The following is a 222,611-nucleotide window of genomic DNA, read 5'->3' as shown; positions in this document are numbered from 1 at the left end:
TTATGCCTCACGTTCCTAAAATTCCCATTTTCGAACCTAAAAGTAAAAACAGCCCTGTAGAGATTTTTCATTACGACAAAATGGACCTCGACTCATGGATAGACGATATAAAAAGGAGAAAGCTTAGCGACGCAGATTACAAAGAAGACAACATTACCAACCATCAACACAATCAAATAAAAATTAAAAAGGAAAACACCTCATGGCAAGAAAAACAATCGCCGGCCTCACATTGCGGAACAACACTTGGCACATTGACAAGCAAGTCAAAGGGTATGGACGACTTCGAGAAAGCACTGGCACTGACGACCGGGAAGAAGCGGAACGTTACCTAATACATAAATTAGATCAAATTCGCCAAGCAATTATATATGGCGTTCGGCCCAAGCGTTATTGGAGGCAAGCTGCTGCAAAGTATCTGATAGACAATCAGGACATGCCAAGCATAGGTGACGCGGCAATGCACTTAAAATTTCTTGATCCTTACATTGGAGAACTCACACTAGATAAGATACATGATGGCACATTGGAAAATTTTATAACTGATAGAAAGAATGGAATACTAGAAGTACAAAAGGGGAAGGGTGTAAAAAATAGAACAATCAATATCGCCATTGAGCTAATTATTCGGATATTGAACTTAGCCGCAAAAAAATGGCGTGACGAATTTGGCATGACTTGGTTGGAGACTGCGCCATCAATATCAAAGCTGGATGAAAATAAAGATAAGCGCGACCCATACCCCATGAGTTGGGAAGAACAACGCTTTTTAATGCCAGAACTTCCCAATCACTTAGCAAGAATGGCTCTGTTTAAAGTAAATACAGGATGCCGTGAAAAAGAAGTCTGCTATCTACGATGGGAATGGGAAATATTCATTCCAGAGCTAAACACCAGTATATTTATAATCCCGGCAACATTTGGCGGAAGAACTGAAAATTCAGGCGTGAAAAATGGAATGGATCGACTTGTTATACTAAATACAGTTGCGAAAGGAGTTGTCGATTCTATGAGAGGGGCGCATCCTATATACGTGTTCCCATTTCATGAAAATAAACAGCCAAGCGAAGAAGACAACATAGAGAAGATGAACGGACACGCGTGGAGAAAAGCACGAAAGAGAGCAGCTGAAAAGTTCACCAAGCAATATTTGCGAAAAGCAAACCCCGGCTTTGCTGCGTTCCGGGTTCATGACCTGAAGCACACCTTCGGGCACCGACTAAGGATCGCAGGCGTGTCATTTGAAGATCGGCAAGTCTTGCTAGGCCACGTGAGTAAGAACGTTACGACGCACTACTCAGCCCCCGAAATCGGGCATCTGATCGAAATGGCGGAAAGGGTAAGCGAAACAGATCAACGACAGCTTGTTTCCCCCACCATGCTTAGGAGGAAAACCACCTGATGCCACAACCCCCACAAAATCCCCGCACTATCGAAGGAGACAATAAAAAAGCCCTGCGGGAACAGGGCTTAATTACTTTAAAAACAAGGCTCTATTGGTCGGGGTGAGAAGATTCGAACTTCCGACCCCCTGCACCCCATGCAGGTGCGCTACCAGGCTGCGCCACACCCCGACTCAAGAGAAACACAGTGTAACTGATTTATTATTTCTTGCCAATACCCGAATCCAACCAATTTAGGATGGATTCCAATTCTGCGCGCACTTCCTGCGCCGTAATCGGCCGCTCGGAAACCTCGCCCATACCCATACCCAGGCGCTGGCGCGCGCCCTGAATGGTAAAACCGTCATCGTAAAGCAGGGTGCGGATACGCCTTACCAACAGCACTTCATGGTGCTGGTAATAACGGCGGTTGCCGCGCCGCTTCACCTGGCGCAACTGGGAAAACTCCTGCTCCCAATATCTCAATACATGCGGCTTTACCCCGGTCAGCTCGCCGACTTCGCTAATGGTAAAGTAACGCTTGGATGGAATTGACGGCAGATCAGCCTTGCTTGTTAGCATGGTATTGCTCAACCATTCCCTTGAGTTTCTGGCTTGCATGGAAAGTTACCACACGACGCGCAGTGATGGGAATCTCTTCCCCGGTCTTGGGATTGCGTCCCGGACGTTGCGGCTTGTCGCGCAGCTGGAAATTGCCGAAACCGGACAATTTCACCGAATCCCCCGACTCCAAAGCCAACCGGATCTCTTCGAAAAACGACTCGACCATGTCCTTGGCTTCGCGTTTGTTCAGACCTACCTGGTCAAACAGCAAATCGGCCAGTTCAGCCTTCGTCAAAGTCATGACATTCCCCTCAAACTTCTAAGCGACAAACGGCGGACGGCCCCAGATGGACCATCCGCTCACTTCATAATCAAACGCGCAGCTGCGCGCCCAGTCCCGACACCGCCTCCAGCAGCGCCTGCACCGCAGGCTCCACCTCCTCGTCGGTCAGAGTCCGGCTATTGTCCTGCATCAGCACGCTAAAGGCCAGACTCTTCTTGCCTTCCGCCACGCCTTTGCCGCGATATACGTCAAACAAGGCGATATCGGTGACAATTTGCGCACGTTGCATGGCGAATGCCGCCATCAATTGCGCCACCGAAACCTGCTCGTCCACCACCAGCGCCAGATCGCGGCGCACTGCCTGGAACTTGCTCACCGGCCGCGCCTTGATGCGGCTGCGCGCGGTGGCCACAGCCAGATCCAGCTCGAACAGCACCGGGGCGCTAGACAGATCGTAGGCCTGCACCCACTGCGGGTGCAGCTCGCCGATGAAGCCGACGGCCTTGCCATCCACCAGCACTTCGGCGCAACGGCCGGGGTGGAAGGCTGGATGGCTGGCCTTGCGGTATTCGGCAAGCGCCGGATGCAGCACAGCCTCCACATCAGCCTTCACATCGAAGAAATCGACGCGCTCGGCCTTGCTGCCCCACTGCTCAGGCAGGCGAGGGCCCCAGGCCAGGCAGGCCACTTTTTCCGGCTGGTCGAACCCCTCTTCCGCCTTGAAGAATACGCGGGCGGCTTCGAACACCCGCACGCGCGGCTGCTTGCGGTTGATATTGCCCGCCAGCACGTCGACCAAGCCGCCGATCAGCGTGGAGCGCATCACGCTCATTTGGCTGGCGATCGGATTCTGCAAGCGCACCGGATCATCATTGCCGGCGAAGTCTCGCTCCCAGCGCTCATCCACGAAAGCGTAGCTGACCACTTCCTGGTAGTCGCGCGCCGCCAGCAGATGGCGCAATTGGTCCACCGGGCGCAACTCTTCCGGCTGCGCCAGCATGCGCATGCCCGAACGCGGCGCGTCGGCCGGGATGGCGTTGTAGCCGTAGACGCGCGCCACCTCCTCGATCAGATCCTCTTCGATTTCGATGTCGAAGCGGAACGACGGCGCCTGCACGGTGAAGACTTCGTCGGCCAGAGTGAATGCCAAGCCCAGACGGCCGAGAATGCCGGCGATCTGCTGCGAGGACAAGGCCACGCCCAGCACTTTGGCGACGCGGGAGGTGCGCAGGGTCACAGCCTTGCGCGCCGGCAGTTCGGCCACTTCTTCCACCACCGGGCCCGCCGCGCCGCCGCAAATATCCAGTACCAGGCGGGTGGCGCGCTCGATCGCCTCGCGCTGCAGCTGGAAATCCACGCCGCGCTCGTAACGGAATGAGGAATCCGAGCCGAAGCCTAGCTCGCGCGCCTTGCCGGCGATGGCGGCCGGCGCGAAGAAGGCGGACTCCAGGAAGATGTCGGTACTGGCCTCCGTGACACCGCTTTCTTCGCCGCCCATGATGCCGCCCATGGCCAGCGCCTTGGCGTCGTCGGCGATCACCAGGTGGCTATCCTTCAGCTCGACGGTTTTCTCGTTCAGGCACAGCAGGTTCTCGCCGGCGCGGGCCATGCGCACGGTGATGCCGCCCTGAATCTTGGCCAGATCGAAGGCGTGCATAGGCTGGCCCTGCTCCAGCAGGATGTAGTTGGTGATGTCGACGATGGCCGAGATCGAGCGCAGGCCCGAGCGCTCCAGGCGTTGGCGCATCCAGGCCGGCGTGGCGGCGGCGGCATTGACGCCCTTCACCACGCGGCCCAGATAGCGGCCGCAGGCTTCGCGCGCGGCGATCTTCACCGAGCGGACGTCGTCTATGCTAGGGGCCACCGCCTCTATCGCCACCGGCTTGAGCTCGGCGCCGGTCAGCGCCGCCACTTCGCGGGCGATGCCGCGCAGCGACAGGCTGTCGGCGCGATTGGGGGTGATCTTCAGCGTGAACAGCGCATCGTCCAGCCCCAGGTAGTCGCGGATATTCTGGCCTACCGGCGCATCGGCCGGCAGCAGCATCAGGCCGTCGACGTCTTCCGGCACGCCCAGTTCCTTGCCGGAGCAGAGCATGCCGCCGGACTCCACGCCGCGCATCTTGGTCGGCTTGATCTTGAAGTCGCCAGGCAGGATGGCGCCCGGCAGCGCGCACGGCACCCGCACGCCGACGGCGACATTGGGCGCGCCGCAGACGATCTGCACCAGTTCGCCAGCACCCACGTCCACCTTGGTGACACGCAGGCGGTCGGCGTTCTCGTGCTTGACGCACTCTTTGACTTCGCCGATCACCACGCCGGAAAAAGCCGGCGCGGCGGCGCTCACTTCTTCCACTTCCAGACCCGCCATGGTCAGCAGATCGGACAGTTCAGCGGTAGTCAGCGCCGGATTAACCCAGCTTCTCAGCCATTGTTCGGAAAATTGCATAGTCGGCTCCGTGCGCGATCAGTTGAATTGCTTCAGGAAGTTGAGATCGTTCTCGAAGAACAGCCGCAGGTCGTTGACGCCGTAGCGCAGCATGGCGAAACGGTCCAGGCCGATGCCGAAGGCGAAGCCGGTGTAGATTTCCGGATCAATGTTGGCAATGCGCAACACATTCGGGTGCACCATGCCGCAACCGCCCACTTCCAGCCAGCGGCCCTTATCGTCCAGCACGTCGATTTCGGCCGAAGTTTCGGTGAACGGGAAGAAAGACGGACGGAAGCGCACCTGCAGGTCGTCGCGCTCGAAGAAGCGGCGCAGGAAGTCGGTCACCACTGCCTTCAAGTCGGCGAAGGACACGCCCTCGTCCACCCACAGGCCTTCCATCTGATGGAACATCGGCGAATGGGTGGCGTCGGAATCCACGCGGTAGACGCGGCCGGGCGCGACGATCTTGATCGGCGGCTGGTTGTTCTCCATGAAGCGCGCCTGGATCGGGCTGGTATGGGTGCGCAGCACGTCGCCGTTTTCGACGTAGAACGTATCCTGCATCGCGCGCGCCGGATGGTTTTCCGGAATGTTCAGCGCCTGGAAATTATAGAAGTCGGTTTCGATTTCCGGACCGTCGGCCACTTCGAAACCCATGCTGCGGAACAGGCCACTGATGCGCTCCAGCGTCAGCGCAACCGGATGCAGGCCGCCGCCGACGCTGCCGCGTCCCGGCAAACTCACATCTAGCGCTTCGGCCGCCAGCTGGGCTTCCAGCTTCTGCGCGTTCAGCGCGTCGCGGCGCGCGTTGTGCGCGGCTTCGAACGCCTGCTTGGCGACGTTGATGGTGGCGCCGGCGGCTTTGCGCTCTTCCGGCGGCAGCTTGCCCAGTTGCTTGAGAAGCTCGGTCAACTCGCCGCTCTTGCCGAGATAGCGAGCCTTGACCTGCTCCAGTTCCACGAGATCGGTCACAGCCGCCACGGCGGCCAGACCGGCTTGGAGAATCGCGTCGACGTTGTTCATCGTGTTCCACACCGTATGCGAAAAGAAGGCTGACCACAGCAGGCACTGTCCGTACCCAGTCTAATCAGCACTCTTCAGACGCCCGCGGCGCCAACAGCAAAAAAAAGGGAGGCAATGTTGCCTCCCTCTAGATCCATCCAGACGATTAAGCAGCGAGGCTTGCTTTCGCCTTTTCGACGATCTGCGCAAAAGCCGCTTTTTCGAAAACAGCCAGATCGGCCAGAACCTTGCGGTCGATTTCGATGCCGGCTTTTTTCAGACCGTTCATGAACTTGCTGTACGGCAGGCCGTTTTCACGGGAACCTGCGTTGATACGGGCAATCCACAGTTGACGGAACTGACGCTTTTTCTGACGACGGTCGCGGTAGGCGTATTGACCCGCCTTCATCACCGCCTGTTTGGCGATGCGATAGACGTTCTTCCGGCGGCCGCGATAGCCTTTCGCCAGTGCGAGGATTTTCTTGTGACGAGCACGTGCGGTTACACCGCGTTTTACGCGTGGCATATATCAGTCTCCTTAAGCGTAGGGCAGCATGGCGCGAACAGAGGCCATGTTGGTGCTATCCACCATGGTGGTACCACGCAGTTGGCGCTTGTTCTTGGTGGTTTTCTTGGTCAGGATGTGACGCTTGAACGCATAAGAGCGCTTGATACCACCACTGCCCAGCACTTTGAGACGCTTTTTCGCGCTCGACTTGGTCTTCATTTTCGGCATGGAAATGCTCCTGCTGAATTTGTTTGGATTAGACACAGGGTGGCCCCCAGACTTAACTGGTTGCACTTGAAACCGCTGCGTCACGCTTTTAAGGACGTTGCCGACCTACAAAACCGACACGGCAGAGATCACTCTGCCGTGTTCGGAAAAACGATTATACCGATTATTTCTTCTTCGGTGCAATCATCATCACCATCTGGCGGCCTTCCAGGCGCGGGAACTGCTCCACCGTGCCCACTTCCGCCAGATCGGCTTCCACGCGCTTGAGCAGCGCGAGGCCGATGTCCTGGTGTGCCATCTCACGACCGCGGAAGCGCAGAGTGACCTTGGCCTTGTCGCCTTCAGACAGGAAACGGACCAGATTGCGCAACTTGACGTTGTAATCGCCATCGTCGGTACCCGGACGGAACTTGATTTCCTTGATCTGAACCTGCTTCTGCTTCTGCTTGGCTTCGTGACGCTTCTTGGACATCTCGTACTTGTACTTGCCGTAGTCCATCAGCTTGCACACCGGGGGCTGAGCGGTCGGGGAAATCTCCACCAGATCCACATCGCCCTCTTCGGCCAGAGCCATCGCTTCACGCAGACTGACGATGCCAATCTGCTCACCTTCCTTACCTACCAGACGGATCTCACGGGCGGTAATTTCGCCGTTGATCCGTGCTTCGCGTTCCTGAGCTATAGCTAAATCTCCTAAAAAATAATTTGTCTGCCGTTGCTGGATCAGGCCTCAGGCATCTCAGCCTTGAGGCGCGCCGCGAAGGCGTCCAGCGTGAGCTGACCCAGGTCTTCGCCCCGGGCGCGCACGGCAACTAGACCGTCTGCCTTTTCCTTGTCACCGATAATGATCTGGTACGGCAACTTTTGCAGACTGTGTTCGCGAATTTTATAGCCGATCTTCTCGTTTCTCAAGTCAAGCGCGACGCGGAAGCCTTGTTTCTCAAGAGATTTGGCAACTTCACTAGCATAATCCGCCTGTGCCTCGGTGATATTCATCACCACCATCTGCACCGGCGCCAGCCACAGCGGGAAGGCCCCGGCGTGGTTTTCGATCAGAATGCCGAGGAAGCGCTCCAGCGAACCCAATGCCGCGCGGTGCAGCATCACCGGACGTTTGCGGCTGTTGTCGTCCGACACGTATTCGGCATCCAGACGCTCCGGCAGCATGAAGTCGAGTTGCAGGGTACCACATTGCCAGGAGCGACCGAGCGCATCTTTGACGTGATATTCGATTTTCGGGCCATAGAAGGCGCCTTCGCCCGGCAACTCTTCCCATTCCACGCCACAGGCGCGCAGCGCTTCGCGCATGCCTTCTTCGGCTTTGTCCCAGGTGGACTCCTCGCCGATGCGCTTGTCCGGACGCAGCGCCAGCTTGATCGCCACCTTGTCGAAGCCGAAGCGTTCGTACACTTCCATCACCAGGCGGTGGAAATCTTTCGCCTCCTGATTGATCTGGTCTTCGGTGCAGAAGATGTGGCCATCGTCCTGCACAAAACCGCGCACGCGCATGATGCCGTGCAGCGCGCCGGTGGGCTCGTTGCGGTGGCAGGAGCCGAACTCGGCGTAGCGCAGCGGCAGGTCGCGGTAGGAGCGCAGGCCGCTATTGAAGATCTGCACGTGGCCCGGGCAGTTCATCGGCTTCACCGCGTAGTCGCGTTTTTCCGACTCGGTGATGAACATGTTCTCGCGGTAGTTGGCGGCATGGCCGGAACGCTCCCACAGGTTCACGTCCATCATCATCGGCGTGCGCACTTCTTGGTAGCCCTCGCGGTTCAGCTTGGCGCGCATGTACTGCTCCACGCTCTGCCACAGCTGCCAACCCTTGGGGTGCCAGAACACCATGCCCGGCGCCTCGTCCTGCAGGTGGAACAGGTCCAGCTGCACGCCCAGCTTGCGGTGGTCGCGCTTTTCAGCCTCTTCCAGCATGAACAGGTATTGCTCCAGGTCTTCCTTCTTGGCCCAGGCGGTGCCGTAGACGCGCTGCAGCATCTCGTTCTTGCTGTCGCCGCGCCAGTAGGCGCCGGCCACCTTCATCAGCTTGAACACCTTCAGCTTGCCGGTGGAAGGCACGTGCGGGCCGCGGCACAGGTCGGTGAAATCGCCTTCGCGGTAAAGGCTCAGCACCTGGTCCGCCGGAATCGATTCGATGATCTCGGCCTTGTAGGCTTCGCCTATGCCCTTGAAGTAGGCGATGGCTTCGTCGCGCGACAGCTCGTAACGCTCGACCGGGATATCCTTCTTCGCCAGCTCGGCCATCTTCTTCTCGATGGCGGCCAGGTCTTCCGGCGTAAACGGACGCTTGTAGGCGAAATCGTAGTAGAAGCCGTTTTCGATCTCCGGCCCGATGGTCACCTGCGCCTCCGGAAACAGCTCCTTGACGGCGTAGGCCAGCAAGTGGGCGGTGGAGTGGCGGATGATGGACAGGCCGTCGGCGTCCTTGTCGGTGATGATGGCCAGATCGGCATTGCCGTCGATCAGGAAGCTGGTATCCACCAGCTTGCCGTCCACCCGGCCAGCCAGCGCGGCGCGCGCCAGGCCAGTGCCGATGGAGGCGGCCACTTCATGAACCGTTACCGGTTTGTCGAAAGAACGGATAGAGCCGTCCGGCAAGCGAATGTCTGGCATATCAACTCCAACGAGGGCGAGTATTTTCGGTGATCGAATCTAAAACGAATTCTGGGAAAAGGGTAAAAAAAAAGTGCGGCCTGAGCCGCACTTTTTTCGCATGGGAACAACCCGTAAGGCTCAGCTTCCGTGAGTATGTCGGGCTGTGGCAGTTCGCAAGAAATTCACTTGGCAACTCCATGCATTAAATTCTGGTAGGCACGATTGGATTCGAACCAACGACCCCCACCATGTCAAGGTGGTGCTCTAACCAACTGAGCTACGTGCCTGTCGTCGAGCTCAGAATATTAAAGAAACACGCAAAGCTTGGCAAGCATAATTTTCAAGACGCGCCGCGCAAGGCGCGCTTACGGTATACTAGCGGCCTGATTTTGCTAAACAAACACATCCAGAATGCTGAAGTTTACCGTACACAAGACCTCCGGCGGCGCGCGGCGCGGCACGCTGGAGTTGAACCACGGCACCGTGGAGACCCCGGTTTTCCAACCGGTGGGCACCTATGGTTCGGTCAAGGCGATGAGCCCGGTCGAGCTCAAGGACATCGGCGCCGAGATCATCCTGGGCAACACTTTCCATCTGTGGCTGCGCCCGGGGCTGGAGATCGTCGAGCAGTTCGGCGGCCTGCATGAGTTCATAGGCTGGGACCGCCCCATCCTCACCGACTCCGGCGGCTTCCAGGTGTTCAGCCTGTCCGACATGCGCAAGCTCACCGAGGAGGGCTGCACCTTCCAGAGCCCGATCAACGGCGACAAGCTGTTCCTGAGCCCGGAGATCTCGATGAAGATTCAGACCGTGCTCAATTCGGACATCGTGATGCAGCTGGACGAGTGCACGCCCGGCCAGGTGGACCACGCCACCGCGCAGAAATCGCTGCAGATGAGCCTGCGCTGGGCCGAGCGCTCGCGCCGCGCCTTCGACGACCTGAACAACCCCAACGCGCTGTTCGGCATCGTGCAGGGCAATCTGTACACCGACCTGCGCCAGGAGTCGCTGGAAGGCCTGATGCAGGTGGGCTTCGACGGCATCGCCATCGGCGGCCTGTCGGTGGGCGAGCCCAAGCCTGAAATGTACCGGATGCTGACCGAGCTCAAGGACATGCTGCCGGCGGACAAGCCACACTACCTGATGGGCGTGGGCACGCCGGAAGATCTGGTGCACGGCGTGGCCAACGGCGTGGACATGTTCGACTGCGTAATGCCGACCCGCAACGCGCGCAACGGCTGGATCTTCACCCAGTGGGGCGACGTCAAGATCAAGAACGCGCGCTACAAGGACGACAAGAAGCCGCTGGACGAGGCGTGCGAGTGCTACACCTGCAAGAATTTCAGCCGCGCCTATCTGCACCATCTGCATCGCGTCGGAGAAATCCTGGGCGCCCGCCTCAACACCATCCACAATTTGTTCTACTACCAGGAACTGATGCGCCAGGTGCGCAAGTCCATTGAGGACGACCGCTTCGAGGACTTCCGCCTGGCATTCGCCGCCAACCGCGCGCGCGGCGTCAATTAAGGCCGGGGGCGGGGGAACCGGCGCGCAAAAGCGCCGGTCCTAAGCCCTTGCCGCGCTCCATGGTTGGAAAAGCCATGGAGCATGGCTACAATGCCCTGTTTGAAATCAGTAGCCATAACAACTAGGAGTCATCCTGATGTTCATCTCCCCCGCCTTCGCTGCCGGCAACGGCTCTCCCGCCGGTTTCGACCTGATGGGCTTCCTGCCCATGATCGTGATTTTCGTGCTGTTCTGGTTCCTGATGGTGCGCCCGCAGCAGAAGCGCATGAAGGAAACCCAGAAGATGCTGTCGGAAATCCAGAAGGGCGACGAAGTCGTCACCCAGGGCGGCATCGTCGGCCGCGTGGTGAAAGCCAGCGAGCAATACCTCACCCTGGAAATCGCCAACAACGTAGAAATCAACGTGCAGCGCGCCGCCGTCAACGGCAAGCTGGAAAAAGGCACGATGAAGTCCCTGTAAGCAAGCCCTGGCCGCCCCGGAAGCCCTCCGCTGGCGGCCTGTTCATTTCCCTCCCCAGAACTAGAACATGAACCGCTACCCTCTCTGGAAATACCTCGTCATCGTGGTGGCGCTGATCCTGTCGGCGATCTACACGCTGCCCAACTTCTACGGCGAAACCCCCGCCGTGCAGGTCTCCAGTTCGCGCCAGTCCATTCCGGTGGACACCGCCGTGATGGCGCGGGTGGAAGAGGCGCTGAAAGCGCAGAACATCAGTCCTGACGGCGTCTACCTGGACGCCGCCAACAGCCTGAAAGTGCGCTTCAAGGACACCGACACCCAACTGAAGGCGCGCGACGCCATTCAGCACGCGCTAGGCGACAACTACATCATCGCGCTCAACCTGCTGCCGGCCTCTCCCGCCTGGCTGACCGCGCTGCACGCCAACCCGATGTTCCTCGGCCTAGACCTGCGCGGCGGCGTCCACTTCCTGCTGGAAGTCGACATGCAGGCCGCCACCGACAAGACCATGGAGCGCTACGCCGGCGACCTGCGCCGCGAGCTGAAGAACAAGCAGGTGCGCTACGGCGCCATCAAGCGCAACGGCAACACGCTGGAAGTGCAACTGCGCGATGGCGACACGCTGAAGTCGGCGCAGGACGTGGCCTACCGCACGCTGCCCTCGCTGGCGGTCAAGACCGACGACAGCAGCAACAAGCTGCTGCTGACGCTGAAGCCGGAAGAGATCACCAAGATCCAGACCGACGCCGTCAAGCAGAACATCATGACTCTGCATAACCGCGTCAACGAGCTGGGCACCACCGAACCCATCATCCAGCAGGCAGGCCCCAACCGCATCGTGGTGCAGCTGCCCGGCATCCAGGATACCGCCCGCGCCAAGGACATCATCGGCCGCACCGCCACGCTGCAGGTGCGCATGGTGGAAGACGACCAGGGCAAGCTCAACGACGCCGTCAACGGCAATGTTCCGGCCGGCTATGAACTCTTGGACGATGTCAGTTCGCGCGGCCACAGCAAGATCCTGCTGAAGAACGACGTGGAGCTCACCGGCGACAACATCAACGACGCCAACCCCAGCTTTGACCAGTTCGGCGCGCCCGCCGTCAGCATCACGCTGGACAGCGCCGGCGCCGCCATCTTCCGCCAGCTCACCGCCGAAAACGTCGGCAAGCGCATGGCGATGGTGCTGGTGGAAAAAGGCCGCAAGGAAGTGGTGACCGCGCCGGTGATCCGCACCGAGATCGGCGGCGGCCGCGTCGAGATCTCCGGCAGCATGAACTCCGCCGAAGCCAACGACACCGCCCTCCTGCTGCGCGCAGGCTCGCTGGCCGCGCCGATGAACATCATCGAGGAACGCACCATCGGCCCGAGTCTGGGCAAGGAAAACATCGAGAAGGGCTTCCACGCCACGCTGTGGGGCTTCGCCGCCATCGTCGCCTTCATGGTGCTGTACTACGGCCTGTTCGGCGTGTTCTCCGGCCTGTCGCTGGCGATCAACGTATTCCTGCTGGTAGCCATCCTGTCCGCGCTGCAGGCCACGCTGACCCTGCCCGGCATCGCCGCCATCGCGCTGGCGCTGGGCATGGCGATCGACGCCAACGTGCTGATCAACGAACGCATCCGCGAAGAGCTGCGCAACGGCGTGCCGCCGCACTCGGCGATCCAGGCCGGCTACGGCCACGCCTGGGCCACCATCCTGGACTCCAACGTCACCACGCTGATCGCCGGCCTGGCGCTGATGATCTTCGGCACCGGCCCGGTGCGGGGCTTCGCCATCGTGCACTGCCTGGGCATCCTGACCTCGATGTTCTCGGCGGTGCTGGTCTCGCGCGGCCTGGTCAACCTGTGGTACGGCCGTCGCCGCAAACTGACCTCGCTGGCCATCGGCCAGGTGTGGAAACCGGAAAACAAGGGCTAAATCATGGAGCTTTTCCGCATCAAACGGGACATCCCGTTCATGAGCTACGGCAGGCTCACCACGGCGATTTCGCTGGTGACCTTCATCGTGGCGGTATTCTTCCTGGCAACCCGCGGCCTGAACTTCAGCGTGGAGTTCACCGGCGGCACCGTGCTGGAAGTGCAGTACCAGCAATCGGCCGATCTGGACAAGATCCGCGACACCGTCGACCAGCTGAAGCTGGGCGAAGCCACCGTGCAGAACCTGGGCAGCAGCCGCGACGTGATGATCCGGCTGCCCAACAAACCGGGCACCAGCTCGGCCCAGCTGTCGGACAAGGTAATGGGCCAGCTTAAGGCCATCGACAATGGCGTGCAGCTGCGCAAGGTGGACTTCGTCGGCCCCAGCGTCGGCGCCGAACTGGTGTCCAGCGGCCTGACCGCCGTCATCCTGGTGTGCCTGGGCATCATGGCCTACCTGGCGCTGCGCTTCGAATGGCGCTTCGCGGTAGCGGCCATCATCGCCAACATGCACGACGTGGTGATCATCCTCGGCTGCTTCGCCTTCTTCCGCTGGGAGTTCTCGCTGACCGTGCTGGCCGGCATCCTGGCGGTGCTGGGTTATTCAGTGAACGAATCGGTGGTGGTGTTCGACCGGATCCGCGAAAACTTCCGCAAGCCGGGCATGCGCGGCCAGCCGGTGGCCTCGGTCATCGACAACGCCATCACTTCGACGATGAGCCGCACCATCATCACCCACTTCTCCACCGAGATGATGGTGGTGTCGATGCTGGTATTCGGCGGCCCGGCGCTGCACGGCTTCGCCATGGCGCTGACCATCGGCATCCTGTTCGGCATCTACTCGTCGGTGCTGGTGGCCAGCCCGATCGCGCTGTGGCTGGGCGTGACGCGCGAGCACATGATCAAACCGGTGAAACCAAAAGAGGAAGCGGTGGTCTGACCACAGTTTTTACCGACTGGCCGGCTTGTCCGGCCAGTTTTTCTTTAGCCCCCTGACAAGACGATACCCATGGAAGCCATCACCTTTCTGATCGACTTCATCCTGCACATCGACGCCCACCTCACCCAGTTGGTGGCCGCCTACGGTCCGTGGATCTACGCGATTCTGTTCCTGATCGTGTTCTGCGAAACCGGCCTGGTGGTGACGCCCTTCCTGCCCGGCGACTCGCTGCTGTTCGTCGCCGGCGCCCTGGCGGCGATGGGCCAGATGAACCCGCACCTGCTGGTGGCGCTGCTGTTCGTCGCCGCCGTGCTGGGCGACGCCGCCAACTACTCCATCGGCCGCAACATCGGCATGAAGCTGTTCGAGCGCTTTCCGCGGCTGCTGAAGCAAAGCTACCTGGACAAGACCCACGCCTTCTACGAGCGCCACGGCGGCAAGACCATCATCTTCGCCCGCTTCGTGCCCATCGTGCGCACCTTCGCGCCTTTCGTCGCCGGCATCGGCAAGATGCACTACCCGCAATTCCTGAAGTTCAACGTGGTCGGCGCCGTCGTCTGGGTGGCGGGCTTCACCTACGCCGGCTACTTCTTCGGCAACCTGCCTTTCGTCCGCAAGAATCTGGAGCTGCTGATCTTCGGCATCATCTTCGTCTCCTTCCTGCCCGGGCTGATCGAGATATGGCGCCACAAGCGCGCCGCCGCCAAACAGTAGTAGAATTCTCCCCATGGCCGCCGCAGCGGCCATGATTCTTTTCCGACACCGCTCCGACACCGCATAGCCGCCGCCCATGAAACGCATCCACCGCCTGCCAGACCACCTCGTCAACCAGATCGCCGCCGGCGAAGTGGTGGAACGCCCCGCCTCCGCGCTGAAGGAAATGCTGGAAAACAGCCTGGACGCCGGCGCGACGCGCGTCAGCGTGGACCTGGCCCAGGGCGGCATCAAGCTGATCCGCGTCACCGACAACGGCGCCGGCATCGCGGCGGAAGACCTGCCGCTGGCGCTGGACCGCCACGCCACCAGCAAGATCGCCTCGCTGGACGATCTGGAATCGGTGGGCACGCTGGGCTTCCGCGGCGAAGGACTGGCCAGCGTGGCATCGGTTTCGCGGCTTACCCTGATCAGCCGGCCGCACGACGCCGAACACGCGCACCAGATCATCGCGATAGACGGCACGCTGCACCCGGTGGAGCCGGCCGCGCATCCGCACGGCACCAGCGTGGAAGTGGTGGACCTGTATTTCAATACCCCGGCGCGGCGCAAGTTTCTGAAAAGCGAAAACACCGAGTACGCGCATTGCGCCACCACCTTCGAGCGCATCGCGCTGGCGCACCCGCAGGTGGAGTTCCTGCTGCGCCACAACGGCAAGGTGGCGTGGCGACTGCCGGCGCAGGGCGCTCAAGAGCGCGTGGCGGCGCTGCTGGGCAAAGACTTCGTCGCCGCCGCCATCGAACTGGACAACCAGGCCGGGCCGCTCTCGTTGTCCGGCTTCATCGCCTCCCCCACTTATTCCAAGGCCAGCCGCGACGCCCAGTATTTCTACGTCAACGGCCGCTTCGTGCGCGACAAAACCGCCCAGCACGCGCTGCGCCAGGCCTATCGCGACGTGCTGCACCACGACCGCCATCCGGCCTACGCGCTGTTCTTCCAGCTTGAGCCATCCGGCGTCGACGTCAACGTCCACCCCACCAAGATCGAGGTGCGCTTCCGCGAAAGCCAGGCGGTGCACCAGTTCCTGTTCCACAGCGTGCACAAGGCGCTGGCCGGCACCAGCGCCGGCGCCGCGCCGACGGTGCAGATGAACGACGCGCCGGCGGAACCCGCGCTGGCGCGCGGCGAATCCGCGGCGCTATTCCAGGCCCCGACCTCCTCCAGCCCGCCGGCCGCGCGTCCGGCGCCGCAGCCCTTCCACTATCAGCAACAGTCCATTCCGCTGTCGGTGGCGCGAGAAGCGGTGGGCGTTTACGACAAGATGTTCGGCGGCATGCGCGAGGAAGAACGGGCGCTGAACCAGGCCGCCCCCCTCATGCCTTCGCCGGCGTCAGCGCTGCCCCATCCCGTCGTCCTGGCCATGCCGGACCACGACGAGGGCGGCATCCCGCCGCTGGGCTTCGCGCTGGCGCAGCTGCACGGCGTCTACATCCTCAGCCAATGCGCCGAAGGCCTGATCCTGGTGGACATGCACGCCGCCCACGAGCGCATCGTCTACGAACGGCTGAAAACCGCGCTGGAGACCGACGCCATTCCGCTGCAGCCTCTGCTGCTGCCGGTATCGTTCGCCGCCGACCGCATGGAAGTGGCCACCGCGCACGAGCATGGCGAGGAAATGAAGACGCTGGGGGTGGAACTGGCGCCGCTGTCGCCGACGCAGATCGCCGTGCGCGGCGTGCCGGTGTGGCTGAAAGACGGCGATCCGGTAGAGCTGGCGCGCGCGGTGCTGAAGGACGTGCGCGAATTCGGCCTGACCCAGGTGCTGACCGAGCGCCGCAACGAACTGTTGGCCACGATGGCCTGCCACGGCGCGGTGCGCGCCAACCGCCAGCTGACGCTGCCGGAAATGAACGCGCTGCTGCGCGACATGGAAGCGACCGAACGCTCCGGCCAGTGCAACCACGGCCGCCCCACCTGGAGCCGGCTGACCATGCGCGATCTGGACAAGCTGTTCATGCGCGGACAATAAAACCGCCGCTTGCCGGACGCCGCGGCAATTGAATGACATTAAATTAATTGGCGCCGTATCATGGGCTTTTCACCCGTAGAGTCCGCCATGCGCCTTGCCTTCTTCGCCGCCCTGCTGGCCATCGTTTCCAGCCAGGCGCTGGCGGCGATCGGCCAGCCCATCGACCTGGACGCCCCCAGCGGCCGCATCTCCGGCTCGCTGCTGCTGCCGGACCGCGCCGCCAAACCGCCGGTAGCGCTGATCATCGCCGGCTCAGGCGCGATAGACCGCGACGGCAACTACCCGGGGCCCCCCGATGGCAGGATAGACAACCTCAAGCAGCTGGCGCAGGCGCTCTCAGACGCCGGCATCGCCTCGCTGCGCTACGACAAGCGCGCCATCGCCGCCAGCCGCGCCGCCGGCCTGGATGAAGGCAAGCTGCATTTCGACGACTACGTGGCCGACGCCGCCGGCTGGATCGCCAAGCTGCGCGCCGATCCGCGCTTCTCTTCGGTGATGGTGATAGGACACGGCGAAGGGGCGCTGATTGGCATGCTGGCGGCGGGAAAACAGCCGGTAGCCGTCTTCGTCTCGCTGAACGGCCCGGCCCGCAACGCCGCCGATATCCTGCGCGCCCAGTTGAAGCCGCGCCTGCCGGAACATCTAGCCAAAGCGAGTGAACGCATCCTGCAGGCGCTGCAGCAAGGCCGCGAAGCCGACAATGTGCCCGGCCCGCTGATGGTGGTGTACCGCCCCAGCATCCAGCCCTACCTGATCTCCTGGTTCCGCTATACGCCCAGCCAGGTCGTCCAGTCGCTGCGCATCCCGATGCTGATCGTGCAAGGCACCGCGGATCGGCAGGTGGACAAGCAGGAAGCGTTGGCGCTGCACACCGCCCAGCCGGACAGCCGGCTGGCGCTGATAAACGGCATGGATCACCTGCTGCATGGCGACGGTTCGTCCAGTCGTCCGGTTTCGCAGCAAGACCAGGCGCCGCCGCTGGCGCCGGAGCTGGCCGGAACGATTGCCGGCTTCCTGAAGCAGGCGGCGCCGGCAGAAAAATAGCCGCAAGCCAGCCAAGCCGTCTTTGCTCAAGAGGGCGCTCTTGCGCATGGACTTGTTACCCTGCGATACGCTTGCAGTTTCCCCTGCCTGGCGGCTTACATTGTCAGCGTCAGCGCAGTGGCTCTTTGCGTGCACTCGTCCATCAAGAGAATCTCCAGAAAAGGAGAAGATGCAACCTGCTTCTCCACTTCCGCCACCAACAGCTTCCAATCATCAACCATGTAAATATTATTCAGGCAGCATTGAATGACCAGCGAGGTATGGCGGGGATAGGCGACTGCCGATTTTTTGCGTATGGATTCGACAACGATAGGCACAAAGTTGAGCACATGCTCGTGGTTTCCGAATACGACCGGTTCGGATTTCAGAGGCGTATTCCTGCTGGCGTCTATCCCTTTGGGAGCGTAGACGACCTCCCCTCGATTCAACATCTTGCGCACCCAGTGCTGATTGGGGTGCATAGCGCTGGTTACCTCCAGATATGCCAGCTTTTCATAATAACCTTGCGCGACGTAGTCTCCTCTCTGGTGAAGCTCGGCATCATAATGCTGGCTCCCCTCCACCCAGCGCACCGAGATATACCGGCCCGCTCGGTAATAATGCTGAACATAGCGGCAAATCGGCATAATCTCGTCCAGCAAGCGTTTCACCGCTCCCCGCTCGGACCGCATCCTGAACCGCTCGATCCCGCCCGGCTCCGCCCTGAGTTTTTCAAACAAGGCATAGGATTTGGAACAAAAATCCAGGCCGTCCAGAATCTGTCCGTCCAGGTCAGCAATCGAGACATCCATCACACGCTCCGACAATCAGCCCAGTCAAATCGGGAGGCGGCCAAAACCATCCCCTTCAATCCCAAACAGATGACGTCATAGTCCGCCAGAACCAATCCCGCAAGCGTCGCACACCCCTGAAAAGCAGACAGCCCGCAGGCGCTCAGCGCATACGGGCCGTTTCCATGCCTATCAGAAACCGGATCACAGGTAATCCAGCATCCGGTAATAAGCCATGCCCAACACCAGCGCCGGCGTGCGCAGCAGCTTGCCGCCGGGGAAGGGCCGGTGGCGGATTTTGCTGAACAGATCCAGCCGCGACGAGGTGCCGGCGATGGCCTCCGCCACCACCTTGCCGGCCAGGCCGGTGATGTTGACGCCGTGGCCGGAAAAGCCTTGCAGGTAGTAGACATTGCCGGATAGGCGGCCAAAGTCCGGCGCGCGGTTGACCGTGATGTCGCAGAAGCCGCCCCAGGCATAGTCGATGCGCGCGTCGGCCAGTTGCGGGAACACGCGCAGCATGTCGGCGCGCATCGCGCCGGCCAGGTCGCGCGGCTCGCGGCCGGAATAGCTGACCTTGCCGCCGAACAGCAGCCGGTGATCGGCGGACAGCCGGTAATAATCCAACACGAAATTGGTGTCGCACACCGCCATATTGTCGGCGATCAGCGCGCGGGCGCGCGCTTCGCCCAGCGGCTCGGTGGCAATCACATAGGTGCCGGCCGGCATGATGCGCCGTTCCAGCTCTGGAACCAGCGCGCCGATGTAGGAGTTGCAGGCCAGCACCACTTGCTTGCAAGACACCGCGCCACGCTCGGTATGTACCTTGGGCGCAGCGCCCTGCTCCAGCCGCGTGGCGGGCGATTGCTCGTAGATGTCCACGCCGGCGTCCCGCGCCGCCTGGGCCAGGCCCAGCGTGTAATTCAGCGGATGCAGGTGGCCGGAGCGCGGATCGAACAACCCGCCCTGGTAGCGCTCGCTGGACAAACGGCGACGCAGCTCGGCGCGGTCCCATAATTGCTGGCCGCCGTAGCCATAGCGGATTTCCGCCTCCCGCTGCCAGGCTTCCAGCGCCTTCAGGTGGCGCGGCTTCACCGCCACGCTGACATAGCCTCGCCGCCAGTCGCATTGGATGTCGTGGCGCCTCACCCTCTCGTCGATGATGTCTATCGCCTCCACCGACATGTTCCACATCGCGCGCGCGGCGTCGTCGCCCAGTTGGCGGCGGATGGAATCGATATCGCTGGCGAAGCCGGCTATCACCTGGCCGCCGTTGCGGCCGGAGGCGCCGAAACCCACCGCGGAGCCTTCCAGCAGGATCACGGAGAAGCCCTTTTCGCGCAGGTTCAGCGCCGCCGACAGGCCGGCCAGGCCGCCACCCACCACGCAGACGTCGCAGCTGGCGTCCCCTTGCAGTTCGGCGCGGCGGACCCAGGGATGGGCAGTGGCGGCATAGTAGGACGGAGGGTGCGGCTGATGGGCGAAGCGCAGCATAGAATCCTCGAAAGCAAAGACCGGCGGGAGGCCCCGCCAAGGCGGGGCCATACAGGCAGCGCTACATGATCAGCACCACCGGCACATCGGCGCGCCAGCTGACGTACACCGGCTCGCCCCAGGTGGGCGGCGTTTCATTGGCATCGCACCAGCGCGACGATGGCACTATCGATTTGACGATCTTGCCGCCCGCCAGTTTCACGTGATAGATGGAATAGCTGCCCAGATAGGCGATATCCTGCACCACGCCGGCGGCGCGGTTGGGCCCCGACGCCAGCGGCTGCTTGTCCAGCCGCACGTCTTCCGGCCGGATGCTGGCCCACACGTGCATGCCCTTGGGACCGGTGATGCCGTGGTCGATGCGGATCACACCGCCCAGCTCCTGCGAGTTGATCTCAACCAGATCCGGTTCGTCCACCACCACCGCGCCCTCCAGCATATTGGTCTCGCCGATGAACTCGGCGGTGAAGCGGCAATTGGGGTATTCGTAGATCTCGGTCGGAGTGCCCACCTGCAGCAGCTTGCCCTCGCTCATGATGCCGATGCGGCTGGCCATGGTCATCGCCTCTTCCTGGTCGTGGGTGACCATGATGCAGGTGACGCCCACCGCTTCGATGGTGTTGACCAGCTCCAGCTGGGTCTGCTGCCTGAGCTTCTTGTCCAGCGCGCCAAGTGGTTCGTCCAGCAACAACAGCTTGGGCCGCTTCACCAGGCTGCGCGCCAGCGCCACCCGCTGCTGCTGGCCGCCGGACAACTGGTGCGGCTTGCGGCCGGCGAACTTGCGCATCTGCACCAGATCCAGCATTTTCGCCACCCGTTCAGCGATTTCATCCCGGGGGACTTTGTCCTGCTTCAGGCCGAAGGCCACGTTCTCCTCCACCGTCATGTGCGGGAACAGCGCGTAGTTCTGGAACATCATGTTGACCGGCCGCTGGTAGGGCTGCAGGCCCTGCATGTCCTGGCCGTCCAGAATGATGCGCCCGCCGCTCGGCGTCTCCATGCCCGCCAGCATGCGCAGCAGCGTGGACTTGCCACAGCCGGAGCTGCCCAGCAGGGCGAAGATTTCCTTTTGACGGATATCCAGGTCGATATGGTCCACCGCCAGATGATCGCCAAACTTCTTCACCACTCCGGATATCTTCAGGTAAGGCGCCTCCGCGCTGCCGCTTGCGCCAGGGACGGCGCCTGCGGCGGGAACGGCTGCTGCGTGTTTTGTGGCCGCGATGGCTTCCGACATGATCTGACTCCCTCCAACTCAAACACCAGGCAGGCGCGATGCCGACGGCTGGGACGCGTCCTGCGCATCAATGGAAACGGCAAGAAACGGGCTATGCCGCGACGGACAGCGATAGGCTTTGCGCTGCCCGCATGGCAAAACGCGGTTTGCCTTGCCTGAAAAGATTAAACGAAGAAAGAAGCGAGCGGGAAGATGCGGTGGGCGGCTGCGCCGGGAATGGCGCGACGAAACGGATGGAACAGGCCATGATGTCTCCTCTTCATCTGCCGTCCGGCGGACAGCGCAGCCGTCGTCGGTCGCGGCGGCTTTTGGGGACAGCCTATGCCATGTTTAATAAATTTGACAAGCGTCGCGGTAAGGGACGACGCGAGCGGTAGCCCGCGCTGTCGTTTTCCCGCCGCAGAGACCTCGGTTACGCCTGCCCGCAACGACACGCCGCCACCGCTGCGGCCGGCTGCCGCCTTTCGACGAACAGGCTGTTGCCCGGCATTTTCTTGGCCTGCTTCTTCGCCTCGGCCGTCACCGCGCCGATCTCGTAGTGGTTGCCGAACTGCCCCGGCCTCACCCTGACCACGCCCAGCGACAGCGTGGTCAACGGCAGGAACATGATCTCGCCGTTGCGCGCCGTCACCTCGAAACCGCCCGCCTCGCGGTGGCACTCGGAGAAATGCTGCGCCGCCTGCCGGCCAAATACTTCCAGCACGCATTGCAGACGCGCCTCCCAATCGTCCGCCTGCATCAGCACCACGAAATCGTCGCCGCCGACATGGCCGACGAAGTCGCGCTCCGGATCGGCATGCTCCAGCAGCAGGTGGGCCACCAGCTCGATCAGGCTATCGCCGGCGGCATAACCGTATAAATCATTAAACGGCTTGAAGTGGTCCAGGTCGGCATAGGCCACCACGAAAGGCGTCTTCATTCCCAGCAGGCGGTCTATGGTCTCGTTGATCGGCACATTGCCGGGCAGGCCGGTCAGCGGATTGGCGTAGCGGGCGGCCGACAACTGCAGCTCTGTGATCTTGCGCATCAGCGCGAAGCCAGTGCCCATGCCCAGATAGCGGCCGCTTTCGGTGATGATGAAGCCGTCCACCAGATAGCGCTGCTCCGCCGCCACCACCAGGCTGGACAATTCATGCACATTCATGTCGGCGCTCACCACCAGCGGCTGCTTGTCCATCATCAGATGACAAGGCTTTTTGCCGTACAGCTCGCGGTTGAACGGCTTGGCGAAGCTTTCCAGCAGGTGATGGCGCCGCAGCAGACCCACCGGCACCCCGTCCTCCACCACCGGGATGGCGAAGCATTCTGGATGATCGGCGAAGCGGCGATAAGCGGTTTCGTTGGGCACCTTGGCATCCAGCGGCATCACTTCCAGCAGCAGGTCGCGCGCCAAGGGCTGATTGCGCAGGCCGTGGCGGCGGCTGCCGGCCCAAGGCAGCGCGTCGGTCTGCAGCGGCAACTCGTGCGCGGGATTGGCCTGGGGCCGGGCCAACAGATAGCCCTGGCCGTAGCGCACGCCCAGCCGGCACAGCGTGCGCAGCTCCGCCGCCGCCTCAATCCCCTCCGCCACCAGCATGGCGCCGGATTGGCGGGCAATGTCCACCATCGAGCGAACGAATTGCTCCTTCAAGGGATCGAGGTGGATGTTCTGCACGAAATGCTTGTCCAGCTTGACGAAATCGGGACGCAGCTCCGACCACAGCCGCAGATTGGAAAACCCCTCGCCCAGATCGTCCAGCGCAATGCGCAGACCGCCCTGGCGGCAAACGCCAGTGACTTCGCGCAAGGCCAGATAGCCGCCATTGGGCCGGGTTTCGGTCAACTCGAGAATCACGCGCTTGCTGTCCAGGCCGATCTGGCCGAAGAAACCCAGGATGGCGGCTGGTTTCTGCCCTTGCAGCAGCAAGGTCTCCGGGCTGGTGTTGACGAACAGCAGCCCCGGCAGCGCCAGTTCGACGAATCGTTCGGCGCAAGCCCGCAGGCAGGCCTGATCCAGCGACAGCGTCATCTGGCAGCGCTCCGCCGCCTCGAACAGCATCATCGGCGAATGCAGCGTGCTGTCGGACGGACCGCGTATCAGGCCCTCGTAGCCCAGTATGCTGCCCGCATCCAGATCGACAATGGGCTGGAACACCGGCTGCAGCTTGCGCCGGCCTATGATTTCCTCCAGCTCCTGACACCAGCCCACCGGCCCGTGCGACAGGGACGGCTCGACGCAAGTTTGCATGATCTTGAAAAAACTGCCTGATTTCGTTAAACCCCGCTAATCTAAGCCAGAAAAATGTCAGCGACATTACATTGCGCTATTTGCCCGCCCCATCTGTTCAGCGACACCCGGCGGGTCCTAGAATGAATGACACCGCAGCCAGAAACAGGAGCTTGCCATGCCGTATGCTCAGATAGCCGGGCACCAGATCTACTACGAGGAAAGTGGTCATGGCGGCCAGACGTTGCTGCTGCTCAACGGCATCACCATGTCCACGGTGGGCTGGACGCTGATGCTGCCGCAGCTGGAGCCATACTTCCGCCTGTTGCGGATGGACTTCCTCGGCCAGGGACAGAGCGATCATCCGCCGGCGGAGCTGTACCATCTGGCAGAACAGGCCGACCTCGCCTGCGGCCTGCTTGACCAGTTGCAGATCGAACAGGCCTATCTGGTGGGCCTGTCCTATGGCGGCATGGTGGCGCAGCACTTCGTCCACCGCCATCCCGGCCGCGCCAGCCGGCTGTTCCTCGCCGGGACGCTGGCCTGGGCCGACAGCGTCAACGGCCACATCGGCGACAGCTGGATAGCCGCCAACAGCCAGGGCGGGCTGGATCTGCGCTACCAGGTGAGCATCCCCTGGCTGTTTTCCAGCCGTTTCCTGGCCAGCAACGCCGCGATGCTGGACGATCTGAAAATGCTGGCCGGCATGGTGGACTGGGATGCGGTGGTCCGGCTGATCAATGGCGTGCGCCAGCACGACGCCCGCACCTGGCTGCCGGAATTGCAACTACCGGTGCATATCCTGGTCGGAGACGAAGACCGGCTGACGCCGCTATACCAGGCCAGGCTGCTGCACAGCCTGATCCCGGACGCCGGGTTGGAAATCCTGCCCGGCGCCGGCCACGTACTGCACATCGAAGCCGTCGAGGCCTTTGCCCGCGGCATCATTCAATTCAGCCCGCGCTGAAGCGGCATCCACCAGGGGGAGTCTCATGAGCACCCAAGCCGTATTGCTGAACGTCAACAAACAAGGCGTGGCCACCGTCACGCTGAACCGCGCCGACCTGCACAACGCGCTGGACGATGAAACCATCAGCCTCTTGGCCGCCACGCTGGAAACCCTGGCCGAAGACAACGATGTCCGCGCGGTGGTACTGACCGGCAGCGGCATCAGCTTCTCCGCCGGACACGATCCCGACTGGCTGCGCCGACTGTCGCAGTTCTCCGCCAGCGAGCTGAACCGCTACGCGCAACAGACCGCCCGCCTGCTGCACACTCTGGACACCCTGCCCAAACCCACGCTGGCCAGGGTGCAAGGCTCGACCTTCGGCCTGGGCATGGCGCTGGTGGCCTGTTGCGACATCTCCATCAGCGTGTCGGAAGCGCTATTCAGCTTGTCCGACGTCCGCTTCGGCCAGATCCCGGCGCTGGCGGCCCCCTACCTGATCCGCGCCATCGGCGAGCGCTCCACCCGGCGCTACTGCATCAGCGCCGAGCGTTTCAACGCCGGCAAGGCCAAACGCCTGGGCCTGATCCACCAGGTGGTGGAAAACGACGAGCTGGACGCGGCGGTAGAGCACATGCAGGGCCAACTGCTGCTCAACAGCCCGGCGGCGATGCGCGCGGCCAAGCACCTGATAGGCGAGATCGGCCAGCACAACATCACGCCGCAAGTGATGCAGCAATGCATAGAGCACAGCCTGGCGGTGCGGATGAGCGACGAAGGACGGGAAGGCATACTCGCCCTGATCGAAATGCGTAAGCCCGGCTGGATGGAATAAGCCGCGGCCGGCTGGCCCAAGCGGCGGGCCAATGCGACAATAGCCGCGTCTAACGTTTGCCTCCCAGCCCATGTCCAACCACACATTCTTCTGGCACGACTACGAAACCTTCGGCGCAGTGCCGCGCCAGGATAGGCCTTCGCAATTCGCCGGCATCCGCACCGACGCCGAACTCAACGAGATCGGCGAGCCGGTGATGCTCTACTGCCGGCAGGCGCCCGACTATCTTCCCACGCTGCAGGCCTGCCTGCTCACCGGCATCACTCCGCAGCTGTGCCAGCAGCGCGGCGTGGCCGAGCATGAATTCGCCGGCGTGATAGAACGCGAGCTGGCCACCCCCGGCACCATAGGCGTCGGCTACAATTCGCTGCGCTTCGACGACGAAGTCACCCGCTTCCTGTTCTGGCGCAATCTGATCGATCCCTACGCCCGCGAATGGCAGAACCATTGCGGCCGCTGGGATCTGCTGGACCTGGTGCGCGCCACCTACGCGCTGCGCCCGGACGGCATCGTCTGGCCCAAGCATGAGGACGGCAGAACCAGCTTCAAGCTGGAGCACCTGTCGGCGGCCAATGGTCTGGCTCACGAATCGGCCCACGACGCGCTGTCCGACGTGCGCGCCACCATCGCGCTGGCCCGCCTGATCCGCGACAAGCAGCCCAAGCTGTTCGACTACTATCTGACCCTGCGCAAGAAAGACGCGGTCAAGGTGCAACTGTCGCTGCACGATCCCAAGCCGGTGCTGCACATCTCCGGCATGTACGGCGTGGAGCGCGGCAATCTGGCCATGGTCTGGCCGCTGGCGGCCCACCCGACCAATGCCAACGAAGTCATCGTCTGGGACCTGACGCACAACCCGGCGCAGTTGCGCGGCCTGAGCGCCGACGTCATCCGCCAGCGCATGTTCAGCCGCGGCGAAGATCTGCCGGCGGGCGTGGAGAGGCTGCCGATCAAGACCATACACATCAACAAGTCGCCGTTCGTGGTGGCTAATCTCAAGGTGCTGAGCGCGGAGCGCGCCGCGCACTGGAGCCTGGATCTGGATGCCGTCGCCCGCCATGCCGAAACGGCGCGCGCGCTGCCCGAGCTCTCGTCGTTATGGCGCAGCGTCTACCAGCGCGAAGCCGGCGCGCCGCAGGACGTCGATGAAAACCTGTATGGCGGCTTCGTCTCCAACAACGACAGGAAAGCGCTGCAGAAAATGCGCCGGCTGTCGGCGCTGCAGCTGGCCGGAGAAATGGGCCTGTTCGAAGACCCGCAACTGGCGGAACTGCTGTTCCGCTACCGCGCCCGCAATTTCCCGACAACCTTGTCTGGCGAAGAGCAAAACCGCTGGCGGCAATGGTGCCGCGCCCGGCTGGAGCGCTCCGCCCCGGCCTTCCAGGACGAGTTGTCGGCCTTGCAGGCCGCCGATCTGCCCTCAGTCCAACAGCAACTGCTGCAACAGGTGGCGGATTACGCCGCCAGCCTGCAGGCCTCGCTGGCCTGAACGGCGGCGGGCCGGCTCTGCCGGCCCAGTCCCGCCGTCCATCCGGCTGGGTACGCATTTATGCGTATGAATTTCCACTATTTCATGAACTAGAACTATTTATATGTAGACCCGCAATACCATCCAGGAGATACGCATGCTGCACCTGCTTACCGTCAGGCAAAAACTCCTGGGCGGCTTCGCCCTGCTGATCCTGCTGCTTTGCGGGGTCGTCTTCGTCGCTTACAACAAACTGCATACCATCCAGGACAATATCCGCGAGATCCGCGAGGACCGTTACCCCAAGATCGTGCTGGCGCAGCAAATTTCGCTGAATCTGCTCAACATCAGCCGCGAAGTCCGCGACGGCGTGCTCGCCCGCGATCCGCAAACCGCGGAACGCCACATCCGCAATGTCGACGCCATACGCGCCGGCAACCAGGCCGATCTGGACAAAATGGAACCGCTGCTGGCGCAACCGGAAGGCCGCGCCCTATTCGCCAAGGTCCGCGATGCCCAAAACCAGCAACGCCCGCTGTTCGACCCGATTTATGCGCTGATGCGCAACCACCAGATCGACGCCGCCAGCGAATTCCTCGACAAGCGCTTCGCCCCGGCCAACAATGCGTTCATTGCGGCGCTGCAATCGCTGCGCGAACGGCAGCAGAGGCGGCTGGAAAACTCGATGGTCGCCGCGCTTGAATCCAGCCAGCAGGCCATCATCATCCTGCTGGGCACCGCGCTGGTCTCGTTGGTGCTGGCCATCGCCGTCGCGCTGTTGATCTCCGGCACGATCACCACTACCCTGCGCAAATCCGCCCTGCTCGTGCACCAGATACGCGAGGGCGACCTGTCAGGCGTTTCCGAGCCGATTCCGCCGGCCCGCGACGAAGTGATGGGCATCGCCCGCGACATCCAGGAAATGCGCCAGGGCCTGCGCGAAGTGGTGCTGAGCATCCAGGAAAACGCCCATCAGGTATCGGACTCCGCCCGGGCGTTGTCCGGCATGGCACAGCAGGTGGCCAACGGCGCCCAGACCCAGGCAGAGGCGACCACCTCCGCCGCCGCCTCGATCGAGCAATTGACCGTCAGCATCAACCAGGTGGCCGACAACTCCAGCGAGGCCTCGGAGCAGGCGCAGACCGCCGGCCAGCTGGCCAATCGCGGCGGCACCGAAGTGCTGGAATCGGTGGGCAAGATCCGCTTCGTCACCACATCGGTCGATGACACCTCCAAGCAGATGAACAGCCTGACCAAGGAAGTGCAGCAGATCGGCAATATCGTCACGGTGATCCGCGACGTGGCCGACCAGACCAATCTGCTGGCGCTGAACGCCGCCATCGAGGCCGCCCGCGCTGGCGAGATGGGCCGCGGCTTCGCAGTGGTGGCGGACGAAGTGCGCAAGCTGGCGGAGCGCACCACCACCTCGGCGCAGGAAATCACCACCATGATAGGATCGATCCAGCAAGGCGTCGGCAAGGTGGTGCACAGCATGGGACAGAGCCTCAACTGCGTGGAAGGGGTATCCGGCACCGCCGAGCAGGCCTCCAATTCGATGCGCGAAATAGAAAACAGCGCCGACACCATCATGCGCACCATCCACAGCATCACCGGCGCGCTGACCGAACAGCGCAGCACCAGCCTGAGTCTGGCGCAGGATATGGAGAAAGTGTCGCGGATGGCCGAGGAAAACAATGCCACCGTGCAGGAGCTGGCCACCACCTCCAGCCAGCTGAGCACCCTGTCCAGCAATCTGCAAAACGTGACCACCCGTTTCAGGCTGTAGGCTTTCCTCTCCTCGATCCAGCCTTGCCGTGCCCCCGGGCACGGCCTTGTTTTTAACGCAATATTTCAGTCGTTTTCCGCCGCCATCCGACGTCAACCGTCAAAATATTTTATAATCGCGCCCATTTCCACCTCCGCGAGCGCGCAATGGACCCCATCCTGCTGTTCCACTCCCTGATCATGGGGCTGATTGAAGGCATCACCGAATTCCTGCCCATCTCCTCCACGGGCCACCTGATCCTCGCCGGCGATCTGCTGAACTTCCTCGACAAGGAAAAACGCGACGTCTACGAGATCTTCATCCAGTTGGGCGCGATGCTGGCCGTGATATGGGAGTACCGCCGCAAGATAGCATCCACCCTCGCCGGCGCGGGCCGGGCCGGCAAGGAGCGCAACCTTCTGCTGGGCATCAGCATCGCCTTCATCCCGGCGGCCATCCTCGGCAAGCTGTTTTCCGAAAGCATCAAGGCCGCGCTGTTCAACCCAGTATGCGTGGCGACAGCCTTCATCGTCGGCGGACTGATCATCCTGTGGGCGGAGAAGCGCCAGCACGCGGTGCGGGTGGAAACGGTGGATCAACTGAGCCTGAGGGACGCGCTGAAAGTGGGTCTGTGCCAGTGCCTGGCGCTGATTCCCGGCACCAGCCGCTCAGGCGCCACCATCATCGGCGGTCTGTTCTTCGGACTGTCGCGCAAGGCCGCCACCGAGTTCTCGTTCTTCCTCGGCATTCCCACGCTGGGAGCGGCCTCGCTCTACAGCCTGTACAAGCACCGCGCGGCGCTGAGCGCCGACGACATCGGCGTATTCGCCGTAGGCTTCATCGCCTCTTTCGTCTTCGCCTTCCTCGCCATCCGCGCGCTGCTGCGCTTCATCGCCAGCCACAGCTTCATCGCCTTCGCCTGGTACCGCATCGGTTTCGGACTGCTGGTGCTGGGCAGCTGGTGGAGCGGCTTGGTCGACTGGAGCGCGTGAGCCGGTCAAAAGCAGACGCTGGCGACCACGCCCTGGAAAGACAGGCAGTCGTCCACCCGCCGCCGCTGCACGCGGCCCAGTTCGTCCAGAGCGAAATAGCGGAACGCCGAATGCTCGTCGCTGAGCCGCAATGCGGCGTGGTCCGGCAGGCTGCAACGAAAGATGAAGGCCTGGGAGTTATAGGCGCGGTGGTAGTAGACGCCGCTCAGATACGCGACGGCCACATCGCAGCCCAATTCCTCGCGGCACTCGCGCGCGATGCACTCGTGTATGGTTTCGCCAGGCTCCAGCGCGCCGCCGGGCAGCCCCCAGTCCAGCGACCCATACGTGGCCTTCAGCAACAGCACCGCCCCGGCCGCGTCGGTGATCACCACATGGGCGCTAAGACGGAAACAGTCGTCAAACGCCACTGTCTTACTGCTTGGCAGTCTCGCGGCTGACCCGCTCGAAAAACTCGTAGATGCCGGTTTCGCTCATCCGTCGCGCGTCGGCCAATTCTCCGGCGCGAGTGGCGTAGATCACCTGGTTGTCCGGCGACAGCACCACCGCCGCCGGGATGCCCTTGGCTATCGGATGGCCATAGGCGGCGTCGATGTCCAGGTTATGATCGAAATTGCCGACATCCACTTTCACCACCTTGAAGGCGCGGGAGATCAATTCGGCGCTTTTGCCGCTTTTCAGCGCCGTATCCAGCGCGCGGCAATCCTCGCACCAGTTGGCTCCCAGGATCAGCAGCACCGGCAGATGGTTCTGCCTGGCCGCCTGCAGCGTCTGCCGCAGCTCGGCCTTGGCGTTGGCGTTTTCGTCGTAGGGCTTGGGCGCCGCCAGCGCGGCGGTGGACAGCAGCAGCGACAGCAAGATCAAAAATTTTCGCATGGGATGCACTCCAAAAAAATGATTATCAGGCCAGCCGCGGCTGGCACAGCACTTCGGACTTCACCGACAGGGCGATGAAGCATTCTTCATGGGCGGCATGGTGCAGCGCCTCGATTTCGGCCAGGCTGGGCGCGCGTTCGCCGCAAAACCGCGCCAGCGGCCGCAGCGTCACCCGGCTGATCCAGAACTTTCCGGCTTCGTTCCTGGCCATTTCGCCCTCGGCCAGGTCCTGATAGTAGTCGACCACCAGCCCCTGGCGCGCGGCCAGATCGAGAAACCACAGCATGTGGCAGCTGGACAGCGAGGCGATGAACGCCTCCTCCGGGTCCACCGCCGCCGGGTCGGAATACGGCGCGCGCACCACATTCGGCGACGAAGAGCCCGCCACCTCGGAGCCGCCGTCAAAACGCCACACATGGCGCCGGCTGTAGCGGCGGTCGAGAAAATCCTGCTCGCCGCGCCGCCATTCCACCTCCATCTGATGACCTGCCATCCGTCCTCGCTCCATTGTGTCGGCCAAGCAGCAAATCATACCATCGGCATGGAGCGAGGCGCATCCCGCGCGCCGGCAAGCTTCAACCCAAGTGGATGGCAACTCTCAATAGCACTGCGGCCGCAACGCAGCCAGGCCCCACACCTCGTCCTGCTCCCGCCGCCACCGCCTCAGCCCGGTCAAATCCAGCCGCGCCGGCAGCAGTTGCTCCCGCTCATCGGCCTGCGCCTGGATGCGTCCTGCCGCGTCGATCAGACAGCTGCCGCCGTCATGCAGCGGCGCCGGATAGTTGCACAAGGCGATGGCGCAGCGGTTTTCCAACGCCCGTCCGCGCAGCTGTTGCAGCCTGGCGTCGCCCAGCTCCGCGTCGCTGAGCATAGGGCAGGCATTCGGCACCAGGATCAGTTCGGCGCCCTGCTTCATCAACGTCCGGGCGGCTTCCGGAAACTCCCGGTCGAAACAGATCATCGCGCCGACGCGCACGGTCTGCCCCCGCAGCAGCAGATCGGCGCAGGGAAAACACCCGCCCGGCTGCAGCGCCGTCTCGGTGCCGCCGGTGAAGTTGCAGATATGGACCTTGTCGTAGTCAAAGGCTATGCCGCCATCGGCGCCGTGCAGCCGCAAGCGGTTGCGCAGTCGGCCATCGCAAACGGCCAGATAGGTGAAGCCCAACGCCAGACCATGGCGGCGCGCCAGCCGCGGCAATTGCGCCAGCACCGGATGGCTGTCGTCCCAGGCATGAGCGGCCGTCATTCTGGCGCTGTCGTAGGCTATGGGCCACAGCTCCGGCAGCAGCAACAGCTCAGCGCCCTGTCGCGCAGCCTGCGCGCACAGGCGCTCCAGCGCGGCCGGCAGCTGTCCGGCATCGCGCGGCGGACCGCATTGCGCCAGCGCCAATTGCAGGAACTGGCTCATGCCAGCGCGATCCGCACATAGATCGGCTGATAAGGCGCGTCCTGGCTCACCTTGACCAGGCCTTCTTTCACCAGCTCCAGCACGGCGATAAAGTTGACCACCAGATGGGCCACGCCCTTGGCGATGTCGAACAACTCCTCAAACGGCACATACTCGCGGCCGTCCAGATAACGCAGAATCCAGCTCATCTGTTCGCGCACCGACAGCTCGTCCTTTTCCACCTTGTGATGGCGGTGATGTTTGGCGCGCGACAGGATGGCCATCCAGGCCTGGCGCAGGTCGCCGGCGCTGACATCGGGCAGCCGCTGCTCGGCCGACTGCTCCACCAGCACCGCCAGCCAGGCGAAATCGCGGTCGGCCTGCGGAATCCTGTCCAGCTCCAGCGCCGCCAACTTCATCTGCTCGTACTCCAGCAAACGGCGCACCAGTTCGGCGCGCGGGTCATCCGGCTCGCCGTCCTCGTCCAATTGCGGTCGCGGCAGCAACAGCCGCGACTTGATCTCGATCAGCAGCGCCGCCATCAGTAAATATTCCGCCGCCAGTTCCAGCCGGCCCTGCTGCATCACGTCGATGTAGGACATGTACTGAACGGTGATGGCCGCCATTGGGATGTTGAGCACGTCGAGATTCTGCTTGCGGATCAGGTAGAGCAACAGGTCAAGTGGCCCTTCGAAGCTCTCCAGGATCACTTGCAGCGCATCGGGCGGAATGAACAGGTCCTGCGGCACCTCCAGCACCGGCTGGCCGAACACATGGGCAATCGGCACGCTGGGCGGCAGCTCGGGCGCGGTCAGCTGGAAATCGGCGAGGGAATCGGGACGTGGCGTATCTGGCGCGGCATTCATGCCGACAAGGATACCAGTTCGCCGCCGGCGCGGCGGTTGAACTTTTGCCGGCCGCGGCGCACAAACAGGCTTTTCCTCAGACAACGCCAGCGTGCCGCTACCCAAACCGCCTCTCCTGCCCAGTCTGCTGTTGATGCTGGGCCTGCTTGCCGGCTGCAATGCCGGCTCCGCGCCGTCAGCAACCGAAGCCTCCGCCGGCCCGCCACGCAAAACCGGAGCGGACAACCGCCACTTCTGGCGCAAACGGGAAATCGAAGAAGTCAGCCGGCGCATCATAGAGAAAGAGCTGGGCTACCAGGATCCGCTGCGCCTTGCCGCCGATGATGACAGCCTAGACGAGCGCCGTTACCGTTTCCGCCTGATGGGCGTCCAGCGCAAGCCGCTGGGCCTGGCAAGCGAAGACATCGCGTTCACCGTCCAGGCCGACCTCGCCAACGGCAGGATCATCAGCATCCATTGCCATCCCCGCAGCGCGGACAGCCAGGCATGCCATCCGCACCGGAGGAGGATCTGGTCATGATGAGGCGGCGGATCCCGCCGACTCCGCCGCCTCGACCAGCCTGACATCCATTAGCTGGCACAGACTGGTCTGCTGCAGCAGCCGTTGCGCCCGCACCAGCCATCCGCCGTCGTCTCCGCGCAGCGTGAACTGCCGCAGCGCCTGGTATTGCCTGCCCGCCAGCACCAACACCCCGCGCTGACGAAACTGGCGCTCGCCGTACAACAGCAAGCCCTTTTCCATCACGCCATCCGGATGGCTGGTCTGCGCCGCCGCCTCCACCGCCAGCGGCCGCTTGCCGACAAACTCGACACCGCACTCGGCCGGCTCCGCGCCGCCGGGCAGGCTGATCCAGCGCACCAGGCCCAACTGCCAGCCAAAGCCATGCCGCTTGAACATCACGATGGCTCCCGCCTGCACCGCCTGGCGGCCGAAATCGCCGCACAAACGCATGCCGGAAGCGCTGAGGTTCGCCAGCAGCAGCTGGGCCGGTTCGGCGTCATCCGGCGGCGAGCCGGCCCGCGCCAGACGCCAGCAGCATTCGAAACCCGCCAACAGCATCACGCGCTGGCCATTGCGTTGATTAAGCCGGTGATGCTTGCGTTGCGGCGGGCTGCGCCACTCCACCTCCAGCCGCGCCAGCATCTGCCACTCGGCGGCGGTCATTTGCCGCTGCCGACCGCGGGCGCGCTCCCGCAATCGATCCAGCACGGGAGAGGCATCCGCCAGCCACCCCAGGCCCCCGGCGTCCGCCTGGGCATCGGCAAACCGCCCGGGACTGTCGGCATCAGCCATCACCAACCAACAGGGAACCTCGTCCGGCCGGCGCGCCAGCGCCTCCAGCCGCAATGCCTGGCCATGCTCGCCGGTCCAGTCCAGCAGCAGGCGCTGGCGCAAGGGGTCCAAACGATTGCTGGAACTCATCCCCAACAGCAGCAAGCGCCGGTACCAGGCGCCCAGCGCCACCTGGTCTCCGCCCGGAGCACGGTGCTCCCAGCCGCGGCCCCTCACCTCGGCAAACAGCTGGTGGCAATCCAGCCAGAAGCCGGCAAACAAGGGGGCATAGCTCAGAGTGTGGACACGCAGCAGGTGCCAGCCACTGGACATGGCCAGCGCCAGCGCCTCCTGCTGCGGCTTGCTGTTGCCAAACAGGCCGAACGACTGCCCGCTGCCGGCCCGCGCCAGCAACTTGCAGTCCTCGTGCAGACGCCGCCACAGCCGGCGCAAGGCGGCGCCGTGGCAGCCTCCCGCCGCATCGCCGCGCCGCTGCAAAACGCAACAAGCGTCATTGAGGATGCGCAAGCCGGCCTGGCGATCGGCCAGGCTCATCGGACGGTCCTCCAACCTGATCAGCAGCGACAACAGTTTTTCCGCCTCCTCGGCGACATTCAGGCCGGACAGCAGTCTCAACTCGTCGATCAAAGCCTGCGGCGCCAGCGCTTGCCCGGCGCCGCCAGCGAAATCGTGGGAAACAGTCAGTTTCAACATGATGATCATGACAATCAGCTAGAATGGCGCATCTTAGCGCCTGATCATGTCGCTTGCGACCGCGCTTGATCGGCATTATTACCAAGCGCCGCCAATACATCGGCGCTGGCGCACACCCGGCAGTACTCGCCGTGCAAATTGGCCAGGCTCATCGCATGCGCCTCTTCCGCGCCGCGCGGCTTGCCCTGCCAATCGATCTTGTCGAAGGCGAAGCAGCCGTCCTAGGCCAGATGAACGGAGAAACCCTGATTGCCGGTCATCCGCACCGTCGCATAGACGGAGTTGCTGGTGCTGATGCCGGCCACTACAAACTCCAGCCACCCGCGTTCGCACGATCTCGGCGCCCTGTGCCCTGGCGCGCTCCTAATCCGCGTACGGGTCCGCCACGTGAATCAACAAGGCCTGCGCCAGCCCGGGCAGGCCGCCCGCGCCGCCCCATTGCCGCTCCGGCTGGGGGCTGGACACCATGATCACCGCGTTGCCCAGGCTCAGTTCCGAATGATGCACCCGGCCATCCTCGATCACCGCAAAGCGGCGCTCGAAACCGAACGCCCGCTCCAGCCATTCCATCGCCGCCACCGCATCGTCGTAGCACAGGGATGGATACACGCCGGGCAGCACTCTCGTCTCGCTTATCTCATCTTCCTTGGATCAGTACCGGGAAGTCTTACCTGTAGGACAATGGCAATAAAAAACCGCCCTGCGAAAGGGCGGCTTGCTCCACACATGAAACGCCTGGCTGTCAGGCTGACAGCTCCAGCATCAGCTTGTTGATGCGCTTGACGAAGGAGGCCGGGTCTTCCAGCTTGCCGCCCTCGGCCAGCAGCGCCTGGTCGTACAGCACCTGGGCCAAGTCGGCGGCGCGGGCCTCGTCGGTTTCGCCGGCCAGCTTTTTCACCAGCACATGTTCCGGGTTGATTTCCAGCGTCGGCTTGCTGCCTTCAATCTTCTGGCCGGCGGCCTTCAGCATGCGCTCCAGGTGGGCGCTCATGTCGTGCTCGCCCGCCACCAGGCAGGCCGGGCTCTCTGTCAGGCGGGCGGTGGCGCGCACTTCCTTCACCTGTTCGCCGAGCGCCTTCTGCACTTTTTCCACCACCGGCTTGGACGCCTCTTCAACCTGCTTCTGCGCTTCCTTGTCGGCTTCGTCTTCCAGCGCGCCCAGATCCAGCGCGCCCTTGGCGACCGATTGCAGCGCCTTGCCGTCGAACTCGAACAGCGAGCCGGTCACCCACTCGTCGACACGGTCGACCAGCAGCAGCACTTCCACGCCCTTCTTCTTGAACACTTCCAGGTGCGGGCTGTTCTTGGCGGCGGCCAGGGTGTCGGCGGTGATGTAGTAGATCTTGTCCTGGCCTTCCTTCATCCGGCCGATATAGTCGGCCAGCGCTACGGTCGGCTCGGTGCCTTCAGCCGCGGTGGAGGTGAAGCGCAGCAGCTTGGCGATGCGTTCCTTGTTGGTGTGGTCTTCACCTACGCCTTCCTTAAGCACTTGGCCGAATTCCTTCCAGAACGCGGCATACTTTTCCGGCTGGTTGGCGGACAGGTCTTCCAGCAGGCTCAGCACCTTCTTCACGCAGCCGGCGCGGATGGCGTCGATATCCTTGCTTTCTTGCAGAATTTCGCGCGACACGTTCAGCGGCAGGTCGTTGCTGTCGATCACCCCGCGCACAAAGCGCAGGTAGTGCGGCATCAGCTTCTCGGTGTCTTCCATGATGAAGACCCGGCGCACGTACAGCTTGACGCCCTGCTTGCGCTCGCGGTCGTACATATCGAACGGCGCGCGCGACGGGATGTACAGCAGTTCGGTGTACTCCTGGCGGCCTTCGACGCGGGCATGGCTCCAGGCCAGCGGCTCGGTGAAATCGTGGGCGACGTGCTTGTAGAACTCGTGGTACTGCTCGTCGCTGATGTCGCTCTTGCTGCGCGTCCACAGCGCGGATGCCGAATTGACGGCTTCCATATCGTCGCTGACGATCACTTCGCCGTTCTCGCCGTAGCTATTGCCCTTCTTCATCTCGATAGGGATGGAGATGTGGTCGGAATACTTGCGGACGATGCCTTTCAGCTTCCAGTCGTTCAGCAGCTCGTCTTCGCCTTCCTTCAGATGCAGCACGATCTCGGTGCCGCGCTCCGCCCGCTCCACCTGCTCCAGCGTGTACTCGCCTTCGCCATGAGATTCCCAGCGGGTGGCGGCGGCTTCGCCGGCGCGGCGGGAAGTCAGCGTCACCTTGTCGGCGACGATGAAGGCGGAGTAGAAGCCCACGCCGAACTGGCCGATCAGGTTGGCGTCTTTCTTCTCGTCGCCGGACAGCTGTTCGAAGAAAGCCTTGGTGCCGGATTTGGCGATGGTGCCGATATTGGCCACCACCTCGTCGCGGCTCATGCCTATGCCGTTGTCGGCGATGGTGATCGTGCGGGCGTCCTTGTCAAAGCCGATGCGTATCTTCAGTTCCGCGTCGTTCTCGAACAGCTCCGGCTTGGCCAGGCCCTCGAAACGCAGCTTGTCGGCGGCGTCGGAGGCATTGGAGATCAATTCACGCAGGAAGATTTCCTTGTTGGAATACAAGGAGTGGATCATCAACTTGAGCAGTTGTTTGACTTCGGTCTGAAAACCCAGGGTTTCTTTCTGTGCACTCATGGTCGGCAATGAAAAGAGGTTGGCAATGACGGACAAGTGGTGGCTGGCCGAACATTTTCAAGTGCCGAAATGCAAAAAGCCCTGCAATGATGCAGGGCTTTGCCGGGTCCGGACCGATCAGGATTCGGCCTTGCCCTCTTCCACCGATGCGGCTACCGCCTCGATGGGCGCCTCGACGGCGTCGACTGCGGCATCCGCGGCCGGAACGGTCTTGGGCTGCATCTGCAGCTCCGCCGCGCGCTTCTCCTCGGCGCTGACTTCGCCTTGCGGCTTGCCGCTGAGGTCGAAGCGCTTGCCGCCGCGAGCCAGCGACTTCAGATAGCGCGGCTTGCGGCAGTGGTTGGCCACGACGCGCGAGATCAGCGCCGGCTCGAACTGCGACAAGGCCGCGATCAGACTCTCGTGAATGCCCAGAGCCAGCGGTCGGAACTGGCGAAACACGTCGAACTTGCTGTAAATGTGATCCGCGATCATCTCGGTCTGCTTTTTCTTGGACAAGCTTTGAACAGCAGACTTGAGAGCAGCACCGAGTGCTGTTTCAGTATTTGGCTTCATGAACTTCTATCTAGATCCATTGATGCAAAGACAGCGAATGCTGCCCAATCAAGAGGCGTGATGCAACCGGCCACTTGTCCAGTTAGACGACAGGCGTCGCTTGAATGTCATTTTAATACAGCGAGATTGGCGCCGCCATCTGCCTTGCCGACAGAAAACACACCACGCCCTCAACCTATTGATGGTGCCCCGGGCCGGAATCGAACCGGCACAGCCGAAGCCGAGGGATTTTAAGTCCCTTGTGTCTACCAATTTCACCACCGGGGCCAACAGAGCGGGCAATTGTAGCCCAGGGGGCCCATGCTGACAATGCATTTTAAATAATGCAAGTCTCTGACAAATCAGAAGAACTGCGTATAGCCAGGGCGGATTCGGCGAGCCAATGAGTGCCTGTTAAGGCCCCCGCCGCTGACTGCTATATTCCGCAGACGACAAGCGCTTGATTTTAAAGCACCAGCCAACAGCGGAAAGTGCAGCACTTTAGCGACAAAGCAAAACGCTGTCAACGACAGCCCCATCGTCCAGGCCGGGTGCCGACCAATGCCTTAGACATAAAATCACCTTATTAATAGGAAATAATATAGGCAGACCGGATAAATGAGTTCATCCACTGGCTTTATCGCCACATAACGACGTTTTATCGATAAGCAGTCAGTCATCCGTTAAATTCAAAATGCCACAACTCATGTCAATCAGATAAAAAGCAACCACCTCAGCGGCCGGTTAAGGTAAATGAACCGCTCTCTAAAAGATACCCTTTCCCTCTTCTCCATAGCGCATATACCTAGGAAAACATCTCAAAACGTAAAATAAAATTCTATCGAATCCATATCTTACAAAAGAAACCTGATGAGAATCCGCAAGCATCCCAGCCAATACCATGAGCATAGAAAACCGACTCAACGCCATACCCTCACGATCACCCCTTGATTTGTCCATCCGCATGCCGTAGATGCACATGCCTATCGCACCGGCACGCCATGCCCATCATGCATTTTGATCGACAATCAAACAAAAAAAATCACCAGCGCCGCTTTTGTAAAGAATTATCCATAGCTTGCTTGAGGCCATGCAAAAACCGGGATTGCATACAGAACTACCCAGCTCCAAATACCAGCTTGCTTCGTAGCAAGGTGACACCTAGGTATCGCCCAGAGGCCAGAGCAAAAGAGGTGTGCGCGAAGCGGCCACCAGGCCGCCACCGCGGCAATCCGAAGATGCAAGCCGGCAGCTACTGCCGCCGTTTGTCCATTTGATCAGCCATCCGCCCGCTGCTTGTCGATAAAACTGGCCAACCGGTCAATCCATCGGACGCGCTTTAACAGCTACACCTAGCTAAAGACCCTGCAAACCAGCCGCCCCATCTTCCACAGGCGGACTACGCGACATCCTCTCCATCACTAACCAGGGAACATGACGATGAGCCTCTACGCCGAACTGGTAAAGAAAGCCGCCGACCAGTACCGCACCCAGCTGGATGCCATCTACGCGCAACAGAAAACCATACAGCGGGCCGACCATATCGCCGGCCAACTGTTCAAGGCCGGCCTGAAGGCCTGCGCGCAGGCCGACGGCGACTACAGGCCTTATATCCTGCTGCAGCTCACCGACGAGTTGCAGCCATTGAAAAAAACCGTACTGCTATATATTTGCAATGTGCTGGAGTGCGCAGTGGAGCCACCGGCGCCCCCGACAGCGGACAACCATTACCAGTTATTGCCAAGCGAAAATGAGCCGGGACAGCCTCGATTGCTGCTGGTAGTGGAGGCCGCGTAAATGCTTCAGCAGCCCGACACGGCGAGGCTAGCGATCAAGAGCGTATGCAAACGCCGGTCGCGCCTCCCCGCAACGACGCCAACCGGCCCAAGCAGTGAACCACTGAAATGAAAACAAACCCATCTCGCCGGCTAAGCCCATGCGGCAAGGATGGCATGGCAACCGGCATAGATCTCGAAATTCCCGTGTTGGGCTTATCCAGCGATTAGAGGCGAAAAATGGCGGGAAAAGTATAGATTTGCAATTATCGCAAGCTGTTGAAAAAAATAGCAAAAAGCCCGTAAATCCTTGGATTTACGGGCTTTTATCTGGAGGCGGGGGTCGGAATCGAACCGGCGTAGACGGATTTGCAATCCGTACCATTTTGTTTAAAAACAATAAATTAAAAGCAAAACCACTCTAAAAACCACCCCGCCTTAATTGTGTTCCCTATTCGAGACAGTCGCCATTGCCGCTGCTGCATGCATAGCGCGCATGAAAGCGCATGAGGCCCGGCACCCCACCAGCGGGCGAGAGCGCCGCGCCTGGAGCGTTTGCGGGCCGTTCATGCGCATGCATGATTTCCCACACATGAAGCGCGGGGGCGAGGCGGGGCTTCGATTGCGCGCGCTGGGTGCTGGCAACCCTTCCTGCCCGGTTTGCCAGGGGGATACATAAGCCTTTTCACATATAATGCGCCCTTTGCCTGCCACTTCCATGAAGCGAATCATCCGCCTCGGCGACCCGACCGACCACGGTGGGAACGTCGTCAGCGCCAGCAGCACAACAACCATGTTTGGCAAAGCCGTCGCGCTGGTTGGCGACTCCGTCAGTTGCCCGAAGCAAGGCCACGTCAACTGCACCATCGTAGAAGGCGACCCATCATGGACAATAGGCGGCAAAGGTGTCGCCCTGGAGGGCCATAAAGTCAGCTGCGGCGCGACCCTCATCAGCACCATGGGCGAGGTGGGCCGAAATTATGAGAGCAGCGGATCGGCGTCAACAGGAGCTTCCACCGCTGGGGCTGCGGCTGCGGCCGCCGCTACCGCTCTTGCTGCGGCGGCGACCACTGTCGCAGCCTTTGACGAACAAATCCGTTTCTTCACGGCTGATCGCAATGCCCTGGCCGATACCCGTTACAAACTGACGCTTGAAGACGGAAGTACCGTCGAAGGGACAACCGACTCAGCCGGCAAGACAGAGCGGATCGCGACCGACAAAGCCACTGCCATTACCTGCGCCGAGTTCTACCCGGACACCGTCTACAGCTGCGCCTGCCAGATTGAACACATGTGCGAGACTGGAGGCCGCGGACCCGCGCCGGCTCTAAAAGCTGACCTCAGCGGCATCAAAACAAACCCGCAGGCTATTGGTTCATCTACGGTAAATCACACGCTGCCCAAGGCAACGGACACGCGGGGCATGACGCCAGGCGAGATTGCGATGGCGCGGACCGTCTTCAAGAACTCGCTGGATTACAGCAAGGTCAAAATCCACCGAGGCGGCCTATTCGGCCAGCCAAACCGCTCGGGAAACGCCATGACGCCGAGAGGTGAGATCCATTTTCCTGACAGCGATTACAAGGAAGATTTTTCAACACTCAGCCCCGAAATGAAAATCTGGTTCATCCACGAGATGACTCACGTCTGGCAGTATCAGCTAGGCTATAACGTGGTTTTCGGCGGGATGAAAATTGGCTTGAAAGGTGGTTACGGCCAGGGGGCGCCTGCCTATCGCTACAACTTGAAAGGCGAAGACAAGGGCAAGATCATGTCTCAGTTCAACATGGAGCAGCAGGGCGATCTAATCGCACACTATTTCGCTGCTACGCAGCTGCAACTTGATCAATACATTGCGGAACTGTCAGGGCTTGAAATGGCACTTTCTGCTTTCCTTAAAACCCCGAAAGACCCAAGTCTTCTACCAACTACTACAGACTTTGAAACGAAGCCATGAAGATCATTTTCCTAGCTGCTGGACTATCACTGTCGGCCCACTCCTGGGCCATGTCCAGGCTGTACGACTATGATGCAGCAGCAGTTCTGAAAAACGGCCAGCCCTGCTTCTACCTGACACATCAAGTTGAAGAAATTACGCCAGGCTATTTGCAGGGTCAGGGGGTTCGTGCTGCGGTCTACGCAATGCTTCCCAATAAAGATTCGGAAATGTGGAGCATGTGGATGAAAAACAAACCAGCCACCGCGCCCACCTCCCCCGCATCTTGCATGATGTACGGTACACGATCACCAGACAAGAATCATAAGTTGGCCGCCCCATTGCGACACGACGAAGCTTACAGCTTTGCGCTAATGGGAGAATATGGCCGAAACATGGTCTACTTCTGCATCAAGAAGGATGCTCAGGGAAAAGACTATCTATCCAAGTCTGGTCCGCAGGGAAACTGTTCCACGGACCCTTTATGATTTTCAGGACGCGAGCGCATCAATGCTCCCTATAACTCCATACAAAAGCCCCGCATCGCGGGGCTTAGTTTTGGATCCTCTGTTCGCTCACGCCTGGGAGGTCAAAACATGCGGTTCAAACTGGACAACTTTCTACTGAGCCGATCCACTGCCCATGTTGCCAAAACAGGTGCGTCTACTCGCCCCCATCTGGGTCGCTAGCGCGGCCTCTTGCACGCTGACGAAGTCCAGCATTGATATGCTGGGCCAAGATACACCTTGCATCGCTCATGGATACGGGCGCAGTGCCAATCGTAGAGATCACTGCGCGCCACACTCCATTCACAATCCTACCCACAGGCAATGATTTGGCACTGCCTTGGAAAGGTGGGTCAAATAGGAACATCAACCCAGGCACGGTGGGCAGCTCAAACAGAACTGGCTCACGTCCCTGAATCAACTTGATTTCAGCAGGTTCAAGCAGCAGTTCTACTTGCCAATCGCCTGGCTCAGAACTCGGTAACTTTGATATTTCCAACCACATATAGTGCCGACCTTCCTGTAGAAGTAAGACTTTTCCACCGAAATATCGATCAGCGCGAGTTGCATCTGCCTGCTCTGTTTAAGAGTCAAAAACAGAGAAAGGCAACGCAACGCCTCCAAACCCAGCGCTCTGGTGTCAGGCCATTGCAACAGAAAAATAATCGACTCTATAGTGACATCATCGACCATGGCTGGCTCCTTGTCTCCTCTTTGTTTCTTAGTAGCACCACTTAGCATCGACCGCTTGAAATATCTGCCTAAATTTTATAACTTTCCGTACAGGCACCAGCCTGGTGTAACATGAGGAAAGGTATCAAATGCAAATTATGTTTGAAGGTGGGCTATTTAAAGCTGATGGATACCAAAGTTTCCTAAGCCAGCAAGGCCCAACAGAACTTTATACTTTAACTAAAGAGAATCTCTCATTTTCCTTAGAAATTACACGATCTGCCTCAAACCCGATCACCGACAAGAAAGGTCAAGTCCTTATCCAATCCGCCCCCTCCGGCCTACTAGTTAAAATATTTGAAGTCAACCCAACATCAGAAAATAGTAAACATGTTTTAAGAGGAAGCATTTTTATGGGCCATCCCATGGGACATCTCGATATCGCGGACTATGCCTCGGATGTACTGCGCCATGACGAGTAACACCGTTATAGACAAACTAAAGCCCCGCCGTTGCGGGGCTTCATCTTTGACATGCAACACGCTCACGTCTGCATAGCCAGCGCATACGGTCCAAACTGGATCACCTTCTCCCCTGCCCACTCGTTGACCTCCTCCAGCCGCATCATTAGCGGCTTGATTTCGTTTTCATAAAACACGCTGGCCGCCTTGTTGGCGTCGCCGAAGCCGCCGGTATTGCTGGGGATGACGCCCATCAGCTGCGGCGGCACCCGGTGCGCCGCCAGCACGTCGTCACGGGTGATGTTCTTGATGTTCAAGAACTCGTCCTTGGCCGCCACCTCCGCCAGCGGAATGATCTGTATCCCGTCCTTCTTGCCGTTGGGCGCGTACATGAACACGTTCCGGAAATTGCCCGGTCCCTTGCTGTCCTTCAGCGCCTTGCGCATCGCATCGACGTCCTCCTCTTTTTGCGCGGGGTCCGTCATGTACATGATGAAGCCGGCGTGACTGCCATTCAGGTAATACTTGCGGCGGAACAGCGTGGCCGACTCGTTCAGCCAAGCCGATTGCAGCGCGGCCAGATATTCCGGCAGGCCGTACACCTCCTGATTGATATCCGGCTCCAGCAGGTGGAACACCTCGCCCAGCGCCTGCTCTTGATCGTAGCCCGGCACCCACCAGAAGCCGGCCAGGTCCTTGGCGCGCCGCACGTACTTGGCCAGCGCCGGCTTCAGCTCCAGCACCCCGCCCAGGCGGTGGCGCCGCTTTTCCAGATAGCCGTTGCCGAACACCAAGAAGTCCATCACCAGGCTGGCGAACGCCGCCCGGCTCAGCAGCGGATGGGGCTGGAAGGTGCTGACCAGCACATTGCGCTTCACCGCCAAGGCGCTGGCATGGTGGACATTGGCCCGCAGGCTGCGCGCCAGGCCGTCCCAGGCGATGGGCGGCTCATACCACTTGCCGGCGTCGGTGCATTGCAAGTAATCCATGATCTCGCGCCGGTCCAGCATCGGCACCGGCTCGCCGAAGCTGAACGCCTGCATGCTGCCGGCCTCCGCCGGCGCGGCGGCCATCGTGGTGGATCGGACGGCGGGTTTCTTGTGGCGTCGGGACATTAGCAGAACTCCATGAAGCTGGAGTTAGCCGCGGTGGCCCCCTCCAGCGGTTCGTTGAATAGGGCGTGCATGGTTGCCCACGCCAGATCGGCGTGGCTGGTTTCTTCGGAACGGCCGGCAGCGAAGGTGATGGCGCGGCCGCTGGCGGTGGTGGTTTTCTTGATCGCCAGGAAGCTGGCGGCAATGTCGTTGTGGCTGGCGTCGAACTGGAGCCGGCCATTGTGGATCACGTCCAGCGCCTTCAGCACCAGGCGGGTTTTCACCTCCGGGCTGTACTGGAACCCCACCGCGTCCGGGCGGAACTGCTTCACCAGCTGGAACACCCCGGTCCCTAGGCCGGTTGTGTCGATGCCGATGTACGCGACGTTGAAGCGCTGGCACTGCTGACGGATGAAATCCGCCTGGCCGGCAAAGTCCATGCCCTTGAACTGCGAGCGCTCCAGCACGCGGAACGGGCCGCCCGGCGCGGCCGGCGGCGCCAGCACCACCAGCGCGGCGCTGTCGCCGGTATGGCTCGGGTCATAGCCCAGCCAGACCGGACGGTTGCCGAATGGCCGCGCGGCGAACGGCTTGTAGTCGTCCCACTCGTCCCAGGCATCCACCATGCAGCGTTGCAGCGCCGCGAACGAGAACACGCTGGCGCCGTCGTCGATGAACTGGCACATGAACAGCTGCAAGAACTCTTCCGGGCTGTACTCCAGCCGCAGTTGGTCCACATCGAACAGATCGCAGCCGCCGGCCAGCGCATCCAAGATGGTGACGATCTGGCGCCAGCGGCCATCCGGCCCGCGCCCGCCGCCGGCCAGAGCCTGATGCGAGACATCGAGCCGGATGTGTTCGGCCTTGGGCCGGCCCTTGTTGAACGCCTCGCCGGTCCAGACCCGGTATGCCTCGTGCGACATGGCCGAAGGCGTGGAGAAGTAGGTCTGGCGATATTGCTTCTGCGAGGCCATCGCGCTGGCCAGCTTGCGCAACTCCAGAAAGCGCGGAATCCAGAAGTATTCATCGACATACAGATCGCCATGGCGGCCCTGGGCGGTGCGGCTGTTGGTCCCCAGGAAGCTGAGTTCCGCGCCGTTGCCAAGCTTGATTACCTCGCCCTTCAGCTCAACGCCGGCCACCTCTTTGACGAAGTCCACGATGTAGCTGCGGAACTGGAACGCCTGGGCCTTGGACGCGGATAGGAAAATCTGATTGCGGCCGGTCTCCAGCGCGGTAATCAGCGCCTCATGCGCAAAGTAATAGGTGGCGCCGATCTGGCGGGATTTCAGAATGTCGCGGATGCGCTCGGTTTGGCCGGCGCGATACCAGTTCTTCTGGTAGCCGTACATCCGGTCCATGAACGCCGCCACCAGCTGGGCTTGCATCTCCTCGCTGATCGCGTTTTTTTCGGGCGGCTTCTTCGGCCCGGCATTGCGCGCGGCGATGTTCGGGTTCAAATCGGTTTCGCGCCCAGTCTGCTGATACTTGCCCACCCGCGCCAGCCGCTCCACCTGGCGGCCGAGCAGATCGATTTCCTTGAAGTCCTTTCCCTCTTTGTCCTCTTTCAGGATCAGCTGCTGCATCCGCGTTTCGATGGTGGAAGCGATGCGGTCGGCCGGGTCGGAATCGTCCCAGGCGTCGCGCCGTTTCCAGCTATGCACCGTCGCCGGCTTCACGCCCACATGCTCGGCAATGCGCGCAATGCGCCAGCCCTGCCAGTAGAGCGCGCGCGCCACTCGGCGCGGGTCCATATCGTCGGGAATCGGGAGTTTTGAGTTCATGCCGGGCAGTGTGCCGCGCGCCGGCCAGCCTTTCGCCGCCTGCCGGTTGTGCCGGTTCGCCACACAACAGCCACCGATGGCGGGCCGCCCGCGAGGGCCGGATTATGGGCGCATCGCCACCACCGACACCCTCGTAAGGACACCCGACACATGGCAAGAGCAAAGAAATTCCGCGTCGCCACCGAAGGCGCCACCACCGACGGCCGCAACATCGAACGCAGCTGGCTGGAACAGATCGCCGCCAACTACAACCCAGCCACCTACGGCGCCCGCGTCAACATGGAACACATCAAGGCCTACACCACGGATAGCCCGTTCAAGCGCTATGGCGACGTGCTGGAAGTCTCCACCGAAGAAGTAGACGGCAAGCTGGCGCTATTCGCCGTGATTGATCCCACCGACGAACTGGTGGCGATGAATAAGGCCCGGCAGAAGGTGTACTGCTCCATCGAAGTGAACCCCAACTTTGCCGACTCTGGCGAAGCGTATCTGGTGGGCCTTGCCGTCACCGACGACCCAGCCAGCCTGGGCTGCGAGATGCTGCAATTCTGCGCCAACGCCAAAGCCAGCCCGCTGGCGCGCTACAAGCAGCAGCCGGCAAACCTGTTCACCGAGGCGATGGAATTCACGCTGGAGCTGGAAGAAGAGAGCAAGCCCAGCCTCAACCTGTTCGCCAGGGTCAAGGAACTGCTGGCCGGCAAGGGCAAGACCGACGCCGCCCAATTCGCCGACATCGGCCAGGCGGTAGAGACCGTTGCCGCGTCTCAACGCGACCTGCTGGACAAGTTCGCCACCCTCAGCGCCGACCACGCCGCACTGGTGCAGAAACTCAGCCAACAGCCCAGCACCCAGCCGCGCACCACCGCCACCGGCGGCGGCGCCGAAGTCGTCACCGACTGCTAAGCCCCCCAACACTACACCGGAGCCAAAATGAAGAACGCAACCCGCAACGCCTTTGACCAGCTGCTGGACCAGATCGCCAAGCTGAACAACGTCAGTACCCAAGCGGTCACCAAAAATTTCGCGGTTGCCCCGTCCGTCCAGCAGAAGCTGGAAAACCGCATCCAAGAAACCAGCGAGTTCCTGACCCGCATCAACATCATCGGCGTGGACGAGCAGGAAGGCGAAAAGCTGGGCCTGGGCCTGATGGGCACCGTGGCCGGCCGCACCAAGGTGACGCCGACCAACCCGCGCCGCCCGCGCAACCTGACCGACCTGAACAGCCAGCGCTACCGCTGCGAGCAAACCGAGTTCGACACCGCCATCCCGTATGCGCAAATCGACATGTGGGCCAAGTTCCCGGACTTCCAGACACGCATCCGCGACCTGATCGTCAAGCAGCAAGGCTTGGACCGCATGATGATCGGTTTCAACGGCGTCGCCGCTGCGCCGCAGACTGACCGCGACAAATTCCCGCTGCTGCAGGACGTCAACAAGGGCTGGCTGCAGCAGTACCGCGACAACGCCAAGGCGCGCGTCATGGCCAGCGGCCACAAGAAAGACGGCAAGGTGCTGGTGGGCCATGGCGGCGACTACGCCAACCTCGACGCGCTGGTGATGGACGCCGTGGCCAGCCTGATCGACCCGACCCTGCAAGGCCACCCCGACTTGGTGGTGATCCTGGGCCGCGACCTGCTGCATGACAAGTATTTCCCCATCGTCAATCAAGACCAAAAACCGACCGAGCAACTGGCCGCCGACATCGTCATCAGCCAGAAACGCATCGGCAATCTGCCGGCCGTTACCGTGCCCTTCTTCCCCGCCAGCACCATGCTGATTACCACGCTGGCCAATCTGTCGATCTACTTCCAGAACGGCAGCCGCCGCCGCCATCTGCGCGAAGAGCCGGACTTCAATCAGGTGGCCAACTACGAGAGCAGCAACGACGCCTACGTAGTGGAGCGCTACGAGGCCGGCTGCGTGATTGAAAACATCGAGCAGCTGCCGCCCCCGCCGCCGCAAGCAAAGGACGAGGCCGCCAAATGACCAGCCCCGCCCGCGCCCACTTCCTGCGCGTGACGGCGGCCGAGGCTTCGGCTTCGGCCGCCGGCGGGCTGGAACACTGCACCGGCTATGAGCTGATGCTGCACAAGCTGGCCGAGGACCGCCGCCGCCTGAAACAGGTGCAGTCGATGGAACGCAAAGCCGAGGTCAAGCGCGAGATCCTGCCCGACTACCTGCCGTGGGTGGAGGGCGCGCTGTCCGGCGGCAAGGGCCAGCCCGATGAAGTGCTGGTGACGGTGATGCTGTGGCGCATCGACGCCGGCGACTACGGCGGCGCGCTGGATATCGCCGAGTACGTGCTGGCGCACGGCCTGCCGCTGCCCGACCGGTTCAATCGCACCACCGCCACCACCATCGCCGAGGAAATCGCCGACGCCGCCAAGCGCGCCCGCGTTGGCGGCGAGCCTTTTGATTGCCAGGTGCTGACCTACACCGCCGAGCTGACCGACGGCCACGACATGCCCGACCAGGTGCGCGCCAAGTTGCACAAGGAAAGCGGCCTGGCCATCGAGGCCGCCGACCCGGCCGCGGCGCTGGAACATCTACGCCGCGCCCAGCAGCTGGACGGCAACGCCGGCGTCAAAAAAGACATCGAGCGCGTCATCCGCACCCTGAAGAACACTGTCCCGCCGCCCGATGGCGGCGAGGCATAACCGAGCGACCCCGCGCGACTGACGGCAGGGGGTGGACGCCAGGCATTGCGCCGACAGCCGAAGCCCCCTCCACCGTCACCCAGCCCAGGACACACCATGATCATCAACAGCACTGCCCCGGCCACCGCTGCGCCCATCGCCAACGATGGCCAGCCGATCAAGGCCGCTTACTTCTGGCCGGAGATCGACCCGGCCCACGCCCGCGCCGCCATGCGGCTGGACGGCACCGTCACCGCGCCGCGGCTGCGCCATGCGCTGGTGGAGGCCGTCGCCGGCGTCAATCAAGAGCTGAGCGGCTGGCGGCAAATCCGCACCGCCGCCGGCGCCAGCCAGCTAGCCGAGGTGGCGGCCGAACAGATCGACGGCGAGTCGGTGCTTGTGCAGCGCTGGCGCCGCGCGGTCTACGCCACCACCGCCGCCGAGCTGGCCGAGCGCTACCGCAGCTTTGACACCACCGGCGCCGGCCGCCAGCGCGCCGACGATCTGGACAGCACCGCCGACGACCTGCGCGCCGATGCCCGCGCCGCCATTCGCGCCATTTTGGCGGTGGGCCGCGCCACGGTGGAACTGATCTGATGCGCGCCATCCACGCCGACCAGGGCGACACCGTGGACGCCATCGCCTGGCGCGCCTACGGCACAACCCGCGGCGTAGTGGAGCGGATTCTCAGCGCCAACCCCGGACTGGCCGACCTGGGCGCGGTGCTGCCCATGGGAACGCTGGTGCAGCTGCCCGACTTGCCGGCCGACCCCGCGCCGGCGCAAACCCTCATCAACCTATGGGACTGAATCACATGGCCGAACCCGTAAGCAGTACCGCCACCACCGCCACCCTGGCCGCCGTCGCCGGGCTGGCCCTGTTCCCCGGCATCGACGCCGCCACCGTTTTGGGAGCCTTCGCCGGCGCCGCGGTGTTCGTGCTGAGTTCCGACAGCCTGGGCCTGGCCAAGCGCGCGATGTTCTTCATCGCCAGCTTCATCGCCGGTTGTCTGGCCGCCGCCTCCGTCGCCGGCCTGCTGGCCAAATGGATGCCGATCGAGGCGAGCCCCGGCGTCGGCGCGCTGATCGCCGCCGCCCTGGCCGTCAAGGTGCTGTTGTACCTGATCCGCCTGGCCGACGACCCGGCCAAGGCGTTGCGCACGCTGAAAGGGGGCGGCCAATGATCGCCCATGCCCACATCGTGCTGGCCGTCGCCCTTGCCCTGGTCCTGCTGGCCTTCCAGCGCGGCGACAGCCAGCACCGCCCCATTGCCAGCCTGTTGGCTTACCTGCTGATCGTCGGCGCCGGCGCGGTGGCGGTGCTGCGCCTGTTCGGCCTGCCGCAGCTGGCCGACGGCCCGCAGCTGTTTCTCAACGCCGTATGGCTGCTGGCGTTGCTGGCCCAGCGCGGCAACGTGGTGGAGCTGTTCCGCGCCAGCGGCCCGCGCCAATCGCGGCTGGCCATCCTGCTGAGGAGGGAGACATGGATCTGATCTTGAAGAAGGGCGACCACGGCCAGGCGGTGCAAGACCTGCAAGCCCAGCTCCGCGCCCAGGGCGCAGCGCTGGCGATAGATGGCTGGTTTGGCGAAGCCACCGAAACCGCCATCGCCCAGGCGCAGCGCCGCGCCGGGCTGGTGGTGGACGGCATCGCCGGCCGCAAGACCTTGGCGGCGCTGCGCGGCGTACGCGACCCGCACCGGCTGACCGAAGCCGACCTGCAGGCCGCCGCCGACCGCCTGGGCGTGGCGCTAGCCAGCATCAAGGCTATCCACGCGGTGGAGTCGCGTGGCAGCGGATTTCAGGCCGATGGCCGGCCCGTCATCCTGCTGGAACGGCATGTCGCCTACCAGCGCGCCGGCGTCGCCCACCAAGATGCGGCACAGCTGGCCACCCGTTATCCGGCCATCTGCAATCCCGCCCGCGGCGGCTACGCCGGCGGCGCGGCCGAGTGGGTGCGCTTCGCCAGCCTGGCGGCGGTGGCCGGCGACCTTGTCGCCATCGAGTCTTGCAGCTGGGGGCTATTCCAGATCATGGGCTATCACTGGCAGCGGCTGGGCTACGCCAGCGCCGCAACATTCCGCGCCGCGATGGAATCGGGCGAGGCCGCCCAGCTGGAAGCCTTCGCCCGTTTCATCGAAGCCGAGCCGGCGCTGCTCAAGGCCCTGCAGGCCAAGCGCTGGGCCGACGTGGCCAAGCTCTACAACGGCCCGGCCTACAAGGAAAACCTCTACGACAGCAAGCTGGCGGCGGCCTACGCCCGCGCGGAAAGGCTGGCCGCATGATGGCCGCCCTCGCCCGCCGCTACGTCGGCACTCTGCTGATCGCGCTGGCGCTGCTCGCCGGCTTCACGCTGTGGCAGCAGCGCGGCCAGCTCCAGCGCCAGGCCGCAGAGCTGGCCACCGCCACGCAAGACAGCGCCCGCTTGGCCACGCTCAACCAGCTGCAAGCCGAGCAGCTGGCGGCCCAGGCTATCGACATCAAGTTGCAGGCCGCCGCCAGCCGCGAGCTGGCCGAACAGGTGGCCGCCCTATCCCGTAAACACGCCGCCGCCGCGGCCAAACTGGAGGCCGCCATCCATGCCACGCCTGCCGCCGCTGCCTGGGGCAGCGCTGCTATTCCTGCTGACCTTGCCCGCCTGTTCGACACCACCGCGCCAGCCGGCGCCGCGCCCGCTGCTGCAACGCTGCCCGGCGGTGACGGCCTGTCCGCTGCCGGCGCTGGCGCCAACCACCAACCAGCAACCAGCAACTGGCCGACAGCTGGCAGCAGCACCGGGCGGCGCTTGAGTCCTGCGCCGCGCAGATCGATCACATCATCCATTGCCAACAGTACACGCCATGACCGATTTCTACGACCGCGCCCAGGCGCTGGAACAACTCCAGCGCGATGCCGCGCTGGCCCGCCAGCTCGCCAACATCACCCACCGCGCCAGCCTCAGCCATTGCGAGGATTGCGCCGAGCCGATACCCGACGCCCGCCAACGCATCGTCGCCGGCTGCTCGCGCTGCGTGCAGTGCCAACAGGAGTTCGAACGCTATGAACAAGCCCGCTAGCCTGCGCCAGGCGCTGGAAGCGGCGCTGCCGGAGCTGCGCGACAACCCCGACCGGCTGCTGATGTTCATTGAAGATGGCGGCATCGTCGCCGCCCCCGGCCGGCTGTCGTTCGGCTACCGCTACACCGTCAAACTGATCATCACCGACTACGCCGGCCACCTCGACCAGCTCATCATCCCGCTGCGCGGCTGGATCGAAGCCAACGAGCCGCCGCTGATCCAGAACCCGGAACGGCTGGAAAAAGGATTCCGCTTTGAAGCCGAGCTGACCAGCCTAGCCGCGATGGATGTGCAAATCACGCTCCAACTGACCGAAGGGGTCAAAGTTCAGACAGAGGCAGACGGCAGCATTACCGCCACCCACCGCGGCGAGCCGCCCGAGCCATGGGCCTGGGATATCACGGTGAAAAATGAACATGATGCAGCTTGAAACCGAGCTGTCCGGCCTGTTGCAGCGGGTGGAGCCGGCGGCCCGCCGCGCGCTGGCCCGCGACATCGCCAAAGCGCTGCGCGCCAGCCAGCAGCAACGCATCCGCGACCAGCTCAACCCGGACGGCAGCGAGTTCGCGCCACGCAAGCCGCAATTCCGCGCAAAGAAGGGCAAAATCCGCCGCCAGATGTTCAGCAAGTTGCGCGCCTCCAAGTGGCTGAAGGTGGAAGCCACCACCAACGGCGCCGCCGTTGCTTTCGTCGGCCAGGTGGAACGTATCGCCCGCGTCCATCAATACGGCCTGCGCGACCGCGTCAGCCGGCGCAGCCGCCGCGAGACGCAATATCCGGCGCGCGAGCTGCTGGGCTTCGCCGCCGCCGATATCGAAGTCGTCCGTGACCAAATATTGACTCACCTATCTAATTAAAAAAGGGAGTGGCATTGCCACTCCCTCTTAATTTACTGCCACAACGAATTACCTGCTATTTTTTCTGCCATCAGGCTCTTTGGCGACACCTTCTAACTCCCTATGAAATAGTTTCAAAAAATCCATCAACAATCCACTAGCCTCTTCATAGCTCATTCCATAGCGCAACTGCAGCAAACGAATGAAGCTATTCATTTCATCATCCACAGTTACTTGGCTTTTTAATACTGGACTTACGACAGATTCGCTCATACTCACCCCCCACATTCATCCAAGAAAGCTTTAACTTGATTTTCAGCCTCTTCTCGCGTAAGGCCATAGCGCATCTGCACTAAACAAATCAGCCCTTCAAAATCGCCACCTGCAATATATGACTCATCTGCAAGCAAGGACTCGCCGGAGGTGATTTCTACCTTATGTTCAGGGTCATTCATGACTGCAACTCCTTCTACCCTTGCTGTTTACACATATGAGGCTAATAGTATTGATCAACTTCCAAATAGTATGTGCGCAAAGCAACACAGTGCTAACAAATTAAAAACCCGCCGAAGCGGGTTTAGACTCGCTAACAAAACCTGTCGATAAATCGCAGACAGATCCATTAGAAGGCCAGCTTGAGCAAGGCGTAATGTGTATCTAACCGCCGCTCGAAACCGATTCTCAGCTTGCCGAAGCTCGCTAGCCAAGAATGGGTACGCTCCACCACCCAACGGTTGCGACCCAGCCTCTCGCTGCTTTCAACTCCGCGACGGGCAATTCGCACCAAAATTCCGCGCCGACTCAGGTGTTCACGGCAACGGCGGTAGTCATAGCCTTTGTCAGCATGCAGCTTGTAAGGCTTTTGTCTGGGCCGTCCTGGCAAACCAGGAACGGCAGGAATCGCATCGACCAAAGCTTCGAAGGCCATGGAGTCGTGTCGGTTGGCCCCGGTCATGCTCAGCGCCAATAGCACACCTCGGCGATCTTCAATGCAAATTGGATATTCTTGGCATTTACAAAAATGTGTTAATTATTGTTTCTAAAAATTACATCAAGACAGTAGGATGGTACTGCAGGGTAGAGTCATTGCTCTACCCCACCCGGGGGAGCCGCAGCAAAATGTTCCTCCTATGCATAAGACGGGCCGGTTTATCGAGCCTAGATAATAAGTAAGGTCTTTCATTACATCTTCCCAAGGAGGAGCAGAGCATGAAGCTTGGCCAAGTCATCCTACCCGCAGCCGCGATATTCTCGCTTCATCATCCAGCCGCGATGAGCGCGGACACCGTCCCGCAATTCAGCGATGTGGTATTTAACGAGATGTCAGTCGACAACGAGTCGACGATCCGCAAGATCGTGACTTCGGACAGTTTTTTCAAACCGTGGGCATCCTTAGCGCATTACCTTGGCTATGGCTGGACTGGAGGGAATACCAACCAGAACACCGCTGTGGGCAAGGAGTTCGACTACCAGCGAATCGATACCATGCTGGATAACCTGGCATTGCCGGATACCAAGTACCGCTACATGATGAAAGCCAAATACGATCCAAACGGTCCCGGCGGCTATTGGGCGGACAAGCGTTTCAGAATGGCGTTTTCCAATATACAGTGGATGATGGGGCCAGAAGATATGAAGCTGGAGGCTCCCCAGCTGTACAACAAGAAGCCGATCAAGGTAGTAACCGTGCTGCTGGAGAACTACAGCGACCAATCCGATACCGGGGTGGCTAATCTCAAATACGACTCTACGGTAAGCTGGTCCAAGGCCGACAAGGTCGCGGTCAGCGGCAAGGTAACGCTGACCAACAAGTACAACGCCGGCTTGCCCTTGATCGGCGGGGTCGAGTCTTCGGTTGCGGTGGAGATCGCCTCCGGCGCCGACTGGACCACCACCAATGGCACCAGCAGCACCACCTCGCAAACCGCCGAATATCGGGCGGTATTGCCGCCTAAAAGCAAAAGGCTGATCACGCTGACGCTGTTCGAGCAGAAGGCCAATATTCCCTATGCTTCGAACATGTTCATGACTTACGAGGCGGAGCTGTATAACTTCCTGCGCTACAGCGACAATGCGCTCAATGGCCATCCATCGGACCGCAGATTCTACCTGGCCAAGTTTGGCGGCAAAGATGGCCTGACTGGCGCGCAGGATCTACTGTCGCAATATCTGAATCCGGAAACGTCGAAATGGGATTGGCCGTGGGCTGTCAATCAATATTCGCGCAGCACCATCGAATATTATATTGGTGCCATCGCCAAGCGGAAATTCAAGCAGAAATTCACCGGGGTGTTCACGGCGATAGATTCCACCGGCTATACCATCAACGCGGGCCCGGTGGAACCGCTGCCGGCCCAGGCGGCGCCAGGGGCGAATGTGGCGCGCAGCCCGGCCATAACCAGCGGGATCCGCTATACGGTGTTGAGCGATATGAAAGATATCGCCGGCAGCGTGAAGAACCTGCGGTTCACTTTAAACAAGGATCAGGCCAAGCCTTCCGCGGTCTCTCCGTTCAAGTAGGCTCACTGCCTTTTTCAGGGAGCAGCCACACGTCGCCGATGCCGTCCGCTTGAGAAAGTGGGCGGTTTTTTTAAAGTCGTTAACAAAACCTCAGGCTGTCGCTTGTAAGTCGCTGATCTGCCATGTACGCCATTGCGCAGAATATAGGTTTTGTTAGCAAGTCTTAATAATGCAGAATAAATTTAAAATACCTCAACGATCTGGGTGCAATTCCTAACAACTGATTAAAATTTCATGTAAGGCGAAATTCGACCCGTCTCAAGGTTGTGCCATCTCGCCACACAACACCCACCCCGCGACACCCCATGCCGGCCCGTGCAAACTGCCCGGCATGGACGATTACGCAGACCTCTCCCGCCGCATTGAGTCGCTGATCCGCCTGGGCACCATCGCCCAGGTGGATCACGACGCCGAGCGCGTGCGCGTGCAATCCGGCGACCTCACCAGCCACTGGCTACCCTGGCTCGCGCCGCGCGCTGGCCAGACCCGCGACTGGAACCCGCCCACCGAGGGCGAGCAGGTGATATTGCTCTGTCCCAGCGGCGACCCGGCGACCGCCATTGTGCTGCTGGGCCTGTATTCCGATCAGCGGCCGGCGCCCTCCCACAGCCCCGACGAACATTTGCGCGTCTACCCGGACGGCGCCCGCATCCTCTACAACCACGCCGCCGGCGCGCTCAGCGTGTCCGGCATCCAGACCGCCACCGTGCAGGCCGCCGTACTCGTCACCGTGAGTTGCCCGGAAACCGTCATCACCGGCAACGTCACGATCCTGGGCCGCTTGACCGTGCTGGGCGACGTGATAGCCAGGGCGAAAGCTACCGTGTCCGGCCTGTTCAGTTACCTCGCCGGCATGGCGGGATCGGGCGGCGCCGGCGGCGCGGCTACTACCATCAGCGGCAACATCACCCATCAAGGCGGCGCGCTGTCGTCCAACGGCGTGACGCTGCACAGCCACACCCACCCCGACCCGCACGGCGGCAATACGGAGCCACCCCGATGAGCAGTTACACCGGCATGGACGCCGCCACCGGCCGCGCCATCCACGATGACGACCACATCCGCCAATCCATCGCCCGCATCCTCACCACCCCGCGCAGCTCGCGCATCGAGCGGCGCGAGTTCGGCAGCATCCTGCCGGACCTGATCGACCGCCCGCTAAACGGCAAGACCCGCATGCAGGCGATGGCCACCACCGTCATGGCGCTGGCCGCCTGGGAGCCGCGGATAGAACTGACACGCGTCCTCTTGCAGACCGGAACCGGCGCCGCGGCTGGCGCGCTGACCATCGACATCGACGCCAGGCGCCGGGCCGGCGGCCAGCCGCTGCAATTTGCCATTCCCTTGAGGAGCTGACCGCATGGCCATAGACCTGACCCGCCTGCCCGCGCCGACCATCGTGGATGCCATCGATTACGAAACTCTGCTTGAGGCCTACAAATCCGGTTTTCTTGCGCGGGTCCCGCCTGAGCAGCGCGCGAGCTACGCCGCCGCGCTGCAACTGGAAAGCGAGCCGATCACCATGGCGCTGCAGCTGGCCAGCTATCGCGAAATGCTGCTGCGCCAGCGCGTCAATGAGGCCGCCCGCGCCAGCCTGCTGGCCTACGCCGCCGGCGCCGATCTCGACAACCGCGCCGCAGACTACGGCGTGCAGCGGCTGCTGATCCAGCCGGCCAACCCGAACGTCACCCCGCCGACCGAGGCGCTATGGGAAGACGACAGCCGGCTGCGCTATCGCTGCCAGATGGCGCTGGAAGGGCTGGCCAGCGGCGGCCCGCGCGGCGCGTACTTGTTTCATGCCTTGAGCGCCAGCGCCGAGGTGCTGGATGCCGATGTGGATACCCCGGCCGGCGGCGTGGTGCGGGTGTGGCTGCTGGGCCGTGACGGCATCGCCAGCCCAGCGCTATGCGATACCGTCGCCGCCGCGTTGAGCGCCGAGGACGTGCGTCCGCTGTGCGACACGGTGCAGGTCTGCGCCAGCCAGCCGCTGGCATTCGCTATCGATGCCCGCATCCTGTACCAGCCAGGCGGCGAGGCCGCCAGCGGCGGACTGGCCGGCGCCCGCGACCGACTGGACCGGATGCTTGCCGAGCGCCGCAAAATCGGCGGCAGCGTGCCGCGCTCCGCCATCGACGCCGCATTGCATGTGCCAGGCGTGGACCGTGTCAGCATCGCCAGTCCGGCGGCGGACGTGCTGTGCGGCGTTGGCCAGTTTCCCGACTGCGCCGCCATCACGGTGACGCCGCAATGAGCCGCCAACTGCTGCCGCCCAACCGCACGCCGCTTGAAGCCGCGCTGGCCGATGCCTGCGCGCTGACGCTGGACCCGTCGCCGATTCGTGGCCTGGCCGACAGCCGCCGCTGCCCGGCGCCGCTGCTGCCCTGGCTGGCGTGGTCCCGCAGCGTGGCAAACTTCGACGCCGCCGCCACCGAGGAGCAACAACGCGCCCTGATTGCCTCCTCCGTCGCCGTCCACCGCCGCAAGGGAACCCTCTCGGCTGTGCGCCAGGTGTTCCGCGACCTCGGTCTGGGCGAAGTGCGAATCAACGAGGGCAACCACCACTACCAGGCAGACGGCGAACTGGTGGCCGATGGCTTCGGCACCGCAGGCGATCCCGCCGGCTGGCCTGAATACCGGGTGCAGATCGACAAGATGCTGAGCCTGGAGCAGGCCGCCGCTGCCCGCAGAATTCTCAATGATGTGGCCCCGGCACGTTGCGTGCTGTGGGGCTTGGACTTCACCGGCGCCACACTGATCGCCAACGGCTACGCCAGCGCCAACGGCGCCTATACCGCAGGAGTGATACGAACATGACAGCCCTTCCCATCCCCGCTACGCCCGGTTGGCCCGGCATCACCCGCTACGAGGTAACGGAGCGATTGCTGGGCGGCGACGGCGGCCCGCTCAACCGTGCGCCGTCCGAGTTGCTGGAGCGCACCGAGTACCTGAAGAAGCAGATAGACGACATCGTGTCCGGCGCGCTGGTGGCCGAGTACGCCGACCGCCTCAAGACCCCGCGCAACCTCGCTATGACCGGGGATGGTAGCTGGAGCGTGACGTTCGACGGCAGCGGCAATGTCAGCGGCGCGCTGACGCTGGCAAACAGCGGCGTGACCGCCGGTAGTTACGGCATGGTGACGGTGGATGCGAAAGGCCGCGTGGCAGCTGGGCGACAGATGACGGCGGCGGACGTGCCAGCGCTGGACTGGAACAAGATTGCCAGCGGCAAGCCCACCACCCTCGCCGGCTACGGCATCGCCGACGCCGCCAGCAAGGTCGAATTGCAAGCCGCCATTGATGGCGTGGTGGCCGGTGCGCCCGGCGCGCTCAACACCCTGCAAAAGCTGGCGGCGGCGCTGGGTAATGACAGCAACTATGCGGCCACCATCACCAAGCAATTGACGAGCAAAGCCGACAAAGCCAGCACCTTGGCCGGCTACGGCATCGCCGACGCCGCCAGCAAGGCCGAATTGCAAGCCGCCATTGATGGCGTGGTGGCCGGTGCGCCCGGCGCGCTCAACACCCTGCAAAAGCTGGCGACGGCACTGGACAATGACGCCAGTTTCGCCGCCAACCTGACCAAGAAGCTGGCCGGCAAAGCCGACAAAGCCAACACCTTGGCTGGCTACGGCATCGCCGACGCCGCCAGCAAGGCCGAATTGCAAGCCGCCATTGATGGCGTGGTGGCCGGTGCGCCCGGCGCGCTCAACACCCTGCAAGAGCTGGCGGCGGCGCTGGACAATGACGCCAGCTTCGCCGCCAACCTGACCAAGAAGCTGGCCGGCAAAGCCGACAAAGCCAGTACCTTGGCCGGCTACGGCATCGCCGATGCATTTCCACTGCGGGCGGACATTGCATCGGCGGTAGATCTGGACACCCTCACTATCACCGGCATTTACCACAACCCCGCCAACGATAATGCGATCAAGGGCAAGAATTGGCCCTGCCCACAGGCCGGCCAACTGACCGTGAGGGCGACCGGCGAGATGGTCTATCACACCTATCAGGCGTTTGCCGATGGGGGATTCTGGCACCGCTGCCGCTATCAGGGCCGCTGGACTGTGTGGCGCCAGCTGGCGGATGCCGCCACCACGCAGGATGGCATCACCGCCGCCGCGCCGCCTGGGCAGATTGCCTATTTCGCCCGCGACACGCCGCCGCCGGGCTGGATCATCTGCAACGGCGCGCAGGATGTATCGCGCGCAACCTACGCCGCACTGTTTGCGGCCATTGGTGAGCGATTCGGCGCTGGCGATGGCAAAACCACATTCGGCGTGCCAGATCTACGCGGCGAGTTTATCCGCGGCTGGGATGCTGGGGGCGGTGTAGACGTCGCCGGCCGCAGTTTTGGTAGCCACCAGGCCTCTCAGAATCTGGCACACGATCACGCCATCCCGACACCGGCAGGCAATATTGCCGGCCAGGACACTGTCCTCGTGGACAATGGCGGCGTGCCGCTGGATTTGGGCGCGCGGCAGGCGTCAAATGAATTGTTGGGAGAGTGGAACGGCAGCGGCAGGTATTTGCGTTACGCGACATACAGCACCGGCGGCAACGAGTCCCGGCCCCGCAACGTCGCGCTGCTGGCCTGCATCAAAGTCTGAGGGGGCACCAATGAACGAACAAAAAATAGTGTATTGCTACAGCGCCGCGACCGGCGAATGCACCGGGCAAACCACGGCGCAACGCTCGCCGCTGGATGTGGACGAGGTCTATCTGATTCCCGCCTGGGCGGCAGAAGCTGCCCCTCCGGCGGGCGGCCCGCGCCACGCGGCCGCCTGGCGCGCGGCCGACGGCAGCATCCCCGCCCATTGCATCCTGGGTGGCGGCTGGCAGCTGCTGCCGGATTGGCGCGGCGTGCCGCTGTGGGATACCGCCACGGCGCAGCCGATTGTCGCGCAGTTGGGTGACACGCCGGAGGCGCTGGGCGCCACCGAGCTGCCGCCGCCGCCGTTTGGCGTGTGGGATGGCATGAGCTGGAGCGTTGACCAGGTCGCCGAGTTGGCCGCACAGCGTGCCGCAGTCGAAACGGAAATCGCCGCGCGGCGCGGCCAGGCCGATGCGGCCATTGTGCCGCTGCATGATGCGGCTGACCTGGGCATGGCGACGCCAGCCGAGTCCGTGCTGCTGGCAGCCTGGCGGCGCTACCGGGTGGAGCTGTCCCGCGTGCCGCAGCAGCCAGGCTACCCGGCCGCAGTCAATTGGCCGGCACCGCCAGCCGCACTATGACAAAGCCCCGCATTCGCGGGGCTGTTTGTTTATGCCGCCTTGCCTTGCGGCGGTGGCCGTTTGCCGATCTGATCGACTTCAAATCTCAGGGCGGCGACGGCCGCATCCGAGATAAACCCAATCGATGGGTCATCGTGATGGGATGCCAGGGTGTGGCCGATTTTATCTAGGCAGCAACAGAGATTTTCTAGGGTGTCGCGCGGCGAGGTTCCAATAAGGGGATTCAAATGAATAGCTTCAGAGCGATTGCGCATTTTCTTGCCTTTTAGTTTTTGCTTTTGGGTGAAAAATTCCAAAACAGTATTTTTATGGAATTTCTCGCGGCTGCATATTGGCTTAATCGCCAATACGCTGCATAACATCAGGCAAAAATATGTGCGCGATGAGTAAGCGGGCATCCAGCCGCTTGTCTCCCGCCGCCGGCTTAAGCCCCAGTTTTTTCATGGAATTTTCGACATGGGCGCGGATGGTGCGCTCGCTGATGTCCAGCATTTCCGCCGCCCGGCGGTGGCTTTTCCCAGCGGCGATAAGTAAAACTACGGATACCTCGGAATCGGATAGCTGGCCCAATTGCCGGGCCTGCACACTGTCGCGCAATGCCGCATCCGCCAACAGCGCGCGCAAATCCACAGCCATCCCGGCCCGCATATGCAGCGGCACATCCTGCCGGGCTATTTTCTCCAGCATGCTCAACAACGACAGCATATCCTTCGCATCCGCTTGTTCCAGAAATTGATGGACCAAGGCGGAGACGGGAAACGGCATAAGCAATTACGTGAAAATACGGATTATTTCATCCTAGGTTGTGCCGTCCTTCCACACAACAAGCGTCAGCTGACCAGACAGATTTAGCGCGGCAACATGCTCAGAACCTCACCCGGAGACTGAGACATGCCCCAGGATTACCACCATGGCGTGCGCGTGCTTGAAATCGCCAACGGCACGCGCCCCATCCGCACGATTTCCACCGCCGTCATTGGCATGGTCTGCACCGCAGACGATGCCGACCCGGCCGCCTTCCCGCTCGACACCGCGGTACTGATCACCGATGTTCAGCGCGCCATCGGCCAGGCCGGCAGCAAAGGCACGCTGGCCGCCAGCCTCGACGCCATCGCCGACAACGCCAGCCCGCTGGTGGTGGTGGTGCGGATCAAGACCGGCAAGGACGAGGCCGAGCAAAACGGCCTCGTCATCGGCACCACCACCGCGGCCGGCCAATACACCGGCCTGAAAGCGCTGTTGTCTGCCCAGCAGCGCGTCGGAGTGCGTCCGCGCATCTTGGGCGCGCCCGGCCTGGACACGCTGCCGGTGGCCACCGAACTGGCGGCCATCGCCGTCAAGCTGCGCGCCATGGCCTATATCAGCGCCTGGGGCTGCAAGACCAAGGAAGACGTCGCCGCCTACCGCGCCAACTTTGGCCAGCGCGAGCTGATGCTGATCTGGCCGGACTTCCTGTCCTGGGATAGCGCCGCCGGCAAGGATGCCATCGCGCCGGCCACCGCCCGCGCGCTGGGCCTGCGCGCCGCGCTGGACGAGTCCGAAGGCTGGCACAAGACGCTTTCCAACGTCGTGGTGCAAGGCGTCAGCGGCATCAGCCGCGATGTGTATTGGGACTTGCAGCACCCGGCCACCGACGCCGGCTACCTCAACGAAAAAGGCATCACCACCCTGATCCGCCGTGAGGGCTTCCGCTTTTGGGGAAGCCGCAACTGCTCCAGCGACCCGCAGTTCCCATTCGAGTCGTCCACCCGCACCGCCCAGGTGCTGGCCGACACCATCGCCGAAGCCCATATGTGGGCGATGGACAAGCCGCTGACGCCGGTACTGGTGAAAGACATCGTGGAGGGCATCAACGCCAAGGGCCGCGAGCTGGTGACGGCCGGCTATCTGCTGGGCTTCCGCGCCTGGTACGACGAGAGCGCCAACGACAAGGAAGGACTGAAGACCGGCAAGCTGGCCATCGACTACGAATACACCGAAGTTCCGCCGCTGGAAAACCTCACCTTCCGCCAGCGCATCACCGACCGCTACCTGATGGATTTCGCCGACCAGGTCAACCGCTAACCCCAGGAGAACCCCATGGCAGGACTGCCGCGCACCCTGCGCAAATTCAACGTATTCAACAACCGCAAAAGCTTTGTCGCCGAATGTCTGGAAATGAAGCTGCCCAAGCTCGCCATGAAGACCGAGGAGTACCGCGGCGCCGGCATGATCGGTTCCGTCGATCTGCTCAAGGGCATCGACAAGCTGGAAATGGAACACACCTACAGCGGGCCGGTTGAAGAAATCGTCGCCAGCTTCGGCGCCGACAAACACGACGCGTCAGAACTGCGCTGGATGGGCAGTTATGCCGATGAAAGCGACGGCAGCGACCACGCGGTGGAAGTCGTCGCGCGCGGCCGCCACAACGAGCTGGACCTGGGCGACGCCAAGGCCGGCGACAACGGCAGCTTCAAAGTAAAAACCAGCCTCAGCTATTTCAAGCTGGTGGTAAACGGCAAGGAATGGATGGAGCTGGATGTGGTGAACGACGTGTTCAAAGTCATGGGCGTGGACCGCCAGGCCCAGCACCGCAAAAACGTAGGTCTGTAACTCACCCTCACGGCCTGCCGCCGGCGGGCCGACACACTCCATAGGAATCATCATGAGCGAAAACATCATCACCCTGGACACCCCGATCAAGCGCGGCGACAGCGAAATCACCGCCATCGAGCTGCGCAAGCCCGGCGCCGGCGAGCTGCGCGGCATCAAGCTGTCCGACCTCCTGCAGATGGACGTCAGCGCGCTACACAAAGTGCTGCCGCGCATCACCAGCCCGGCGCTGAACGAGCAAGACGTCACCAAGATGGACGTGGCGGACTTCACCGAATGCGCCTCGATGGTGGCGGCTTTTTTGCTGAAGAAATCGGAACAGCAGGATATCCCATCTCCGCAAGCGTAGACGACGCCATCGCCGACATTGCTACCGTGTTCCACTGGCCGCCCGCCGCCTATGACGCCATGCCGCTGGCCGAGCTGGCCAGCTGGCGCGAGCGCGCCCGCCTTCGATCAGGAAACGCCGACGAATGAGCAAGCTAAAACTGGAAGTCGTCCTCGCCGCCGTGGACAAGCTGACCCGGCCCTTGAAACAAGCGATGGCCGGCAACAAGGAGCTGGCGCGCGCCGTGAAGGAAAGCCGCGACCAGCTCAAGGCGCTGCAAGCCACCCAGGGCAGCATTGACGCCTTCCGCAAGCTGACGAAAGAAAGCAAGGATGTTGGCCAAAACCTGACGGGCGCGCGCCAGCGCCTGGAGGAAGTGCGCAAGCAGATGCAACAGACCGGCGGCGCCAGCGACAAGCTGGCCCGCCAGTTCGCCGCCGCCGAGCGCGCGGTGGACAAGCTCGCCATTGCTCACCGCAAAAAGCTGGATGCAGCCCGCGCCGCATCCAGCGCCATGCAGCGCGAAGGCATCGACACCCGCCAACTCTCCGCCACCGAAGCCAGCCTGGCCGGCAAGATCGCCGCCACCAATGCCGCGCTGGCGACACGGGAGGCGGCGCTGGGCCGTGTCGCCGGCCGGCAGCGCCAGTTGAACGAGGCCCAGCAGCGCTATAGCCGTCAATTGGAGGCACGCGACAAGGTGGTCGGCGGCAGTGCCGCTACCGTCGCCACCGGAGCGGCCATCGGTGCGCCTGCGGTCAAGATGGTGGCCGACTTCAGCAGTTTCGAAGACGCCATGCTGGGCGTGGCCAAGCAGGTGGATGGCGCGCGCGATGACAATGGCCGACTGACCGCCACCTATTACCAGATGGGCGACGCCATCAAGGCTATGGCCGAGAAAATCCCGATGGCCACCACCGAGATAGCCGCGCTGGTGGAGGGCGGCGCGCGGATGGGCATTCAGGGCAAAGACAATCTGCTGGAGTTTGCCCGCGTCGCCGCCCTAGCCTCGACCGCGTTTGACCTGCCGGCGGACCAGCTATCCGAAGACATGGGTAAGATCGCCAACATCTACAAAGTCCCAATCAAGGACATCCAACAACTGGGCGACGTCATCAACTACCTGGATGACAATGCGCAGTCCAAGGGCGCCGACATCATCAATGTGATGCAGCGCATCGCTGGCAGTGTCGGCAGCATGAACTACAAGGAAGCCGCGGCGCTTGGCTCCACCTTCTTGTCGCTAGGATCATCGCCGGAGATCGCCGCCACCGCCACCAAGGCCATGGTGCGCGAGCTGCAAATTGCCGAGAAGCAGCCCAAGCGTTTCCAAAAGGGGCTGAAAGAGCTGAGCCTCAGCGCCAAGGCGATAGAAGCGCAAATGGCGAAGGACTCCACCGGCACCATCCTGAAGGTGATGGAGGCGGTCAATAAACTGCCCAAAACCAAACAAATGGGCGTGATGGTGGATCTGTTCGGCAAGGAATACGGCGATGACGCCGCCAAGCTGGCCGACAACCTGGGCGAATACCGCAAGCAGTTGCAACTGGTGAACGAGGCCAAGGCCAAGGGCAGCATGCAGCGTGAAGGCGATGCCAAGAGCGACACCCTGTCCGCGCAGTGGCAGATGACGAAAACCCGGCTGTTCAATCAGTCATCCGCCATGGGCCAGGCGCTGCGCCAGCCGCTGATGGACATCATGAGCGCCACGGCGGACATCCTGCAGCGTATCTCCGGCTGGACCAAGGCCAACCCGGCGCTGGCTGCCACGCTGGTGAGGATCGCCGCAGCCGTGTCCGTGCTGCTGGCCGTGGTGGGCACGCTGGGCTTGGCGATTGCCGCCGTACTCGGCCCGCTCGCGCTGGCCCGCCTCAGCCTGTCCACCTTGGGCATTCGCGCCGGCGGCCTGGCCGCGCGCTTCGGCGGGCTGGGCGGCGCGGCCGGCAAGACTGGCCATGCGATGAAGGCAGGCTGGGCCACCGCGGCGAAAGCGGCCAAGGGCGCCGGCCAGGTCATCGCCACCGCCTGGAGCAATTCCAACCCGCGCGAGCCGTTGAAACGGCTGTGGGAAATGACCAAGGGGCTGAAAACCACCCTGCCGGCGGCGATGCGCGCCAGCATCAGCAAAAGCCGCGAACTGGCCAGCAACGTCAGCAACAAGTTCAAGGCCGGCAAGCTCGCCGTCTATAAGTACACCGCCGCACTGTGGCGCGCCGTTGCCGCCCAGCTGGCGCTGGCGCGCGCCAGTGCAGGGTCAAAACTCGGCGCGGTAACGCAGTACATCAAAACCCGTGGCGTCAAAGGCATGGCTTGGGATGGCGTCAAGGGCGGCGGCAAGCTGATTGGCGGCGGTCTGGCTGCCGCGGGGTCCGGCGCGGTGAGCGCCATCATGGGCATTGGCCAGGCGCTGATATTCGTCGGCCGCTTGGCCATGGCCAACCCCATCGGTCTAGTCATTGGCCTGGCCGCCCTGCTCATCTACAAGTATTGGGAACCAATCAAGGCATGGTTCAGCGGCTTTTGGGAGGGGCTGAAAGAAGGGCTGGCGCCGTTGGGGGCGATATTCGATCAAGTCTTTGCCGCCATCGGCCCGGCGCTGGAACCGTTGCGCCCGGTATGGGACTGGCTGGTCGGCGCATTCAAGACCGCATGGGGATGGGTATCCAAGTTGTTGGGACCAGTGGACGCCAGCAAGGAAAGCCTGGACAAGGCCGCCGGCGCCGGCAAAGGCTTCGGCAAAATGTTGGCGGGGCTGATCGTCATCGGCGCGGAGCTGGCCGCCAAGTTCGTGACAGTGGGCCTGGACATCATGTCCGGCATCGTCAGCGGCATCAAAAAGGGCATCGTGTGGGTCAAGGACGCCATCCTGGGCGTGGGCGAGCTGTTGCCGGAATGGCTGCGCAAGAAGCTGGACATCCATTCGCCGTCCCGCGTGTTCGCCACCATTGGCGGCTACACCATGGCCGGGCTGGAACAGGGTATCGACAAAGGCCAGGCCGGGCCGCTGGCCGCCGTGCAGTCCGCGGCGAAGAAGATCACCGCCGCCGGCGCCGGCATGGTGCTGGCCACCGCGCCGGCGATGGCCGGCCAGCTGGACACCCGCCCGCCGCTGCGCGCCCATGCGCCGGCCGTCGCCGCGCCGGCCAGCTTCAACATCACCATTCACGCCGCGCCCGGCATGAACGAGCAGCAGTTGGCCGCGCTGGTGCAACGCCAAGTAGCGCAGGCGCTGGCCAATGCCCAAAACCAACAGGCCGCGCGCCAGCGCAGCCGCCTGGGAGACTTCGACTAAATGCTATCCCTTGGCCCGATCAAATTGCCGATGATGGCGCTGGGGCTGTTCGTCTTCATGATGGACACCCTGCCCTATCAGGATTTCAAACAGCGCTACGGCTGGCGCTGGCCGTCCAATAGCCGCGTCGGCGCGCGGCCGTCCTATCAGTTCCTGGGCGTGGACGAGGAAACCATTACCCTGTCCGGCAGGCTGATGCCGGAGCTGACCGGCGGCGACACCGCGCTATCCCTGCTCAAGCTGATGGCGGACCAGGGCAAAGCCTGGCCGCTGATCGAAGGCACCGGCACCATATACGGCTTCTTCGTGGTGGAAAGCCTGGAGGTTTCCCGACAAGAGTTTTTCAGCGACGGCAAGGCGCGCTGCATCGACTTCACCCTGTCGCTGAAGCGCACCGACGACAGCCTGCTGGACGCCCTGGGCGCGCTCACCCGCAGCGTGCTGGAGCTGGCGGCATGAGCCTGATAGACGACGCGGCCGGCGCCGGCGGCCAGCTCTACCAACAGGGCGCCGACATGCTGGGCGGCGTCGGTGACATGTTGGGCGACACCCTGGGCGGCATCGGCGGCGCGCTAGGCCAGCCCAAGCGGCCGGCCTGCCGCATCGTGCTATCCGGCAAGGACATCACCGCCAAGCTGGAGCCGCGGCTGATCAGCCTGAGCCTGACCGACAACCGCGGATTCGAGGCGGACCAGCTAGATATCGTGCTGGACGACAGCGACGGCAAGCTGGACATCCCGGAACGCGGCGTCACCGTCAGCGTGGCCATCGGCTGGGCCGGCCAGGCGCTGGTGGACAAGGGCAGCTACATCGTTGACGAGGTGGAACACACCGGGGCGCCGGACACCCTCACGCTACGCGCCCGCGCCACCGATCTGCGCGCCGGCATCGCCACCAAGCGGGAAAAGAGCTGGCACAAGACCACCTTGGGCGCCATCGTGCAGGCCATCGCCAAGGCCAACGGCCTGACGCCGGCCATCCCCGCCTGGCTGGCCAGGCAGAAGGTGGAGCATATCGACCAGACCAGCGAGAGCGACGCCAATCTGCTGACCCGCCTAGCCAAGCAGTACGACGCCATCGCCACCGTGAAGGCCAGTCGGCTGATCTTCTGCAAAGCCGGCGACGCCGAAACCGTCACCGGCCGCCCCTTCCCCGCCTGCCTGATCAGCCGCCGGAGCGGCGATAACCACCGCTTCAATGTCGCCGACCGCAACGCCTATACCGCCGTCAAAGCCTACTGGCATGACGTGCGCGGCGCGAAAAAGGGCGAGGTGATCGTGGACGCGAACACCAAGTTTGAACGCCGCGCCACCGTCACCAAGCTCGGCCGCAAGAGCAAGCGCACCAAGTTGACGGCGATACAGCAGAAGGGGATGGAGCCGAGCAGCCAAAACGTGAAGGTGCTGCGACATGTCTACGTCAGCGAGGCGACTGCCCTGCAAGGTGCCAAGGCCGCCTGGCAAAAGCTGCAGCGCGGCGTAGCGGAATTCTCCATCACCCTGGCCGAAGGCTGCCCGGAGCTATTCCCCGAGCTGCCGGCCCAGGTGCAAGGCTTCAAGCCCGTCATCGACGCCACCGGCTGGGTATTGAAGAAAGTCACCCACCAGCTGGGAGACGGCGGCTACACCACGGCGCTGGAGCTGGAGGCAAGGCTGAAAAGTATCGACTAACTTAATGAAACTTCTTTATGGGTTTTCCAAATCGAAATTGACATCTGAGTGCAACTCAGAACGGAATCAATATTTAGATACTGAAGCACCTAATGCAGGACCATGACAAAACCTGCCAATTAGTACAGTATAATACATACACTTACAGCATAATCAAACAGCATGATCTATAAAAGTTCAGGGGTATCAATCCCACATGACTTTTCCAACTATTCTTAAGGATTTACCATGGCCTATGCTCAGTGGGTGGCAATTACGATTGTTCCTGACAACTATACAGTTACTATCAAAAATGTGGCCCATTCCTGGGGTAAGTTCTATGCAGAAGGCAATAAAGACGAGGAAATTCCAGCCAGTCAAATCGAAGGCCAAGTAATTACTGAAGACGACACTTACACAATCTATGCTTGCGGCCGTGAAAATGCCTCATCTGGCACTGAGGGGTCTTTTGATATTTATGATGGATCAACCAAGGTTGGCACATATACTTGGGATTGTCCCTGGGGATCAAAAGAAAATAGTTCAAACTTCAGCCCTGCCGGCGCTCAGCCTCCCTATAACCGCTACATCACTGAGCCATCTGGCGCGAATTTGGACAGCGGAGCGCTGGGCAATGTGACCCTTGAAACCATGAAGAAAAAACGTCAAAAACAAGCGTGAACCCCCCAAAAAACCACACAGATTGGTTATGAAAATTGCCGTTAACTTTTACAAGTTAACGGCAATTTTCATTTGACACACCCCAATACCATAAAAGCTGTGCCCAATCGGATTGATCGTCACCACCTCAGCATCTTCTGTCACACACCAACCCATAAAACCAACCATCCAAATCACTGGCAGGGTATTGAAGATGATCACGCATCAGCTGGCAGTGGCGGCTACACCACCGCGCTGGAGCTGGAGGCGCGGCTGGAAGATGTGGTCGGATGACAAATAACCCCAGAGTTATTGACACGCCACCCTATCAGAGTTATAGTAACCCCATCAACAACGAAACAAGGGGCAGGATGAATAGTCGGGAGTTCATAAGGATGCTGATGGATGACGGGTGGTTTGAAGTTGCCTGCAAGGGTAGTCACCACCAGTTCAAGCATCCCACCAAACCCGGCCGAGTAACAGTCAAGCATCCCACCAAAGATTACAAAATCGGAACGTGGAATAGCATGCTGAAACAAGCCGGATTGAAGTGATGAAGCAGCCAGCCCCGCAAGGGGTTGGCTTTCCTGCCAAGCATCAGCCCGCTACAACCAAGGGAACCAAGACCATGTTGTTTCCAATCGCCATCGAGCCGGGCGACACCGACCACGCCTACGGCGTGATCGTGCCAGATATCCCAGGATGCTTCTCCGCGGGTGATACCCTGGATGAAGCCATGAGCAGCGCAAAAGAGGCCATCGACCTGCACCTGGAGGGGCTGGACGAGGACGACGCCATCATCCCCACTGCTGGGACGGTGCAGGCCCACTCCGCCAATCCTGAGTACCAGGGCTTTATCTGGGCAGTGGTGGAGGTGGACATTACCCGCTATTTGGGCAAGGCCACCAAGATCAATGTCACGCTCCCGGCAAACCTGATCCGCCGCATTGATGACTTTGTTGGCGCCCATCCTGAGTACGACAGTCGCTCCGGCTTCCTGGCTCGGTCCGCGCTGAAGGAACTTCAGCAGTCCGCATAGGGCTGTCCACCATCGCCAGTGGATAACCCTGTGCGCAACCGCCGCCAGGGCAATGAAAAAGCGCCTCTTGCTGGAGGCGCTTATTTTTTGGGCGGAAGTTGTATCGGGGAGCGGCACAACAGAGCGGCCGACCGCCAGGCCGCCGGCGCGGCTACAGTAGGCGCATCCAAATGCCGGAGCGCTCACATGGACTTTAGCCGCCTGAACCAATATGCCGCCCTGTCCGACGATGACTTGAACGAAGCCATCGCCGCCAGCTACTGGCGCATCCCCGACGAAGTGCGGGACGCGCCCTACTTCCATCATCCCCACTACTGCCGCGACTGGTTCGAGTCGGCCAAGATCGTGTCGGACATCGCCATGAATCGGGGCGATGAGGTGCGGGACGCTTTCGATGCTGCCTTGTCCTGTTTGGTCAGCGGCAGCACCCGCCCGCATAAAGTCCTGTTGATCAGCGCGCCGCGTGAGGTCTGCATGGCGGCGCTGTTTGCGGTTCAGTACGATTCGAGATGATCTTGCAAGAGCAGCATCATGGGATCGTAGTATGGGCGCCAGCGGCCACGCTTCAATGGCGCTATCAGGTTTGGATGCAGCTCCTTCAGCTCATCGACAAAGGGCTGAACGTCAATGCGCCGTCTTTGCTCGGTAGGACGCAACAGCCAGAGCTGAATAATCGCGGGGGTAACATCTTTGATGCTAGCCATGGTGTCTCTTCCCTTATTTGCGTGGCGGGCGGTAGGTCAAGAGGCAATCGGTAGATATGCAAGAACCGCCTACGGTCAGCTTTGACAATAGCGAGCGGTCGCGCAGCACGTTCCCCTTCATGGCGTCGTCGATCTCGCCACCGCGGCCCTGGGACAGTGCCGCCGCCGCGCGGGTGGCGAGCTGGAGAGCGATCTGGTTTTTCTTCTCGAACCCTTTTTCGGGGTATTGAGACCATGCCACATTTACCCGGTTGCAACGGAATTCCAGCACCACGCTGGGGTCTTTCAGGAAGGCGTAGCGCTTCACATTGCAGCCGTCGTCGTATTCAGCTTTCTTGCTGATGGGTTTGACGCCAACGGCTTTGACGATGGCAGACTCGTTCCACATGGGTTCAGCAAGGGACAAAACTGGCAGCAAGGTTATTGCCAAGGCGGGGAGAAATGGCTTCATAGCTTATGCCTTCAGCGCGGCTTGGCACTCGCGCTTGTTGCGCAAGTATTCCTTCGTGGTCGGCGTGTTCTTGGGCAGCATGCCCTTAGCCTTGAACTGATCCTGGGCATAAACGCGGAAATCCTGCACAGCAAACTGGCAGCGGACGTAATCGTCATATCCCTTGGAGCCAACTGCTGGCCACTTGTCAGCCATCGCTAGGGTCGGCTTCTCGATGTAGTCGTAGAAGGCGTACTTGTCACCGATGCGGATAGCGATTTGCAAGTTCGCTTCCATGTCGTTGATGAACTGCAGCGTTTCTTGCGCTAGCGCCTTGGGCTTGGATTTGGGCGCGGCCATCAGCGGGCTGGAGAGTGGGAGCGCCAGAACGGCGAGCGATAGATATTTCATGGTTTATGTCCTGAGCTTTGTTTTTGAACCTTACCTGCGCGGGGGTGGTAAGTAAGCAAGCAGCTTGCGGAACTGCACGAACCACCTACTGTCAGGCCAGAGAGTAGGGACCGCTCTTTCATGACTTGGCCACTCATGGCATCGTCAACCTCTTTGCCGCTACCTTGAGATAACGCTGATGCTGCGAGTTTTGCGAGCTGTGCAGCTTCTTGGTTTTTCTTCTCATAGCCTTTTTCGGGGAAGCGATCCCAGGCCACGTTTACTCGGTTGCAGCGGAATTCCAGAACCATGTCTGGCAGGGATTTGAAGGTGTAGCTGGTCATCTTGCAGGTGCCATCTTGTTCGATTTTCTTTTTCATAACTTTCACCCCTACCGCTTTGATGATAGCGACCTCGTCCCATTTGGGTGCGGCCATCAGCGGACTGGAGAGTGAGAACGCCAGAACGGCGAACGATAGATATTTCATGTTTTATGTCCTGAGCTTTGTTTTTGTTGGCACAAAATGCCATTTGAAAAGCAAGGATAACATGATTGATAGATGTGATTCACATATGGAAAAGCCCGGCTAAGTCCGGGCTTCTGTTTGGGCGGGTGGGGTTGGCCTACGACAAGCGCTTGTAGGTATCCAGTAGGCTGCGCATGGTGGTAACGGCCAAAGTACGGCCTTTCTCATCTACTTGGTTTAAGTCTGCAAGCAAGCTGCTGTCCTCATTCGACAGCGCTGCACCATTGCGAACACCTGTCACAACGTACAAGACATCGAAACCTACAGCATGCAGAAGGTTGAGGGCTTCAGCGTTGGGAAAGCTGCGGCCAGCTTCATACGCCATATAAGTCGTATAGCCAACGCCTGCGGCCTTTGCACCATCCTGCTGCGTAAGGCCAAGTCGGTTTCTTTCCTCTCGAAGCCGGTCCCCAATATTCAATTTTTTACCTCTCGCAAAGCGCACCCATCCATTTTCAGACGGAAACATGTTGCAACATTCAGATTTCAGATGTACGATGCAAAGCAATTCAGATTTCAGATGATGGTACCGCATATGACCACCACCGCACAGAGTGGACGAAGGGTTTACGGTCCACGTGGTGTAGCACAGTCAAAGCCCGTGCAGATGCGCCTGCTGCCTATTGAACGCTACCTCTTCAATAAGCTGAAAGAAAAGCTAGGCATGTCGGAGAGCAGCCTAAGCCGCGAAATCTATCTCGTTGGCCTGCCCACCTTCCTGGCCCTACACGGTCTGACGGAATGGGCAAATGCTATCCAAAAAGCATTTTCAGCATAACCACCGAACACCGAGCCTGCTGGTGGAATGGAGCAAGAAATGGACAGATTGAGAACCGCATACCAGACGATGTGCAAGGCCATGCCGGGCGGTTGGCCGGCAATGGCCGCTGCCTTGGGCTTTAGCAAGGATGGTCTGGAAAACCGCGTGTACGAACGCAAGGGCCAATCCGTCAGCGTCCATGAAGCCTTGCAGATGCAAGCCTTTAGCGGCACCACGCTGTTTGCCGAGGCCGTGGCGGCGGAGGCCGGCGGCGTGTTCATCCCTTTGCCGGACGTGGCGACGGTGGACGATGAAGAAATCCAGCGCGTGTACATGGAGCTGGTGGACGAAGTGGGCCGTCTGGCGCGCGAATGGCGCGAAGCCACCCGCGACGGCGAGGTGGACAAGCGCGAACGCCAGCGCCTGGAAGGCATCCGCGATGCCATCTGCACCAAGGTGACGCAGATGAACCACCTGACCTTTCAAGTGTTCTGCCGGAGCTGATCATGGAAGACACCATCGTTTGCCATCACTGCGGCGGCCCCGTCTGCGAAACGCCTTACCGCCCTGTGCGCGTGGTTCATGGGTTTAGCACCAGCAAAGTCATTATTCGCTGCCAAAGGCAGGAATGCGGCGCGGGGGCAATTTTGACCAAGGTTGTGAGGCCAAGGCTTTTTGTGCGGGAAACCCTGTATCTAGTCCATCTGCCGGAGGGAAAAATGGCCTTCACCTGCCCACACTGCGAACAAGTTTCTTATACCCGGACTAGTCGCTATCTCAGCAATTTGACCCAGGAAGAATACTTCCAGTGTTCCAACCTCACTTGCGGCCACACCTTCACCACCTATCGCTATGTACGCGAAACGCTTTGCCCGCCGGCGCTACCCAAGGCAGGCGTCAGCATACCGATGGCGACCAAGCAGCGGCTGTCGGAATTGCAGCATGAGCTTCGCCGCAAGAAGCTGGAAAACCAGCTTGAGCTGCCCGGCCTGACCGCCTAAGTCTTACCCCCTCCCCCTCTCTCTGAAAATCGCACTTGCGCAGTGCGAGGGGGATTTTTACGCCCAAAAAACACAGCGCCACCCTGGAGAACGCCATGCATCAGCCCGCTACCGCCACGCAACAGGACGCCGCGCCACGCATCCGCAAGATGCGCTACGTGCGCTTCGCCAACGGCACCGCCTGCTATTCCACCGCGGGCCGCCGGCCGGCCGGCTACCGTCGCGCCGTGGTGGATCTGCTGGCCGGGGGCGTGCTGCTGCTGGTCATCGTCTTGCAATTCATCCCGCTGCACTGATCGAGGTTTCAGCCATGAACGCCATCAACGAACACTTCGCCCGCAACGTCATGCCATTTTTGGGCGAGCTCTGCCGATCACCCAAGCCGGAAACCCCGCGCGAGCAAGCCATACGCCTGGTGGGCGCCGCCCTTGATCGTCGCCATGCGGAGCGGCGCGCAAGCGCGGGGTCGGCAGCTCTGTTGCAGGAGCAGTTGCTGAACTTGGCGCAATTGGAGGCGATGAAGGACATTCAAGACGCGCTCAAGACCATGGCGGTGGCGGAGCGCGCCATCAATCAGCTAATCGCCATGCATCGCCTGCCATTGCGGGCCATGGTGCTGACGCAGCCGGGCTGGATGATGCATGAAATGGATATCGCGCTCAGCCACAGCGACCTGGCTGAAGCCAAGCTACTGCGCGGCGGCCTGCCGCTGCATGCCGAGCCGCTGTCCGTTGCGGCTACTGGCCGCGAGGAGCAAGCCGCGTGACAGCCGTTTCCCGCCTCCCGGTACTGGAGCGTTTCCCGCGCCACCTGGGCCGCGCCATTGGCCGCGAGTGGCGCAAGCGCCGCAGCCGCCCGCTGGAGCTGGCGCAGGGTCAAGCCGACCCGCGGCAGGCCGACGCCGACGCCTGGCTGCGAGAGTTGACCCGCTTCATGCCGCGCAACGCGCTGCCGCTGGGCGCCTGCGAGATGGAGCTGGTGGAGTTTGCCAAGCAACGCGCTTTCGAGGCTGACCAGCTGATTGGCCGCGGCGCGGATGTGATCCAGCTTGAACGCTACTGCCGCAGCTTTGGCGTGGAGCCGCCGCGCGGCAAGTCCGACACCGGCCGCGCCGCGCGGGTGGCGTGCAGCCTGTGGTGGCGCCGGGCCTTGCGCCGGACCAATGCGCGCCGCAGCGAGCAACTGGCCATCCAGTTTGGCCTGGTGCATAAGCGCCATGGCCTGTACGCCAGCCATGACGCCATCGCCCGCCGCGGCGAGCAGAAGCGCCGCAACCGCGGCTTGCTGGAGGCGCTGACCGCCATCAACGAGCTGGGCCAGGAATACACGCTGGCGCAGCTGGCCGAACTCAGCACCAGCAACCCCATCATCCGCCGCGCCGAACTGATGGTGCGCATCGCCGGTTTCGAGTACATCGCCGTCGGCCTGGAGATGGCCGGCGAGTTCATCACCATCACCGCGCCCAGCAAGTACCACCCGCGCCATGCCAAGAGCGGCAAGCGCAACGCCAAGTACGCCGGCTTCACCCCTATTGACACCCGCGACTACCTGGGCGGCGTGTGGTCACGCATCAACGCCGCGCTGGCCCGCGCCGGCATCAAGATTTTTGGCTTCCGCGTGGCGGAGCCGCACCACGACGGCACGCCGCACATGCACGGCCTGTTTTTCATGCCGCCGGAGGAGGTGAAGCCCTTCCGCGCCATCGTCGCCCGCTACGCCGTGCGCGAAGACCGCGACGAGCTGGGCCTGCGCTATATGCAGACCAAATCGGAAGCCATGGCCGCCGCCCGCGCGCTACGCGCCGAAGGCGCCAAGGGCAAGCTGGCCGACATCGCCGCCCGCGTCGGCATCGAGGCGGATTTCTGGAGCCAGCCGCCGCGCTGGGTGTGGAAAGGCATCACGGCACGGGTGAAGTTCGAAGCTATCGACTGGAACAAGGGTTCCGCCGCCGGCTACATCGCCAAGTACATCGCCAAGAACGTGGACGGTGCCAAGCATGACGGCAGCAGCATTGGCGAGGACTTCGAAGCGCAGGATTTCACCGGCCTGGCCGGCCAGGACGATGGCGACAGCCGCGACCAGTCCGCCGCCACGGACGCCACCGTAACCGCGCGCCGGGTGGACGCCTGGGCCAGCCATTGGGGCATCCGCCAATTCCAGCAAGTGGGCGGCCCGCCGGTGGGGGTGTGGCGCGAGCTGCGCCGCTGGGAGTGGGCCGGCGCCGAGGATGTGCTGATGCATGCCGCCATTGCCGCCGACACCGGCAATTGGGGCCGCTTCGTCCACCTGATGGGCGGCCATGAAGCCAAGCGCCGCGACATGCCGCTGCAAGTGGCGCGGGATTCGGAGCCCGCCATCAACCGCTACGGCGAAGCAGGGCAAAAGCGCGTGTTCGGCGTGGTGGAACAGGCTTCCGGCCAGCTTGCCATGACACGGCCGCACGAATGGCAGATCAGCCGCAAGGCGCCGGGTTTGGATGTTGAGGGAAGCGCAGCTTCCCCTTGGACTCGTGTCAATAACTCTACGGAAATCGCAGTTGCCCCGCTGGGGCCGATTGCCGACGAACACCGCTTCACCCTGGCCGATGCGATGCGAGAGGCCCAGCAGGCCGATGGCGACGACGAGTGGCTAACCGCCGAGCAACTGGCCGCGCGCCAGGAATTCGAGGCTCAGCAGCGCCACCTGGCGGCCTTCCCGGAGTTTGCCCGCCAATGGGCGATGGACGATGTGGAGCGCCACCGCCTGGCCGCCAAGCGCCAGCGCGAAGAAAGCCGCGAGCGCGTGCGCCTGCAACGCGTCAACCGCCGGCTGGCCGCCAGCCTGGGCATACCGGCGGGCCGCGGCCTGGAAGTCATCGCCCAGGTTCGGGCCCAGGCCGACGCCGACCGGCGCCAGGCTGAGCGCCCTGCCCGCCCAGGCCCGCAGCCCTGGAGCGCGTACGGCCCCGGCATCCCCGTTTCCCAGCAGCTCGCCCAGGCCACCGCCCGCGCGCGGCAATGGATCAATCAAACCCAAGCAGGCCGCCTGTGAGCGGCAAAAACCAAAAGGAGCAACCGCGATGAACGCAACCACGACCCACGAGCAAACCAGCCTCTACACCCAGCTGCTGCTGGACGCGCAAAGCGAGTTCCGCGCCACGGTAGACAGGATCAACAGCCAGATGCGGAACATCAACCGCGCCGAGCGCATGGCCCGCCGGCTGCGTGACATCGAGCTGGACGCCAGCACCCAGGCCGGCGCGGGCTTCGTGCCCTACCTCGTGCTGCGCCTGCCCATCGACCTGCTGCCGCTGCAGCGCTACGTGGTGACGCTGGCCGGCAACGGCCTAGAACGCCGGCTTGTCGCCAACGGCCGCGACAGCCAAGGCCGGGACCGTTTCCAGATCCTGGCCACCGGCGAAGAACGCACCAGCCTGGAACTGGTGGTGGAAGGCATCTGATCAATCGGCCGCACAGCGGCCATAGGCGAGCGGCCGGCCCATCCCATCAACTTGGGCGCCGTCCTCTGAAAACCGGCAAGGCCGCTCACCTATGGCCGCCAGCAGAACAAGAAAGGAACTGTGATGAAAGAGACGCTGAATCTAGATGAAGCCGCCGAGCTGATGAACATCGGCACCGAAACCGCCCGCGAGCTGGCGGACAAGGGTGTGCTGCCAGGCTGCAAGGTTGGTGTGGCATGGGTGTTTCTGCGCGATGACGTGCTGGGCTACTTGCGCGATGAAGTGCGGCGGCAGACCAATCAGCGGATTGCCAAGGCGGAAGCCAACAAAACATTGGGTGGAGAGGGTAAGTTGCCGCGGGTAAAAACTGGTGTCAACAATTCGGGGGTGCGTGGAAGCCGACGCAAGGAATTACCGAATCTGGAGGTGACAGAATTTCAAAATTCTTAACAGAAAATATTACAAATTCAACAACTCATCGAAATGCATAACCATTTTAAGCTCATCACCAACAACCAACTCAGGAGAGGTCAAATCAATCACCTGACAGCCAACACTACCATATTTGTCAACATGATCAACGCTTAGCGTTGGATAAGGGAAGAGTGTAACCTCAAATTCTTTTCCATCTAGATAATAATCCATATCAGGAATAGGCAAAGGCAATTGATAAATTTCACCAGCAAAAATTATGACAAACTGGAGATATGGAACCATATCTCCGTGATGCTTACGCTTTAACAAATAATAAGAAATTACATCATATTTGACCGGCCCCGTGAGTGACTGCTTAATTATTTTCAACGGCTTATAATAAACTTGATGCCTTTCCTGCACTATCCAATCGCAGAGATGTCTTAAATGAAGGAGTTCATTTTTAGGCAACACTGCGATCGCCATCTTGACAAAACACTTAAAAACAGCCATTGGGACATATGGCAAGCGAGGGGACGTAATCGTTATTGTTTTTTGATCAAGATCACGAGTAACATTTCCCTCTTCCCTACTGGATCTTATATCAATAGAGGAGTGATCAGCAGAAATCTCCAATGTACCATTTGGTGGCTTATACTTAGGTATCTTATTTCTACCTCGAATTCGCTTCAAAGTTCTTGCTACGCCCATATAATTAGCCAAGTCATCTTCAATTATTCGGCTGAATAATTCATTACAAGAATCGCACTCATCACTAGAAAATAACGAATTATTTCCAATAAACCCGGGAAATGCATGCGCTTCTGTTTTAAAACAAACATCAGGACTTTTTTTTCCACAATAACGACACACCCCACTTTCAATTGAAGGAATAACTACTTTCCTTCCTTTTACAAGAAAGCCACGTTCGATAGTTAAATATAAACTATCTATCTTTTCCTTTCGCTTCAAACCAATTTGATCCATTTTTTCACCATAGCAATTGAGCAAGGTCTGACCCACGTAAATTTGCATATCTTGAAAGCATGCGCGGGTCTTTATGGCCAGTAATCTTTGCAATTTGCAAATCTGAAAGTTGAGTCCGTTCAAAAATACGGCTAGTAGCTTCATGCCGCAGATCGTGAAAACCAAAATCCTCGCAGCCTGCCGCCTCGAAGATGCGCGCGTACTGGCGAGAGAGTAGCGCAGTGGTCTTCTTCAGCACAATCGCGCTGTCATTACCATCCCACCACGGGAACAGCCGCCCGCCCTCAAACTGCCAGCCTTCCATGCCGCGCTCGCCGGCCGCCACCTGGCGCCGGTAGCGCGCCATCGTTTCCAGCGCCACCGATGTCAGCGGCACCTGGCGCTTGTCGCCGTTCTTGGTCTTTTCCAGAAAGATGGTGCGCTTGCCCTCGTCCACCTGATCCAGCCCCAGCGTGTACATCTCGCGCAGGCGCATGCCGGTTTCCAAGGCCAAATCGAACAGGAACTCCAGCGCGCCTTGCCAGCGCAGCGCCAGGGCGCGCTGGCGGCCGGCTGGTTTCTCACCCGCCATGATTTTGCGCACCGCCTCTTCCTCGTGCGGCGCCAGCCGCCTATCGCGCCATTCGTCCACCGGCACCTGCACCACCTGCCCTTGTGGCGCCGTGGCGCGCAATACCGCGGCGTCGGCGTCGTTATACGTGGCATAGCGCTTGGGCAGCAGGCGCAGCGGGTTGGTGACGAAGGTGGAGTTGGGCTTGCGGGTGAGGTGGTCGAAACAGCGGGCCAGCGAGCCAACATAATGGCGGATGGTAGAGGGCGAGAGTTGCGCCTCCTGCTTCAAGGCACGCACCCAGGCTTCCGCCCAGCTGTAATTGACCGTGCGCAGCTCCACGCCGCCCACTTTGCCCATCAAGGTGGCCAGCACCGGCTTGTCAGACTCCGCCACCGGCACACTCACCAGGTAATCGCGCAGCGCGTCGCCAATGGTGGCCAGGTCCGGCTTTTCGTGCAGCAGCTCGGGCGGTACGATGCCGCGGTCCAGCAGCGCCTCCAAGCGGGAGCAGTAGTTGTCGCCCTCTTCTTCACGCTCGAACGTGAACGACACCGGGCGCGGCAATACGCCCTTGCGCCGGACGATGAACTCCCAGGAACCGCTGGGCCGTTGTCGCTTGGTAGCCATTAAAAACTCGCGTAGAGGGCAAAAACTATAGTCTACGCGTGGTTAGGCTGATTTTTCGAGTGGTTAGGGGCTGAAAATTGCGGAAAACTGGCCGTTTTCCTGTGGTTGACAGCTAAGAAATAGGCAAAGAAAAACCCCGTAAGTCTTTGACTTACGGGGGTTTTATTTGGAGGCGGGGGTCGGAATCGAACCGGCGTAGACGGATTTGCAATCCGCTGCATAACCACTTTGCTACCCCGCCATCTGAAACTATTACCAATTAGCATAAATTGGTCAACAAAATTTGGAGCGGGAAACGAGGCTCGAACTCGCGACCTCAACCTTGGCAAGGTTGCGCTCTACCAACTGAGCTATTCCCGCATGGGTAAAACCTGGACTGTTTTCAAGTGGAGCGGGAAACGAGGCTCGAACTCGCGACCTCAACCTTGGCAAGGTTGCGCTCTACCAACTGAGCTATTCCCGCATCGCATAAACAATCAGCAAAAGAAAGGTATGGAGCGGGAAACGAGGCTCGAACTCGCGACCTCAACCTTGGCAAGGTTGCGCTCTACCAACTGAGCTATTCCCGCATCGCACATCATTAACAAGTTTTTTTGGAGCGGGAAACGAGGCTCGAACTCGCGACCTCAACCTTGGCAAGGTTGCGCTCTACCAACTGAGCTATTCCCGCACCGCTTAAAACTTGCAACACTTTCTGCTGCATCTCGCTGCTGCTTCGTCAGTAGCGGCGAGAGACTGCGAATTATAGAGACTTATCCAAACCTGTCAACACTTCATACATCAATTTTTTTACCGGCAAACTCTTTCGCCGCCATGCGCAAGTAGTAAACCATTGACCATAAAGTCAAAACCACCGCGACATACATGGAAAAATTTCCCGCCATCCGCGCATCCACGCCAAACATCAGCCTGCCATCGTACAGCAGCAGGGTAATGGCCAACATTTGAGCGGCGGTTTTCAGCTTGCCGATATAGGCCACGGCGACGCTGCTGCGGGTGCCCATGCCCGCCATCCATTCACGCAAGGCCGAGATGGTGATCTCGCGGCCGATGATGATCATCGCCATCCAGCCCTCGGTGCGTCCCAGCTGAACCAGCAGGATCAGCGCGGCGGCGACGATCAGCTTGTCCGCCACCGGGTCCAGGAAGGCGCCGAAAGCCGAAGTCTGCCCCAGCTTGCGCGCCAGATAACCGTCCAGCCAATCGGTGGCGGCCGCCAATGCAAAAATGCCGGCCCCCACGATATTGCGGCTGGCCAGCAGCAAGATGGAGTCCGGCAGGAAGAACACCGCCACGCAGATCGGGATCAGGGCGACCCTGAGCCAAGTCAGGAATATCGGCAAATTGAAGGGCATTGGTCTTGGTCTTGTCGCAATCAGGCTCGTAAACACCGCCGGCAAGCATCCCGAGCCTGAATCAGGGACGCTTGCCGCGTTCAGTCAATGCAGCGCATTGTAAATCTTTTCCGCCAACGTACGGCTGATCCCTTCCACTTGGCAAAGGTCGTCGACATTCGCCGCCGCCACGCCGCGCAGTCCGCCAAAGCGCATCAGCAGCTGCTGCCTGCGCTTGGCCCCGATGCCGGGAATATCCTCCAGCGTGGAGGCGGTGCGCGCCTTGGCGCGCCGCGCGCGGTGGCCCGTGATGGCGAAGCGGTGCGCCTCGTCGCGCACCGTCTGGATCAGATGCAGAGCCGGATGATCCTGGCGCAATTGTAGCGTCTTTTCCAGATACGGCAGGATCAGCGTTTCCAGACCGGGTTTGCGCTCCTCACCCTTGGCGATGCCGATGATGGGCAGGGTCAGCCCCAGTTCCGCCATCACTTCCAGCGCCACACCCACCTGGCCCTTGCCGCCATCGATGAATACCGCGTCCGGCAGCTTGCCCTCCTCGTCCGCCAGTTTGCCGTAGCGACGTGACAGGACTTCGCGCATCGCCGCGTAATCGTCGCCCGGCGCGGCGGTGGTGATATTGAAGCGGCGGTATTCCGATGGCTGCATCGCCCCCTTGTCGTATACCACACAGGAGGCCACCGTGGCTTCGCCCATGGTGTGGCTGATGTCGAAACATTCAAAACGGCCGGCGTCCTCCAACTCCAGCGCCTCGTTCAGCTTGGCCAGCCGCTGCGTCTGCGTCGCCCTGCTGCCCTGCTTCTGCAAAATGGCCAATTCGGCGTTCTTTTCCGCCATTTCCAACCATACCCGGCGTTCACCTATCGGATTGCTCGCGATCGCCAGCTTGCGCCCAGCCTGCTGCTGCAGGAACTCGCGCAACGCCGCGCTCAACTGGCCATTGACGATCAGCGCGGCAGGCACACCGGCGGTCAGATAATGCTGGGCCAGGAAGGCCTCCAGAATCTCCTGCGCGGTATCCGCCTCTCCGCCCACCGGGAAATGGCTCTTGTCGCCCAGGTGGCGGCCGCCTCGCACCATCACCAGGTTGACGCAAGGCAGACCATCCTTCAGCGCCGCCGCCGCCACGTCGCAATCCTGCTGGCTCTGGTTGCTGGAGACGAACTGCTTCTCCTGCACCCGGGTCAGCGCCTGAATCTGGTCGCGCAACTCGGCGGCCTGCTCGAACTCCATCGCCTCGGCCGCCGCCATCATGCGTCGGTTCAATTCGTCTATCAGCTCGCTTTGCCTGCCCTGCAGGAAAGCCACCGCGCTGGCGGCATCCGCCGCGTACTCCTGTTTGGAGATATGCCCGACGCAGGGACCGGAGCAGCGCTTGATCTGGTACAGCAGGCAGGGACGGGAGCGGTTGGCAAACACCGCGTCCTCGCAGGTGCGCAGGCGGAACACCTTCTGCAGAATCTGGATGCTCTCGCGCACCGCGTAGCCGTTGGGATAGGGGCCGAAATACTGATTGGGCTTCCGGGGCTCGCCACGGTAATAAGCCATCTGCGGGAAGTCGTGCCCGCTCAGCATCAGATAGGGATAGGATTTATCGTCGCGGAACAAGATGTTGTAACGCGGCGCCAGCGCCTTGATAAGGTTGTTTTCCAGAATCAGCGCCTCGGCCTCTGAGCGGGTGACCGTGGTTTCGATATTGGCGATCTGCTTGACCATCAGCCGGATGCGCGGCGACAGGTCATTCTTCTGGAAATAGGAGCTGACGCGGCGTTTGAGGTCTATCGCCTTGCCGACATACAGCACCTTGCCCCCGGCATCCAGCATCCGGTAGACGCCGGGCAGCGACGGCAGGTTCTGCAATACGTTCTGGTAGTCGAAAACGGCTTTGTCCACTATTTGCCGCACCAGGTCTGCACATCCTTCTGCGCCTGACGGATCAGCTCGTTGCGCTGGGCATCGGTGGCAAGGCCGTTGGAACCGGGCATGCGGATGCGGCCGTTCTGCTGCAAGGTGGCCAGATTGGCCTGCGCGGCGCTGCAGTTCTGCGCCTTCACCTTGGCGTTGGCGGCGGCGATGCCGGCATTGTCGGACGCCACCTGCTTGTTGGCGGCGGGCCTGCCATCGGCCTTCTTCTCAGCCTTGGGCACCGACGCGGCCGCCGACGGCTGGGCGCGCACATTCATCCTGCGGGCGTTGACATTGGGCGGCGGCTGATCGGAAAACACCGTCTTGCCGTTGGCGTCGGTCCAGGTGTAGACCTCGGCTGCGGCGATACCCGGCAATAGCAACGCCAGCAAAAGCGTCCATACTAAAGGTGATGATTTCATGGCTGACGTCCCAACCTCTTATCCAGTGCCGCCGATTGTAAAGCCTGGCCCGGTGTCGCGCAAAATACGCGAAACCCCGCGGTATTTTTGCAGTGGGTTGCATGATTCGGTATAATGCCGCTTTGCCGCCTAAGGAAACGCGAAGATGCGTATCATCGAGAAAGCCTATACTTTCGACGACGTTCTCCTCGTCCCAGCCCACTCGGAAGTCCTGCCGCGCGACGTATCGCTCGCCACGCGCCTCACCCGCAACATCACCCTGAACCTGCCTCTGGTTTCCGCCGCCATGGACACCGTGACCGAAGCCCGTCTCGCCATCGCCATGGCTCAGGAAGGCGGCATCGGCATCGTGCACAAGAACATGAGCCCGGAAAAGCAGGCCGCCGAGGTTTCCAAGGTGAAACGCCATGAAAGCGGCGTGGTGAAGGACCCCATCACCATCGCTCCGGACATGCTGGTGCGCGATCTGGTGCTGTTGACCCGCCAATACAAGATTTCCGGCCTGCCGGTGATCGAAGCCGGCAAGGTGGTGGGCATCGTCACCAACCGCGACCTGCGCTTCGAAACCCGCCTGGACCAGACCGTCGGTTCCATCATGACCCCGCGCGAGCGTCTGATCACCGTCAAGGAAGGTGCCAGCATCGATGAGGCCCGCGAGTTGATGCACACCCATCGCCTGGAGCGCGTGCTGGTGATCAACGACGCCTGGGAGCTGAAGGGCCTGATCACGGTCAAGGACATCATCAAGACCAGCGAACACCCGAATGCGAACAAAGATACTCAGGGCCGCCTGCGCGTAGGCGCGGCAGTCGGCACCGGCGGCGACACCGAGGAGCGCGTCAAGGCGCTGGTGGCGGCAGGCGTGGACGTGATCGTGGTGGATACCGCCCACGGCCACAGCCAGGGCGTGCTGGAGCGCGTGCGCTGGGTGAAGACCTGCTTCCCTCATGTGGACGTGATCGGCGGCAATATCGCCACCGCCGCCGCCGCCAGGGCGCTGGTCGAGGCCGGCGCCGACGGCGTCAAGGTCGGCATCGGCCCCGGCTCCATCTGTACCACCCGCATCGTGGCCGGCGTCGGCGTGCCGCAGCTGACCGCCATCCACAACGTGTCCGAAGCGCTGAAAGGCACCGGTGTGCCGATGATCGCAGATGGCGGCATCCGCTTCTCCGGCGACATCTCCAAGGCGCTGGCCGCCGGCGGCAACTGCGTGATGCTGGGCGGCATGTTCGCCGGCACTGAGGAAGCCCCGGGCGAAGTGGAACTGTTCCAGGGCCGCTCGTACAAATCCTACCGCGGCATGGGTTCGCTGGGCGCGATGAGCCAGGGCTCGTCCGATCGCTACTTCCAGGACAATGAAGGCAATGTGGAAAAGCTGGTGCCGGAAGGCATCGAAGGCCGCGTGCCGTACAAGGGTTCCATCGGCCAGGTGATCCACCAGCTGGTGGGCGGCCTGCGTTCGTCGATGGGCTACCTGGGCTGCCCGACCATCGCCGACATGCACGAGAAGGCGCAGTTCGTCGAGATCACCTCGGCCGGCATCCGCGAATCCCACGTCCACGACGTGCAGATCACCAAGGAAGCGCCGAACTACCACGTCGACCGCTAAACCGGTCTTCACGGAAGAACTAAAGCCCGCGTTGCAGAACGCGGGCTTTGTTACATCCGCCGCCGCGCTCAGGCCAGCGACAGCATCAGCCGCGTCCGCAAATCCTTGGGCGCGGTGTCATACGGCGAATTCAGATACTCCTCTATGCACGGCACATCGCCCGGCACCTGGCCACTGTCCGGCAGCCAATGGCGATACAACCAGTCCCAGGTAGTTTTCAATTCGGCGTAAGGCCCCAAATGCATTGCGCAGGCGTACTCTCCGGCCGGGATCTCCCCCCACTCGAATCCCTCCGGCAAGGCCTTATCCTCCCAGCCGGCCGGCGCGGTCACGCAGGCGATGGAACGCAACTCGGCGGCAGAAATCTGCTCCGGGTCGTCGAGAAACATCGCGAACACCCGGCCTGGCGCCTCCCCCGCCTCATGCCCGGCACTGATTGCCTGCAAAGCGCCGAACGCCTGTCCGATTTCCATATAAGAGCCCCGATGGCGGCGCATCAGCACCCTCAGACCTTGTTGTTGCTTCAACATGCTCACTTCGTGCATTAGGCTCTCCCGGTTTTGTCGAACAATGAACGCCCTGCGCTTGCGATAACGGCCCGGACTTTCGCCATATGCCTGGGAAAACGCGCGGATAAATGCGGCAGCGCTGCCATAGCCGGCGCGCGCAGCCACCCGCAACAAGGGAAGCGGGCTGCCGCCCAACTCCCCCGCCGCGCGGTGCAACAACAAGCGCTGCCGGGTTTCCCCCACCGTTTCGGCCATCAGGGCGTGATACACCCGATGAAAATGATAGGGCGACAGGCAGGCCTCCTCGGCCAGGCGCTCCAGCGACACCGATGCATCCAGATGCCGCCACAAATAGTCCAGGGCCTTCAGCATCCGTCTCAGGTACGGCGAATCCAGGCCGCTATTGCGATAAGGCGTTCTCATGACGTTCAGCTTATCTCAGGGTAATTGATTCATTTTGCGGACTTGGCTGCTGCAACAGCAGCCATTGATTGTTCTGGCACAACTCCACCACGTAATCCCACACCACCCGGTAACGCAGGGTGCGGCGGATATTGCTGCGCGCGCTGATCCAGTAAGAGCGGACGATGCGCAGCTCCGGCAGGATCTGCGCCAGCCGGGCGTCGTCGAAAGTCATGTAATACGGCAGCACCACGATGCCGCCGTCGGCCAGCGCCGCCTCGCGCTGCGCCACCACGCTGGTGCTGCGCAACGGCATGCTGGGATTGCGGCACAGGCCGTGGTGGAACATCAGTTCGCGCGAGAACAGCAAATCGTCGACATAAGCCAGTATCGCGTGGCCATTCAGGTCTTCCCTCTCAACGATGGGCGGGTGCGCGGCCAGGTAGGCCGGCGTGGCGTACAGGCCCAGGCAGTAGTCGGTGAGCTTGCGCGTCACCACCAGATTGGCCTGCGGCCGCTCCAGCGCGATGGCGATGTCCACCTCGCGGCTGGTGATGCTGACGAAGCGCGGCACCGCCACCAGATCGATCTCCAGCCCCGGATAACGCGCCATCAGGACCGGCAGATGCTTGGCCAGGAACAGCGCCCCCAGTCCCTCCGGCGCGCCCACCCGCACCAGCCCGCTCACCTCGGCATGGCCGCGCCGGGCGTGGTCCAGCATCTGCGAGGCGGTGTTCTCCAGCGACTCCGCCAGCGGCAACAGATTGCGGCCGGCGGCGGTCAACATGTAGCCGTCGGCCTGCTGCACGAACAAGGGCTGGCCCAGCTCGGCCTCCAGCGCGGCGATATGCCGTGCCACCGTAGCGTGGGTGGTGCCCAGCTGGCGCGCCGCGCCGAGCAATTTTCCGCAGCGCTGCAGTGCCAGGAAAAAGCGCACATCATTCCAGTCGAACATGTCTCCCCCATTCCAAACCGGCCGGCGATTGTGCATATGCACACGAAAACAGCAAGCCAACAGCATTCCGCTGTTCAAAAACTAACACATGCTGTTTCCCGCTGGCTATTCCCAGCCAAGCCCGCTTCGGTTTAGATGGCGGCTACGACAACGACATGATCGGCGCCGCGGCATGCTGAACGGAGAGTACGATTACATCATCGTCGGCGCCGGCAGCGCCGGCTGCCTGCTGGCCAACCGGCTGTCCGCCGATGCCGACAAACGGGTGCTGCTGCTGGAGGCCGGCGGCAAGGACAACTACCCGTGGATACACATCCCGGTGGGATATCTGTACTGCATCGGCAATCCGCGCACCGACTGGTGCTACCGCACCACGGCGCAAAGCGCGCTGGACGGCCGCGCGCTAGGCTACCCGCGCGGCAAGGTGCTGGGCGGCAGCTCGTCGATCAACGGCATGATCTACATGCGCGGCCAGGCTGCCGACTACGACCATTGGGAAGCGCTGGGCAATCCCGGCTGGGGCTGGCGCGACGTCCTCCCCCACTTCATCGCCATGGAAGATCACTTCGACCCGTCCCGCAGACTGCACGGCCATGGCGGCGAATGGAGGGTGGAAAAACAGCGGCTGTCGTGGGAGATACTGGACGCCTTCCGCGCCGCAGCCGCCGAGCAGGGCATCTCCCCCGTCGACGACTTCAACACCGGCGACAACGCCGGCTGCGGCTATTTCGAGGTGAACCAGAAAAACGGCCTGCGCTGGAGCAGCGCGCGCGCCTTCCTGCACCCGGTGGCCGAACGCCGCAACCTGACGGTGCTGACCGGCGCCGAGGCGGAAAAACTGACGCTGGAGCATGGCCGCGCCCGTTCTATTGCATTCCTGCAACACGGCCGCCGGCTGGAAGCGAGCTGCCGCGGCGAAATCATCCTAGCCGCCGGCGCCATCGGCAGCCCGCTTTTGCTGCAACGCAGCGGAATCGGACCGGCCGGCCTCTTGGCCGAACACGGCATCACGCCGCAGCACATCTTACCCGGCGTCGGCGCCAATCTGCAGGACCATCTGCAGCTGCGGCTGGTGTTCAAGGTGCAAAACGCGCTCACGCTGAACCAGCGCGCCGCCGGCTGGAGCGGCAAGCTGGCCATGGCCTGGGAATACCTGTGGCGGCGCAGCGGCCCGATGTCGATGGCCCCCAGCCAGTTGGGCGCCTTCGCCCGCAGCGCACCGGAAGTGGCATGGCCGGACCTGGAATACCACGTGCAGCCCTTGTCGCTGGAACGCTTCGGCGAGCCACTGCACCGCTTCCCCGCCTTCACCGCCTCAGTCTGCCATCTTAGGCCGCAAAGCCGCGGCCATGTGGCGATCGGCGGCGCCCATCCGGATGCGCCGCCGCAGATCCAGCCCAACTACCTCAGCCATCCCGCGGACCTGCGCGTTGCCGCAGTCGCCATCCGCCTGACCCGCCGCATCGCCGCATCGCCGGCCTTGGCCCGCTACCTGCCGCAGGAATACCGACCCGGTCTGCAATTTCAATCGGAAGACGAGCTGATAGAAGCCGCCGGACTGATCGGCACCACCATCTTCCATCCGGTGGGCACCTGCAAAATGGGCCGCGACGCGCACGCGGTGGTGGACGCCCGGCTGCGGCTGCATGGCATTGCCGGCCTCAGAGTGGCCGACGCCTCCATCATGCCGACGCTGATTTCCGGCAACACCAACAGCCCCACCTTGATGATCGCCGCCAAGGCGGCGCAGATGATCGCGCAAGACAACAAACAGCCGGGTCCGATCGCGACACCGGCCCACCCAGCAAAGGAGACTTGGACATGAGCAACAGCATCGCATCGTCGACGGCGTCAGCCGCCGGCATCAGCCGAGCCGAGCGCAAGGTGATTCTGGCCTCGTCGCTCGGCACGGTTTTCGAGTGGTACGACTTCTTCCTGTACGGCGCGATGGCCGCCATCATCGGCAAGCAGTTCTTCACCGGCGTCAACGAGACCACCGCCTTCATCTTCGCTCTGATGACCTTCGCCGCCGGCTTCCTGGTGCGGCCCTTCGGCGCGCTGGTGTTCGGCCGGCTGGGCGACATGGTGGGCCGCAAGTACACCTTCCTCGCCACCATCGTCATCATGGGCCTGTCCACCTTCCTGGTAGGCGTGCTGCCTGGCTACGCCACGCTGGGCATCGCCGCGCCGCTGATCCTGGTTTCCCTGCGCATGCTGCAGGGCCTGGCGATAGGCGGCGAATACGGCGGCGCGGCCATCTATGTGGCCGAGCACGCGCCGGACAACAAGCGCGGTGGCTACACCAGCTGGATCCAGACCACCGCCGGAGCCGGCCTCTTGCTGTCGCTGCTGGTAATCCTGGCCTGCCGCAAGCTGACCGGAGATGCCTTCAATGAATGGGGCTGGCGCCTGCCCTTCCTCTTGTCCATCATCCTGCTGGCGATCTCCACCTGGATCCGGTTGTCGATGCAGGAATCTCCCGCCTTCCTGAAAATGAAGGCGGAGGGCAAACAGTCGAAAGCGCCGCTGACCGAGGCCTTCGGCAACTGGGACAACCTCAAGCTGGTACTGATCTCGCTGTTCGGCTTCAACGGCGGCCAGGCGGTCACCTTCTACTGCGCGCAGTTCTACTCGCTGTTCTTCCTGACGCAGATCCTCAAGGTGGACCCGCAGACCGCCAACCTGATGCTGATCGCCTCCTTGATCCTCACCACACCCTTGTTCCTGTACTTCGGCCACCTGTCCGACCGCGTCGGCCGCAAGCCGGTGCTGATCGCCGGCTTGGCGCTGGGCCTGCTTCTCACCTTCCCGGCCTTCCGCTGGCTGACCGACTACGCCAACCCCGACGTCGCCGCCGCGCAGCGCAGCGCGCCGGTGCTGGTGGTGGCAGACCGATCCAGCTGCCATTTCCAGTTCGACCCCATAGGCAAGGCCAAGCTGAATACGCCCTGCGACCAGGCCAAGGCGCTGCTGGCGAAGAACGGCGTGCCGTACCAGCAGCAGGCGGCAACGCAGCCCGGCACCACCGAAATCCACATTGGCGCCACGGTATTGCAAGGCTTTGACAAGAAGGCGCTGCAGGACGGCCTGAAGCGGGCCGGCTACCCGGACAAGGCCGACCCGGCCAAGATCAACCACATCATGGTGATTCTGGTGCTGGTGCTGCTGTCGGTGATCTCGGCGCTGACCTACGGCCCGCTGGCGGCGATGATGGTGGAACTGTTCCCCACCCGCATCCGCTACACCTCGATGTCGCTGCCCTACCACCTGGGCAACGGCTGGATCGGCGGCCTGATGCCCACCGTGGCCTTTTCGCTGGTGGTGTACACCGGCGACATCCTGTACGGCCTGTGGTATCCGATCATCGTCTACGGCGTCAGCCTGGTCGTGAGCCTGGTATTCCTGCGCGAAACCTTCCACAACGACGTTCATCGCCACTGACAGCGCCATCGGCAACAGCCCCCGCCCGGAGCGGGGGCTTTTTATTTCTCATCCGGCACTCCGCGTCGCCGCATCCGAATTTAGCGCGCATCGGCCCAGCAACCCTGGCCCATTTCCGCGTCCCGTCCGCAAACGCGCCCCGCCCCTGGCCACAAAACCATGCAACCTCGAAAATACAATAACTTAAAACTATCCTGATCGAGAAAATACCATCAGCGGGCGCTAAAGCCAGACTTCCCGGTAACCGCCGCGGCTTGTGCGTCACTGCCCTACATATTTAAATATTTGTTACTAATAATTCAATAAAAACAGACATTGCTGTTTACAATCATGCCGCCTATACTTGGCTTAACAAAGATAGTTACATATAAATCGAATAAATTTAAATTATTTGTTTAAAGAATCAGCAAAAGCCAGCCTTAAGCGGGTTCATCAAACGGGAGGCTCAAATGAAAAAAGTCATTCTTACTCTGGCAGCGCTGGCAGCTCTGCAATCTGGCTTGACTCTGGCCTCCGACGGCGGCACTGTCAGCCTAAACGGCTCCATTGTCAGGGAACCCTGCGCCGAGACCGGCAGCAATCTGCTGAATTACGCGATGAATCCCCGTCAATACCAGGCTGCCCGCAAAGTGGCGTCCAGCCGCTCCTGCTCCGGCATCGACAACACCCAGTCCCTGAGCATCTCTGCTATCAATATGACTGGCGCCACTACCTACAGCAGCGGACAGCTGGTTACCGTCGTCTACAACTGACCGCTCGCAACAAAAAAAGCCTTCGACCAAAACGGCCGAAGGCTTTTCGCATTTTGGGCGAAGACGGATCGCCTACTGGTACAGCATGTCTATCGTGACCGCCGTTTGCAGGCTGCCCGCCACCACATCCGCGGTCCGCATGTACTCCACGAACAATCCCAGCTGAGCCGCCTGGGACTGCACATTCACCACCCTGGTATTGTTGCTGCTGTTGGCGCCGATATTGGCCCCGTCGGCGGAACTGCCAAGGTTGATGGCGACCCCTTGCGCCGAACCGCCGGTATTGGCGAACAGCACCGGATTGGTCGCATCCGCCTTCCCGGAAAAACGGAACGTCGCGGTCCTGACGCCGGTCGAGCAATTGCTGGCGCTGATGGTGAAACTATTGCGGGCCAAGGCGCTGCCCACCGAGGTAAACAGGCCGCTGGCGACAGTCGGCAGGTTGATCGTGTACTGGCCGTTCGCGCTCAGATCGCACGTCCCTCCGGGCGTGAAGGTGACCGTGCCATTGATCATCTGATTGAAATTGATGCCTTGCTGCGCATTCAGCCCGCCGATGCCATCCAGTTGGAACACCGGGTACTGGCTGACGGTGGAAGAGCCGCTGGAAGGCGCGCCAGTCGTCTTCAACAGCACGATGGAATACGGCAAGTTGGTGCTGACCGAACCATTCCTCGGCACGTAGATGTTGCTATTGATCGCGCCGCTGTTCTGGGTATAGGTCTGGCCGTTGAAAATGATGCCGATCTGCAAGCCTGGCGCCAGCGTCAACTTCTTCGGATTCACCCAGAAATACACGTTTTCGCCTATGCTCTGCGCGCAATACAGGCTGAGGCTCTGCAATGACGATTGCCAGATTATCGTTCCTGCCGGCGCATTGGCGGAAACATATAAATTGCCGGGCAGGTTCAAGGTCGAGGTGACGCTGCCGGAACTATTGTTTCCGTTCCAGCAACCCAGCGCATGGCTGGTCAACGGCATGGCCATCAGCAATGCCAGCATCCATCCCGGCAATCCTCGGCAAATCAGTTTCTTCATTTTCCTATCGCTTTCCCGTCGTTGCCGATGGCTGGTCTTGATCGTCACTGCGGCGCGCAAACGGCATCCGTCTGCAAATATGCCGGCCCGCCGGTCTTTTGCGGCAGTTGGTAGCTGAAACGGCATTGCTGGTCCGGACCGCCGCCCCAGCTTGCCGTCAACGGCTTGCCTTCCATGCCGCGCAGGAAGGCGCGTCCGCCCTGGCCCACCATGGAGAGGAAATCTTCGCCTCTGCTGATCGTGGCGCCCACCGGCAAATGGTTGCCGTCCGGCCGCGTCAGCCTCACGATGACCGGTTTGCCCTGCTGGGTATTGAATTTCAGCATGACGATGGCTCCGGCGCGTGGCGCGTCCTGCATGCTCGTTTCCTGCAATTCCACGTCCTGGTTCATGCCTTTGGGATCCAGCGTGATTTCATTCTGGCGGTACGGCATCAACGACGACACCACCGCATAGCCGCTCTGGCTGACGCGCACGCCGTTGGTGTTGCTGACCGCGGCGCCTTCCGCCCCAGGCGCCTCGACGATGGCGAAGGATTCGCCCAGCGACTGCGCCGGCGTCACGCCTCCCGGATGGAACACCAGCGCCCCGTTCGCGCCGAGGTTGGCCTGCGATGTCTTGCCGCTGGCGCTGGCGCCGGCAGTGAGCGTGGCAACCGAAGTGGCATACTGCACGCTGCCTCCTCCGCCGCTGGTATTGCCGCCCGCGCTGTCGCGATTGATGTTGGCGTAAACGTTGTAGCTGAGGTTGCGCAGCTCGCCCGTCGTGCCGCTCAGATTGACCTGTGCGCCGGCGCTGCGGTCGCTGCTGCTGCTTGCGCTGGCGCTCAGCAGCGGGGAGTACGACTCGCGGCCCAGCGGCATGGAAACGCTCAGCATGTATTGGTTGATGTTGTTCCCGCTCGCGTCATGCGTGCGGCCGGCGGACAGATTGAAGCTCACCGACTTGAAGCTGTTGCTATAGCCCAGCTGGTAAGTGAGGTCGCGACCGCCTTGGTTCCAGTAATCCTGGGTCGAGCCGGTGAGAAACACATGGCCCCAGCGGTCGCCCAAAGGCTGATCGGCATTGAGCTGGAATTTATTCTTGGCTCGGTAGACCACCCCGACCTGATTGATCAGATTGGTATAGTCGCTCAGCTCGAGGAAACCGGCGGTCGAGAAGCGATAGGCGGCCACCGTGAAATTGGTGCGCGTCGCCTCCAGCAGCTTGCTGTAAGTCACCCGGTAACTCTGCCCCTGCATATCGCTGCCGCTGGCATTGAACGGCAGCTGGCTCGCCCATGACTGCGTCACATCCAGCGCCAGCGCGCCCAGCGGCGTATTGATGCCGGAACCGAACAGCGCGGACTGGTAGTGATCGGCGGCAATCAGGCCGCCGTACAGTGTCAGGCTGTTGTTGATGCCGCGCTGGTATGTCGCCTGCGCAAAATTCGGCCGCTTGCTCAGCGCGCCATCGCGCCACTGCCCCGCCGTGACGGCGTAGCGCGACTGGCCTTCGCGCAGTAACTGCGGCACCGCCGCGTAAGGGACGACAAACTTGCGCACGCGGCCGTCCGCCTCGGTAACCGTCACGTCCAGGTCGCCGGCAAAACCGGTGTTATAGAGGTCGTCGATGCTGAACTCGCCCGGGGGCACCACATTTTCATAAATCAGGTTGCCATTCTGGCGAATCGACACTTTGGCGTTGGTCTCGGCCACGCCGCGCACCACTGGCGCATAGCCTTGCAGCGACTCCGGCTGCATCCGGTCGTCGGAACTGAGCTGCACGCCGCGAAATGGCACGCTGCCGAACAAGTCGGACGGGGTGAAATAATCGCCGATGGTCAACACGGCGCGCCAGCCGGTGATATCGCGCTGGGTATAGGCCGAGGCATTCTGGTAGGTGCGCTGGCTCTGGCCCTTGCCGTTATCCTGCTGCGTCAGCGTGCCGTTATAGCGAAGCCGCCACAAACCGATGTTGAGGCCGGCATTGGCGCCAAAGTAATACTGCGTGGATGTCCCGGCAGAGCCGCCATTGTCATAGCGATAAGCATTGGCGTTGTAGTTGAGAAAACCGGCGAATGGGGCGCCGGGATCCCAGTACTCCGGCGCCACATAGCCGCGCGCCTGGGCGCGCAGATACTTCTGCGGAATGCTGACATCGAGACGCAAGTCGGTGCTGTTGAAGCTGGAAAACGCGCCGGGCACCACGGCGGCGATGTCCACGCAGCGGCTGGCCTCGTCGCGGGCCGGCACGCCGGCGATCTCCGGCAAACGCGAGACATCCACGCCCAAGTCATCCAGCATCGCCCGATTGAAACAGGCCAGCACCTTGCGCTCGGCCAGCTCCTTCATCAGCACATCGCGGCGGCCCAGCCAGACCGAGTTGATATAGACGTCAGCCCGATAATTGCCGGGAAAGGCCGCGCCGGTCTGATTGAAGCGCGACAGATCAACTTTTTGCCCATTTGCATTCTGATTGATGAACACCGGGTTGAACTGCACATCGTCGAGCGCGACATTTCCCGCAGCAGGCGAATCCGCGAAGGCAGCCTGGCCGCCGAACAAGCCGCAAATCAACAAGCCGAGCGGGCTAAGCGCCCAGCGGCTATCGGGCGGTCGTGTCATCAAGTGCTTCATCGCTAGATTGAGTCCTGCGGGAACGCGCAGCCCGGGCTGGCGCAAGCAAAATTATCAGGGAGCCAGCGATACGCTGTGCATGACCGGAGCACCGTAATCGTTGATGCTCTCGTAATTGAGCCTCAGGCCGCCTTCCGGCTTGAGTTTCACATCCTTCAGCGCAAAGTCCTTGCTGCCGCCCGGCGGCACCATGCCGCCATCGGTTTCATACTCATGCTTGCCCATCAGCAGGACCGCTCGATTCAGCGAGACGTGATAGGCCGCCTGGCTGGAGGCCCGCAACATATAGCCCTTGCCGCCGGCCTGCGGCAGCAAAGACCAGGACAGCTTGTCGGCGGCCTCGTCGGACGAGCCCGGCAGGCCCGCCGGACGGTAAAACAACTTGATGCGGGAACGGAAAGCCACCTGCATGAAATTGCGCTGTTCGCTGCTGGCCTTCGGCAGCGGCGGCACATCCAGCACGTTCAGCCAGAATACCGACTCATGGTTTTTGGGCAGGTCGGCGCCGGTGAAGGTCAACCGCAAAGTCTGCCCTTTGGCGGGATCCACGCGGAAAATCGGCGGCATGATCAAAAAAGGCGCGTCCGCGGTGTCGGGCACGGATTTCTCGTTGCCGCTATCGGCCCACACCTGCACCAGCGAAGGCTCCTTGCCGGGGTTGTTGACCTTGACGGTCACCTCCCGGTCCTCAGCCTTGTACACTACGCGGGTGCCGGAAATCACCACTCCCGCCAAGGCCCCGCTGGCCCATACCGAGCCCGCAACCGCCAGGGCGACCGCCCCTCGCCATACTGCTTGTTTCATCTTCCAATCCGCCTCCAAGAAAGGGATACCGGCTGGCGGCGCGAGCGGCGCCGCCAGCCGCCTGACACCATTTACTGGTAAGTCATCGAGTACTGGACGCTGGTGTTCACCGAGCCTGCGCCAGCCGCGCCGGTGGCGATGTACTGTGCGTAGTAGCCCATGGTGGCCGAACCGCTGCTGAGCGGCACCACTTGCGAATTGGCGTTGGTGTTGAGGTTGATGGCATTGAAGTTGTTGTTCAGCAGCTGAACTTCCACATTGGTGGCGGAACCCGAGCCAGTGCTGTTCAGCAGGTTGCCGGAAGCCGGATTGATGGTCGGGCCGACTTCAAAGCGAGTCTGGGCATTTTTGAGGCCGGTAGGGCAATTGCTCAGATTGATGGCGAACGGCGTAGCACCGGCGGTCTGGCCGGTGCTGGCCAGCGCGGAAGCGCCCACGGTCGGCAAGGTTACGGTGACGTTCTGGCCGGCAGTGCCGGCGATGGTGCAGGTCTGCGCCACGATGTTTCCAGTGACGGTGATTTTGCCGTCAGCGGCCATCACGCCAGCAGAATACAAACCCAGTCCAATCAGCGCTGCAGTTACGATCTGTTTCATTACAAAGTCTCCGTTGAAATTGCAGGCAGTGCGTCTGCCCGATTGCATGCCCCGAAATGGGCTGAAATTGAAGAGTTGTCCGACACATCAAGGCGCTTGCGACAACCGCCAGCGCCAGGCTCATCCAGCCTGCAGGCGTTATGGCCTCAGAATTTATCACCAATATCGAAATCAGATACAACAAAAAACATCAAATTAGTTTGAATTTATTTAAAGAAAATCTTAATTTGATTTAAAAAATAGGCCGATGGGGGCCTGAGGATCAGCGGCAGGACATCGCGCAAACGGGCTCCTGCGGCCATGCCATGGCTGGACAATGCTCAACTCTCATCACGTCTGCCTAGCGAACGGACCTTTATCAGAGCCTCTTGCAGCGCAGTCAGATGTGATGGAGTCGCAAGACTAAAGCAAACAAGACATAGCTTTCAATATGTTCCCACGTTGAAATTTCAACAAACAATACTCTCAACAAGTTGATAAAAAAGGATTTTATTCACGATAAATTCATTTTTCTTGCGAAAGTGATGTGTCGTATTAATGCATCAAATTAATAACATTTTAAACTTTTAACTTAACAATAACACCAAATTCAAAATGAAACCGAAAAAATAATGACAAAGAAGTAACCACCGCTGTCAATACGCGTCGAATTCCCAATCGCCGCTACCCACCCTCATCTCCGCGCGTTTAAACTGGTCGGCCTCGCACCATCAAGAACCCAAGCGCCATGACGCCTTCCCGCGACCAATATCTCACCCTCAACCAACGCCGCTACCATATCCGCCGCTGGGGATCGGAGCAGGCGCCGCTGCTGGTGCTGTTGCACGGCTGGATGGACAGCTCCGCCACCTTTCAATTCCTGGTGGACGCCTTTGCGCATGACTGGCAGGTCGTTGCGCCGGATTGGCGCGGATTTGGCGACAGCCAGCGGAATGAGGGCAGCTACTACTTCCCCGACTACCTTGCCGACCTCGACGCCCTGCTGAAGCAGTTGTCGCCGGATGCGCCGGTCAGGCTGCTGGGCCACAGCATGGGTTCGATGATTGCCGGCATCTATGCCGGGATTTGCCCGCAACGCATCGCCAAGCTGGTGCTGGTGGAGGGATTCGGCCTGAACGCCACCCGACCGGCCGAGGCCCCCGGGCGCTATGCCCGCTGGCTGCGCGAGAACAGCCTGGAGATGGGATTTGAAGCGCTGGAAGACTTGCAACAGGTCTGCGCCAAACTGATCAGCCGCAATCCGCTGCTGAAGAACGAACACGCGCAATGGCTGGCGGCGGAGCTCACCCAGCCTCAAGCCGATGGCAAGGTGATCTACCGGGCAGACCCCCGCCACAAGATGATCAACCCGGTGCTGTATCGGCTGGAGGAAGCCATGGCGTGCTGGCAGCGCATCAGCGCTCCAGTGCTGTGGGTGATGGGCGAGCGCGCCTTCGACCATCCCATGGTCAGCGGCGTGATGGCCACGCTGGACGAGCGCCGCGCCTGCTTCAAGCAACTGAGTGAGGTGCGGATCGATGCCGGCCACATGATCCAGTGGGAAAGACCTGTGGAACTAGCCGCGGCGGTGGAAAATTTCCTTTTGGACAAGTAATGGACAGCAACCGCTCCCGCCAGCGCCGAGCCGATGCGAGCCTGCCGCTGGAAGGCGGCTGCAGGCTCGCTTACTGGCATTATTGGTAAGTCATGGTAAAAGTCAGCGAGGTGCTGGCGATGCCCGGTCGGATCGTAGTATCGGTCTGATAGTAGGTCGCCAGCAACGGAATGCTATAAGAACCGCCAGTGGCAGGGTTATAAGCCGACAGCTGATACTGGGTGGAAAACTGCAGCGCGCTGCCGCTGTCGCCGCTGCGCAACTGAATCCCCACGCCGGTAGCCGAAGAACCGCCATCCAGCGCCACCACGCCGCTGCCGGCGCTCCAGATGCTGGTGCTCGGATCGATCCGGTACTGAATCCCCGCCAAACCGGCCGGGCAACCGTTGACCGCCACATTGAAACCCACCGCGGCCGGCTTCATCGGCTTGTTGACGCCCTGGAAATCGCCCAGGCTGCGCTTGCCCAGATCGATGATGACACTTGGCGTGGCGCAGGACGAGGCGACAATGATGGCGCTGCCGCCGGCCTTTGCGTCAAAAACCAGCAGATTGTCCAATTGGTAGCGTACGCCGGGCAAGGCCGCGCCCGACACCACCCCCGCCCCCACCTTGCCGGTGACTACCAGCTGATAGACCAGCGCCGGCGCGGTAAAGGCATAGCTCGCATGGGGCGCCACGCTGTCGGTAACCGGGGTGACGCTGCGAAACTGGTTCAGTACCTGGATGCCGACGCCAGGCACCCCGCTTTCATAAATCCCCCCCCCCACTAGCGGCTTGGGCGTGCTGGTCAACGTCCAGCTGCGGCTGCCATAGCCGGCGCAATCCGCGTAGTTGTCGCGATTAGGCGCAAACCAGCTGAAGCTGGCAATCACCGAGCCCACCGCCGCGTTGCGCGGCACCGCATATTGGCCGGACAACGCCACCACCGGCGACAAAGCGGTAAAACCGTTGATCAGCCGGCAATCAGCGGCGGCCCACGCCGTCGGCGACAACAGCAGGCATAGCCAAGGAAACCCCGCGGGCACATTGAGCTTGGAACAAATATTAAGCATGGGAACCGCCTCCCTGAAATTCTGCATTGGCATCAATTGCCGCCGCCCGCCTTGTCATTAGCTTTATCGCCGGCCACCGTCGCCAGCGGCTGACACTGCGCGCGCAGCTGAACAAAACCCTTGTCCGGAATCTGCACAGGCAACTGATAGCGGAACTGGCATTCGCGCGTGCTTCCCGCCCCCCATCTCACGATGAGGTTTTGTCCATCCAGCCCGCGCAGAAAGGCTCTCCCGCCCTGCCCCACCATGGCAACCAGACCGCCTTTTTCATCCAGAATCGCCGAGCCAACCGGTATCGCCGCGCCGCCTTCCGGCAGAATGCTTACCAGCACCGGCCGGCCCTTCTGTGTCGGGAACTTGAGCAGCACGATGGCGCCTGCCCGCGGCACCACCTCGGCGGAGGTGGTTTGCAACTCCACCGCATCCGACATGCCCTTGGGATCGAGAGTCACCTCATTGACGCGGTAAGGCACCAGATTCGGCAACACCGCATAACCGCCACGGTTGACGGAAACGCCATTGGCGTTGCTCAGAATCGCGCCTTCCGCTCCATCCGCCTGTACCAGCCCAATCGAGTCCCCCAGCGATTGCGCCGCCACCACCCCGCCGGGATGGAACACCAACGCGCCGCTGATGCCGGCGCCCTCCTGCCTGTTTGAGCCCTGGCTGCTGGCGCTGGCGTTGAGCGTGGCCACCGAGTTGGCGTATTGCACGCTGGCGCCGCCGCCGGTCGTGCTGCCGCTGCCCTTATTGTCCTGATAGCTGGCGTATGCGTTGTAACTGAGATTGTGCTGTTCGCCGGTGGTGCCGCTGATGGAGAGCTGCTCGTTTTGATTGTGCTGGCTGTCGACCGTGGTAGTGGAGGCCAATTGCGGCGAGTAGGGGCTCTTGCCCAATAGCAGGTTCACGCTCAGCAGGTACTGCGTGACCGTTTGGCCCTCGCCGTTTCTGGTGCGCCCCGCCGAAAGCGAGAAACCTCCCCATTTGAAAGAGTTGGAATAGCCGCCCTGGAACAGGATCTGACTGCTGCTCTGGCTCCAATAGCTTTGCGCCGAACCGGACAGGAACACCCGCCCCAAACGCTCGGACAGCGGCTGATCAACATTCAGCTGCAGGCTGCGGCGCGGCCGCAGGGTGGCGGCGAACCCGCTATGCAGGCCGGCGAAATCGGTCAGCCCCAGATAACCCTCGGTCGAGTAGAAATACGAGGCCACGGAAAAGTTGGTCCGGATTCCCGGCAAGATCTTGCTGTAGTTGATGCGGTAGCTGCGTCCGCTCATGTCCCGGCTTGGCGCTACCGATGTCGACAGGTCGGAGGCGACCGACTGGGTAATATCGGTGGAGAAGGCGCCGACTATGGTGTTGAACGCCGTCCCCAGCATCAGCTCCTGATAGTGGTCGGCCAGCACGGTCGCCCCATACAGGGAAAGGTTGTTGGTCAGGCCGCTCTGATAGGAGCCCTGGACAAAGTCCGGCAGGCTGCTCAGCCTGCCGTCCTGCAATTGTCCGGCCAGCAGGCTGAACCGGTAGCTGCCTTGCCGCAGCAGTTGCGGGACGGCGGCGTAAGGCATGATGAACTGCTTGGTGCGGCCGTCGGCCTCGGTCACAGTGACGACCATGTCTCCGGCGTAACCGGTGTTGTACAAGTCGTCGATCTTGAACTCGCCTGGCGGCACCATGCCTTCATAAATGATCTTGCCATTTTGGCTGACGCTGACTTTGGCATTGGTCTCGGCCACCCCGCGCACAATCGGCGCATAGCCTTGCAGCGACTCCGGCAGCATGCGGTCATCGGAGTTGATCAACACGCCGCGGAACGGCACGCTGCTGAGCAGATCCGAAGGCGTGAAGGTATCGCCCACCGTCAACTGCGCCTTCCAGTCGGTCAGGTCGTGTTGGGCATAGGTGCCGTTGCTGGCGTAATTGCGGTGATAGCCGCCGACGCCGCCGCTGTCCTGCACCGCCAGCGAGCCGTTGTAGCGCAAGCGCCAGCCAGACACGTTGACCCCGGTATTGGTGCTGACAAAATACTGCGAGCTGTTGGATCCGTCATTTCTGTAGCGGTAAGCGTTGGCGTTGTAGCTGAGGAAGCCGGCGAGCGGCATGCCCGCATCCCAATACTGCGGATCGACGTAACCGCGGGCGCTGGCGCGCAGATAAAGCTGCGGGATAGTCACATCCAGCCGCTGTTCCGACATATCGAAACCCACTTGCGAGCCAGGGACGACTGTCGCCACATCGACGCACGCGCCATCCGTCGCGTTCTGCGCCGCCGCGGCGGCCAGACGCACGGAGTCCACGCCCAACTGCTCCAGCATGCCACGATCCACGCAGGGCAGCACCTTGCCCTTGGTCTCGCGCAATACCACGTCGCGCCGCCCCAGCCAGGCCTGGTTGACATAGACATCGGCCCGATAGACGCCGGGCGTCGTCACATCCCCCCTGTTGAAGCGGGACAAGTCCACCGTCAGGCCCTCCGACGTCTTGCCGAAGAAGGCCGGATTAAACGACAGATCCTGCGGCGCGGCGGCTGCCGGCGGCGCAACCGCTTGCCCGGCAGGAGCCGGCTGCGTGGCCGGCGGCGCTGCCGGCGTCTGAACCGTAACCGCATCCGCCGCCCAGGCCGGCTTGCCGCCACAGACAGCCAGCCATAACAGACCAACTAGCCTGGCCAAGTCCGGCGTCTGCAGTTCATCTCGCTGTTGCTGTGGTTTTTTCATGTCTTTGCCATTCATTTTGGTGAATGATTTTTCAATCATCATGAATTCAGGCGTAATTCACCCGTGCCAGGCTGGTGCAAAATGGAAAAGTCAGGGAGTCAAGACCACGCTATGGACCACCGGAGCGCCATAGTCGTTAATGGTTTCATACTGGACAGTCACCGGACCAGCCGGCAGCTGGCGCATGTCTTTCAAATTGAAGTCTTGCGTGCCGCCGGCGGGAATCATGCCGCCATCGCTGCGGAATTCATGTCCCGACGCTTGCAGCATGGTCATGTTGAAAGAAACGGAAAACGCGCTGGCATTGGCCCCCCGCAAGGCATAGCCCTTGCCGGCGGCCTGCGGCACCAGCTGCCAGCGCACTTGCTCGGCGGCATCATCCGGATTGCCGGCCAAGCCAACGGGCCGAAAGAATATTTTCAGCCGCGAGCGGAAGGCAATCTGCAGGTAGTTGCGTCCCGCTTCATCGCCCTGCGGCAAAGGCGGCACATCCAGGATGTTCAGCCAGTACACCGTTTCCTTATCCGGCGACGGTCCATCGCCGGTATAAACCATGCGCAGCGTTTGCGACTTGCCTGGTTCGATGCGGAAAATCGGCGGCATGATCAGAAATGGCGCATCCGCGGTATCGGGAGTGGATTTGGAATTGCCCTTGTCCACCCAGGCCTGCACCAAGGCGGGAGTATCGCCTGGATTGCTCAATTTGATCGTCACTTCGCGATCGCCGCCGTTGTACACCACCCTGGTGCCGGCAACGACTACATTGGCATGGGCCGCCGCCAGCGCGCCCCAGCACGCCAAAGCCAAAACCAGCCTCATTATTTGTGTGCCCATTGTTTTCCATCCGCTTGAGTCCAGCACTTAGGCAAACCCCCGCCACAAACCGCTGCAGACAGGGAACCCAGCTGCCGGCGCCAGCAACGGCGCGGCGCCGGCATCGCTTTGCGGCTTAGTTGTATAGCAGAGAGAATTGCACGCTGGTGGCTACCGACCCAGCGATGGCGACGCCAGTCGCCACGTACTGCGCGTAGTACCTCAACGAAGCCGTCCCGGTGGTGATCGACACAGTCTGCGAATTGGTATTGGGTCCCACGTTAATCGGTTGGAAATTGTTGTTCAGCAGGCCCACTTCCACATTGCCTGCGCTGCCCTGGTTGATCAGATTGCCAGTGGTCTGGTCGACGGTGGTGCCCAGTTCAAACAGCGTCTGCGCCGTGCTGCCGGTGCAGTTGGTCAGATTCAGCGTGAACGGGGTCGGAGCAGCGGTCTGGCCTGCTGTCGCCAAGGCGGTTTTGGATACCTGAGGCAAAACCACACTGAGGACAGTAGGAGACCCAGCGGCATTGCCGTTGATCTGGCAGGTATTAGCGGAAATCGTGCCGGAAATGTTGATCGTGCCATCCGAAGCATAAGCAGCAATCGGCAGACCCAGGCCCAGTCCCAAAGCGAGAATTAACGTCTTCATTTCAAGTCACCTCATAGCAAAAAATAACCGGCGGCAATACTGCCACCGCATTTAAAAATGCCATCAGAAAAAAATGGCCCTCCTCCTGCCATACAAAACAAGACGAACACAAATGCAGACTAGGTTAGAAAAAAAACAATCAAACTGCCATTAATAACAGCCAATCCTCACAAAGAAAAACACTTAGCCACTTAAAAAATAGCTTCAGAAAAATTAAAAAATCAACAAGCAAGCCAGAAGATTGCTGAAAACATCAACAAACACTAGATAATAATGAATAGCAAAAATTAAAGAATTGAATACCCTCACTCTACCAAGAAGAAGGTAATCAATGCAAAGCAGTGGATTCTGTGCGCTAGCTAACATACTGGTGGATTTTCCAAACCATCACCAGACATCACAAACCATACTCACATCAACCACCCATCAATCAACATGACCAAAAAAACCGGCAACACAACCTGGCTTTTAAATTAAAAAACCACTCCTATCAGAGTGGCAAAAATAACAAAAAAATGAAAACAAAATCATAAAAAACAGATACGCGCGCAGCACTAATCCCGCCATGTCATTGCTGATGCAGGCGAGATAAAATTCTATCTTTATTCGGTAGCGACAATCGGGAAACATAGTGATTTCGACACATAACAGTCTGTGCGCCAAGCCACATACCATCAATGCTGGTAAAAGCGTTATCGCATGGCAGACATGCTATTTATTGGTCAATAACCATAACAAAATCATCCGGTAAAATTGATGCGCTGCAGCCAATTTAGGCATGGCATTTCCCATCCAGGCAACATGTCCATGGCTTGCACTGCGCAGAAACAAGCCATATCAAGCGGCCTGACATGATCTGCCGGAAAATCCGCATGCTGGTTTAAATCGAGGGAGAAGAAGAAATTCAATCGGAAGATAGGTATAGATAACTGCCTTGCACTGACAAGCGATTCGACAGGGAATCTGATATGGAAAAAGCCCGCCAGTTGCCATGGCGGGCCTTGCACAGGTACCACTGGGGACGGCGGCTAACGATACTCGATGAGCATCACCGATTGGCCGTTGGACACGGCTTGCAAACTGGCTTTTGCAACATGTTGATTCAACGACTGGGCAGGATTCTTGGCATCCACGGTACGAGTCAGCGCAGCCGCCTCTTGGCATTGCAGCCGCAAAGACACGCCCCCGGCCGTCGCCGCCCGGGCCTGCATGGCGCAAGTCGGCTCAAGCACCCCGCCCGAAAAGTACACGACGCCCCCCGCCGCCGACGCCGCGCTGGGTGCGCTTAGCCCAATCACAGCGCCGATGACAATACCCCGAGCTAGCCCGCCGCTCCATATGCTCCTCAGATTCAACGCCCTGCCCGCAAGGCGAAACGCAGTGCATGCCTTCGCACCATCAGTCACTTCAGGAAGATCCAGGTTCATGGCCGCCATCCGTACGATATGGAAAAAGATTTAAAATGCAAACGACGTAGTTCAAACAAGATTTGAACAAGAAGCCATCAAATATCAACAAGATATCAATCAGTGTTTAAACAATTCACTCAAAAACAGTCATTTTTGTGCACACGTTTAAAGCAAACATAGTCAATGCAAATACAAATACAAGGTATGATTTTTTATTTTAAATATACTGTTTTAATTCAATTTATCCTCCGTGCCACTCCGAACAAACCGGGATAATCAGTCAATGCAAATGACTGAATGCCCGCCCCCTGCCACGGCGCCATCCATCCATCCCGGCATGCCTAGACCGATGCTTCAGGCCACGGCAGTCTCCCCCGCGCTATCCTCTCGGCGCTTTCGCAATATGGCGGAATCTCTCGCTCCGCCTGCCTTGCGATGGCTGGCGGCTAGCGCTGACAGACCGCACTCTTCGCGACAAATGGGAAAATCTGGACGCAATGCGCGCAGGATTGGGAAGACACGACCGGTAGATGGGATTTGACGCCTGGCGACCTGCCAGCAGGCGAAGGAGCCGGCCGAGTGCCGCGAAGGGAAGAGGGTGCATGCCAAGTTCAAACGCCGGATGGTGGATTTGAGCTTGGCCGCGGCCTGCGGGATGGGTGTGCTGGCAAAAAACATTGAAGCCAACACGACGGCCTGAACTTGCGGGATCAGGCGCGATCATCTACCGCCATCGATAGGCCGGCCGGACCGCCAACGGTCCGGCCGGCAAGCGGACTCAGTCCAGGTAGCGCGCCTGCAGGTGCGCGCGGTAGTAAGCTGGATTCAGCGTCTCGCCGGTGGCGCGCTCCACCAGTTCATTGGTGGTCCAACGGCTGCCCTGGCTCCAGATATTGGCGTTCAGCCAATCGAATACCGGGGCCAGATTGCCGGCGGCGATCTTTTCATCCAGCTGCGGCTCCTGCCGGCGGATGGTGGCGAAATACTGCGCCGCATACATCGCCCCCAGGGTATAGCTGGGGAAATAGCCGAAAGTGTCGGTCCAGTGAATGTCCTGCAGGCAGCCGTCGCGGTAGTTGCCGCGGGTATCCACCCCCAGATAAGCCATCATCTTCTCGTCCCACAGCGCCGGCACATCCTCGGCCTCGATCTCGCCGTCGATCAGCGCCCGCTCGATCTCGAAACGCAGGATCACATGCGCCGGGTAGCACAGCTCGTCGGCATCGACGCGGATATAACCCGGCGCCACCCGGGTGTACAACCGCGCCAGGTTATCGGCGCCGAAAGCCGGCTGCTCGCCGAAATGCTTGCCGATCAAGGGCGCGATCAATTGCAGGAAGCCGCGGCTGCGCCCCAGTTGCATTTCGAACGACAGGCTCTGGCTTTCATGAATGCCCATGGAACGGGCGCGCGCCACCGGCTGCGACAACAGCCCGCGCGGCAGGCTCTGCTCATAGCGGGCATGGCCGGTTTCGTGAATGATGCCCATCAGGCTCTGCACGAAATCGTCGTCGCGGTAGCGGGTGGTGATGCGCACATCTTCCGGCACGCCGCCGCAGAAAGGATGGTTGCTGACATCCAAGCGGCCGCCGTCGAAATCGAATCCCAGCAGGCCCATCACCTCAAGGCCCAGCTGGCGCTGCTTCTCCACCGAGAAGGGTCCCTGCGGCTGGATCACGCTTTCGCCGGCCTGCTTGTCGCGCGCTTTGGCGATCAGCCCCGGCAGCCAGGTTTTCACGTCGCCGAAGATGCGCGCGATGTCAGCGCTCTTCATGCCCGGCTCGTATTTGTCCAGCAGCGCATCGTAGCGGCTGCCGCCTTGCGCTTGCGCCAGCAGGCCGGCCTCCTCGCGCGCCAAGCGCAATACTTCGCGGAAGTTCTGCAGAAAGCCCTGCCAGTCGTTGGCGCGCCGCTGGCTGCGCCAGGCGTGCTCGCAGCGCGCCGCCGCCAGCGACTTGGCTTCGATCAGTTCCGCCGGCAGCAGATTGGCCAGCTGCCAGTCGCGGCGAATTTCGCGCAGATTGGCGCGCTGGCTTGGGTCCAGCGCCTCCTGCTCGGCGGCGTCCAACTGCGTTTTCAGTTCCGGCGCCGTGATCAACTGATGCATCAACACCTGCAACTCAGCCTGGGCCGCGGCGCGCGCCTCATTGCCCTTGCTCGGCATCATGGCCGCCTGGTCCCAGCTGGCGATGGCGGACAGGTGGCCAAAATGGTGCAATCGTTGAAAAGTGCGGGTCAGGCTCTGATAGGCCGTCTGATTTCCCATGAGATTCTCCCTGATAGTGAAGAAAACATACTCTCATGAGAATAATTGATATTCAAGATAAGATGAGAAGCAAAAAATTCATTAAATCATATGAAAAACAAGAGAAAAAATCAGATCACCAGCCAGAATTAATGATTTTTACTCATTCAAAATCCTATGGAGAGGCTGATTCCCCCTTATCCGTCCCCACCCGTTGCCGGGCAAAGGGAAACGACTGCCAATAGGGAAAATATTCGCGCACCGCCGGCAGCAACAACTGCCGGTCGGCAGGGTCCTGCAGATGCAGCAGCAAGCCATCCACCGCCATCCGGTAGCTGGTGGAATCAAATGGATGAGGATCCAGCAGAAACAGCAGCGCCTTCAACAGGATGCCACGCTGGCGGATCACCTCGTCGGGATGGCCGTCCTCGAACAGCTTGCCCAAATACAGGCCCAGCGAGGGAGGAAACCGGCGAAACCGCCGCCGCTGCATGACATCCACCAGCTCATCAAAGGTGCCGGCGAGCAAAATCGCCGGGTTGAACAGGGAGAAGCCGCTGCGGGAGGTGATCTCCACCACCTTCTTCATGTCATTGAGCCAAAAGCAATAGAATTCGCGGCAACAGCTCATCGCCAGCACCCGCTCCTGGAGCGGGCAATCCGCGACAAAAACTTCGACAACCGCCTGATAGGTTTCGACAGTGCGCGGCAGCCCCGACAAGCGCGCCAGCAAACGCAGCAGCAACGCCCGCCTCTGCTCCACCACTTCCTGCGCCGCGCCCAGACGGGCAATCAGCTGCAGATACGCCTCCAGCGCAGCCGCCACATCCGCCATCCCACCCTCCAGCCGGCCGAAACCGCCTCAAACCGGCAACACACCAGACATTCCACATCGCCAGCTTTCAGCATACAAACCTTGCGCGGCCGGAACAACAAGCAACTCCAGCCTTCAGCGCCCAGGCCGCAGGATCAGGCGCAAATCGGCGCCCACTTTGCCGACATCGACAATATCCAGCCTGACCTTGTCCGCCAGATCGGTCAACGCCGGCCAGGCGAACAGACCGCGCGCCGCATCGCCCGCCAGCGACGGCGCCAGATACAGCACGATTTCGTCCACCAGCCCGGCCCGCAGCAAGGCGCCGTTCAAGCCGGCGCCGGCTTCCACCATCAGCTGATTGACGCCGCGCGCCGCCAGTTGCCTCAGCAGGTCGGTCAGATCGGCGCCGCCGTCGCCTCTTGCCAGCATCAGCGCCTCGACGCCCTGCCGCTGATAGGCGGCCAAGCGCGCCGGATCGGCGGCGCAGCTGGCCAGCAATACGCGCCCGCCCTGGTAGATACGGCTGGATGGATCGGTTTTCAACGCGCCGTCCAGCACCACCCTCCATGGTTGGACCGCCACCGGCACTTCGCGCACCGTGAGTTGCGGATTATCCGCCAGCACCGTGCCGCTGCCGGTGAGGATGGCGCAGCTTGCCGCCCGCAGCCGCTGCACGTCCTGCCGCGCCTGCGGGCCGGTGATCCACTGGCTGTTGCCGTTGAGCAAGGCGGTCTTGCCATCCAGCGTGGCCGCGGCCTTCAACACCACCCACGGCCTTTCGCGCTCGACCCGCGACAGGAAACCGCGATGCACCCGGCGCGCCTCGGCCTCCATCAGCCCCGCGCTCGCCTCCACTCCGGCCGCCAGCAACATGGCGATGCCGCGGCCCGCCACTTCGTGATAGGGGTCGACCATCGCCGCCGCCACGCGCGCCACGCCTTCGGCGATCAGCCGCCCGGCGCAAGGCGGCGTGCGGCCGTGGTGGCTGCATGGCTCCAATGTGACATAGGCGGTGGCGCCGCGCGGACTGTCGCCGCGGGACAGGCAGTCCTTGATCGCCTGGATTTCCGCGTGGTCGGAACCTACCGCCAGCGTCGCCCCCTCGCCTATCACCCGGCCATCGCGCACCAGCACGCAGCCGACGCCGGGATTGGGCGCGGCGCGACGGGTGGCGGCCTCGGCCAGGCGCAAGGCCTGCTGCATGTAAAGATGGTCGGCGGCGCTATAGCTTGTCATGCTTGATTCTTCCATTCGTCGGCCAGCAGGCCGTAACAGCGCATATTCCAGAAACGGCCATGCAGGTACTGCGCGTCGCGCAGCTCGCCCTCCAGGCGGAAGCCCAGACGCTCCGCGACCTTGCAGCTGCGGAGATTCTCCGGCACGCAGCCCAGCTCCAGCCGGTGCAGGCGCAAATCTTCGAAAGCATGGCGCAGCAATTGCGCCAAGGCCTGCGCCATCACGCCCCGGCCAACGTGGCTGTCCGCCAGCCAGTAGCCGAGGCGCGCGTAGCGGTGCGCCTGGTTGATGCCATGCAGCGAACAAATGCCGGCAAGTTCGCCGTCCGCCTCTATCAACCGGTGCGCGCTGCGTCCTTCATGGTTACCATGCGCCTGCAGTTGAAGAAACGCCTCAGCATCCGCCACCGACTGCGGCTTGACGATGCCGCTCATCCATTGGGCAAGGGTCGCGCGGTAACGTTCGATCAGCGCGTACAGGGCTGGCGCGTCCCGCGCCGGATCCGCTTCGCGAAGGCAAACATGGCTCATTCGCGCAGCCGCCACTCGCGCGCCAGCATGCTGTACTGGCAGGCATCGTGATAACGGCCATGCAAACGGAGGCCCTGCCGTTGCACGCCCTCTTCGACGAAGCCCAGCCGCCTCGCCACCGCGCGGCTGCGGCGGTTTTCCATGCCGGCCACGATGGAGATGCGATTCAGCCCCAACTCGCCGAAACCGGCATTCAGCGCCTGCGCCACCGCGCCGCTCATCGCGCCGCGGCCGACGAAACGGTCCGCCAGCCAGTAGCCGAGGCTAGCGGAGCGGTTAACCACGCTGTCGCCATGGATATCGATGCACCCGGCCAGTTCGCCATCCAGCTCAATCAGCCAGCACGCGCAGCTCGAGCCGCTGCGCATGCCCTCTGCGACGCCTGCCAGGAACTGGCGGCTGTCCTCCACCTTGCGGGTGCCGTCCACCCAGGGCAGCCACTCGCGCAAGCCGGCGCGGCTCTCATCGATCAGCGCAAACAGCCGTTCGGCGTGGGCGACATCGGGCGGCAGCAGGGCAACGCGTTCAAAAGTAGCAGTAGTCATGGCTTCTCTATCAATGACAAAAGAATTTACCAGACTAATCAGCCCTGCTCGAAACTGTCAATGCGAGGACTTCTGGATTTCCTTGATAGCGTCGGTAAATTCGGAAATATCCTGAAAACTGCGGTAAACCGAGGCGAAACGAACATAGGCCACCTTATCCAGCCGCGCCAGTTCGTTCATCACCATCTCGCCGATCTGGCGGCTGCTCACCTCGCGCTCGCCCAGTTGCAGCAGCTTGTGGCAGATGCGGTCTATCGCCTCGTCCACCAGCGTGGTGGACACCGGGCGCTTATGCAGCGCGCGCAGGAAACTGGTGCGCACCTTCTCGATATCGAACTCGGAACGATGGCCTGCCGTCTTCACCACTTGCGGCATGCGCACATCGGCGGTTTCAAAAGTCGTGAAACGCTTGTCGCAAACCGGACAGCGGCGCCTACGCCGAATGCTGGCGCCATCCTCGCTGACACGGGAATCGATCACCTGAGTATCGGCGTTGCCACAAAACGCGCATTTCATGACAATAATCCTGAAGGTTGTAATAGCTGGATGTTATCAGCAAAGCCCAGCCCTGGCACCGGCAAAGCGCATGACGCCAGTCCCGCCGCGATGCCAAAGACATCCGCGCGCGCCAGACAAGAAAAAAGCCGCCCATCACCGGGCGGCTTTCTATCAGGAACAGCCAGACTTACTTGGCGTACACCGGGAAGCGGTGGCACAAAGCGGTGGCCTGTTCGGCTACGCGGGCGATCACCGCGTCATCGTTCGGATTGTCCAGCACATCGGCCACCAGGTTGGCGACTTCGATCGCCTCGGCTTCCTTGAAGCCGCGGGTGGTGATGGCCGGCGAGCCGATGCGGATGCCGGAGGTGACGAACGGCGTTTCCGGATCGTTGGGAATGGCGTTCTTGTTGACGGTGATGTGGGCGCGGCCCAGCAGCGCGTCGGCCGCCTTGCCGGTCAGGCCCTTGGCGCGCAGGTCGACCAGGAACACGTGGCTCTCGGTGCGGCCGGACACGATGCGCAGGCCGCGCTCGGCCAGGGTCTTGGCCATGATGACGGCGTTCTTCAGCACTTGTTCCTGATAAACCTTGAACTCCGGCTGCAGCGCTTCCTTGAAGGCGATGGCCTTGGCGGCGATCACGTGCTCCAGCGGGCCGCCCTGCAGCGTCGGGAACACATTGCTGTTGATGCTCTTCTCGAACTCGGCGCGAGCGAGGATGATGCCACCGCGCGGACCGCGCAGCGTCTTGTGGGTGGTGGAGGTGACGAAGTCGGCGTGCGGCACCGGATTCGGGTACAGGCCGGCGGCCACCAGGCCGGCGTAATGCGCCATGTCCACCATGAAGTAGGCGCCGACCTTCTTGGCGATCTGGCCCATGCGCTCGAAGTCGAAGCGCAGCGCGTAGGCGGACGCGCCGCCGATGATCAGTTTCGGCTTGGTTTCCATCGCCACGCGTTCCATATCGTCGTAGTCGATTTCTTCCTTGTCGTTCAGGCCGTAGGCGACGATGTTGAACATCTTGCCGGACAGGTTGGCCGGCGAGCCGTGGGTCAGGTGGCCGCCGTGGCCCAGGTTCATGCCCATCACGGTGTCGCCCGGCTTCAGAATGGAGAAGTACACCGCCTGGTTGGCCTGGCTGCCGGAGTGCGGCTGCACATTGGCGTATTCGGCGCCGAACAGTTGCTTGACGCGATCGATCGCCAGCTGCTCCACCACGTCGACATGCTCGCAGCCGCCGTAGAAACGCTTGCCGGGGTAGCCTTCGGCGTACTTGTTGGTCAGCTGGGAGCCCTGGGCTTCCATCACCGCCGGGCTGGTGTAGTTCTCCGAGGCGATCAGTTCAATATGATCTTCCTGGCGCTGGCACTCGGCGGCAATCGCGGCGGCGAGTTCGGGGTCGAATTGGGCAATCGTCTGGTCGGCAGCAAACATCGTCTGGCTCTTCCATCAATGGGTTAACGATCGGGCCATTCTACACGAAATGCCCGGCATGAAATCTTGACGTCAAATAAGCCGGGCCCCTCTTGGCGCGCCAGATGCCGGAACCGCCGCCGCCGAAACGCGGCTCATGCGCGCGCCCAGCAGCGGCCGCGGCAGCGCGCGAGCGCGTCTGGCCGCGCCTCCCTGACGGAAAAATCCGGCTATCCGCTGGGTTTCGCGGCTGGCCGGGATCCACCCCGGCCAAGCCCCTGCCCTGCCTGCGACATCACACCGCCCAGCAGGCGCATCCGAGCGCGCCGAAAAAGCCCTTCGCATCGGACACCGGCAGACTGGAAGCCCAGGCGCGGGCGTGGTCATGGCCGTGCAGGCCGCAGGCGCTGGCGCAAGCGCAGGCGGCGACCGACTGCCGTTGCAGCGAATTGCGCCCCGCCCGCTCCGGCTCGCCCCAGGCGGCGTAGCCCTTGAAAGTCCGCGCCGGCGACCAGTCCGGCATCGCCGGCGGCAGCGGATTGTCGTCCAGCGCGGCGAAATCCCCGGCGGCGTAGACAATGCGGCCGCCCACCAGGGTGAGCTCGGAAGTCAGGAAGGAAATGTCGTTCTCGGGGCAGGCGAAGAAATCCCGGTCCGGCACGATCAGGTCGGCGAACTGGCCGGCGGCGATGCGGCCGCGCTTGCCATCCTCGTTGGCGAACCAGGCCACGTTCTCGGTCCACATCCGCAGCGCGGTTTCGCGGTCCAGGCAGTTGCGCTGCGGGTAGAGCCGCAAGCCGCCAACGGTCTTGCCGGTGATCATCCAAGACAGCGACACCCAGGGGTTGTAGGAGGCGACGCGGGTGGCATCGGTTCCAGCCGACACCTTGACGCCCTTGGCCAGCATGCGGGCGATAGGCGGCGTGGCTTCCGCCGCGGCCGCGCCGTAGCGCTCGACGAAGTACTCGCCCTGATAGGCCATCCGGTGCTGGACCGCGATGCCGCCGCCCAGCGCCGCGATGCGGTCCATCGAGCGCTCGGAGATGGTTTCGGCGTGGTCGAAGAACCAGTTGAGGCCCTGCAGCGGGATGTCCTGGTTCACTTTCTCGAACACGTCCAGCGCGCGGGCGATGGTTTCGTCATAGGTGGCGTGCAGCCGCCACGGCCAGCGATTCTGCGCCAGGATGCGCACCACCTCTTCCAGCTCGCCCTCCATTTCAGGCGGCATGTCCGGGCGCGGCTGGCGGAAGTCCTCAAAATCGGCGGCGGAAAACACCAGCATCTCGCCGGCGCCGTTGTGGCGGAAGTAGTCGTCTCCTTGCTTGTATTTGACGCTGGAGGTCCAATCGAGAAAGTCCTCTTTCTCCTGATGCGGTTTTTGAGTGAACAGGTTATAGGCCAGCCGCACCGTCATCTGGCCGCTGTCGGCCAGTTGCTGGATCACCGCGTAATCGTCCGGATAGTTCTGGAAGCCTCCGCCGGCGTCGATGACGCCGGTCACGCCCAAGCGGTTCAGTTCGCGCATGAAGTGGCGCGTGGAATTGAGCTGGTAATCGAACGGCAGCTTGGGGCCCTTGGCCAGCGTGGCGTACAAGATGGCGGCATTGGGCTTGGCCAGCAGCAGGCCGGTGGGGTTGCCGTTCGCGTCGCGGACGATTTCCCCGCCCGGCGGCGGCTGGGTGTCGCGGGTATAGCCGACGGCGCGCAAGGCCGCGCCATTGAGCAGCGCGCGGTCGTATAGGTGCAGCAGGAACACCGGGGTGTCCGGGGCGGCGGCGTTGATTTCCTCCAGCGTGGGCAGGCGCTTTTCGACGAACTGGTGCTCGGTGAAGCCCCCCACCACCCGCACCCATTGCGGCGCGGGAGTGACGGCCACCTGCCGCCGCAGCATGTCCATCGCGTCGGCGAGCGAGCGCACGCCGTCCCAGCGCAGCTCCAGATTGAAGTTGAGGCCGCCGCGCACGATATGGGTGTGGTTGTCGATCAGGCCGGGCAATGCGCCGCGGCCCTTGAGATCGACAACGCGGGTGGCGGGCCCCGCCAGCGCCATGATCTCCTGATCGTCGCCCACCGCCAGGAACTTGCCGTTATGGATGGCGACGGCGCTGGCGCGGGGGCGGCGCGGGTCCAGCGTGGTGAAGCGGCCGTTGCGCAGAATCGCGTCGGCTACAGTGCGGATGCTCATTGTCGCGTCTCCTGATGCGCCGCTGTCGGGCCATCATGCGGTTGGTGCGGCGGCCTGGCGCGGCCGGAGGGAGCGCCAGCACCGGCCGACGATCAGCCTTCCTCGGCGCCGAACATGGCCTTGGCGTAGCCTATGCCCAGGCCGTAGCCGCCGCCCAGCTTCCTGGCGATGCCGGTGGTCAGCTCATAGGTATCCGTGCGCGCCCAGTCGCGTTGCAGTTCCAACAGGTATTGCAGCGCGGTCATCGGCTGCGCGCCGGCCTGCAGCATGCGCTGCACTGCGCGCTCATGCGCCTCGACGGAGACGTCGCCGCAGGCGTCGGTGATCACGTAAACCTCGAAGCCCTGCGCCAGCGCGGACAGCGCCGGGCCGACGATGCAGACGCTGGTCCACAAGCCGGCCAGCACGATGCGCGGCTTGCCGATTCGGTTGACCTGGGCGATCACCGCGGCGTCCTCCCAGGTGTTCATCGAGGTGCGGTCCAACAACCGCTGATCCGGGAACGGCGCGGTCACCTCGTCGAACATCGGCCCGGAGAAGCTTTTCTCGGCCACGGTGGTGAGAATGGTGGAGACGCCGAAACCCGCGGCGGCGGCGGCCACCAGGCCGGCATTGTTGCGCAGCGTGGGGATGTCGATGGAGTGGGTGGCGAAGGCCATCTGCGACTGGTAGTCGATCAGGATCAGGGTATGGTCGCGCGGGGTCAGCAGCAGCGGGCTAGCGGTGGCGGCAGCGGTGATGGTCATGGTGCGATCCTCGTTTTTATGTGGGAAGGGTTGGGACAATAGGTGAAACCATGCGATGGAATGCGGGCAGGCCCGCCTCGGTATTTACCCGCGGGTATCGACCAGAATGAGTTCCGCATCCTGGCTGGCGACCACGCGGAGCCGCTCCAGGTCCTTGATGGCCGCGCCGTCGCGGGCCTGCAGCGCAATGCCGTTGATTTCCGCCAGACCGCTTGCCAGCACCAGATAGCCGCGCCGCCCCTCGCCCAGCCGGTACTCCGCCGCTTCCCCGGCCTTGAGGGTGGCGCCGAGCACGCGGGAATGGGAGCGGATAGGCAAGGCGTTGTCGTCGCCGTCCATGCCGCTGGCCAGCGCGACGAACGCGCCGGAGCGGTCGGCCTTGGGAAAGGGTTTGGCGCCCCAGGACGGCTCGCCGCCGCGCCGGTCCGGCATGATCCATATCTGGAAAATGCGGGTGACGCCCGACTCCAGGTTGTATTCGGAATGCGTGATGCCGCTGCCGGCGCTCATCACTTGCACATCGCCGGCCTCGGTGCGGCCCTTGTTGCCCAGATTGTCCTGGTGGGTGATCGCGCCTTCGCGGACATAAGTGACGATTTCCATATCGGCGTGCGGATGCGGCGGGAAGCCGCTGCCAGGCGCGATGGTGTCGTCGTTCCACACCCGCAGCGCGCCCCAGCTCATGCGCGCCGGGTCGTAGTATTCGGCGAAGGAAAAATGATGCTTGGCGTCGAGCCAGCCATGATGGGCTCCGCCTAGGCTGGCAAATGGACGGTGTTCAATCATGGTGTTCTCCTGACGGCGTTAAGTGGATATAGCCACTATAAACGCCTCGCCAAACCATGTTAATGGGATATAAAGAATAGTATCCTTTCCACTTTTGACATGATCAGCCCTCTCAAGACTGCCATGATGATAAAATTGGAATCAATCTCATCGCTTTGCCTGCGGAACCGATATGAAAAAACTGCCCGATCTTGAAGCCTGGGCGATTTTCGCCAAGGTGGCGGAGTGCGGTTCCTTCGCCCGCGCCGCCGCCGAGCTGACCCTGTCGCAAGCCACGGTGTCCAAGGCCATCACCCGGCTGGAAGCCCGGATGAAGACCATGCTGTTTCACCGCACCTCGCGGCGCATCACGCTGACCGAGGCCGGCGACGCCGCGCTGGAGCGGGCCGCCCGCATCCTGGCGGAGGGCGAGGCGGTGGAAGCCGACATCGCCGAACAATCCAGCAGCCTGCGCGGACCGGTGCGCGCCACCGCGCCGATGTCCTTCGGCATTTCCCACCTGGCGCCGCTGCTGCCGGAGTTCATGGCGCGGCACCCCGAGGTGGAGCTGGACTTCCACTTCAGCGACGAAAAGGTGGATCTGCTGGCGAACCGGCTGGACATCGCGCTGCGGATCGCCTCGCTGGCCGACTCCAGCCTGCTGGCCAGGCGGCTATGCACGGTGCGCATCCTGCTGGTTGGCGCGCCGGCGTATTTCCAGCGCCACGGCCGCCCGCGGCACCCCAAAGAATTGGCCGGCCATCGCGCCTTGCAATACAGCTACTCGCCAAGCAGCCATTGCTGGAGCTTCCGTCATGAACAGCAGGGGGAGTTTGCGCTGGAGATGCCCGCTCCGCTGCGGGTCAACAACGCCGAGGCGCTGGCGCCGGCCTTGCGGGCCGGGCTGGGACTGGCGCTGCAGCCGGAGTTCCTCGCCTGGCAGGATTTGCAGTCGGGCCAGTTGGAAACCGCGATGACGGATTGGCGGGTCGATCCCATCGCCCTGTACATCCTGACGCCGCCGGGCCGCAGCCGGCCGGCGCGGGTGCAGGCGCTGATCGACTACCTGGCCATCCGCCTGGCCGGCGCGCCGTGGGCCCAAGCCATGGAATCAGCCCCGGACCAGGCCTAGCCAGCAGCGCCGCGCGCAGGCAAAAATAAAGCCCCGCGCTTGCGGGGCCGGGTTCGCGCGGGCGGACGGCGGACGAAATCTTACAAATCGTCGGCGGTGAAAAACAGCGGGACACCGTCGCGGCTTTCCGGCTGCAGCTCGGCGATCGCATGCACGTCGCGCACATGGCACTCGGCCATCAGCTCGCGGAAGTTCTCCTCGATCAGCTTGACGTTGTCCAAGGACGCCAGCGGCCAGACGAACGCTTCCCAGTTGCGCTCGTCGCCCCTGGCCGACAGCGTGAAATGCAGCTCGCCGTTGTCGTGGGCGGAAACGATGGCCACCGGCTCCTTGTCCAGCTCGCGCAGGCGGCGGATCTGGCTGCTGGCGAATACCTGCAGCGCCACCTCGAAGCGGGCGAAGTTGCCGGCCACCAGCGCCTGCATCACAGGCAGCGGCGGGCGGGCGATAGGGAACAGCGTCACGCCGTCAGCCTTGAGCTGCTCGCCGAGCAACTTCATCACCGGCATCCCCCAGGCGCCCACCGCGCCGCCCTGGCGCAGCGGCGACGGCTCGCCGTCCCGCTGGATCGCCACGCCCATCAGGTAGCGCAGGAACACCCCCTCCTCCTTTACCGTGACCGGCGCCGCCTGCTGCGGCAGCGCATCCCGAGCCGCCTCGTGCTTGCGGGTCAGCTGGTACAGCGTGGCGGCGTCCAGCCCCACCACGCTGTCGGGGTGCAACAATGCGCCGGACAAGGCGACATCGCCGTCGGCGGCGAACACGCCATGCTGGCGCAGCAGCGCATTCAGACCGGCCACATCGGCGATCTCGCCCGGCAGCGTCGTTTCGCTGCGGCTGCCGGCCACCAGCACCAGCGGCATAGCGAACACCTGCGCGCGCGCGCCGCCGGTTTCCTCCACCGCCTGGCGCAGCCCGTCCCATACCACCTGATAGCAGGCTTGCGTCGGCACCATCGCCAGCGCCACCGAGATCGACAGCAGCTCGCCGCGCTGCAGCATCTCATCGATGGCGGCGACCAGCGCCTGGCGCCACATGTCGCGCTCGCCGGCATCGGGCGCATCCAGCACCGATTGGGCATGATGGATCAGACGATTGGTCAGGGAAACTTGCGGGTGGTACTGGCGTGGATCGGGAAGAATATGGCGGACTGCGTCCATGTGCTGACATCCTGCTGCAAACGGAAAAAACGTATTGTGGCACAGCTGCCACGTTATGGGGCGGCCGCGCGCCAGACATGACCATATGCTGGACGCCTGCAATTCCGGCCCTTTCCCGGCCTCATGTATCGAAGCGCGACAAAAACTTACATTTCTCGACATTTTCGGAAACGCAAATGTTGACACTCGCTACCGCAATCCGGATAATCCGTTCTCGTTGAGATGCAGCAATTGCTTCTTGATAGTTTCTCCTCTATTTCTCCTTTGTAGACTTGGCGCGGGCCGTAAGGCACCGCGCATTTTTTTTGCCTACCCGCCGCGCAATCCCTGGCAAAAATCTTACAAATCATTGCGATATACACAATATCTTCACAACTTGTCCAACTGTCCACCTGCCGCATTCGCCACAAGAACAGGCCGCAAAGGCATGGGCAATCTCGCAAGCGCCTGTCGCACAAAAACCCAATATGGTAATTTATATAGAGTCAAAAATTCTATTGTCATTTCGCAAATATTTCACTTACGAAACAAAACGAATATTGAAACGGCGGAATGATTCGATTTTTACCAAATGAACCGAATGGAGGACATACAGACAAAACGCGCGCGGGAAGGGGCTGGACCGACGCCGCCCCTCACAAGTTCCCGACTGTCGGACAGGAGCGTGGGCTATGCTAGCACTATCGCCTGACTTGATTATGACAAACATCAAGACCTAATCAACTTACCCGCCGTTTTGCCAGTTCCACCGCTCCCGCATCGCCAGGAACCCGCCGCCCCCGCAACAGTCCCAGCTTGTTTACCGATTCCTCCCCTGCCATGCCCATACACAGCCTCAACCTGTCCGGCTTCCGCTCCATCCGCAAACTCACGCTGGAACTGGACGCGCTCAATGTGGTGGTGGGCGCCAACGGCTGCGGCAAATCCAATCTTTACAAAGCCATCAAATTGCTGCACGACGCCGCCGAAGGCCGACTGTCGCCGGCGCTGGCGCAGGAAGGCGGCGTGCAGAAGGCGATGTGGGCCGGAGGGCCGCGCCGCGGCGACCGCGCTCGCGCGCCCAGGCGCATGATTCTGTCGGCCAGGCTGGATGACTTTGACTACGAACTGCAACTGGGCTACCCCGAACCCAGCAGCAGCCTGTTCGCGCTGGACCCCTTGATCAAGGAGGAAAGCCTGTGGCTGGCCGGCCACGGCCGCCGGCCCTCCACCCTGCTGCTGGAACGGCGCAACCAAGCGGCCTTCCTCTGCGGCGCAGACGGCGAACGCAACGCCTACCCCACCAGCCTGCGCGCCGAGGAGTCGATCTTCGGCCAACTGGCGGAGCCGCACCGCTACCCCGAGCTGTCGCAACTGCGCGAGACCCTGCGCAACTGGCGCTTCTACCACGAGTTCGCAGTGTGGCCGGGCTCGCCCTTGCGCGCGCCGCAAGTCGGCATCCGCTCGCCGGTTCTGGCTCATGATGGCGCCAACCTGGCCGCCGCCTACCAAACCATCGTCGAAATCGGTGATCGCGATCTATTGCGGGATATCCTGGCCAGCGCCTTTCCCGACAGCGGCTTCCAGGTGGAGGTCCAGCAAGGCCGCTTCCAGCTGCTGATGCAGCGCAACGGCTTGCTGCGGCCGCTGGAAAGCGCGGAGTTGTCCGACGGCACCTTGCGCTTCCTGTGCCTGGCGGTGGCGCTGCTCAGTCCGCGCCCGCCGGCTTTCATGGCCTTGAACGAGCCGGAAAACAGTCTGCATCCGGCGCTGCTGCCCGCGCTGGCGCGGCTGATCGCCGAGGCCAGCCGCTACAGCCAGTTGTGGGTGACCAGCCATTCTCCGCAATTGGCGACGCTGATCCGGCGCCATCGGCCGCTGCGGCAGTTTGCATTGCAAATGCGCGATGGCGAGACGGCGCTGGACGACGAATGAGACCCCAGACCAGCCGGATTGGAACCGCCAGCGCGGCAGCCTAGAAAATTGGTAGCGTTTACTTTTGAAATGAACTTCCCGCTGGAGAGCCGAGTCTGACTGGTGTTATGTCTATTTTTATAAACACTATGTCGAAAAAATTACTCTCTCCGTTGTCCCTGGCCTGGCTGACGCTCATGGCCGCCATCGCCTGCGAAATCGTCGGCACCTCCTTCATGGCCGTCGCCGCCCGCAGCGGGGCTTACCAGGGCTATCTATTGATGGCCGGCGCGCTGGCCTTGTCCTATTACCTGCTGTCGCTGGCCTTGCGGGCCATCTCGGTAGGCGTGGCCTACGCGGTGTGGGAAGGCCTGGGACTGATCGGCCTCACCGTGGTCAGCGTCTGGCTATTCGGCGAAAAGCTGGTGGCGCAGGAACTGCTGGGCCTGGGCCTGGCCTTGCTGGGGCTGGCGTGCGTGACGCTGGGCGAAACCCATGACGAGGTGGCGGCATGAAAACCGTCTATCTGTTGTTCGTGCTGGCTTCGGCGCTGATAGAAGTGGGCGCCAACCTGATGCTGGAAAAATCCGACGGTTTCCGCCGCAAGGCCTGGGGTTTCGGCGCTATCACCCTGGTATGGCTGGCGTTCGCGCTCTTGGGCAGGCGGTGAAAGGCATGGACTTGGCGATAGCCTACGCGCTGTGGGGCGCCATCGGCATCCTGGGCACCGCGCTGGGCGCGCGCGTGCTGTATAAACAGAAACTCAAGCCGATAGGCTGGGCCGGCATCGCCATCGTCTCCGCCGCGGTGGTGACCTTGTCCACCGTGTAATAACAGCCAGGCCCGAAAATTTCACCGCACGGTGCAATTCTCAGGCCCGGCTGCCCCCTTGGCAGACCGCCCGGCAAGGGCGGCCCGTTCTTGGACAGGCTGGCGGGGCGCGCCCCGCCGGGAAAGACCGAGCTTACTTGTTGTCCAGCGAGAACGACTGCAGTTCGGAAACATACTGCTCGTTGCGCGTTCCGCCGCTGCCGTAATATTCCTCTACCGACTTCACCCAGCGCTTGATTTCGGGCACGTACCAGAACGCCTTGTAAGTCCGGCCGGTGAACGTCTGGCTGTCCACTTTGCGCACCTGCCCCACCACCGTGGTATTGCCGGCATTGTTGCTGATGGCCTGGCCCACCGACACCGACGGCTTGCGCACGCCGCTCCATTGTCCCTAGGCCTCGATCTTCAGCGCGTTGAACTTGCCGGCAGGCACTTCGACGGGCTCGAAACCGACCACCGTGTACTTGCTGTCCCATTGCAGGCTCTTGAAGTTATTCGCCGGATGGGGATCGGTGTACTTGAGCGCCCAGCTCTTGCCTATCGTCAGCGGAAAGGACAAGGGCTGATTGGTCAGTGTCTCCACGCCGTCGAACTCGCGCACCACGCTCCAGTCGCGGTTCCAGAACGACACGCTGGGCGGCTGGCTGGTGCCGGCTTGGTAGATCAGCCTCGACGACACCCGGGCGACGGTAAATTCATTGCTGGTCTCGCCCCAGCCCGCCCCCGCCTTTTCCGTGGTCATTCGGTAGACCCATTTGTCGCCGGCTTTCACATCAGGCTCGCCCCAGGATTGAGCATGCGCCGCCGCGCTCGCGCCAACGCACAGCGCCAGGAAAATCGTCTGTCTCACCGGATCACTTTCTTTAACCAGTCAGTCAGCGGGCATCATAATCAAGCCGGCGCGCGGACATATTAAAAGTCATTGAAATCATGTTAATAAACATAAAAAAAGCAGCCGGACCCGGCTGCTTGTGATCCTGCCCGGCGGCGCGCTACTTTTCCACCTGCGACACATCGCGCACCGCGCCGGTGTCGGCGCTGGTGGTCATCGCCGCGTAGGCGCGCAAGGCCGGGCTGACCGCCCTTTCGCGGCCCAGCGGCTTCCAGGCATTGCCGCCGCGCGCCTCCATCGCCGCGCGGCGTTGGGCCAGCGCGCTGTCCGCCACCGCCAGATGAATGCGGCGATTCGGGATGTCTATTTCTATGGTGTCGCCCTCTTCCGCCAGGCCGATGGCGCCGCCCTCCGCCGCTTCCGGCGAAGCATGGCCGATGGATAGGCCGGAGGTGCCGCCGGAGAAGCGGCCGTCGGTCAGCAAGGCGCAGGCCTTGCCCAGCCCCTTGGATTTGAGATAGGACGTGGGATACAGCATCTCCTGCATGCCTGGCCCGCCCTTGGGACCCTCGTAGCGGATGACCACGATGTCGCCGGCCACCACTTGGTCGGCGAGGATGGCCTCCACCGCCGCCTCCTGGCTTTCGAAAATGCGGGCACGGCCGGTGAACTTGAGGATGGATTCGTCGACGCCGGCGGTCTTCACGATGCAACCACGCTCGGCGATGTTGCCGTATAGCACCGCCAGGCCGCCATCCTGCGAATAGGCGTGGGCCTGGTCGCGGATGCAGCCCTCGGCGCGGTCGTCGTCCACGGTCGGATAGCGCATCGACTGCGAGAAGGCGATGGTGGTGGCCACCCCGCCCGGCGCCGCGCGGTAGAAGCGGCGCGCCTCGCTGTCCTCGCCCTGGCGCATCACGTCCCAGGCCTCCAGCGCGGCGGCGAGCGTCGCGCTGTGCACGGTGGGCACCTCGCGGTGGATCAGGCCGGCGCGGTCCAGCTCGGCCAGAATCGCCACCACCCCGCCGGCGCGGTGCACGTCTTCCATATGGTATTTCTGGGTGGCCGGCGCCACCTTGGACAGGCAGGGCACGCCGCGGCTGATGCGGTCGATGTCGGCCATCTTGAAGTCCACCCCGGCCTCGCTGGCCGCGGCCAGCAGGTGCAGCACGGTATTGGTGGAGCCGCCCATCGCCACGTCCAGGCTCATCGCGTTCTCGAACGCCCGCTTGCTGGCGATGCTGCGCGGCAGCACCGAGGCGTCTTCCTGCTCGTAGTAGCGCTTGGTGATCTCGACGATGACGCGGCCGGCCTTCAGGAACAGCTCCTTGCGGTCGGCATGGGTGGCCACCAGGCTGCCGTTGCCCGGCAGCGACAAGCCCAGCGCTTCGGTCAGGCAATTCATCGAATTGGCGGTGAACATGCCGGAGCAGGAGCCGCAGGTGGGACAGGCGGAGCGCTCCACGCGGTCGACGTCCTCGTCGGACACCGCGCTGTTGGCGGCCTCCACCATCGCGTCCACCAGATCCAGCTTGCGCACTTCGTTACCCCACTGCACCTTGCCGGCCTCCATCGGCCCGCCGGAGACGAACACCACCGGAATGTTGAGGCGCATGGCGGCCATCAGCATGCCGGGAGTGATCTTGTCGCAGTTGGAAATGCACACCAGCGCGTCGGCGCAATGGCCGTTGACCATGTATTCCACGCTGTCGGCGATCAGGTCGCGCGAAGGCAGGCTGTACAGCATGCCGCCGTGACCCATCGCGATGCCGTCGTCGATGGCGATGGTGTTGAATTCCTTGGCCACGCCGCCGGCTTTTTCGATTTCGCGCGCCACCAACTGGCCCATGTTCTGCAGATGGACGTGGCCGGGCACGAATTGGGTGAAGGAGTTGGCGATGGCGATGATGGGCTTGCCGAAGTCGGCGTCGGTCATTCCGGTGGCGCGCCACAGCGCGCGGGCACCCGCCATGTTGCGGCCGGCGGTGGAAGTACGGGAGCGGTATTGGGGCATGAGGCTTCCTTGAATGTTTGCAAATCCGGACTACGCTCCGTCACAACAGCCGGGTAGGCTGGAGCCGGCAGGCCTGCGGGTGCCCAATAGGCCTGCTGCTGAGCCGCCTCGCCGCGGATGAGCGGCGCGACGGCGGGGAACGCTTTCCGTATAATCTCCGTCAACATTTCTTTTACCGCAAACGCACATCACTGACAAATGCTGATTCATCCTCAGTTCGACCCGGTCGCCGTCCATATCGGCCCGCTGGCGGTCCACTGGTACGGTTTGATGTACCTGCTGGGCTTCACCCTGTTCCTCACCATGGGCAAATACCGCCTGAAAAGGGGCAATGACGTGCTCACCGTCGCCCAGTTGGACGACATGCTGATGTACGGCGCCGTCGGCGTGGTGCTGGGCGGCCGCCTGGGCGAGGTACTGTTCTACCAGCCCGGCTTCTACTTCAGTCATCCACTGGAGATCTTCATGGTGTGGAAGGGCGGCATGTCCTTCCACGGCGGTTTCATCGGCGTGCTGGTGGCGGTGGCGCTGTACGGCCGCAAGGTGGGGCGCACCTTCTGGCAGCTGACCGACTTCATCGCGCCGCTGGTGCCGCTGGGCCTGGCGGCCGGCCGCATCGGCAACTTCATCAACGGCGAGCTGTGGGGCCGGGTAGCCAGCCCGGACCTGCCATGGGCGATGCTGTTCCCGCAGGCGCGGATGGACGACATCGCCGAGGCGCAGCAGTCATCCGACCTGATGAACATGCTGATGCAGTACGGCGGCCTCACGCGCCACCCGTCGCAGTTGTACGAGTTCGCGCTGGAAGGCATCGTGCTGTTTTCCGCGCTGTGGCTGTACAGCGGCAAGCCGCGCGCGCGCGGCAAGGTGTCGGCGCTGTTCCTGATCGGCTACGGCCTGGCCCGCTTCATCAGCGAGTTCTTCCGCAATCCTGACGCCGGCATCTTCGGCAAGTCCGACGTGATCAGCATGGGCCAGTGGCTGAGCCTGCCGATGATCATCATCGGCGTCGCGCTGTTCGTGTTCTTCGGCAAGCGCAAGCCGGCCTGACCGGTTTGCCGCGAAGGGCAGAAGGCCAGGCATAGCCTGGCCTTTTCTCTTTCCGCCGCCGCGGCGCGCGCCCCGCCCCGAAAATTCAAAAATTGGAATATTGAATTAATTTTTAATAATTTCACGCTATTAGATAAAGCGGATAGCATGGTCGGCAAATCATCGCATTTCGAATGAACATAACAAGGCCCGCCATGAAAAAGACCCTCGCCCTAGCTATTGCGCTTGCCGCCGTCTCCACCTCGGTCCTGGCCGACCGCTTGGACGACATCAAGAAAGCTGGCGTGATCCGCGTCGCCGCCTTCGACAGCAACCCGCCCTTCGGCTTCCTGGATGCCAAAAGCCGCCAGATCGTCGGCCTGGACGTGGACGTCGCGCAATACATCGCCAAGAAGCTGGGCGTGAAGCTGCAACTGGTGGCCACCAACCCGGCCAACCGCGTGCCGCTCCTGGTGTCCGGCAAGGCCGACATCGTCGCCGCCAACTTCACCGTCACCGACGAGCGCAAGAAACAGGTGGACTTCAGCCTGCCCTACTTCGCCTCCGGCCAACAGTTCATCGTGCGCAAGGGCGCGCTGCAGAAGCCGGAACAGCTGGCCGGCCTGCGCGTAGGCGTTGACAAGGGCACCACCCAGGAAGTGTATCTGCGCGACAAATACCCGAAGACCACCGTGGTGGCCTACGACGACACCCCGCTGGCCTTCACCGCGCTGCGCAACGGCAACGTCCAGGCCATCAGCCAGGACGGCTCCAAGCTGGCCACGCTGCTGGCCAACGCGCCGGACAAGGCCAAGTACGAACTGGCGCCGTTCACGCTGACCCGCGAATACCAGGCCATCGGCCTGCCCAAGGGCGAAGCCCGTCTGGCCAAGGTAGTGAACGACAGCCTGCTGGAACTGGAAAAGTCCGGCCAGGCCGCCAGGATCTACGACCAGTGGTTCGGCCCCAAGACCAAGGCGCCGCTGCCGCGCGACTTCAAGATCGGCCAAGCCAGCTGAAGCCGGCCCGCCGTCGCCAGCAACCGCCGGACGTCCCCCCGGCGGTTTTTGCCTTTTCCGGATACGCAACAGGTAGCAAACCATGACTCCCCCCTCCTGGCTGGGCCACAACTGGCTGGAGCCGCATTACCTCTTCTGGCTGGCCAAGGGCGCCTTGCTCACCGGCTGGCTGTCGCTGCTGGTGATAGCCGCCGCCAGCCTGCTCGGTCTCGCGCTCACCGGGCTGCTGGACAGCCCTCTGCGCCCGTTGCGGCTAGGTGCCCAAGCGCTGGTCAGCCTGCACCGCAACACGCCACTGATGGTGCAGCTCTTGCTGTGGTATTTCGGCGTGTCCGGCCTGCTGCCGGACGAAGTGAAATTCTGGCTGAACGCCCCGCACGCGCTGGCGCTGCCCTTCGGCCTCGAGCTGCCGTGGCCTTCGTTTGAGTTTCTGGCGGCATTCACCGCGCTGACGCTGTACAGCGCCAGCTTCATCTGCGGCGAGTTGCAGGCGGGGCTCAACGCGGTGCCGCCAGGCCAGCGGCTGGCCGCGCGGGCGCTGGGCATGAAGGGCTGGCAGGTGCTGCGCTGGGTGGTGCTGCCGCAGGCCTGGCAGCTGGTGCGCCGGCCGCTTATCGGCCAGTACACCGCCATCGTCAAGAACACCTCGCTGACCATGGCCATCGGCCTGGCGGAGCTCTCTTACGCCTCCCGCCAGGTGGAAACCGAGACCCTGCTCGCCTTCCAGTCTTTCGCCGCCGCCACTGTGCTGTACCTGTTGCTGGTGCTGGCCACCCAATGGCTGGGACAGCGGCCGGAACCTGCCTGGAGGACGCTGCGATGATGCCGGCCGTGATCCGCGACAACCTGGACTACCTGCTGATAGGCAATCTCGCCAACGGCGAACCCGGCGGCCTGCTGCTGACGCTGGGCCTGAGCGCGGCAGCCGCGCTGCTGGCCAGCCTGCTGGGCCTGGGACTGGGCATCGCGCTCTTGACGGCGCCGACCGCTGTCCAACGGCTGCTGGGCGCGCTCACCGCGCTGCTGCGCGCCATTCCGGTGCTGATGCTGATCTTCTGGTGCTATTTCCTGCTGCCCCTGCTGTTCGGCGTCGACATCCCCGGCATGCTGACCGTGATCCTGGCGCTGGCGCTGATCCACTCGGCCTATCTGGGCCAAGCGGTATTGGCCGGTTTGCAGGCGGTGGGGCGCGGCCAGTGGCACGCCGGGCTGGCGCTGGGTTTTTCCCGCGGCCAGACGCTGCGCTGGCTGATCCTGCCGCAGGCCTTGCGCATCATGCTGCCATCCTTCGTCAACCAGTGGATCTCGCTGCTGAAGGACAGCTCGCTGGCCTACATCGTCGGCGTGGCCGAATTCACCTTTGTCGCCACCCAGGTCAACAACCGCGAACAGGTGTATCCGCTGGAAATCTTCTGCGCCATCGCCATCGGCTATCTGGCGCTGTGCGGGCTGTTGCAGTTTGGCGGCCATCTCGCCGGGCGTCGCTGGAAACGGCTGGCCTAGCCCCCCAGGTCTTCGCCGCCGCTGGCGATCGCCCGCGGGTACCAGAAGAAGCTGTCCTTGCGCACCCGCCGCAGATCCCTGGCGTCGGTCTCGTCGCGGTCGACATACACAAAGCCGTAGCGCTTCTGGTAGCCGTTGAGCCAGCTGAGGATGTCGGTGAGCGACCAGGCGCAATAGCCCAGCAGTTCCACTCCGTCGCGGATCTCTTGCCGGCAGGCCTGCAGATGGCTGCGCAGATAGGCGATGCGGTAATCGTCATGCACCCAGCTGCAGCGTATCGAACTCGCCCAGGCCGTTCTCGGTAATCAGTACCGGTAGCGCGTAGCGGCTGGTCCACCGCCACCTCGCCATCGCTGCCCTGGAAGGTGCGGCCCGGCTCGCGCGCGAAAACATCCCACACCGACGGCCCCTTGCCATCGGCGTCGAACCCGCCCTCCACCTGATAGGCGGCCGAGGCCGCGCCCCACAGGAAGTCATCGGGAAAGGGTTGCAGCCGTGAGTGCTGCATGAGCGTCTCCGCATTGGTGGCAATGGCGGTTGGTCGCCGCGTCCGGCGGCAAGTTCTGGCCGTGACGCCGCATTCGGCGCATGAAAAACCCCGCCGTGACTGCCGGCGGGGTGGTCTGCGCGGGACCGGAACTCAATCCAGATATTTGTTGAAGAACTTTTCCATCGCGCCGTAGGCGTCGAAGCGGTTTTCCTCGTTGTGGAAGCCGTGGCCCTCGTTGTCTTTGACCATGTACTCCACCGCCACGCCGCGCTTCTTCAGCGCGTCGACGATCTGGTTGGACTCGTTGATGTTGACGCGCGGGTCCTTCGCGCCCTGCAACACCAGCAGCGGCGCCTGGATGCGATCGACATGGAACACCGGCGAGCGCTCGCGCAGCAACGCCTTGTCCTTGTCCGGATTGCCCACCATCTCGTACATGGAATCCAGGAACGGCTTCCAGTACGGCGGGATGGTCTTCATGAAGGTGAACAGATTGGACACGCCGACATAGTCCACCGCGCAACGGTACAGCTCCGGCGTCTTGGTGATGCCCGCCAGCGTGGCGTAGCCGCCGTAGCTGCCGCCGTAGATGCAGACCTTCTTAGGATCGGCGATGCCCTCCTTCGTCAGCCAATTGACGCCGTCGCTGACGTCGTCCTGCATCTTGCCGCCCCACTCCTTGAACGAAGCCTCCCAGAAATTGCGGCCATAGCCGGTGGAGCCGCGGTAGTTCATCTGCAGCACCGCCCAGCCGCGGCTGGCGAAGAACTGCACTTCCGGATTGAAGCCCCAGCTGTCGCGCGCCCATGGTCCGCCGTGCGGGTTGATGATCACCGGCAGATTCTTGGCATCCTCCTTGCCGCGCGGCAAAGTCAGGTAGCCGTTGATGGTCAGGCCGTCGCGGCTCTGGTACTGCACCGGACGCATGCTGGCCATCTGCTCTTCCTTCAGCCACGGCGCCAACTCGGCCAGCAGCTCCAGCTTGTCGCTGCCCTGGTCGTACAGATAGCTGTTGCCGCGGGTGCGGTCGTTCCAGGCCCTGACCACGAAGCGGTTCTCGTCACGGTTGCTGGACACGATGTCCACCTGGTAGCCCGGCAGCCTGGCCTCCAGCTTGGAGAGCAGCGCCTCGCTCTTTTCGTCGAAACACTGGCGGCCCGGCTTGTCGGTTTCAAACTCTGCGCAGGTGATCACCTTGCGCTTGTGCGAGAAGCCCAGATCGCTCACATCCACGTCCTGGCGGGCATAGATTTCCTTCACCTCCTTGCCGGTCTTCGGGTCGTACTCGACGATGGCGGCCTTGTCGCGGCCCAGATTGCTAGCGGCGTAGAAACGCTGGTTGTCGAAAGTGAAGAACAGCGGCGAGAAATTCTCGCGGAAGTTGGTGGTCAGCAGCTTGCGGAACTTGCCGCCCGGCTCGTCGCGGTACAGCACGGTGTTGTTGACGCCGTCGGTCTCGGTGGCGATGCGGATGTTGCCGTCGTGGTCGGTGCCCCAGCTGGCCACCTTGCCCGGATTCTCCGCCTCCAGCTTCAATTCGCCGGTTTTCAGATTGACGCGGTAGACGTCGAAGATTTCCGGGTTGCGCTTGTTCAGCTGCACCAGCAGCTCGTCGTCGCGGTCAACCAGACCATCGACGATGTCGGCGCGCACGCCTGGGAAGGGCGTCAGATCGCGGGTTTCGCCGCTGGCGAGATCCACGCTGTACAGGTGGAAGTTCTCATCGCCGGCATTGTCCTTCACGTACACCAGCCGGTCGTTGCCCTTCCAGAAATAGCCGGACAGGTCTCGGTCCTTGATGGCGGTGACGCGCTGATCCGGTTTGCCCGAACGGCGCACCACGATGTTCTTGCGGCTTTCCCACGGTGACAGGAAGGCCACGCTCTGGCCATCCGGCGACAGGCTGAAGCCGCTCTGCTCCGAATTGCGGAAAAAGTCGCGCAACGGAATGTCCGCCGCCAGCACGGAACCGGACAGCAACGACGCCGCCAACGCGGTCAGAATTTGTTTCTGCATTATTTGTTTCCTCATCTCTTTGTATCCGCCGCCGGCCAACCGGCTTTCCAGACGGAACCACGATCATAGCCCTGGCCCGGCCGCATCACAATATGTCGAAGTCATTTCAATTATAACGCCAGCCATTGCGCCAAACGCCTTGATCTACAATGCAATAAACCCTCAGCACAAGCATGGGAGCGTTGCATGCACATCCGAATTCTGGGTGCTTCCGCCTGCGTGGGATATCCCGGCCAGACCACCTGCTTCCAGGTGGGCCAGGACACGCTGGTGGACTGCGGCACCGGCTGCGGCAGCCTGAGCACCGAAGACATGCTGGCCATACGCCGCGTGCTGCTCACCCACAGCCATATCGACCACTGCGCGCTGCTGCCCCTGCTCGCCCACGTCCACGCCAGCTACCGCGGCAGCGGCCTGGAGGTGTATGGACAGGAGGAAACGCTGAACATTCTGCATCAGCATGTTTTCAACGGCGAAATCTGGCCGGACTACACCTGCACGCCCTCGCAGGAATGCCCATGGCTGCGCATGATGCCGGTGCAGGTCGGCGATACCATTCCCCTCGTCGACGGCCTGGCCACCGCGCTGCCGGCCCAGCACCGCGTGCCGGCGATAGGCTGGCTGATAGAAGGTCCATGGCGGGCGCTGGCCTTCAGCGGCGACTCCGGTCCCTGCCCGGCTTTCTGGCACTGGGTGGGCGGCGTGCCATCGCTGACCGACGTGATCTGCGAAGTCACCTACAGCAACGACCGCCAGCATGAAGCCTGCGAGCAGAGCCAGATGGCGCCGGCCACGCTGGCGCCGCTGCTGGCCAATATGCCGGCCAACGTCCATCTCTGGATATCGCATGCCGACCCCTGCTGCCGCGACGCGCTGCTGCAGGAGCTGCAAGGCGGCGTGCCGGCCGGCCTGCGAGTTTATCCGCTGAAAGAAGGCACATTGATCGAGTTGTGAACCGCAGCCCGCCAGGAAGGATCGCCATGCAAGGTTATCAGCTGTCGTTTTTCACCCAGCAGGGACACCGCCACCATGGCGTGCCGCTGGCGGAGTGGCTTATGCAGGAGGCCCATCGCCTGGGAATCGGCGGCGCCACGCTGTTCTCCGCCAGCGAAGGCTTCGGCCAGGACCGGCGCATCCACGCCGCCCGCTTCTTCGAGCTGACCGATCAGCCCGAGGAGGTGACGATGGCGCTGAGCGGCCACGAGGCCGAGCGCTTGCTGGAACGGCTGCGCGAAGAAGGCGTCAAGGTGTTCTACGTCAAGACGCCGGTGGAGTACGGCATGCTGGGCGGGGACTGAAACCGCCGCCGCCCGGCACCCGCGTGCTTATACCTTGATGAAGGTGATGTCGGCCAGAGGCTCCACCGGCACCACCTTGCTGGCCACCGTGGCGAAATCGATGTCGGCCAGCCTCACGCCGGTGTACTGCATGCTGTCGTAGGTGCGCAGGCCGATCTCGCCGGTCGTCAAGCCCTTCACCACCGCCCACTGGGTATGGTCTTGCTCCTTGCCTTCGCGAATGGTGCCGCGCGGAATATCCACCGCGTTGAGCAAGTGGGTGGCCAGGGTATAGGCTTGCTGGACATCGGCCGGCGGGTCGGCGAACTGCTTCAGGTAGGCGGTGCGCACGAAGCGGGCCGGCGGGGTGGAATTGCCGGGCAGTCCGCTCAGCCCGCCGCCATGGCCGGGCGTCGACACCTTCAGGCTGCCGAACTCCTGCGGCTGTGGATCGTCCGGCGTCAGATTCAGGTAGTTGCCCAGATTGTCCAGATGCCAGGGAAACCACGGCGCATTGGTGCAGACGCCCACCGGATTGTTGTAGATCTTCTGCTGCCCGTCCTGAAACTCCACCACGATGGAGCGGCCGTCCTTGTCGACAATGGCCGCGTGCAGCGGCAGGGACTTGGCCAGCCAGTCCGGCAGCCAGAACTGCCGCGTCGGCAACTGCTCCCACACGTCCGCCACGCTGGCGCAATGGGCCAGCACCCAGTCAGCGAACAGCGGCGCCAGCACCGTCGTCTTCAGGCTGGCAAACTCCTGGTAGCGGGTATTCGGCAACCAGAGCAGGCTGACGCTCAGCCCGGCTTCATTCAGGCCGTCGGTGACGATGCGCTGGGAGATGCCCGGCAGCGGCAAGTTGACGGAACTGATCCCGACATAGCCGTAGCTGACGGTCCAGGCTTCGGCGTCGGCCATCTTCTGGAACTCCGCGCCGGCCCACACCGGCTGCGAGAATGACTCGCCGCGGCGCTGCACATAGAACGCCGGCAGCAATGGCTTGGCGAACTCCATCGAACGGCCCACTACGATCTGCTTGTCCTGCGACTGCAGTTGAAAATGCGTGCACATCTCCGGCCTCCCTCGGCATGCCCGCTCGAAACCGCCATAGCGGCGCCGTCGACGCGACAGGCAGCGGGACAAGGCATTTAGCAGAACGCGTCCCGCCGCCGAAGAAAACTGGCCGAAATCACGGGATTCAGAAGTTGACGTCGAAGCCGGCGTCGATTACCGCTGCCGCCAGCTCCTGCGGCGACACCACGGCCTCGTCGTAATCCACTTTCGCCCGCTTGTCCTCCAGGCTGACCTGCACCGCGCCGACGCCGGCCATGGTTTCCAGAATGCCGGTCACGCTCTTGACGCAGCCGCCGCAGGTCATGCCGTCTATGTTCAGAATCAGTTCAGCCATATCGTCTCCTTGAATTTGAAAAATCCGCCGGCTCAGCGCCAGCGGCGCAACAACAGCGAATTGGATACCACAGATACCGAGCTGGCGGCCATCGCCGCGCCGGCGATCACCGGATTGAGCATGCCCAGCGCCGCCAGCGGAATGCCCAGCGCATTGTAGACAAAGGCGAACAGCAGATTCTGGCGGATCTTGGCCAGGCTGGCGCGCGACAGGCGGATCGCATCCACCGCGTGCCGCAGATCACCGTGCATCAGCGTGATGTCGGCTGCGGCGATCGCCACGTCGGAACCGGCCCCCATCGCCAGGCTGACATCCGCCGCCGCCAGCGCCGGCGCGTCGTTGACGCCGTCGCCCAGCATCGCCACCTTGCCGCCCTTGCCCTGCCAGTCCCTGACCACGCCGGCCTTGTCCTGCGGTTTCATGCCGGCGCGCCACTCGACGATCCCGGCCTGAGCCGCGATGCTGCGGGCAGTAGCCTCCTGGTCGCCGGTCAGCATCACCACCTTCACTCCCAAGGCCTGCAAATCCCTCACCGCGGCGGCGGAGCTGTCACGCAATGAATCAGCCAGCGCCAGCAGGCCTTGCGACTCGCCGTCCAGGCTCACCGCCACCACCGTGGCGCCCTCCGCCCGCCAGGACTGCGCCGCGGCGGGAAGCTCCACCCCCACCCACTCCGGCACGCCGACCCTGACCATGCCCACATCCGCCAGCGCCGCCTCCACCCCGTTGCCGACATCTGCGCGGAAGCTGGAGCAGGACAGCAGCGGCAGCTGCAACTCCTTGGCCCTCTGCAGCATGGCGTGGGCCAGAGGATGCTCGGAACCGGCCTCGGCGCTGGCCGCCAGCTGCACCAACCGCGCCTCGCTGCCACTCAGCGCCAACGCATGGCGCAAGGTCGGCCGGCCCTCGGTCAGAGTGCCGGTCTTGTCCACCAGCAGGACCGCCACCTTGCCGGCCAGCTCAAGCGCCGCGGCGTTACGGAACAGGATGCCGCGCCGCGCGCCGTTGCCCACGCCCACCATCACCGCGGTCGGCGTGGCCAGGCCCAGCGCGCACGGGCAGGCGATCACCAGCACCGCCACCGCGCGGATCAGCGCCTGCGCCCAGTCGCCGCCCATCCAGCCGGTGGCGAGGAAGGTCAGCAGGCTGAGCGCCGTCACCACCGGCACAAAGACGGCGGAAATCCTGTCGGCCAGCCGCTGGATCGGCGCCTTGCTGCCCTGGGCCGCCGCCACCATGCGCACGATCCCGGCCAGCTGGGTTTCGCTGCCGACGCCGGTTGCGCGCACCTTCAGCATGCCGTCCTGGTTGCGGGTGGCGGCACAAACCCTGTCGCCGGCCTGCTTCAGCACCGCGCGGCTCTCGCCGGTCAGCATGCTCTCGTCCAGCCAGGCTTCGCCCGACACCACCTCGCCATCCACCGGCAGATTGTCGCCATGGCGCACCACCACCACGTCGCCGCGCCGCAGGCTGTCCACCGCCACTTCCACCAATTGGCCATCGCGCTCCAGCCTGGCGGTCTTGGGCGCCAACTTCATCAGCGCGGCGATGGCCGCCGAGGTCTTGCCTTTGGCCCTGGCCTCCAGCAGCTTGCCCAGCAACACCAGCGTGATCACCGCCGCGCTGGCCTCGAAATACACATGCTGGCCGGGGATATCCCACAGCGTCACCGCCGCCGAAAGCAGCCAGGCCATGCTGGTGCCCAGCGCCACCAGCACGTCCATATTGGCGACGCCTCCCCTCAGCGCCTGCCAGGCGCCGCGGTAGAAACGCCAGCCGACGACGAACTGCACCGGCGTGGCCAGTGCCAGCTGCCACATCCTGGGCAGCCAGCCGTGATGGCCGCCGGCGAACATCACCGCCATCTCGATCATAAAAGGCAGGGTCAGCAAGGCGGAGACCGCAAACCAAGCCAGTTCGCCGCGGTAGCGCGCGGTGGCGGCGGCTTCGCCGCCATCGGCGCTTTGCAAAACCGGCTCGAAACCGGCGCGGCGCACCTCGGCCAGCAGGCGCTGTTGATCGATCAGGCCAGGCAAAAACTCTACGCGCGCCGACTCCGCGGCGAAATTGACAATCGCCTCCACCCCCGGCAGCCGGTTCAAGGCCTTTTCCAGCCGCGCGGAGCAGGCGGCGCAGCTCATGCCGCCTATATCCAGATTGAGCGCCTGGCGCGGCACGGTGAAACCGCAGCGGACAATGGCGTCCACCAGTTGCTGCGGACTGCTGCGTTCGGGATCGTAATGCAGTTGCGCGCTCTCGTTGGCGAAGCTGACCGACGCCTCGACGCCGTCCAGACGGTTAAGCTGTTTCTCGATGCGGGCGGCGCAGGCGGCGCAACTCATGCCGGCGACCGGCAAGGTAAGCAGGGACTGGGTCATCGTGTTCTCCTGTCGCCATTATATACCCCCCAAGGGTATTAAACGCAAACGGCGCGGCGCCCGGCGCTCTTTACCCCTGGCCCCTGCCGTGTTAACAAGATGACTGACGAGCAACAACAAGGTAGCCCCATGCCCCTGAAACGTTATGGCGCCGACTGTGCATTGATCGTGGTGGATGTGCAGAACAGCTTCTGTCCCGGCGGCGCGCTGGCCGTGCCCGGCGGCGACGAAGTGGTGCCGCTGATCAACCATCTGTCGCTGTTGTTTGAAAACGTGGTGCTGACCCAGGACTGGCACCCGGCGGGCCACATATCGTTCGCCGGCAGCCATCCCGGCAGCCAGCCCTTCCAGAGCGTCGAGCTGCCCTATGGCAGGCAGACGCTGTGGCCGGAGCACTGCGTGCAGGACAGCGTCGGTGCCGACTTCCACCCGAAACTGGAAATCCAGCACGCCCGCCTGATCGTGCGCAAGGGTTGCAACCCGCTGGTGGACAGCTATTCCGCCTTCGTCGAAGCCGACCGCGCCACCCGCACCGGCCTGGCCGGCTATCTGCAAGAACGCGGCGTCAAGCGCCTGTGGCTGGCGGGGCTGGCCACCGATTTCTGCGTGGCCTGGAGCGCCATCGACGCCTGCGCCGCCGGCTTCGACACCACCGTGATCGAAGACGCCTGCCGCGCGATAGACATCGACGGCTCCCTGTCCGACGCCTGGTTGCAAATGCGCCAGGCCGGCGTGAAGCGGCTGCGCTCGGACGAGGTGTAAGCGCAAAAAAGCCGGCGCTTGCCGGCTTTTTTCCATTATTGCGCGCTCAAATCCACCTCCGCCTCCAGAACCACCAGCCCATGCCGGCGGAAATGGCGGCCATCGCCAGCAGCACCAGATAGTAGCCATAGCGCCACTTCAGCTCCGGCATGTTCTCGAAATTCATCCCGTAGATGCCGGCGATCAGCGTCAACGGCATGAAGATCATGGTGATCACCGTCAGTACCCGCATCTGCAGGTTGAGCCGGTGCGACTGGGTGGACAGGTACAGGTCCATCATGTCGCCCACCATCTCGCGACTCATTTCCAGCGATTCGAGCACATGCACCACATGGTCGTAGGCATCGCGCAGATAGACGCGGGTATCGTCGGCGAAGCGCTCCTGCTCGCCGCGGTTCAGCGACAGCAGCACCTCGCGCAAGGGCATCAACGCGCGGCGCAGCTTCAGGCAGTCGCGCTTCAACCGCTGGATCTGGCGCAGCACGCCGTTGTCGCGCCCCTGCAAGAGCTGGCTGTCGGTGCGCTCCACCTTGTCGTTGAACTGGCCCAGCACGCCGAAGTAATCGTCGATGATGGCGTCCAGCAGCGAATAGGCGAGGTAGTCGGCGCCGCGCTTGCGCAAAGCGCCGCGGCCCTTGCGCAGCCGGTCCCTCACCTGCTCGAACACCCCTGTCGGCCGCTCCTGGAAGGTCAGCACGAAGCCGTCCCCCAACACCAGATACATCTGGTCGGACTGCAGCCGGCCGCCACCCTGGTAGTCGAACACCCGGCAGGCCAGGAACAGGTAGTCGTCGTACTCTTCCAGCTTGGGACGCTGGCGTGCGTTGAGTATGTCCTCCTGCACCAGCGGGTGCAGGCCGAAGCGCTCGCCCACCGCCTGGATCGCGTCGGCGTCGCTCAGGCCGTAGACGTTCAGCCACAGCACTTCGCCGCGCCGGCGGTAGCCGGCCAGATCGGCCAACGCCAGCGCCGCCCGCTCCAGGCAATCGTCGCCATCGTAGTCGAACAGCGACAAGTCGGTCGCCGCGTGCTTGGCTGCGCCCACCGACAACAAGCTGCCGGGCTGTTCGCCCAGCGTCGGCAGCCTCTCCTTCAGTTCCGGATGCCGCATCCGCCGCCTATTCCTGCACGATGTCGAGCTGGAAGCCGACGTTCTTCCACTGCCCCACTTCCTGGCGGAAACTACTGGCCGACAGAGGATTGTCGCTCAGCCAGCTCTTGCTCAGCGACAGGGTGAAGCCGCTGGCGTGCTGCTGCAAATCCAGCCGGGCCGGCAGCTCCACATTGATGCGGCTGCGGTAGAACAGCACCGCCAGCCGCAGCGCGACCACCGCCTGCCACAAAGCCGGCTGGCTGATGTACTGCGTCATCTTGCCCATGTCGCCGCGGTGGCCCAGCACGATGGCGGCCAGCGTCGCCTGCTCGCGCTTGGAAAAGCCGGGCATGTCGGCGTTCTGCAGGATATAGGTGGAGTGCTTGTGATAGGCGGTGTGGGCGATGGACAAGCCGATCTCGTGCAGCTTGGCCGCCCAGCACAAGCGCTTGAGCATGTCCTGGTCGACGTCCTCGCCGGCCACCATCCGGTACAGTTTCTCCGACAGCTGGTTAACGCGCTCGGCCTGCTGGGTGTCCACATGGTAGCGGCGCTTGAACAGCGCCACCGTGCTGTCGCGCATGTCCTTCTCGCGCTGGCGGCCCAGGAGGTCATACAACACGCCGTCGCGCAACGCGCCCTCGGTGACGATCATCTTCTCGACCTGCAGCTCCTCGAACACCGCGATCATGATGGCCAAGCCACCGGCCAGCACCGGCGCGCGGTCGGCCTTCAGGCCGTTGACCTTGACCGCGTCTATGCTGCCCTGCTCGATCAGGATGGCGCGCAGCCGCTCCATGCCAGCGAGCGTGATGTCGGCGCGGCTCCAATCGTTGATCTCCAGCACATCGCGCAGCGAGCGGGCGGTGCCGGAGGTTCCCACCGCGAGCTGCCACTCGCTGGGACGGTATTCATGGCGGATGCGCTGGATCTCATTGCGCGCCGCCAGCACCGCGTCGCGGAAGTTGCTGCGCGTCAACTTGCCATCCGGGAAAAAGCGCAGCGTGTAGCTGACGCAGCCCAGCGGCAGGCTTTCGGTGACCAACGCCTTGTAGTGGCTGCCGATGATGAACTCGGTGGAGCCGCCGCCGATGTCCACCACCATGCGGCGCTCCTTGGTGTCGGGGAGCGAATGGGCGGCGCCCAGGTAGATCAGCCGGGCCTCTTCGCGGCCGGCGATCACTTCTATCGGGAAACCCAGCTTCTCCTCGGCCTCGGCGATGAAGCCGGGCGCGTTCTTGGCCACCCGCAAGGTATTGGTGCCGACCACGCGCACCTGGGCCGGCACAAAGCCGCGCAAGCGCTCGCCGAAGCGGGCGAGGCAGGCCAGCGCCCGCTCGCGGGTGTCGTCGTTCAGGTATTTGTCGGCGGTCAGCCCGGCGCCGAGGCGCACGGTCTCCTTCATCACGTCCAGCGTGTACAGCTGGTCGTCCACTACGCGGGAGACCTGCAGCCTGAAACTGTTGGAGCCCAGATCGATAGTGGCAAGCACGGTGTGGGGGGGCGTGGCGTGTGTCAAAGACACCCCTTTTCTTGTTCGGTTGCGCCTGACGCTTTGGCGCGGGGCGAACGGAGCCCGGCGCGCGCGGCAAGCAAAATGGCGGTAACCGTGAAATGTTACCGCCATTTTGGCTCCAGCGTCATGTCCGAGACTCGCTCAATGTCCCAGCGTCTCGCGCTTCTTGTCTTCCAGCGTGGTGTGGCGGATGTCCTTGCCCTTCACCAGATAGACCACGTATTCGGAGATGTTCTTCGAGTGATCGCCGATGCGCTCTATCGCCTTGGACATGAACAGCGTGTCGATGGACATGCTGATGGTGCGCGGATCTTCCATCATGAAGGTGATCAGCTGGCGCAGCTCGGCGGCGAAGTTCTCATCCAGCCGCTGGTCTTCCTCGGCCAGTTCCAGCGCTGCGCTGGTGTCCAGCCGGGCAAAGGCGTCCAGCGCGCGGCGCAGCATCGCCAGCGCCGATTCGGCCATCTTCTGGATCTCGCGGAAGCGCGGCATCTGGAAGCGCTCGGACTGGTGGATGGTCTTGCCCATCCGCGCGATCTTCTGCGCCTCGTCGCCGATGCGCTCCAGGTCGGTGATGATCTTGATCACGGTGAAGACGATGCGCAGGTCGCTGGCCGCCGGCTGGCGGCGGGCGATGATGTGCAGACAGTCGTCGTCAATGCCCACCTCCATCGCGTTGACCAGCGCATCCTCGGCGATCACCTTGTCCAGGCGGACGATGTCGCCGGACATCAAGGCATCGATGGCCGACAGGATCTGCTGCTCCACCAGCCCGCCCATCTGCAGCACCCGGGTCCGGATGGTTTCCAGCTCCATGTCAAACTGCTTGGAAATATGTTCTGCCATGTTCGCCTCAAGGTCTTGCAGCTAAAAGAAAATGGTAAGACAAGCAGATGACAGCAGCGTGACACGCCGTCCTACCACGAATTTTCAGTCCGGCGCGCCGCTCAGCGCAGCACCTGCACCCCGCTCTGCCGGCCCAGCACCAGCACGTCGGCGCGGCGGCGGGCAAACAGGCCGCAGGTCACCACCCCGGCGATGTGGTTGATGGTTTCCTCCAGCTCCACCGGCTTCATGATCTGCAGGCCGTGCACGTCGATGATCACATTGCCGTTGTCGGTGACCACGCCCTGGCGCAGCTCGGGGTGGCCGCCCAGCTTCACCAGTTGGCGCGCGACGTAGCTGCGCGCCATCGGGATGACTTCGATCGGCAGCGGGAACGCCCCCAGCATGGCCACGTACTTGTTCTCGTCGGCGATGCAGACGAATTCGTCGGCCACGCCGGCCACGATCTTCTCCCGCGTCAGCGCCGCGCCGCCGCCCTTGATCATGTGCAAGTGATGGTTGATCTCGTCCGCGCCGTCGATGTAGACCGGCAGCTTTTCCACCTCGTTGAGGTCGAACACCGGGATGTGGTGGGCCTTGAGCCGGGCGGTGGAGGCCTCAGAGCTCGACACCGCGCCCTTGATGCGCCCCTTGATACCGGCCAGTTCCTCGATGAACAGGTTGACGGTGCTGCCGGTGCCCACCCCGATGATGGCGTCTTCCGGCACGAATTCCAGCGCTTTCTTGGCGACGGCGAGTTTCAATTGATCCTGGGTCAGCATGATAAGGCCTCCTGGCGAGTGTGAGGGCTCATGCCCGGCATGAGCGACGTTGCGCGATTATCCCACAAGCGGACCGCCATCGCATGCCGCCCGCAAACCGCCTTAAGCCGGCATCAACAGGCAGACCGCCTGCGCTTCTATCGCCTCGCAGCGGCCCAGGTAGCCCAGTTTCTCGTTGGTCTTGCCCTTGACGTTGACCGCGCCTACGTCCAATCCAAGGTCGGCGGCGATATGGGCGCGCATCGCGTCGATGTGCGGCGCCAGCTTGGGTTGCTGCGCGATCAGCGTGCTGTCCACATTGACCGGCCGCCAGCCGGCTGCCCGCACCCGGGCGACGGCCTCGCGCAGCAGCGCTCGGCTGTCCGCGCCCTTGAATTCGACGGCGGTATCCGGAAAATGGCGACCTATGTCGCCCAGCGCCGCCGCGCCCAGCAACGCGTCGGTAATCGCGTGCAGCAGCGCGTCGGCGTCGGAATGGCCCAACAGACCCTTGTCGTGCGGAATGACCACGCCGCCCAGGATCAGCGGCCGGCCCGCCACCAGTTGATGCACATCGTAGCCTTGTCCGATACGGAACATCTTATTCCTCGAATCTTGCAATCTATTGACCATCGCGCGCGGCCAGGATGGCGCGCGCCAGCGCCAGGTCGCGCGGATAGGTCACCTTGAAATTCTGCGCGTCGCCTTCCACCAGCAATGGTTTAAGGCCCGCGCGCTCGATGGCGGACGCCTCGTCGGTGATGTCGTCGGCCGGCTGGTCCCGCAAGGCGTTCGCCAGCAGCCCTGCGCGGAACATCTGCGGCGTCTGCGCCAGCCATAGGCCGTTGCGCGGCACGGTGGTGCCGACGTGGCCTTCGCTGTCGGCGCGCTTGACGGTGTCCGGCACCGGCAAAGCCAGCAAGCCGCCGACAGGATGCCCGGCCAGCGTGGCGATCAGACGCTCCACCGCCGCCACCGACACGCAGCAGCGCGCGGCGTCGTGCACCAGCACCCAGTCGTCGTCGCCGGAAGCCACCGCCGCCAGTCCGTGGCTCACGCTTTCGGCGCGGGTGGCGCCGCCGACGCGGTAGACGCGCAGCTTGGGCAGATCCCAGTTGAAATCGTCGAACCACTCGTCGTGCGGGGAAATCACCACCGCCACCTCGTCGATGGCGGACACCGCCGCCAGCGTGGCCAGCGTGTGCCACATCAGCGGCTTGCCGTTGAGCTGCAGGTACTGCTTGGGGCTGGCCGCGCCAAAACGGCTGCCGGAACCGGCCGCCGGCACCAGGGCGATGTATCTGGCCATGGTCAGCCTTCCGCCTGCGCCGGCTGCTCCAGGCTGCGCCACAAGCACGGCCCCTTCACCGCCTTGTCCAGCGCGTCCAGATAGGCCTGGTGCTCGGCCTGCTCCGCCTCGCTGGCGGCCAGCACCTTCAACGGCTTGCGCTCGAACTGGATGGCGCCGCCGGCGTCGCCGGGCAGCTCCACGTCGATGTCCATCGCCAGGCTCTCCTGGCCGCGCGTCATCCACAGGTACACTTCGGACAGCAGTTCGCAGTCCACCAGCGCGCCGTGCAGGGTACGGTTGGAGCGGTCTATCTCGAAACGGTCGCACAGCGCGTCCAGGCTGTTGCGCTTGCCCGGGAACATGTCGCGCGCCTCGCGCAGCGTGTCGATCACGCCGGCGCACAAGGCGCTTACCGGCTCCAGCCCCATCTTGGCGAACTCGGCGTTGAGAAAGCCCACGTCGAACGGCGCGTTGTGGATGATCAGCTCCGCCCCGCGCAGGAAATCGGCGATCTCCTGCCCCACCTGGCGGTACACCGGCTTGCCGGCAAGGAACTCCAACGAGATGCCGTGCACCCGCTGCGCGTCCGGATCGATGTCGCGCTCGGGATGGATGTAAAGATGCAAGTGCTTGCCGGTAAGCTTGCGGCCCACCATTTCCAGACCGGCGAACTCGACGATGCGGTGGCCTTGCTGCGGATCGAGACCGGTGGTTTCGGTATCGAGAATAATCTGTCTCATGCTGCTTCCCGCGGGCCGCGCCATGCTGCGCGGCCACAACTTGTCTTGCTCAGACCGACTCCACGCCCTTATTGGCGAGCTGGTCGGCTCTTTCGTTGAATTCGTGGCCGGCATGGCCCTTTACCCAGCGCCACTCCACCGCCAGATGGCGGTTGCGCTCGGCATCCAGCTCCTGCCACAGGTCGGCGTTCTTCACCGGCTCCTTGGCCGCGGTCCTCCAGCCACGCGCCTTCCAGCCGTGTATCCACTCGGAAATGCCTTTTTGCACATATTGCGAGTCGGTATAGACCACCACATTGCAGGGCCGGTTCAACGAGGCCAGCGCCCGGATCACCGCCATGATCTCCATCCGGTTGTTGGTGGTGCCGCGCTCGCCGCCGCAGATCTCCTTCTCCTTGCCCTTGTAGCGCAACAGGGCGCCCCAGCCCCCGGGACCGGGGTTGCCCTTGCAGGCGCCGTCGGTATAGATCTCGACCTTGTCTTCCGTAGTCATGCTGTCTCTAGTCAATGGCAGGACGGCGCGCCGTCCCGCTCGGTTGTATCGCGCCGCTTGTGGGTATGCTGGCGCTCGTTGCCCGCCACCACGCCCAGCGCGCCCTTGCTCTTGGCCTGCTTCTGCTTCCAGCTGGGGGTGATCAGCCGCATGCCGCGCTGGCGCTTGACCGCCTCGATGCCGTACACCCCGGCGGCCAGCGGCCACCAGCGCTCGCCCGCGCCCTCCATGAATCCGCAGCGGCACAGCCAGTCGCTGCGCGTGAACGGCGGCGCGTAGGCCATGAAGGCGGCGCCCTCCAGCTCGAGATCCAGCAGCGTCAGCCAGTCTCTCACCCGGAGCTGGGTCAGGAAGCTGCCGTTCCACGGCACCGACTCCCGCCCCTGGATCAGCCGCCGCACCCCCCATAGCGACAACGGATTGAAGCCGGTCAGAATCAAACGGCCCTCTGGCATCAGCACCCGATCCGCTTCGCGCAATACCTGATGCGGCTGGGTGGTAAAATCCAGCACATGGGGCATCACCAGCAGATCGAGGCTGCGGTTTTCAAACGGCAGGAAGGCCGGATCGCAACAGACGTCCACCGCGCCGCAATCCGCCACCCGGCATTGCCAGGGAATGCGGTTGCCGCGCAGGCAGTCAATTTCAGGCACGCCGACCTGCACCGCGTGGTAGCCGAACACATCCGCCACCACCCGCTCGAAATAGTCTTGCTCGCGCGCCAGCAGATAGCGGCCCAGCTCGGTGCCGGTCAGCCAGCCGCCAAACGAATTTTTCATTGAGGAAGGCCTTATGCCAGCCATGTTCAACGTCACCCCGATCGGGGCGTTCTCAGACAATTATATCTGGGTTTTGCAACAGGACGGTCGCGCAGTTGCCGTCGACCCGGGCGAAGCCGCCCCTCTGCTGCGTTTCCTCCAGCGGGAAAAACTGCGGCTCGACGCCATCCTGGTCACCCATCACCACGCCGACCATTGCGGCGGCTTAGCCGAACTGGCGCGGGCCTGGCCGGACGCCGTGGTCTACGGCCCCCCCGGAATCGCCGGCGTGACCAAGGAAGTAAAGGCAGGCGATACCGTACGCTTGCCGATGGGCGATGCGACGGTGCTGGCGGTTCCCGGCCACACCCTGGACCATCTGGCATACCGGATCGACGACGCCCTGTTTTGCGGCGACACGATGTTCGCCGCAGGCTGCGGCAGGGTGTTCGAGGGTACGCCGGCGCAATTGCTGGCTTCGCTGAAAAAACTGGCGCAACTGCCGCCATCGACCAAAGTTTACCCGGCCCACGAATACACGCTGTCCAATCTGCGCTTCGCCCTGGCCGCCGACCCTGCCAATCCGGTGCTGGCGGTGCGGCAAAGCCGCGACCAGGGACTGCGCGAGCGCGGCCAGCCCACCCTGCCCAGCACCATCGCCCTGGAACTCGCCAGCAACCCCTTTCTGCGCTGCGCGGAGCCGGCTATCCGCCAAAGCCTGCTGGCGCAAGGGGGACGCGAAGACGATGACGAAGCGGCCAGTTTCGCCCGTCTGCGAGCCTGGAAGGACGATTTTCGCTAAAAAAAGCCATGCCGGATAAGTAATTCCCCGCAGCCGCGCGCCAATCTCCTTCACACGCCGGAGAGATAGGCTATTAACAATGAAAGCACATGAAATTATTTGGTTTTTTCAATTGACACCCTATAAGTGCATGTTTAGGATCAGCCGGAATTAGAATTATGGGCCCGTCTGCATGAAACGCCTCACCCCGTTGGCACTAACCGTGTCCCTAGCATTGCTATCCGCATCGCCGGCCATCGCCGGCGCCGATCCTGCCGTCCGCGCTCCCGGCGTGGACGAAGCGTTGGCCGCCGGCCTGGACATGATGCTGCAAAACTCCAGCCTGTTGCGCAATGGCGACGACGTCTGGAAGCGGGCGCGGGAAGGCTTCAGGCTGGACGAGGTCAATGCCGACGTGGTGCGCCGCCAGGAGCGCTTCTACGCCAGCCGGCCCGAGTACTTCAAACGCACGCTGGACCGCAGCCGAAAATACCTGTTCCACATCATGAACGAAGTTGAGCGCCGCGGCATGCCGACCGAGATCGCGCTGCTGCCGATGGTGGAAAGCGCCTTCGTCCCCACCGCGCTGTCGCGCGTCCCCGCCTACATCTCCCCCACCGGTGCCTCCGGCCTGTGGCAGATCATGCCTGCCACTGGACGCCAGTACGGCCTGGAGCAGACCTGGTGGTACGACGGCCGCCGCGATGTGATGGAATCGACGCGCGCCGCGCTGGATTACCTGCAGAACCTCTACGCCCAGTTCGGCGACTGGAGCCTGGCGCTGGCAGCCTACAACTGGGGCGAAGGCAATGTAGCGCGCGCGCTGGCCAAGGCTCAGGCCGCCGGCCTGCCCCCAACCTACGAAAACATCCGCCTGCCTAACGAAACCCGCAACTACGTGCCCAAGCTGCTGGCGGTGCGCAACATCCTGCTGAATCCGGAAAAATACGGCATGCGGCTGGACAAGTTCCCCAACAAGCCCTATTTCGTCGCAGTTTCCACCGGCAAACACATGAACATCGACATCGCCGCCCGGTTGGCCGGCATCTCGGTGGCGGAATTCAAGGAACTCAACCCGGCCTTCAACCTGCCGGTGTACGCGTATAAGGCGGGACGACAGATGCTGCTTCCCGCCGGCAAGGCGGACAAATTCGAGGCGAACCTCGACAAATGGAGCAAGCCGCTGCTGACTTGGGAGGTTTACATTCCCAAGAGCGACGCCAATGCCAAAGACATAGCCAACGAGCACGGCATGAGCGCCAACCAGCTGCTGGCCGCCAACCGCCTGTCCGGCTCCACGCTGAAAGCCGGCCAACCGGTGCTGGTGGCGATGAACAAGGCGATGAACGACGGCCAGCCGGTGGAGTCCATAGATACCCCGCTGAACAGCGCCCCGGCAGGCGTCACCATGCTGGCTCAGGTCGACACCGCCGCGGCCGTCAGCACTCCGCCAGCGGCCACCCCAGCCGCAACCGTCGTCGCCATGGCGGACACCTCGGCAGCCGTGCCTGCCGCGCCGGAGGCAAAAATGGAGCCCGCTCCGACCGCCCAGACGGCAAGCGCCGGCGACAGCACCGTAGCCCAGGCCATCCGCATAGCCAGCGCGGCCAACATGGCAAGCAGCCAGGCCGACGCCCAGTCACTGGCCACCAGCGATCTGGATCGCTATACCGTCTCCGGCGGCGACACCCTGTACAGCATCGCCCGCCGCAACAATCTGAGCGTGGACGAGTTGAAAACCCTGAACCGCCTGGAAGGCAATATCGTGCAGGTGGGCCAAGAGCTGCAGCTGAAAACCATCGACCAGGGCGACGCCCAGCTGGCCAGCGCCGCCCCGTCCGACAACGGCGGCGATCCATCCCTGGTCAAGGTCAGCAACGCCAGCCCGGCCCCGTCCCGCCACTCCACCGAATACACGGTGCGGCGCGGCGACACGCTGTTCAGCATCGCCCGCCGTTTCGGCGTCAAACACAACGATATCCAGCGCATCAACGGCAGCCGCCAGGCCAACCACCTGCAGCCAGGACAGAAAGTGAAGATAGTCGGCCTGTAAACGCCGCCGTCGCACCGCCGCAAAACAAACGGCCCGGAAAATTCCGGGCCGTTCCGCATCTGCACGCGCCTACCGAGCCTGATTCGTCCCGCGGCCAACGCCGCGCATGCGCCGCACCAGGCTGCGCGCCGGCGGCGGCACGGCGATCAGCTGCGGCAGGGTCCGCTGCAGGTTCTGCCGCAACTCCTCCACCGTCAGCGTCAACTCCGCCACCAGCCAGTGGCAATGCGACGGCCACTGCATCCGCGCCGGATTGTCCGCCGCCGGCAGCGGCTGCTCCAGCAGCTGCGGCTGATTGAAGCGCAGCGCGTGCGCAGCGCGCAACAAGGCAAGCACGATGGCGCGCCGCGGCGACCCCTCCTCCACCAGTGCCGGCGTCGTCTCCGCCACCTCAGCCATCCGATCCAGCAAGGTCCACATGCCGCGCTGGCAGCGCTGCACCTGATCCAGCTGGCTGTGCGCCAGCGACGACTCCTGCGTCACCGCCGGCAGCAACCCGCGCATACGGATCAACCTGGCGTTGAACTGCTCCAGCGCGGCATCGCCCTCCACCGGCAGCCGGCGCGCAATGCGGTTGTACAGCAGCGCCGCCTCGCGCAGATTGTCCGCCAGCAGAAAACGCCAGCTGTCCATCGCCCGCAGCGGCAGAGTGGCCGCCGCCGCCATCCCGATCAGCGAGCCGAGCAATACATTGCAACTGCGCCACAAAGCCTCGACGATGGGCTCGTCGCCCAAGCCGCCGACAATCACCAGTGTGATGCCCGTCAGCAACGCCAGATAGCCGCCGCCGCCCTGCGCATGCCAGGTGCTGAAACCCACCACCACCAGCATCCACGCATAACAGGCGTAAGGCGACCAGCCATGCAGCACGATGGCCGCCAAACCTGCCAGCGCGCCCAGCAGCGAACCGCCCATCCGCTCCAGCGCCTTGCGCTGCACGCCGCCCCAGTGCGGCACCCCGCCCAGCACGATCAGGATGGTCACCAGCATCCAGCCGCCGTGCGGCATGCCGGTCCATACCGTCAGCAACAGGCCGAACAGAAACGCCAGCGCCACCCGCAGCACATGCACTTGGCGCGCATAGCGGTTCAGGTAATACGGCACCACCAGCACCCGCCACGGCAGCTTGTTCATCGCCTCACTCCGGATTGCGGCTGTCCAGCCAGATGGTGACCGGGCCATCGTTGACCAGGTCCACTTGCATGTCCGCGCCGAACACCCCCGTGGGCACCGGCTGGCCCAGCGTCGCCGCCAGTTCGGCGACGAAGCGCTCGAACAGCGGCTGCGAAACCTCGCCCCGCGCCGCGCGCGAATACGACGGCCGGTTGCCCTTTTTCACACTGGCGTACAGCGTGAACTGGCTGACTGCCAGCGCCTGGCAGCCGCTCTCCAGCAGCGAGCGGTTCATCACCCCGGTCTCGTCGTTGAAAATGCGCAACTGGCTGATCTTGCGCACCAGCCAGGCGATGTCCTCGGCGCCGTCCGCCTCCCCTACCCCCACCAGCAGCAGCAAGCCCGCGCCGATCTGCCCCGTCACCTCATTTGCCACCGTCACCGCCGCCTGGCTCACTCTCTGCACCAACACCCGCATCCGGATTGTCCTCATCGTCAAACACGATTCATTCTATCCAATCCGCCCTCCTCGCGCCGACCGGCGCGCCCGGATGCGGCGAGCTTGGGTACAATAGCCGGCTATTCACCAAAAGGATTTGCCGCATGTTGATGGTCATCTCGCCGGCCAAGACGCTGGACTACCAAACGCCCCCGGCCTCCGAGCAATTCAGCCAGCCCGCCCTGCTGAGCCACAGCGCCGAGCTGATAGGCGTGTTGCGCCGGAAAAGCCCGCTGGAAATCAGCCAGTTGATGAGCATCAGCGATGCGCTGGCCAACCTCAACGTCGGCCGCTACGCCGACTGGCGGCCGCCGTTCGCGCCCGACAACGCCAAGCAGGCGCTGTACGCCTTCATGGGCGATGTCTACGAAGGTCTGGACGCCGGCAGCCTGGACACCGACGCCACCGGCTATCTGCAACAGCGCCTGCGCATCCTGTCCGGCCTCTACGGCGTGCTGCGTCCGCTGGACCTGATGCAGGCCTACCGGCTGGAAATGGGCACCCGCCTTGCCAACCCGCGCGGCAAAAACCTGTACGAGTTCTGGGGCGATATCGTCACCGACGCACTGAACGCGCAACTGGCGGAGCTGGGACAGCACACCCTGGTCAACCTGGCGTCGGAGGAGTACTTCAAGTCGGTGAAGCCGAAGCGGCTGAACGCCGCCATCGTCACGCCGGTATTCCAGGACCGCAAGAATGGCCATTACAAGATCATCAGCTTCTACGCCAAGCGCGCGCGGGGGCTGATGGCGCGCTGGGCGGCGGAAAATCGGGTCAGGCAGCCGGAAGCGCTGCGCGATTTCGACAGCGCAGGCTATGCTTTCGACCCTGCCGCGTCCAGCGAACTGAGCTGGGTATTCCGCCGCGATCTGGAATGAGCGGCCGGTCTGGTCCGATAGCATTGGCATCAACAGCTTCGTCCCACAGGATGGCACCATGATCACCACCCGCCTGGCCGCTCCCGCCGACAGCGATGCCCTCGCCGAGCTGTTCTATCAAATGGACAAGCATTACTTCGGCGCGGAACGGGCCAAGCTCGACGCGTCGGCCCGCTATGTCGCCGCCAACCTGTTCCAGCCGCATTGCGGCGTGCAGACCATGCTGGCGGAGCGAGACGGACTGACGCTGGGCCTGGCCACCTTCTCCCTGCTCTATCCGGCGCCGGAGTACAGCGGCCAACTGTTCATGAAAGACCTGTTCACCTGCGAAGAGGCCCGCGGCAGCGGCGCAGGCAAAACCTTGCTGCAGGCGCTGGCCCGGCTGGCGCTGGAGCATGGCTGCCAACGGCTGGACTGGACCGCCGAGCGCGGCAATGCGGCAGCGTTGGCGTTTTATCGCCACATCGGCGCCAGCGTGGTGGAGGACAAAGTGTATTACCGCATCAGCGGCGCCGCATTGACAGCTTTCGCCCGGAATCATCCCGGCCAGCAGCAGGCGACACATAGCTAGCCAGGATCTCCCGCACATCTCGCAGCACGTCTCCGGCATGCAGAATGGCGGCATGAGATTGCGAATAACCCTGCATTCGGAATGCCTGCCGCTGCGCCTCGTCGCGCAACTGGCTGCTTAGGCCCCCGGCCGTCGCCCGGCTCCAGAATCCAAGGGCTTACGCCGAAAACCGAACAGCAGGAAATGCCGCGTAGCAGCCGGCAAAACTCTTGGTGCGCCGCTCTCCAGTTGAAAAAGCTGCCGCAAAAAACGCTGCCCGGCGTCAGATTGCGCCAACTGTCCACCACCCAAGGCGCATGACCACGCCCAGGCCGGCGCAGCCAGCGTCAGCAGAACGGGCATCAGTCCCGAGGCCTTTGAACGGGCTTCGGCGTCAGGCGGGAATTTGTCTACGGTTCCCGAGACAGTCCACTTCAGCAAAGCCTGGTAGTCAAAGGCACAGTACTGACTCCCACGGTCCGAATGCAGAATCACCTCTCCTGAAGGCTTGCGACGCGCCACCGCCATCGTCAGGGCAGCATGCACCAGTTCTTGCTGCATTCGGTGATGCATGGCCCAGCCCACTATCGCCCGGGAGTACAAGTCGAGTACCACCGCCAGGTACAGCCACCCCTCACTGGTCCGGATATAGGTCATATCCGACACCCAACGCTGATTGATGTCGCCACCAGCAGCAAATTGTCGCTGCAGCAGATTGGGCGCCACGGGTAGAAGGTGTGGACCACCACTGACGGATCGCCAACGTTTACGAGTTCTAACCCTGATACCGTTTCGCCGCATCAAGTCCGCGATGCGATGCCGCCCGCAGGCGAAGCCCTGTGCAAGAAGTTCGGCATGAATACGCCGATGGCCATAAATACCCTTGACCTCGGCATGCACCAGCCGGATTTCACGTAGTAGTTGTCGGTTCGCCATCTCTCGCGCCGAAGGTGGGCGGTGTAGCCAAGCATAGTAGCCACTGCGGGACACACGAAACAGTTGGCACATCGGGGCTACCGGGTAGCGGCCTGACAGAGCCTGAATCGCGCGGAATTTCACTTCGTGGGTTGCGAGAAGATGGCGAGCGCCTTTTTTAGGACATCGCGCTCCATGGTAACGCGGGCCAGCTCATCCCGCAGTCGCTTGAGCTCGGCGGCTTCACCGGTCTGTTTGCCTCGGCCGGGGAAGGCATCGGGTCCGGCGTCTTGGAGCTGACGCTTCCACTTGCCCAGCAGCGACTCGGTAATGTCGAAGGCTTGGGCAACATGCCGTAACGGGGTGCCGGCAAGTACCTGCTCAACCGCTTCGCGCTTGAGGGCCTCCGGGAAAGTACGTCTGGTCTTGATCATGAACACTGCTCCTTGGTGGGGATTATCCACCTTAAGTTAGTGTCCACGGGGATCGGGACAGACCAAACTCCGCCGAGTATCGCGAAGCCTACCAATGCGCCTTAAACGGTTTAAAAGAAGGCAGCGCGGGCGGCGCTGCGTTCTGCGTAGGCAATTCCCGAGATCCATCCAAGCTGGAAGAAAAAGCCTACGCCGATGCCGAGCGCGACTTTAAGCGGATGAAGAATGGCGGCACGACTGCGTCGCAAGGTGGTTGCGCCTTCCACCACGCCACCTGGATTGCCAATGGCACCCATGCCGATGGATTCGAGGAAGGCTTGCAGCAGATCACGAACCTGAAGGCCGCCGCCAACTTGGTTTTCATGCGCGATATGAAGTTTTACGACAGCCGCAATATGGAAATCCCCTGGAGCGTGGCGCAGAAATGGTTTTACAAGAAGGGGGATCGCGGCGTGATCTCGCCATTCGCAAAGAAGACCTGCAATAAGGCGCAGCTGACCGGCTGAAGCCTATCTAGCGGCCCGGTTGGCATCTGACCTGACGGTCTGTCCAAGCCGCGCAGCCAATCTTATTGACCCCTTATTGACGGCATAACACCCATCCTCAGCGCACCGAGGATGGGCGTGCTATTTCTTGGAGAAAGCATCATGAGACCACCTGCCTCACGGCAAGAACTCGCGCAATGGCTGCAACAGCCCTTCCAGTCCCATGCCAGTGCATTCAGCGACGAACAGCTGAACAAACTGCGTGACCGCATCGAAGAGCTGGTGAATTACGAAGCCGCAGTCGGCTTGATGGGCAAAAGCGGCGCCGGCAAGTCCAGCCTGTGCAATGCCCTGTTCGGGCAAGAAGTCGCCGAAGTCGATGACGTCGCGCCTTGCACCGTCGGCGCGTCCGAATACACCCTGGCCTACCAGAACGGCAAAGGCATCTCGCTGATTGATCTACCCGGCGTCGGTGAACGCCAGGATAAGGAAGCCACTTACGCCAAGCAGTATCAAGAGATGCTGCCGGAACTGGATCTGGTGCTGTGGCTGATCAAAGCGGATGATCGCGCCCTAAGCGTGGACGAGCAGTGCTATCAGCGCCTGATCCTGCCCTATCTGATCGAGCACGATATTCCATTGCCATTCGTGGTGAATCAGGTAGACAAGATCGAGCCGTGCCGGGAATGGGACTTCATCCACAGCATGCCTGGTCCGCAACAGCTGACCAACATCAGCCGCAAGCAGATGCAGATCAGCCAGCTGTTCAACGTGCCATTAACCCAGATCTTCATCACTTCCGCCATGGAAGGCTACGGCCTGCAGATCCTGATCGAGCAAATCATCCATAGGCTGCCCAAAGAAAAAAAGTGGAGCGTCACGCGAGAGACCCGCGCCGAGTACGTGACGCCTGCCATGCAGCGGGAATCCATAGATGGGCTGTGGGATACGATCAAAGAAGCCGCCAAGACGATCTTGCGCGAAACCTGGACCACGATCGCCAGTAGAGTGGAGAACTGGTTCAGCAAACTGTTCGGCTGGTAATAGAGAACAACAGGTAGCTTGAGGAAGGGGATGCTTGGCATCGCATCCAGCAGGAACCGCCTGCTGACCGCGTTGATTCACAGCGACCGAGACGGATCGAATCCGCTTACACAGCGGTTACACGGTCTGGAAAAGCAAAAAGGCCAACTTCGAAAAGTTGGCCTAAGTGCTTGCTTTATTTGGTTGCGGGGGCAGGATTCGAACCTACGACCTTCGGGTTATGAGCCCGACGAGCTACCAGACTGCTCCACCCCGCGTCTGAATTCTGTGTCTGCGCTGTGTTTCGTGCAGAGGAGCGAACTATATCCCTCAAGAGGGCTGACGTCAAGCTTTCAGCTGAAACTATTTTCAAATCCAGCGCAAGCCACTGTTCATACTCTTTAACAGATGCCGGCGGCAAAAACATAAGCCATCAACAAAAGACCGCTACATTAACAACGTGGTCGGCACCGAAGCGAAAGCAGCGGTGTCACGCAACCGGAATGTGGTCTGCCAACCGCTTCCGGACGCGGAACCGGCCTTGTGCATTTTGACGGGTGTTGCTGCCTGTAGGCGACTGCCAGCGCAGACAGATTACGGCAATACCTGTTCTCCTAAGTGTTCATCACGGAACTTCGGGCCGCCTTGTGCGGCCCATTTTTTTGCATTGCGCTCAGGAGAATCCAGATTGTACCCGGATTCAATATTCAATGCCAATCCAACACCACTTCAAGCCCCCGCCCCGGCCACCTCTTGCCCAGGCGACGGCTCCCTAGCCAACCGCCGCCTCAACAACCAGGTGGCGGCGCATAGCAGGCCCATCGCGCCATAACTGATCCAGGGCAGCAGCAGCAAGGAGCGCTCCACCGGCCAGTGCCAGGCCAGATAGCAACGCAACAGCATCTCCAGCACCAGGCCACAACCCCACACCGCGGTCATATTCCGCATACCGCGCCGGAAAGGCGATTGCGACCACAGCTGCTCGCAATGCCCACCCCCATCTTCCCGCTGCCGCTCAAGCGCCGTCCGGGCCAGATAGAACACCAACGGTCTGGGCAGCAGCATGGACAACAGGAAGGCTACGCCGAACAACCCGGACAGCAGCGATTCGCGCAACAGTAGCACCCGTTCCCCTCCGCCCAACACCATCGCCAGCAGCGACAAAACAATACCCAGCAAGACCATCATGCTCATGACATCGACGCGCCGACGATGCCACAGCTCCCAAACGCTCCATGCCATGGGAGGCGCGGAAGACAACAACAAGCCCGCCATCTCTCCCCGGTGAGGCTGCGCCCATCGGTAGCACAACCAAGGCAGCAGGAAATTGATCAGCAACTCAAGCAGCAATTGGACGCGTCTGGACATGGAGAAAGCTCTGAAAAAATAGTCAACCTGCTGACTTTCCATGCCATTGTCAACATCAGCATCCAGCACGCCCCAGCCAAGCCACCGCTGCACGCGCCTCCCAGCTCGACCCGAAGGCGGATCGGACGAGCTGGCGGCAGAGGAAAAAGCGAAGCCCCGCATCGCGGGGCTTTGACTTGGCGCACGGCACAAGCGCCGCCGTAATATTCGGGATTGGAATCAGGCCGCAGCCTGGATGAATCCATTGGCGGGATACATGGCGCTTGCCAGTCCCAGCGCCGATCGGAAAGTCACTTCAAACATCTTGCCAACCTGTCGGATGCTGACCACTTCGTAGTGGACCACGCTACCGCTGTCCTTATGCTCGAAAACTTTGTAGCCTGGTTTCAATTGCGAGATTTTCATAATTCACGTCCTTTTTATTTTTTTCACTAAAAAACATACACATATCTGATATTAGTCGTTATGCCTGAAAAAAAGTTCCGCCGCAAGCGATGCCTCTCAGTCGCCTGCCCAAACTGTAGCAAGCCAGGATGACAAGGCCGTGACGGATGCGTGGCAGGCGCCTGGCGCCTGCGCGGTAAAGTAAAACCCCAGTTACCAATATGGTAGCCGGGGTCACGATAACCAAGTCTCATTAAACTACTTGGTAATACTACTTATTTGCCATGATCCAGATCAAGACCTAACGGTACGAAATACATCAACCAATGCGCATGCCCGCTTTGACGCCGGCATCCACGTCCAGCAAGTACAGGCCTTCGCCGTCATCGGTGCCGGAAGCGCAGACTATCATGCCCTGCGATACGCCGAAACGCATCTTGCGCTCGGCCAGGTTGGCCACCACGATCACATGGCGGCCAACCAGTTTTTCCGGCTCCTGATAGGCCTTGCGAATGCCGGAGAAAATATTGCGCTTTTCAAAGCCCAGGTCGACGGTGAACTGCAGCAGCTTGTCCGAGCCTTCGACGAAGTTGCACTCCAGCACCTTGCCTACGCGCAGGTCCACCTTGGCGAAGTCGTCGATCTTGATGGTTTCGGCCAGCGGCTCGTGGGCCGCAGCCGGGGCGTCTTGGGTAGCTTGCATGTTCTCTTTGTTCGCTTCTATCAGTTTGTCTATCGATGCCGGGTCCACGCGCTGCATCAGGTGCTGGTAGGCGTTGATCTTCTTGCCAAGCAACAAGGCCTGCGCATCGCCCCAGCAGAGCGGCGCTACGTCGAGGAAGGACTCGACGCCTTCGGCCAGCTTGGGCAGCACCGGCTTCAGGTAGATGGTCAGCAGGCGGAAAGCGTTGATCAGCACGGTGCAGACTTCCTGCAGCCGCGCGTCCCGCCCCTCGAGCTTGGCCAGCTCCCACGGCTTGTTGGCGTCGACATAGGCGTTGACCACGTCGGCCAGCGCCATGATGTCGCGCAGCGCCTTGGCGTACTCGCGCGCCTCGAACGCCGCCGCCAGCTCGTCGGCGGCCGCCTGCAGCCGGGCCAGGATCTCCATGTCGGACACGCTGCCGGCCAGCTGGCCGTCGAAGCGCTTGGCGATGAAGCCGGCGGAGCGGCTGGCGATGTTGACGAACTTGCCCACCAGGTCGGAGTTCACCCGCGCCACGAAGTCGTTCAGGTTGAGGTCGATGTCCTCGATGCGGCCGTTGAGCTTGGCGGCGATGTAGTAGCGCATCCACTCGGGATTCAGGCCGCAGTCCAGATAGCTCTTGGCCTGGATGAAGGTGCCGCGCGACTTGGACATCTTCTGGCCGTCCACGGTCAGGAAGCCGTGGGCGAACACGCCGGTCGGCGCGCGCAGGCCGGAATAGTTCAGCATCGCCGGCCAGAACAGCGCGTGGAAATACAGGATATCCTTGCCGATGAAGTGGTACATCTCGGTGTGGGAATCCTTGCCGAACCACTCGTCGAAGTTCAGGCCAGTGCGGTCGCACAGGTTCTTGAAGCTGGCCATATAGCCGATCGGCGCGTCCAGCCACACATAGAAATACTTGCCCGGCGCGTCGGGAATCTCGAAGCCGAAGTAAGGCGCGTCGCGGCTGATGTCCCAGTCCTGCAGGCCGCCCTCGATCCACTCGTTCATCTTGTTCAGCGATTCCGGCTGCAGATGCGGCTGGATCGCGCCATCGGCGCGTGCGCTGCTGCCGCTGGTCCACTGCTTCAGGAAATCGGCGCACTCGCCCAGACGGAAGAAGTAGTGCTCGGAGGTTTTCAGCACCGGCTTGGCGCCGGACACCGCCGAGTACGGGTTCTTGAGCTCGGTCGGGTTGTAGGTGGCGCCGCAGACTTCGCAGTTGTCGCCGTACTGATCCTTGGCGGAACACTTCGGGCACTCGCCCTTGACGAAGCGGTCCGGCAGGAACATCTGCTTTTCCGGATCGTAAAGCTGCTCGATGGTGCGCACGGCGATCTTGTCGTCGGCGCGCAGCGCCTTGTACACCTGGCTCGCCAGTTCCTTGTTTTCCGGACTGTTGGTGCTGTAGTAATTGTCGTGCCCAATCAGGAAGCCCTGCGAATCGGCGACATGCAGCGTGCGCACCTCGTCCACCAGCTGTTCCGGCGAAATGCCGCGCTTTTCGGCAGCCAGCATGATCGGAGCGCCATGGGTGTCGTCGGCGCAGACGTAATAGCACTCATGGCCGCGCATCTTCTGGAAGCGCACCCAGATGTCGGTCTGGATCTGTTCCAGCATATGGCCGAGGTGAATCGCGCCATTGGCGTAAGGCAGTGCGCTGGTCACCAGAATCTTGCGTTTGGTCATTCGGATCATTCCCTGGATTGGCAATCTCAAGCGATCGATTATAGAGACAGAACGGGCGAGCGGTCATCAGGCTTGCGCGCCCAAATATTGCCCCGCACAAAAGCGCAAGCCCGGAGCATGGGGCTTCCGGGCTTGCGACAGCGGATTCCGCGAAACTCAGGCGCCCTGGCTGGCGAGCTTGCCTTCTTCAACCGCCGGCGCCGCCCGCTCGGCCATGGCGATGCCGACCATCCGGCGCGCCACTACCACGTAGGCCAGCGAGAAGCTCAGCGCCACCACGGCGTAGCCGGCCAGACCGGCCGCCTGGTAGACCTGGCGGAACAGCTCGATGCCCAGCGCGTAGCCCGCCATCGACAGCATGCTCATGCTGGCGGAAATCGTGCCGCGGCCGGCCGCGTCGCTGGACATGAGCGCGAAGCGGTACAGCACGCCGAAGGCCAGGCCCTCGCCGAAGGCCATCAGAGTCATGCCGGCCGCCATCCAGTACTGCGGCGTGGCGGACAACATGATGCCGCCCGCCATCAGCAGCAAGCCGCCGACGATCGGCCACATGCCCACCAGCGCCGAGCGGCCCAGCGGCCAGCGGTCGGCCACCACCGCCAGCGCCAGGTTGCCGGCGATCAGGCCGCCGAACACCGGGATCTGCATCAGGCCATATTCCACGGCGCTCATGTGCAGATCGCGCACCAAAAGCACCGGCGACAGCGCGATCCAGCCCATCAGCGGCAGCGCCAACAGCGGAATGCACAGCGCCGACAGCACGAAGCGGCTCTGGCCGAACACCTTCAGGTAATCGCGGCCCATATTGGACAAGGGCAGCCTCTCATGGCTGGGCGCCACGGTTTCCGGCATCTTCCACATCAGGCCCAGCAAGGACAGCAGCGACAGGCCGGCGATGAACAGGAAGCCGCTGCGCCACGGCGCCAGCTCTAGCAGCGCGGCGCCGGCCAGCGGGCCGACCAGCGGCGCGATCAACGCCACATTAGCCATCAGCGCGGTGACGCGCACCGCCGCGCTCTCTTCAAACGACTCCTGCAGCGATGCGTAGCCGACGGCGTTGATGAAGCACAGACCGATGCCCTGCAGCACGCGCAGTGCGATAAAGGCTTCTATCGAGCTGACCAGATAAGTGGCCAGGCAGGTAATGGCGAAATAGCCGACGCCGAACAGCAGCACCGGGCGACGGCCGATGCGGTCGGACAGCGGGCCGGTCAGCCAGGCCAGCAGCGCGCCGCCGGCCAAAAAGGCGGTCATCGAAGCCGGCGCCCAGGCGGCGTCGACCATGAATTCGCGGGTGACGGACAGCATGGCCGGCTGAACCATGTCGTTGCAGATGTAGACGGCGAACTCGAACAGCACCAGGGCCAGCGGGAACAGCAGGTTGGACCAGGTGAGAGTGGCGTGTTTGGAGGACTGCATAAAGCGGGAGATGCCTTTCTTCAGCTTAAAGAACAGGGCCCGCGGCCTGACGGGGCCGAGCCTTTGGCGCTGCGGCAGCGCCGCAACTCGAGAAAAGCCGACAATTCTACTCTTTTCAATGACTTTCATCAAAAAAACTTGCCCCGCGCCGCGCATCCGGCCGCCCCTCCCCTGCCCTTTGCCTGCGTACAGGAGTAAGATGGCAGCCATCGGGCGCGGTGCGCCTCACGACAAATCCGACTAAAATACTCGGAAATCCTCAGCCGGAACGCAGCATGTTCTCCAAACTCACCCGTATGTTCGGCGCATCAGCCGACCAAGCCACGCAAAACGAAACCATGGCACAGCTCGAAACCCAGATCCTCGATACCCTCAAGCCGCTGATCGACGCCAATACCGGCAAGGGATACGTGGCGGCCAAGAACGTCAAGAACCTCCAGATCGGCGACAAGGCCATCAGCCTGGAGGTGGTGCTGGCCTACCCGGCCAACAGCCAGTTCGACGCGGTGCGCCAGCAGTTTGAAACCGCGCTGGCGCCGATCGCGGAAGGCCGCGCCGTAGAAGTGCGGGTGAGCAGCCAGATCGTCAGCCACTCCGCCCAGCGCGGCGTGCCGCTGCTGCAGGGCGTGAAGAACATCATCGCCGTCGCCTCCGGCAAAGGCGGCGTCGGCAAGTCCACCACCGCCGCCAATTTGGCGCTGGCGCTGGCGGCCGAAGGCGCGCGCGTCGGCTTGCTGGACGCCGACATCTACGGTCCGTCGCAACCATTGATGATGGGCCTGCAGGGCCAGCGCCCCGAGTCCGTCGACGGCAAACTGCGGCCGCTGGTCGGACACGGCATCCAGACCATGTCTATCGGCTACCTGGTGGACCCGGACCAGGCGATGGTATGGCGCGGCCCGATGGTGAGCCAGGCGCTGCAGCAATTGCTGAACGACACCCGCTGGGACGATCTGGACTACCTGGTGATAGACATGCCGCCGGGCACCGGCGACATCCAGCTGACGCTGTCGCAGAAAGTGCCGGTCACCGGCGCGCTGATCGTCACCACCCCGCAGGACATCGCGCTGCTGGACGCGCGCAAGGGCGTCACCATGTTCCAGAAGGTGAACGTGCCCATCTTGGGCCTGGTGGAGAACATGGCCATCCACATCTGCAGCCATTGCGGCCACGCCGAGCACATCTTCGGCGAAGGCGGCGCGGCCAGGATGGCCGCCGACTTCGGAGTCGAGCTGCTGGGTTCTCTGCCGCTAGAGCTGGCCATCCGCCTGGCGGTGGATGCCGGCAAGCCCAGCGTGGCGGCCGATCCGGCAGGCAAGCCGGCCGAGCTGTACCGCGCCATCGCCCGCCGCGTGGCGGTGAAGGTGGGCGAGAAAGCTCAGGACTTCTCCGGCAAATTTCCCAAGATCGTCATCCAGAACAACTGAGCGGCAACATGATTGCGATGTACGATTCCGGGCTTGGCGGCCTGTCGGTGTGGCGCGCGGTGCGCGCCGCGCTGCCCGCCTGGCCCATCACCTATCTGGCCGACCAGGCCTACTGCCCGTACGGCCAGCGCAGCAGGGACGAAATCATAGCCCGGGCGCTCAAGGTGGGGCACTACCTGGCCAGCCAGGGCGCCACCCTGCTGGTAGTGGCCTGCAACACCGCCACCACTGCCGCCATCACCGCAATGCGCGAGGAGTTTTCGCTGCCGATCGTCGGCATCGAACCCGCGATCAAACCCGCGGCGGCGATGAGCCGCACCGGCCGCATCGCGGTGCTGGCCACCGAATACACGCTGGCCAGCGATCGGGTCAAAACGCTGCTGGACGCGCACGCCGGCGACGTGGATGTGTTGCGCCGCGCCGGCCACGGCTGGGTAGAGCAGGTGGAGGCGGGAGAATTGTCCGGCGAGCGCACCCGCGCGCTGGTGCGCCGGGTAGTGGAACCGCTGCTGACCGAAAACATCGACCACATCGCGCTCGGCTGCACCCACTATCCGTTTCTAGCGCCGCTGATCCGCGAAGTCACCGGCGACGCGATCCAGCTGTACGACCCGGCCGAGGCCATCGCCCGCCGCGTCTGCGACCTGCTGCGACAGCATGGCCGTGACAGCCAGGGCGACAGCCACTACCGCTTCATCAGCACCGCCGACGGCAACGACATGGGGCTGCGCCTGCCGCGGCTGATAGGCCACAGCTACCCGGTAGAGTCGGTGCCTCTGGACTAACCCCCTTACCGAGGTCCCGCCCAAGCAGGCGTGGCCTCACCTTAGCAACCGGACCCGCAATGAAAACAAGACTGCTGTTATTGCTGCTGAGCGCGCTCAGCCTGCCGGCGTTCGCCGCCACCTCCTGTCGCGACGCCGCGGCCCAGGCCAACCGGCAGGTTGGCGGAAAACTGGACGCGGCCGAATTGGCCGACGCCCTGCAAAGCCTGAACCACGACGGCAGGCTGCCGGAAAAATTCGTCACCAAGCGCGCGGCCCAGGCCGCCGGCTGGCATCCGGGCCGCAGCCTGTGGAGCGTGCCGGCGCTGCGTGGCAAATCCATGGGCGGCGACCGTTTCGGCAACTACGAGAAGCAACTGCCCCAAGGCCAGTGGCAGGAGGCCGATCTGAACTACAAAGGCGGCAAGCGCGGCGCCAACCGGCTGGTATTCAGCCGCCAGGGACAGCGCTACGTCAGCGTCGACCACTACAACCGCTTCGTCGAGGTGGCGACATGCCGGTAACCGTGTGCGAACTACGCCATATCCTCAGCCTGCAACAGCTGTTCAATGAAATGAGCCGCCAACTGCGGCTGCCGCCCCATTTCGGCCGCAATCTGGATGCGTTGTACGACTGCCTGGCCAACGAAGTGCCAGGCCCGTATCAACTGATCTGGCGCGAAACCGCCGAGACGGAAAAAGCGCTGGGGGCCGACGTCTACGCCGCCGTGCTGGACATTCTGGAAACCGTGGCCGCAGAGCGCGGCGACGTCACACTGGACATCCACCGCTAGCCACGCGTTGTCGCCCCGCTACAAAAGCAGCCACAGGCTGCTTTTTTTGCCTCATGACCATGCCGACAATGGCATGTCAATGACAATCATCAAGGCAATTTAAATTCAAAAATCATTTAAAAACAACAAACACATTCGAATATGAACCACAATTATCGAAATCCCGCCAAGACAAGCCATCGCTAACTCACTATAATCGCTAACCTTCGGCCCGCCTCACCTGTCCGACAAGAACAGGCAAAAAACCCGGCAATCCCGGCTAAAACAATAAAGTAGCTCGGCCGCTACATGGCGAAGCATGCCGGACACACGGCAAGCACGCATGACCCCCTTAAAGTCAGATGTCATGTTGCGAAAAATGCGGCGCTCGTTTTGAAACGTCTCAAACTCAGGCAGGAACAACTCAATGAAGTCGAAAAAACTCACGGCCTTGATCCTGGTCGGAATGCTGCTGGGCATCTTGGTCGGCTACTTATTCCGTCAGTACGCCGGCACCGATGCCGCCGCCATCAAGACCTTTGTCGATGGCATGTCTATCCTCACCGACATTTTCCTGCGCCTGATCAAGATGATCATCGCGCCGCTGGTGATCGCCACCCTGGTGGTCGGCATCGCCAAGATGGGCGACGCCAAGTCGGTTGGCCGCATCGGCGGCAAGACCATGGGCTGGTTCATTGGCGCCTCGCTGGCGTCGCTGACCCTGGGCCTGATTATGGTCAACATCCTGAAGCCGGGCGTGGCGCTGAACCTGCCGTTGCCCGATCTGCACGCCGACTCCGGCATCAAGGCCAGCGCCATTTCGATGAAAGACTTCGTCACCCACGCCATCCCCAAGAGCGTGATTGAGGCGATGGCCGGCAATGAAATCCTGCAGATCGTGGTGTTCTCGGTGTTCTTCGGTAGCGCGATGGCCGCGCTGGGCGAACGCGCCAAGGCGCTGATCGACGTGATGGATGTGGTGGCCCACGTGATGCTGAAAGTCACCAGCTACGTGATGAACTTCGCGCCGCTGGCGGTATTCGGCGCCATCGCCGCCACCGTCGCCAAGGAAGGCCTGTCCATCCTGGCCACCTACGGCAAGTTCATGGCCCAGTTCTACCTGTCGGTAGGCATTCTATGGGCGCTGCTGATCGCCGTCGGCGTGCTGATCGTCGGCCCGCGCCTGCTGCATCTGATGGGCATGATCAAGGAACCGCTGCTGCTGTCGTTCACCACCGCCAGCTCGGAAGCCGCTTACCCGAAAACCCTGGAACAACTGGAACGCTTCGGCGTGTCCAACAAGATCGCCAGCTTCGTGCTGCCGATGGGCTACTCGTTCAACCTCGACGGTTCGATGATGTACTGCACCTTCGCAGTGATCTTCATCGCCCAGGCTTACGGCATAGACCTGACCCTGGCACAGGAAATCTCGATGCTGCTGATCCTGATGCTGACCTCCAAAGGCATGGCCGGCGTGCCGCGCGCGTCGCTGGTGGTGATCGCCGCCACGCTGTCGCAGTTCAACATTCCGGAAGCCGGCCTCTTGCTGCTGCTGGGCATCGACCACTTCCTGGACATGGGCCGCTCCGCCACCAATGTGGTGGGCAACTCCATCGCCACCGCCGTGGTGGCCAAATGGGAAGGCGAGCTGAAGCCCGGCAAGCACGCCTGAATCCGCCAGCCTCGCGCCAACAGAAACGCCACCCTCGCGGTGGCGTTTTTCATGCGCAGAATCCTGCAATTTGATATTGACAAGGCCTGCATCTGCAACTAGAATGCGTTTCTTGTCTGGCGCCGGAGAGGTGGCAGAGTGGTCGAATGTACCTGACTCGAAATCAGGCGTACGTGCGAGCGTACCGAGGGTTCGAATCCCTCCCTCTCCGCCAGCAACGCATCAAAGCCCTTGAGAAATCAAGGGCTTTTTTGTTTTGTCTGCCGCTTGTCCAAGGCCGCGCACACGGCTTGACGCTCGCTCACCCCGCGCCCGGCCAGGCCAGGGACGAGGCTCGCTCCCGGATCGATTGGACCGCGGGCGCGAAGGGAAGCTGGACCGCGCGCGCCAGCGGCAGCGCTTCGCGCAGGATCAAACCGGGCGGCGCGGCGGCGGTGGACTCGACGCAGAGCGACGCCGCATGCGAAGCCGACGGCGCCCAATGCCAGAAATGCCAACGGCGGGCGTCAGCGTCCCCGGAACGCTGCCGCGCATAAACAATCTCGCCCGGAGAGCGCGCAGAGAAGGAAATGCAGTCCAAAGGCGCGTTCAGTCCGCAGCCCAGCGCCTTAAGATAGGCTTCCTTCAAAGTCCAGAGCATCCAGAAATGATCCGCCCTGGCACTCCCCTCCAAGGCCGACAGCTCGCGCGCCTCTTCGCTGGAGAAATTGTCCCAGGCGATATCCAGCGCCGGCGGCCGCATGACGCTTTCCACATCCACCCCCAGCTCCCTTCCCGCCGCGACCGACAGAACCACCATGCCGTCGGTATGTGACAGATTGAAGCTCAGCCCCGCGCCCGCGGCGGATCCGCCCAGGCTGGGCTTGCCGTAAGGGCCGCGCTGAAAATCCAGTCGCGCGGGATCGACGCCCAACCTCTCCCCAAGCACCGTCCGCGCCAACGCGCGCGTCACCAGGTAGGCATGTCGGTCGCGCTCGAATACGAAGGCACGCCAGCGCACCCGCTCCTCGCCCGACAGCAAGGCCGCGTACGCTTCCAACAAAAAGGGATCGTGGCAACGCGCCAGAGGCGTCAGCCAGACCTGAATATCCTCAACCATCATCGGCACCCGCCCGCCTGAAAATGCGCATCGCCGAAATCGCAGTCGCCGGAATGCCGCAGAGCCGACAAGACTACTCCAGCCACAGAGGCGGGATCAAATGAAAACCCGCGGCGGCAAGCGCATGACATGCGGCAGCGCAGGATTCACCTCCTGCCAGATGGACGAGCCCGGCAACCTTCACGGCTTCGCCCCGCAAGAGGCAAAACCACACGCGCTCAGCTCAACAGCTGCCGCAACACATAAGGCAGAATGCCGCCGTGCAGGTAGTACTCCACTTCCACCGGGGTATCAATCCTCAGCAGCAGCTGCAATTGCCGGCTCCGGCCATCGCGGCTGCGTATGGTCAGCGTGACATCCTGCTGCGGCCGGATGCCGCCCTCCAGGCCGCTCAGGTCGAACTCCTCGTCTCCCTTCAGGCCGGCGGCGCTGTCCGCGCCCTTGAACTGCAGCGGCAGCACACCCATGCCCACTAGGTTGGAGCGGTGGATGCGCTCGAAGCTTCTGGCGACTACCGCCTTCACGCCCAGCAGCCGCGTGCCCTTGGCCGCCCAGTCGCGGCTGGAGCCGGTACCGTACTCCTCGCCGGCGAAAATCAGCGTCGGCGTGCCCGCCTTCTGGTATTCCATCGCCGCGTCGTAAATGAATTTCTGCGCGCCGTCCGGCTGGCTCAAGGTCAGGCCGCCCTCCACCGGCCGGCCGTCGGCGTCCGGCGGCAGCATCAGGTTGCGGATGCGCACATTGGCGAAGGTGCCGCGCATCATCACTTCATGGTGGCCGCGGCGCGAGCCGTAACTGTTGAAATCCACCGGCTTGATGCCCTGCTGCTGCAGATACAGGCCGGCCGGCGAGGCGGCCTTGATCGAACCAGCCGGGCTGATGTGGTCGGTGGTGACCGAATCGCCGAAGATGGCCAGCGCCCGCGCCCCCGTCACCTGGGGCACCGCCGCCGGCTGCATGGCGAAACCCTGGAAGAACGGCGGCTCGGCGATATAGCTGGAGACGTCCCAGCCGTACACTTGTCCCGTCGGCGCGGCGATGGCGCTCCATAGCGGATTGCCGCTGACGAAGTCCTGATACAGCCGGCGATAAGTGGCCGGATCGGTGGCCCGCAGCAGCGCATCCGCCACCTCCCGCTGGCTGGGCCAGATCTCGCGCAGATACACCGGCTGGCCGGTGTCGTCCGCGCCCAGCGGCTGCTGGTCCAGATCGATGTCCACCCGCCCGGCCAGCGCGAAAGCCACCACCAGCGGCGGGCTCATCAGGAAGTTGGCCTTGATCGCCGGGTGGATGCGCGCCTCAAAGTTGCGGTTGCCGGACAGCACCGCGGCGCAGATCAGGTCCTGGCCGGTGATTTCCGCCTCCAGCGCCGCATCCAGCGGCCCGGAGTTGCCGATACAGGTGGTGCAGCCGTAAGCCACCACCCGGAAACCCAGTTGCTCCAGCGGCGGCAGCAGTCCTGCCTTGGCGAGATAATCGGTGACCACCCGCGAACCGGGCGCCAGCGAAGTCTTGATATGCGGCGCCACCTTCAGGCCGCGCGCCGCCGCCTTCCGCGCCAGGATGCCGGCCGCCAGCATCACGCCGGGGTTGGAGGTATTGGTGCAGGAAGTGATGGCGGCGATCACTACCGAGCCGTGGTCCAGCGCGCCACCGGCCGCCGGCGCGGCGCCGGCCTTGCCGTAGCCGCCGCTCGATGCCGGCTGCGCCAGCAGTTCGGCGAACCGCTCTTTCAGTCCAGGCAGCGCGATGCGATCCTGCGGCCTCTTGGGCCCGGCCACGCAGGGAACCACGCCGGCCAGATCCAGTTCCAGCACGCGGCTGTAGTCGATATCCCCCGCCGCCGGCATGCCGAACAGCCCCTGCGCCTGGAAATAACGGCTGAACGCATCCACTTCCGCATCGCTGCGGCCGGTGGCGGCGAGATAAGCCGCCGCCTGCTCGTCCGGCGGAAAGAAACCCATGGTGGCTCCGTACTCCGGCGCCATATTGGCCAACGTGGCGCGGTCCGGCAGGGTCAGCGTGGCGGCGCCAGCGCCGAAGAACTCGACGAACTTGCCCACCACATTGGCCTTGCGCAGCATTTCCGTCACCGCCAGCACCAGGTCGGTGGCGGTGACGCCCTCGCGCAGCCTGCCGCTAAGGTTCACACCCACCACATCAGGCGTCAGCATGTACACCGGCTGCCCCAGCATGCCGGCCTCGGCCTCGATGCCCCCCACGCCCCAGCCCACCACGCCCAGCGCATTGATCATGGTGGTGTGCGAATCGGTGCCCACCAGCGTGTCCGGATAGTACACGCCGTCTTTCTGCAGCACGCCGCGCGCCAGGTATTCCAGATTCACCTGATGCACGATGCCTATCCCCGGCGGCACCACCCTGAAGGTGTCGAAGGCCTGCATCCCCCACTTGATGAAGCGGTAGCGCTCGGCATTGCGGTGGAACTCCAGCTGCATGTTCAGATCCAGCGCATTGCCTTCCCTGAAATAATCCACCTGCACCGAGTGGTCCACCACCAGATCCACCGGCACCAGCGGCTCGATGATCTTGGGCGGCTTGCCGAAGCGCTGCGCCACATTGCGCATCGCCGCCAGATCGCATAACAAGGGCACGCCGGTGAAATCCTGCAACACGATGCGCGCCACCACGAAGGGGATTTCCTCGCTGCGCGCGTCCTGCGGACGCCAGTTGGCCAGTTGCCGGACGTGGTCCTCGCCGATACGCTGGCCATCCAGATTGCGCAACAGCGACTCCAGCACGATGCGCAACGATACCGGCAGGCGGCGGACATCGCCGACGCCGAGTTCGGCCAAGGCCGGCAGGGAATGGAATCGGACGGTCTGGCCGGAGGCCAGCTGGAATTCGCGTAAACTGTCTTGGGCACGCAGGGACATGGTGGACTCCTGTAGACATCGACAAGCGGAATAGGCTCGGGCGGGATGCCGGATGCCGGCGTCAGGCCCTTCGAATCGAACACTTACCAGAATAGGCTAAGACTATGACTTCGGAATTCAGTTCAGGCTGCCGGGAGAAAGCCGCATGAACAAGACGCAACGCGTGGAAACAGATAGCTTCGGCCCCATCGACGTGGCCGACAGCGCGCTATGGGGCGCGCAGACCCAGCGTTCGCTGGAGCACTTCGCCATTTCCAGCGAAAAGATGCCGCAGGAACTGATACTGGCACTGGCGATGGTCAAGCGCGCCGGCGCGCTGACCAATATGGAGCTGGGGCTGCTGGACGGCGCCAAGGCGCAAGCCATCGTCACCGCCGCCGACGAAGTGCTGGCCGGCCGGCACGACGGACAGTTTCCTCTGTCGGTGTGGCAGACCGGCTCCGGAACCCAGAGCAATATGAACATGAACGAGGTGCTGGCCAACCGCGCGTCCGAGCTGCTGGGAGGCGAGCGCGGCATCCGGCGACTGGTCCACCCCAATGACGAAGTCAATCGCGGCCAGTCGTCGAACGACATCTTCCCCACCGCGATGCATGTGGCCGCGGCGCTGGGAATGGCGCGCCAATTGCTGCCCAGCCTGGCCGAACTGCGCCAGGCGCTTGAAGCCAAGTCCCGCGAGTTCGCCGGCATCGTCAAGATAGGCCGCACCCATCTGCAGGACGCCACTCCGCTGACGCTGGAACAGGAAGTCTCCGGCTGGGCCGCCCAGCTGCAATTGGCCGAGCAGGCGCTGCAAACCAGCCTGCCGGCGTTGTGCCAGCTGGCGGCGGGCGGCACCGCGGTCGGTACCGGCCTCAACACCCATCCGCAATTCGGCGCCCGGGTGGCCGAAGTGCTGGCCTTGCAGACCGGCCTGCCGTTTGCCGGCGCCGCCAACAAATTCGCCGCGCTGGCCGGCCATGAGCCGATGCTGGCCGCCCACGGCGCGCTGAAGACGCTGGCCGCCGCGCTGATGAAGATCGCCAACGACATCCGCTGGCTGGCCTCCGGTCCACGCTGCGGCCTGGGCGAGCTGACTCTGCCGGAAAACGAGCCGGGCAGCTCCATCATGCCCGGCAAGGTCAATCCAACCCAGTGCGAAGCCGTCACCATGCTGTGCTGCCAGGTGCTGGGCAACGACGTGGCCATCGGCATCGGCGCCGCCTCCGGCAATTTCGAACTGAACGTGTTCAAGCCGATGATCGCGCACAACTTCCTGCAAAGCCTGCGGCTGCTGTCCGACGGCATGGCCAGCCTGCGCGAGCACTGCATCGCCGGCATGCAGCCCAATCGCGCCCGCATCGCCCAGCTGCTGGAGCAATCGTTGATGCTGGTGACCGCGCTCAATCCGCATATCGGCTACGACAAGGCCGCCACCATCGCCAAGCACGCCCACCAGCATGGCGGCACGCTGAAGCAGGCGGCGCTGGAACTGGGCCACGTCACGGCGGAGCAGTTCGACGCCTGGGTCAAGCCGGAAAACATGGTATGAACGGCCTCACCGCCTGGCACGCCGGCTGAAGAGCGACTGGCAGGAACCGGAACGCCGCGTCTTTGCGCGGCGCATCCGGCGCCAGCCGCGGCAGAGATGGCAGATGCCCGCGACGGTCCCTGGCGCGGACGCCTCAGGCTTCGTAGCCGCGAGGATTGGCTTGCTGCCATCTCCAGCTGTCGCGGCACATGTCCTCCAGCGTGCGCTCGGCCTTCCAGCCCAGCACCCGCTCGGCCTTGCCCGGATCGGCATAGCAGCAGGCGATATCCCCGGCGCGGCGCTCCGCCAGTTGATAAGGAATGTCCCGCCCGCTGACGCGGCTGAATGTCTTGATCATGTCCAGCACCGAGCACCCCTGGCCGGTTCCCACATTGACCGTCAACACGCCGTCCACCGTTGCCAGCGCCTGCACCGCCTTGACGTGGGCAATCGCCAGATCGACGACATGGATATAGTCGCGCACGCCGGTGCCGTCCGGCGTCGGGTAGTCGCCGCCGAACACGCTGAGCCGCGCCAGCTTGCCCACCGCCACCTGGCTGATATAGGGCATCAGGTTGTTGGGCGTGCCGTTGGGGTCCTCGCCTATCCGTCCGCTGGCATGCGCCCCCACTGGATTGAAGTAGCGCAGCAGTCCGATCCGCCAACCTGGCTCGGAACGCGACAGATCCTCGAGAATCTCTTCCATCATGCGCTTGCTGCGGCCATAGGGATTGGTGATGACGCCAATCGGGAAGTCCTCGCGGATGGGGACTTCGGCGGGGTCGCCGTACACCGTGGCCGAGGAGCTGAAGACGATCTGCCGCACCGAAGCCCGCCGCATCGCCTCCAGCAGCGTCAGCGTGCCCACCACATTGTTCTCGTAATAGCGCAAGGGCTGGGCAACCGACTCGCCCACCGCCTTCAAAGCGGCAAAGTGGATCACCGCGTCGACCCGGTGCCGGGAGAAAATGCCGTCCAGCGCGGCCTGGTCTCGGACATCAGCCTCATGGAAAGCCAGCGTGCGGCCGGCCAGTTCCTGCACCCGGCGAATGGCCTCGAACTTGCTGTTGCAGAAATTGTCCACGGCAACGATATCAAAACCCGCCGCCAAAAGTTCGACGCAAGTATGCGATCCGATATAACCGGCGGCGCCGGTGACAAGAATAGTTGCGCTCATAATGATCTGTTCAATCCGTTTTTCAGGTGCGAAACGCCGCAGACATGCATCAAGCCAGGCATGCATGTCCGAAAGAGTGCCATCCAGGGAAACCATCAGCGGGCGAAGGGAAGGCCATCCGGCATGCGTGCCAAATGGTAACACACGAGTCCGGCAACGCCGGGAAGCGAGAACGGGCAGTCAGGCGGTTTCGCGCCAGACCAGATCCAGCGCCATCTTGCGGCCATCTATCCACACCGCATGCTCGCGGCAGCGCGGCGATTGCGACTCCCACAGCGTCAGGCCCAGCGTGGCGTAGCGGATGTCGTCCAGCCAACGGCGGACATCCGCCGCGGCAACGCCCGGCAGCGCCTCGGCTTCATCCGCCAGCGCATCGTACTCGCCGATCGCCTGGCGATGCAGCTCCAACAGCCGGCGTATGGCCTCCTCCGCGCTCAGGCCCTGGCCTTGCGTCAGCGCCAGCACCAAATTGATCTGCCCGCCGGCCAGATCCTTGCCCAGGCTGAACAGGTCGCTGCCGAGGCCGACCAGCAGATTGGACAATCTGGCCAGATGGCGCACCGCCGGCCGGGCGTGGAAACTGTCGGGGAATTCCTGATCGCAGGCGTCCTCCAGCAAACGCAGCGCGACATACATGCCTATGGTGGCGATGCGCAACTCCAGCTGCGCGGAAAAATCCGGCAACCGGCCCAAGCCATGCCACTGCCGCATCACATTGGCCTCCCGCGTCGCCGCCCGGCACCAGTCTGCCATGCCCTGGTTGAGCGCGCGCATCCAGCCGGCACTGCGGCGGCGGGCCAGATCGGCGAACAGCTGCCCCCAACCACGGTCGAAACGCGACATCTGCGCCGGCGAGTCGGGATCGGGCAAGCCGTGGGACCACATCCGCTGCAACCTCTCCACCTGGATGTCGTCCCATAACAGCCACAGCGCCATGAATTTTCCCACCAGCAGGGTCCGTTCCCGAGATAAGCGCGGAAAGGGCTGGCCGACGTAATTGCTCACGGAGAAACCCTGAACCCGCTCCAGCTCCGCCGCAGTGCACCCCAAGCCGGCAAACCAGTCCAGCACCTCCTGCTCCATCGCCGCCGCGCAAGGATTGCGTCCCGACGGCGCCCGCCAGTGCCCGGGAAAATGCAAGTCGAAGCGCAGCGTCGATCCGCAAGCCTCCAGCGCGCTGCGGGACCGCACTTCAATTTGCTGGCGCTGCGCCCCGCGCAGGGGTGGAAGGAAAACGGTCGGCATGGGATCACCCGGAGAAGGGGCCTTCTTGCAGCATACACAAGGAAAGGGCCTCTTCCCGCCGGATGCCGGCCGCTAGGTATTTGTACAAGCGCGGAGGAGACGAAGGAAGATGGCGGCTGTCCAGTCCCAGCAAATCGGGCGGCAGGCAAGCCTGGAAGGAACGCGGGCGCCGGGACGCGCGCCGGCCAGGCGTCAGATCGCCTCGACGTTATTGTGGACTTCGCTCTCGCGCAGCACCACCTGCGCCCACACCACCGAATCCAGATAGTACTGGTTGGCCAGCTCCAGATCGAAATCCAGCACCCTGACCAGCGCCTCTATCTGCACGTTGTCGCCGTGCTCGCAGGCCAGAGCCAGCGACAGATGGGAGGCGAAGATGCCCTTGTGCTCCACCACCGCCTCCCGGACCGTCAGCGGCAGCTCCATCGGGTCCAGCACATCGGGGAAGGGAATGTTGAGCAGCACGTCCAGCAAGGAAAACATGCCGGTGAGGAACAGGTGCTCCGACTCCAGCTTGTTGCCGCGATAGCCGCCCAGCTTTTCCATGAAGCGGGCGCGGATCAGCGACTTTTCCAGCAGCGAGACGGCGGTGCCATCCTCCTTGCGCGAGGTGAACAACAACATGGACAACCATTTGAACAGGGTTTCCCTACCCAGCAGCAGCAGGGTTTCCTCTATGGTCTGCACCTTGCGCGACAAGCCGTGGACCGGGGAGTTGATGAAGCGCAGCAACTTGAACAACAGCACCGAATCCAGCTTGAACTGCGCCTCGACCTCCTTCGGATCTGCATTGGTGCGCAATAGCCGCATGATCTGCAGCACGCGGGTCTGGCTGGTGTCCACCTTGCCGCCCTCCAGCGCGTGGGCGGTGGTGACGAAAGGGCCGTGGAACAAGGCGAAACGGTTATGACCCGGCGCGCGCAGGCAGACATCCAGGTCTTCGGCGGTGCCGACATTGCGCGCCATCCAGCGCGCGCCCGGATAACGCTTGGGCAATTGATCGAGGATGGGGGCCAGCACCCGGGTGGACGGCCCGGCGAAGTCCAGCACCATGAAGTCCACCCGGCTGAACAGGTCGGCCTGCAAGGCCGGGCTGAGGATGGACTGATCGTAGGACGCCGGCTCCACCGCGAAGCGCAGCCCCAGCTTCTGCAGATGATCAAGCTGCGTCAGCATGTGTTCGGCCACGATCACCCCGGGCACCACCTCCAGCACGAATATCACGCTGCCCGCCGGCATCTGGCGCAGCAGAGGCTCGTCCAGCGAGGTCATCGCGATATGGACGAAAGCGCGGCGATAGGCCAGCAGCCGGAACACGTCCATGTTCTGCAGCGTCGACAACAGCAAGCGGTCGAATTCCTGCTGCTTGCCCGCCTCGATATTGCGCTTGCCCTGGCGCACGAAGAAGTCGTAGGCCACCACCCTCTGCTGCCGGTCCATCACCGGCTGGTGCGAAACGAAGCCCAGGGTCGCCGGCAGGTCGGTCGGCACCTCCTCCGGCTCCGGCAGCGCCACTAGGACTCTTTCCGGCTTGACCTCAGGCCCCTGGACCGCTTCGTCTGTCGCCGTTTTCTTCAGGCGTCCGGCCAAGCCATCAATCAGACTTTTCAGCATGGTGCCATCCTATCTCGAACAGGCCTGGGCGATTTCCGGCCGGTATCTATAAATTCTAGCCGATATGCCCAGCAATTCTGGGCGTTTCCACCCGCACATCGTCGCATTGCGCGCGGTGGCGCAAAGCATGGTCGATCAGCACCAGCGCCAGCATCGCCTCGGCGATCGGCGTGGCGCGGATGCCGACGCAGGGGTCGTGGCGGCCGTGGGTTTCCATCGTCACCGCTTCGCCCTGCTTGTTGATCGAGCGGCGCGGCTGAGCGATGGACGAGGTGGGCTTGATGGCGATGGAAACGTCGATCTGCTGGCCGGTTGAGATGCCTCCCAGCATCCCGCCGGCGTGGTTGCTGGCGAAGCCCTCGGGCGTCAGCTCATCGCCATGCTCGCTGCCGCGCTGCGCCACGCAGCCGAAGCCGGCGCCGATCTCCACGCCCTTCACCGCGTTGATGCTCATCATCGCGTAGGCGATGTCGGCGTCCAGGCGGTCGAACACCGGCTCGCCCCAGCCCACCGGCACGTTGTCGGCGACCACGCGCAGCCGCGCGCCTATCGAATCCAGGCTCTTGCGGACGCTGTCCATATACTCCTCCAGCCGCGGCACGATGTCGGCGTCGGCGGCGAAGAAAGGGTTCTGATTGGTGTGCTCCCAGCTGGTGAACGGAATGGCCACTTCGCCGATCTGCGTCATGTGGCCGCGGATCACGATGCCGTGCTTCTCGTTCAGCCATTTCTTGGCGATGGCGCCAGCCGCCACCCGCACCGCGGTTTCACGCGCCGACGAGCGGCCGCCGCCGCGCGGATCGCGCACCCCATACTTATGCCAGTAGCAGTAGTCGGCGTGGCCGGGACGGAAAGTGTCGGCGATATTGCCGTAGTCCTTGCTGCGCTGGTCGGTGTTGCGGATCAACAGCGCGATCGGCGTGCCGGTGGTCTTGCCCTCGTACACCCCGGACAGGATTTCCACCGTGTCCGGCTCGCGGCGCTGGGTCACGTGGCGGCTGGTGCCGGGCTTGCGCCGGTCCAACTCCAGTTGTATGTCGGCCTCGGACAGCGCCAGCCCCGGAGGGCAGCCATCCACCACGCAGCCTATCGCCGGCCCATGGCTCTCGCCGAAAGAAGTTACCGTGAACAAGCGCCCCATGCTATTGCCAGACATCTGCTTTTCCCCTGCTCCATTGCGTATTGCAATCGATTCTAGCACGGCCCATCGCGGTGCATGCCCTTGCCGGCCATGCACCGGAATCAGGCGATGGCGGCCTGCGGATCGGCAAATCCGCCGGCAAGGCTGGCATTTTTTTTGCATACTCAAGCGATGCGGCATATCCGCCCTTCCACTCCGGCAAGGATAACAAGCGCACAGGAAAAGCCATCAACGCATCGACACAAGCATTGGCCCGCAAGCTGGGCGGCTGGCCGTTATCGGGCATCGCGGTGGGGTTGGTGATATCCGGCGAATACTTCGGCTGGAGCTACGGCGGGGTCGCCGCCGGCACGCTCGGCTTTCTCTGCACTTCGCGGTTCGTGGCGCGGATGCACGCCGCCTTCATTTTCCGTTTCACCGAGCTGACCACCGCCATCCCGCACCCCGGCAGCACCGGCGACTGGAGCAGGCTGGCCGATATCAACGACCCGCTGCCGCAGGCGATGAAGATGATAGTGGGCAAGCACAGCGGCTGGCTGCACATGCTGGTATGGCTGGGGCTGTTCGGCTTGGTGGCGTCGTTTCACGGCATCATCATCGGCTATTCGCGGCAGATCTTCGCGCTCGCGCGCGCCGGCCACCTGCCCAAGTGGCTGCCGGCGCTGGCGTTGATCTGCGCCATGGTCTGCCTGCTGGCCATGGCCTACAACAACCAGCTGCTGGCCGCGGTTTTTGCTGTTACGCTGTTGCTGGGCTTCGCCTATTTCCTGCTGACCGGCAAGCAGCGCGCGGCGGCGGACGGCGACGCCATGCTGGAGGGGCCGGCGGACGCCGCGGCGGCCCCGGCCTCCCAATCCGCACGAGCGCCGACATGAGCCACGCCATCACCATAGGACCGCGCCGTTACCGCTTCGCCGACCTGAAAACCCTGATGGCGCGCGCCAGCCCGCTGCGCTCCGGCGACCAACTGGCCGGCGTCGCCGCCGCCAGCGCCGAGGAGCGGGTGGCGGCGCAGATGTGCCTGGCCGAGCTGCCGCTGACGGTTTTCCTCAACGAGGCGCTGATCCCCTACGAGGAAGACGAAGTCACCCGGCTGATCCTGGACAGCCATGACACGGCCGCCTTCGCCGCCGTCTCCCACCTCACCGTCGGCGGTCTGCGCGACTGGCTGCTGTCCGACGCCGCCAACGCCGACAGCCTGGCCGCGCTGGCGCCGGGACTGACCCCTGAAATGGCGGCGGCCGCATCCAAGCTGATGCGCAATCAGGACCTGGTGCTGGCGGCGAAGAAATGCCGGGTGGTCACCGCCTTTCGCAACACCCAGGGCCTGCCCCGCCATATGGGAGTGCGGCTGCAACCCAACCACCCGGCAGACGATCCGCGCGCCATCGCCGCCGCCATGCTGGATGGCCTGCTGTACGGCGCCGGCGACGCGGTGGTGGGCATCAATCCGGCAGGCGACAGCCCGCAGGCCATCCACCAGCTGCTGGCGCTGCTGGACGAAGTCCGCCAGCGCTACGCGATACCCACCCAGAGCTGCGTGCTCACCCACGTCACCACCACGCTGCAGCTGATCCGCCAGGGCGCGCCGGTGGACCTGGTGTTCCAGTCGGTGGCCGGCACCGAAAAAGCCAATGCCGGCTTCGGCGTCAGCCTGGCGCTGCTGGACGAGGCGCATCAGGCCGCCCTGGAATTGAAACGCGGCGGCGTGGGCGACAACGTGATGTATTTCGAAACCGGCCAGGGCAGCGCGCTGTCGGCGGGCGCCCACTGGGACGTGGACCAGCAGACCTGCGAGGCGCGCGCCTACGCGGTGGCGCGCCGCTTCTCGCCCTTGCTGGTCAACACCGTGGTCGGCTTCATCGGCCCGGAATACCTGTACAACGGCAAGCAGATCATCCGCGCCGGCCTGGAAGACCATTTCTGCGGCAAGCTGCTGGGCCTGCCCATGGGCTGCGACATCTGCTACACCAACCACGCCGAAGCCGACCAGGATGACATGGACACCCTGCTGACCATGCTGGGCGCGGCCGGCGTGCACTTCATCATCGGCGTGCCCGGCGCCGACGACATCATGCTGGGCTACCAGAGCACCTCATTCCACGACGCGCTCTACCTGCGCCAGCTCATGGGCCTGAAACGCGCGCCGGAGTTCGACGACTGGCTGGAGGCGATGGAGATCACCCGCCATGGCCGGCTGTTGCCGCAAACCCGCCAGCAGAAGCTGCTGGCGATGATGGAGACCCTATGAGCCAGCCCGACAAGCATATCGTGACGGAAGACGGCTGGAGCGAGTTCTCGTCCCTCACCGCCGCCCGCATCGCGTTGGGCCGCGCCGGCAGCAGCCTCCCCAGCCGCGAGACGCTGCGCTTCGCGCTGGCCCACGCCCAGGCGCGCGACGCGGTGCACACCCCGCTGGACGACGCCGAACTGGCGCGCCAGCTCCAGGCGGATGGCCACCGCGTGCTGCTGGTCCACAGCGCCGCCGTCAACCGCGCCGAATACCTGCAACGACCGGACTTGGGCCGCCGGCTGGACGCCGTCAGCCGCGAGCGGTTGCTGGCGGAAACGCGCAAGGGCTGCGACCTGCTGCTGGTCCTGGCCGACGGCCTGTCCTCGCGCGCCGCCGCCCAGCATGCGCGGCCGCTGCTGATGGAGCTGCTGCCGCGGCTGAAGGAAATGGATTTGCAGATCGGTCCGCTGCTGCTTGCGCGCGAGGCGCGGGTGGCGCTGGCCGACGAGGCCGGGGAATGCCTTGAGGCGAAGATGACTGTGATGCTGATAGGCGAGCGGCCGGGCCTGAGTTCGCCCGACAGCCTGGGGCTGTACCTGACCGGCGCACCGCGGGTGGGCCGCAGCGACGCCGAGCGCAACTGCATCTCCAATGTGCGGCCGGATGGCCTGCCCTGTCCGCTGGCGGCGTTCAAGCTGGCCTGGCTGATCGCCGCCGCGCGCGGCGCGCAAACCGGCATCGCCCTGAAGGACAACAGCGCCGACGATCCGGGCTGGGCGGCGCTATTGGCGCGCCAGGCCCGACTGGCTCAGCGCTGAACCGCTACCACGGCAGGCTGCCGCGGCGGTACCAGCCGGTGACCGACAGCCGCTGCCGGCGCGCCGGCAGCACTTCATGCCAGAAACGGTCGGCAAGGAACAGCACCAGCGTGCCGGCTTCCGGTTCCACATCAACATGCTCGCCGCAATCGCCGTCCAGATACAGGCGTATCTGGCCGCCGCTGTCCGCCGGCCAGTTTTCGTTGAGGTAGAACACCGTGCTCAGCATGCGCGCGTCGTCGTCCTGGAAGCGGTCCAGATGCTTTTTATAGAAAGCGCCTTGCGGATAGACGGCGAAGTGCGACTCCAGCTCGGCCAGGCCCAGGTACAGGCCGCGGTTCACCGCCTGCATGATTTCATCCATCGCCGAATGGTAGGCCCGCACGGCCGGCAGCTCCGCCACCTGATCCAGCCACAACACGGAATCGGAACGGATCTCGGCGCGGCGCGCCTGGCCCCCGGCGCGGCCTGTTGCCGCCTGATGGAAGCGTCCCTCATCCCACACTTGCAGGCAGGCTTCGCGCAGATTACGCGCCAGCTCGCCGGGCAGCGCTTGCGGAATAACGACCCAGCCTTTTTCGGCCAGGGTGTCGAGTACGGCGTCGAGATCGAATTGCAACTGGGTCATGATGGTCGCGCTAAAAAAACGGGCTGACGCTTTCTACCACAAGCCGCGCCGCAAGGCCAATGCGCGGCGTCAAACTTCCGGCAGGCGGGTGCTCAAGCGGACAGCTGCGCGCGGTAGACCAGGATTTCGTCGCCATGCTCATCCCGCTCGCCATTCGGCAGGAAGCCACAGGCGCGGTAGAAGCCGTGGGCGCGGCCGGCAGGGTCGGGATTGGCCGCCAGCCACACCCGATCTTTGCAAACGGCGGCTATCGTCCGCTGCAGCAGGCCCTTGCCCGCCCCGCGTCCCTCATGCTGCGGCAACACCGCTAGCACCAGGATTTCGCCGGCACCGATGTCGGCCAGGCAGAAGCCGACGATGCGCTCCGCCGCCAGGCAAACCCAGCCTTTCACCGCTCCTGAGTCCAGCGCCTCGGCCATGCCTTGCGCGGTAATCCCCAGCGCAGCCAGTTGCTCGCGGCTGAGCGCGTTTTCGCGCGTGGCGGCGCGCACCTCGAACAGGGTGTCGATATCGTCGGAGCGAACCATGCGGAACATCATTCAACGCCACCTTGTCTTGTTTAAAGATCGAATGGCGATGGACCTCGGCCGCGGCCGACTAGTTTCCGGCGCGCCGTCAATAGTTCTCCGCCACTTTGTCGCGCCGTCCGGCCAGCCAGTCCAGCGCCAAGGGGAAATGGTCGCGCGGCGCGTCCGGGTGAGTCAGCAGCGACACGTGGTTGTAGTCGTGCAGATGGCCGGCGCGGCGCGACAGCAGATGCAGGCAGGACACATGCGGACCGGACTCGTCACGGAAGCGGCGCACATCGTCCGGATGGCCGCGGCAGGGGTCGTTGGCAGCGGCGAAGTACAAGGCCGGCGGCAGGCGGCTGGCGCGCGCGGCGGCGGCGTAGTCGAAGCCGTCGTCGCTATCCACCCAGGGCTTGGGCTGCGCCCACAGCATGCTTTGCAGATGGCTCTTGTCGCTCTCGTCGTCGGCGCCCAGCCGGATGCGGCGCGCCGGCAGGTAGCCGCAGGCGCGGATCAGCCAGCGCGAGGCGATGTTCCACATGAAATCCACCTCGACCAACTTGTTCAGGTTGCTCACCCGCACGCTGCGCTTGGTGCCGAAATAGACCAGGCTGGCCACCTCGGCCGCGATCTCCGGAAAGCGCACCAGGCAGCTCGTCATGTGCACGCCGCCCCAGGAATGGGCGATCCAGTGCAGCTTCTGGCTGCCGCTGCGCCTCTGGATGAAGGCGTGCAGTGCCGGCAGGTCCTCGCAGATGGTTTCGGTCTGGCCATGGCGCGAGGCGCGGCTGATCTTGGGAGTGCTGCGGCCCCGGCCACGCAGGTCGGCCACGTACACGTCGTAGCCGGCATCGGCCAGGTAATGCGCCAGCCCCTTGCCGGATTCGGTATAAAAGGTGCGCCCATTGGCCATCACCCCATGCACCATCAGCACCGGCTCGCCACCCCGGCGGCCGCAAACACGCTTCAGGTACAGCTGTTCGCCGTCGCCCACCGGCACAAACAGATCTTGCTGCAGTTTCTCCATGCTCTCCTCGCTGGGTCATGCCGTCGCCGTCTGCGCGGCGATTCAAGCAAACGCTTGATCATGACAAAGAACCCGGCAAGACGGAAGCGCCGCACGCGCCGACGGCCTGCCGCCGTTGCAAACGCAGCCGCTCGCTGTAAACCGCCAGCCCGACGCCAACCAGACACAACAAGGCCATGGCGGCAAACACCAGCATCGATGGTCCGTGCGCCAACAGCACGCCCACCAGCGCCGGCCCCAACGCGCTGCCCAGCGTGGCCAGGTTTTGCGCGCCGTAATAGCTGCCTTTCAACGCTTCCGGCGCAATGGCGTCGATGTACAAATACTCGGCCGGCACCAAAACGATTTCCCCCAGGGTGAACAAGGCGATCGCCGCGCACATCATGGGCAAGCTGTCCGCCCAGCCCAGCCACAGCATGCCGGCGCCGATCAGCAGGAAGCCGCCGATGATGGCGCGCAGCAAACGCTTAGGCTTCAGCAGCCGCCCCAGCGGATACTGCAGCACCACCACCACGATGGCGTTGCAGCTGATCAGCACCGACATCCAGCGCATCGCCTCGCTCTCCCCCATCCGCGTCAGCAGGTACAGCGGCAGATAACTGGAAAAACGGCCATATACCACATTGGCGCACAGGCTGCTGACTGTGAACCACACCAGCACCCGGTCGCCGCCCAGCGTGCGCAGCGTAGCGGCAAAGCCCTCCGGCATCGCGGACGGATCGCGCCCGGCATCCGGCAGCCGCGGCTGCGCCAACCAACCGGCCAGCGCCAGCAGCCCTCCCAGCCAGAACGGCGCCAGCTCGCGCCATGACAACAGGCCGCTGCACAGCATCGGCCCCAGCGCCCAGGCGACATTGGCCAGCGTGTAGCGCATGGAAAACGCCTTGCTGCGCTGTTCCTCCGCCGCCAGATCGCTCAAGATGGCCTTCACCGCTATGCCGTACACCACCATCGCCAGCTCTCCCGCCGCCAGCGCGGCAGTCACCAGCCAGAAACTGTGGCCGTACGGCAGCAGCAGGCTGCCTATTGCCATCAATACCGCCGCCGCCCCCAGCGCCGGCCCGCGCGGCAGCCGGTCCAGCCAATAACCGCCGTACAGGCCCAATAGCGCCGAGACCAGCAGCACCGCAGCCAACAGCGTGCCGGTAGCCTGCAGCGACAGCTGCAGTTGCTTGCCCAGCGTCAGCACCAGCAAAGGGGAGATCACCGCCCGCGACAGCGACAACAGAAAAGACGACAGCAGCACGCGGCGCAGCACCGGGGAACGTAATGACACGGCAACACCTTGAAGATAAAAGCAACGCATGGAGTATTGCCGAAAAAGCGGAATGTAAAAATGGATATAATCCACAATAAATACTTCCGCTTTTATTTCGAGACCGCCATGCGCCTGCAACAACAATACCAGCTGCTGTACCAAAACTTCGGCGGCGCGCCGGCCCAACCCGGCCTGCCGCAGCTGGCGGCGCTTTGGCAATGCAGCGAACGCAATGCCCGGCTGCAGCTGGCGCGGATGCGTGAACGAGGCTGGCTTGCCTGGCAGGCCGGCCGCGGGCGCGGCCACCACTCCACCCTGCAACTGCTGCAAAGCCCCGATCAGCTGGACTGGCAGCAATTGCAGCGGATGCTGGCACAAGGCCAGCTGGAGCAGGCGTTTTCGCGCTTGCCGCCGGTCAGGCAGGAACAATTGCTGGCCAGCATGCCCCTGCACCTGGGCGCCAGCGACAGCGGCCGCAGCCTGCGCATTCCGATTCCGCACGCGCCGCTGACGCTGGACCCGCAGCAGGTCAACTCCCGACTGGAGGCCCACCTGGTGCGGCAGATCTTCGATCGGCTGTGCCGCCACGACAAGCAGGGCCGGGAACTGCGGCCGGCGCTGGCCCACCACTGGGAAAGCGATGCCGCTGGCAGGCATTGGCGCTTCTGGCTGCGCCCCGGCCTGCGCTTCCACGATGGCTCCCCGCTGGACGCGGAAACCGCCGCCACCAGCCTGCTGCGGCTCAAGCGCTCCGACAACCCCTGCCACCCGCTTTACGCCCACCTGCGCGACATCGGCATCGACGATGCCTTGTCGTTCAGTTGCCGCCTGACCGAGGCGGACTACCTGTGGCCGCAGCGGCTAGCCTCCGCCAACGCCTCCATCGCGCCGCTGCGGCGCGGCGCCGACTTCGCGCGCATGCCAGTGGGCAGCGGCCCGTTCCGCGTCGAGCTGCACAGCCCGCAGCGGCTAAGGCTGGCCGCCTTCGAGCAACACTATCGCCAGCGAGCGCTGCTGGATGCGATAGAGCTATGGATCATCCCCCCTCCGGCCGAACAGGGCTTCCACCTGCGGCTGGAATACGGCAACCAGCGCGGCGCCACCATGCTGCAATCGGCCTGCACCTACTTGCTGCTGCGCCCCGGCAGCCCGCGCATACCCGACCGCCAGCGTCTGCCGCTGATGAGCTTCCTCGCCTCGCCGCATCCAGTGGCCGCCAACGCCGACCGCGCGCCGGCGCACGGCCTGCAACCAGGCTGGGCCCACCCGCGCCCGGCGGCGCACCAGCCGCCCCGTCTGCCAGCCCGGACGCTGACGCTGTTCCATTACGACCTGCCCTGCTTCCCGCCGCTGGCCGCCGCGCTGGCCGAACGGCTGTCTCTGCTGGGCATTACGCTGGACATCCGCTGCCTGCCGCGGCGCGAGTTCTTCGCCCCCGCCGCCTGGTCCTCTCAGGCCGACCTGATCCTGTGCAGCGAGCTGCTGCACGATGACCGCGACTTCGGCATGTTCGAATGGCTGAGCGGCTGCTGCACGCTGTCGCTTGGCCTGGCGGAAACGACCTTGGCCCGCCTGCGCGCGCAAATGCACAGCCTGCAGGCCGAGCCAGACTGCGCCGCGCGCCAGGATGGGTACCGCCGCGCCGGAGACTGGCTGGTTAGGGAGGGCTGGATGCTGCCGCTGTCGCACGAAACGCTGGGCCACGACGCCAGCCCGCAACTGGCGGGACTGCAACTGGGCGGCAACGGCTGGACCGACTTCGCCGGGCTGTGGTTGCGCGGCTGAATTGACCTCGATCAAATCCGGCCGCCGCCGCCTCTTGAATCCGGCGCGGCCAGCCCCTATCTCCGTAAACGGGACGGCAAACCCGCCGTAAGCCGATGAACTGAAAGGAGATTGAGATGAACATGCTGCCCACCCGACACAGTCTGTTTGACGAGATTTTCCGCGACTTCACCCCCGGTTTCCTCGTCAAGCCGCTGCATGGCGACGCGCTGCCGGCGCAGATCAAGATGGACATCAAGGAGACCGAACAGGCTTATCAGGTCGCGGCCGAACTGCCCGGTGTCGGCAAGGAGGACATCCAAGTCGAAATCGACGGCGCGCTGGTCACCATCAAGGCCGAGGTCAAACAATTCGATCAGGACCTTCAGGAGCAGCGGCCGCTGCGCAGCGAACGCTACTACGGCATGGTGTCGCGCAGCTTCCAGCTGCCGCAGGACATCGACCGCGAGACCGCGGCGGCGAGATTCGATAACGGCGTGCTGAATCTGACCCTGCCGAAGAAACGCAACGGCGGAACCGGTCGACGGCTGCGCATCGAATAAACGCCGCCACGCCATTGCGGCAACAAAAAACGCGCCGGCAAGCCGGCGCGTTTTTCATGTCGCCATCCATAACCTTAAGATCAGGCCAGAATCTTGGACACGATCTCGTAGACGTCTTTGGACAGCTCGGCCTGCTCCATCCGCTGCAGCTCGGCGCGCATCAGCGCCTGGCGGCCCGGCTCCAGCTTTTTCAGGCGGCGGAAGGCGCGGGTGAGGCCGCTGGCGCCCTGCGGGTTGATCGCGTCCAGCTCCAGGATGCGGTCGGCCAGGAAGCGGTAGCCGCTGCCGTCGGCAGCATGGAAATAAGCCATATTGCCACCGAAGGCGCCAAGCAGCGAACGCACCTTGTTGGGGTTCTTCATGCTGAAAGCCGGATGCTGCAACGCCGCCTGCACATGCTGCAGCGTCCCTGGCAGCTGGCTGCCGCCGATCAGGCCGAAGAACTTGTCCAGCACCAGCGCATCGTTCTGCCAGCGCGAAGCGAAAGCGGTGAAGCACTCGTCGCGCTCTTCGCCGTCGCGGTCGCGCAGCGCCAGCAGCGCGCCCATCTGGTCGGTCATATTGTCCGCCTCCAGGCACTGCTTGGCCGCCATCTCGGCCGGCCAGGCGTCGTCGAGGCGGTTCAGCATCCACAGCGCGCGGTTTTTCAGGCTGCGCCTGCCTGCCTCCTGCGGCTTGTAGTCGCGAGTGAGGTTCATTTCATATGCCTCGCGCCATTCGCCGCGCAAGGCCTGCGCCAGTTGGTCCAGCACAAAGTCGCGCACGCGGTGGATGATGGCCGGATCGGCCGCGTCGACCATTTCCAGGATTTCCGCCTCGGTCGGCAGCGTCAACATCAGCGCCTTGAAGGCCGGATCGGCGGCATGGTCCTTCAGCACCGCGCGGAAGGCGGCGACGAAGGTTTCCGACAGCTTCAGCTCGCGGCCGGCGCCGGCATCGGCGATCAGTTGCTTGAACAGGCGCTCGGCGAAGGTCTGGCCGGCCTCCCAGCGGCAGAAACTGTCGCTGTCGTTGGCCATCAGGAACACCAGCTGGTCGTCGCGCCAGTCGTACTCCAGCTTGACCGGGGCGGAGAAGCCGCGCAGCAGCGACGGCACCGGCTCGGCCGGAATGTCGACGAAGGTGAAGCTCTGCTCTGCGGCCTTGACGTTCAGCACGCGCGAAGCGCCCGCCGCCTCGGCCTCGCCCTCCAGGCGCAGCGGCAGGTCCTTGCCGTCGGCGCCCACCAGGCCCAGCGCCAGCGGAATGTGGAACGGCAGCTTGTGCTCCTGCCCCGGCGTGGCCGGGCAGCTTTGCTTGACGGTCAGGGTGTAGCTGCGCTCCGCCGGGCTGTAGCTGGAGCTCACGGCCAGGCGCGGCGTGCCGGCCTGGCTGTACCACAGCGCGAACTGCGTCAGATCGGCGTCGTTGGCGTCGGCCATTGCGGCGCGGAAGTCGTCGCAGGTGACGGCATGGCCGTCGTGGCGCTTGAAGTACAGGTCCATGCCCTTGCGGAAGCCATCGCGGCCCAGCAGGGTTTCGTACATCCGCACCACTTCCGCGCCCTTCTCGTACACGGTCATGGTGTAGAAGTTGTTCATCTCGATATAGCTGTCCGGGCGGATCGGGTGCGCGGTCGGGCCGGCGTCCTCCGGAAACTGGCTGGCGCGCAGACCTTTGACGTCCTCGATGCGCTTGACCGCGCGGCTGTTCATGTCGGCGCCGAATTCCTGATCGCGGTAGACGGTCAGGCCTTCCTTCAGACTCAGCTGGAACCAGTCGCGGCAGGTGACGCGGTTGCCGGTCCAGTTGTGGAAGTATTCGTGGCCGATCACCCGCTCGATGCCTTCGAAGTCGGTGTCGGTGGCGGTGTCCTGCCGCGCCAGCACATACTTGGTGTTGAAAATGTTGAGGCCCTTGTTCTCCATCGCGCCCATATTGAAGTCGCCGACCGCCACGATCATGTAGATGTCGAGGTCGTACTCCAGGCCAAAGCGCTCCTCGTCCCACTTCATCGAGTGCTTGACCGACTCCATCGCGTGCAGGGTCTTGTCCTGATCCGCAGGTTCGGTCCAGATTTCCAGCTGAACCTCGCGGCCGCGCATGGTGGTGAACTTGTCCTTCAAGGCCACCAGCTTGCCCGCCACCAGCGCGAACAGATAGGCCGGCTTGCGATACGGGTCCACCCATTTAACCCAGTGGCGCTTCTTGTCCACCATGCCTTCGCCTACCTTGTTGCCGTTGGACAGCAGCACCGGGTACTTCTGCCTGTCGGCCTTGATGGTGGTGGTGAACTTGGCCATCACGTCCGGACGGTCGAGATAGTAAGTGATCTTGCGGAAGCCTTCCGGCTCGCACTGGGTGAACAGGTTGCCGCTGGAAGCGTACAGCCCCATCAGGCTGGTATTGGCCGCAGGATCCAGCTCGGTCTCGATTTCCAGGATGAAGCTATCCGGCGCGCTGCGCACGGTCAGCACGTCGTCGGCCAGGCCGTAGCGGCTGTCGTCCAGACGGTCGCCGTCCAGCGTGACGCTCAGCAGCCGGGCGCTTCCCTCCAGCGTCAGATCGGCGGCCTGCGACTGGCCGTTGCGGGTGATCACTAGCCGCGAATGCACGCGGGTGGCGCTGTCCTCGATATCGAACACCAGATCGACGCGGTCGATCAGAAAGGCCGGAGCCTGATAGTCCTTGCGATACTTCACTTCTGGCTGCTGGGCCATGAAACCTCCTTTGGGCCGGCGTCCCCGCCGGTCTCTTTGATAGACCTTGCGGCGCCGGCCATGGCGCCGCATGCGTTTATTCTTGATTCCGGCCTCAGCGGCCGGCGATCCACTTGCCGCCTTGCGGCTGCAGCTTGAGGCGGCAGGTATCGGCATCGGCAGCCTGCAGCGTCAGCTCCAGCGTCAACAGCTCGTCGCGGCGGAAGGCGTGCAACTTCACCTTGTCGCCGGCGGCGTAGCGCGCCAGCTGCTTGTCCAGGTCATGCGCGCGCAGCCGGTCCAGCGCCACCACCACGTCGCCGCCGGACAGGCCGGCCTTCTGCGCGGCGCCGCCGTCGAACACCTGCGTCAGCTTGACGCCGGAAGCGTCCGCAACGGTTTTGGCGCCCAGGCTCAGCGGCGCCGGCTTGCCGGCGAAGGCGTCCACCACGCCGCCGCGGTCGGACGCGCCCTGCCCGGCTTCAAATTTCAACTCCACGCCCTGGCTTTGCAGCAACTCGGCCAGCGGCAGCTCCTGGGTGGAGCGCAGCGCCAGGTCGAAGAAGGGTTTGAGCTTGAGGCCGGTGGTCTCGATGGCGATCTTTTCCCACTCATCCTCTTCCAGACCCTTGCCGTCGGCCAGCCATTTGGCCCACAGCGCGCGCATCACGTCGTCCAGCGACTGTTTGCCCTCGCTGTCGCGGCGGATCAGCAAGTCCAGCGCCAGCGCCGCCAGCGAGCCCTTGGTGTAATAGCTGACGATGCTGTTGGGGCTGTTCTCGTCCTGGCGGTAGTACTTGGTCCAGGCTTCGAAGCTGGATTGCTCCAGCGTCTGCTTCAGTCTACCCGCGCCGCGTTGCACGCCGGTGATGGTTTCCGCCAGCAGGCCCAGGTAGCGCTTCTCGTCTATCAGGCCGCTGCGCACCAGCGCCAGGTCGTCGTAATAGGAGGTGATGCCCTCGAACGCCCACAGCAGGCGGGTATGGCCCTCCTGATTCAGGTCGTACGGCGCGAACGCCGCCGGCTTCATCCGCTTGACGTTCCAGCTGTGGAAGTATTCGTGGCTGATCAGGCCCAGCAGCTTCAGATAGCCGTCGCTGATCTCGGCGACGCCCGCCGCCGGCAGGTCGTCGCGGTTGGCCACCAGGGCGGTGGACGCGCGGTGCTCCAGCCCGCCGTAGACATCCTTGCCAACGAACAGCATGAACACGTAATGGTCGAACGGCGCCGGTTTGCCGAACATTTCGATCTGGTATTCGCAGATTTTCCTGGTGTCTTCGGCCAGACGCTTGAGATCGCCCTGGAAACGGCCGGAGACGACGAAATCGTGCGGCACGCCGCAAGCCTTGAAGCTGACCTTTTGGAAATCGCCCAGTTCCACCGGATGGTCTATCAGCTCGTCGTAGCAGGACGCCTGGTAGCGGCCGAAGCCGGACTTCTTCTTGACGTCCGCGGCGGGCAGGCTGGTGGCCACTTTCCAATCCGCATAAGACTTTCCTTCCGGCGCGTGGATGTCGACGCTGCAGACGTCGTTCTCGTAGCCCTCTGCCGCCAGGAACACGCTGGTGCCGTTGAAGAAGCCGCGCTCGCCGTCCAGATAGGCGCCGCGCACCGACAAATCATAGGCATACACCTGGTAGCTGAGCGTCAAGTCGCCTTTGACCGGCGCCGCCTGCCAGCGGTTTTTCGCCAGCTGCCGCACCTCCACCGGCTTGCCGGCCGAGCTGGCGGACAAGTTGATGATGTGCTTGGAGAACTCGCGGATCATATAACTGCCGGGAATCCACGTCGGCAAAAAAAACACCTGGCCGTTCTTGGCCGGGTGTGTCACGGTGAGGCTGACTTCAAATACATGCGCCTCCGGCGAAACGGGGAGCAGCGAATAATGCACGGGTAGGGACTGGGTCATGATCGGCCTGCAAGCGTTGCAAAACTTGATGATTCTAGCATTACCGCGGATTTCGCGGCGTCACTTGTGCCGCATTGATCCATATCAAGGAGCGTTGCCGATAGGCCAATACAATTGCATGAGTGGCAACATGAACTGTTCGCGTTGCTACCCTTGAAGTATCGCAAGTAAAGACATGCAGGAACCGATCCATGCCGGCTATGCAACTGGCTCGCAAATGGCAATTGATTTAGAATAACGGCATTGTTCGAGTGGAAATTTGGTGCTGTCGGAAAGGCTGGCGAAATGCTAATACAGACATCAAAGCCTATCAGTACAGGTCAAGCACCTGGTTCAACTTCTAATAGATCGGTTCCCCGCGGCTTGCTACCTGATTCTGCAGATTGGGATGCAAAAAGAAAGTTCAAGCCGCCATGGTTTGTCATGTTCTGAGTTAGCAACCTTGGAGAAAACCTTAAATGGAAACGCAATCCACTTATAACTATAAGGTGGTGCGCCAATTTGCCATCATGACCGTTGTTTGGGGCATAGTCGGCATGTTGGTGGGCGTCATCATTGCGGCCCAGCTGGTATGGCCCGAGCTCAATTTCGGGCCGTGGTTCCACTTTGGCCGTCTGCGCCCGCTGCACACCAACGCAGTCATCTTCGCCTTTGGCGGCTGCGGCCTGTTCGCCACTTCCTATTATGTAGTGCAGCGCACCTGTAACGTCCGCCTGATTTCCGACAAGCTGGCAGCCTTCACCTTCTGGGCCTGGCAGCTGGTCATCGTGCTAGCCGCCATCACCCTGCCGCTGGGCTTCACCTTCGGCAAGGAGTACGCCGAGCTGGAATGGCCGATCAAGCTGCTGATCGCCGTCACCTGGGTGGTGTACGCAATCGTGTTTTTCGGCACCATCGCCATCCGCAAGGTCAAGCACATCTATGTGGCAAACTGGTTCTACGGTGCCTTCATCCTGGCGGTGGCGCTGTTGCACATCGTCAACTCCGCTTTCGTGCCGGTGACGCTGTGGAAATCCTACTCGGTCTACTCCGGCGCCGTCGACGCCATGGTGCAATGGTGGTACGGCCACAACGCCGTGGGCTTCTTCCTGACCGCCGCCTTCCTCGGCATGATGTACTACTTCGTTCCCAAGCAGGCAGGCCGTCCGGTGTATTCCTACCGCCTGTCCGTGGTGCACTTCTGGGCGCTGATCTTCACCTATATGTGGGCTGGCCCGCACCACCTGCATTACACCGCCCTGCCGGACTGGACCCAATCGGTCGGCATGGTGTTCTCCCTGGTGCTGCTGGCGCCGTCTTGGGGCGGCATGATCAACGGCATCATGACGTTGTCCGGCGCATGGCACAAACTGCGCACCGACCCGGTGCTGAAGTTCCTGGTGGTGTCGCTGTCGTTCTACGGCATGTCCACCTTTGAAGGTCCGATGATGTCGATCAAGACCGTCAACGCGCTGTCCCACTACACCGACTGGACCATAGGCCACGTGCACTCCGGCGCGCTGGGCTGGGTGGGCTTCATCACCATCGGCTCCATGTACTACCTGATCCCGCGCCTGTTCGGCCGCGACACCATGCACAGCGTCAAGCTGATCGAGGCGCACTTCTGGCTGGCCACCGTCGGCGTGGTGCTGTACATCGCCGCGCTGTGGATCTCCGGCGTCACCCAGGGCCTGATGTGGCGCGCTCTGAACCCGGACGGCACGCTGACCTACGCCTTCGTCGAAGCGGTGAAAGCCACCTATCCCTACCACTTCGTGCGCTTCATCGGCGGCGCCCTGTACCTGTCCGGCATGTTGCTGATGGCCTACAACACCTTCCGCACCGTATCCTCCGGCCGCGCGGTGGACGCCAAGATTCCGGCCATTTCCGCACAAGCGCACTGAGGGGGCGAAAGACACAATCATGGACAAAATCCAGAAACTGATAGAAGAACACGTGGGCTGGCTGATCGTGCTCACCCTGCTGGTGGTGAGCGTGGCCGGCCTGGTGGAAATCCTGCCACTGGCCTTCCAGAAATCGGTCACCGAGCCGGTTGCCGGCGTCAAGCCCTACACCGCGCTGCAGCTGGCCGGCCGCGACATCTACGTGCGCGAAGGCTGCTACAACTGCCACTCGCAGATGATCCGCCCGTTCCGCGCTGAAACCGAACGCTACGGCCATTACTCGGTAGCCGGCGAATCGGTGTACGACCACCCGTTCCAATGGGGCTCCAAGCGCACCGGCCCCGACCTCGCCCGAGTCGGCGGCCGCTACTCCGACGAATGGCACCGCGTGCACCTGACCAATCCGCGCGACGTGGTGCCGGAATCGAACATGCCCGCCTTCCCGTGGCTGGCCAAGAACCTGGTCGACGCCGATGTGATGCCGCTGAAGATGGAAGCGCTGCGCAAGGTGGGCGTGCCGTACAGCGATAAGGAAATCGCCGAGGCCAAGGCCCAAATCGAAGGCAAATCCGAAATGGATGCGCTGGTCGCTTACCTGCAAGGCCTGGGCCTTGCGCTGAAGAATGTGCGCTGAGCCATGGACTGGGTTACGTTAGGACGTTCGCTGTTCACCGTGGTCTGCTTCGCGTTCTTCATCGTGGTGCTGATCATCGCCTACAGCAAACGCTCCAAAGGCCGCTATGAGGAGGCAGCCAACCTGCCTTTCCTTGACGACGACAAGGTGCAGGAAGCCGGAAAAGAGCAGGCTTCCAACGGAGCAAGAAAATGAATCAATACCTGAGTGACTTCTGGAGCATCTGGATTTCCGTGATCGTGCTGGGCGGCCTCGTCTGGCTCACTCTGCTGGTATTCACCCAGTCCAAGACCACGGTCAAGAAAGGGGAGGAAGTCGAGATCACCGGCCACGTATGGGACGGCGATCTGGCCGAGTACAACAATCCGCTGCCGTTCTGGTGGATGCTGATGTTCTACCTCACGCTGCTGATCGCCATCATCTACCTGGTGCTGTACCCGGGACTGGGCAACTTCAAGGGCCTGTTCGGCTGGACCTCCATCGACCAGTACAAGGTGGAGCGCAGCAAGGCCGAAGCCAAGTACCAGCCGCTGTACGACAAGTACCTGAAGCAGGACCTGAAGACGGTGGCCGCCGATTCCCAGGCACAGGAAATGGGCAAGCGCCTGTTCCAGACCTACTGCGTGCAGTGCCACGGCGCCGACGCGCGCGGCGCCAAGGGCTTCCCCAACCTGGTCAACCACGACTGGCTGTACGGCGGCGAGCCCAACACCATCAAGACCACCATCCTGCACGGCCGCCACGGCCAGATGCCGGCCTGGGGCGCGGTGCTGGGCGAGGAGAAGGTCAAGGACGTGGCCAACTATGTGCTGTCGATTTCCGCCAAAACGCGCAAGTTCGACGCCGAACGCGCCAGCCGCGGCAAGGAAACCTTCGCCACGCTGTGCTCGGCCTGTCACGGCCCGGACGGCAAGGGCAATCAGCAACTGGGCGCGCCCAATCTGACCCACCCCTCCGGCAGCTGGCTGTACGGCGGCACCGAGAAGACCATCATCGAAACCATCACCAACGGCCGCAACAACCAGATGCCGGCCTGGAAAGACTTCCTGGGCGAAGGCAAGGTCCATCTGCTGGCCGCCTACGTCTGGAGCCTGTCCAACAACCCCAAGGCTGAACAGTAAGGCCGGCCTTTGCGCCGCCCGCTCTGGCGGGCGGCGCTCTCCGCTCTCCCGCCCCACCCGCCAGAGGCTTTGGCAGAACCCATCGCCAGGTGAGTTTCGCCAAATCTTCTTCAGGAAAACGATATGTCAGACTCGTTGAAGAAAATTCCGATCAAGGTTGAAAACCAGGGCAAGGACACGGTAACCGTCCCGCTGTACGAATCGCAGCGGAAAATCTACCCGCGCGCGGTCAAGGGCCTGTTCAACAATTTCCGCATCCTGTTCGTGGTCGCCACCCAGCTGCTGTACCTTGGCCTGCCATGGCTACAATGGAACGGCCGCCAGGCGGTGTTCTTCGACATGGTGAACCGTAAGTTCTACCTGTTCGGCCTCACCGTCTGGCCGCAGGACTTTGTCTACCTGGCTGCACTGCTGATGTGCTGCGCCTTCGGACTGTTCACCTGGACCACCATCGCCGGCCGGCTGTGGTGCGGCTATTCCTGTCCGCAGACGGTGTACACCGAGATCATGCTGTGGATAGAACAATGGGTGGAAGGCGACCGCGGCAAGCGCATCAAGCTGGACGCCGCGCCGATGAGCCTGGCCAAGCTCAGGCTGAAAACCACCAAGCACGCGCTGATGCTGGCCTTCAGCCTGTGGACCGGCTTCACCCTGGTCGGCTATTTCACGCCGATACGCAGCCTGGTGGCGGCCATCCCCAGCTTCGGCTACGGTCCGTGGGAAACCTTCTGGATGTTCTTCTACGGTGGTTTCACCTATCTGTTCGCGGTATTCATGCGCGAGCAGGTGTGCAAGTACATGTGCCCGTACGCCCGCTTTCAGAGCGTGATGTTCGACGCCGACACCCTGATCATTTCCTATGACGAAGCCCGCGGCGAGGCGCGCGGCGCGCGCAAGAAGGGCGCCGACCCGAAAGAGCTGGGCCTTGGCGATTGCATCAACTGCAGCATCTGCGTGCAGGTATGCCCGGTCGGCATCGACATCCGCAACGGTCTGCAATACGAATGCATAGGCTGCGCCGCCTGCATCGACGCCTGCGACGACGTGATGGACAAGATGAATTACCCGCGCGGCCTGATCCGCTACACCACCGAGAACGCGCTGGAAGGCAAGTATCCGGAAAAGGACATTCCGTCTCGGCTAAGGCGGCCGCGGGTGGTGATGTACGTCCTGGTGCTGGCCATCGTGTTCAGCGCTGCCGTCACCTCTCTGGCGCTGCGCAAGCCATTCAAGGTGGACATCATCCGCGACCGCGCCTCGCTGGTGCGCGAAACCGACGAGGGCTGGCTGGAAAACACCTACATCATCAAGATCATCAACACCACGGAACAAAGCCAGCGATTCAGCATCACAGCCAATGGCCTGCCCGGCATCCGCGCCAAGGCGGAGCAGGCGGAAGTGCGCGTCGGCGCCACCGAAACCGAATCCGTCACCGTGCACGTGGAGGCCGACCCGCAATACGCGACCAAGGGCAGCCACCCCATCCGCTTCGTGATCGAATCCCTCAACCATCCTTCCCTGCGCGTGGAAGAAAAGTCCAGCTTCATCGGAGAGTAACGCATGCAGCACACCGCCCGCCCGCCCCGCCCCTGGTACAAGGAACCCTGGCCGTGGATTCTGTTCGGCATCCCGCTGGCGTCCATCATCGTCGGCATATTCTTCCTCGCCGCCGCCATCAAGTCGGACGACGGCCTGGTGACCGACGACTACTACAAAAAGGGCAAGGCCATCAATATGGAGCTGCGCCGCGACAAGGCGGCCGACCAGATGGGGCTGTCCGGACAACTGATGCTGGGCAGCGACGGCCGCAGCCTGCGGCTGGTCACCAGCAGCAAGGCGCGGCTGCCGGATACCATCTCGCTGCGCATGATCCACCCGGCGCAGGACGATTTCGACCTGGACGCCGAAATGACCATGGCCGGCCCCAATCTATACCAAGGCATCCTGCCCAAGGCCCCGGTCAACGCCAACCACTGGTATATCCAGTTGGAAGACCACGCCAAGACCTGGCGCATCCAGGGCGAATGGAAACCCGCCGACGGCCCGATGGTGCAGCTGGGCCAGCCGAGGCTGGAGCCGGCCGCCAACTAAGCCGACCATGAAGACGGCCCGCCGACTCGGGCCGCCTTCACTCAGGCCACCATGCGCACCCGGCTGAGTACGCAAGCTACACTAGCCGCGAACGGATGAGAGCCTGCCCAGCTGCGCCGATCCACAGTCAACCATGACTACCGCGCTGCGCTGCGCGCCGTTGAACGCTATCGGCTGCCTGGACGAGATGGACGTCTATCTGGCGCAGTGCGGCTGGATCGACTTTTCCAGCGTCTGGCTGGAGCCGGGCTAAACGCCTGGCGCAGCGTGGTACGCCAGCCACCAGCTTTCGCGGCAGGCGTTGTCGAAAGTCTTCTGCATCGGCGAAATGCCGGGCGACTCTCCCAACTCCAGCACCTGATAGCCGATCCAGCATTCGGCGCAAGCCAGTTCGCCGGGATAATCGTCCTGCTCCACGCTGCGCTGTATCACCACGCCGTTGGCGAAGCGGTAGACGCATTCCTCCAGACTCACTTCGCAATCGCGCTCGCGCCAGCGTCTGGCGTGTCGCTCGCGCCCGAGAATCCGCGGATTGTCGCCTCCCGCCAAAATGGCGTGCGCGTAAAGAGCCAAAGTCTCCATGACTTACTCCGCAATCGCGCAGATATCGGCCAGCATGGGCTGGGCGAGGCGGCGGTAATCGTCGCCGTTCAGCACAATGGAGGCGTCCAGCCGGCCGGCGTTGAAAGCAATCTCGCCGTAGCGCGCCAGCAACTGCCGGTCCACTACCAGCCGGATGGCGGGATCAAAGCTGAACGGCGGAATCGAACCGATCGCGCAGCCGGTGGCCTGCTCGGCGTCGGCCGCGTCGGCCAGCTTGACCTTGCGCGCGCCCACCGCCGCCGCCACCTTGTTGAAATCGACCCGCTCGTCGCCCGGCAGCACCGCCAGCACGAACTGGCCGGGCGCGTCCCTCACCCGGCACAGCATCGCCTTGGCGCCCTGCCCCACCTCGGTGCCGCGGATTTCCGCCACCTTGTGCGAATTGCCCTCAGCCGGATGCGCAATCACCCGGTAGCGGGCGCCTCCCTCCGCCAACAGCCGCTGCAAACGCTCAAACATGTCCATCCCCTTTCCTCTCCCGGCTATCGTCCGGACCACCCGATAAACATGACGCCGAGCCACCGCAAACACAAGCCGGCCGGCGCCGATATTTTGCCTGCCGCCAGCGCGGCGGCTAGATTGTTGTCCATGCTTCTACGGTGATGCCATCCTCATGGGCGGTGGGGTCGTCGGGCGTGAATATCCTGGAGCCGTGGACCAACCGCGTCAACAGCGGCCAGGTCAACAAACACGCCATCACCATGGCGGCGCAGAACGTCTTCAATACGATAGGCGACGGCGCCTTCAGTATGCGCATCCGCAAGCCGGCCTTCGGCAGCGGGACCGGGCGGGACGCTATGCCGGCCGGAGCCGCGCCATGAAATGGCGCAGTATCGGCGGCTCGTATTCAAACCTCAGGCCCCTGACCGCGCTGGCGCGCTTTTTCACCTCGATCAGGCAGTCGGCGATGTAATCCATATGGTCGTTGGTATACACCCGGCGCGGAATGGTCAGCCGCATCAACTCGAAAGGAGACGGCTCCTGCAGCCCGGTCTCGGGATTGCGCCCCAGCAGCAGGGAACCGATCTCCACCGCCCGTACCCCGCCCTCAAGGTACAGTTCGCACGCCAGCGCATGCGCCGGGAAACGCTCCGGCGGGATCTGCGGCAATAGCCGCGCGGCGTCGACGAACACCGCGTGGCCGCCGGTCGGATACTGGATAGGCACCCCGCCCTCGCGCAGCCTTTCGCCCAGATAAGCCACCTGGGCGATGCGGTAGCGCAGATAGTCTGTATCCAGTCCTTCCCGCAAGCCAATCGCCAGCGCCTCCATGTCCCGCCCCGCCAGCCCGCCGTAGGTGACAAAGCCTTCCATCGGCACGCAGTTCACCTGCACCGCGCGGAACAGCGCCTCGTCGTCCTTGAAACAGCACAGGCCGCCGATGTTCACCAGGCCGTCCTTCTTGGCCGACATGGTGAACATGTCGCCATGGGAGAACATCTCGCGCGCGATGGCGGCGATGTCGCCGCCGGCATAGGCCGGATCGCGTTCGCGGATGAACCAGGCGTTCTCGGCGAAGCGCGCGGCGTCGAGCACCAGCGGAATCCCATTGGCGCGCGCCAGTTCGCCGACAGCGCGGATATTGTCCATCGCCACCGGCTGGCCGCCGGCGCTGTTGCAGGTAATGGTGACGATGATCGCCGCCACATTGGCCGCGCCTTCCCGCGCAATGACGGCAGCCAGCCGCCGCAGGTCGAAATTGCCCTTCCAGTCGTAAGGCGTGGCGGTATCCAGCGCTTGGTCGGTCAGCACATTGGCGGCGCGGGCGCCGGCCATTTCGACATGGGCCTTGGTGGTGTCGAAATGGTAATTGGAAAGGAATAGCGGTTTGTCGCCACGGCAACGCTTCACCAGTTCCGGGAACAGTATCTGCTCTGCGCCGCGGCCCTGATGGGTGGGAATGGTGTGGGCGTAGCCGAACAGCTCCTGCACGGTATCGGCCAGATGGAAGAAGCTGCGGCTGCCGGCATAGGCCTCGTCGCCGGTCATCAGGCCCGCCCATTGCCGGTCCGACATCGCGCCGGTGCCGCTGTCGGTCAGCAGATCGATATACACGTCTTCGGATTTGAGCAGGAAGGGATTCCAACCCGCTTCCTCCAGGGCCTGGCGGCGGTATGGCGGCGTGGTCTGGCGGATGGGTTCCACCATCTTGATGCGGTAGGGCTCGGGTATGCGTCGTGCCATGGTTCGACTCCTGGTGCGCGCGCGGTCCGACTGGCCACAGGCGCGGCCGCGCCGGGAAGACGCAAACGTTCGCATTGCAATGGGTGCGGCAAGGAAGCGGAGCGGGGAAGGCGATCAGGCGTGGGGGAAATCGAACGTCAGGATGATGTCCAGCGTGTACCAGTTGGGGCGCGGGCCCCCGTGCGGGGTCTGCGCCGGGCAGGCATGGGACGGGATGTTCATCGCGGCACCTTGGAAGCCATTGGCGGGAGTCCGGCCCGAATGATGGCTACGGGCCTGTTTGTCAACATAGCGCTGCCCGGCGGAACATTCAACAGCGGAATATCGATACAAAAGACATATTGACCAATCAATTGTATACAGTAAACGATGAACATCATGAATAAAACGCATGGCAATCGGCAAAATCAACTATCAAAATTCATCAAAAAAACAAGGTAAATGCTCTAAATATTACAATGTAATTAATAATTCGCTAAAAAAATTTTCACATCTCAACATTTAGCCGATATGATCTTGCGCTGCCTACAAAATCCAAGGCATACATAAAAAACAACAACATCGCTCGTTAAGTGATGTCTCAAGTCACACAAGGAAAAATCTCTATGTCGACACAATCGCATCCCAGGGGGCTCTACCTGCTCTTTGTGACCGAGATGTGGGAGCGCTTCAGCTACTACGGCATGCGCGCCATCTTCGTGTTGTTCATGCTCAAGGCCCTGTTGTTCGACAAGGCCCACGCCGCCGACATCTACGGCACCTACACCGGCTTGGTGTTTTTCACTCCGCTGATCGGCGGCTACATCGCCGACCGCTACTGGGGCAACCGCCGCTCCATCCTGACTGGCGGCGTGCTGATGGCCATCGGCCAGTTCATGCTGTTCTTCTCCGGCTCTTTGCATGAGACTAATGTCGCCACCGCCTCCTGGCTGCTGTACGGCGGCCTGGGAATGCTGATCGCCGGCAACGGCCTGTTCAAGCCCAACATCTCGTCGATGGTGGGCCAGCTGTATGCGCCGGGCGACAAGCGCGTCGACTCCGCCTTCACCATCTTCTATATGGGCATCAACGCGGGTTCGCTGATCGCGCCGCTGGTTTGCGGCACGCTCGGCGATACCGGCAACCCTGCCGACTTCAAGTGGGGCTTCATGGCAGCCGGCTTCGGCATGCTCCTGTCCTTGGTCATCTTCAGTCTGTTCAAGAACAAGTATCTGGTGACGCCGACCGGCGCGCCTATCGGCCTGGCGCCCAAGCGCCATCACGACAGCGGCGAGAAAGTGGTGCACACGCCGCTGACCAGCGTCGAGAAGCAGCGGCTGGCGGTGATCCTGATCGTGTCCGCCTTCGTGATCTTCTTCTGGTCCGCCTTCGAACAGGCAGGCGCCTCGCTGACCTTCTTCGCCGAAGAACAGACCAACCGCAACCTGCTGGGCTTCACCGTGCCGGCATCCTACTTCCAGTCCATCAATCCGATCTCGGTGGTGATCTTCGCGCCGCTGTTCGCCTGGATCTGGACCAAGCTGGGCAACAAGGGCATGGAGCCGGCGTCGCCGACCAAAATGGCGCTGGGCCTGTTCTTCCTGGCCATCGGCTATCTGGTGATCGCCTTCGGCGTCGACGGCCTGCAGCCCGGCGTCAAGGTGAGCATGCTGTGGCTGGTCAGCCTGTACATGCTGCACACCTTCGGCGAGCTGTGCCTGTCGCCTATCGGCCTGTCGCTGGTGGTGAAACTGTCGCCTGCCCGCTTCACCGGCCTGATGATGGGGGTCTGGTTCCTCTCCTCCGCCGCAGCCAACAAGTTCGCCGGCACGCTGTCGGAACTGTATCCGGACCCGACCAAACCGGTGCCGCATTTCCTGGGCTACGCCATCAACAATCTGCACGACTTCTTCATGCTGTTCGTGCTGATGGCCGGCGCCAGCTCCCTGGTGCTGTTTGCGCTGGCCTCGGTGCTGAAAAAGATGATGCACGGCCGCCAATAAGCCCGCGCCGCTGCAGACAGAACGCCACCTCCTCCCCGAGGTGGCGTTTTTGCGTCCGCGCCGGGAAGACGCGGCCAGCGGTCTGTGATAGCCTTGCCGCGAACCGAACATTCAGCTTTGACAACAAGACTCTGCATGAAAAACGCTGCAACCTCCTCCTGGAAAAAAACCGCCGGCTATGTGCTGCTGACGCTGCTGGCCATCCGCCTGCTGGCGCTGTGGGCGATCCCGCTCACAGACACCACCGAGGCGCGCTACGCAGAAATCGCCCGCAAGATGCTGGAAACCGGCAACTGGGTGACGCCGCTGCACGACTACGGTGTGCCGTTCTGGGCCAAACCGCCGCTGTCCACCTGGCTGTCCGCCGCCAGCATGGGCTTGTTCGGCGTCAACGAGCTGGCCGCGCGCCTGCCCGCCCTGCTGCTGTCCTTGGCCGCGCTGTGGCTGACCGCTGGCCTGATGCGCCGCCGCCATGGCGGCGAAGCCGCGCTGGCGACCACGCTGCTATTGGGCGGCGGACTATTGTTCTACGGCGCGGCCGGCACGGTGATGACCGACCCCTCGCTGCTGTTTTGCGTCACGCTGAGCCAGGTGGCGTTCTGGCACGCGATGCAGGGCGGCGGCCGCGCCTGGCGCTACGCCTTCTTCGCCGGCCTGGGCCTGGGAATGCTGGCAAAGGGCCCGCTGGCGGTGGTGCTGGTGGGCATGCCCATCTTCTTCTGGGTACTGATCCACAACCAGTGGAAAGCCCTGTGGCGCGAGCTGCCGTGGATTTCCGGCACGCTGCTGGTTGTCGCCGTCGCGCTGCCCTGGTATGTCTGGGCGGAAATCCGCACGCCGGGCTTCCTCAACTACTTCATCATGGGCGAACACGTCAGCCGCTTCCTTGACTCCGGCTGGAAGGGCGACAAGTACGGCTTCGCCCACGCCACGCCGCGCGGCATGATCTGGCCGTACGCCTTCGGCGCCCTGTTCCCCTGGTCGCTGGCGATGCTGGTCTGGCTGGCCCGCAATGTCCGCCGCCTGCCGGCCCTGTGCCGCGGCGGCAGCGACGACGGCTGGCTGCTGTACCTCGCGCTGTGGACGCTGATGACGCTGCTGTTCTTCACTCTGTCCGGCAATATCATCTTCCCGTATTCGCTGCCGATGCTGCCCGGCGCCGCCCTGCTGATGGCGGAGCTATGGCAACGCGGCCGCGGTCCATCCTCCGGCTCCGCATTGCCCTGGCTGGCCATGGTCTCGGGCATCCTGATACTGGTGGCCGTCGGCCTGCAGTGGCACGACGGCGCGCGCTATTTCCGCACCCAGAAGCCGGTGATCGCCGCCTGGAAGCAACAGCAGCCTCAGTCCGACGCCATCCTGATCTACTGGGACAGCCGCCGCGAGTTCTCGGCCGAGTTCTACAGCCAAGGCAAGGTGCGCACCACCGCCAAGCCCGAGGCGTTGGCAGCGCTGCTGGCATCCCATCCAGGCAGCTTCATCGCCACCGAGCAGCGCGACTACGCCAGCCTGCCCGCGCCCATCGCCGCCGGTTACGCCAGGGTGGGCGAATTCGCGGTGATGAAGGACCACATGCTGCTGCTGCGCCCCGCCGGCAGCAACTGAACGCCCAGGACCTAACCATGACCGACACTCGCCAACCCGGCTTCGTCCCGCCCTATCTGCTTGAGCTGCACGCCGCCGAGCGTCCGCTCGACCCGCTGGTCAGCTGCATCATCCCGGCCTACAACGAGTCGGAAAACATCGTGCCGATGCTGGAGACGCTGCACCGGCTGCTGAAGCAGCACAATCTGCGCCACGAACTGGTGGTGGTGGACGACGGCAGCCGCGACGACACCGTGCCCAAGGTGCTGGAGGCCGGTCAACGGCTACCGGTGACGCTGATCCAGCTGTCGCGCAATTTCGGCAAGGAGATCGCCCTCACCGCCGGCATAGACAACATCGCCGGCGACGTGGCGGTGCTGATAGACGGCGACTTCCAGCACCCGCCGGAAATGGTGCCGGTGTTCCTGGAGAAGTGGCGCGAAGGCTACGACATGGTGTACAGCGTGCGCGCCAACCGCGACAACGAAACACTGGCCAAGCGCGCCTTCACCCGCGTGTTCTACGCGCTGCTCAACAGCGGCGCGCCGCTGAAGATTCCGGAAAACACCCAGGATTTCCGCGTGCTGGACCGCAGCATCCTGGATGCGCTGCGCCAGATGCCGGAGCGCAACCGCTTCATGAAGGGCCTGTACAACTGGGTGGGCTTCACCCAGCTGGCGATGGAAACCCAAACTCAGCAGCGCCGCGCCGGCAAGAGCAGCTTCAACTTCCGCAGCCTGCTCGGCCTGGGCCTGACCGGCCTGACCGCCTTCTCCAATATGCCGCTGCGCATCTGGACACTGGTCGGCTGCGTCATCTCGATGCTGTCGATAGGCTACGCCATCTGGGAGTTCATCCACACCATGCTGTACGGCAACCCGGTCAGCGGCTGGCCGACGCTGGCGGTGGCGGTCACCTTCCTGGGCGGCGTGCAATTGTTGTCGATAGGGATATTGGGCGAATACGTCGGCCGCATCTTCAACGAGGTGAAGGGCCGCCCCACCTATCTGATCAGCCGCATCAGCAAGCCACGGGATGGCCAGCGGGCATGACGCGGCAACTGTTCTGGTTCGGCGTGGTGGGGGTGTCGGCAATGCTGCTGCACTTCATGCTGGTGGCGCTGGTGATGGTGCCGCTGGGCCTGCCGCCGCTCCTCGCCAACGCGCTGGCCTTCCTGGCGGCGTTCCAGCTCAGCTACTGGGGCCATCGCCGTTTCACCTTCGAGGCAGGCCACGTGCCACACCGCCAGGCGCTGCCGCGCTTCTTCGGCGTGTCCTGCCTGAGCTTCTGCGTCAACGAGGCGATGTACTTCCTGCTGCTGCGCTTCAGCGCGCTGGATTACCGGCTGTCGCTGTGCATCGTGCTGTTCAGCGTGGCGGTGCTCACCTTCCTGCTGGGCAAGCTGTGGGCCTTCGCCTCCGCCCCTCAAACAAATTAACGCCTGGCATGCCGGATCACTAAACTTTCCGGCACGCCGCTGGTCGTACTGTTCATGACAAAACGATTGACACTCTGCGCCGACGACTTCGCCCAGTCCGGCAGCATCAGCGCCGGCATCCTGCAATTGCTGGACGCCGGGCGCCTGTCCGCCACCAGCGTGATGAGCCAGTCGCCGCACTGGCCGGCGCTGGCCGGCGATCTGAAAGCCCGCGCGCGCCGCGCCGACATCGGCCTGCACTTCAATCTGACCCACGGCTTCGACACGCCGGCCAAGCCGCTGTCGCACTGGTTGATGAAGAGCCAGTTGCGCCAGCTGTCGCAGCCGGCGTTGCGGGACGAGGCGCTATCGCAGATCGACCGCTTCGCCGAACACTTCGGCCAGCTGCCGGATTTTGTCGATGGCCACCAGCATGTGCACGCGCTGCCGGTGATACGCGACGCCTTGTTCGACGCCATTCTGCGGCGCTGGCCGCAGGGTCAGCGGCCCTATCTGCGCGCGCCGGACAAGCTGGGCCACCCCGGCGACAACCGGCTCAAGTCGCTGATCCTGCGCAGCGTCTGCATCAATTTCAACGAACAGGCGCAGGAGCACGGCTTCGCCACCGCGCCATGGTTCGGCGGCATGTATTCGCTCAGCCCGCAGGCCGACTTCGCCGGACTGATGCAGGCTTGGCTGGCCCGCGCGCCTGACCAGGCGCTGATCATGTGCCATCCCGGCCTGCCGGCGAGCGATGCCGAAGACCCGATCGCCGCCAGCCGCAGCCGCGAGTTCGACTACCTGATCAGCGACGCCTTCGGCGAGCACTGCCGCCGGCACCAGGTGGAAATCGGCCGCTTCCAGCCGGCCGCCGTCGCCGCCTGAGGCCGATCAGGCCCTGGGCCAGGACAGCTCCCACGGCGCTGACAGGGTGTCCAGCAGCTGCCGGCAGGCTGCGCCGGTGAAATGCTCCCCCTGCCGCGGCGGGCAGACGAAGCGGAAATCTTCGCCATCCAGGCTGAAACGCAGCGCGTAGGCGTGCAGATAGCCGCGGTCGGCCGCGCTGCCGCCATAGAGAACATCCCCGAGTATCGGCGCGCCCTGCGATTTGAGCGCCACCCGCAGCTGGTGGGTTTTGCCGGTGCGCGGCCGCAGCAGAAAGAGCCTCACGCCCGGCTGCAGCGAGTAGCTGAAAAACTGGGTGAGCGCCGGATTGTCCTGGCTGGCCAACAGGCGCCACGCCCCGCCGCGCCCCTTGGCCATGTCGCCGCTCACCCTGCCCTGCTTCTTCAGCGGCTTGCGGTCGGACAGCGCCAGATAGTATTTCTCCACCTCGCGGCCGGCCAGCGCCTCGCCCAACTGCCGCGCGGTTTCGGCCGAGCGCGCCACCAGAATCAGCCCGGACGTGATGCGGTCCAGCCGGTGCACCGGCCACAGCGCCGCGTCGCCCAGCCCGGCGCGCAGCGCATCCATCAGGCCGTCCTCCTCGCCTTCGCGGTGGAAGCCGACGCCGGCATGCTTGTCGACCAGGTAAAAGCGGGGATCTTGGTGTATCAGGGTATACATGGGAGGGGAAGGCGGAAAGGCAAACGCCGATTGTAGACCAGGCCCCGCCTCCGGAACAGGCCGGCGGCGGAGCCTCCCGGCCTAGCCTATGGCGTCCTTGCGCTGCTGCATCTCGATGCGCAGTTGCTTGCGCATTTCCGCGCCGCGGAAACGCCGCTGCTGGTCCGGCGTATCCAGCGCCAGGGGCGGCACCGCCACCGCCTTGCCGTCCTCGAACGCCACCATGGTGAAATAGCAGCTGTTGGTGTGCCGCAGGCTGCGCTGCTGGATGTTTTCCGCCACCACCTTGATGCCAACCTCCATCGAGGTGCGGCCGACATGGTTGACGCTGGCGAAGAAAGTCACCAGCTCGCCGACATGGATCGCCTGCTTGAACAGCACCTGATCCACCGACAAGGTCACCACATAGCGACCGGCGTAGCGGCTGGCGCAGGCGTAAGCCACCTGGTCCAGCAGCTTCAGCAGCACGCCGCCGTGCACGTTGCCGGAAAAATTGGCCATGTCCGGCGTCATCAATACCGACATCACCAGCTCGCGCTGTCCCTGCGCCTGTTCATTCATTTCGTTCTCCAGCATGATTTCCATGCGGACATTCTGCCACGCGCGCTGGAATAGCGGGCAAGCGCTTCTATACTGAAATGTTAGAAGGAAATCCGGCCATGTCCATTTCCAGCGTAGCCAGCGCCGGCGGCAGTTACGGCATCAGCATGCACGGCCCCAATTGCCAATGCCCTGCCTGCCAGCAATTGCGCGCCCAGGCGGCCAGCATCCCCACCACATCCAGCGGCGGCAACGATGGCTCCGGCAGCCAGGCCGTGGCCGGCGGCAGCGCCAGCGGCAAAAGCGGCAACGACGCCGGTTCAGGCTCCAGCGGCGGCAACGGCGCGCAGAACAGCAATCCCGCGACGCCCAAAACCCCGGACGGCAAGCCGCTGAACGCCGACCAGCAAAAACAGGTGGCAGAACTGAAGGCGCGCGACACCGACGTGCGCCGCCACGAAGCCGCCCACCAAGCGGCTGGCGGCGCGCTGGCGGGCGCGGCCAGCTTCACCTATGAACAGGGGCCTGATGGCAAGCAGTATGCGATAGGCGGCGAAGTCAGCATACGGGTCAGCCAGGGCAATACCCCGCAGGAAACCATCCAGAACGCCCAGACGGTGCGCACCGCGGCTCTGGCGCCGGTCGACCCGTCCGGCCAGGACCGCGCGGTGGCGGCGGAGGCCTCGCAGATGGAACAGCAGGCGCGGATGCAGCTGCTGCAGCAGCAAAGCGGCAACCCAAACCTCAGTCCGCTGCAGAAGGCCCAGCAGGCCAGCTCCCCGTCGGACAGCCAGACCAAGCCCGGACAGAACGTGGACACCTACGCCTGAATCCTCAGGCCTTCACCTTGCCGGCCAGCCGCAGGCCGTTGCCAATCACGATCAGGCTGGTGCCGACATCGGCGAACACCGCCATCCACAGACTGGCGATGCCCAGCATGGCCAAGACGAAAAACAGCAGCTTGATACCCAGCGCGATGGCGATATTGGCCTTCAGCACCCGCGCGGCGCGGCGCGCGTGAGAGATCAGGTCGGCCAGCCGTGACAGCTTGTCGTCCATCAGCGCCACGCCCGCCGTCTCCAGCGCGCTGTCGGAACCGGCCGCGCCCATCGCGATGCCCAGGTCGGCGCGGGCCAGCGCCGGCGCGTCGTTGACGCCGTCGCCCACCATCGCCACCTTGCCGCTCTGCTGCAGGCGCTCGATATGGCGCAACTTGTCCTGCGGCAGCAGGCCGCCGTGAGCCGCGCCGACGCCGGTCAGCCTGGCCACCGCCTGCGCCACCTGTGGGCTGTCGCCGCTGAGCATCACCGTCCCCACACCCATAGCGTTCAGCCGGGTGATGGTGGCGGCCGCTTCCGGCCGCACCTTGTCGGCCACTGCCAGCACGCCCAACGCCTGGTCGCCCTCCAGCAGCACCAGCGCGCCCTCGCCGGCCACCTCCAGCGCCTGCAGCGTCTGCTCCAGCAGCGGCGACAGCGCGCCCTGCTCGTCCGCCAGACGACGGCTGCCCAGCTGCAGATGGCGCCCCGCCACCTTGCCGCTGACGCCGCGTCCTATCAGTTCGCTCACCTCGCGGGATTCCGGCGCGCGGATGCCGCGCTGCGCGGCGGCATCCAACACCGCGCGGGCCAAGGGGTGGGTGGAATGGCTGTCCAGCGCCGCCGCCCAGGCCAGCACCGTGTTCTCGTCATTGCCCGCCAGCGGCATCACCCGCGTCAGGCTGGGCTGGCCCAGCGTCAGCGTGCCGGTCTTGTCCAGGCATACCGTGTCTATGCTCGCCGCCATCTCCAGTGGCGCGCCGCCCTTCACCAGCAGGCCATGGCGCGCGGCGGAAGCCAGCGCGCTCACCACCGTCACCGGGGTGGCGATCACCAGCGCGCACGGGCAGGCGATCACCAACATCACCAGCGCGCTGTAGATGGCCTGGTGCCAGAGCATGAAGCCCAGCGTCGGCGCCAGCAGCGCGAACAGGATGGCCAACGCCAGCACCACCGGAGTGTAGCCGGCGGCGAAGCGGTCGATGAAGCGCTGGGTGGGCGCCTTGCTGGCCTGCGCGTCGCGCACGGTGGCGATGATGCGCGACAGCACCGAGCCGGAAGCCGCGGCGCCGGTCTCCACCTCCACCACGCCGGCGCCGTTGATGCTGCCGGCAAATACCGTATCTCGCGGCCCCTTGTCCTTGGGCAGGCTCTCGCCGGTGATCGGCGCCTCGTCAAAGCTGCTGTGGCCGCTGACGATGCTGCCGTCCAGCGGCACCCGCTCGCCCGGACGTACGCGGATGCGGCTGCCCACCGCCACCTCGGCCGCCGCCACTTCGCGCCAGCCGTCGCCGCTGGCCACCCAGGCGGTTTCCGGCGCCAGCGCCATCAGCGCCCGCACCGCCTCGCCGGCGCGCGACAGCGACATCGCCTCCAGCCTTTCCGCGATGGAAAACAGGAACAACACCATCGCCGCTTCCGGCCACTGGCCGATCAGCATCGCGCCCATCACCGCCACCGACATCAGGAAATGGATGTTCAAGGTGCGGCTGGACAGCGCGATCCAGCCCTTTTTCAGGGTGGGAATGCCGCCCAGCAGGATGGATGCCAGCGCCAGGCCCGCCACCAGCGGCTGGCCGTCGCCCAGGCTCCAGGCCGCCCCCTCGGCAGCCGCCGCAGTCAGGCCGGACAGGACCAGCAGCAGGTTGGCGCGGCGCGAAGCCACCACCGGGGCCGCGGCCTGCTCGCCGCCAGCCAGCTCCACCGCCTGCATGCCCACCTTGGCGATGGCGCGCTTGACCTCGTCCAGGTGCGGCAGGTCGTGCTGCAACAGCAGCACCCGCTCGATGAAATTGAATTCCAGCGCCACCACGCCGTCGATGCCGGACAGCGCCTTCTCGATCAGCCTGGCTTCGGTCGGGCAGTCCATCGCCTGGATCTGCAGCCGCGAATGATGGGCGCCGGCGCCCTGGCCCAACTTCACCCGGCCGGGCAGGGCGGAACCGCTGCAGGACGCGGCGTGAGCATGGTCATGGCGGTGATCGTGCGCATGGCCATGGCGGTCTTCGCCATGCCCCCCCCGCAAGCGTGGCCATGCCGGTGCGCATCGGCCGGCGCCAGCCCCAGCTGGGACTCCGCCCGCACCGCGCAGCAATCTCCTCCGCCAGCTTTGTGTCCGGCGTGGTGTTCGTGCGGTTTCATCGGCTTGCGGTAACGCGTCGCGCTTGACATATGCGCCTCCATTGATAGTCTGGGCACATTGCACACCCTGAAGTGACTACAGGGTCAAGCGGATTGGATAGGGAGGCATCATGTTGATCGGAGAACTGTCGCGCCAGACCGGCTGCGAAGTGGAAACCATACGCTACTACGAGCGCGAGGGACTGCTGTCCGAGCCGCAGCGCTCCGCCTCCGGCTACCGCCGCTACACCGCGGAGCAGCTGGGCGAGTTGAACTTCATCCTGCACTGCCGCTCGCTGGGCATGTCGCTGGCCGACATCCGCAATCTGGCGGCGTTCAAGGCCGACCACCAGCACGACTGCGAAGACATCAACCAGCTGATAGACCAGCAGATCGCCAAGGTGCATCAGCAGGTGGAAGCGCTGCGGCTGCTGGAACAGCAGTTGTTGGCGCTGCGCGACAAATGCCACGACAGCCATCCGGCCGCCGATTGCGGCATTTTGCAGACACTAGTGGAAGCGGCCGAAGGCTCGCCCTGCGTCTGCCACACGCCGTTCGGCCAGGACAACCATGGCCACAGCCACGACTTCGACCACGCGGGCAAAAAAAATGGCCGACCCCACAAGGGCCGGCCCTAATCAACGCTCGTTTTGGGGAGGAGAAACCCACCGGCCACCACCCCACCGGTGGCCAGCTCACAACAAGAACCGTTAAATCCAATATCCAATCAAGGGCGCGGCGAACACCGTGGCCACGCCGGCCAGCATCATGGTGAGGCTGGCCACCACGCCCTCTTCCGCTCCCAGCTCAGCGGCCTTGGCGGTGCCGGCCGCATGGGCCGCAGCGCCGAACAAGGCGCCGCGGGCAAGCGTAGAACGCACAGGCAGCACCGCCAGCAGCAGCTGTCCCACCATCATGCCGAACACCCCGGTCACCACCACGAACAAGGCGGTGAGGTCGGACGAGCCGCCCAAGGTGTGCGAAGCCGCCAGCGCGAACGGCGTGCTGATCGAACGTGGCGCCAGGCTTTTCTGCGTCAGTTCGGACAGATCCAGCCAGCGCGCCAGCCACACTGAGCTAAACACCGCCACCGGCACCGCCGCCAACACGCCGCAGCCCAGCGACAGCCAATGCTTGCGGATCAGCGCGCGCTGCTCGTAGATCGGTATCGCGAAAGCCACCGTCGCCGGCCCCAACAACCAGGTCAACCAGCGGGTATCGGCGAAATAGGTGTGGTAGGGCACGCGGGCCAACACCACCAGGCCGATCACCAGCAGCGGCACCGCCAGTATCGGTGTGCTCCACCAGCTGCGGGTTCTCAGGTAATACTTTTTCACCAGCCCGTACAGCACCACTGTGAGTACGAACGAGACCAATGCAATTTCATGCTCCATGGACTTCCGCCTTCAGCTGCGCCTGGCGATTGCTGCGGCGGCGCCGCAACATCAGTTCCAGTCGGTAGCAGCGGTCCACCACCAGCGCAGTCACCGCCATCACCAGCACGGTGGACAGCGCGATCACCAGCACGATGCGCGGCCCGGAACTCAACACCAGCTGCGGATACTGCACCACCGCCACCACGGCGGGAATGAAGAACAGCAGCATCTCAGCCAGCAGCCAGCGCGCGCCGTGCTTGAACCATGTCAGCGGCAACAGGCGCGACCACAACCCGGCCAGCACCAACAGCATGCCCAGTACGCCGGCAGGCATGACGGGCAGGAAACGCTGGCTCAGCTGGCTGGCCGCCAGCCACACCAGACTCAGCAGCAACACCTGGCTGAAGGTCTGCAGCAAGGGCGCGAGGCGGTGAAACAGGCGGCTGGCCATGATCGGCTTCCATCAAAACTTAGGAGTTGTGCAAAGTATAACCAGCCGGCATTCATTCTAAAAATGAATTAAAATTATCGATATGATTCCAAATAGGAATGCACATGGACATCCGCGCGCTGCGTTACTTTGTCGAACTGGTGAAATGCCAAAGCTTCACCAAAGCCGCCGAGGCGCTGTTCGTCACCCAGCCCACCATCAGCAAGATGGTGAAGCAGCTGGAGGAGGAGCTGGGCATGCCGCTGATCCTGCGCGAAGGCCGCAGCTTCCGCCTGACCGACGCCGGCCGCGTCACCTACGAGCGCGGCCTGGACGTGCTGTCGGCGATGAACCAGCTCAAGCACGAGCTGGCCGACCTGGCCTCGCTCAGCAGCGGCGAGCTGGTGGTGGGTTTGCCGCCCATGGTGGGCGTGGCCTTCTTCGCGCCGGTGGTCAGCCATTTCCGCCGCCGCTACCCGCAGATCGAGCTGAAAATGGTGGAAGACGGCGCGCTGGGGATAGAAAGCCGCATCAGGAGCGGCGATCTGGAAATCGGCGTGGCGGTGCTGCCGGTGGACAGTCAGGTGTTCGACCACTACTCGGTGGTGCGCGACCCGCTGTGCCTGGTGGCGCCGGCCGGCTCGCGCTGGCATGGCCGCTCGCTGGTGCAGCTGACCGACATCGCCGACCAGCCGCTGGTGCTGTATCCGGACGACTTCACCCTCAGCCGCCGCATCGGCGACGCTTTCCGCGAGCTGGGCAAGCCGCTGAACATCGTCGGCCGCAGCGCGCACTGGGACTTCATCGTGGAGCTGGTGGCGGCCAATCTGGGCATCACCCTGCTGCCGCGCTGCATCGTCAGCCGCCTGAATCCGGAGCAATACGACGTGATCCCGCTGTACGACCCCAAGCTGTACTGGCATCTGGCGCTGATCTGGCAGCGCGGCGGCTACCTGTCGCACGCGGCGCGCGCTTGGCTGGCGTTGACGCGGGACGTGCTGGGCGGGCAGGAATAGGAAGAAATCGCGTCATTGGAAAAGCTAAATGGCTGGCATGGTCAGTCAGCCGCCACCAGTGCCCCGACCCGTGCCGGTAAACCGGGATTCTCGGGATGCGGCGGCCACCTAGGGTTGCAAGGGAGCTGACGGGACAGCTCCCTTGCCCGCCCGGCGGACGGAACCGCCGTGTAAATCATCGTCCGCGCAGCGAACTCCACCCTGGTTTGAAAACAGAACGAAAAATGCCCTGCACCCGAAATCGGTTAATGGCATGGCAATGCGTTAAACACTAGCAGCTCCGGCTCACCCTTGCGCCTTGACCACCCGCTGGCGGCGGCTTTCCGCCAGCACCATGCCGGACGACACCGACACGTTGAGGCTTTCCACAGTGCCGAACATCGGGATGGACACCAGCGCGTCGCAGTGCTCGCGGGTCAGCCTGCGCATGCCTTCGCCTTCCGCGCCCATCACCCAGGCCAGCGGACCGGCGGCTTCAAAATGGTAGAGGTCGGTATCGGCCTCCATGGTGGTGCCGGCGATCCACACACCGTGGTCCTTCAGTTCGCGCAGCGTGCGCGCCAAGTTGGTGACGGTGATGTAGGGCACCACTTCGGCGGCGCCGCAGGCCACCTTGGACACGGTGGCGTTCAGCGTGGCGGAGCGGTCCTTGGGCGCGATCACCGCGTGCACGCCCATCGCGTCGGCCACGCGCAGGCAAGCGCCCAGATTGTGCGGATCGGTGACGCCGTCCAGAATCAGCAGCAGCGGCGGCTCGGACAGGTTTTCCAGCACGTCGTCCAGATCCACGTAATTCATGCTGGCGTCTATCATCGCCACCACGCCCTGGTGGCGCGCGTTGCCGCTCATGCTGTCCAGCCGTTCCTTATCGACGATGTGCAGCTTGACTTTTTCCTCGCCCGCCTTGTCCAGCACCGCCTTGGCGCGGGCGTCGTGGCGGCCGCCGGCCAGCCAGATTTCCAGCAGGCTTTTCGGGTTCTGCCACAGGCGGGCGTTGATGGCGTGGAAGCCGTGTATCAGGCGTTTGTTGCTCATGGCGGGGGGTTCTCGATTCACAATCCCGCCATTTTAGCGCCAAGCCGGCCCCAGGCCCAGCTTCACGCCGGAATACCGGCCATCTCGTCCCGGCGCTGCCAGCCGAGCGCCAGCGCGGCGAAGTCCGCCGCCGGCAGCGGCCGGCTGAAATGGTAGCCCTGCAACGTGTGGCAGCCCTTGCTCTGCAGAAAAGCCGCCTGCTCCTCGCTCTCCACTCCTTCAGCCACCACGTGGAACTTCAGCTTCTTGGCCATCGCCAGTATCGCCTCGGCGATGGCGGCGTTGTCTTCGTCGGCCGGCAGGCCATCGACGAAAGACTGGTCTATCTTCAGCGTGTCCAGCGGGAAGCGCTTCAAATGAGACAGCGAGGAATAGCCGGTGCCGAAATCGTCGATCGACAGCCACACCCCCAGCGCCTTCAGTTCCGACAGCAGACTCACCGCCTCGCCCGGACTCTGCATGATCATGCTCTCGGTGATTTCCAGCTCCAACCGCTCCGCCGCCAGGCCGGCGGCCTGCAGCGCGCCGGCCACCTTGGCCGGCAGCGAGGGCTGGCCGAACTGGCGCGGCGACAGGTTCACCGCCAGCCTGGGCACCCTCACCCCCTCGAGATCCCAGGCCGCCAGCTGACGGCAGGCCTCGTGCAGCACCCAGTCGCCTATAGGCTTGATCAGGCCTGTTTCCTCCGCCAACCCGATGAAGCGCACCGGCGGCACCAGGCCCAGCTGCGGATGGCGCCAGCGGATCAGCGCCTCGGCGCCCTCCAGACTGCGGCTGTCCGCGCCCAGCTGCGGCTGGAAGTGCAGTTCGAACTCGCCGCGCTCCAGCGCCATGCGCAGACCGTTTTCCAGCAGCAGCCGCTCGAAGGTCTGGGTGTTCATGCCGATGTCGAAAAACTGGTAGGTGTTCTTGCCCGAATCCTTGGCGCGGTACATCGCCACGTCGGCGTTCTTCAGCAGGGTGCGCGCGTCCTGGCCGTCATGCGGGAACACGCTGATGCCTATGCTGCCGGTGATGAACACCTCGTGCGCCTCCAGGCTCAGCGGCCGGCCCAACTCGGCCAGGATGTCGCCGGCCATGTCGGCCAGCTGCTTGTGCTTGTCGAAGCCGGTCATCAGCAAGGTAAACTCGTCGCCGCCCAGCCGCGCCAGCAGGCCGCGCTCGCCAACCACCCGCGCCAGCCGCAGCGCGATCTCGCACAGCAGCTGGTCGCCGGCCTGGTGGCCGAAGGAGTCGTTGATCAGCTTGAAGCGGTCCAGATCGATGAACATCACCGCCAGTTGGCCGCCCTGGCTGGCCATTTGCGCCAGCGCCTCGTCCAGCCGCGCGGTGAGGCTGCTGCGGTTGGGCAGCCGGGTCAACGGGTCGTGGTTAGCCAGGAACTGTAGCCGCTCCTCGGCCTCCTTGCGCTGGGTGATGTCGGAGAACACCGCCACATAATTGGACAGCTGGCCGTCCTCGTCGCGTAGCGCGGAAATCGATAGCTCGGCCGGATACCATTCGCCGTTCTTGCGCCGGTCCTGCATCTCGCCCTGCCAGTGGCCCAGCGTGGCCAATGCCTGCTGCATCGCCTCCCGCTCCTGCTGCCCCAGGCTGAAGATGCGCGAAGGCTTGCCCAGCGTCTCGTCCTCGCTGTAGCCGGTGATGCGGGTGAAGGCGTCGTTGACGGCGATGATGCGGGCGCCGGCATCCAGGATCAGAATGCCTTCGGCCGAATTCTCGAACACCTTGGCCGCCAGCCTGAGGTTGGTATCGGCCAGCAGGCGCTCGGAGATATCCATCACCACGCCGATGATCGCCTTGCGCCCCTCCAGCTCGAACAGGCGGCTGTGCACCTCCATATCCACCAGCACGCCGTCCTTGCGCAGCGCGCGGGTGGAGTAGTGCATCACCGAGATATTGTCGCGGAAGCGGCGCAGCAGTTGCTGGCGCAGCCGGTTGGCCTCGCCCGGCATCAGCACCTGGCTCATGCTCATGCCCACCAGTTGCTCCTGCTCGTAACCCAGGATTTCGGCCAGCTTGGGATTGACGTAGACCAGCCGCTCGTCCTGCAGGATGTAGATGCCCACCAGCGACTGTTCCACCAGCGCCAAGTAGCGCTCCTCGGCTTCGCGCTTGGCTTTCTGCTCGCGCTTGCTCAAGGTGATGTCAGTGTCCACGCTGCCGACGCCGGCGGGCCGGCCATCGGCGTCGAACAGCGGAAACTTGGAAGCCAGCAGATAGGTCTCCAGGCCGTTCAGGCTGAAATGCTCCTCGAACTGGCGCGGCGACAGCAGGTTGAGCACCTGCTGGTCCTGCTCGCGTATCTGCGCGGCGTCGGCGGCGTCGAACACGTCCTCCGGCCGCCACCCCAGCAGCGACTGCGCGGACACCCCCACTCGGCGCGCGTAGGCGGCGTTCACCAGCAGGTAACGCCCGTCCATGTCCTTCAGCGACATCATGGTGGGGCTGTTGTTGACCAGCGACTCTATCCGCGCCTGAAAGGTCTTCAGCGCCGCTTCGTCAGTGCGGTGGCCGTCCATCAGGATCGCCACCAGCAGGCCGGAAACATTCAACGCCAGCGCCAGCAGCAGATCGGTGGAGGCGTTGCCCATGCCGGCATGCAGCGGCCAGCCGGGCGACAGCGCCGCCAACGACAAGGCCAGCGTCACCATGCCGGCGGTCAGCGCGGCGCCGCCCAGGCCGGTACGCCAGGCAGCCCACAGGATGAAGGGGAAATACAGCAGCTGGCTGGGAATGTTCAGCGCCGCGCCGCAAGACAGCTGCAGCGACACCCCGCCTGCCACCAGCGCCAGAATCAGCGCCAACTCGATGCGCAGCGCCGCCGCCATCCGCCGCGGCACAGGCCAGGCCAGCGGCGCGCACAAGAACAACGCGGAACTGACCGCCGCCCAGCACTGCCACGACCACGACCAAGGCGCCATTGCCTGCCCGCTGGCCAGCCAGGCATAACCGCCCAGCAGCAGGGCCACCAGCAAGGCCGGATAGGCGATCAGAGTCAGCAGCAGGCGGCGCAATTCGCCCGGTGTGGCGGGACGCGCGCGCGCGCGCAGCAGGCCGCCCAGGCGCAGGCCGGGCAGAAGCAAAAACAAGGAGCCGGCCAGCGCCAAGGCCCAGACCGGCGAGGCCAGCTCGCCCGCCAGCAACAGCGCCGCCAGCGGCCACCACCAGCTGCGCCGCGCGCCGCGCGCCAGCAGCTGCCAGCAGAACAAGCCATGCGGCGCAAAACTGGCCAGCGACAACATCGCCTGCGGACTGCGCGGCCACAAAGCCACGCAGGCGGCGAATCCCAGGAAAACCAGCAACTCCTCCACCCAAGGTGTGGTCCTCACGCTCCCATCCTTCATTTCTTGTCGTCCGGTTTTCCGGATCTTGCTGATAGCTGACGCATGACAGACGCCGGCGACGGCGCCTGGGGCTGCATTATTCTTTTTACTGATACCACATTGACATTACACTCTGTATTTCTTCATGCTGAAATAAGACAGACTTGAGCCAAAGGCATACGATAGCCGGGATTCCCTCCGCCCGCCAGCGTCCGATGCCAGGTAAAGCCCATGGGCATGGCTGGCGGACTGTTATAATCGCGACAAGCACAACCTCGTAAAGCCAGATCAAGTTGGATACGCTCCCGATCATTCCGCCCCCCGGCCAGAAAACCCGCAGCGCCCATCTGCCGGACGGGCTGGACAGCCAAACCATCGCCGCGCTGGCGCGCCAGCGCCAGCCCTTGCTGATTCTCACCGCCGACGCCCAGTCCGCGCAGCGCTTGCAGGCCGAGCTGCCGTTCTTCGCGCCCGAGCTATCCATCGCGCTGTTCCCCGACTGGGAAACCCTGCCCTACGACCATTTCTCGCCGCACGGCGAACTGGTCAGCGAGCGGCTGGCCACACTGTGGCAGATCCGCCAGCGCGAATGCCAGGTGGTGATCGCGCCGGTCAGCACCGTGCTGGGCCGGCTGGCCCCGGTGGGCTACCTGCTGGGCCGCACCTTCTTTCTCAAGGCCGGCCAGCAACTGGACGTGGAAAAGCTGCGCGGCGACATGGTCACCGCCGGCTACCAGCACGTCACCCAGGTAATGGCGCCGGGCGAGTTCTCGGTGCGCGGCGGCCTAGTCGACCTCTACCCGATGGGCTCGGCCCTGCCTTACCGGATAGACCTGTTCGACGCCGAAATCGACAGCCTGAAGACCTTCGACCCCGACAGCCAGCGCACGCTGTACCCGGTGCCGGAAATTCGCCTGCTGCCGGCGCGCGAATACCCGGCCGATGAGAGCGGCGTCACCGCCTTCCGCCAGCGCTACCGCGAGCGCATCGAGGGCGACCCCAGCAAGAGCCGCGTCTACAAGGACGTGTCGCAGGGGCTGTGGCCGGCCGGCATCGAATACTTCCTGCCGTTGTTCTTCGATGAAACCGCCACCCTGTTCGACTACTTGGGCGAGGACGCGCTGCTGGTGCTGCATCATGACGTGCAGGATGCCGCCGAAACCTTCTGGCGCGACGCCCAGGGTCGCTACGATATGGCGCGAGGCGACCTGGAACGCCCAATCCTGCCGCCGGCCGACCTCTTCCTGCGCCCGGACGAACTGATGGCCAGGCTCAAGCCCTATGCCCGCATCGAGCTGTCCTCCGACTGCGCCGCCGCCGGCAGCCTGGCCCTGCCCGACCTGGCGGTGGACCGCCGCTCCGACACGCCGCTGCATCGTCTGCAAAGCTATATCGCCCAAGGACAGCGCCGCATCCTGCTGGCGGCGGAAAGCCTGGGCCGGCGCGAAACCATGCTGGCCTTCCTGGCCGACAACGGCATCAAACCGACCCCGGTGGACAGTTGGGCCGACTTCGCCGGCGGCCAGACCGCGCTGGCGCTGACCGTTGCCCCGCTCTACTCCGGCTTCGCGATGCCGGACCCGGCCATCGCAGTGGTGACCGAAAGCGAGCTCTACCAGCACGTAGCGCGCAGCCACACCCGCCGCAAGCACAGCCGCAGCAGCTCCGACGCCATGCTGCGCGACCTGGCCGAGGTCAAGGCCGGCGACCCGGTGGTACACGAGGCGCACGGCATCGGCCGCTACGTCGGGCTGGTGACGATGGACTTGGGCGAGGGCGAAACCGAGCTGATGCAGCTGGAGTACGCCGACGGCGCCACGCTGTACGTGCCTGTGTCGCAATTGCAGCTGATCTCGCGCTACGCCGGCGGCGCCACCGACGACATCCAGCTACACAAGCTGGGCAACCCGGCCTGGGAAAAGGCCAAGAAGCGGGCGGCGGAGAAGGCGCGCGACACCGCCGCCGAGCTGCTCAACCTCTACGCCCAGCGCGCCGCGCGCGAGGGCCACAGCTTCACGCTGTCCCATGTCGACTACGCCGCCTTCGCCGCCGGCTTCGGCTTCGAGGAAACCGTGGACCAGGCCAGCGCCATCGAGGCGGTGATCCAGGACATGTGCTCCGGAAAACCCATGGACCGGCTGGTATGCGGCGACGTCGGCTTCGGCAAGACCGAAGTGGCGCTGCGCGCCGCCTTCGTCGCGGTGATGGGCAGCAAGCAGGTGGCGGTGCTGGTGCCCACCACCCTGTTGGCAGAACAGCACTTCCAGAACTTCTCCGACCGCTTCGCCGACTGGCCGGTGCGCATCGCCGAGCTGTCGCGCTTCAAAAGTGGCAAGGAAACCAAGCAGGCGCTGCAGGGCCTGGCGGAAGGCAGCGTCGACATCGTCATCGGCACCCACAAGCTGGTGCAGCCTGACATCCAGTTCAAGAACCTGGGCTTGGTCATCATCGACGAGGAACACCGCTTCGGCGTGCGGCAGAAGGAGCAGCTCAAGCGCCTGCGCGCCAACGTCGACGTGCTGACCCTCACCGCCACGCCGATTCCGCGCACGCTGTCGATGGCGCTGGAAGGCCTGCGCGACTTCTCCGCCATCACCACCGCGCCCTCGCGCCGGCTAGCGGTGAAAACCTTCGTCAGTCCCTTGAGCAACGGCGTGATCCGCGAAGCGGTGCTGCGGGAACTGAAGCGCGGCGGCCAGGTGTTCTTCCTGCACAACGAAGTCGACACTATAGAGAACATGCGCGAGAAGCTGACCGAGCTGATCCCGGAAGCGCGCATAGGCGTGGCCCACGGCCAGTTGCGCGAGCGCGAGCTGGAACAGGTGATGCGCGACTTCTTGCAGCAGCGCTTCAACCTGCTGCTGTGCTCCACCATCATCGAAACCGGCATCGACATCCCCAACGCCAACACCATCCTGATCAACCGCGCCGACAAATTCGGCCTGGCCCAGCTGCACCAGCTGCGCGGCCGCGTCGGCCGCTCGCACCACCAGGCTTACGCTTATCTGTTGACGCCGGACGGCATGACCCGCGACGCGCAGAAGCGGCTGGAGGCGATCCAGCTGTCCGGCGAGCTGGGCGCCGGTTTTTATCTGGCGATGCACGACCTGGAAATCCGCGGCGCCGGCGAAGTGCTGGGCGAGGGCCAGTCGGGCGAGATGCAGGAAGTGGGTTTCTCGCTGTTCACCGAGATGCTGAAGCAGGCGGTGCGCGACCTGAAAAAGGGCCGCGCACCCGACCTGGACGCGCCGCTGGGCGTCACCACCGAAATCAATCTGCACAGCCCGGCCTTGCTGCCGGATGCCTATTGCCCGGACGTGCATGAACGGCTGCTGATCTACAAGCGCCTGGCCAGTTGCGAGGCGGAGGGCGAGATCGACTCCATCCACGAGGAGCTGATAGACCGCTTCGGCCTGCCGCCGCAGAGCGTGAAAACGCTGATCGAGAGCCACCGGCTGCGGCTCGTCGCCAAGGAGCTGGGCGTGCAGAAGCTGGATGCCAGCGAGGTGGCGGTGCAGATCACCTTCATCAAGAACCCGCCGATAGACCCGGTGAAGATCATCCTGCTGATCCAGAGCAAGAAGAACTACCGCTTGGCCGGCCAGGACAAGCTGCGGGTGGAGCAGGCGCTGCCGGAAGTGGCGCAGCGGATCGTGAAGGTGAAGGAGGTGTTGAAGGAGTTGAGCGCGTAGGCGCGCTCAACTCCTTGATAAATGGCCAACTTCAAAAAAGTTGGCCATTTCATTTCCATTCAGTCATCTCCCTGGCTATCGTACAAATCAAACCCATGAAGATTCGTTCCTATTTCTTACGATCCTGAACGACTTAAAAGCAGCACGCGCCTTAAATACTTCCACATCACCAGATAAATCCCCGAGCGCTTCTACAACCTGAGATCGACTCACATTCGAATTCGCACCCACGATCACTTGAGCCAACTTCATCTCACTCGAAAATTTAGCAAAATAAAAATCACCATCCTTTTCATTCAGCTTGCAATACAATCTGTACTCTTCCTCATACTTCCATTGTGAAAACTTAAAAAACAATAGCTTTTGAACAAAATCCTGGCTCAAGCCCTCTGACCAAGGAAGTCTAGATCTAACATAATCCACTCCTTTAATAACATCATCTCCAATATCGAACCCAAGACACAGCCCCTGATGCTTATCGGCATAATGCCCCCACATCAAAGGACTTTTCCAGCTCTTACAAAAACAAAGCAAACCATGATTTTCCGAAAGCTGCGCCTTTACTTTCAGCACTGCATCTCGCCTTTCCCTACCCGACAATTCAACGCCCAAAAACTCGAACGGATCATTGAGATCCATTAACCTAGATATTTTTAGCCTACGACCTCTCAAATCATCCAATCCATAATTCTCATTTAAAAAATGATAAACTCGCACTTTATTATCCCTTGTAAAAACCTCACCCACAGCAAAGCTACTTATTAAAAATAGGATAGATAAAATTCATTATCAACCAGCAGGGATCCGCTTCGCGGATAATGATTTAGATGCCGGTTCCGCCCGGCGGGCAGGTGAGGGGGCTGAGCGGCCAGCCCCCTCACGACCCCAGGCCGCCCCTGCAGCCCGCGAAACCCCGACAAAAAACCGCTGGGCAAGGAGCCGCCGAAACTAGCCGCGCGCTACCGTCGCGCGGCGTCGAACAAGCGGCGGCTTAAAACCTTGCCCAGCGCTTTTTTGCCGGCACGTGCTGAAAGGGGAAGGGGCGCGTTGCTCACGCTCTACCTCTTGTCGGGCGGAAGCCCGGCCTTTCCGGACATTCCGCTATCCATAGCCTGACCTGGCTTTGCCCCTTGAATTTGCGTTGAGACCCATATGACGTACCCACTTCCAATCGCGTGAAACCGGGCCGACTCGCCCTTCCCCATCAGCGCAAGCCGCCTCCAAAGCCATTCCCAAGGTTTTAAGCCGCCCTTTGTTTGAGCGGGGCGACGGTAGCGCCCCGCGAGTTGGGCGGCGCCTTGGGAATGGCTTTGGAGGCGGGGTTTCGCCGCGCTGTCGGGGTCGCCTAGGGGTGTCGGGGAGCTGGCGAGACAGCTCCCCGACCTGCCCGGCGGGCAGCCCCGCCATCCAAATCATCATCCGCGCAGCGGATTCCTCAACCGCTCGACTTGGGCCAAACCAAGGCAAGCCCCCCACTCCAGAGCTACATTGGAATGGCCAGCGCAACAACGAGGAGTCCCCATGCCTCGCCACAACCCCGACGCGGATGATGACGACAAGCCGGTCCCGCTGTACCGGCAATACGAAAGCCAAGGCACGGTGCGGCAGATATCGTTCTACCTGTCCGACGAGATAGGCGCGGCCATCCACTACACCGACCTGCTGTACACGCTGCGCACCGCCAGCGCCACCGACATCGTGTTCCTGCACCTGAACACGCCGGGCGGCAACTTCGACACCGGCCTGCAGATCATCAACAACATGACCGCCAGCCAAGCCCACGTCGTCACTATCCTGGAAGCGCGCGCCTATTCCATGGGCGCGCTGATCTTCCTGGCCGGCGACGAGCTGATCGTGCACGACACCTGCCAGCTGATGTTCCACAACTACTCGTCCGCGCTGATAGGCAAGGGCAACGAGCAGCAGGCGCAGGTATTGGCCAGCGGCAAATGGTTTGAAAAGGTGATGCGCCACATCTGCCGCCCCTTCCTCACCGACGAGGAGCTGGACCACATCCTGAAGGGCGAGGACATCTGGCTAGACAGCGACAACATCCGCCGCCGGCTGGGCCATATCAAGAAAGGCGAGCCGGCCATCGCGCCGCGCAAACCGGCCAGGAGCCGGAAACCCGCGCCAAACACCGGCTAGCCGCAGGCTTGCCTTGCCTCGGGCTTGGTCGATAATCAAGACACACCGACTTGGGCCCGCCTGGATGAGCAACACCCTGAAGATCGCCTGCGCCGCGCTGCTCGCCTGCTGCGCCGCCCGCTACGGCCTTGCCGAAGCGAATGGCGGCGCGCTGACGCTGGCGAGCGGCGAATTTCCGCCCTACTCCAGCGAAAAACTGCCGCAGGGCGGCATCAGCGCGGCCATCGTGCGCGAAGCCTTCCTCGCGGCGGGAATGGCCGCGCCCAGGATAGCGTTCCTGCCGTGGAAACGCGGCTATTCGGAAACGGAACAGAATCGCTTCGCCGCCAGCTTTCCCTACGCCCGCGATGCCAACCGCGAAAAGCAGTTCCTGTTTTCCACCCCGTTGCATCTGGACCATTTTTCCTACATTGTCCGCCAAGGCGACGAAGATGCGGCGAAAGGCCGCTGGCGGGGCAAGCGGCTATGCTTGCCGCTGGGCTGGACCACCGCTTACATAGCCGCCGACGCCCGCAAATACCAGTGGCGGCTGGAGCGCCCGCCCACGCTGGACAACTGCCTGAAAATGCTGAACAGCAATATAGTGGACATGGTGTCGTGCAACGACTTCGTCGCCTCTTTCACCATCCGCCAGTTGTACGGTGAGCGCTCGCCCTTCGTCATCGCCAGCGTGGGCAGACAGCAGATCAGCGCGCTTTACCTGATCGTCAGCCGCCGCCGGCCCGACGCCAGCCAGCTGATCCGGCAATTCAACCAGGGCCTGGCCGCGCTGCATCGCAGCGGCCGTTACCAGCAACTGGTCCAGCAATCGCGCGACGCATCGTCCAGTCAATGAAACCGCTCGCCCACACTACCACCCGCGGTTGGCCGGCAATCTTGCTCAGCGGGCTGCTGGCCTGCCAAGACGCGCAGGCATCAGACCGCGTGCTTCGCGTGGTTTTCTCCTCCGGCCGACCGCCTTTTTCCTTTCATGACGCCAAGTTGGGCGACACCGGCATCGAGGTGGACCTAATGCGGGCGGCGCTGCAGCGGCTGGGCTATGCGATGAAGACCGCGATCGTCCCCAACTCGCGGCTGCTGCTGGCCGTTGCCGGCGGCCAGGCCGACATCGCCTCGGCGGTGCACGAACACGGCGCCGACGAAAAGGGCCTGTATTACTCGGACAACTTCATCGAATACCACAATGTCGCCATCGGCAAGCAGGACCGGCGGCTGGACATTCGCTCGCAGCTGGATCTGAGCGGACACAGCTTCGCCATCTGGCAACACGGCTGGCGCGATCTCGGCCCCACCTTCCAGGCCATCTACCAACCCGACCCGTCCGGCCGCTTCCGCTACAACTATCACGAGACGGCCAGCCAGGAAAACCAGTGCCGGATGTTCTGGGCCAACCGGGTGGAACTGCTGATCATCGACCGCACGGTATTCAGCTGGTTCCGCGACAAGCTGGCCAGCAGCCTGCCCACCGATGCGGCAGTGACGTATTACGACATCTTTCCCCAGAACACCGCTTTTCCCGCAGCCTTCCGCGATAAGACGCTGCGCGACCGCTTCAACCAGGCGCTGCGGCAACTGCGCCAAAGCGGCGACTACCCGCGCATCCTGGCGCGCTACCGGCTGGGAGGCTGAAGCGCCACGCCATGCCGATGGAATTGATGGCGGCCAGCTTTGTCTATATGCTTGACCAGTCATTCACGGAAGCCCCCTGAGCCATGCCGCTACGCAATATACGCATGCTGGTCCGCTATAGCGCCTGGGCCAATCAGCGCCTGCTGGCCTCGCTGTCATCGCTGCCGGAAACCGAACTGCTCAAACCGCGCGCCACCCTATTCGGCAGCATCCTCGGCACGCTCAACCACAATCTGGTGGTGGACCGCATCTGGCAGGGCCATCTGCTGGCGCGCCCGCACGGCTACGCCAGCCGCAGCACCGAACGCATCCCCGGCCTAGACGAACTGAGCCAGGACCAGAGCCAACTGGACCAGTGGTACGTCAACTATGCCGACAGCCTGGACGCGGCGGCCCACGACCAAGTCGTGGATTTCGCCTTTGTCGACGGCGGCCGCGGCAGCATGCGCCGTGGCGATATCCTGTTGCACATCGTCAACCACAAGAACTACCACCGCGGCTTCGTCGCCGACCTGCTGTACCAGGTGCCGGCCGCGCCGCCGGCGACCGACCTGCCGGTCTACCTGCGCGATGCCCACCTCGAGGCCGAAACCGCGCGCGCAGGCTAGCCCGCCGCCGCTTCGCGTTCCATTTCGACGCGGTTGCGCCCCTTGTGCTTGGCCTGGTAGAGCAGCACGTCCGCCTCCAGGAACAGGCTGGCCAGGTTGGCGTGCTCGTCGGCGCGCAGGCTGGCCACGCCTATGCTGGCACTGATCGACAGCGGGCAGGCGCCCACCACCGGCTTGAGATTGGCGATGGCGCGCCGCAAGCGGTCGGCCATATTGTAGGCCTCGATACGCGCGGTCTGCGGCAGCAGCGCCACGAATTCCTCGCCGCCATGCCGGCCCAGCAGATCGCCGTGGCGGGTCTCGCCGCGCAGGCAATCGGCCAGTTGGCGCAGCACCTCGTCGCCGGCCTGATGGCCGTGGCAATCGTTGATGCGCTTGAAATGATCCAGATCGATCAGCAGCAGCGCCAATGGCTCCCGCCTGGCATGCGCGCGCATAAACAGGCCTTCGGCCTTTTCATGGAAGGTGCGGTGGTTGTACAACCGGGTCAGGCCGTCTTGCTGCGCCTGCAGCTTGACCTGCAGCAGCAGCCGCTCATAACTGATGAACAGCATGCTGAGGCTGAAGCAGAAGGTGGTCCAGAACAGGCCCAGCGAAGTGAAGAGATTGAACATCGCGCAACGTTGGCCAAAACCCGGGTCCCCGGCATACCAGGCCACGCTCCAGCGGCAAGCGGCAATCGCCGTGATCGCCGCCGCCAACCCCAAGGCCAGCCTGTGGCCGGCGGGCGTGGCCTGGCGCCGCTGCCGCCACAACAGCCGGATGACCATGATCCAGTACAGCAGATGCGCGCCCGAAGTGACCATCACCCGGCGGCCATAGCCATCCATTCCCCCCCAGTAGACGAAGGCCAGCATCACCACCGCCACCGACAAGGCCGTGAAAGGCCAGCTGCAAGGCCGGCCAAACATCTGTTGCGTGGCGATCAGCGCCAGCGGATGGAACAGCAGCAGCAGCAAGGTATCCAACACCAGCATCGGCCAGGGCGCCAGCAATGGCGGCAGGTACGCCAGCAGGGTTCCGCCCGCGGCAATGGCTCCGCCGATTCCCAGCGTGAGCAGCGCGCGCTCCTTGCGGTTGTAAAACCAGAACAGCGCCACCACCCCGGTCAGCATCGCCGTGTAGCCGGTGGTGCTGAGCAAAGTTGCCTTGAAATCCAGAATGCTTTGTATGCTTTGTATGGTTTGATTTGACATGGAAGTCGGATGGAATGAAACGGCGCCCGCTCAGACAGCCTCAATCGCCGCGCCGACGGGATTGTCGGCCCGCGAAACGCAGACACCATAGCAGATAGCCACCGCTGTGCATGACGTCGGCGATGCCTTGCGCATGAAAAACCATGCGCCGTGGCATCGCCGCAACGCCGCTTGCGGCCAGTCTTCTTGCCCTTCCCCCCGCATATTGGATAAAATATCCACTTCCTTCAGATGTTTGCGCGCAATGTTCCATCCGCGCCAGCATCCATGCCAGCCACGCGGAGCGATCCGCTCGCCGCGCCAGCCAGCGTTTCCCCCAAGAACCAACATCCGGCCGTCCACAGGCGGACCGGCATAGCAGGAACCGATATGCGCCTTCGCCTTTTCCTGCTGCCGCTGGCGCTTTGCAGCGCGCAGCTGGCAGCCAAACCCCTGCCCTCCTACGATTTCGCGCTGCCGGCCAAACCGGCGGCCGCGCCCCGCATCAGCATGGAGGCCCCGGCCAAGCCGCTGCAAACCAAACCAGCCATGCCGTTGCCCAATCTAGACAGCCCGGCCGCGCTCTCCCCGCGCCAACAACAGGAAATGCTGCAGCGGCTGGACAAAGTGCAATCCCCGGCGCTGCCGGGCCAGACGCCGCGCGCGCCGTGGGACCGCTACCAGCCGCTGCCGCGCTTCGACCCCGCCACCGGCAAGCCGCGCGCCATCCCCATGCACGAGTTGCCCAGGCTGCCGGGCCGCTGAGCGCCGCCAGCCGCTGGCAAGCCGGAGCACCCGCTTGCGCTCAGGCGGAACCGCCAACGCGCGCCTGGCTTAACGGTTGAGCAAGGGCATCGCCTCGGCCGCGTAGCGCAGGCCGCTGACCTGGCCGCCGGCGAACAGCGCCGCCAGCCTGGCGGATTCCTCCTGGCTCAACACGACATTCAGCGCGCCCAGGTTGTCGTGCAGATTGGCCTGCTTGCGCGCGCCGGGGATGGCGACGATATCCTCGCCCTGCGCCAGCACCCAGGCCAGCGCCAGTTGCGCCGGGCTGCAGCCCTTGGCCGCCGCCAACTCCTTCACCCGTTCGACCAGTTGCAGATTGCGCTGGAAATTTTCGCCCTGGAAACGCGGATTGCCGCGGCGGAAGTCGTCCGGCGCGAAATCGTCCGGGCTCTTGATCGCGCCGGTGAGGAAGCCGCGGCCCAGCGGGCTGTAGGCCACCAGGCTGGTGCCCAGTTCGCGGCAGGCCGCCAACACGCCGTCTTCCGGATCACGCGTCCACAGCGAATATTCGCTTTGCAGCGCGTGGATCGGATGCACCGCCGCCGCGCGGCGCAGCGTGGCCGCCGACGCCTCGGACAGGCCCAGGTAGCGCACCTTGCCTTGGCGCACCAGTTCGGCCATCGCGCCCACGGTCTCCTCGATCGGCACCGCCGCATCGACCCGGTGCAGGTAGTAGAGGTCGATATGCTCCACGCCCAGCCGCCGCAGACTGCCTTCGCAGCTGGAGCGCACATAGTCGGGACGGCCGTTGACGCCCCGCCGCGCCGGATCGGCCGGGTCCATCACGATGCCGAACTTGGTTGCCAGCACCACTTCGCCGCGGCGGCGCGCCAGCACTTTGGCCAACAGTTCTTCATTGGTGTAGGGGCCGTACATGTCGGCGGTATCCAACAAATTGACGCCCAGGTCCAGCGCCGCATCCAGCGTGGCCAGCGATTCGGCGTCGTCGTGCGGGCCGTAGAAAGCGCTCATGCCCATGCAGCCCAGACCCAGCGCGGCAACTTGCGGGCCGTTGCGGCCCAGTGTGCGTTTTTGCATTGCCAAGACTCCTGTCGGTTGAAGTAGCGTCAGCATAGGCGATGGCAATGTGCGGATAAATGACCGAAAATGACAAACATTATTTAGTGGGACTTCACAGTGTCGCGCACGCAACATGACGCGCTGGCGGCCTTCAGCCGGATCGCCCGCCACAAGAGCTTCACCCGCGCCGGCGCCGAACTGGGCGTCAGCGCCTCGGCACTGAGCCAGAGCATGCGCCAGCTGGAAGACTCGCTGGGCGTGCGCCTGCTCACCCGCACCACCCGCCAGGTCACGCTGACCGAAGCCGGCGA

The 222,611-nt window shown here is 63.0% G+C and carries 227 protein-coding genes, 11 tRNA genes and 2 pseudogenes (2 of these 240 cut by a window edge); 116 read left to right on the top strand and 124 right to left on the bottom strand.

Annotated features, from left to right (window positions below):
* Together BI344_RS25200 and BI344_RS10715 are read left to right on the top strand one after the other, a co-directional pair.
* Window positions 1-335, top strand: partial view of a hypothetical protein gene (locus tag BI344_RS25200; protein WP_241499305.1) — the 3' portion only. Its footprint begins 61 nt before the window's first position; the window shows 335 of its 396 coding nt (coding positions 62-396); its start codon lies beyond the left edge, outside the window; the stop codon is at window positions 333-335.
* Between the two features lie 101 nt (window positions 336-436).
* Window positions 437-1,402: a tyrosine-type recombinase/integrase gene (locus BI344_RS10715; protein WP_241499303.1), complete on the top strand. Its 966-nt coding sequence runs from the start codon at window positions 437-439 to the stop codon at window positions 1,400-1,402.
* Between the two features lie 95 nt (window positions 1,403-1,497).
* Here the strand turns inward: BI344_RS10715 and BI344_RS10710 are convergent.
* The 10 genes from BI344_RS10710 to BI344_RS10665 form a co-directional block, all read right to left on the bottom strand.
* Window positions 1,498-1,574 (bottom strand) — tRNA-Pro (locus BI344_RS10710).
* Window positions 1,575-1,604: 30 nt separating this feature from the next.
* Window positions 1,605-1,964, bottom strand: coding sequence for a MerR family transcriptional regulator (locus BI344_RS10705; protein WP_071112903.1), 360 nt, complete (start codon window positions 1,962-1,964; stop codon window positions 1,605-1,607).
* Window positions 1,945-2,247, bottom strand: a complete 303-nt coding sequence (locus BI344_RS10700; protein WP_011134908.1) for an integration host factor subunit alpha — start codon at window positions 2,245-2,247, stop codon at window positions 1,945-1,947. The genes BI344_RS10705 and BI344_RS10700 overlap by 20 nt, the downstream gene beginning before the upstream one ends.
* A gap of 70 nt (window positions 2,248-2,317) precedes the next feature.
* Complete coding sequence (pheT, locus tag BI344_RS10695) at window positions 2,318-4,675, bottom strand: phenylalanine--tRNA ligase subunit beta (RefSeq protein ID WP_071112902.1); 2,358 nt, start codon at window positions 4,673-4,675, stop codon at window positions 2,318-2,320.
* Window positions 4,676-4,693: 18 nt separating this feature from the next.
* Complete coding sequence (gene pheS / locus BI344_RS10690) at window positions 4,694-5,680, bottom strand: phenylalanine--tRNA ligase subunit alpha (RefSeq protein WP_071112901.1); 987 nt, start codon at window positions 5,678-5,680, stop codon at window positions 4,694-4,696.
* A 145-nt stretch (window positions 5,681-5,825) separates the two neighbouring features.
* On the bottom strand, window positions 5,826-6,185 hold the full coding sequence (gene rplT / locus BI344_RS10685) for a 50S ribosomal protein L20 (protein WP_071112900.1): 360 nt from the start codon (window positions 6,183-6,185) through the stop codon (window positions 5,826-5,828).
* Between the two features lie 12 nt (window positions 6,186-6,197).
* Window positions 6,198-6,395, bottom strand: a complete 198-nt coding sequence (gene rpmI, locus BI344_RS10680) for a 50S ribosomal protein L35 (protein ID WP_071112899.1) — start codon at window positions 6,393-6,395, stop codon at window positions 6,198-6,200.
* Window positions 6,396-6,558: 163 nt separating this feature from the next.
* Entirely contained in the window at window positions 6,559-7,077 is a 519-nt protein-coding gene (infC, locus tag BI344_RS10675; RefSeq protein ID WP_095210807.1) for a translation initiation factor IF-3, read from the bottom strand.
* A 41-nt stretch (window positions 7,078-7,118) separates the two neighbouring features.
* Complete coding sequence (gene thrS / locus BI344_RS10670; protein ID WP_071112897.1) at window positions 7,119-9,020, bottom strand: threonine--tRNA ligase; 1,902 nt, start codon at window positions 9,018-9,020, stop codon at window positions 7,119-7,121.
* Between the two features lie 192 nt (window positions 9,021-9,212).
* Window positions 9,213-9,289 (bottom strand) — tRNA-Val (locus tag BI344_RS10665).
* A gap of 124 nt (window positions 9,290-9,413) precedes the next feature.
* Here BI344_RS10665 and tgt point away from each other — a divergent pair.
* The 7 genes from tgt to BI344_RS10630 all read left to right on the top strand — a co-directional run bounded on the left by tgt (window position 9,414) and on the right by BI344_RS10630 (window position 17,573).
* The gene (gene tgt, locus BI344_RS10660; protein ID WP_071112896.1) at window positions 9,414-10,529 is read left to right on the top strand and encodes a tRNA guanosine(34) transglycosylase Tgt; all 1,116 of its coding nucleotides are present in this window, start codon (window positions 9,414-9,416) and stop codon (window positions 10,527-10,529) included.
* A 136-nt stretch (window positions 10,530-10,665) separates the two neighbouring features.
* Window positions 10,666-10,989 carry a preprotein translocase subunit YajC gene (yajC, locus tag BI344_RS10655; RefSeq protein WP_071112895.1) on the top strand — a complete coding sequence of 108 codons (324 nt, stop codon included), beginning with the start codon at window positions 10,666-10,668 and terminating at the stop codon, window positions 10,987-10,989.
* 67 nt (window positions 10,990-11,056) lie between these two features.
* Complete coding sequence (gene secD / locus BI344_RS10650; RefSeq protein ID WP_071112894.1) at window positions 11,057-12,907, top strand: protein translocase subunit SecD; 1,851 nt, start codon at window positions 11,057-11,059, stop codon at window positions 12,905-12,907.
* 3 nt (window positions 12,908-12,910) lie between these two features.
* On the top strand, window positions 12,911-13,846 hold the full coding sequence (secF, locus tag BI344_RS10645) for a protein translocase subunit SecF (RefSeq protein WP_071112893.1): 936 nt from the start codon (window positions 12,911-12,913) through the stop codon (window positions 13,844-13,846).
* Between the two features lie 69 nt (window positions 13,847-13,915).
* Entirely contained in the window at window positions 13,916-14,560 is a 645-nt protein-coding gene (locus tag BI344_RS10640; protein WP_071112892.1) for a DedA family protein, read from the top strand.
* A 76-nt stretch (window positions 14,561-14,636) separates the two neighbouring features.
* Window positions 14,637-16,529 carry a DNA mismatch repair endonuclease MutL gene (mutL, locus tag BI344_RS10635; protein WP_071112891.1) on the top strand — a complete coding sequence of 631 codons (1,893 nt, stop codon included), beginning with the start codon at window positions 14,637-14,639 and terminating at the stop codon, window positions 16,527-16,529.
* An 87-nt stretch (window positions 16,530-16,616) separates the two neighbouring features.
* Window positions 16,617-17,573, top strand: coding sequence for an alpha/beta hydrolase (locus BI344_RS10630; RefSeq protein WP_071112980.1), 957 nt, complete (start codon window positions 16,617-16,619; stop codon window positions 17,571-17,573).
* A gap of 95 nt (window positions 17,574-17,668) precedes the next feature.
* Here the strand turns inward: BI344_RS10630 and BI344_RS10625 are convergent, their stop codons facing one another.
* From BI344_RS10625 to BI344_RS10610, 4 genes are all read right to left on the bottom strand, one after another.
* Window positions 17,669-18,364, bottom strand: a complete 696-nt coding sequence (locus tag BI344_RS10625) for a hypothetical protein (protein ID WP_071112890.1) — start codon at window positions 18,362-18,364, stop codon at window positions 17,669-17,671.
* A 183-nt stretch (window positions 18,365-18,547) separates the two neighbouring features.
* A complete protein-coding gene (locus BI344_RS10620; RefSeq protein WP_071112889.1) occupies window positions 18,548-19,837 on the bottom strand; it encodes an NAD(P)/FAD-dependent oxidoreductase in 1,290 nt (429 codons plus the stop codon).
* A 61-nt stretch (window positions 19,838-19,898) separates the two neighbouring features.
* Window positions 19,899-21,074, bottom strand: coding sequence for an ABC transporter ATP-binding protein (locus BI344_RS10615; RefSeq protein ID WP_083338849.1), 1,176 nt, complete (start codon window positions 21,072-21,074; stop codon window positions 19,899-19,901).
* Window positions 21,075-21,486: 412 nt separating this feature from the next.
* Window positions 21,487-23,301, bottom strand: coding sequence for a GGDEF domain-containing protein (locus BI344_RS10610; RefSeq protein ID WP_071112888.1), 1,815 nt, complete (start codon window positions 23,299-23,301; stop codon window positions 21,487-21,489).
* A gap of 157 nt (window positions 23,302-23,458) precedes the next feature.
* On the opposite strand from BI344_RS10610, the gene BI344_RS10605 reads away from it, so the two are divergent.
* The 5 genes from BI344_RS10605 to BI344_RS10585 all read left to right on the top strand — a co-directional run bounded on the left by BI344_RS10605 (window position 23,459) and on the right by BI344_RS10585 (window position 29,286).
* The gene (locus tag BI344_RS10605; protein ID WP_071112887.1) at window positions 23,459-24,247 is read left to right on the top strand and encodes an alpha/beta fold hydrolase; all 789 of its coding nucleotides are present in this window, start codon (window positions 23,459-23,461) and stop codon (window positions 24,245-24,247) included.
* Window positions 24,248-24,272: 25 nt separating this feature from the next.
* Window positions 24,273-25,061, top strand: a complete 789-nt coding sequence (locus BI344_RS10600) for an enoyl-CoA hydratase-related protein (protein WP_071112886.1) — start codon at window positions 24,273-24,275, stop codon at window positions 25,059-25,061.
* A gap of 70 nt (window positions 25,062-25,131) precedes the next feature.
* Window positions 25,132-26,550, top strand: a complete 1,419-nt coding sequence (gene sbcB / locus BI344_RS10595; protein WP_071112885.1) for an exodeoxyribonuclease I — start codon at window positions 25,132-25,134, stop codon at window positions 26,548-26,550.
* A 136-nt stretch (window positions 26,551-26,686) separates the two neighbouring features.
* A complete protein-coding gene (locus BI344_RS10590; protein WP_071112884.1) occupies window positions 26,687-28,315 on the top strand; it encodes a methyl-accepting chemotaxis protein in 1,629 nt (542 codons plus the stop codon).
* Between the two features lie 146 nt (window positions 28,316-28,461).
* Entirely contained in the window at window positions 28,462-29,286 is an 825-nt protein-coding gene (locus tag BI344_RS10585; protein WP_071112883.1) for an undecaprenyl-diphosphate phosphatase, read from the top strand.
* 5 nt (window positions 29,287-29,291) lie between these two features.
* Here BI344_RS10585 and BI344_RS10580 read toward each other — a convergent pair whose 3' ends face one another.
* From BI344_RS10580 to BI344_RS10560, 5 genes are all read right to left on the bottom strand, one after another.
* Window positions 29,292-29,696 (bottom strand): NUDIX domain-containing protein, encoded by a 405-nt coding sequence (locus BI344_RS10580; RefSeq protein ID WP_071112882.1) that lies wholly within the window; start codon window positions 29,694-29,696, stop codon window positions 29,292-29,294.
* Window positions 29,697-29,700: 4 nt separating this feature from the next.
* Window positions 29,701-30,162 (bottom strand): thioredoxin family protein, encoded by a 462-nt coding sequence (locus tag BI344_RS10575; RefSeq protein ID WP_071112881.1) that lies wholly within the window; start codon window positions 30,160-30,162, stop codon window positions 29,701-29,703.
* A 25-nt stretch (window positions 30,163-30,187) separates the two neighbouring features.
* The gene (locus BI344_RS10570) at window positions 30,188-30,655 is read right to left on the bottom strand and encodes an OsmC family protein (RefSeq protein WP_071112880.1); all 468 of its coding nucleotides are present in this window, start codon (window positions 30,653-30,655) and stop codon (window positions 30,188-30,190) included.
* A gap of 105 nt (window positions 30,656-30,760) precedes the next feature.
* The gene (locus BI344_RS10565) at window positions 30,761-31,570 is read right to left on the bottom strand and encodes a carbon-nitrogen hydrolase family protein (protein WP_071112879.1); all 810 of its coding nucleotides are present in this window, start codon (window positions 31,568-31,570) and stop codon (window positions 30,761-30,763) included.
* Window positions 31,567-32,415 carry a segregation and condensation protein A gene (locus BI344_RS10560; RefSeq protein ID WP_083338848.1) on the bottom strand — a complete coding sequence of 283 codons (849 nt, stop codon included), beginning with the start codon at window positions 32,413-32,415 and terminating at the stop codon, window positions 31,567-31,569. Before BI344_RS10560 ends, BI344_RS10565 begins: the two co-directional genes overlap by 4 nt.
* Before the next feature lie 91 nt (window positions 32,416-32,506).
* Here BI344_RS10560 and BI344_RS10555 point away from each other — a divergent pair, with 91 nt between their 5' ends.
* Window positions 32,507-32,935 (top strand): hypothetical protein, encoded by a 429-nt coding sequence (locus tag BI344_RS10555; protein WP_139166953.1) that lies wholly within the window; start codon window positions 32,507-32,509, stop codon window positions 32,933-32,935.
* Here BI344_RS10555 and BI344_RS10550 read toward each other — a convergent pair.
* From BI344_RS10550 to BI344_RS10530, 5 genes are all read right to left on the bottom strand, one after another.
* Window positions 32,930-34,411 carry a hypothetical protein gene (locus BI344_RS10550; RefSeq protein WP_071112877.1) on the bottom strand — a complete coding sequence of 494 codons (1,482 nt, stop codon included), beginning with the start codon at window positions 34,409-34,411 and terminating at the stop codon, window positions 32,930-32,932. The genes BI344_RS10555 and BI344_RS10550 overlap by 6 nt on opposite strands.
* A gap of 354 nt (window positions 34,412-34,765) precedes the next feature.
* Window positions 34,766-35,023 carry a VOC family protein gene (locus BI344_RS10545; protein ID WP_071112876.1) on the bottom strand — a complete coding sequence of 86 codons (258 nt, stop codon included), beginning with the start codon at window positions 35,021-35,023 and terminating at the stop codon, window positions 34,766-34,768.
* A gap of 121 nt (window positions 35,024-35,144) precedes the next feature.
* Window positions 35,145-37,040 (bottom strand): molecular chaperone HtpG, encoded by a 1,896-nt coding sequence (gene htpG, locus BI344_RS10540; RefSeq protein WP_071112977.1) that lies wholly within the window; start codon window positions 37,038-37,040, stop codon window positions 35,145-35,147.
* Between the two features lie 117 nt (window positions 37,041-37,157).
* Window positions 37,158-37,595 carry a ProQ/FINO family protein gene (locus BI344_RS10535; protein ID WP_071112875.1) on the bottom strand — a complete coding sequence of 146 codons (438 nt, stop codon included), beginning with the start codon at window positions 37,593-37,595 and terminating at the stop codon, window positions 37,158-37,160.
* 182 nt (window positions 37,596-37,777) lie between these two features.
* A tRNA-Leu gene (locus tag BI344_RS10530) sits at window positions 37,778-37,862 on the bottom strand.
* Window positions 37,863-39,014: 1,152 nt separating this feature from the next.
* Between BI344_RS10530 and BI344_RS10525 the strand changes: the two genes are divergently transcribed.
* A complete protein-coding gene (locus tag BI344_RS10525; protein ID WP_071112874.1) occupies window positions 39,015-39,371 on the top strand; it encodes a hypothetical protein in 357 nt (118 codons plus the stop codon).
* Between the two features lie 309 nt (window positions 39,372-39,680).
* Here the strand turns inward: BI344_RS10525 and BI344_RS24360 are convergent.
* Window positions 39,681-39,787 (bottom strand) — tRNA-Ser (locus tag BI344_RS24360).
* Between the two features lie 280 nt (window positions 39,788-40,067).
* On the opposite strand from BI344_RS24360, the gene BI344_RS22855 reads away from it, so the two are divergent.
* The gene (locus tag BI344_RS22855; protein WP_083370161.1) at window positions 40,068-41,306 is read left to right on the top strand and encodes a PAAR domain-containing protein; all 1,239 of its coding nucleotides are present in this window, start codon (window positions 40,068-40,070) and stop codon (window positions 41,304-41,306) included.
* Entirely contained in the window at window positions 41,303-41,773 is a 471-nt protein-coding gene (locus BI344_RS10515; protein ID WP_071112873.1) for a hypothetical protein, read from the top strand. Before BI344_RS22855 ends, BI344_RS10515 begins: the two co-directional genes overlap by 4 nt.
* Window positions 41,774-42,241: 468 nt before the next feature.
* Here BI344_RS10515 and BI344_RS10510 read toward each other — a convergent pair whose 3' ends face one another.
* Window positions 42,242-42,484 (bottom strand): hypothetical protein, encoded by a 243-nt coding sequence (locus tag BI344_RS10510; RefSeq protein ID WP_071112872.1) that lies wholly within the window; start codon window positions 42,482-42,484, stop codon window positions 42,242-42,244.
* A 128-nt stretch (window positions 42,485-42,612) separates the two neighbouring features.
* On the opposite strand from BI344_RS10510, the gene BI344_RS23845 reads away from it, so the two are divergent.
* On the top strand, window positions 42,613-42,945 hold the full coding sequence (locus tag BI344_RS23845) for a hypothetical protein (RefSeq protein ID WP_139166951.1): 333 nt from the start codon (window positions 42,613-42,615) through the stop codon (window positions 42,943-42,945).
* Window positions 42,946-43,007: 62 nt separating this feature from the next.
* On the opposite strand, the gene BI344_RS10505 is transcribed toward BI344_RS23845, so the two are convergent.
* Together BI344_RS10505 and BI344_RS10500 are read right to left on the bottom strand one after the other, a co-directional pair.
* The gene (locus BI344_RS10505) at window positions 43,008-44,039 is read right to left on the bottom strand and encodes a phage portal protein (protein ID WP_071112871.1); all 1,032 of its coding nucleotides are present in this window, start codon (window positions 44,037-44,039) and stop codon (window positions 43,008-43,010) included.
* Entirely contained in the window at window positions 44,039-45,802 is a 1,764-nt protein-coding gene (locus tag BI344_RS10500; RefSeq protein WP_071112976.1) for a terminase ATPase subunit family protein, read from the bottom strand. The genes BI344_RS10505 and BI344_RS10500 overlap by 1 nt, the downstream gene beginning before the upstream one ends.
* 150 nt (window positions 45,803-45,952) lie before the next feature.
* Between BI344_RS10500 and BI344_RS10495 the strand changes: the two genes are divergently transcribed.
* From BI344_RS10495 to BI344_RS10460, 8 genes are all read left to right on the top strand, one after another.
* Window positions 45,953-46,705, top strand: a complete 753-nt coding sequence (locus tag BI344_RS10495; RefSeq protein ID WP_071112870.1) for a GPO family capsid scaffolding protein — start codon at window positions 45,953-45,955, stop codon at window positions 46,703-46,705.
* Between the two features lie 27 nt (window positions 46,706-46,732).
* Entirely contained in the window at window positions 46,733-47,788 is a 1,056-nt protein-coding gene (locus BI344_RS10490) for a phage major capsid protein, P2 family (RefSeq protein WP_071112869.1), read from the top strand.
* Window positions 47,785-48,459 (top strand): phage terminase small subunit, encoded by a 675-nt coding sequence (locus BI344_RS10485; protein ID WP_071112868.1) that lies wholly within the window; start codon window positions 47,785-47,787, stop codon window positions 48,457-48,459. The genes BI344_RS10490 and BI344_RS10485 overlap by 4 nt, the downstream gene beginning before the upstream one ends.
* Before the next feature lie 96 nt (window positions 48,460-48,555).
* Complete coding sequence (locus BI344_RS10480; RefSeq protein WP_071112867.1) at window positions 48,556-49,035, top strand: head completion/stabilization protein; 480 nt, start codon at window positions 48,556-48,558, stop codon at window positions 49,033-49,035.
* The gene (locus BI344_RS10475) at window positions 49,035-49,247 is read left to right on the top strand and encodes a tail protein X (protein WP_071112866.1); all 213 of its coding nucleotides are present in this window, start codon (window positions 49,035-49,037) and stop codon (window positions 49,245-49,247) included. The genes BI344_RS10480 and BI344_RS10475 overlap by 1 nt, the downstream gene beginning before the upstream one ends.
* Window positions 49,248-49,252: 5 nt before the next feature.
* The gene (locus tag BI344_RS10470; RefSeq protein WP_071112975.1) at window positions 49,253-49,621 is read left to right on the top strand and encodes a putative holin; all 369 of its coding nucleotides are present in this window, start codon (window positions 49,253-49,255) and stop codon (window positions 49,619-49,621) included.
* Complete coding sequence (locus tag BI344_RS10465) at window positions 49,618-49,929, top strand: phage holin family protein (RefSeq protein ID WP_071112865.1); 312 nt, start codon at window positions 49,618-49,620, stop codon at window positions 49,927-49,929. The genes BI344_RS10470 and BI344_RS10465 overlap by 4 nt, the downstream gene beginning before the upstream one ends.
* Entirely contained in the window at window positions 49,920-50,720 is an 801-nt protein-coding gene (locus BI344_RS10460; RefSeq protein ID WP_071112864.1) for an N-acetylmuramidase domain-containing protein, read from the top strand. The genes BI344_RS10465 and BI344_RS10460 overlap by 10 nt, the downstream gene beginning before the upstream one ends.
* 19 nt (window positions 50,721-50,739) lie before the next feature.
* Here BI344_RS10460 and BI344_RS10455 read toward each other — a convergent pair whose 3' ends face one another.
* Window positions 50,740-51,012 carry a hypothetical protein gene (locus BI344_RS10455; protein ID WP_071112863.1) on the bottom strand — a complete coding sequence of 91 codons (273 nt, stop codon included), beginning with the start codon at window positions 51,010-51,012 and terminating at the stop codon, window positions 50,740-50,742.
* Between the two features lie 2 nt (window positions 51,013-51,014).
* On the opposite strand from BI344_RS10455, the gene lysC reads away from it, so the two are divergent.
* From lysC to BI344_RS10435, 5 genes are read left to right on the top strand one after another with little or no spacing between them, the layout of a single operon-like run.
* Window positions 51,015-51,224, top strand: coding sequence for an Rz1-like lysis system protein LysC (gene lysC, locus BI344_RS10450; protein WP_071112862.1), 210 nt, complete (start codon window positions 51,015-51,017; stop codon window positions 51,222-51,224).
* Complete coding sequence (locus tag BI344_RS26110) at window positions 51,187-51,279, top strand: hypothetical protein (RefSeq protein WP_420912604.1); 93 nt, start codon at window positions 51,187-51,189, stop codon at window positions 51,277-51,279. Before lysC ends, BI344_RS26110 begins: the two co-directional genes overlap by 38 nt.
* Window positions 51,276-51,491: a TraR/DksA family transcriptional regulator gene (locus BI344_RS10445; protein ID WP_071112861.1), complete on the top strand. Its 216-nt coding sequence runs from the start codon at window positions 51,276-51,278 to the stop codon at window positions 51,489-51,491. The genes BI344_RS26110 and BI344_RS10445 overlap by 4 nt, the downstream gene beginning before the upstream one ends.
* Window positions 51,475-51,921, top strand: a complete 447-nt coding sequence (locus tag BI344_RS10440; protein WP_071112860.1) for a phage tail protein — start codon at window positions 51,475-51,477, stop codon at window positions 51,919-51,921. Before BI344_RS10445 ends, BI344_RS10440 begins: the two co-directional genes overlap by 17 nt.
* Complete coding sequence (locus tag BI344_RS10435; RefSeq protein WP_241499302.1) at window positions 51,908-52,348, top strand: phage virion morphogenesis protein; 441 nt, start codon at window positions 51,908-51,910, stop codon at window positions 52,346-52,348. The genes BI344_RS10440 and BI344_RS10435 overlap by 14 nt, the downstream gene beginning before the upstream one ends.
* Before the next feature lie 48 nt (window positions 52,349-52,396).
* Here BI344_RS10435 and BI344_RS23840 read toward each other — a convergent pair whose 3' ends face one another.
* The 3 genes and pseudogenes from BI344_RS23840 to BI344_RS22850 form a co-directional block, all read right to left on the bottom strand.
* Window positions 52,397-52,600 (bottom strand): hypothetical protein, encoded by a 204-nt coding sequence (locus tag BI344_RS23840; RefSeq protein ID WP_139166950.1) that lies wholly within the window; start codon window positions 52,598-52,600, stop codon window positions 52,397-52,399.
* 2 nt (window positions 52,601-52,602) lie between these two features.
* A complete protein-coding gene (locus BI344_RS23835; RefSeq protein ID WP_139166949.1) occupies window positions 52,603-52,782 on the bottom strand; it encodes a hypothetical protein in 180 nt (59 codons plus the stop codon).
* A gap of 167 nt (window positions 52,783-52,949) precedes the next feature.
* Window positions 52,950-53,318, bottom strand: a pseudogene (locus BI344_RS22850) (transposase); the annotation flags it as partial.
* Window positions 53,319-53,536: 218 nt separating this feature from the next.
* Here BI344_RS22850 and BI344_RS10430 point away from each other — a divergent pair.
* From BI344_RS10430 to BI344_RS10400, 7 genes are all read left to right on the top strand, one after another.
* Window positions 53,537-54,847: an aerolysin family beta-barrel pore-forming toxin gene (locus BI344_RS10430; RefSeq protein WP_083370160.1), complete on the top strand. Its 1,311-nt coding sequence runs from the start codon at window positions 53,537-53,539 to the stop codon at window positions 54,845-54,847.
* A 331-nt stretch (window positions 54,848-55,178) separates the two neighbouring features.
* Window positions 55,179-55,850: a phage baseplate assembly protein V gene (locus BI344_RS10425; protein WP_071112857.1), complete on the top strand. Its 672-nt coding sequence runs from the start codon at window positions 55,179-55,181 to the stop codon at window positions 55,848-55,850.
* Window positions 55,847-56,203: a GPW/gp25 family protein gene (locus BI344_RS10420; protein ID WP_071112856.1), complete on the top strand. Its 357-nt coding sequence runs from the start codon at window positions 55,847-55,849 to the stop codon at window positions 56,201-56,203. The genes BI344_RS10425 and BI344_RS10420 overlap by 4 nt, the downstream gene beginning before the upstream one ends.
* A gap of 4 nt (window positions 56,204-56,207) precedes the next feature.
* Entirely contained in the window at window positions 56,208-57,098 is an 891-nt protein-coding gene (locus tag BI344_RS10415; RefSeq protein ID WP_071112855.1) for a baseplate assembly protein, read from the top strand.
* Complete coding sequence (locus BI344_RS10410; protein ID WP_071112854.1) at window positions 57,095-57,661, top strand: phage tail protein I; 567 nt, start codon at window positions 57,095-57,097, stop codon at window positions 57,659-57,661. The genes BI344_RS10415 and BI344_RS10410 overlap by 4 nt, the downstream gene beginning before the upstream one ends.
* Window positions 57,658-59,451 carry a phage tail protein gene (locus tag BI344_RS10405; RefSeq protein ID WP_083370159.1) on the top strand — a complete coding sequence of 598 codons (1,794 nt, stop codon included), beginning with the start codon at window positions 57,658-57,660 and terminating at the stop codon, window positions 59,449-59,451. The genes BI344_RS10410 and BI344_RS10405 overlap by 4 nt, the downstream gene beginning before the upstream one ends.
* Window positions 59,452-59,461: 10 nt before the next feature.
* The gene (locus tag BI344_RS10400; RefSeq protein WP_071112852.1) at window positions 59,462-60,076 is read left to right on the top strand and encodes a tail fiber assembly protein; all 615 of its coding nucleotides are present in this window, start codon (window positions 59,462-59,464) and stop codon (window positions 60,074-60,076) included.
* Between the two features lie 29 nt (window positions 60,077-60,105).
* Here BI344_RS10400 and BI344_RS23830 read toward each other — a convergent pair whose 3' ends face one another.
* Both BI344_RS23830 and BI344_RS10395 read right to left on the bottom strand, forming a co-directional pair.
* Window positions 60,106-60,372, bottom strand: coding sequence for a hypothetical protein (locus BI344_RS23830; protein WP_139166948.1), 267 nt, complete (start codon window positions 60,370-60,372; stop codon window positions 60,106-60,108).
* A 40-nt stretch (window positions 60,373-60,412) separates the two neighbouring features.
* The gene (locus tag BI344_RS10395; protein WP_071112851.1) at window positions 60,413-60,841 is read right to left on the bottom strand and encodes a helix-turn-helix domain-containing protein; all 429 of its coding nucleotides are present in this window, start codon (window positions 60,839-60,841) and stop codon (window positions 60,413-60,415) included.
* Between the two features lie 126 nt (window positions 60,842-60,967).
* Between BI344_RS10395 and BI344_RS10390 the strand changes: the two genes are divergently transcribed.
* The 12 genes from BI344_RS10390 to BI344_RS10345 all read left to right on the top strand — a co-directional run bounded on the left by BI344_RS10390 (window position 60,968) and on the right by BI344_RS10345 (window position 70,149).
* Entirely contained in the window at window positions 60,968-62,140 is a 1,173-nt protein-coding gene (locus BI344_RS10390) for a phage tail sheath protein (protein ID WP_071112850.1), read from the top strand.
* Window positions 62,141-62,155: 15 nt separating this feature from the next.
* A complete protein-coding gene (locus BI344_RS10385; RefSeq protein ID WP_071112849.1) occupies window positions 62,156-62,668 on the top strand; it encodes a phage major tail tube protein in 513 nt (170 codons plus the stop codon).
* Window positions 62,669-62,720: 52 nt separating this feature from the next.
* Window positions 62,721-63,017, top strand: a complete 297-nt coding sequence (locus BI344_RS10380; RefSeq protein ID WP_071112848.1) for a phage tail assembly protein — start codon at window positions 62,721-62,723, stop codon at window positions 63,015-63,017.
* Complete coding sequence (locus tag BI344_RS24810) at window positions 63,002-63,145, top strand: GpE family phage tail protein (protein ID WP_420912603.1); 144 nt, start codon at window positions 63,002-63,004, stop codon at window positions 63,143-63,145. Before BI344_RS10380 ends, BI344_RS24810 begins: the two co-directional genes overlap by 16 nt.
* Window positions 63,142-66,288, top strand: coding sequence for a phage tail tape measure protein (locus BI344_RS10370; RefSeq protein ID WP_071112846.1), 3,147 nt, complete (start codon window positions 63,142-63,144; stop codon window positions 66,286-66,288). The genes BI344_RS24810 and BI344_RS10370 overlap by 4 nt, the downstream gene beginning before the upstream one ends.
* Window positions 66,289-66,747: a phage tail protein gene (locus BI344_RS10365; protein ID WP_204378124.1), complete on the top strand. Its 459-nt coding sequence runs from the start codon at window positions 66,289-66,291 to the stop codon at window positions 66,745-66,747.
* Window positions 66,744-67,958 carry a phage late control D family protein gene (locus tag BI344_RS10360; protein WP_241499300.1) on the top strand — a complete coding sequence of 405 codons (1,215 nt, stop codon included), beginning with the start codon at window positions 66,744-66,746 and terminating at the stop codon, window positions 67,956-67,958. Before BI344_RS10365 ends, BI344_RS10360 begins: the two co-directional genes overlap by 4 nt.
* A gap of 228 nt (window positions 67,959-68,186) precedes the next feature.
* Window positions 68,187-68,618 (top strand): aegerolysin family protein, encoded by a 432-nt coding sequence (locus BI344_RS22845; protein WP_083339094.1) that lies wholly within the window; start codon window positions 68,187-68,189, stop codon window positions 68,616-68,618.
* A 72-nt stretch (window positions 68,619-68,690) separates the two neighbouring features.
* Window positions 68,691-68,891: a hypothetical protein gene (locus BI344_RS23825; RefSeq protein WP_139166947.1), complete on the top strand. Its 201-nt coding sequence runs from the start codon at window positions 68,691-68,693 to the stop codon at window positions 68,889-68,891.
* Window positions 68,888-69,151 carry a type II toxin-antitoxin system HicA family toxin gene (locus BI344_RS10355; protein ID WP_338152209.1) on the top strand — a complete coding sequence of 88 codons (264 nt, stop codon included), beginning with the start codon at window positions 68,888-68,890 and terminating at the stop codon, window positions 69,149-69,151. The genes BI344_RS23825 and BI344_RS10355 overlap by 4 nt, the downstream gene beginning before the upstream one ends.
* Complete coding sequence (locus BI344_RS10350; RefSeq protein WP_241499299.1) at window positions 69,151-69,636, top strand: type II toxin-antitoxin system HicB family antitoxin; 486 nt, start codon at window positions 69,151-69,153, stop codon at window positions 69,634-69,636. Before BI344_RS10355 ends, BI344_RS10350 begins: the two co-directional genes overlap by 1 nt.
* Before the next feature lie 186 nt (window positions 69,637-69,822).
* The gene (locus tag BI344_RS10345) at window positions 69,823-70,149 is read left to right on the top strand and encodes a hypothetical protein (protein ID WP_071112844.1); all 327 of its coding nucleotides are present in this window, start codon (window positions 69,823-69,825) and stop codon (window positions 70,147-70,149) included.
* On the opposite strand, the gene BI344_RS10340 is transcribed toward BI344_RS10345, so the two are convergent.
* From BI344_RS10340 to BI344_RS22840, 5 genes are all read right to left on the bottom strand, one after another.
* The gene (locus tag BI344_RS10340) at window positions 70,131-70,340 is read right to left on the bottom strand and encodes a hypothetical protein (protein ID WP_071112843.1); all 210 of its coding nucleotides are present in this window, start codon (window positions 70,338-70,340) and stop codon (window positions 70,131-70,133) included. The two genes, BI344_RS10345 and BI344_RS10340, sit on opposite strands and share 19 nt — an antisense overlap.
* 13 nt (window positions 70,341-70,353) lie before the next feature.
* Window positions 70,354-70,791 carry a hypothetical protein gene (locus tag BI344_RS10335; protein ID WP_071112842.1) on the bottom strand — a complete coding sequence of 146 codons (438 nt, stop codon included), beginning with the start codon at window positions 70,789-70,791 and terminating at the stop codon, window positions 70,354-70,356.
* 3 nt (window positions 70,792-70,794) lie between these two features.
* The gene (locus tag BI344_RS10330; RefSeq protein WP_071112841.1) at window positions 70,795-71,181 is read right to left on the bottom strand and encodes a hypothetical protein; all 387 of its coding nucleotides are present in this window, start codon (window positions 71,179-71,181) and stop codon (window positions 70,795-70,797) included.
* A complete protein-coding gene (locus BI344_RS10325; protein ID WP_071112840.1) occupies window positions 71,178-71,648 on the bottom strand; it encodes a hypothetical protein in 471 nt (156 codons plus the stop codon). Before BI344_RS10325 ends, BI344_RS10330 begins: the two co-directional genes overlap by 4 nt.
* Window positions 71,649-71,784: 136 nt before the next feature.
* On the bottom strand, window positions 71,785-72,156 hold the full coding sequence (locus tag BI344_RS22840; RefSeq protein ID WP_158021051.1) for a helix-turn-helix transcriptional regulator: 372 nt from the start codon (window positions 72,154-72,156) through the stop codon (window positions 71,785-71,787).
* 66 nt (window positions 72,157-72,222) lie between these two features.
* Here BI344_RS22840 and BI344_RS10315 point away from each other — a divergent pair, with 66 nt between their 5' ends.
* From BI344_RS10315 to BI344_RS10280, 8 genes are all read left to right on the top strand, one after another.
* Window positions 72,223-72,465 carry a hypothetical protein gene (locus tag BI344_RS10315; RefSeq protein ID WP_083370102.1) on the top strand — a complete coding sequence of 81 codons (243 nt, stop codon included), beginning with the start codon at window positions 72,223-72,225 and terminating at the stop codon, window positions 72,463-72,465.
* Window positions 72,466-72,504: 39 nt separating this feature from the next.
* Entirely contained in the window at window positions 72,505-72,951 is a 447-nt protein-coding gene (locus tag BI344_RS10310; protein ID WP_083370101.1) for a YmfL family putative regulatory protein, read from the top strand.
* Between the two features lie 2 nt (window positions 72,952-72,953).
* Window positions 72,954-73,448, top strand: coding sequence for an ogr/Delta-like zinc finger family protein (locus BI344_RS24805; RefSeq protein WP_083339091.1), 495 nt, complete (start codon window positions 72,954-72,956; stop codon window positions 73,446-73,448).
* 95 nt (window positions 73,449-73,543) lie between these two features.
* A complete protein-coding gene (locus tag BI344_RS10300; protein WP_071112166.1) occupies window positions 73,544-73,744 on the top strand; it encodes a hypothetical protein in 201 nt (66 codons plus the stop codon).
* A gap of 14 nt (window positions 73,745-73,758) precedes the next feature.
* Window positions 73,759-74,214, top strand: a complete 456-nt coding sequence (locus BI344_RS10295) for a hypothetical protein (protein ID WP_071112837.1) — start codon at window positions 73,759-73,761, stop codon at window positions 74,212-74,214.
* Window positions 74,211-76,478: a replication endonuclease gene (locus BI344_RS10290; RefSeq protein WP_071112836.1), complete on the top strand. Its 2,268-nt coding sequence runs from the start codon at window positions 74,211-74,213 to the stop codon at window positions 76,476-76,478. The genes BI344_RS10295 and BI344_RS10290 overlap by 4 nt, the downstream gene beginning before the upstream one ends.
* A gap of 28 nt (window positions 76,479-76,506) precedes the next feature.
* Window positions 76,507-76,887, top strand: a complete 381-nt coding sequence (locus BI344_RS10285) for a hypothetical protein (protein ID WP_071112835.1) — start codon at window positions 76,507-76,509, stop codon at window positions 76,885-76,887.
* Window positions 76,888-77,010: 123 nt separating this feature from the next.
* Window positions 77,011-77,337 carry a helix-turn-helix domain-containing protein gene (locus tag BI344_RS10280; protein WP_071112834.1) on the top strand — a complete coding sequence of 109 codons (327 nt, stop codon included), beginning with the start codon at window positions 77,011-77,013 and terminating at the stop codon, window positions 77,335-77,337.
* A gap of 9 nt (window positions 77,338-77,346) precedes the next feature.
* On the opposite strand, the gene BI344_RS23820 is transcribed toward BI344_RS10280, so the two are convergent.
* The 10 genes from BI344_RS23820 to BI344_RS10230 form a co-directional block, all read right to left on the bottom strand.
* Window positions 77,347-78,288, bottom strand: a complete 942-nt coding sequence (locus BI344_RS23820) for an HNH endonuclease (RefSeq protein ID WP_206600361.1) — start codon at window positions 78,286-78,288, stop codon at window positions 77,347-77,349.
* Window positions 78,289-78,292: 4 nt separating this feature from the next.
* On the bottom strand, window positions 78,293-79,468 hold the full coding sequence (locus BI344_RS10270) for a site-specific integrase (protein ID WP_071112832.1): 1,176 nt from the start codon (window positions 79,466-79,468) through the stop codon (window positions 78,293-78,295).
* Window positions 79,469-79,635: 167 nt separating this feature from the next.
* A tRNA-Cys gene (locus tag BI344_RS10265) sits at window positions 79,636-79,709 on the bottom strand.
* Window positions 79,710-79,752: 43 nt separating this feature from the next.
* Window positions 79,753-79,828 (bottom strand) — tRNA-Gly (locus BI344_RS10260).
* Window positions 79,829-79,855: 27 nt separating this feature from the next.
* Window positions 79,856-79,931: transfer RNA gene (locus BI344_RS10255), tRNA-Gly, on the bottom strand.
* A gap of 30 nt (window positions 79,932-79,961) precedes the next feature.
* A tRNA-Gly gene (locus BI344_RS10250) sits at window positions 79,962-80,037 on the bottom strand.
* A gap of 25 nt (window positions 80,038-80,062) precedes the next feature.
* A tRNA-Gly gene (locus BI344_RS10245) sits at window positions 80,063-80,138 on the bottom strand.
* Window positions 80,139-80,241: 103 nt separating this feature from the next.
* The gene (pgsA, locus tag BI344_RS10240; RefSeq protein ID WP_071112831.1) at window positions 80,242-80,823 is read right to left on the bottom strand and encodes a CDP-diacylglycerol--glycerol-3-phosphate 3-phosphatidyltransferase; all 582 of its coding nucleotides are present in this window, start codon (window positions 80,821-80,823) and stop codon (window positions 80,242-80,244) included.
* A gap of 84 nt (window positions 80,824-80,907) precedes the next feature.
* Entirely contained in the window at window positions 80,908-82,713 is a 1,806-nt protein-coding gene (gene uvrC, locus BI344_RS10235; protein WP_071112830.1) for an excinuclease ABC subunit UvrC, read from the bottom strand.
* Window positions 82,713-83,147 (bottom strand): DUF4124 domain-containing protein, encoded by a 435-nt coding sequence (locus BI344_RS10230; protein ID WP_071112829.1) that lies wholly within the window; start codon window positions 83,145-83,147, stop codon window positions 82,713-82,715. Before BI344_RS10230 ends, uvrC begins: the two co-directional genes overlap by 1 nt.
* 145 nt (window positions 83,148-83,292) lie before the next feature.
* On the opposite strand from BI344_RS10230, the gene guaB reads away from it, so the two are divergent.
* A complete protein-coding gene (gene guaB, locus BI344_RS10225) occupies window positions 83,293-84,756 on the top strand; it encodes an IMP dehydrogenase (RefSeq protein ID WP_071112828.1) in 1,464 nt (487 codons plus the stop codon).
* Window positions 84,757-84,824: 68 nt separating this feature from the next.
* Here guaB and BI344_RS10220 read toward each other — a convergent pair whose 3' ends face one another.
* A complete protein-coding gene (locus BI344_RS10220; RefSeq protein ID WP_071112827.1) occupies window positions 84,825-85,688 on the bottom strand; it encodes an AraC family transcriptional regulator in 864 nt (287 codons plus the stop codon).
* 10 nt (window positions 85,689-85,698) lie between these two features.
* Complete coding sequence (locus BI344_RS10215; RefSeq protein ID WP_071112826.1) at window positions 85,699-86,622, bottom strand: LysR family transcriptional regulator; 924 nt, start codon at window positions 86,620-86,622, stop codon at window positions 85,699-85,701.
* A gap of 172 nt (window positions 86,623-86,794) precedes the next feature.
* On the opposite strand from BI344_RS10215, the gene BI344_RS10210 reads away from it, so the two are divergent.
* From BI344_RS10210 to BI344_RS10200, 3 genes are all read left to right on the top strand, one after another.
* Window positions 86,795-88,447, top strand: a complete 1,653-nt coding sequence (locus BI344_RS10210) for a GMC family oxidoreductase (RefSeq protein ID WP_071112825.1) — start codon at window positions 86,795-86,797, stop codon at window positions 88,445-88,447.
* Window positions 88,444-90,063, top strand: a complete 1,620-nt coding sequence (locus BI344_RS10205) for an MFS transporter (protein ID WP_071112824.1) — start codon at window positions 88,444-88,446, stop codon at window positions 90,061-90,063. The genes BI344_RS10210 and BI344_RS10205 overlap by 4 nt, the downstream gene beginning before the upstream one ends.
* Before the next feature lie 449 nt (window positions 90,064-90,512).
* Complete coding sequence (locus BI344_RS10200; protein WP_071112823.1) at window positions 90,513-90,815, top strand: hypothetical protein; 303 nt, start codon at window positions 90,513-90,515, stop codon at window positions 90,813-90,815.
* Window positions 90,816-90,887: 72 nt separating this feature from the next.
* Here BI344_RS10200 and BI344_RS10195 read toward each other — a convergent pair whose 3' ends face one another.
* The 4 genes from BI344_RS10195 to BI344_RS10180 all read right to left on the bottom strand — a co-directional run bounded on the left by BI344_RS10195 (window position 90,888) and on the right by BI344_RS10180 (window position 95,871).
* Window positions 90,888-91,853 (bottom strand): fimbrial protein, encoded by a 966-nt coding sequence (locus BI344_RS10195; RefSeq protein WP_139166945.1) that lies wholly within the window; start codon window positions 91,851-91,853, stop codon window positions 90,888-90,890.
* Between the two features lie 44 nt (window positions 91,854-91,897).
* Complete coding sequence (locus tag BI344_RS10190; protein WP_158021050.1) at window positions 91,898-94,459, bottom strand: fimbria/pilus outer membrane usher protein; 2,562 nt, start codon at window positions 94,457-94,459, stop codon at window positions 91,898-91,900.
* A gap of 66 nt (window positions 94,460-94,525) precedes the next feature.
* Window positions 94,526-95,275, bottom strand: coding sequence for a fimbrial biogenesis chaperone (locus BI344_RS10185; RefSeq protein ID WP_071112821.1), 750 nt, complete (start codon window positions 95,273-95,275; stop codon window positions 94,526-94,528).
* 71 nt (window positions 95,276-95,346) lie between these two features.
* Complete coding sequence (locus BI344_RS10180) at window positions 95,347-95,871, bottom strand: fimbrial protein (RefSeq protein WP_071112820.1); 525 nt, start codon at window positions 95,869-95,871, stop codon at window positions 95,347-95,349.
* A gap of 727 nt (window positions 95,872-96,598) precedes the next feature.
* Between BI344_RS10180 and BI344_RS10175 the strand changes: the two genes are divergently transcribed.
* Window positions 96,599-97,465 (top strand): alpha/beta fold hydrolase, encoded by an 867-nt coding sequence (locus BI344_RS10175; RefSeq protein WP_071112819.1) that lies wholly within the window; start codon window positions 96,599-96,601, stop codon window positions 97,463-97,465.
* A gap of 79 nt (window positions 97,466-97,544) precedes the next feature.
* Here BI344_RS10175 and BI344_RS10170 read toward each other — a convergent pair whose 3' ends face one another.
* From BI344_RS10170 to BI344_RS10100, 15 genes are all read right to left on the bottom strand, one after another.
* On the bottom strand, window positions 97,545-98,519 hold the full coding sequence (locus BI344_RS10170) for a fimbrial protein (protein WP_158021049.1): 975 nt from the start codon (window positions 98,517-98,519) through the stop codon (window positions 97,545-97,547).
* A gap of 32 nt (window positions 98,520-98,551) precedes the next feature.
* Window positions 98,552-101,239, bottom strand: a complete 2,688-nt coding sequence (locus tag BI344_RS10165) for a fimbria/pilus outer membrane usher protein (RefSeq protein WP_139166944.1) — start codon at window positions 101,237-101,239, stop codon at window positions 98,552-98,554.
* A gap of 90 nt (window positions 101,240-101,329) precedes the next feature.
* The gene (locus BI344_RS10160; RefSeq protein WP_241499298.1) at window positions 101,330-102,058 is read right to left on the bottom strand and encodes a fimbrial biogenesis chaperone; all 729 of its coding nucleotides are present in this window, start codon (window positions 102,056-102,058) and stop codon (window positions 101,330-101,332) included.
* Between the two features lie 130 nt (window positions 102,059-102,188).
* Window positions 102,189-102,704 (bottom strand): fimbrial protein, encoded by a 516-nt coding sequence (locus BI344_RS10155; RefSeq protein WP_071112816.1) that lies wholly within the window; start codon window positions 102,702-102,704, stop codon window positions 102,189-102,191.
* Window positions 102,705-103,732: 1,028 nt separating this feature from the next.
* Window positions 103,733-104,131, bottom strand: a complete 399-nt coding sequence (locus tag BI344_RS10150) for a hypothetical protein (protein WP_139166943.1) — start codon at window positions 104,129-104,131, stop codon at window positions 103,733-103,735.
* 760 nt (window positions 104,132-104,891) lie between these two features.
* A complete protein-coding gene (locus BI344_RS10145; RefSeq protein ID WP_071112814.1) occupies window positions 104,892-106,379 on the bottom strand; it encodes a carboxypeptidase M32 in 1,488 nt (495 codons plus the stop codon).
* A 154-nt stretch (window positions 106,380-106,533) separates the two neighbouring features.
* Window positions 106,534-107,193, bottom strand: a complete 660-nt coding sequence (locus tag BI344_RS10140; RefSeq protein WP_071112813.1) for a hypothetical protein — start codon at window positions 107,191-107,193, stop codon at window positions 106,534-106,536.
* A 114-nt stretch (window positions 107,194-107,307) separates the two neighbouring features.
* Complete coding sequence (ribD, locus tag BI344_RS10135) at window positions 107,308-108,411, bottom strand: bifunctional diaminohydroxyphosphoribosylaminopyrimidine deaminase/5-amino-6-(5-phosphoribosylamino)uracil reductase RibD (RefSeq protein ID WP_071112812.1); 1,104 nt, start codon at window positions 108,409-108,411, stop codon at window positions 107,308-107,310.
* Entirely contained in the window at window positions 108,408-108,941 is a 534-nt protein-coding gene (locus BI344_RS10130; protein ID WP_071112811.1) for a GNAT family N-acetyltransferase, read from the bottom strand. The genes ribD and BI344_RS10130 overlap by 4 nt, the downstream gene beginning before the upstream one ends.
* Window positions 108,938-109,486 (bottom strand): GNAT family N-acetyltransferase, encoded by a 549-nt coding sequence (locus BI344_RS10125; protein WP_071112810.1) that lies wholly within the window; start codon window positions 109,484-109,486, stop codon window positions 108,938-108,940. Before BI344_RS10125 ends, BI344_RS10130 begins: the two co-directional genes overlap by 4 nt.
* A gap of 57 nt (window positions 109,487-109,543) precedes the next feature.
* The gene (nrdR, locus tag BI344_RS10120; RefSeq protein ID WP_071112809.1) at window positions 109,544-110,002 is read right to left on the bottom strand and encodes a transcriptional regulator NrdR; all 459 of its coding nucleotides are present in this window, start codon (window positions 110,000-110,002) and stop codon (window positions 109,544-109,546) included.
* Window positions 110,003-110,171: 169 nt separating this feature from the next.
* Entirely contained in the window at window positions 110,172-111,419 is a 1,248-nt protein-coding gene (gene glyA / locus BI344_RS10115; RefSeq protein WP_071112808.1) for a serine hydroxymethyltransferase, read from the bottom strand.
* Between the two features lie 274 nt (window positions 111,420-111,693).
* The gene (locus BI344_RS10110; protein ID WP_071112807.1) at window positions 111,694-113,583 is read right to left on the bottom strand and encodes an amidohydrolase; all 1,890 of its coding nucleotides are present in this window, start codon (window positions 113,581-113,583) and stop codon (window positions 111,694-111,696) included.
* Between the two features lie 92 nt (window positions 113,584-113,675).
* Window positions 113,676-114,329, bottom strand: coding sequence for a hydrolase (locus tag BI344_RS10105; protein ID WP_071112806.1), 654 nt, complete (start codon window positions 114,327-114,329; stop codon window positions 113,676-113,678).
* 84 nt (window positions 114,330-114,413) lie between these two features.
* The gene (locus tag BI344_RS10100) at window positions 114,414-115,115 is read right to left on the bottom strand and encodes a pirin family protein (RefSeq protein ID WP_071112805.1); all 702 of its coding nucleotides are present in this window, start codon (window positions 115,113-115,115) and stop codon (window positions 114,414-114,416) included.
* A gap of 172 nt (window positions 115,116-115,287) precedes the next feature.
* On the opposite strand from BI344_RS10100, the gene BI344_RS10095 reads away from it, so the two are divergent.
* Complete coding sequence (locus BI344_RS10095; protein ID WP_071112804.1) at window positions 115,288-116,226, top strand: LysR family transcriptional regulator; 939 nt, start codon at window positions 115,288-115,290, stop codon at window positions 116,224-116,226.
* Between the two features lie 80 nt (window positions 116,227-116,306).
* On the opposite strand, the gene BI344_RS10090 is transcribed toward BI344_RS10095, so the two are convergent.
* Window positions 116,307-117,386 carry a hypothetical protein gene (locus tag BI344_RS10090; protein ID WP_071112803.1) on the bottom strand — a complete coding sequence of 360 codons (1,080 nt, stop codon included), beginning with the start codon at window positions 117,384-117,386 and terminating at the stop codon, window positions 116,307-116,309.
* Between the two features lie 819 nt (window positions 117,387-118,205).
* On the opposite strand from BI344_RS10090, the gene BI344_RS10085 reads away from it, so the two are divergent.
* The 4 genes from BI344_RS10085 (at window position 118,206) to BI344_RS24795 (ending at window position 120,110) form a co-directional block, all read left to right on the top strand.
* Window positions 118,206-119,300, top strand: coding sequence for an AAA family ATPase (locus BI344_RS10085; RefSeq protein ID WP_071112802.1), 1,095 nt, complete (start codon window positions 118,206-118,208; stop codon window positions 119,298-119,300).
* A 128-nt stretch (window positions 119,301-119,428) separates the two neighbouring features.
* Window positions 119,429-119,794, top strand: coding sequence for a DMT family transporter (locus tag BI344_RS10080; RefSeq protein ID WP_071112801.1), 366 nt, complete (start codon window positions 119,429-119,431; stop codon window positions 119,792-119,794).
* Window positions 119,791-119,949: an SMR family transporter gene (locus tag BI344_RS24800; protein WP_206600360.1), complete on the top strand. Its 159-nt coding sequence runs from the start codon at window positions 119,791-119,793 to the stop codon at window positions 119,947-119,949. Before BI344_RS10080 ends, BI344_RS24800 begins: the two co-directional genes overlap by 4 nt.
* A 5-nt stretch (window positions 119,950-119,954) precedes the next feature.
* Window positions 119,955-120,110, top strand: coding sequence for an SMR family transporter (locus BI344_RS24795; RefSeq protein ID WP_206600359.1), 156 nt, complete (start codon window positions 119,955-119,957; stop codon window positions 120,108-120,110).
* 133 nt (window positions 120,111-120,243) lie between these two features.
* Here the strand turns inward: BI344_RS24795 and BI344_RS22830 are convergent, their stop codons facing one another.
* From BI344_RS22830 to ilvD, 3 genes are all read right to left on the bottom strand, one after another.
* The gene (locus BI344_RS22830; RefSeq protein WP_083370153.1) at window positions 120,244-120,486 is read right to left on the bottom strand and encodes a hypothetical protein; all 243 of its coding nucleotides are present in this window, start codon (window positions 120,484-120,486) and stop codon (window positions 120,244-120,246) included.
* A gap of 15 nt (window positions 120,487-120,501) precedes the next feature.
* The gene (locus BI344_RS22825; protein WP_083370152.1) at window positions 120,502-120,960 is read right to left on the bottom strand and encodes a hypothetical protein; all 459 of its coding nucleotides are present in this window, start codon (window positions 120,958-120,960) and stop codon (window positions 120,502-120,504) included.
* A 142-nt stretch (window positions 120,961-121,102) separates the two neighbouring features.
* On the bottom strand, window positions 121,103-122,956 hold the full coding sequence (gene ilvD, locus BI344_RS10065) for a dihydroxy-acid dehydratase (protein ID WP_071112800.1): 1,854 nt from the start codon (window positions 122,954-122,956) through the stop codon (window positions 121,103-121,105).
* Window positions 122,957-123,154: 198 nt separating this feature from the next.
* Between ilvD and lgt the strand changes: the two genes are divergently transcribed.
* The 4 genes from lgt (at window position 123,155) to BI344_RS10045 (ending at window position 126,507) form a co-directional block, all read left to right on the top strand.
* Entirely contained in the window at window positions 123,155-124,006 is an 852-nt protein-coding gene (lgt, locus tag BI344_RS10060; RefSeq protein WP_071112799.1) for a prolipoprotein diacylglyceryl transferase, read from the top strand.
* Window positions 124,007-124,200: 194 nt separating this feature from the next.
* Window positions 124,201-125,004, top strand: a complete 804-nt coding sequence (locus BI344_RS10055; RefSeq protein WP_071112798.1) for an ABC transporter substrate-binding protein — start codon at window positions 124,201-124,203, stop codon at window positions 125,002-125,004.
* A gap of 82 nt (window positions 125,005-125,086) precedes the next feature.
* On the top strand, window positions 125,087-125,827 hold the full coding sequence (locus BI344_RS10050) for an amino acid ABC transporter permease (RefSeq protein WP_071112797.1): 741 nt from the start codon (window positions 125,087-125,089) through the stop codon (window positions 125,825-125,827).
* The gene (locus BI344_RS10045) at window positions 125,824-126,507 is read left to right on the top strand and encodes an amino acid ABC transporter permease (protein WP_071112796.1); all 684 of its coding nucleotides are present in this window, start codon (window positions 125,824-125,826) and stop codon (window positions 126,505-126,507) included. The genes BI344_RS10050 and BI344_RS10045 overlap by 4 nt, the downstream gene beginning before the upstream one ends.
* On the opposite strand, the gene BI344_RS22820 is transcribed toward BI344_RS10045, so the two are convergent.
* From BI344_RS22820 to BI344_RS10035, 3 genes and pseudogenes are all read right to left on the bottom strand, one after another.
* Window positions 126,504-126,770: a family 1 glycosylhydrolase gene (locus tag BI344_RS22820; protein WP_071112795.1), complete on the bottom strand. Its 267-nt coding sequence runs from the start codon at window positions 126,768-126,770 to the stop codon at window positions 126,504-126,506. The two genes, BI344_RS10045 and BI344_RS22820, sit on opposite strands and share 4 nt — an antisense overlap.
* 125 nt (window positions 126,771-126,895) lie before the next feature.
* A pseudogene (locus BI344_RS26105) lies at window positions 126,896-127,015 on the bottom strand (family 1 glycosylhydrolase); the annotation flags it as partial.
* A 132-nt stretch (window positions 127,016-127,147) separates the two neighbouring features.
* Window positions 127,148-129,013, bottom strand: a complete 1,866-nt coding sequence (locus tag BI344_RS10035) for a S9 family peptidase (protein ID WP_083338841.1) — start codon at window positions 129,011-129,013, stop codon at window positions 127,148-127,150.
* A 186-nt stretch (window positions 129,014-129,199) separates the two neighbouring features.
* Between BI344_RS10035 and BI344_RS10030 the strand changes: the two genes are divergently transcribed.
* Both BI344_RS10030 and BI344_RS10025 read left to right on the top strand, forming a co-directional pair.
* A complete protein-coding gene (locus tag BI344_RS10030) occupies window positions 129,200-129,967 on the top strand; it encodes a 3',5'-cyclic-nucleotide phosphodiesterase (RefSeq protein ID WP_071112794.1) in 768 nt (255 codons plus the stop codon).
* Window positions 129,968-129,993: 26 nt separating this feature from the next.
* Window positions 129,994-130,311: a DUF190 domain-containing protein gene (locus tag BI344_RS10025; protein WP_071112793.1), complete on the top strand. Its 318-nt coding sequence runs from the start codon at window positions 129,994-129,996 to the stop codon at window positions 130,309-130,311.
* Between the two features lie 27 nt (window positions 130,312-130,338).
* Here BI344_RS10025 and BI344_RS10020 read toward each other — a convergent pair whose 3' ends face one another.
* The 3 genes from BI344_RS10020 to BI344_RS10010 form a co-directional block, all read right to left on the bottom strand.
* On the bottom strand, window positions 130,339-131,361 hold the full coding sequence (locus BI344_RS10020; RefSeq protein WP_071112792.1) for a linear amide C-N hydrolase: 1,023 nt from the start codon (window positions 131,359-131,361) through the stop codon (window positions 130,339-130,341).
* 127 nt (window positions 131,362-131,488) lie between these two features.
* Complete coding sequence (locus tag BI344_RS10015) at window positions 131,489-131,698, bottom strand: heavy-metal-associated domain-containing protein (RefSeq protein ID WP_071112791.1); 210 nt, start codon at window positions 131,696-131,698, stop codon at window positions 131,489-131,491.
* A 32-nt stretch (window positions 131,699-131,730) separates the two neighbouring features.
* Complete coding sequence (locus BI344_RS10010) at window positions 131,731-134,076, bottom strand: heavy metal translocating P-type ATPase (RefSeq protein ID WP_071112790.1); 2,346 nt, start codon at window positions 134,074-134,076, stop codon at window positions 131,731-131,733.
* Between the two features lie 129 nt (window positions 134,077-134,205).
* Between BI344_RS10010 and pncA the strand changes: the two genes are divergently transcribed.
* Window positions 134,206-134,838 carry a bifunctional nicotinamidase/pyrazinamidase gene (gene pncA, locus BI344_RS10005; RefSeq protein ID WP_071112789.1) on the top strand — a complete coding sequence of 211 codons (633 nt, stop codon included), beginning with the start codon at window positions 134,206-134,208 and terminating at the stop codon, window positions 134,836-134,838.
* Window positions 134,839-134,884: 46 nt separating this feature from the next.
* Here pncA and corA read toward each other — a convergent pair whose 3' ends face one another.
* The 9 genes from corA to BI344_RS09960 form a co-directional block, all read right to left on the bottom strand.
* Window positions 134,885-135,949, bottom strand: coding sequence for a magnesium/cobalt transporter CorA (gene corA, locus BI344_RS10000; protein WP_071112788.1), 1,065 nt, complete (start codon window positions 135,947-135,949; stop codon window positions 134,885-134,887).
* Window positions 135,950-135,956: 7 nt separating this feature from the next.
* A complete protein-coding gene (ppx, locus tag BI344_RS09995) occupies window positions 135,957-137,450 on the bottom strand; it encodes an exopolyphosphatase (RefSeq protein WP_239690915.1) in 1,494 nt (497 codons plus the stop codon).
* 138 nt (window positions 137,451-137,588) lie between these two features.
* Window positions 137,589-138,293, bottom strand: a complete 705-nt coding sequence (gene phoU / locus BI344_RS09990; protein WP_071112786.1) for a phosphate signaling complex protein PhoU — start codon at window positions 138,291-138,293, stop codon at window positions 137,589-137,591.
* Window positions 138,294-138,394: 101 nt separating this feature from the next.
* Window positions 138,395-139,054, bottom strand: a complete 660-nt coding sequence (rpiA, locus tag BI344_RS09985; RefSeq protein WP_071112785.1) for a ribose-5-phosphate isomerase RpiA — start codon at window positions 139,052-139,054, stop codon at window positions 138,395-138,397.
* 102 nt (window positions 139,055-139,156) lie between these two features.
* A complete protein-coding gene (gene ispF / locus BI344_RS09980; protein WP_071112784.1) occupies window positions 139,157-139,633 on the bottom strand; it encodes a 2-C-methyl-D-erythritol 2,4-cyclodiphosphate synthase in 477 nt (158 codons plus the stop codon).
* A 22-nt stretch (window positions 139,634-139,655) separates the two neighbouring features.
* Entirely contained in the window at window positions 139,656-140,342 is a 687-nt protein-coding gene (ispD, locus tag BI344_RS09975) for a 2-C-methyl-D-erythritol 4-phosphate cytidylyltransferase (RefSeq protein WP_071112783.1), read from the bottom strand.
* A 2-nt stretch (window positions 140,343-140,344) separates the two neighbouring features.
* Window positions 140,345-141,064, bottom strand: coding sequence for a DNA polymerase III subunit epsilon (dnaQ, locus tag BI344_RS09970; protein WP_071112968.1), 720 nt, complete (start codon window positions 141,062-141,064; stop codon window positions 140,345-140,347).
* A gap of 49 nt (window positions 141,065-141,113) precedes the next feature.
* On the bottom strand, window positions 141,114-141,557 hold the full coding sequence (gene rnhA / locus BI344_RS09965; RefSeq protein ID WP_071112782.1) for a ribonuclease HI: 444 nt from the start codon (window positions 141,555-141,557) through the stop codon (window positions 141,114-141,116).
* An 11-nt stretch (window positions 141,558-141,568) separates the two neighbouring features.
* On the bottom strand, window positions 141,569-142,336 hold the full coding sequence (locus BI344_RS09960; RefSeq protein ID WP_071112781.1) for a class I SAM-dependent methyltransferase: 768 nt from the start codon (window positions 142,334-142,336) through the stop codon (window positions 141,569-141,571).
* A 13-nt stretch (window positions 142,337-142,349) separates the two neighbouring features.
* Here BI344_RS09960 and gloB point away from each other — a divergent pair, with 13 nt between their 5' ends.
* Window positions 142,350-143,117 (top strand): hydroxyacylglutathione hydrolase, encoded by a 768-nt coding sequence (gene gloB / locus BI344_RS09955; RefSeq protein WP_338032382.1) that lies wholly within the window; start codon window positions 142,350-142,352, stop codon window positions 143,115-143,117.
* Window positions 143,118-143,289: 172 nt separating this feature from the next.
* Entirely contained in the window at window positions 143,290-145,149 is a 1,860-nt protein-coding gene (locus tag BI344_RS09950; protein WP_071112780.1) for a lytic transglycosylase, read from the top strand.
* Window positions 145,150-145,218: 69 nt separating this feature from the next.
* Here the strand turns inward: BI344_RS09950 and BI344_RS09945 are convergent, their stop codons facing one another.
* Complete coding sequence (locus BI344_RS09945) at window positions 145,219-146,283, bottom strand: FUSC family protein (protein ID WP_071112779.1); 1,065 nt, start codon at window positions 146,281-146,283, stop codon at window positions 145,219-145,221.
* A 4-nt stretch (window positions 146,284-146,287) separates the two neighbouring features.
* Window positions 146,288-146,755, bottom strand: a complete 468-nt coding sequence (dtd, locus tag BI344_RS09940) for a D-aminoacyl-tRNA deacylase (RefSeq protein ID WP_479415221.1) — start codon at window positions 146,753-146,755, stop codon at window positions 146,288-146,290.
* A 110-nt stretch (window positions 146,756-146,865) separates the two neighbouring features.
* Here dtd and yaaA point away from each other — a divergent pair, with 110 nt between their 5' ends.
* Together yaaA and BI344_RS09930 are read left to right on the top strand one after the other, a co-directional pair.
* Window positions 146,866-147,639, top strand: a complete 774-nt coding sequence (yaaA, locus tag BI344_RS09935) for a peroxide stress protein YaaA (RefSeq protein WP_071112777.1) — start codon at window positions 146,866-146,868, stop codon at window positions 147,637-147,639.
* Between the two features lie 58 nt (window positions 147,640-147,697).
* Entirely contained in the window at window positions 147,698-148,210 is a 513-nt protein-coding gene (locus tag BI344_RS09930; protein ID WP_071112776.1) for a GNAT family N-acetyltransferase, read from the top strand.
* A 117-nt stretch (window positions 148,211-148,327) separates the two neighbouring features.
* On the opposite strand, the gene BI344_RS09925 is transcribed toward BI344_RS09930, so the two are convergent.
* On the bottom strand, window positions 148,328-149,248 hold the full coding sequence (locus tag BI344_RS09925) for an IS3 family transposase (RefSeq protein ID WP_139166942.1): 921 nt from the start codon (window positions 149,246-149,248) through the stop codon (window positions 148,328-148,330).
* Window positions 149,245-149,538, bottom strand: a complete 294-nt coding sequence (locus BI344_RS09920; RefSeq protein ID WP_046166891.1) for a transposase — start codon at window positions 149,536-149,538, stop codon at window positions 149,245-149,247. Before BI344_RS09920 ends, BI344_RS09925 begins: the two co-directional genes overlap by 4 nt.
* A 218-nt stretch (window positions 149,539-149,756) precedes the next feature.
* Here BI344_RS09920 and BI344_RS09915 point away from each other — a divergent pair, with 218 nt between their 5' ends.
* A complete protein-coding gene (locus BI344_RS09915; RefSeq protein WP_071112775.1) occupies window positions 149,757-150,044 on the top strand; it encodes a hypothetical protein in 288 nt (95 codons plus the stop codon).
* Window positions 150,045-150,155: 111 nt separating this feature from the next.
* The gene (locus BI344_RS09910; protein WP_083370150.1) at window positions 150,156-151,067 is read left to right on the top strand and encodes a GTPase family protein; all 912 of its coding nucleotides are present in this window, start codon (window positions 150,156-150,158) and stop codon (window positions 151,065-151,067) included.
* A 180-nt stretch (window positions 151,068-151,247) separates the two neighbouring features.
* Here the strand turns inward: BI344_RS09910 and BI344_RS09905 are convergent.
* The 5 genes from BI344_RS09905 to BI344_RS09885 form a co-directional block, all read right to left on the bottom strand.
* A tRNA-Met gene (locus tag BI344_RS09905) sits at window positions 151,248-151,324 on the bottom strand.
* Between the two features lie 451 nt (window positions 151,325-151,775).
* Window positions 151,776-152,414, bottom strand: coding sequence for a VC0807 family protein (locus BI344_RS09900; protein WP_071112966.1), 639 nt, complete (start codon window positions 152,412-152,414; stop codon window positions 151,776-151,778).
* 219 nt (window positions 152,415-152,633) lie between these two features.
* Window positions 152,634-152,819, bottom strand: coding sequence for a hypothetical protein (locus BI344_RS09895; protein ID WP_071112773.1), 186 nt, complete (start codon window positions 152,817-152,819; stop codon window positions 152,634-152,636).
* Between the two features lie 298 nt (window positions 152,820-153,117).
* Window positions 153,118-155,184 (bottom strand): methionine--tRNA ligase, encoded by a 2,067-nt coding sequence (gene metG, locus BI344_RS09890; RefSeq protein ID WP_420912602.1) that lies wholly within the window; start codon window positions 155,182-155,184, stop codon window positions 153,118-153,120.
* 147 nt (window positions 155,185-155,331) lie between these two features.
* Window positions 155,332-156,594, bottom strand: a complete 1,263-nt coding sequence (locus BI344_RS09885) for an MFS transporter (protein ID WP_071112771.1) — start codon at window positions 156,592-156,594, stop codon at window positions 155,332-155,334.
* A gap of 296 nt (window positions 156,595-156,890) precedes the next feature.
* On the opposite strand from BI344_RS09885, the gene apbC reads away from it, so the two are divergent.
* The 6 genes from apbC to BI344_RS09855 all read left to right on the top strand — a co-directional run bounded on the left by apbC (window position 156,891) and on the right by BI344_RS09855 (window position 161,443).
* Window positions 156,891-158,021 (top strand): iron-sulfur cluster carrier protein ApbC, encoded by a 1,131-nt coding sequence (gene apbC / locus BI344_RS09880; RefSeq protein ID WP_277620441.1) that lies wholly within the window; start codon window positions 156,891-156,893, stop codon window positions 158,019-158,021.
* Between the two features lie 17 nt (window positions 158,022-158,038).
* On the top strand, window positions 158,039-158,806 hold the full coding sequence (murI, locus tag BI344_RS09875; protein WP_206600357.1) for a glutamate racemase: 768 nt from the start codon (window positions 158,039-158,041) through the stop codon (window positions 158,804-158,806).
* Window positions 158,807-158,865: 59 nt separating this feature from the next.
* On the top strand, window positions 158,866-159,309 hold the full coding sequence (locus BI344_RS09870; RefSeq protein ID WP_071112769.1) for a ribonuclease domain-containing protein: 444 nt from the start codon (window positions 158,866-158,868) through the stop codon (window positions 159,307-159,309).
* Complete coding sequence (locus BI344_RS09865; protein ID WP_071112768.1) at window positions 159,300-159,578, top strand: barstar family protein; 279 nt, start codon at window positions 159,300-159,302, stop codon at window positions 159,576-159,578. Before BI344_RS09870 ends, BI344_RS09865 begins: the two co-directional genes overlap by 10 nt.
* Window positions 159,579-159,984: 406 nt before the next feature.
* A complete protein-coding gene (locus BI344_RS09860; RefSeq protein WP_071112767.1) occupies window positions 159,985-161,229 on the top strand; it encodes a dicarboxylate/amino acid:cation symporter in 1,245 nt (414 codons plus the stop codon).
* A 124-nt stretch (window positions 161,230-161,353) separates the two neighbouring features.
* A tRNA-Ser gene (locus tag BI344_RS09855) sits at window positions 161,354-161,443 on the top strand.
* A gap of 87 nt (window positions 161,444-161,530) precedes the next feature.
* Here the strand turns inward: BI344_RS09855 and BI344_RS09850 are convergent.
* A complete protein-coding gene (locus BI344_RS09850; RefSeq protein ID WP_071112766.1) occupies window positions 161,531-162,331 on the bottom strand; it encodes a 4'-phosphopantetheinyl transferase family protein in 801 nt (266 codons plus the stop codon).
* Between the two features lie 215 nt (window positions 162,332-162,546).
* Entirely contained in the window at window positions 162,547-165,222 is a 2,676-nt protein-coding gene (acnA, locus tag BI344_RS09845) for an aconitate hydratase AcnA (protein WP_071112765.1), read from the bottom strand.
* Window positions 165,223-165,367: 145 nt separating this feature from the next.
* On the opposite strand from acnA, the gene fumC reads away from it, so the two are divergent.
* Window positions 165,368-166,753: a class II fumarate hydratase gene (gene fumC / locus BI344_RS09840; RefSeq protein WP_071112764.1), complete on the top strand. Its 1,386-nt coding sequence runs from the start codon at window positions 165,368-165,370 to the stop codon at window positions 166,751-166,753.
* 133 nt (window positions 166,754-166,886) lie between these two features.
* Here the strand turns inward: fumC and galE are convergent, their stop codons facing one another.
* From galE to aroC, 4 genes are all read right to left on the bottom strand, one after another.
* Window positions 166,887-167,909: a UDP-glucose 4-epimerase GalE gene (galE, locus tag BI344_RS09835; RefSeq protein WP_071112763.1), complete on the bottom strand. Its 1,023-nt coding sequence runs from the start codon at window positions 167,907-167,909 to the stop codon at window positions 166,887-166,889.
* Window positions 167,910-168,089: 180 nt separating this feature from the next.
* Window positions 168,090-169,154: a terpene synthase family protein gene (locus tag BI344_RS09830; protein WP_206600356.1), complete on the bottom strand. Its 1,065-nt coding sequence runs from the start codon at window positions 169,152-169,154 to the stop codon at window positions 168,090-168,092.
* A 192-nt stretch (window positions 169,155-169,346) separates the two neighbouring features.
* Complete coding sequence (locus tag BI344_RS09825; protein WP_071112761.1) at window positions 169,347-170,768, bottom strand: EAL and HDOD domain-containing protein; 1,422 nt, start codon at window positions 170,766-170,768, stop codon at window positions 169,347-169,349.
* Between the two features lie 55 nt (window positions 170,769-170,823).
* A complete protein-coding gene (aroC, locus tag BI344_RS09820) occupies window positions 170,824-171,924 on the bottom strand; it encodes a chorismate synthase (protein ID WP_071112760.1) in 1,101 nt (366 codons plus the stop codon).
* A 233-nt stretch (window positions 171,925-172,157) separates the two neighbouring features.
* Here aroC and BI344_RS09815 point away from each other — a divergent pair, with 233 nt between their 5' ends.
* The 3 genes from BI344_RS09815 to eutC are packed head-to-tail and all read left to right on the top strand — an operon-like array spanning window position 172,158 to window position 174,960.
* The gene (locus tag BI344_RS09815; protein ID WP_095210812.1) at window positions 172,158-172,784 is read left to right on the top strand and encodes a permease; all 627 of its coding nucleotides are present in this window, start codon (window positions 172,158-172,160) and stop codon (window positions 172,782-172,784) included.
* On the top strand, window positions 172,781-174,160 hold the full coding sequence (locus BI344_RS09810) for an ethanolamine ammonia-lyase subunit EutB (RefSeq protein ID WP_071112758.1): 1,380 nt from the start codon (window positions 172,781-172,783) through the stop codon (window positions 174,158-174,160). Before BI344_RS09815 ends, BI344_RS09810 begins: the two co-directional genes overlap by 4 nt.
* Window positions 174,157-174,960 (top strand): ethanolamine ammonia-lyase subunit EutC, encoded by an 804-nt coding sequence (gene eutC, locus BI344_RS09805; RefSeq protein WP_071112757.1) that lies wholly within the window; start codon window positions 174,157-174,159, stop codon window positions 174,958-174,960. The genes BI344_RS09810 and eutC overlap by 4 nt, the downstream gene beginning before the upstream one ends.
* 4 nt (window positions 174,961-174,964) lie before the next feature.
* Here the strand turns inward: eutC and BI344_RS09800 are convergent, their stop codons facing one another.
* The 4 genes from BI344_RS09800 to BI344_RS09785 all read right to left on the bottom strand — a co-directional run bounded on the left by BI344_RS09800 (window position 174,965) and on the right by BI344_RS09785 (window position 178,400).
* Window positions 174,965-175,588, bottom strand: coding sequence for a 2OG-Fe(II) oxygenase (locus tag BI344_RS09800; protein WP_071112756.1), 624 nt, complete (start codon window positions 175,586-175,588; stop codon window positions 174,965-174,967).
* A 92-nt stretch (window positions 175,589-175,680) separates the two neighbouring features.
* A complete protein-coding gene (locus BI344_RS09795; protein WP_071112755.1) occupies window positions 175,681-176,127 on the bottom strand; it encodes a GNAT family N-acetyltransferase in 447 nt (148 codons plus the stop codon).
* 76 nt (window positions 176,128-176,203) lie between these two features.
* Window positions 176,204-177,124, bottom strand: a complete 921-nt coding sequence (locus BI344_RS09790) for an alpha/beta fold hydrolase (protein WP_071112754.1) — start codon at window positions 177,122-177,124, stop codon at window positions 176,204-176,206.
* A gap of 58 nt (window positions 177,125-177,182) precedes the next feature.
* A complete protein-coding gene (locus tag BI344_RS09785) occupies window positions 177,183-178,400 on the bottom strand; it encodes an MFS transporter (protein WP_071112753.1) in 1,218 nt (405 codons plus the stop codon).
* A 60-nt stretch (window positions 178,401-178,460) separates the two neighbouring features.
* Here BI344_RS09785 and BI344_RS09780 point away from each other — a divergent pair, with 60 nt between their 5' ends.
* Together BI344_RS09780 and BI344_RS09775 are read left to right on the top strand one after the other, a co-directional pair.
* On the top strand, window positions 178,461-180,167 hold the full coding sequence (locus BI344_RS09780) for an ABC transporter substrate-binding protein (RefSeq protein ID WP_071112752.1): 1,707 nt from the start codon (window positions 178,461-178,463) through the stop codon (window positions 180,165-180,167).
* A 116-nt stretch (window positions 180,168-180,283) separates the two neighbouring features.
* Window positions 180,284-180,709, top strand: a complete 426-nt coding sequence (locus tag BI344_RS09775; protein ID WP_071112751.1) for an Hsp20/alpha crystallin family protein — start codon at window positions 180,284-180,286, stop codon at window positions 180,707-180,709.
* Window positions 180,710-180,789: 80 nt separating this feature from the next.
* On the opposite strand, the gene pepN is transcribed toward BI344_RS09775, so the two are convergent.
* Both pepN and BI344_RS09765 read right to left on the bottom strand, forming a co-directional pair.
* Window positions 180,790-183,408 carry an aminopeptidase N gene (gene pepN, locus BI344_RS09770; RefSeq protein ID WP_071112750.1) on the bottom strand — a complete coding sequence of 873 codons (2,619 nt, stop codon included), beginning with the start codon at window positions 183,406-183,408 and terminating at the stop codon, window positions 180,790-180,792.
* Between the two features lie 94 nt (window positions 183,409-183,502).
* The gene (locus BI344_RS09765; protein ID WP_071112749.1) at window positions 183,503-185,296 is read right to left on the bottom strand and encodes a M61 family metallopeptidase; all 1,794 of its coding nucleotides are present in this window, start codon (window positions 185,294-185,296) and stop codon (window positions 183,503-183,505) included.
* A gap of 458 nt (window positions 185,297-185,754) precedes the next feature.
* On the opposite strand from BI344_RS09765, the gene ccoN reads away from it, so the two are divergent.
* The 6 genes from ccoN (at window position 185,755) to BI344_RS09735 (ending at window position 191,025) form a co-directional block, all read left to right on the top strand.
* The gene (gene ccoN, locus BI344_RS09760) at window positions 185,755-187,179 is read left to right on the top strand and encodes a cytochrome-c oxidase, cbb3-type subunit I (RefSeq protein WP_071112748.1); all 1,425 of its coding nucleotides are present in this window, start codon (window positions 185,755-185,757) and stop codon (window positions 187,177-187,179) included.
* Window positions 187,180-187,198: 19 nt separating this feature from the next.
* Entirely contained in the window at window positions 187,199-187,813 is a 615-nt protein-coding gene (gene ccoO / locus BI344_RS09755) for a cytochrome-c oxidase, cbb3-type subunit II (protein ID WP_071112747.1), read from the top strand.
* Between the two features lie 3 nt (window positions 187,814-187,816).
* On the top strand, window positions 187,817-188,008 hold the full coding sequence (locus BI344_RS09750; protein WP_071112746.1) for a cbb3-type cytochrome oxidase subunit 3: 192 nt from the start codon (window positions 187,817-187,819) through the stop codon (window positions 188,006-188,008).
* Window positions 188,005-188,934, top strand: a complete 930-nt coding sequence (gene ccoP, locus BI344_RS09745) for a cytochrome-c oxidase, cbb3-type subunit III (protein ID WP_071112745.1) — start codon at window positions 188,005-188,007, stop codon at window positions 188,932-188,934. Before BI344_RS09750 ends, ccoP begins: the two co-directional genes overlap by 4 nt.
* Window positions 188,935-189,057: 123 nt before the next feature.
* Window positions 189,058-190,491 (top strand): cytochrome c oxidase accessory protein CcoG, encoded by a 1,434-nt coding sequence (gene ccoG, locus BI344_RS09740; protein WP_071112744.1) that lies wholly within the window; start codon window positions 189,058-189,060, stop codon window positions 190,489-190,491.
* Between the two features lie 3 nt (window positions 190,492-190,494).
* Entirely contained in the window at window positions 190,495-191,025 is a 531-nt protein-coding gene (locus BI344_RS09735) for a FixH family protein (RefSeq protein WP_071112743.1), read from the top strand.
* A gap of 249 nt (window positions 191,026-191,274) precedes the next feature.
* Here BI344_RS09735 and BI344_RS09730 read toward each other — a convergent pair whose 3' ends face one another.
* Both BI344_RS09730 and BI344_RS09725 read right to left on the bottom strand, forming a co-directional pair.
* Complete coding sequence (locus BI344_RS09730) at window positions 191,275-191,607, bottom strand: hypothetical protein (RefSeq protein ID WP_071112742.1); 333 nt, start codon at window positions 191,605-191,607, stop codon at window positions 191,275-191,277.
* 3 nt (window positions 191,608-191,610) lie between these two features.
* Entirely contained in the window at window positions 191,611-192,087 is a 477-nt protein-coding gene (locus BI344_RS09725) for a YbaK/prolyl-tRNA synthetase associated domain-containing protein (RefSeq protein WP_071112964.1), read from the bottom strand.
* A gap of 143 nt (window positions 192,088-192,230) precedes the next feature.
* Here BI344_RS09725 and BI344_RS09720 point away from each other — a divergent pair, with 143 nt between their 5' ends.
* On the top strand, window positions 192,231-192,449 hold the full coding sequence (locus BI344_RS09720) for a hypothetical protein (protein WP_139166941.1): 219 nt from the start codon (window positions 192,231-192,233) through the stop codon (window positions 192,447-192,449).
* Here BI344_RS09720 and BI344_RS09715 read toward each other — a convergent pair.
* Window positions 192,424-193,812, bottom strand: coding sequence for a tryptophanase (locus BI344_RS09715; protein ID WP_071112740.1), 1,389 nt, complete (start codon window positions 193,810-193,812; stop codon window positions 192,424-192,426). The two genes, BI344_RS09720 and BI344_RS09715, sit on opposite strands and share 26 nt — an antisense overlap.
* Before the next feature lie 605 nt (window positions 193,813-194,417).
* Between BI344_RS09715 and BI344_RS09705 the strand changes: the two genes are divergently transcribed.
* The 5 genes from BI344_RS09705 (at window position 194,418) to BI344_RS09685 (ending at window position 199,680) form a co-directional block, all read left to right on the top strand.
* Window positions 194,418-195,794, top strand: coding sequence for a peptide MFS transporter (locus BI344_RS09705; protein ID WP_071112738.1), 1,377 nt, complete (start codon window positions 194,418-194,420; stop codon window positions 195,792-195,794).
* A gap of 135 nt (window positions 195,795-195,929) precedes the next feature.
* Complete coding sequence (locus tag BI344_RS09700; protein WP_071112737.1) at window positions 195,930-197,399, top strand: ArnT family glycosyltransferase; 1,470 nt, start codon at window positions 195,930-195,932, stop codon at window positions 197,397-197,399.
* Between the two features lie 17 nt (window positions 197,400-197,416).
* Window positions 197,417-198,430 (top strand): glycosyltransferase family 2 protein, encoded by a 1,014-nt coding sequence (locus BI344_RS09695; RefSeq protein WP_071112736.1) that lies wholly within the window; start codon window positions 197,417-197,419, stop codon window positions 198,428-198,430.
* Window positions 198,427-198,816: a GtrA family protein gene (locus BI344_RS09690; protein ID WP_071112735.1), complete on the top strand. Its 390-nt coding sequence runs from the start codon at window positions 198,427-198,429 to the stop codon at window positions 198,814-198,816. The genes BI344_RS09695 and BI344_RS09690 overlap by 4 nt, the downstream gene beginning before the upstream one ends.
* A 54-nt stretch (window positions 198,817-198,870) precedes the next feature.
* A complete protein-coding gene (locus BI344_RS09685; protein ID WP_071112734.1) occupies window positions 198,871-199,680 on the top strand; it encodes a ChbG/HpnK family deacetylase in 810 nt (269 codons plus the stop codon).
* Window positions 199,681-199,686: 6 nt separating this feature from the next.
* Here the strand turns inward: BI344_RS09685 and BI344_RS09680 are convergent, their stop codons facing one another.
* On the bottom strand, window positions 199,687-200,361 hold the full coding sequence (locus tag BI344_RS09680; protein ID WP_071112733.1) for a TIGR01621 family pseudouridine synthase: 675 nt from the start codon (window positions 200,359-200,361) through the stop codon (window positions 199,687-199,689).
* Between the two features lie 81 nt (window positions 200,362-200,442).
* On the bottom strand, window positions 200,443-200,922 hold the full coding sequence (locus BI344_RS09675; protein ID WP_071112963.1) for an acyl-CoA thioesterase: 480 nt from the start codon (window positions 200,920-200,922) through the stop codon (window positions 200,443-200,445).
* 98 nt (window positions 200,923-201,020) lie between these two features.
* Here BI344_RS09675 and BI344_RS09670 point away from each other — a divergent pair, with 98 nt between their 5' ends.
* A complete protein-coding gene (locus BI344_RS09670) occupies window positions 201,021-201,731 on the top strand; it encodes a putative metalloprotease CJM1_0395 family protein (RefSeq protein ID WP_071112732.1) in 711 nt (236 codons plus the stop codon).
* 4 nt (window positions 201,732-201,735) lie between these two features.
* Here BI344_RS09670 and BI344_RS09665 read toward each other — a convergent pair whose 3' ends face one another.
* Window positions 201,736-203,964, bottom strand: a complete 2,229-nt coding sequence (locus BI344_RS09665; protein WP_071112731.1) for a heavy metal translocating P-type ATPase — start codon at window positions 203,962-203,964, stop codon at window positions 201,736-201,738.
* A gap of 226 nt (window positions 203,965-204,190) precedes the next feature.
* On the opposite strand from BI344_RS09665, the gene BI344_RS09660 reads away from it, so the two are divergent.
* Complete coding sequence (locus tag BI344_RS09660; protein ID WP_071112730.1) at window positions 204,191-204,697, top strand: Cd(II)/Pb(II)-responsive transcriptional regulator; 507 nt, start codon at window positions 204,191-204,193, stop codon at window positions 204,695-204,697.
* A gap of 72 nt (window positions 204,698-204,769) precedes the next feature.
* Here BI344_RS09660 and BI344_RS09655 read toward each other — a convergent pair whose 3' ends face one another.
* The gene (locus tag BI344_RS09655) at window positions 204,770-205,453 is read right to left on the bottom strand and encodes an LrgB family protein (protein WP_071112729.1); all 684 of its coding nucleotides are present in this window, start codon (window positions 205,451-205,453) and stop codon (window positions 204,770-204,772) included.
* Window positions 205,443-205,886, bottom strand: coding sequence for a CidA/LrgA family protein (locus BI344_RS09650; protein WP_071112728.1), 444 nt, complete (start codon window positions 205,884-205,886; stop codon window positions 205,443-205,445). The genes BI344_RS09655 and BI344_RS09650 overlap by 11 nt, the downstream gene beginning before the upstream one ends.
* 104 nt (window positions 205,887-205,990) lie before the next feature.
* Here BI344_RS09650 and BI344_RS09645 point away from each other — a divergent pair, with 104 nt between their 5' ends.
* On the top strand, window positions 205,991-206,881 hold the full coding sequence (locus BI344_RS09645; protein WP_071112727.1) for a LysR family transcriptional regulator: 891 nt from the start codon (window positions 205,991-205,993) through the stop codon (window positions 206,879-206,881).
* A gap of 285 nt (window positions 206,882-207,166) precedes the next feature.
* Here BI344_RS09645 and rlmB read toward each other — a convergent pair whose 3' ends face one another.
* Both rlmB and BI344_RS09635 read right to left on the bottom strand, forming a co-directional pair.
* The gene (gene rlmB / locus BI344_RS09640; RefSeq protein WP_071112726.1) at window positions 207,167-207,916 is read right to left on the bottom strand and encodes a 23S rRNA (guanosine(2251)-2'-O)-methyltransferase RlmB; all 750 of its coding nucleotides are present in this window, start codon (window positions 207,914-207,916) and stop codon (window positions 207,167-207,169) included.
* Between the two features lie 62 nt (window positions 207,917-207,978).
* Entirely contained in the window at window positions 207,979-211,248 is a 3,270-nt protein-coding gene (locus tag BI344_RS09635) for a bifunctional diguanylate cyclase/phosphodiesterase (protein WP_241499297.1), read from the bottom strand.
* 287 nt (window positions 211,249-211,535) lie between these two features.
* Here BI344_RS09635 and mfd point away from each other — a divergent pair, with 287 nt between their 5' ends.
* Window positions 211,536-214,934, top strand: coding sequence for a transcription-repair coupling factor (mfd, locus tag BI344_RS09630; RefSeq protein WP_071112725.1), 3,399 nt, complete (start codon window positions 211,536-211,538; stop codon window positions 214,932-214,934).
* A gap of 87 nt (window positions 214,935-215,021) precedes the next feature.
* Here mfd and BI344_RS23815 read toward each other — a convergent pair whose 3' ends face one another.
* Window positions 215,022-215,573: a DUF2971 domain-containing protein gene (locus BI344_RS23815; RefSeq protein WP_206600355.1), complete on the bottom strand. Its 552-nt coding sequence runs from the start codon at window positions 215,571-215,573 to the stop codon at window positions 215,022-215,024.
* 882 nt (window positions 215,574-216,455) lie between these two features.
* Here BI344_RS23815 and BI344_RS09625 point away from each other — a divergent pair.
* The 4 genes from BI344_RS09625 (at window position 216,456) to BI344_RS09610 (ending at window position 219,319) form a co-directional block, all read left to right on the top strand.
* Window positions 216,456-217,082 carry a Clp protease ClpP gene (locus BI344_RS09625; protein WP_071112724.1) on the top strand — a complete coding sequence of 209 codons (627 nt, stop codon included), beginning with the start codon at window positions 216,456-216,458 and terminating at the stop codon, window positions 217,080-217,082.
* Between the two features lie 64 nt (window positions 217,083-217,146).
* Window positions 217,147-217,917, top strand: coding sequence for a substrate-binding periplasmic protein (locus tag BI344_RS09620; RefSeq protein WP_071112723.1), 771 nt, complete (start codon window positions 217,147-217,149; stop codon window positions 217,915-217,917).
* On the top strand, window positions 217,914-218,711 hold the full coding sequence (locus tag BI344_RS09615) for a substrate-binding periplasmic protein (protein WP_071112722.1): 798 nt from the start codon (window positions 217,914-217,916) through the stop codon (window positions 218,709-218,711). The genes BI344_RS09620 and BI344_RS09615 overlap by 4 nt, the downstream gene beginning before the upstream one ends.
* Before the next feature lie 83 nt (window positions 218,712-218,794).
* A complete protein-coding gene (locus tag BI344_RS09610; RefSeq protein ID WP_071112721.1) occupies window positions 218,795-219,319 on the top strand; it encodes a DinB family protein in 525 nt (174 codons plus the stop codon).
* Here BI344_RS09610 and BI344_RS09605 read toward each other — a convergent pair.
* Entirely contained in the window at window positions 219,316-220,515 is a 1,200-nt protein-coding gene (locus tag BI344_RS09605; protein WP_071112720.1) for a GGDEF domain-containing protein, read from the bottom strand. The genes BI344_RS09610 and BI344_RS09605 overlap by 4 nt on opposite strands.
* 30 nt (window positions 220,516-220,545) lie before the next feature.
* Entirely contained in the window at window positions 220,546-220,845 is a 300-nt protein-coding gene (locus tag BI344_RS23810) for a hypothetical protein (protein WP_139166939.1), read from the bottom strand.
* A 39-nt stretch (window positions 220,846-220,884) separates the two neighbouring features.
* On the opposite strand from BI344_RS23810, the gene BI344_RS09600 reads away from it, so the two are divergent.
* The gene (locus BI344_RS09600; RefSeq protein WP_071112719.1) at window positions 220,885-221,259 is read left to right on the top strand and encodes a hypothetical protein; all 375 of its coding nucleotides are present in this window, start codon (window positions 220,885-220,887) and stop codon (window positions 221,257-221,259) included.
* 69 nt (window positions 221,260-221,328) lie between these two features.
* On the opposite strand, the gene BI344_RS09595 is transcribed toward BI344_RS09600, so the two are convergent.
* On the bottom strand, window positions 221,329-222,318 hold the full coding sequence (locus tag BI344_RS09595) for an aldo/keto reductase (protein ID WP_071112718.1): 990 nt from the start codon (window positions 222,316-222,318) through the stop codon (window positions 221,329-221,331).
* 99 nt (window positions 222,319-222,417) lie between these two features.
* Here BI344_RS09595 and BI344_RS09590 point away from each other — a divergent pair, with 99 nt between their 5' ends.
* A protein-coding gene (locus BI344_RS09590; protein ID WP_071112717.1) for a LysR family transcriptional regulator crosses the window boundary here: on the top strand, window positions 222,418-222,611 show its beginning. It continues 709 nt past the right edge of the window; only the first 194 of its 903 coding nucleotides appear in the window; its start codon is at window positions 222,418-222,420; the stop codon falls past the right edge of the window.

This window comes from Chromobacterium sphagni, from assembly GCF_001855555.1.
Classification (GTDB): Bacteria; Pseudomonadota; Gammaproteobacteria; order Burkholderiales; family Chromobacteriaceae; genus Chromobacterium; species Chromobacterium sphagni.
The sequence above is the reverse complement of the archived record's forward strand: the minus strand, read 5'-3'. Positions and strand labels throughout refer to the sequence as shown.

Coding starts and splice junctions, on each gene's coding strand:
- BI344_RS10715 (WP_241499303.1), top strand. CDS start 437: ATGCCAAGCATAGGTGACGCGGCAATGCACTTAAAATTTCTTGATCCT.
- BI344_RS10705 (WP_071112903.1), bottom strand. CDS start 1,964: ATGCTAACAAGCAAGGCTGATCTGCCGTCAATTCCATCCAAGCGTTAC.
- BI344_RS10700 (WP_011134908.1), bottom strand. CDS start 2,247: ATGACTTTGACGAAGGCTGAACTGGCCGATTTGCTGTTTGACCAGGTA.
- pheT (WP_071112902.1), bottom strand. CDS start 4,675: ATGCAATTTTCCGAACAATGGCTGAGAAGCTGGGTTAATCCGGCGCTG.
- pheS (WP_071112901.1), bottom strand. CDS start 5,680: ATGAACAACGTCGACGCGATTCTCCAAGCCGGTCTGGCCGCCGTGGCG.
- rplT (WP_071112900.1), bottom strand. CDS start 6,185: ATGCCACGCGTAAAACGCGGTGTAACCGCACGTGCTCGTCACAAGAAA.
- rpmI (WP_071112899.1), bottom strand. CDS start 6,395: ATGCCGAAAATGAAGACCAAGTCGAGCGCGAAAAAGCGTCTCAAAGTG.
- thrS (WP_071112897.1), bottom strand. CDS start 9,020: ATGCCAGACATTCGCTTGCCGGACGGCTCTATCCGTTCTTTCGACAAA.
- tgt (WP_071112896.1), top strand. CDS start 9,414: ATGCTGAAGTTTACCGTACACAAGACCTCCGGCGGCGCGCGGCGCGGC.
- yajC (WP_071112895.1), top strand. CDS start 10,666: ATGTTCATCTCCCCCGCCTTCGCTGCCGGCAACGGCTCTCCCGCCGGT.
- secD (WP_071112894.1), top strand. CDS start 11,057: ATGAACCGCTACCCTCTCTGGAAATACCTCGTCATCGTGGTGGCGCTG.
- secF (WP_071112893.1), top strand. CDS start 12,911: ATGGAGCTTTTCCGCATCAAACGGGACATCCCGTTCATGAGCTACGGC.
- BI344_RS10640 (WP_071112892.1), top strand. CDS start 13,916: ATGGAAGCCATCACCTTTCTGATCGACTTCATCCTGCACATCGACGCC.
- mutL (WP_071112891.1), top strand. CDS start 14,637: ATGAAACGCATCCACCGCCTGCCAGACCACCTCGTCAACCAGATCGCC.
- BI344_RS10630 (WP_071112980.1), top strand. CDS start 16,617: ATGCGCCTTGCCTTCTTCGCCGCCCTGCTGGCCATCGTTTCCAGCCAG.
- BI344_RS10625 (WP_071112890.1), bottom strand. CDS start 18,364: ATGGATGTCTCGATTGCTGACCTGGACGGACAGATTCTGGACGGCCTG.
- BI344_RS10620 (WP_071112889.1), bottom strand. CDS start 19,837: ATGCTGCGCTTCGCCCATCAGCCGCACCCTCCGTCCTACTATGCCGCC.
- BI344_RS10615 (WP_083338849.1), bottom strand. CDS start 21,074: ATGTCGGAAGCCATCGCGGCCACAAAACACGCAGCAGCCGTTCCCGCC.
- BI344_RS10610 (WP_071112888.1), bottom strand. CDS start 23,301: ATGCAAACTTGCGTCGAGCCGTCCCTGTCGCACGGGCCGGTGGGCTGG.
- BI344_RS10605 (WP_071112887.1), top strand. CDS start 23,459: ATGCCGTATGCTCAGATAGCCGGGCACCAGATCTACTACGAGGAAAGT.
- BI344_RS10600 (WP_071112886.1), top strand. CDS start 24,273: ATGAGCACCCAAGCCGTATTGCTGAACGTCAACAAACAAGGCGTGGCC.
- sbcB (WP_071112885.1), top strand. CDS start 25,132: ATGTCCAACCACACATTCTTCTGGCACGACTACGAAACCTTCGGCGCA.
- BI344_RS10590 (WP_071112884.1), top strand. CDS start 26,687: ATGCTGCACCTGCTTACCGTCAGGCAAAAACTCCTGGGCGGCTTCGCC.
- BI344_RS10585 (WP_071112883.1), top strand. CDS start 28,462: ATGGACCCCATCCTGCTGTTCCACTCCCTGATCATGGGGCTGATTGAA.
- BI344_RS10575 (WP_071112881.1), bottom strand. CDS start 30,162: ATGCGAAAATTTTTGATCTTGCTGTCGCTGCTGCTGTCCACCGCCGCG.
- BI344_RS10570 (WP_071112880.1), bottom strand. CDS start 30,655: ATGGCAGGTCATCAGATGGAGGTGGAATGGCGGCGCGGCGAGCAGGAT.
- BI344_RS10565 (WP_071112879.1), bottom strand. CDS start 31,570: ATGAGCCAGTTCCTGCAATTGGCGCTGGCGCAATGCGGTCCGCCGCGC.
- BI344_RS10560 (WP_083338848.1), bottom strand. CDS start 32,415: ATGAATGCCGCGCCAGATACGCCACGTCCCGATTCCCTCGCCGATTTC.
- BI344_RS10550 (WP_071112877.1), bottom strand. CDS start 34,411: ATGATCATCATGTTGAAACTGACTGTTTCCCACGATTTCGCTGGCGGC.
- htpG (WP_071112977.1), bottom strand. CDS start 37,040: ATGAGTGCACAGAAAGAAACCCTGGGTTTTCAGACCGAAGTCAAACAA.
- BI344_RS10535 (WP_071112875.1), bottom strand. CDS start 37,595: ATGAAGCCAAATACTGAAACAGCACTCGGTGCTGCTCTCAAGTCTGCT.
- BI344_RS10525 (WP_071112874.1), top strand. CDS start 39,015: ATGAGCCTCTACGCCGAACTGGTAAAGAAAGCCGCCGACCAGTACCGC.
- BI344_RS22855 (WP_083370161.1), top strand. CDS start 40,068: ATGAAGCGAATCATCCGCCTCGGCGACCCGACCGACCACGGTGGGAAC.
- BI344_RS10515 (WP_071112873.1), top strand. CDS start 41,303: ATGAAGATCATTTTCCTAGCTGCTGGACTATCACTGTCGGCCCACTCC.
- BI344_RS10510 (WP_071112872.1), bottom strand. CDS start 42,484: ATGGTCGATGATGTCACTATAGAGTCGATTATTTTTCTGTTGCAATGG.
- BI344_RS23845 (WP_139166951.1), top strand. CDS start 42,613: ATGCAAATTATGTTTGAAGGTGGGCTATTTAAAGCTGATGGATACCAA.
- BI344_RS10505 (WP_071112871.1), bottom strand. CDS start 44,039: ATGTCCCGACGCCACAAGAAACCCGCCGTCCGATCCACCACGATGGCC.
- BI344_RS10500 (WP_071112976.1), bottom strand. CDS start 45,802: ATGAACTCAAAACTCCCGATTCCCGACGATATGGACCCGCGCCGAGTG.
- BI344_RS10495 (WP_071112870.1), top strand. CDS start 45,953: ATGGCAAGAGCAAAGAAATTCCGCGTCGCCACCGAAGGCGCCACCACC.
- BI344_RS10490 (WP_071112869.1), top strand. CDS start 46,733: ATGAAGAACGCAACCCGCAACGCCTTTGACCAGCTGCTGGACCAGATC.
- BI344_RS10485 (WP_071112868.1), top strand. CDS start 47,785: ATGACCAGCCCCGCCCGCGCCCACTTCCTGCGCGTGACGGCGGCCGAG.
- BI344_RS10480 (WP_071112867.1), top strand. CDS start 48,556: ATGATCATCAACAGCACTGCCCCGGCCACCGCTGCGCCCATCGCCAAC.
- BI344_RS10475 (WP_071112866.1), top strand. CDS start 49,035: ATGCGCGCCATCCACGCCGACCAGGGCGACACCGTGGACGCCATCGCC.
- BI344_RS10470 (WP_071112975.1), top strand. CDS start 49,253: ATGGCCGAACCCGTAAGCAGTACCGCCACCACCGCCACCCTGGCCGCC.
- BI344_RS10465 (WP_071112865.1), top strand. CDS start 49,618: ATGATCGCCCATGCCCACATCGTGCTGGCCGTCGCCCTTGCCCTGGTC.
- BI344_RS10460 (WP_071112864.1), top strand. CDS start 49,920: ATGGATCTGATCTTGAAGAAGGGCGACCACGGCCAGGCGGTGCAAGAC.
- BI344_RS10455 (WP_071112863.1), bottom strand. CDS start 51,012: ATGGCGGCCTCCAGTTTGGCCGCGGCGGCGGCGTGTTTACGGGATAGG.
- lysC (WP_071112862.1), top strand. CDS start 51,015: ATGCCACGCCTGCCGCCGCTGCCTGGGGCAGCGCTGCTATTCCTGCTG.
- BI344_RS10445 (WP_071112861.1), top strand. CDS start 51,276: ATGACCGATTTCTACGACCGCGCCCAGGCGCTGGAACAACTCCAGCGC.
- BI344_RS10440 (WP_071112860.1), top strand. CDS start 51,475: ATGAACAAGCCCGCTAGCCTGCGCCAGGCGCTGGAAGCGGCGCTGCCG.
- BI344_RS10435 (WP_241499302.1), top strand. CDS start 51,908: ATGATGCAGCTTGAAACCGAGCTGTCCGGCCTGTTGCAGCGGGTGGAG.
- BI344_RS23840 (WP_139166950.1), bottom strand. CDS start 52,600: ATGAGCGAATCTGTCGTAAGTCCAGTATTAAAAAGCCAAGTAACTGTG.
- BI344_RS23835 (WP_139166949.1), bottom strand. CDS start 52,782: ATGAATGACCCTGAACATAAGGTAGAAATCACCTCCGGCGAGTCCTTG.
- BI344_RS10430 (WP_083370160.1), top strand. CDS start 53,537: ATGAAGCTTGGCCAAGTCATCCTACCCGCAGCCGCGATATTCTCGCTT.
- BI344_RS10425 (WP_071112857.1), top strand. CDS start 55,179: ATGGACGATTACGCAGACCTCTCCCGCCGCATTGAGTCGCTGATCCGC.
- BI344_RS10420 (WP_071112856.1), top strand. CDS start 55,847: ATGAGCAGTTACACCGGCATGGACGCCGCCACCGGCCGCGCCATCCAC.
- BI344_RS10415 (WP_071112855.1), top strand. CDS start 56,208: ATGGCCATAGACCTGACCCGCCTGCCCGCGCCGACCATCGTGGATGCC.
- BI344_RS10410 (WP_071112854.1), top strand. CDS start 57,095: ATGAGCCGCCAACTGCTGCCGCCCAACCGCACGCCGCTTGAAGCCGCG.
- BI344_RS10405 (WP_083370159.1), top strand. CDS start 57,658: ATGACAGCCCTTCCCATCCCCGCTACGCCCGGTTGGCCCGGCATCACC.
- BI344_RS10400 (WP_071112852.1), top strand. CDS start 59,462: ATGAACGAACAAAAAATAGTGTATTGCTACAGCGCCGCGACCGGCGAA.
- BI344_RS10395 (WP_071112851.1), bottom strand. CDS start 60,841: ATGCCGTTTCCCGTCTCCGCCTTGGTCCATCAATTTCTGGAACAAGCG.
- BI344_RS10390 (WP_071112850.1), top strand. CDS start 60,968: ATGCCCCAGGATTACCACCATGGCGTGCGCGTGCTTGAAATCGCCAAC.
- BI344_RS10385 (WP_071112849.1), top strand. CDS start 62,156: ATGGCAGGACTGCCGCGCACCCTGCGCAAATTCAACGTATTCAACAAC.
- BI344_RS10380 (WP_071112848.1), top strand. CDS start 62,721: ATGAGCGAAAACATCATCACCCTGGACACCCCGATCAAGCGCGGCGAC.
- BI344_RS10370 (WP_071112846.1), top strand. CDS start 63,142: ATGAGCAAGCTAAAACTGGAAGTCGTCCTCGCCGCCGTGGACAAGCTG.
- BI344_RS10365 (WP_204378124.1), top strand. CDS start 66,289: ATGCTATCCCTTGGCCCGATCAAATTGCCGATGATGGCGCTGGGGCTG.
- BI344_RS10360 (WP_241499300.1), top strand. CDS start 66,744: ATGAGCCTGATAGACGACGCGGCCGGCGCCGGCGGCCAGCTCTACCAA.
- BI344_RS22845 (WP_083339094.1), top strand. CDS start 68,187: ATGGCCTATGCTCAGTGGGTGGCAATTACGATTGTTCCTGACAACTAT.
- BI344_RS10355 (WP_338152209.1), top strand. CDS start 68,888: ATGACAAATAACCCCAGAGTTATTGACACGCCACCCTATCAGAGTTAT.
- BI344_RS10350 (WP_241499299.1), top strand. CDS start 69,151: ATGAAGCAGCCAGCCCCGCAAGGGGTTGGCTTTCCTGCCAAGCATCAG.
- BI344_RS10345 (WP_071112844.1), top strand. CDS start 69,823: ATGGACTTTAGCCGCCTGAACCAATATGCCGCCCTGTCCGACGATGAC.
- BI344_RS10340 (WP_071112843.1), bottom strand. CDS start 70,340: ATGGCTAGCATCAAAGATGTTACCCCCGCGATTATTCAGCTCTGGCTG.
- BI344_RS10335 (WP_071112842.1), bottom strand. CDS start 70,791: ATGAAGCCATTTCTCCCCGCCTTGGCAATAACCTTGCTGCCAGTTTTG.
- BI344_RS10330 (WP_071112841.1), bottom strand. CDS start 71,181: ATGAAATATCTATCGCTCGCCGTTCTGGCGCTCCCACTCTCCAGCCCG.
- BI344_RS10325 (WP_071112840.1), bottom strand. CDS start 71,648: ATGAAATATCTATCGTTCGCCGTTCTGGCGTTCTCACTCTCCAGTCCG.
- BI344_RS22840 (WP_158021051.1), bottom strand. CDS start 72,156: ATGTTTCCGTCTGAAAATGGATGGGTGCGCTTTGCGAGAGGTAAAAAA.
- BI344_RS10315 (WP_083370102.1), top strand. CDS start 72,223: ATGACCACCACCGCACAGAGTGGACGAAGGGTTTACGGTCCACGTGGT.
- BI344_RS10310 (WP_083370101.1), top strand. CDS start 72,505: ATGGACAGATTGAGAACCGCATACCAGACGATGTGCAAGGCCATGCCG.
- BI344_RS24805 (WP_083339091.1), top strand. CDS start 72,954: ATGGAAGACACCATCGTTTGCCATCACTGCGGCGGCCCCGTCTGCGAA.
- BI344_RS10300 (WP_071112166.1), top strand. CDS start 73,544: ATGCATCAGCCCGCTACCGCCACGCAACAGGACGCCGCGCCACGCATC.
- BI344_RS10295 (WP_071112837.1), top strand. CDS start 73,759: ATGAACGCCATCAACGAACACTTCGCCCGCAACGTCATGCCATTTTTG.
- BI344_RS10285 (WP_071112835.1), top strand. CDS start 76,507: ATGAACGCAACCACGACCCACGAGCAAACCAGCCTCTACACCCAGCTG.
- BI344_RS10280 (WP_071112834.1), top strand. CDS start 77,011: ATGAAAGAGACGCTGAATCTAGATGAAGCCGCCGAGCTGATGAACATC.
- BI344_RS23820 (WP_206600361.1), bottom strand. CDS start 78,288: ATGGATCAAATTGGTTTGAAGCGAAAGGAAAAGATAGATAGTTTATAT.
- BI344_RS10270 (WP_071112832.1), bottom strand. CDS start 79,468: ATGGCTACCAAGCGACAACGGCCCAGCGGTTCCTGGGAGTTCATCGTC.
- pgsA (WP_071112831.1), bottom strand. CDS start 80,823: ATGCCCTTCAATTTGCCGATATTCCTGACTTGGCTCAGGGTCGCCCTG.
- BI344_RS10230 (WP_071112829.1), bottom strand. CDS start 83,147: ATGAAATCATCACCTTTAGTATGGACGCTTTTGCTGGCGTTGCTATTG.
- guaB (WP_071112828.1), top strand. CDS start 83,293: ATGCGTATCATCGAGAAAGCCTATACTTTCGACGACGTTCTCCTCGTC.
- BI344_RS10220 (WP_071112827.1), bottom strand. CDS start 85,688: ATGAGAACGCCTTATCGCAATAGCGGCCTGGATTCGCCGTACCTGAGA.
- BI344_RS10215 (WP_071112826.1), bottom strand. CDS start 86,622: ATGTTCGACTGGAATGATGTGCGCTTTTTCCTGGCACTGCAGCGCTGC.
- BI344_RS10210 (WP_071112825.1), top strand. CDS start 86,795: ATGCTGAACGGAGAGTACGATTACATCATCGTCGGCGCCGGCAGCGCC.
- BI344_RS10205 (WP_071112824.1), top strand. CDS start 88,444: ATGAGCAACAGCATCGCATCGTCGACGGCGTCAGCCGCCGGCATCAGC.
- BI344_RS10200 (WP_071112823.1), top strand. CDS start 90,513: ATGAAAAAAGTCATTCTTACTCTGGCAGCGCTGGCAGCTCTGCAATCT.
- BI344_RS10195 (WP_139166945.1), bottom strand. CDS start 91,853: ATGAAGAAACTGATTTGCCGAGGATTGCCGGGATGGATGCTGGCATTG.
- BI344_RS10190 (WP_158021050.1), bottom strand. CDS start 94,459: ATGACACGACCGCCCGATAGCCGCTGGGCGCTTAGCCCGCTCGGCTTG.
- BI344_RS10185 (WP_071112821.1), bottom strand. CDS start 95,275: ATGAAACAAGCAGTATGGCGAGGGGCGGTCGCCCTGGCGGTTGCGGGC.
- BI344_RS10180 (WP_071112820.1), bottom strand. CDS start 95,871: ATGAAACAGATCGTAACTGCAGCGCTGATTGGACTGGGTTTGTATTCT.
- BI344_RS10175 (WP_071112819.1), top strand. CDS start 96,599: ATGACGCCTTCCCGCGACCAATATCTCACCCTCAACCAACGCCGCTAC.
- BI344_RS10170 (WP_158021049.1), bottom strand. CDS start 98,519: ATGCTTAATATTTGTTCCAAGCTCAATGTGCCCGCGGGGTTTCCTTGG.
- BI344_RS10165 (WP_139166944.1), bottom strand. CDS start 101,239: ATGAAAAAACCACAGCAACAGCGAGATGAACTGCAGACGCCGGACTTG.
- BI344_RS10160 (WP_241499298.1), bottom strand. CDS start 102,058: ATGAGGCTGGTTTTGGCTTTGGCGTGCTGGGGCGCGCTGGCGGCGGCC.
- BI344_RS10155 (WP_071112816.1), bottom strand. CDS start 102,704: ATGAAGACGTTAATTCTCGCTTTGGGACTGGGCCTGGGTCTGCCGATT.
- BI344_RS10150 (WP_139166943.1), bottom strand. CDS start 104,131: ATGAACCTGGATCTTCCTGAAGTGACTGATGGTGCGAAGGCATGCACT.
- BI344_RS10145 (WP_071112814.1), bottom strand. CDS start 106,379: ATGGGAAATCAGACGGCCTATCAGAGCCTGACCCGCACTTTTCAACGA.
- BI344_RS10140 (WP_071112813.1), bottom strand. CDS start 107,193: ATGGCGGATGTGGCGGCTGCGCTGGAGGCGTATCTGCAGCTGATTGCC.
- ribD (WP_071112812.1), bottom strand. CDS start 108,411: ATGACAAGCTATAGCGCCGCCGACCATCTTTACATGCAGCAGGCCTTG.
- BI344_RS10130 (WP_071112811.1), bottom strand. CDS start 108,941: ATGAGCCATGTTTGCCTTCGCGAAGCGGATCCGGCGCGGGACGCGCCA.
- BI344_RS10125 (WP_071112810.1), bottom strand. CDS start 109,486: ATGACTACTGCTACTTTTGAACGCGTTGCCCTGCTGCCGCCCGATGTC.
- nrdR (WP_071112809.1), bottom strand. CDS start 110,002: ATGAAATGCGCGTTTTGTGGCAACGCCGATACTCAGGTGATCGATTCC.
- glyA (WP_071112808.1), bottom strand. CDS start 111,419: ATGTTTGCTGCCGACCAGACGATTGCCCAATTCGACCCCGAACTCGCC.
- BI344_RS10110 (WP_071112807.1), bottom strand. CDS start 113,583: ATGAGCATCCGCACTGTAGCCGACGCGATTCTGCGCAACGGCCGCTTC.
- BI344_RS10105 (WP_071112806.1), bottom strand. CDS start 114,329: ATGACCATCACCGCTGCCGCCACCGCTAGCCCGCTGCTGCTGACCCCG.
- BI344_RS10100 (WP_071112805.1), bottom strand. CDS start 115,115: ATGATTGAACACCGTCCATTTGCCAGCCTAGGCGGAGCCCATCATGGC.
- BI344_RS10095 (WP_071112804.1), top strand. CDS start 115,288: ATGAAAAAACTGCCCGATCTTGAAGCCTGGGCGATTTTCGCCAAGGTG.
- BI344_RS10090 (WP_071112803.1), bottom strand. CDS start 117,386: ATGGACGCAGTCCGCCATATTCTTCCCGATCCACGCCAGTACCACCCG.
- BI344_RS10085 (WP_071112802.1), top strand. CDS start 118,206: ATGCCCATACACAGCCTCAACCTGTCCGGCTTCCGCTCCATCCGCAAA.
- BI344_RS10080 (WP_071112801.1), top strand. CDS start 119,429: ATGTCGAAAAAATTACTCTCTCCGTTGTCCCTGGCCTGGCTGACGCTC.
- BI344_RS24800 (WP_206600360.1), top strand. CDS start 119,791: ATGAAAACCGTCTATCTGTTGTTCGTGCTGGCTTCGGCGCTGATAGAA.
- BI344_RS24795 (WP_206600359.1), top strand. CDS start 119,955: ATGGACTTGGCGATAGCCTACGCGCTGTGGGGCGCCATCGGCATCCTG.
- ilvD (WP_071112800.1), bottom strand. CDS start 122,956: ATGCCCCAATACCGCTCCCGTACTTCCACCGCCGGCCGCAACATGGCG.
- lgt (WP_071112799.1), top strand. CDS start 123,155: ATGCTGATTCATCCTCAGTTCGACCCGGTCGCCGTCCATATCGGCCCG.
- BI344_RS10055 (WP_071112798.1), top strand. CDS start 124,201: ATGAAAAAGACCCTCGCCCTAGCTATTGCGCTTGCCGCCGTCTCCACC.
- BI344_RS10050 (WP_071112797.1), top strand. CDS start 125,087: ATGACTCCCCCCTCCTGGCTGGGCCACAACTGGCTGGAGCCGCATTAC.
- BI344_RS10045 (WP_071112796.1), top strand. CDS start 125,824: ATGATGCCGGCCGTGATCCGCGACAACCTGGACTACCTGCTGATAGGC.
- BI344_RS10035 (WP_083338841.1), bottom strand. CDS start 129,013: ATGCAGAAACAAATTCTGACCGCGTTGGCGGCGTCGTTGCTGTCCGGT.
- BI344_RS10030 (WP_071112794.1), top strand. CDS start 129,200: ATGCACATCCGAATTCTGGGTGCTTCCGCCTGCGTGGGATATCCCGGC.
- BI344_RS10025 (WP_071112793.1), top strand. CDS start 129,994: ATGCAAGGTTATCAGCTGTCGTTTTTCACCCAGCAGGGACACCGCCAC.
- BI344_RS10020 (WP_071112792.1), bottom strand. CDS start 131,361: ATGTGCACGCATTTTCAACTGCAGTCGCAGGACAAGCAGATCGTAGTG.
- BI344_RS10015 (WP_071112791.1), bottom strand. CDS start 131,698: ATGGCTGAACTGATTCTGAACATAGACGGCATGACCTGCGGCGGCTGC.
- BI344_RS10010 (WP_071112790.1), bottom strand. CDS start 134,076: ATGACCCAGTCCCTGCTTACCTTGCCGGTCGCCGGCATGAGTTGCGCC.
- pncA (WP_071112789.1), top strand. CDS start 134,206: ATGCCCCTGAAACGTTATGGCGCCGACTGTGCATTGATCGTGGTGGAT.
- corA (WP_071112788.1), bottom strand. CDS start 135,949: ATGCGGCATCCGGAACTGAAGGAGAGGCTGCCGACGCTGGGCGAACAG.
- phoU (WP_071112786.1), bottom strand. CDS start 138,293: ATGGCAGAACATATTTCCAAGCAGTTTGACATGGAGCTGGAAACCATC.
- rpiA (WP_071112785.1), bottom strand. CDS start 139,054: ATGCTGACCCAGGATCAATTGAAACTCGCCGTCGCCAAGAAAGCGCTG.
- ispF (WP_071112784.1), bottom strand. CDS start 139,633: ATGTTCCGTATCGGACAAGGCTACGATGTGCATCAACTGGTGGCGGGC.
- ispD (WP_071112783.1), bottom strand. CDS start 140,342: ATGGCCAGATACATCGCCCTGGTGCCGGCGGCCGGTTCCGGCAGCCGT.
- dnaQ (WP_071112968.1), bottom strand. CDS start 141,064: ATGAGACAGATTATTCTCGATACCGAAACCACCGGTCTCGATCCGCAG.
- rnhA (WP_071112782.1), bottom strand. CDS start 141,557: ATGACTACGGAAGACAAGGTCGAGATCTATACCGACGGCGCCTGCAAG.
- BI344_RS09960 (WP_071112781.1), bottom strand. CDS start 142,336: ATGAAAAATTCGTTTGGCGGCTGGCTGACCGGCACCGAGCTGGGCCGC.
- gloB (WP_338032382.1), top strand. CDS start 142,350: ATGCCAGCCATGTTCAACGTCACCCCGATCGGGGCGTTCTCAGACAAT.
- BI344_RS09950 (WP_071112780.1), top strand. CDS start 143,290: ATGAAACGCCTCACCCCGTTGGCACTAACCGTGTCCCTAGCATTGCTA.
- BI344_RS09945 (WP_071112779.1), bottom strand. CDS start 146,283: ATGAACAAGCTGCCGTGGCGGGTGCTGGTGGTGCCGTATTACCTGAAC.
- dtd (WP_479415221.1), bottom strand. CDS start 146,755: ATGAGGACAATCCGGATGCGGGTGTTGGTGCAGAGAGTGAGCCAGGCG.
- yaaA (WP_071112777.1), top strand. CDS start 146,866: ATGTTGATGGTCATCTCGCCGGCCAAGACGCTGGACTACCAAACGCCC.
- BI344_RS09930 (WP_071112776.1), top strand. CDS start 147,698: ATGATCACCACCCGCCTGGCCGCTCCCGCCGACAGCGATGCCCTCGCC.
- BI344_RS09920 (WP_046166891.1), bottom strand. CDS start 149,538: ATGATCAAGACCAGACGTACTTTCCCGGAGGCCCTCAAGCGCGAAGCG.
- BI344_RS09915 (WP_071112775.1), top strand. CDS start 149,757: ATGAAGAATGGCGGCACGACTGCGTCGCAAGGTGGTTGCGCCTTCCAC.
- BI344_RS09910 (WP_083370150.1), top strand. CDS start 150,156: ATGGGCGTGCTATTTCTTGGAGAAAGCATCATGAGACCACCTGCCTCA.
- BI344_RS09900 (WP_071112966.1), bottom strand. CDS start 152,414: ATGTCCAGACGCGTCCAATTGCTGCTTGAGTTGCTGATCAATTTCCTG.
- BI344_RS09895 (WP_071112773.1), bottom strand. CDS start 152,819: ATGAAAATCTCGCAATTGAAACCAGGCTACAAAGTTTTCGAGCATAAG.
- metG (WP_420912602.1), bottom strand. CDS start 155,184: ATGATCCGAATGACCAAACGCAAGATTCTGGTGACCAGCGCACTGCCT.
- BI344_RS09885 (WP_071112771.1), bottom strand. CDS start 156,594: ATGCAGTCCTCCAAACACGCCACTCTCACCTGGTCCAACCTGCTGTTC.
- apbC (WP_277620441.1), top strand. CDS start 156,891: ATGTTCGGCGCATCAGCCGACCAAGCCACGCAAAACGAAACCATGGCA.
- murI (WP_206600357.1), top strand. CDS start 158,039: ATGTACGATTCCGGGCTTGGCGGCCTGTCGGTGTGGCGCGCGGTGCGC.
- BI344_RS09870 (WP_071112769.1), top strand. CDS start 158,866: ATGAAAACAAGACTGCTGTTATTGCTGCTGAGCGCGCTCAGCCTGCCG.
- BI344_RS09865 (WP_071112768.1), top strand. CDS start 159,300: ATGCCGGTAACCGTGTGCGAACTACGCCATATCCTCAGCCTGCAACAG.
- BI344_RS09860 (WP_071112767.1), top strand. CDS start 159,985: ATGAAGTCGAAAAAACTCACGGCCTTGATCCTGGTCGGAATGCTGCTG.
- BI344_RS09850 (WP_071112766.1), bottom strand. CDS start 162,331: ATGATGGTTGAGGATATTCAGGTCTGGCTGACGCCTCTGGCGCGTTGC.
- acnA (WP_071112765.1), bottom strand. CDS start 165,222: ATGTCCCTGCGTGCCCAAGACAGTTTACGCGAATTCCAGCTGGCCTCC.
- fumC (WP_071112764.1), top strand. CDS start 165,368: ATGAACAAGACGCAACGCGTGGAAACAGATAGCTTCGGCCCCATCGAC.
- galE (WP_071112763.1), bottom strand. CDS start 167,909: ATGAGCGCAACTATTCTTGTCACCGGCGCCGCCGGTTATATCGGATCG.
- BI344_RS09830 (WP_206600356.1), bottom strand. CDS start 169,154: ATGCCGACCGTTTTCCTTCCACCCCTGCGCGGGGCGCAGCGCCAGCAA.
- BI344_RS09825 (WP_071112761.1), bottom strand. CDS start 170,768: ATGCTGAAAAGTCTGATTGATGGCTTGGCCGGACGCCTGAAGAAAACG.
- aroC (WP_071112760.1), bottom strand. CDS start 171,924: ATGTCTGGCAATAGCATGGGGCGCTTGTTCACGGTAACTTCTTTCGGC.
- BI344_RS09810 (WP_071112758.1), top strand. CDS start 172,781: ATGAGCCACGCCATCACCATAGGACCGCGCCGTTACCGCTTCGCCGAC.
- eutC (WP_071112757.1), top strand. CDS start 174,157: ATGAGCCAGCCCGACAAGCATATCGTGACGGAAGACGGCTGGAGCGAG.
- BI344_RS09800 (WP_071112756.1), bottom strand. CDS start 175,588: ATGACCCAGTTGCAATTCGATCTCGACGCCGTACTCGACACCCTGGCC.
- BI344_RS09795 (WP_071112755.1), bottom strand. CDS start 176,127: ATGATGTTCCGCATGGTTCGCTCCGACGATATCGACACCCTGTTCGAG.
- BI344_RS09790 (WP_071112754.1), bottom strand. CDS start 177,124: ATGGAGAAACTGCAGCAAGATCTGTTTGTGCCGGTGGGCGACGGCGAA.
- BI344_RS09780 (WP_071112752.1), top strand. CDS start 178,461: ATGGATATAATCCACAATAAATACTTCCGCTTTTATTTCGAGACCGCC.
- BI344_RS09775 (WP_071112751.1), top strand. CDS start 180,284: ATGAACATGCTGCCCACCCGACACAGTCTGTTTGACGAGATTTTCCGC.
- pepN (WP_071112750.1), bottom strand. CDS start 183,408: ATGGCCCAGCAGCCAGAAGTGAAGTATCGCAAGGACTATCAGGCTCCG.
- BI344_RS09765 (WP_071112749.1), bottom strand. CDS start 185,296: ATGACCCAGTCCCTACCCGTGCATTATTCGCTGCTCCCCGTTTCGCCG.
- ccoN (WP_071112748.1), top strand. CDS start 185,755: ATGGAAACGCAATCCACTTATAACTATAAGGTGGTGCGCCAATTTGCC.
- ccoO (WP_071112747.1), top strand. CDS start 187,199: ATGGACAAAATCCAGAAACTGATAGAAGAACACGTGGGCTGGCTGATC.
- BI344_RS09750 (WP_071112746.1), top strand. CDS start 187,817: ATGGACTGGGTTACGTTAGGACGTTCGCTGTTCACCGTGGTCTGCTTC.
- ccoP (WP_071112745.1), top strand. CDS start 188,005: ATGAATCAATACCTGAGTGACTTCTGGAGCATCTGGATTTCCGTGATC.
- ccoG (WP_071112744.1), top strand. CDS start 189,058: ATGTCAGACTCGTTGAAGAAAATTCCGATCAAGGTTGAAAACCAGGGC.
- BI344_RS09735 (WP_071112743.1), top strand. CDS start 190,495: ATGCAGCACACCGCCCGCCCGCCCCGCCCCTGGTACAAGGAACCCTGG.
- BI344_RS09730 (WP_071112742.1), bottom strand. CDS start 191,607: ATGGAGACTTTGGCTCTTTACGCGCACGCCATTTTGGCGGGAGGCGAC.
- BI344_RS09725 (WP_071112964.1), bottom strand. CDS start 192,087: ATGTTTGAGCGTTTGCAGCGGCTGTTGGCGGAGGGAGGCGCCCGCTAC.
- BI344_RS09720 (WP_139166941.1), top strand. CDS start 192,231: ATGCCATCCTCATGGGCGGTGGGGTCGTCGGGCGTGAATATCCTGGAG.
- BI344_RS09715 (WP_071112740.1), bottom strand. CDS start 193,812: ATGGCACGACGCATACCCGAGCCCTACCGCATCAAGATGGTGGAACCC.
- BI344_RS09705 (WP_071112738.1), top strand. CDS start 194,418: ATGTCGACACAATCGCATCCCAGGGGGCTCTACCTGCTCTTTGTGACC.
- BI344_RS09700 (WP_071112737.1), top strand. CDS start 195,930: ATGAAAAACGCTGCAACCTCCTCCTGGAAAAAAACCGCCGGCTATGTG.
- BI344_RS09695 (WP_071112736.1), top strand. CDS start 197,417: ATGACCGACACTCGCCAACCCGGCTTCGTCCCGCCCTATCTGCTTGAG.
- BI344_RS09690 (WP_071112735.1), top strand. CDS start 198,427: ATGACGCGGCAACTGTTCTGGTTCGGCGTGGTGGGGGTGTCGGCAATG.
- BI344_RS09685 (WP_071112734.1), top strand. CDS start 198,871: ATGACAAAACGATTGACACTCTGCGCCGACGACTTCGCCCAGTCCGGC.
- BI344_RS09680 (WP_071112733.1), bottom strand. CDS start 200,361: ATGTATACCCTGATACACCAAGATCCCCGCTTTTACCTGGTCGACAAG.
- BI344_RS09675 (WP_071112963.1), bottom strand. CDS start 200,922: ATGAATGAACAGGCGCAGGGACAGCGCGAGCTGGTGATGTCGGTATTG.
- BI344_RS09670 (WP_071112732.1), top strand. CDS start 201,021: ATGTCCATTTCCAGCGTAGCCAGCGCCGGCGGCAGTTACGGCATCAGC.
- BI344_RS09660 (WP_071112730.1), top strand. CDS start 204,191: ATGTTGATCGGAGAACTGTCGCGCCAGACCGGCTGCGAAGTGGAAACC.
- BI344_RS09655 (WP_071112729.1), bottom strand. CDS start 205,453: ATGGAGCATGAAATTGCATTGGTCTCGTTCGTACTCACAGTGGTGCTG.
- BI344_RS09650 (WP_071112728.1), bottom strand. CDS start 205,886: ATGGCCAGCCGCCTGTTTCACCGCCTCGCGCCCTTGCTGCAGACCTTC.
- BI344_RS09645 (WP_071112727.1), top strand. CDS start 205,991: ATGGACATCCGCGCGCTGCGTTACTTTGTCGAACTGGTGAAATGCCAA.
- rlmB (WP_071112726.1), bottom strand. CDS start 207,916: ATGAGCAACAAACGCCTGATACACGGCTTCCACGCCATCAACGCCCGC.
- BI344_RS23815 (WP_206600355.1), bottom strand. CDS start 215,573: ATGGATCTCAATGATCCGTTCGAGTTTTTGGGCGTTGAATTGTCGGGT.
- BI344_RS09625 (WP_071112724.1), top strand. CDS start 216,456: ATGCCTCGCCACAACCCCGACGCGGATGATGACGACAAGCCGGTCCCG.
- BI344_RS09620 (WP_071112723.1), top strand. CDS start 217,147: ATGAGCAACACCCTGAAGATCGCCTGCGCCGCGCTGCTCGCCTGCTGC.
- BI344_RS09615 (WP_071112722.1), top strand. CDS start 217,914: ATGAAACCGCTCGCCCACACTACCACCCGCGGTTGGCCGGCAATCTTG.
- BI344_RS09610 (WP_071112721.1), top strand. CDS start 218,795: ATGCCGCTACGCAATATACGCATGCTGGTCCGCTATAGCGCCTGGGCC.
- BI344_RS09605 (WP_071112720.1), bottom strand. CDS start 220,515: ATGTCAAATCAAACCATACAAAGCATACAAAGCATTCTGGATTTCAAG.
- BI344_RS23810 (WP_139166939.1), bottom strand. CDS start 220,845: ATGTTGGTTCTTGGGGGAAACGCTGGCTGGCGCGGCGAGCGGATCGCT.
- BI344_RS09600 (WP_071112719.1), top strand. CDS start 220,885: ATGCGCCTTCGCCTTTTCCTGCTGCCGCTGGCGCTTTGCAGCGCGCAG.
- BI344_RS09595 (WP_071112718.1), bottom strand. CDS start 222,318: ATGCAAAAACGCACACTGGGCCGCAACGGCCCGCAAGTTGCCGCGCTG.